The organism is Dyadobacter ginsengisoli DSM 21015, assembly GCF_059568735.1.
Genome location: NZ_JCANTY010000008.1, coordinates 114,642 through 345,327, shown reverse-complemented (window position 1 = coordinate 345,327; position 230,686 = coordinate 114,642). Strand labels below are relative to the sequence as shown.

Below are 230,686 nucleotides of genomic sequence, written 5' to 3'. Positions count from 1 at the left end.
CCAGCATCGGGCAGATCAGGACATCCGACGGCCGCACTTTTTCAGGCGAAGTCTTTATCGATGCGAGCATTGAAGGCGACCTGCTGGCCGCAGCGGGCGTGCATACGGTGGTGGGCCGCGAAGCCAACAGCACCTATGGCGAAACACTGAATGGCATTCGCGGCGAAACCACCCATGCACAGTTTGCCGTGAAGGTTGACCCCTTCCGCATTCCCGGCGATCCCGGGAGCGGCCTGATCCCGACCATCCAAAACGAACCGCAGGGCACACCGGGGGAGGCAGACAAAAACATCCAGGCATACTGTTTCCGGGTCTGTCTGACCCAAAACCCCTCCAATCGCATGCCGTTTTACAAACCGGACGATTACCGGCGAAGCGACTATGAAATATACCTGCGGTACCTGAAGGCCGGCGGTAAACTATATGTCCCCGCAGCCCAGCTTCCGAATGGTAAAACCGACCTGGGAGCCTGGCACGACCTTTCGCACAACCTCTACGGGATGAATGCCGCTTATCCTGAAGGAAATCACAAAAAACGACAACAGATACTCAGATTTCATGCCAATTTCACGAAGGGGCTTTTTTACTTTCTCGCCACAGACAAGGAGGTTGCTTCGCTCGCGCCGAAGTTGCAGCAGGAATGGTCGAGTTGGGGCTATGCCCGGGATGAATTTACCGACAACGGCCATTTCCCGCGGATGTTCTACGTGCGCGACGCGCGCCGGATGGTATCGGATTATGTGATTACCGAGCATCACGTACGGAAGGAAAACCCGGTTCCCGTGGAAGATCCCGTTTGCATCGCATACTGGCCAACCGACGTCCACAGCGCCCGGCGCATTGTGCGCGATGGCACTGCCTATAATGAAGGCTTTGTATTTGGCGGGGATTACTGGCGGCCGTTGCCGGTATCGTACCGCTCAATGGTACCCCGGATGACCGAATGCACGAATTTACTGACCCCAACCTGCCTGTCGTCCAGCCATATTGCTTACGGCGCTATCCGGCTGGAATGGACGTTTATGCTGCTCGGACAAGCTGCCGCAATAGCTGCCGTTCAAGCGATAGAGGCAAAAAAGTCAGTGCAGGCAGTGGAATATCATGCGCTGAGAGCAGAGTTGGTCAAACAGGGCGCTGTTATTGCGCCTGCGCAGGCAGGTATGCCGGCGTATTAAAAACAGGCAAGTCACTGCTGAGGACTTCGTTCCCGCAGGCAGCAATCAAGTCCTGCACGCTTGCTGGTTCGATAAGAGCCCGCAAAATGCCGGCAGTTTGACGGCCGGGGTACCGGCGGCATTCGTATTGTTACAAAAAATAAGTCATAATTGAGAAAAGCGCAGGTTGCCGGGGCCTTCGATTAATTGTACTTTAGTTTAAAATAAGAACCGCAATGAATTTAAAATTTCCTGGCGCCGTACCGGAGATACCGGTAAGCGATTTAAAGATGGCTGCTGCCTATTACGAGCGCAATCTCGGTTTCAGTATAGACTGGGGTGGCGAGGATGGCGGCATTGCAGGAATCTCAAAAGGAGATTGCAGGATGTTTCTCACCAACGAAGCATTTCGGACGCATTACCGCAATGTCGGGCCGGCATTGGTGTGGCTCAATCTCGACAGCAAGGAACAGGTTAATGCGTTGTACGCGCTCTGGGTTTCCGGCCAGGCGAAGATTGTTTCACCGCCGGAATCAAAGCCCTGGGGGTTGCATGAGTTCACAGCCGCGGATCTTGACGGCAATCTGTTTCGGGTCTTTTATGATTTCGCTACGCCTGAACGCGAAGACAATAGCTGACAGCATTGTGTTGGATTGGGGCTTCGTTACGACCAGTAAGCGGCTCACCCACCCCTCATCATTTTAGAGGATTCTCATACCAAACCATTTTCAGGCCGTCGGTGGGTTTGTAGTAGAAGTGGATATTAGTTCGCCAATCCTGCCAGATCCACCGGAATCACGGCGATGCCGGTACGCGCGGGCGCATCGGAGTGGTGTGCGGACACGACGAGCCATTTACTATCAGGCGAGAACACCGGGTGATTGGCATTCCATTCAAAGGCGGTCACCTGCTTGTTGATATTCCCGTCCGCTGAAATAATGTAAATCGCATACTTCCCCGTGGCACTCCCTTCAGTAGATTCGTAGGCGACCCATCGGCCGTCAGGCGACCATACCGGCGCGCGGCCCTGACCAGGACTAAGCTGTTTCAGGGTGCCATCCTCACTCCGCAGCCAGATCGAATTGCGGGTCTGGTCATACACATTATCGGCTGTCGGGCGCTGGCCGGCAAAAGCGATCGTTTTTCCGTCCGGTGACACGAAAGGCATTCCGCAGCGGATCACCGCCGGGTCCGTGAGCGTTTGCGATTGACCCGATTGCAGGTCTACTTTCACAATATTACCACCGCGCTCGCCCTGATATGAGACGATAGCCACCTGCTTGTAGCCCGGGTACCAGCTGGGGTAAAACGGGTTTCCGGTCAGGTTGCGTATCATTACCTGTCGTGGAGTAGTCGCGACAGAATCGGTAAGCCAGAGGCTGGCCGGTTGACCGGGACCGATGCCGGTGAATGCGATCTGTCCGTCGGGAGCAGCGCTCGCACGGGTTGCACCAACGTTTCCACTCCAAAATACCTGCGCCTCGCCGCCACTGACCGGCACTTGAAAGAGCTCCCATTTCTGACCTTGCTTCTGGCGGCTGAAAAATATCTTTTTCCCGTCAGCGGTAAAGCCTGGCCAGTAATCGTTGGCATCCTGCGGTTTGGTCAGAAAGCGTGGCTCCGGCAGTTTATCGGCTTTAATATAATGCTGCGCGGACGTCTGCAAGTAGAGTAGCAACAGCAGCGCGAAGATCACAAAATTCTCTAACGGGGTCTGTTTCATGATTTTGCGGGATAATTAAGGCTTATCTGATCAGTTCGCCGATCGCAATCCCGCTTTCGGCCGCTACCGAATACAGCAAGTACCATTTGCCGTCTTCTTCAAAAAATGCCGGATCGCGGAGTTCACGGAGCCTTTCGCGGGCGGCTCCTTCTTTGGAAACCGTCAGTGCCAATTCACTGCCTTCATAGGCTTTTTCCGGCAATGCGACTACCTGCGGCTCGGTCGGTTTCCAGTTGTTCCAGTCGCCTTTTAACGAGATTTTGGAAAAATAAATCCGCTCCGGGCTCTCACCAATGCGTGAGTGGAACACCCAAAGCGTGTCGCCAGTGAACTTTACAGCCGCGTGGCGCAACGTGGACGCAGGCCGCTGAATCTTGTTAAACGGATTCGGGCCTCTTTCGAAAGCCTTGATGCCATCCGGTGAACGCCAGAGAATACCAAGGCGCGAAATGGCGTAATGCTGGCCATTCCACTCAAAAACGCGGAAATAGGATTCACCCAGTTGGGTCGTTTCAGGTTTGAAATGCATGCCGTCGGTAGAAGTGGCGCGCAGGGTGAGCTGTTTGTAATTGCTTTTTTCGGCTTTGCTGCCATTGACGAACAGGGGGCAATGGAAATACATTACCAACTGTTTGCCCGCATTGTCGATATGCACATCAGGCGATGCGATGTGCCTGCCGGCTTTCAGTTCGTCGGCCTCGCCTTTGCAGGCGCAGTCGTTCATTTGCAAAGTACCTGGCTCGTAAACTTTCCACGGGCCTTTCAGGTCGTCGGCATAGGCAAGCCGGATGTAAGTGCCGTTATGGTCCGCGAAATAGAGATAGTATTTGCCCAGCCGGTTGGGTAACCATTCAGGTACCCTGATGAGCGACGGGCCGTTGATATTCTTCCCGTCAGAGCCCGGAAGCATATCGGGACGGATAATCGGGTTCGCTTCAAAACGCTGCAAGCGGATCGATTGGCCAGCCACCTGATTTCCGAACAGCAAAGCCAGTAATATTATAGAGAACAATTTCCCGGTCATTTCCTCGACGCGCCGGTTTGAATGTGGTCAGCCGGAAATCCGTCAGCTTTGAGTTGCTCGAAACCACCTATGTTGTAAAAAGCGTGAAAACCCAGCGTTTTAAGCGTGTCAGCCGCCTTTCCACTCCGATTGCCCGAGCGGCAATAGAGGTACACCGGCTTGCCTTTATCTAGTTTGCCGATCTCTGTCTTGAACTCCGGGCTATTGAAATTGATATTGGTGGCATACTGCAAGTGCCCGCTATTGAACTCCTCAGGCGTACGTACATCCACGAGGTAGGCTTTCCCGGCCTTGATTTTGGCCAAAGCCTGGCCATCCGGTTTTACGACATTCCCGGGGACGGCATGCTGGGCCCGGACAGCCAGCACAGAAACAAAGAACAGGGTGATCAGAAAATTCAGTTTTCTCATGCTCATAAAAAAGTAACAGGACACGGATTATTCTTCGATTTGCACTTCTTCCCTGGACCGGATCAGCTTCACCAGGTAATTGTAATGCAGCCGCCCCGCCGCCTCGACGACGATCACACCTACAAAATCACAGCCTTTGCTGATTACATTCAGGCGTTGGATACGGATCCCGTTCACGGATTCCATCAGGGAGGTAATATGATGCAGGCTGAATGTAGCCGGATATTTCAGTTTGAGTTGATACGTGTTCTTCATAGCGTTCAAATTTAATCTACTATTATTATAGATTTTATATACAAATATAAACAACGAATGATGTCGAACGCACATTCTCCCGGTCCCGTTTCCCGAAATTCCGAAACCATACCACCGGTTAGGGAATTTCGGGAAGTTTGGAATTACCTCGCCGGGCTTAGTCCAATAGCAGTTTGTTCGTCACGATCTCTGTATTCGGCAGGGGAAACACATAGTTGGCCTGCGAAGGAATAACCTCCGGTGCAACCAGGCCATTACCCGATTTGGCAGGAAATGGCAGCAGGTTCCGCACAATATCGTTCGACCGCAGCCCCTCACCCAGCAGCTCAATGCGGCGTTCTTTCAAAATCGCCGCTACGAGGGCCTGCTGCGTGCCGGTTGCGCCTTTTGGAAACTCATAGCTCGCATCAGACCGGTTCCGTACGGCTTTGAGCAACGTCAATGCGGTCGTCAGATCGCCGGTGCGGGCCGCCGCCTCGGCATAGTTCAATAAAACTTCGGAATACCTCAAGATGGGCAGGTAATCCAGAAATGGCGATGGTTTGGCATACTTGGTCAGAAACTGGACTCCCGAAGCCGTGCGTGCAAACGTACGCCGGAGGTCGGATGCACGCCATTCGGTGTCGCCCCAGATGCCAGCCGGGTTCAGGTTGTACTCCGAATTGGCATTGATGACGTACGGAAAGGAAGTCTGACCCGTGACATTGTCCAACTCCGTCATTGGTACCGACAGGATCGATTCGCTGCTGGTATAATTGGTCGTGAAAATCTCGGTGATATTTTCCAGTTGGTGTTTCACGCCCGTCGCCGCCGAAAAAGGTGCTTCCGCCGAAACGATCTTCTTTGCCTCTTCAATCACTTTCGCGTATTTCCCGCTATTGAGATACACCCTGGTTTTGAGCGCGATAGCCGTGTTGCGGTGTGCCCGGGTGGTATTGAGCAGGGCGGTGCTGTGATTCAAGGGCAGATCTGCCTCCCCTTCGTCCAGGTCTTTGATGATCTGGGCATACACCTCGGCGACGGTGCTCCGTTTCAAATCGTTATTGGCGGAGGTCGTTTCGGCCCGCAACCGGAGCGGCAGCCCTTTGGAAGCCCCCTGATCTTCATTATACGGACGGGCATAGGCAGTTACGAGCGCGAAATAGCTCAATGCGCGCACGAACTTTGCTTCGGCTACATACTGTTTGGACAGCGTTTCGCTCACCACGCCGGGATGTTCGCCTATGCCTTTGATGAGGATATTGGCATTATTGATGGTCTCGTAGCCCGAAGCCCAGAAACCGGCTATGAAGTTGGAGCCGGCATTGAGCGTGTGGTTCCAGGCTTCGAATGCGGTAAAAGTATTGCTGGTACGGTTGATAAACTCCTCCCCCCTTACTTCTGAATAGGTGTAGTAATTCCCACCATAGAAATTCCCGCCCTTGGCCGATTTGTAAATGCCATTGACGAGCCCGAGAATGCGCTCCGGCGTATCGAATGCATTGACTCCGGTAATGGAGGTTCCCGGTACGGGATTGAGGAGCTGATCCGAATCGCACGAAGGGAGCAGTAATGTAAATGCAACGGAAAAGCCCCAGTCCAATGTCCTGCGGCCGATTTGATGGAATATGTTCATGGTAATAATAAGAGCTGTTATTTAAAAACTTAGATTCACTCCCAGCGTAAAGGTCCGGGCCTGCCCTACCGAGTTCTTTTCGATGCCCGGCGTCGTGTTCGAGTTTCCGTTCACCGACGATTCCGGGTCCGTACCGTTGTAGCCCGTCAACAGGAAAAGGTTCGCCCCTTGCGCATAAATGCGCACCGGCCCGATGCCCGCGTTTCCAAAGACGGATGCAGGCAAGCGGTAGCCAAGCGAAAGGTTTTGGAGACGTAGGAAATCCGCTTTTTCGGCATTGGTTGAAACGGGGAACGACGATCCGCCCGAAAGCTGGTCGTTATACACCAGGCGCGGAATGTCGGTCACATCGCCGGGCTTTTGCCACCGTTGCAGGATCTCGGTGGAGTTGTTGTAAGCACGCTGATCGAGCAGAGTAGACCTGGTACCGTTCATAACCTGGTTACCACCCGAGTAGGTGAAGTTCACCGAAGCATCGAAAGGCCCGTATTTGAAATTATTCGAGAACCCGCCGTACCATTTCGGAAGCGCATTGCCGATCAGGTAATAATCCGCACCGGTAATCGCAGCTGCCTTTTTACCGTCCAGGTAAGTCCAGTTACTTTCACCCGGGCCAACAACCTGACTGTACTGTACCTTTTCGCCTTTGGCATTGAGGAAGATCCGGCGGCCGTTCTCCGGGTTGACGCCCGCCGTTTTAGCACCATACAAGCTACCCACCGGATGCCCTACCCGTGTTACATTGGTAGTTTCATAGGCCACGTGCGTGGTGCCCACGATGTCGGTATTACCGTCCGAAAGGGCGGTCACCTTGTTTTGCAGTTTCGTAAAGTTCAGCGAGGCGTTCCAGGAGAATTCGCCGGAGCGGATAATCGTTCCCGATATGCCCAGTTCAATGCCCCTGTTGTACATCGAGCCCACATTACGCAGAATGGAATTAGTAGGGATACCCTTCGAAATGGCCTGTGGGGCGCTCAGGATCAGGCCGTCCACATTGTTATCAAAGTAAGTAACGTCCAGTTGGATGCGGTCGTCGAACAGGCCCAGGTCCGCCCCGATATTGGTTTGCCGGCTGGTCTCCCAGCCTAGATCGGAGTTGCCCGCCTGCGAGATCGCCCAGGTTGGCGCGCTGCCGTACAAGCCGCCATTGTATAATTCCAGCGAACCGAATGCATTACTGATGTTACCATTACCGACCCGCCCCCAGCTGGCCCGCAATTTCACCGAGCTCAGTACCGAAGCCACCCTCAGGTTTTTATAAAACGCCTCCTCCGACAATGCCCATCCGGCCGAAATACCGCCGAAGTTTCCATATTTTTTATCAAAACCCAATGCCGAGTTACCATCCCGTCTGAAATTGACGGTCACAAAATACTTCTTGGCCAGGTCGTAGCTCACGCGGGAGAAGTAGGATAAGTAAGCGCGCTCGTCGAGCTCATTCCCGGAAGTAGTAATGGAGCCCCAGTTACCCTGGTAATTTTCAAAAAACGGATCGGCACCCTGCGAGCGGGAGGCACCCCAAGCCGAATTGTTGAATTTCTGCACGTCGTAACCCGCCAGCACCGACACCGAATGCTTGCCGAATGTGGGTGTGAAAGTGAGCGTGTTGGTCCAGTTCCAGTTATCACGGAGCGCTGACACGTTTACGGCATTGCCCTTGGTAGAATACCCATTCCCCTGCAATGCACTGTCGAAAGTTTTGGTCTCCGTCCTCAGCCGGTCGATCGCGTAGCTCGTCCGAAATTCCAGGTTTTTCAGGATTTTGGCTGTTGCCGCGAAACTGCCGATGATACGGTCGTTGGCCGAAGTGTAATGGTTTTTGTCCAACTGCGCTACCGGGTTACCCCAGTTGCTCACGACCTGGTTGTTGCCCATGCCGATGGTATTCGGGCTCACGGTACTGATGTTGTACGAACCGTCAGGGTTATACGCAGGGACATTCGGCGGTAATGCGATGGCGAGGCGAGCGAGGCCCACCAGGAAAAAATTCGAGCCGGGCAGCGATCCCGCATAGGGGGAAGCGTTGTTGGTGGTGTTGTAGGAAACACTTCCGTTCAGTTTCAGCCACCGGTTCACCTCCTGATCGATATTGAAGCGCGCCGATTTGCGGTCGAACTCATTGGCTTTCAAAAAGCCGTTCTGTTTGCTGTAATTGGCTGAAAAATAGTAGGTGGTGCTCTGCGTACCGCCGGAAACGCTCAGGTTGTGGTTCTGCGATACGCCCGTGCGGTAGATATAGTCGTACCAGCGCAAATCGATCGGCGAGCCGTCGGGATTCAGATTGGGGAAAAACAATTTGGAAGGCACCTTGTCATTGTGCTCATTGCCTCCCAGGATCTTGGCATTGAGAACCGCCTCGTTTTTAATGGCAATGTATTGTTCCGCATTCAAAAGTTGGGGAAGCCGTGTCACCTCCGAGACACCGGCCCAGGATTCGATGTTGATCCTTGGCTTACCGGTCTTTCCGCGTTTGGTGGTGATCAGCAGCACGCCTGCGGCGGCACGCGAGCCGTATATGGAAGTGGAAGCCGCATCTTTCAGCACATCAATCGATTCGATGTCAGCCGGATTGATATCTCCCAGCGGGTTATTGGGCACCGCGGTGCTCGTCGACACATTTCCCGTGTTGATGGGAATACCATCCACGACCACCAACGGATAGGAGCTCAGTGAAATAGAGTTCACGCCCCGGATCCGGATCACCGGCGGGTTGTTTAGCACCCCATTGGGCTGGGCAATCCTCACCCCTGCCGCCCGCCCTGCCAGTGCCTGATCGAAGCTCTGGATCGGCTGCTCCCTGATAGCCTCGCCCTTCAAACGCACTGCGGAGCCGGTGAATTCGGATTTGGTTTGGGTACCATACCCCACGACCACCAGTTCGTTCAGCTGGCGGGTATCGGCGCCCAGGTCCACGGAAAGTTGCGTTTGTCCGCCGATCGCTTTTTCAATGGTAGCATAGCCGATGAAGGAGATCACCAAAGTGGCATTCTCCGGAGCAGTGAGCTGGTATTTACCATCCTGATCGGTAATAGTTCCGTTAGAGGACCCCTTGATGATCACCGATACACCTGGCAGCGGCTGCCCGGATTCTTTGTCCCGGATCACGCCGGAAACCGGTTTATCGGCCCGCACAAAGGCGGAGGCCGGTTTGGAAGCATGTGTTTGCAAAGGAACGGCCTGAGCGAGCAGCAGCACGGCAAGCGATATCCTGCCAGCTTTACCGCAATGCGCTATACGTAAACTGTTAACGTAAGATTTAATCATCATGAAATGGGGTTGATAAGTTTTGGAGTGAAAAAAGGGCGCGCAACGACCATCCCGCGCAGGGCGGGGTGGCCCGCGCAGGGTTCCGGATACAGAAATGCTTACAATGAATGATGGAAAGAGCGTCCTTGTGGCGCTCGGATTAATGCTCGCCGTAACGCTTCTCACCTGCCGAAACAGCCAGGGCGAGTTTGTTCTGCTTCGGTGGCAGCGGACACGTGGCATAGGGTGAGAATGCGCAAGGCGGATTAATAGCCTTGTTGAAGTCGAGCCACGCGGTACCATCCGGCTCGACGGACGAATACAGGAAACGGCCCGAGCCGTAGGTTTCCGTTTTGTTGGTCTGGTCAGCGAAAATGATGAACAGATTCTCCGGCTTCCCGACCGCATCCAGGTTATACTCCTTTCCATTGATGCTGAACACCAGCTTGCCAGGTGACACCTGGTCGTCGGTACGACCGGTAATGTCGGTGATCGACACTGTGCGGCCTTTCGTAGGCACAAAACGCGCCTTCACCCGCCAGCGGTCCTGCACCGGATAACGCTCAATGCTGGTAAATCCCTTCAAAAATTCGCTTTCCAGGTCGCGCAGACGGATCGCATATTTTTCACCCCGCTTGATCACGAACCAGCGAAGGGACTGATGTCTGAGCGTAACCGGCCTGCCATCCGGAAAAATATCCAGCTGCGTCACCGGCTCATCTCCGTTAAAGATCTGCGCATCGGGTTTCGCTTTGACGACAATTTTGTCTTTGTTGAGAATAAATTCCCCCAGGAACTGGTGGCTTCTGTCTCTGGGAAAAAGAATGTCGTTCTCCTCGGCCCCGCCAAAGGTGTTGCTGCCTTCATGAAGCCAGAACAGGCCCGCCAGGTTGAGCCACCCTGATTCAGCTTTCAGACTTTCCACGCGCTTTTCGTGCCATTGCCGGAGCTGTTCTTCGTAAGCGTCTTCGTTCAGGGTGAATGCGGTCAAAAACGAGACAGCCGCCACCCCGATGAAATGATAGATGTACCTTTTCATTTTCAGGTTTTAGTTAAGTGAGCTATGGTGTCCCAGGCGCCCCAGGGGCACATGGAAACACAAAATGGTGGTGGCTGATGTGCAAATTTAATTAAACTATTTAATCTACCAATTTAGTAGTATAATATTTTAAAATAACCTTACTTTGCCGATCAAATAAGTCTAGTAATTAAAGCACATTACCCATGATTAAAATTCTCCGTTCAAATCACATCCGATTGATTTGGGCCCTCCTGGGCGGAATTGCGGCTTTTCAAAGCCACGCCCAGTCCGTTTCCATTCAGGGAAAAGTCACTTCTGCGACGGACCAATCACCGTTGCCCGGTATTAATGTTCTGATCAAAAACAGCACGACCGGAACTACTACCAATACCGAAGGCAAATTTGAGATACCGGCTGATTCCAAAGCCGTTCTGGTGTTCTCCGCCATTGGCTATGTGACACAGGAAGTGGAAGTAAAGGGACGTACACAGCTTACCGTTCAATTGAACGATGACACCAGGCAGCTGAACGAGCTCGTGGTTGTCGGGTACGGCACCCAGAAAAAACGCGACCTGACCGGCTCAGTAAGCTCGCTGGACAGCAAGGACTTTAACAAAGGCGTACAAACTTCTGTCGACCAGCTCATTGCCGGTCGTTCCGCGGGCGTGCAGGTGACGCAATCAAGCTCGGAACCGGGCGGCGGCGTGACGGTCCGCATCCGCGGGGCCAATTCGATCAATGCCAACAACGAACCGTTGTATGTGATCGACGGGCTGCCGGTGAACAATTCTTCGGTGGTGCCTGGTTCGACATTAGTTAATGAGCAGGCGCCGAGAAACCCCCTGAATGCATTGAATCCCAATGACATCGAATCGGTGGAAATTCTCAAAGATGCGTCGGCAACGGCCATTTATGGTTCAAGAGGCGCCAACGGAGTGATCCTGATCACCACCAAAAAAGGTACCAAAGGCAAGCTGAACGTCAATTACTCGGTGTCCGGTGCGATATCGGAAGTGACCAGGCGTGTCCCGATGCTCAACGCCACGCAGTATATGTCGCTGCTCAACGACCTGCGCGCGGACCAGAAGCAACAACCCGAATTCAGTGCCGAGCAAATCGCGCAGGTGGGCAAGGGTACCTACTGGCAAGATGAGATCTTCAAAAAAGGTTATCTTCAAAATCACCAGTTGTCGTTTTCCGGCGGCCAGGACAAGTTCACTTATTATGCTTCGCTGAACTACCTCGACCAGAAGGGCGTCGTGATCAGTTCGGGTATCAAGAAATATATTGGAAGGGTCAATCTGAATTACACCGATGACAAATTCAAATTCGGACTGAGCCTCAATTCCAGCCAGGTAAAGGACGATTTTGTACCTAATGGCGTGAGTGTCAACGAAGGCGCAGGGGTGGTCAACACGGCCATTTTCCAGGATCCCACCCTGACGATCAAAAACCCGAACGGAACCTGGACGCAAACGCAAATCGTGAACCTTGAAAACCCGCTCGGCCTCGCCAACGAGGTCAGCGATTTTGCCTCAACCAACCGCACATTTGCCAGCGTTTTTGCCGAATACTTCTTCTCGCCCGAGCTTTCCGCGAAAATCAATTTCGGAACCGACCGTCAGGATTCGCGCCGCGACATTTTCACTTCCCGGCTCACCAAACGCGCCGAAGGGACCAAGGGGATTGCCAGCGTGCTTACCAGCAGTGCATCCAACAACCTCGTGGAATTCACGGCCCGGTACAGCAAGGCGCTCAACAAGAACCACCAGCTCGAAATCCTCGGCGGTTATACCTATCAGGAGTTCGACGTAAACTCGCTGTCGGCCGGTGCGCAAAACTTCCCGCTCGATGCATTGGGCACAGATAACCTATCTGCGGGCGCCCAGAGCACCTTTTCACTCGGTTCGGGCCGGACGAAGAACCAGCTTCTCTCCTATCTCGGCCGCGTGAACTACAATCTGCTGGACAAATACCTGCTGACGGCCTCCATTCGCGCCGACGGCTCGTCCCGTTTTGGCGATAACAGGAAATACGGCTTCTTCCCGTCCGTCGCCCTCGGCTGGCGGATCAAGGATGAGCTGTTTCTCAAAAATGTAAATACATTGACCGACCTGAAACTCCGCGCCAGCTATGGCATTACCGGCAACCAGGATATCGGCAGCTACAAATCGCTGGTCCTCCTCGGCCCGCAGGGTCAGGCTATCTTTGACGGTACGCCTTACGTGGGCATCTCAACAACCCAGCTTCCTAACCCCGACCTGAAATGGGAAACGACCAGCCAGCTGGATATCGGCGTCGATTTCAGCCTATTTGCCAACCGCCTCTCGGGTAGCATCGACTATTTCCACAAGCAGACCAGGGACCTTTTACTGCAACTACCCGTTCCCCGCACGACCGGCTTTTCCACTACCTTTAAAAATGTGGGTGCATTAAAAAACAGTGGATTCGAATTTGCCCTGACATCTGTTAACATAACGGCGCCATTTACCTGGCGGTCAGGTCTGAACTTCTCCGTGGTGAAAAATGAAGTGACCGACCTTGGCACATTGCCCTACATTCTGGGCGGCTCCGCAGGCTTTACCAATGACTTTACGATCATCCGCAAGGGCGACCCGCTGAATGCCTACTATGGCTACGTGGTCGACGGTGTTTTCCAGCAAAATGACGATATCGCCAAATCAGCGCAACCACTGTCGCGTCCTGGTGAATACAAGTACCGGGATGTTAACAAGGACGGGACGATCAATTCGGCCGACCGGACGATTCTGGGTTCGCCCTTTCCGGATTTCACCTATGGGCTGAACAATGATTTCACTTACGGTCCGTTCAACCTGTCGTTCTTTTTCCAGGGCGTACAGGGCAGTACGCTGTTCAACCTGAACCGTACTGAGTCGGAAAACCCGATCTCGTTCCGTCGCAACCGGCTGGCCGAAAGCTACACCGACCGCTGGACCCCGGCCAATCCCACGAATCAGAACTCCTCAGGTGTTCCGGTAGCCGTTTCCTACACGAGTAACGTAAACAGCCGCGCGGTGGAGAATGCTTCCTACCTGCGATTAAAGTCGGTGCAGCTGACCTACAACTTCCCGTCCGCCAGGTGGAAGTATATCAGGGGCGTTCAGGTGTATCTGACAGGCCAGAACCTGTTCACGATCACCAACTATTCCGGGTACGACCCCGAGGTAAGCGCATTCGGAACATCCAATGTCCGCGCCGATTACAACGCATTCCCGCTTTCACGTACTTATACCGCCGGCGTAAGCGTCAATTTCTAATATCGACCAAACAATGAAAAAGCTACTTTATATATTACTCCTGCTGGGCGCGGCTGCCTGCGACAAGCCGCTCGAGGAAGAGGTGTACTCGTCTTTTGGCCCCAATAATTTTTTCAAAACCGCCGACGACGCCGAAGCCCTGCTCAATGCCGCCTACGCCCTCGAACAGAAACAGGGCACGGACGGCTTCCGGAACATATTCGTAATGGCGGAGGTGACTACCGACCTGCTCATCATCCGCGAAGGCGGCTTACGCGGGCTCGCACAGCCGCTGGAAGATTTCACCTGGAATGCTTCTCATGAGTTTTTCGATGTGGCCTGGACACGTTACTACAGCGCCATTTACCGTGCCAATCTCGTCGTCGACAACGTTCCGAATATTTCCTTTGACGAGGAACGTAAAAAGCAGATCGTCGCAGAGGCCCGCTTCCTGCGTGCAAGCGGCTACATTTCGCTTTACGACCTGTTTGGCCCTACGCCGATCATTACCAACAGCGTCAGCAACAGTGAAGACCGGCCGGCACGTGCCAGCAAAGAAGAATTCATCCGGTTTGTAACCAGCGAGCTCAATGCCGTCAGTGAGATTTTACCTGTTACCGCCAGGCAATATGGCCGGGCGACCAAAGGCGCTGCCCTGGCATTTCTCACCAAATTTTACCTGAACAACAAAGACTGGCAAAATGCCAGCGAAACGGCCCAGAAGGTGATCGACCTGAATACGTACAGCCTCTTCAATGCTGCCAACCGCACCGATCTGTTCAAGCTCGCCAACGAGAAAAACAGCGAGTTCATTTACGTCAGGCCGCACATCGCGCAACCGGGGCTGGGGACCAACTACCTCCCGCACGCTGCCCCGCCCAATTACAAATACAAGGGGGCAGTGAAAGCCAATTATGCGACCCAGCTCAAAACCCTGTCGGCATTCTACGACTCCTTCGACCCGAAAGACCAGCGGCTCGGGGCCTTCCTGACCGAATACGACGATCTGAACGGTAAGCACATTATCCTAGGACAGGACGACAAGCGCAGCTTCAAATTTGAGGAAGACCTCCCTGCCACCGGCGCCGACCTCGGCAACGATTTCCCCGTGGTGCGCTACGCCGACATCCTGCTCAGCAAAGCGGAAGCACTGAACGAGTTGCAGGGACCCACACCGGAAGCGATTTCGCTCATTAACCAGGTGCGGGGCAAAGCGGGCATTACCCCGCTTGCTATTGCTGATTTCGCGTCGAAAGAAGCGCTCCGGGCACATATTCTGAAAGAAAGGGGCTGGGAGTTTTTCTCCGAAGAACTGCGACGACAGGACCTGATCCGCCACGGCAAATTTATTGAACTGGCCAAAGGCAGGGGAAAAGTAGCTTTCGACCACCAGGTGCTCTTCCCATTGCCTCAAAGCGAAATCGACCGTAACCCGAGTTTAAAGCAGAATGAGGGTTATAAATAGGACGAAGCTTTCATTATCACTAAACCTTATTTTGAAAGCGGCAGGAGCTCAAATCCTGTCGCTTTTGCCGGTTATGGACGTAGGCCAGGCCTTATGGGCACAAACGGCCGACACCTTACACCGTGAACTGACTATTGATTTGGAAATGAGGCCAAGGGCAGAGTACCGGGATCATTTCGTGTGGACTGCGGCCGACACCACCATGCCCGAGCTTTATGCCACACAGCGGAACCGATTGAGTATCAGTTACCGCAATCGCAGGCTCCGGTTGCACGTCTCCCCACAGGAAATCCATGTCTGGGGGAAGTCGGGCCGCTTTTCGCGTGTAGGGAGCATCAATTTTTTCGAAGCGTATGCGGAACTGGTCATTACCAAACAGTTTTCGGCACGAGCAGGCAGGCAGGCCTTGTCGCTCGACAATGGGCGGATATTCTCGGCAGCGCCCTGGGGCCAGCAAAGCCGTGCACATGAGGGAATCCGCCTGCTTTTCAAGGGGAAATCAGAGACGGATCTCACATTTGCTTTCACCCGCCCGTATGGGAAACATTTCGACGCGGCGTATTCTCCCGTTGCGTCGCATAGTTATAAATACCTGGTCGTTCATCACCTCAAACACAAGCTCAACAGCCACATTACTCTCACGACCATCAATGCTGTGGACGTATTCCGCCGAACCACCCAGGACCGGCGGTACTACCAGCGCATCACCCACGGCGGCCGGCTGGAATACAGCCAGAAATGGCTCTACGGCACCGTCAATGCCTATTATCAATACGGGCGGAACACGTCGTCGAAGCAAATACGGGCTTACTATATTCAACCGGAAATCAGTGCCAATACGGGCAAAACGCTTTTCCGGCTAGGTGCTGAGCTACTGAGTGGCGACAGGAGTGCCGCTTCGAAAGAAACGTCCGCCTCATTCGTACCGCTGCACGGAGTTGCCTGGAAGTTCATGGGCAATATGAACCTGTTTACGCGGTTTCCGGCCGATGTTGATGAGAAAGGTCTGATCAACCCCTATCTTTTTATTATTCACCAGGCCGGCAAAAAACTGTCTCTCCGCGGCGACGCCCACCTTTTTTACTCGCAGCATCCGTTACCGGATAATGGCAAAACAATCGAAGGCAAGTACCTGGGTTTTGAAACCGACCTCTCTCTCAATTACAAACCGGCCAGGGCCATCGAAATCATTTACGGGCTCTCCTTCACCCTTGCCAACCAACGCATGGAACTACTGGGCAAGGTTCCGGATTCAGGTAAAGTGCCTGTATGGAGTTACCTGATGATCTCCTACACGCCCCGTTTGCTTCGTCTGACCGCTACCAGGCATCACTGAGCGGCCTTCGTTGTGAATAATTACAAAAAAAATAAAAAATTTCACAAAATGAACGAGGGTAGAGCCTTGCTGATGGACTCTTATGGATAACCTACTTCCTTAATCTGTATGAATCATAAGTATACTGTAGAAAGTAAACCAGGTATTACCGAACAAACCAGATTGAAACCCGATTTCCCGGATGTCAAAACGGTGCAAACAGATTTTGTGGATTCAGAGTTGTTTATCAGGCAGGCATTTGAGGAAGATCCCGGGAGGGGTTATGAGCTGCTGTTTAAACGGTACTATAAGCAACTGTGCAGTCATACGGTCCGGTTTGTGTATTCCCGGGACGTTGCCGAAGACATCGTCGTGGAGGTGTTCGGGCAGTTCTGGTCCAAGCAGCTGCATACGGCGGTCACCACTTCCTACCGGTCTTATTTGTTCACAACGGTCCGGCATGCGGCTTTCCGTCATATGCGGAAGAACTTTGGCAAAGAAACGCTCACCGAAGAGCTGAACGACCTGCCGCTAGCCGCACCGACCAGTTCGCCGCAGCAGGAAATGCAGTTTCAGGAACTGCTCCTGAAAGTAGAACAGGTCATCAGATCATTACCGGCCCAGAATCAGAAAGTGTTCCTGATGAGCCGGTTTGAGGGGAAGCGAAATACACTGATCGCCGAAGAGCTGGGGATCTCGATCAAAACCGTGGAAGGGCATATCACCAAGGGCCTGTCGATACTCCGGAAGGCCTTACAGGATCACGGATTGCTTTCTGTCATTCAAATTTTGCTGCTGTTTATTTAATGCGACCGGGGATCGTAAACGTATCTCACACTGAATTTCAACAAAGCATGAAGAAATCTTTTCTTTCAAAACAGGTGATCCAGAACTTCTTCGAGGGGAAAACCACCCGGATGCAGAACATTCTGATTCAGGAATGGCTGGATAACCCCGTCAACCGCGAGCTGTATTTTCAATGGCTGGAAGAGTGGGAAAGCGAGAACCCGCAGTTTACGCCGGATGTAGAACCGGCTTATCAACGTTCACTGTATACCGTTCAGCAGGACAACGATACACCGGAGGCTTTCCCGCCGGCAATAAAAACAGGATTGGGGTCAGTGATCCATCAACTTTTTGTATTTAAATGGGTAGCCGCCGCATCCGTTGCATTGATCCTGGGCGCATACCTGCTTTCCGATTTCTGGCTCTACACACAGTACGAAACCGGTTATGGTGAGATCCGGATGGTAAGATTACCCGACAGCAGCCGGGTCACATTAAATGCCAATTCCGTTCTGACCGTCCCGCGCTTCGGCTTCGGGCGCGGTACGCGGGAAGTACAGCTGAAAGGAGAGGCCGAATTTGCAGTAAAACACACGACCGACCATCGTAAATTTGTCGTCCGGACACCCGACAAGCTGGAAGTGAGGGTATTAGGCACCGAGTTTATCGTTTACAGCCGCGACCGGGGTTCGAAAGTGGTCCTGAGCCAGGGTAGCGTGCAGCTTCGTTCGCTCAATGACCTGGACCCCAAGCCGGTCCTGATGAAACCCGGCGATGTAGCCACGCTATCGACCCAGGGAAGAATTACTGTGAGCCACAGCCAGAGCCTGTCTGCGCACCAGGCCTGGAAGCAGCACCGGTTTATGTTTGAGAATACCCCCGTTTCGGAAATCGCCTACCAGATCAGCGAGCATTTCGGTGTGAATGTGGTTGTATCTGATTCGACACTAGCGAAGCGGACCCTTGGCGGAACCTTTAATGCGAACAGTCCCGCCCATGTCCTCAAAGTGCTCTCGGATGTTCTGAATGCGCGGGTTACGCATTCCCCGCCAGCCGACGACAACCCGGAAACCTTTATCCTCAGTTCCAGTCATTAGTACTTATCTAAAATTTGAATAATCATGACGAAACTATTACACGTTAAAGTGCTGGTAACCTTGACGATGGGATGCCTGTTGGGTATACCGCCGCTAAAAGCCCAGCTTATTGCGCAAAACCGTGCGAAAAACAATATCAGCCCTGCGACCTCATCCGCAAACAGACTGACGTTACGGGATGCGCTCATGCAGGTAAAGAAGCAGTTCAAAGTAGATATTTTGTTTGAAGAAAAATTGCTGGAAGGCGTTTTCGTAGCTCCCGCCCAGATGCAATCCGCCCAATCCATTGAAAATAAACTGAATAATATCCTTACACCCGCCGGGCTCCGCTACAAAAAAGTAAGCAAACAGACCTACCTGATCCTGACTAACGGGGAGGAAAACAAAACAGGCGAACAGCAACCGCGGGAAGGCCATGCAGGCGATCTCCCCCCTGCCGTGCAACAGCCCACCACCGCCGCGGTACTGCCTAATCCTGCCGCCTTCGAAACGGTTAGCCAGGCAACCGATAAAACCGTAGGCGGTGTCGTAAAAGGGGATGCCGGCGAAATACTGCCCGGCGTCAGCGTACTCATCAAGGGGACCACAAGGGGAAGCACCACGGATGTGAACGGGAAGTACAGCATTACCATCGGCGATGATCTCAAAGGCGACGTCACCCTGGTTTTCTCTTACGTCGGTTACCGGAACCAGGACGTGATCGTCGGCACCCGATCGGCCATAGACGTTTCGTTGCTGCCCGACCTGAAAAGCCTCGAAGAAGTGGTGGTCGTCGGCTATGGTACGCAAAAGCGGGATCAGATCACGAGTGCCATCGCGAGTGTTAAGTCCGAGGACTTTGTGAAAGGCCCGGTGCAGGATGCAGCTCAGCTCATTCGGGGCAAAGTTGCCGGGTTGAGCGTCATCACGCCCAGCGGCGACCCGACCGCATTGGCACAGATCTCGCTGAGGGGAAACGCCACGATCAACGCCAGCTCCGAACCGCTGATCCTGATCGACGGTGTACCGGGTGCCCTGAACACGGTGGCGCCGGAGGACATCGAGTCCATAGACGTCCTGAAAGACGGTTCGGCTGCCGCGATTTACGGCACCCGCGGAACAAACGGCGTGATTCTGATCACCACCCGAAAAGTGAAAGGAGAAACACCGGCCACGCTGGAAGTAAACTCCTATTTCACCACGCAGAGACTGACCCGCAAGCTGGATTTCATGAATGTGGACCAATACCGCGCGCTTGCAGCCCAGGGCAAGCCTGGTGCCATCGACTACGGCCACAGCACGGACTGGCTCCGGGAAGTAACCCAGAAGCCGTTATCACAGGTGCACAATATCAGTCTGCGTGGCGGCTCGCGCACTACCAACTACATCGTCAGTATGGAATACCGCCATTTGAATGGCATTATGAAGAAATCAGACAACACGACGGTTTTTCCGCGCATCGAGGTGAACCATTCGATGTTTAACGGCATCTTGAAGGTGAATGCAAACCTGAGCGGCTATCAGCAAAAGTTCTTCGCCATCGACGGAGGCCGTTACTCCGGGCTGATATACCGGAACTCGCTCACCTTCAATCCCACCGAGCCTTTGAAGGACGAAAATGGCAAATGGACGGAACGCACTGATAAAACGGACTATATGAACCCGCTTGCCCTGATCGAGGAATCGCACGGACAAAACCGCAACGACAATCTCCGGACCTACGGCACTGTTTCGCTCGCTCCGGTGGAAGGGCTGGAAATTATGGGACTCTTTGCCCGCGACATGTACAATAGCACGAGAGGCTACTATGAAACCAAAAACCACTACTCTACCAGCCGTAACGGCCGGAATGGCTTTGCATCCCGGGGCACCACCCGCTCGCAGGACGACCTGTTTGAGCTGACCGCCAACTACAACAAAACCATTCAGAACCACAATTTTGTTTTACTGGCCGGCCACACCTGGAGACGCTACAATACGGAAGAATACTGGATGCAAAACTGGGATTTCCCCACCGACAATTTCTCCTACAACAACATCGGCGCAGGCCTGGCACTCAGGCGAGGACAAGCCCCGGAGTACTCTATTCAATCCGAGAACAAGCTGATCAGCTACTTTTTCAGGGTCAATTACAGCTTCATGAACAAATATCTGCTGATGGCCAGTGTACGCCACGAAGGATCGTCCCGGTTTGGGGCCAACCACAAATGGGGCAGCTTCCCGGCGTTTTCGCTGGGCTGGAATCTGAAACGGGAAGCCTTTCTGGAAAATTCCAATACCGTTTCCAATCTGAAAATACGGGCCGGCTACGGCGTTACCGGAACCGAACCGAAAGACTCCTACATTTCGCTCAACAAGATCAACTTCAATACCAACGTCCTGATCAACGGTCAATGGGTGCAGGCCATTAATCCCTCCAACAACGCCAATCCCGATCTGCGGTGGGAGCGCAAGGAAGAAGTGAACATCGGCGTAGATTACGGTTTCCTGAATCAGCGGATATCGGGTTCCGTGGACATTTATCGCCGCACGACACGTGACCTGATCGCCAATTTCCCGGTACCGACGCCTCCGTATCTGTACCCCACGATCACCGCCAATGCCGCTTCGATGGAGAATAAAGGGGTAGAGATCCAGGTGAATGTGATACCATTGCAAACGCCTTCGTTCAGATGGGCCACTTCCGCCAATTTCTCTACCAATTCCAATAAGATCCTCTCGCTCTCCAATGACAAGTTTGCGCTGGCCAGCGGCTACTTCGATACCGGCAATACCGGCGAACCCATTCAGCAAACCACCCACCGTGTGCAGGTAGGCGAACCTATCGGGAACTACTGGGGTTTCAAGACCATCGATATCGACGAAGCAGGACACTGGATCATCGAAGGTAAAGACGGGGAAGCCAAATCCATTGCCCAGCAACAGGCCGACGATAAAAAGGTGATCGGAAACGGATTACCCAAGCGGTACCTCAACTGGAACAATACCCTTACCTACAAAAACTTTGACCTGAACATCACCATGCGCGGCGCATTCGGCTTTCAGATCCTGAATATGACCGAGATGTTCTGGAGTGCGCCCGTGATGCTCACCAGAGGCAACCTGCGCTCCAATGCTTACGACCCGATTTACGGAAAACGCCCGCTGGCCGACGACCAGTCCCTGAACTATGTGAGCTACTACATCGAAAACGGCAATTACTGGAAAATCGACAATGTAACGGCGGGGTATAATCTTAACCTGAAAACGAAGTATCTCAAACATGCGCGGGTGTACGCAGCCGTAGCTAATCTCTACACCATCACCGGCTACAAGGGTATCGATCCGGAAGTGGGGATCAGCGGAATGTCACCGGGGATCGACGATAAGAACCGGTATCCCGCCACGACCAGTTTTACCGTCGGAGCCATGCTGACATTCTAGTTTTGACATACATTCAAAGACCTTATACCATGAAGCCATTTAACTCGCATATATGTACCGCCATTTTGCTGGCCATGACCGCCGGCGCGTGCAATAACGACCTGGAAGAGAAGATCTACTCCGAAGTCACCGAAGAATCGTACAATTATTCCAATGCCTACCAGGCGATGAGCATCGGCTATGCCAACATGCGGGACCTGATCTCGCACACGCATTACTACATGGCCCAGGAATCCACTACCGATGCTATCGTTATGCCCGCCAACGCTTCGGGATGGGACGACGGCGGGATTTACAAGCGCATGCACCTGCACACCTGGAACTCGGAAAACCCGCAGATCAACAATATGTGGAATACCTATTACACCGGGGTGATCAATGCCAACCGGCTCATCGAGCAGCTCACTACCGGAAAGATCGCTATTCCCGGTGATGCTACCAAAGAAGCGCTGGTATCCGAAATGCGGGCCCTCAGGGCATTCTTCTACTGGATGCTCTGCGATAATTTCGGCGATGTGCCGCTGATCACCGACCGGTCCGATGCGCTGCTGGAAAAAACGGGCAGAAAAGATATCTATCTCTTTATTGTAAAGGAACTGATCGAAGCTATTCCGAACCTGCGTGAAGACAAGAACACCCTGATGTACGGCAGATTCAACAAATGGGCAGCTAAAACGTTGCTGGCCAATGTGTACCTGAATGCAGGTGTGTACGCCGGGGAAACTAAATGGGAAGAATGCCTGAGCCAATGCAACGACATCATTGCATCCGGGAAGTACAAGCTGGAAACCAGCCTCCCGGCCCCATTTGTGACAGAAAACCAAAATTCACAGGAGATTGTGTTTGCAATTCCCTTTGAAGAGAACCTGGCAGGCGGGTTCAGCGCGCACATGTTCTCGTGGCACGCTTCGCTCAAAAACAAAGTCAATATGCTTGCAACGCCCTGGGGCGCGGGTTCGGCGAAAGGTATTCCGCAGTTTATCGACACCTACGAGCCGGACGACAAACGCTTGAATGCCACCTGGATGACAGGCCCCCAGTTTGCAGCCGACGGCGTTACGCCTTTGAAAGGCTCGTACGACCAGGCAGGTAAAAATGTGGTACTCACCAACGCGCTGCCCGATGGGCTGTACACCGGTGAAGCTGAGGGTTACCGTATGAACAAGTTTGAAGTAAAAGTAGGCGCAATGGGCAGTTTGGGCAACGATTTTCCACTTTTCCGCTATTCACAAGTGCTGATGATGAAAGCGGAGTGCCTCTTGCGCACGGGCAAGGCGGCCGACGCTGCCACGGTGGTTTCGGAGGTTCGCTCCCGCGCGTTTACCGGAAAGCCTGCCAAGGCAGCCGTGACCGCGGCTGACCTGCAAAAAAGCAGCAGCTATCGATATGGTTATGTCGAAAATTACAAAATCGTCGACCCGGGAAATACCGCCGCGATCCAGTACGGCCGCATGCTCGACGAGCTGGGCTGGGAATTTGCCTGGGAAGGCTACCGCCGCCGAGATATGATCCGTTTTGGTGCATTTACTACTAAAAGCTGGCTGTCCCATAAGCCCAACGGGGATTTCAGAGCGGTGTTCCCGATCCCACAGATTGCCATTAATTCCAATCCAATGCTTAAACAAAACCCGGATTACAAATAGAATATGAAGGAAAGCCTTATTTGCTGCGTTTTGCTGTTTACCACAAGTTTGTGTTTGAGCCAGTCCCCGGACCAAACGGCTGTTTCCCGACACGCCATGCAAGGCGTGTACGAAGAGGTCAAAACGCCCTACAAATACGGTGTGGTCATTCCCCAGCCTGACAGCAGCCGGATGGTTGACAGCCCTACGGTGTTTCGCAAAGATGGGAAATGGTACATGACCTACATTATTTTCGACGGTAAAGGCTACGAAACCTGGCTCGCTCAAAGCGACAACCTTCTGCAATGGGCGTCGCTGGGCAAAATCATGTCCTTCACGCAAAACACCTGGGACGCGACCCAGAAAGCGGGTTACGTAGCCTTAGTAGACACCGAATGGGGAGGCTCCTACCAGCCTGAGCGGTTCAAAGACAAATACTGGCTTTCCTATCTTGGAGGTTCGGAAAAAGGTTACGAAGCCGGCCGGTTGGGTATCGGGCTCGCTACCAGCAAAGATTTGAGCACGCCGAAAGAAACAGACCGGCTGCCCCGGCCCGTACTGTCCGCGATTGATCGAGACGCACGCTGGTACGATGACAAAACGATTTACAAAAGTCTGGTCATCCGCGACAAAAACCGGAACACAGGTTTTCCATTTGTCATGTACTACAATGCCAAAGGTGAAAAACCGGATGCGAAAGGCAATGGGTTCGAAAGCATTGCCATGGCTGTTTCCGATGACATGGAACACTGGAAGCGTTTCGGCGAAAAGCCGCTGATCACGCGCAACACAGGCATTTGCGGTGACGCCCAGATTACCCGGATGGGCGATCTGTACGTGATGTTCTACTTCGGGGCATTCTGGAAACCAGGAGCTTTCGAACGCTTTGCTTGCTCTTACGACCTCATTAACTGGACCGATTGGGACGGAGAAGACCTGATTTCACCGACCGAGCCTTACGACAAAACCTACGCACATAAGCCGTGGGTAGTCAAATGGAATGGTGTGGTATACCATTTTTACAACGCGGTAGGCAGCCAGGGCCGCGTCATTGCGCTGGCCACGTCGAAAGACCTGAGTGGTAATCCATCGGGAAATCAGCATTGAAATATGATCATACGAATCGTTGGTATTCTGATTGGCACAATATGCATTTGTACCGGCAAGGCCCGGTCTCAGGACTTCGTCTTGAAATCAGACCTTTTGAAATCGTACACAACCGCTTTCAATGAAGCAGACGAGGAAATTTTCAAACAGCTTATTCCAAACGAGAAGGCATCGGAGTTTTTGTCCCGAAACATTCCGCTGTTTGAGTGTCCCGACAAGCAGCTTGAACAAACCTACTATTTCCGCTGGTGGACCTATCGCAAGCATCTTAAACAAACGCCTGCCGGCTACATCGTCACCGAATTCCTGCCCGATGTTCCGTGGGCCGGCCAATATAATTCCATCAACTGTCCGGCAGGCCATCATTTTTACGAGGGCAGGTGGTTAGGGGACACCACTTTTTTGAAGCAGTACGCCCGCTTCTGGTTTAGGAGTGGCGCAAGTCCCCGTGCCTACTCCTCCTGGGCCGCGGATGCGATACGCGCTTTCGCGCAGGTACATCCGGATACCGCTTTTCTGACGGACCTCCTGCCGGACCTGGTAAACGATTACCAGGAATGGGAAAAAATGCGACTGGATTCGACGGGGTTGTTCTGGCAGACCGACAACCGCGACGGCATGGAAATATCCGTATCGGGCGCTTACGGGCAGAAAGACCAGGGCTACCGGGCCACGATCAACAGCTATATGTTCGGGAATGCGAGGGCCTTGGCAGACATTGCAGGGATGGCGGGCGACCATAAGCTCGAAAACGAATACCGTCAAAAGGCGATTTACATCCGCAGGCAGATCCTGGGCAAACTCTGGGATGAACAGGCTCATTTTTTCAAAGTAATCCCGCGCGGCTTACCGACTTTAAAGCAGGCCGACGTCCGTGAATTGCACGGCTTCACCCCCTGGTATTTCTCCATTCCGGAAGAGAAACATGCCATTGCCTGGGCCCAGCTAGCCGACGAAAAGGGTTTCCTGGCACCATATGGCCCCACCACCACCGAGCAGCGGCATCCTGGCTTCCGCATTGCGTATGAAGGGCACGAATGCCAGTGGAATGGCCCCAGCTGGCCTTTTTCAACCACCATCACATTGACATCGCTCGCGAATCTCCTGAACAATTACAACCAGAAAGTGATGACCAAGCGCGACTTCTGGCAACTGCTCATCACTTACAGCCGTTCCCACCAGCGGATCACGGAAGACGGCAGGGTCGTGCCCTGGATCGATGAGAACCTGAACCCCTATTCGGGCGACTGGATTTCCCGGACCCGGCTATCAACGATGGAAAACGGCAGCTGGTCGGCCCGGAAAGGCGGACGCGAACGGGGAAAGGATTACAATCATTCCGCTTTCGGCGATCATGTCATCTCCGGACTTATGGGCATACGACCTCAAAATGGCCATAAGCTGGTGATCAATCCATTGGTTCCCGACAATACCTGGGATTATTTTTGTCTGGACAAAGTTTCGTATCACGGCAAAAACATCACTGTCCTGTACGACAAAACCGGGACCAAATATGGGAAAGGCAAAGGCTTACGCGTGTTTGTCGACGGTGTAGAACGCAGCGCCTCTCCCACGATCAAAAAATTGACCATCTCTATTTGAAAAGCATATTCACTGACACAGTTCAGTCTTCCAAAATCCTTATGAAAACAATCAGAATCCTTTCCTTCATTTCTTTGTCTCTATCCCTGTTGTCTCAGGCACCGGGGCAGACGATTTCCGGTTCCACCCCGGCGGGAACTTACACAGGCAGCCGCGCCCCCTTGCGTTCTAATCCATACAGCGAGCTTCCACTGGGCACCATCAGGCCGCAGGGATGGCTGAAAGAGATGCTGGTACGCCAGAAAAACGGGGCCACCGGCAAGCTGGACGAGCTGTATCCATTGGTGATGGGCAAGCGCAATGGCTGGCTGGGTGGTGACGGCGACCAATGGGAACGGGGACCGTACTGGATAGACGGCCTGCTTCCCCTGGCCTACATACTCGACGACAAAGCGCTCATTGCCAAAACCAAACCCTGGGTAGAATGGGCCCTCAGCAGTCAGCAGGCCGATGGTTACTTCGGCCCGTCGAAAGACTACGGTCACGAACCCGGCGTGCAGCGAGACAACAGCCGTGACTGGTGGCCTAAAATGGTGATGCTGAAAATATTGAAACAATACTATTCGGCAACCGGCGATAAGCGTGTTATCAGCCTGATGACCAATTACTTTAAATACCAGCTCAAAGAACTACCCGCAAAACCCCTCGACCACTGGACATTCTGGGCCCGCTACCGGGGTGCCGACAACCTGATGATCGTCTACTGGCTTTACAACATCACCGGCGACAAGTTTTTGCTGGACCTGGGTAACCTCATCCATCAGCAAACCTTTGACTACACCGATGCCTTTCTGAATACAGACTTATTGTCGACTCGGGGCAGCATTCACTGCGTGAACCTCGCACAGGGCATCAAGGCACCGCTGATCTATTTCCAGCACCATCCCGAACAGAAGTACCTGGACGCGACCCAAAAGGGTTTTGCCGATATCCGCAAATTCAACGGCATGGCACATGGGCTGTACGGAGGTGATGAGGCACTGCACGGCAATGATCCGACGCAAGGTTCGGAGCTGTGCTCTGCGGTTGAAATGATGTTTTCGCTGGAAAGTATCCTGGAAATCACGGGGGATGTGCATTATGCCGATATGCTCGAAAAAGTCGCATTCAATGCATTGCCCACGCAGGTTTCGGATGATTTCATGACCCGCCAGTATTTCCAGCAGGCAAATCAGGTGATGATGACCCGCCATCACCGCAATTTCGACGTCAACCATGGCGGAACGGATGTGTGCATGGGGCTGCTCACCGGTTACCCATGCTGTACCTCCAATATGCACCAGGGCTGGCCGAAATTTGTGCAGAACCTCTGGTACGCCACTGCCGACAAAGGTATCGCCGCCTTGACCTACGCCGCGAGCGAGGTAAAAATCAAGCTTCCCTGCGGAACCGACGTGGCGGTAAGGGAAGAAACCTCCTACCCTTTTGAAGAAACTATCCGGTTTACCGTGAACCCGTCTGTGAAATCTGTGTTTCCGTTCCATCTTCGAATACCGTCCTGGTGTCGCAAGGGATCTGTCAAAGTGAATGGAAAGGTGTGGCTGGAACCGGAAGGAAACCAAATTGTGAAGTTAACCCGTGAGTGGGAAAAAGGTGATGTAGTGGAACTGACGTTGCCTATGCATATTTTTAAAAATACCTGGGTGGAAAATTCGGTTTCCGTGGAGCGCGGACCGCTTACCTACGCATTGAAAGTGGGCGAAACTGCTAAAACGGTCCAAAATCAAAAAGATCCGGTCGACTACGGGTCGGCGTACACCGAGCTGCGGCCTACCACACCCTGGAATTACGGGCTGATACAGACTCCGGACGACAAACTGGAAGAGCAGTACAAGTGGGAGGCGGTTAAACCTGTTTCAAACTATCCGTGGAACCCCGACAATGCCCCGCTGCAAATCAAAACCAAAGCCAGACGCATTCCGTCATGGGGACTCTACAATGAGATGACCGGGCCAATTCCTTACAGTTTAACATACCAGTTAGAGACTGAAGACAAAGAAGAAGACATTGTCCTGATCCCTTACGGGTGTACCAATCTCCGGGTCTCGCAGTTTCCCGTCATCCGGAAAAAGTAACATTTTTGACTTCAACACAACTTACCATGCGATACACTTTCCATATAGTCACGGGTGCGGCCATCACTTTCTGCCTCAACACCATACCGTTGAATGCTGAGGCCCAGCGCATTCAGCCGGTACGCTTCTCGGATGTAACCATTAATGACCATTTCTGGAAACCCAAACAGGAAAAAGTAGCGACTGCGACGCTCAACGCCTGTATTATCCAGACAGAAGAAAAATCGGCACGGATCCGGAATTTTGAAAAGGTGGCCCGCAGGCAAGGCGAGAAACACGAAGGCATTTACTACGACGACAGTGATGTGTACAAAGCCATTGAAGCGATGGCCTACTCGCTGAAAAACCGGCCCGACGAGGCGCTGGAACGCAAAGCGGATGAGTGGATCTATAAGATCGCAGCCGCCCAGCTACCGGACGGCTACCTGAATACCTACTACACGCTCATCGATCTCAAACAGCGCTGGACCGACATGGAACGGCACGAGGACTACTGCGCCGGGCATTTGATCGAGGCCGCCGTCGCATATTACAACACTACCGGCAAACGAAAATTGCTCGATGTGGCGATCCGGAATGCGAACCACATCGATTCCACATTCCGGATTGCCAACCGTCCCTGGGTGTCGGGGCATCAGGAAATAGAACTGGCGCTGATGAAATTGTATCACCTCACCCGGGAAGAAAAGTACCTGAAACTGGCAGACTGGTTTCTTGACCAGCGCGGACGGGGATATGGAAAAGGAAAGATCTGGGACGAATGGAAAGATCCTAAATATTGCCAGGACGATATCCCCGTGAAGCAGCAAAGGGAAATCACCGGGCACGCGGTACGGGCCATGTACCAGTACACAGGCGCCGCGGACGTTGCATCCGTAACGCAGGACCCCGGCTACCTGAATGCCATGACGGCCGTATGGGAAGATGTGGTGTACCGAAACATGTACCTCACGGGCGGGATAGGATCCTCCGGCCACAATGAAGGATTTACGGATGATTACGACCTGCCGAACGGCGCGGCATACAGCGAAACCTGCGCGTCGGTTGGAATGGTATTCTGGAACCAGCGCATGAACGCATTGACCGGCGATGCCAAGTACATCGACGTCCTGGAACGCAGCCTTTACAATGGTGCCCTGGATGGGTTGAGCCTAAGCGGCGACCGTTTCTTTTATGGGAATCCGCTTTCGTCGACAGGCCACAATGCACGCAATGCCTGGTTTGGGACGGCCTGCTGCCCTTCCAACATAGCAAGACTTGTGGCTTCGGTCGGCGACTACATTTACGGAAAGTCTGAGAACAAAATCTGGATAAATCTCTTTATCGCCAGCAACACCAGTTTTCAGGTCGGGAAGGCGGCAGTCCCGCTTCGGATGGAGACAAACTATCCCTGGGACGGCAATATCAAAATAAAAGTCAGTCCTGCTCAGAAAGTGAAGTATGCGCTGAATATCCGCATACCGGGCTGGGCAGCCAATACGCCCGTCCCCGGTGCGTTGTACAGCTTCACAGGTACCGGAAAAGCAAAAGTGGAAGTATTACTGAATGGAAAGCCAGCTAGTTACCAGGTAGAAAAAGGCTATGCCGTGCTGGACCGCACATGGCAGAATGGCGATGAAATCGAAGTAAAATTACCGATGGAAGTAAGGCAGGTGAAGGCGCGCAGGGAAGTTAAAGCGAACGAAGACCGTGTTGCAATCCAGCGCGGCCCGATTGTGTACTGCGTAGAGGGAGCAGACAATGCGGGCGAAGTCTGGAACCTGCTCGTTCCCGAAAACCCGGCCTTCAAAATACAAAAAAGTCAGATCCTGGACGAGCCCGTGATAGCTATCCAGACCAACCTACTGGAAATCAAGCCCACTGCGGATGGCTTAAATGTAAAATCGGACGCCAGAATGGTCACAGCAATCCCCTATTACACCTGGGCCAACCGCGGCAAAAGTCCGATGCAAGTGTGGTTACCTTCCAAAATCAAGACCATCAGGATCGAAGAGTAGCGATTAAGAAACGTTTCTTGTATTGCGGTGGGCTATCGATCAGGATAGCCCTCTTTATTTTCAGGGCAAACCACGGGCTAGGGCGTCAATTCAAATGCAGCAGTCGCTTGTTCCGAGCGCGCCTCTTTTCCAGTCAATAACTGCTCCGTGCACACAGATAACTATTTTAATAATATTTTTACTTTAATTTATGAGGTCGATGATTAAATGACTGCGGTTACAGTGAAGATGAATGACAGTGAATCGGTAGTATGGAGTAAATTCAAGGCGGGGGACCGGGAGTCTTTTGCCAGAATCTACCAAGGCTACATCGGTGAGCTGCTCAGTTACGGTTACCGGGTCACTTCCAACCGCCAGTTGATCAAGGACAGCATTCAGGATGTTTTCCTGGACTTATGGCAGCAGCGCGAAAACCTTTCGGATCCTGCCTCCCTCAAATTCTACCTTTTCCGTGCGCTCCGAAACCGCATTCTCAGAAACATCTCGGTGCAGAAGGATAGTCCCGCAGCCGGAACTGCCCCGTCCCTGGAAGAACTGCTTTTCGACCTTCCTTTCGAACAGGCCTGGGTAGAAAGCGAAACGCAACAGGAACAGGTCGAACGCCTCCGCCACGCCATCGACCAACTTCCCAAACGCCAGCAGGAAGTGATTCAGCTGCGCTTTAACCAGAATTTCAGCCTCGAAGAAATCGCCGGCCTGATGCAGATCAGCAACCAGTCGGTCCGGAACCTGTTGCACCGGTCCATCACCGAACTGCGCCGCTTTTTCCAGCTGGCAGGGTGGATATTGGTGCTCCCCCTGCTACTTTCCTGGTGAATATTTAATTTTTCGAATAAAAAATGAGTACAAACCTATTTCATCGTGATCTAGGGGTTAGAAACGTGTAACTATGACCGAAAAATACGCCACCTATTCGCTGGAAGACTTTCTGAAAGACGAACGCTTCATTGGATGGGTAAACGCTCCAACCAAAGCCGACGACGCACTCTTCGCAGAGATCATCGCTGCCTATCCCGGCCAGCGGCCACTGATGCAGCATGCGCGGCAACTCGTTTCCCAGCTTTCCGAAGCTTCGGCCACCCATTTTCCGGCAGAGGACATCGACGAGATATGGCAGGGCATCGACACGAACCTTTCCATAAAACAGCTCGATTCCAAACCAAAACACTGGTTACACCCTTTCGGTGTGGCGGCAGCGTCGGTTGCGTTGCTGCTGGCCCTGGGCTGGGCCGGATACTATTTCCTGAGCGCCGAGAAAGCCATCGGATACGGTAAGCTCGTCGGGCAGTCGACGACGCCACTAAAGGAAGTTGTCAACCGCAGTGAGCAGACTATGACGGTGAAGCTTCCGGACGGCAGCAGGGTCTTTCTGACGGACCATAGCAAACTGAGCTATGCGAAGGATTTCACCCTGCAAAACCGTGATGTGTACCTGTCGGGCGAGGCATTTTTCGAAGTCGTCAAAAATCCGGAAAAACCTTTCACCGTTTACGCCAATGAACTGGTTACCAGAGTACTGGGAACCAGTTTCACCATCAAGGCATTCGAGCAGGACAGCCGCGTGACCGTCGCCGTCAAAACCGGCCGGGTATCCGTGTTTGCCAACCGGCACCAGGCCGATGTAGACCCGGAAACCAAAGGCATTATCCTGATTCCAAACCAGCAGGCGGATTTTCAACGTGAAAGTGAAACCATCAGCCGCTCACTCGTCGATCAGCCGCGGGTAGTAATCGCCAAAAAGGAACTCGACAGATTCAATTTCAACGACGCTCCGGTAACGCAGGTTTTTGATGCAATGGAAAATGCGTACGGGGTCGACTTCCTGTTTGACCGGGAAGTGCTTGCCTCCTGCCGCGTTACGACCTCCCTCTCCGAAGAGACCCTTTTCGAGAGACTGGACGTCGTGTGTGAAGCTGTGGGCGCAACCTACAAGGTGGTAGATGCCCAGATCGTGATCTCAGGCAAAAAATGTGATTAATGTATAAACCCTTAACCCAATCATAATGAGTATGGTATAAAGTAAAATCTACAAAAAAGCCGGCAACGGTTGCAGCGTTGCCGGCCTGAAAATCCCTTCCATGTTTCCGAAAACACAGCATCTGCTTTCGCAGATGAGAGGACTGTTATTGCTTTTTCTCAAAACAAGAACAAATCAAAGCTAATGAAAAAACATTTTGTAATCCAAAAGATACTCTGCTCCGCCATGAAAATCTCGCTTATTCAGACCTTGCTGGCGGTGATTTTTACCGGATTGTCATCGGCTGCTCCCGCCGACGCCCAGGACCTTCTGAGTCAAAGGATCTCGATCAAGGCCAGGAATCAGGAGCTGATGGTGATCCTGAAAAATATCGAGAAGCTCGCCGACGTGAAATTCACCTATCGCCCTGACCTCGTCCGCCAGGCGGGCAGACAGAGCGTGGAGGCTGAAAACCGCAAGCTGGGCGAGTTGCTGGACGAAATCCTGCGCCCGCTTGAAATCAAATACAGGATCGTACGCCGGCAGGTTATCCTGACGAAAGTCGAAAATAACCAGAGCCTGATCCCGGCTATCGAGCTTCTGAAACCCAGACAGAATGCCGACCGTGAACTGGCGGGAAAGGTGCTCGATGAAAAAAATACCGGACTACCGGGTGTCAGCGTAGTTATCAAAGGCACCCAGAAAGGCACCACCACGGACATCGAAGGCAATTTCAGGCTGACTGCCACCGAGCAGGAGCTGGTCAATGCGATCCTGGTTTTCAGTTTTGTTGGTTATCAGAGCCAGCAGATAGCAGTGGGAAGTTCATCGGCGATCACCGTCACACTCGCCCCTGAGGACCGCTCTCTGAACGAAGTCGTGGTAGTAGGCTACGGAACGGTCAAGAAAAGCGACCTGACCGGGTCCGTGGCCCAGGTCAAGGCGGAACAGATTAATGCATTCCCTACTTCCAATGCGTTGCAGGCATTGTCGGGCAGGGCTGCGGGGGTACAGGTAACCCAGACCAACGGATCGCCGGGTGCGGGGATGAGCGTCAGGATACGCGGAACCAATTCCATTCAGGGGAGCAACGAACCGCTGTATGTCATTGATGGCTTCCCTACCACCGGCAGCAACCCAACCATCCTCAACAATGCCGACATCGAAAGCATGGAAATCCTGAAAGATGCTTCTGCAACAGCCATTTATGGCTCCCGGGGTGCCAATGGCGTGGTCCTGATTACGACCCGACAAGGAAAGGCGGGGAAGACCCGCGTCGACCTGGAAACCAGTTACAGTTCTCAAACCCTGCGCAAAAAACTGGACCTGATGAATGCGACCGAATATGCGCGGTTTTACAATATCCAGGCGGCCAACGACAAGCTGGCACCCTACTTTACCGAAGAACAGATCAGCAACTTTGGCGAGGGTTTTGACTGGCAGGACCAGGTTTTCCGTCGTGCACCCATTAAGTCCACGGCACTGACGGTCAGCGGTGGCAACGAGAAAAGTCAGTTTTCCATATCAGGCAGCTTCTTTGGTCAGGACGGAATCATCAAGGGCAGCGACTACGACCGCTATTCGCTCAGGACCAATTTCAAACATAGTATCAGTAAAAAGCTCACGGTGAACCTGGCTACAACATTATCGCGGTTAAAAACAGCGCGTCGCGACAGCGAGGGCGGGGCGCGGGGCAACTCGATGATATCGGCTGCCATTTCCACTCCTGCTACTTTGACGCCTTATAACGAAGACGGTTCGTACCGGGTAATGGCTACCGCCTATCCATTCATTGCCACCGACCTGATCAACCCGCTTGTTTACATCAATGAACAAACCAACGTGATCAAAGCCAACCGGATCCTGGCCAATGCGGCTTTCATTTATACCCCCATTCCTGAAATTTCCATCAAAATTTCGGGCGGGATCGAAAATGCCGATGACCGGACCGATCGCTACACTACCCGAAAGTTCGTCAACTCCATTGGCACGGCAGCCGTTTCCAGCGCTCAGGCCACCAGCTTCCTGAACGAGAACACCATCAGTTATGCGAAGACGTTCGGCAACATACACAGCATTTCTGCTGTGGCAGGTTTCACTTACCAGGATTTTCTGAGTACAGCCGTTTCGGCGGGCGGAACGGGGTTTCTCAGCGATGTGACGGAAACATCCGACCTGGGCTCATCGGCAACCCCGGCCATTCCGGGCTCGTCGTATTCCAAGGCAGTGCTGCTTTCTTACCTGGGGAGGGTCAACTATACATTAAAGGATAAATACCTGCTCACTGCCAGCATTCGTCGCGACGGATCGTCACGGTACAGTACCGGCGACAAATGGAGCTACTTTCCTTCCGCGGCGCTGGCGTGGCGGGTTTCCAATGAAGATTTCATGAAGAACAGTACCGGTATTTCCGATCTGAAAATACGTGCCAGCTGGGGTCTTACCGGAAGCCAGGCTATTGCACCTTATGCCACGCTGAACCGGCTGGATGCCGGCCGTACGGTATTCGACGATGGAATGTACACGACGCTGGCACCAACCACCCAGCTGCCCAATAATCTGAAATGGGAGACCACCGAGCAAAAGGACATCGGTGTCGATCTCGGGATCTTCAAAAACAGGGTCCTTTTATCGGCAGATTATTACATTAAGAACACGCGTAACCTGCTCAACAGGGTCAACCTGCCCTCCTCACTGGGATATGCCTACACGATACAGAATGTCGGTGAAATGCAAAACCAGGGTTTGGAGTTTGGAATCGACAGCCGGGTTCTCACAGGTTCTTTTAAATGGGATCTCAATGCAAACATCTCCCTGAACCGCAACAAGGTGGTGAGGCTGTACGACAGCGGGGATGTGCTCGGCGGCAATGTGAATGTCGTGGTCATCAACGACGTCGCCACCATTTTAAGGGAAGGCAGGCCGGTTGGCCAATTCTGGGGATATCTCGAAGACGGGTATGATGAGCAGGGCCGCCTCCGTTTCAAGGATCTGGACAACAACGGTTCCATTACCCAGAACGATAAAACCTATATCGGAAACCCTAATCCGGATTTTATCTATGGAATCAATTCCAGCATGTCGTACAAAGGTTTTGACCTGACCCTGTTTATCCAGGGCATCCAGGGCAACGATCTCTTTAATGTAAGTTCCATTGTCAACACGATCGACTATGGCTTCGGGCTGAACATGCCCCGGGAGGTACTTTACAACCACTGGACGCCCGAGAACCCCAATGCCAAATATCCGCGTATTACGCGGAACGCCAATACACGCGTTTCCGACCGCTTTATCGAAAACGGCTCCTACCTGCGGCTCAGAAACATTCAGCTGGCCTATAACCTGCCGCTGGAAAAATGGAAGGTACGCTCCATGAGAAATGTACAGCTGTATGTGAGCGGGCAGAACCTGCTGACATTCACCAAATACTCTTGGTGGGATCCCGAGGTCAATTCCAAAGGAGGAAGCGGCGCAGCGTTGCAGGGAATGGACCACAACAGTTACCCTACCGCCAAATCCTGGACGGCCGGTATCCGTGTCGGGTTCTAGCCATGTTGATTTAATTTATCACCGAAAAAGGAATGCTCATGAAATTTTCAAAATATATCCTTCCTATTGTTTTTCTGACCTCACTCAGCGCTTGCGAGGACATGTTGGAAGAAAAGCCTAAATCCATTGTCGCGGAAACCTTCTTCAATACCGCCGCCGACGTCGAATCGGCCGTCAATGCGATCTATTCCCCATTGCGGGAAAACAATTATGCCGTTTACGAAACCACCCTCGAATGTCAGGCCGATTATGCATACGGACGTGGAAGCTGGGCGCCTCTGCACGAGTATCAGGGGTTTAACGACGCCAACATCAGTCGTGTGGCAGGTCTGTGGAACGCATTCTATCTCAGTATCCGGAATGCCAACCTGGTGGTCCTGAATGCACCGAAAGGCAATGCGATCAGCTCGGCCGATGTGACCAGATATGTAGCGGAAGCCAAATTTCTGCGGGCTTTCAACTACTTCCAGCTTGTAAGAAACTGGGCGGGTGTGCCCCTGAGGACCGAAAGCAATATGACAGAGATTAGTCTTCCCAAAAGCACAGCCGAAGCCGTTTACGCACTGATCCTGGCCGACCTGACCGAAGCGGAGAAAAACCTGCCCGAAAAAGCAGCAATGGCTGGTAGGCCCTCTAAATGGGCGGCCAAAATATTGCTGGCCGACGCCCACCTCCACTTAAAGCAGTATGATAAAGCCCGCGACAAGGCGCGTGAGGTTATCCAATCCGGCAAATTTGCGCTGGTGCCCGTCAAGACGCCTGCCGACTACCAGAACAATGTGTTTGGACCTGAGTTGGTGAGTACCACGGAAGAGTTGTTTTTCCTCAAATATACCCGGCAGGTCGGCCAGGGCAACTATATGCTCTGGATCACCAACCACCCCAGCACGGGTCTTTTCAATTTCGGGGGCGCCTACGTGGTCTACGGACAGACCGTCGATCCTTTTTACCAGGCCTGGGACGAGAAAGACATCCGCAAAGGGCTTTGGAACAAAGTCAATATAGGGCTGGGGGCCAACACGCTGCTGAGCTCCAAATTTGTAGACAAAGCGGCTATCGGCCAGAACGGAGCCGGCAACGATGACCCGGTATACAGCTATGCCGATGCGCTTTTAATCTATGCGGAAGCCGCATCGATGGCTGCCAATGCGCCAACCGCAGAGGCCATGGACGTCTTGAACCAGGTCCGCCGCCGTGCATATGGCCTCCCGTCTGCGAACGCCGCACCCGATGACTACCGGCTCGCAGACTATAATGCGGCTACGTTTCAGGAATTGGTGCTTCGCGAAAGAGCCTATGAATTTCACTACCTGGGAAAGCGCTGGCTGGACTTGAAACGCACAGGCAAAGTCAAGGAGGTAGTCCAGAAATCTAAAAATATCGTTGTGGCCGACAAGCATCTGCTTTGGCCGATCCCCAATTCGGAAATGAACTTCAACAAAGCGCTGGATCCGTCCAAAGACCAGAATCCGGGCTATTGATCGTATAAAACACTGAAAATAATGAAGAGAAGATCAGTATTGGCCTCCATCGGGGCAATCTCGCTGGGCATTGGCTCCACAGAAGGAGCCCGGGCCGAGATAGTACAGGAACCATATCTATTAAAAAAGCAAAGCCTGAAAACCGACATTGTCGTGGTCGGCGGCGGCACCGCAGGCGTGATCGCCGCCATACAGGCTGGACGGGCCGGCAGGAAAGTGATACTCATTGAAAACGGCAGTCAGCTGGGCGGCACCACCACCACGGGCGGCGTCGCTTTCCCCGGTATCTTTTTCGCCTGGGGCAAGCAGGTCATTGGCGGGATTGGCTGGGAGCTGGTACAGCAGGCCGTCGCGCTCAACGACGACACCCTCCCCGATTTCTCGGTCCCGCACGGCCGCAACCATCCGCGCCACCAGGTGAGGCTGAACGGCCAGCTATATGCGATGCTGATCGAGGAAAAATGCCTGGAAGCGGGCGTGCAGCTCCGGTTTTATGAAACCCCGGCCCGTGTCGTTCCAAAGGCTGGCGGCTGGATTGTCGAAACGGTCGGCAAGGGTACCGAGACAGAAATTACGTGCAAGCAACTCATCGATTGCACCGGGAACGCCTATGCCGCACATCTGGCCGGCTACAAGCTGCTACGGGAAGCCCAGACCCAGCCGGGGACACTGATGTTCCAGATCGGGGGATATGACTTCAAGTCACTGGATCTCAAAATGATCCGCGACAAGTATCAGGAAGCGATCAGCAACGGACAGCTTGTTAAAACCGATTTCAGGAACAATATCGTGGGCCTTCTGAAAAGCCAGGGAGACAATATCCAGCATATTCTCGGTGCCGATTCGACTACCTCCGAAACGCATTCTGTTGCCAATATCAAGGGCCGCACCGCGCTCCTGAACACCCTGCGTTTCCTAAGGACTCTTCCCGGTCTGGAAAAAACAAAGCTGATCGATATGCAAAATGAGACGGCCGTCCGGGAAACGTACCGGATCGACGGGCTTTACAAGATCACCCATGAGGATTATGTCACCGGCAAGCTATTCGACGACGCCGTTTCCTATTCCTATTACCCCATTGATGTTCATGACGAAAACGGTGTCGTGCCCGATCACCTCAAGGAAGGTGTTGTACCTACCGTCCCACTGAGGGCGCTGATCCCCAGGAACAGCAAAAATTTCATGGTCGCAGGCAGGAGCGTCAGCAGCGACCGGCTGGCTAATTCGGCGTTGCGCGTGCAGGCCTCGTGCATGGGTATGGGGCAGGCGGCAGGAGCGGCCGCGGCGCTCGCGTGTCAGCTCAACAAAACCCCTTCCGAACTGCCATTCAAAGAGCTCAGGCAGCTCATTTCCGAAAACGGCGGCATTGTTCCGGGTATTAGTTGAAGAGTAAAGTAATGAGAATATACCGCATGACCGTTTTGTTGTTATTACTTGCGTCGGTTGCTTCGGGCTTTGGCCCGGGGCAGCCGATCCGCTATTTCCTGTCCGCCACCCTCCCGTACGAGCCTGTGAAGACCGGGGCATTTGCATTTGATTTCAAGGACGAATTGCCGGACGATACCCTCTTTCAAAGCCTTTCGCGAGAGGGCTACCCCGTGTCTTACCACAGAAAGCTGCGGGCAAGCGTCTGTTTTGATGACCAATGCCGCGCTCTCGACGTCAATATTTACTGGAACATCACCGGCCGCTATCTGGGCATCGAGCTGCCATCCGGAGAGTACCTGAGCAAAACGGACCATGACCCATTCACTGCCGACGACTACCGGCGGCTAAACGGGCTTTTGGCCGATCCGCAATCACCGCTGGGGAGAATGTCCTACGAAGAGCTGGTTGCCAAACCGCCACTTTCTGCAAAAGGTGTGGATGCTGTCACCTCGGCCACCGCCAAAAGCGTGTTGGAATACATCGTGAAGGGAGCCGCATTTACCACCTACAAAATGTGGCACTTCATTTATGGTACGACGAAAGACCGCGTCACCGAGCTGACCATTCAGTCGCTATCACCTGAACTGATCCTGCATATCCTTCAAAGCCCGGACCCGGCCGACAAGCTGTGGGCCCTCAATCACATCAATGGCTATGTAAGTCTTTCTCCCCCGCTCCGGGATAGGTTATTGAAACTCCTCGATGGCGGTAATTACAGTTTATCAGAAAGGGCGCTCAATGCGATCCCTATAACCGACCTTCGTTCGGAAGCGATGCAACTTGCTATGGCTCAGCGAATCGGCAACGGAGATTACAGTAAAAGCAAATTGCTGATCGGCAAACTGAAACAGGTGCCTGTCCTGCATTCAGCCGCCAGGGATGCGCTCACGCGTACGCTACCACAGCTCAACGGAGCGCTGATCGGAGACGTGCTGGCTTTATACCAACAATTGAAGGTCACCGATCCCGAAACATGCCGTCAGGTGGCCAGATTGCTTCAAAACGAGAATAAATTCATTTCCAGAAAAGCCCTCTCCTTTCTCAAAGGCGCCCGTATCGATGATGAATCCATCCGGGTGAAAATAGCCCGGTACGAGGCGCAAGCCGATTGAATCCTGTTGTTTAAAACGCTTCCGTCGCGCAAACCCGGTCCGAAGCATCCTTCGCCAAATGCTTTCCGACAGTAGCGCACCACAAATGTGCCTGAGTTTCTACATGAAACAACAGTAAAAAATACAAAACCTATTGTTTATGAATTAAATACTCGCCGGAAAACATCGGCGGGTATCCGCTTTTATAACCCACCCATATTTATTCAATTATAATACGATAGGTGCATTGCCTGCTAACCAGTAAAAGGATAGCAGCATTGAAAGCCGTTAAACCCGAATCCAGTAATAACATATGTATCATGAGCAAAACGCAGTCCCCGACCTGTCGGAGATCAAGCGGGAAATGAAAAGGGATTTCCATCAGGGTGGTTTTCTCTTAAAAAATCCACATTTCGAAGTGGGTAGACAATTGCACATCAAGCAATTCTATTATGCAAAGAAATATTTGTTCAGATAGCCAATCATATTGCCAAAAAAATAAAGGCGCTGCATGTGCCAATACAACAACTCTCCATAGTCGGGTCCGGCGATTTCTTTGCATTCACATTAAAGGCTACAACCGACATACTCAACATTGAGCTTGAAGAAAGCGAACAGTGCAATTATGTAATTGTCGATAACCCATCCAGCGAATTGTCATTCCTTTACCGGCCGGAGCTCAAAAAAAATATTCTGATCATACTACCGCTTTCGTGCACATTCGCGACGGCATTTGAAATTTTCGAATTTATCCGGAAATCGAGGGCCACAGCTGAAATAAATATCATCCCTCATATCATTTCCGTCTTCCTGGCAGCCGACCGGCATCTTCCATTGTTTCACCCGGAGATCAAAGAACGGAATATCGATTTTACTTCTGAGGATCTTAAATTTGGCGAAAGCCGATTGGCAGAACTCTCTAAACTCTATCAAAGTTTTGGCTGGCTGCGGATCAGCGACGGCGTCATCGAACTTTCGCCCAAAGACACCAGCAAGCCCTTCATGGGCCATTACCTGGTCAGTCTCGAGTCCGACCTCTATCTGGCGGAAAACTGCCCGCTCTGCTTTCCACCCAAAAAACTAGGCAGTTCGGAGGTACTTTTCCCAACCCGAATCAACAGGGACACCCCCAATCTGATCTTCGGGCTTCCGAGATTCAAGAATGAATTGGGTGAAATATTTACCCAGGATTTTAATAAGGTATTCAAAAATGAGCAGAAATCCGGTCACTTATATGGGCATTTAAGCCATGATTTCAATAGCTACCGGCATTTTATTGAAACCGATACATTCTATAAAAACAACAAGGATGAGATCCTGACTTTCTTTTCGACTCAGCTTCGCGAACGTTATCTGAACGATGACATCGAAGCGGAAAAAATACTCATCATTACACCTTCGAATGGTGCGTCGTCAAGATTTCTGGAAGATTTTTGCGCATTACCGATATTCAGGGGCAAAGTAATTACCGTCAAAGCAGTTAATCCCCATATTGAATTCATAGAGAACTTTCTGTACGACAATGTACATTCCATAGAGAACTACAACCGCGTATTTTTTTTCGACTACGTTATATCCCGTGGTAAAACATTCAAGCTGATCAGCGATTATCTTAAAGCGAGCCACCCTTTTGAAGAAGGGTTCGATGCATTATTTACATTTATTGACAGAACCACGACTTTTTCAAAAAGGGAGATTCTACGGAAATTGTATTCGTCATCCAACAAAGACTCGAAGTGCTTTATTGCTTTTTCAAAAATCAATGTCCCGGTCGTCGATGCGGAATACAGCGGCAATCCGATTAATGAAATAAACAATATCCTGATCAACATGTCCAGGGAATGTCATTTCGACTTCCTGAAAGTTGACATTAAAAAGAAGCTCTTTGATGGGCGCGCGATGTCCCTCGAACGTCTCAGGGTTGCCAATCACGATTATGGCCCGGACAAGCAAAGCAGATATCTTCAAAAGCTACGTGTCACCCACGAAATAAGTGCATGGTTCTTCTCATTCCAAAGAGAAAATTTCACAATTGACGACCTGCATCAACTCATTTCATTCGTGATTGAAAATTCCAGCAAGTATTACAAGGGCCCGGTAAGTGATACCAGCGAGATCATCATCAAAACCTTATCGCAGTCACCGTTCAAATTTTACAAGGATGTATATTTTGCTGTTTCAAAGTTTGTAGAAACACACATCATTGAAATGATGCAAGACATAGCAGCCAGTGGCTACAACGATATAAAACTCACCAAATTTAATTTCTACATCAAGCGCTCGGTCGAGCTGAATTCCAATTTATTGATATCCGCTGAATTTATTCTGTGCTTGAAAAAAATATTTGAGAACTTCAAAATAAACTATGTTTCCTTTAATACTTTCATTCGTTATTACAAAGAACTAATATTAAACAGTCCCGAACGAGCGATCAAACTGGAAGAACTGCTAAACAGCAAAGAGTTATTACCCAAGGCGATCAGCAATAGTTCTCAATCAATATCGGCAACATTTGCCGACAAGTTTTACCAGTTCGGACGAATTTTAAAATCCGAAAACTCCAACATTCTCAGCGAGAGAAAAGAAGATTTTAAAGCAATACCCGATTCCTTTTTTGTTGAAAGGAATCTTGACGATTTTATTGCCCGGCGTTACTTTCACGATGCAGCTTCGCGTGCGAACATAAGCGTTAAGAATTTACAGGATTTTCTAAAAAAATCCAAAGAAAACGTGGAAAAGCAAGAGCTCACGAAAAAAATCCCTCTGGCAGTTGCTAATTCGGTGACGCACATGCTCAAAACGGTCCGGCTCATAAAACAAAAAACACTGCTCTCCGTCAATTTTGATCAGGATATTCTTGAAATTCTAAAAAGTGCCTGCAAGATAGTGTCCGATGGCGAATTGAATTTTTCTTTTTGCATTGAATTTCGCGACTACGATAACTTTGCAACCGATGAATTTGCAAAAAACATTGCTCCGAACGTCTATTCCATTAAATCCTCTGCTGATTATGACCCGCTGAGCGGCGTGAGGACCAAGGGCCTGGCTTACAATTTACTAAAGGGAATTCACGACCAAAACCAGGACAATCTGCAAACGTTTCTGGCCATCGCAAAAGGTCAGAACGGGATCTACGAATCCTTTTCCAATAATTATCGTGTGGGTCAGGGCGCGAAAGAAAACCCCAACGGGCACAGCGAGCTATATATTAATGAGGCTGTTCGTGAGGACATTCACGCATCCGGCTTGGTTAATGCCAATTCCTAGCTCTTATTGTATTTACGCCTCGCTGAGGTGGATATGAACGACGATCGGCTATCCCGTGGTCATGCCGTGCTGATCATCTCCATGGATAAACCTGCCAATACAACCAATCTGATTGATTTTATCAATATCGAAAGGCTCAGAAATCTGCTCCTGGTTAAAGATGAGCTATTGCAATATTTGATGTCGCAATTTGAAAATGGAGCATTTATTGGTCTGCTCGAAGGTAAACGTGAACTTCAGGCAAAAAATGCCATGGAGCACATGGTAGGCAAATATTTCGATGCCCTGGATTATATTGTTGACCAACCAGACAAGAGTGATGATAAGCGCACTATTAAGGATGATGATAGGCTCATTATCAAGTTCATTCACAAAACCATATCCAGACACATCCGATCGGTCAGTCGGCTGAGTATCAGCGACAATAGTGAAAGCTTTGCGGATGCAAAGGAAAAGTCCTCGTACAATTCGCATGATTTAAGTAGCCTGTTTTCAAGGATCGCATCTATTCCACACCTGGCCCGTCGCATTCTTATCAATCCCAGGCTTGATTTGAACGCAAATCAATTTGAATTACCGGTGGTTATTTTCGAACAGGTGATACCGGAAATCATGATTAACATGCGGAAATACTCCCTCTCGGTTCCAGCGCATGATCGCATTTTTCAAATTTACCTCCACAGTAATACGCTGTCTTTTACCAACCGGTATGATCCCGAAATATCTCAGGATCCGGTATTCATTAAGGGCAATGGCGGGAAAGATATGTGTAATTATTTATTGCGTAGTTGCGGCATGAAACCATTGAAACAGTCCTTCGATCAACTCTCAAATTTATATACTATCTCAATAATCCTCCAATGAAAAATAAGATATTGATTTTTGAAGACGATGAAACGTATTTTGAAATAATCTACAATGAGCTGGCTAAATATGATGTCGATATTTTCCCCGCTCCCGGAGATGCATTTGATAGGTTTTCAGATTCAATGGTATATTATGCCAGCAAACCTAATGAAAAGAATTTCAATGTAATCAAAGATTATGTGCTGGAATTCAATCCGAATATTGTAATACTAGATATTTGCTTTGACGAAAACCGATCGACTGACCAGTCGGGTATGACTGTTAAAAACAATCTGCTCGACGTAGAATTCCCGGATGCAGTTGTCTATTATTACAGCAAGAGGATCAAGAATTTCGTAGACGAAAATTTACAAATACATAAATCGGCCCATTTGCGGGCAGATGTCAAACTTAAAATTGCAGATGTCTTTGGTTTGAATTTGATCACCTCAAAACAATCAACGCCGTCAGAGCAGCAAGTACTTGTGACGACCACAGGAGAAGACGACCCGGGTGCGCCCCCCACCCTCTTGCATAGCAATGGCACAAATGGCAGCGGAGGTTTCGGAAAAACTGCCCGAAAGAGCAAAACAACCGGCCAGGTCCGCCAGCTGCTAAGCGGAAGCGGATCGGATTCCCGGAAAGCCTCACCAGGTGGGCGGAATTTGAACGTTTCAAACTTAGCAGCTGGTTTACCGAAGTAACCGACAAAATTATCGTCTACATGTTCTACATTCTGATAGTTATTTCCTTCGCCCTGGGTGGTTTCCGCCTCATTTACAGCTACATTGAATACTACGACGACCTGATACATGTAGCGGAATATGCCTTTACCGCATTCCTGCCGTTACTGATTATTGTGAGTCTCTTTGCGCTCTACAAGCATTCGCTTCGCGGATACATACTGGACGACCCGCTCGCACCAAAAGACATTGAGGAAGGGAGTAAATTGATGATGTTTTCTAAAAAGCTATTCATCTCCAGTCTCGCATCCTTTCTCTTTCTAAAGATGATAGAACACATAGATTCCTATTCCGACTACAAAAGCTTTACTGAACGAGAGGCAGGCTATATCCTCGTTTTCCTGGTAAGACTAGGCAGTTACTTTGCCGGGATTTTTACGCTGGTAGGCTACTATATCTACCTTAACATGTCCCACGGCCATAAAAAATAGATTCGCGGGTCCGATACCGCCGCGCCTGAGCACCATAGGACGCCCGCTGTCAGTTACATGTCGGCGGAACGTTCCCCCAGCTTTCGGTCTGATCCGCGCCGGATCAATAAAAGAACTGCTCCACCACAATTTTGCCGTCCCTCACCTCATAAAGCATGATTTCTTTAATTTGAATTCTTCCATGCGGGGCCACGGTAAGGTCCATTTCCCTACCCACGGCAATATGGTTGCCGGTCACCAGCGGTGCAGTGGTGCTTGCACCGTGGAATTGCTCGATCCGGGCAACAAAATCCATTCCTTTTTGACGCACGGCCGATTTCCCCTCTGCATACCCCATATACGGCGAATCAACCGGGTCTATGCTCCTGACATCGTCGGCAAATAATTCATCATGGATCTCGAACCATTTTTCCTGCTGGGCAAGTTCGTGAAATCGGGCAGCCACCTCCTCGACGGTGAGCGCTTGTTTGTTTGATGTCGACATTTTTCTGTTGGATGTAAGTTTCAGATCATGCAAATATAGAATGCGGAAACCGGACGGAAGGGGTGCCCAATAGCCTTTCTCGGGGGGCTATTTGGACAACATTTTCCCACAATCTCTTCCTTACACATATCAGCCGGTTCCGTGGCGGAGTTGGCAGGCATTGTTGTAACCGGTTGATACCACAACGTAACTTTCAATGCATCGGGAACATCCTTTTCCCCGAATTAAGATCGCGGGGAAAGGATGTTCAAGAAATTAAAAAAAAATTAGAAATCGCCTTATTGTAATTCTCATACTTTTTAGATCTTTATGCTGTCTCAGACTTTCAAGACAATTAATCCCTAACAAATAACAGACCATGTCCCCTATCAATACTTCACCTCTCAATCCATTACCGCCAGTCCGATCACGGAACCGGCAAACGTATACCGATCTAAGTAACCGGGCGTTTCTGAATTAACCTCATTGCTCAGTTTGAAGTTATTGTGCCCGTGGGAGCACCCTGAGGGAGCAAATGCAATTTTAACCGACAGAATATCGATCGGTTACAACCATGGTACATCCATGTGTGTCACGTGTTTGCTATACCTCCCTGCAAGATCAGGTAATATCACGGGCTTCCAGGCTTAGCACTGCCGTAGATGCGGCAACAAGGTATTTATGGAAAATAATTCGCATTATCAATGGATTCTGCTCCGGCAACCACGCTCGTCATAGCTACCTATAATTGGGCGGAAGCGCTGCAATGCAACCTGTTAAGTGTTTCAAAGCAACGGATTTTACCAACGGAAGTAATTATTGCCGATGACGGATCCGATGGAAGGACACAAGCGATGGTCAGCACAATGCGGGAGAAATTCCCTGTTCCATTGGTCCATGTCTGGCAGGAAGATTTGGGATTCAGAAAAAGCCGGATTCTCAACATGGCGGTCGAACGGAGCTCCGGAGCGTACCTGATACAGGTAGACGGGGACGTTTTGCTGCATCCTTCGTTTGTAGCAGACCATCTTGCCGCAGCGGAACGGGGAGCATTCGTACGGGGAAGCCGTGCGCGACTCACCGCCGGGAAAACGGAGCAGCTGCTTGAAAACCCGGATACGGATGTACGCTACTACTCAACCGGCGTCTACAACAGGCTCAATGCCATTCGCTTACCTGTATTCCGTTCGCTGGGGCGGCGCAAGGAAATGAAAAGCACCAACGTACGTGGCAGCAACCTTGCCTTCTGGAGGGATGATTTTCTCCGGGTCAATGGTTACAACAACGACCTGAACGGGTGGGGTCATGAGGACGAGGAGCTGGCAGCAAGGTTTATTAATAACAATATCGTTAAAAAAATAGTGAAGCTAAGCGCGGTACAGTATCATCTGCATCATCAGGAATTACCAAGATCCAATGAGCCACTTCATCGCCAGATAATTCAAGACACGTTGGTAACAAAAGTTAAAAGATGCCTTAATGGATATGAAAATCTTCTCTAGAAGCTCGCTGATCGTTTCCACTTACAACTGGCCGGAAGCGCTGCGGCTTTGCCTGCTCAGCATTAAAGAGCAGTCGGTACTACCTGATGAAGTGATTATCGCCGACGACGGCTCGACGGAAACAACCGCTGAGATCATCGATGCCATGCGGCCGACATTTCCGGTTCGCATTGTGCATATCTGGCACCGGGATGAAGGGTTTCAGCTTTCCAAAATCCGCAACAAGGCGATTGCAGCAAGCTCCTTCGAATATATCATCCAGATCGACGGCGACCTGGTATTACATAAGCACTTTGTGAAAGACCATCTCGCGTTGAGTAAGCCGGGCACATTTGTTGCCGGAAGCAGGGTACTTATGAACCAGATGCTGTCGGAAAAATTGCTGCGTTTACAGAAACCCGGTATTCATCCTTTCAAATCGGGCCTGGGTAATTTTTGTAACAGATTTAGCATCAATTGGTTAAGCAAATATATGGCCGACCGCTACAAACCACAGGACATCTTTGCGTTGCGCGGATGCAATATGGCTTTCTGGAAAGAAGACCTAATCCGGGTCAACGGTTATAACGAGGTTTTTCACGCGTGGGGACGCGAGGATAATGAAATCGCGGTACGCCTGCTCAATGCCGGCCTGAAAAAACGGGCCATTAAATTCGGCGGGGTCGTTTTCCATATCCATCACCGGGAAGTGGACCGGAGCGGGTGCCTGGAAAATGAAGAATACCTTTCGGATGCACTCCGGCACAAATCGGTTTATTGCAGCGAAGGTCTTCATCAATACATGGGCGCGCTTATTCAGGTTCAACACGCTGAAAATGAAGTTGCTGTTTAGCCGGTATGGGCAGTAATCACCTGATTTCAATCATCCTGGTCACCCGTAATGCCGAAAAATTCTTACAGAGATGTCTCGACAGCATTTATGCCCAGGCATATCCTTTGATCGAGATCATTGTCATCGACGGCGCCAGCACAGACCGTACCCTGGCTATTTTGGAGGAAAATTCAGCCAGGCTGGCTTTTTGGAAAAGTGAAAATGACAACGGGATTTATGATGCCATGAACAAAGCCCTCGACCATGTGCGGGGGCAATGGGTTTATTTCATCGGGGCTGATGATACTCTGACACCGGCGTTTTCCCTGCTTGCAAGAGAATTACAGGACCCGCATTCGGTCTACTATGGAAGCGTGTTGAAATCAGGCAGAAAATATCTGGGCGAGCTTTCACCCTACAAACAAGCCAAGACCGGCATCAACCACCAGGCCATCGTCTACCCCGCCAAACTGTTTTCTTCATACCGGTACGATACGAGCTATCCGATCTCCGCCGACCATGTATTCAATATGCAGTGCAATAGTAACAGGCACTATCGCTTTGTGTTCAGGGATTTCGACATTGCTGTCTTCAATGACACCGGCATTTCCTCCGTTCAAAAAGATCTTTTTTTTGAAAAACACAAAAGCAAGCTGATTTTAGAACATTTCGGGTTTATTATCTACCTGCGGTTTCAATTCAAAAAGTTTAAAGAACGTATTTCCGGCCGTTAGTTTCGCTCGCTGAGTACAATTCCTTTGTCCCGATCGAAAACAATCTTCGGTGGCAGATCCAGCAATCGCGCCAGCACACGGTCGCGCCACTTCCTCTTGGGAACCAACCTTACCAGACCGATCAGCAGCCGAAGGAATGGCATTCCGGGTAGCCTTCCGTTCTCCTTCTCATCCCGCACCAGTAATGCCGCGACCTGCGCCAGATATTGCCCTCTTTGCTCGAAGCTCTTCTGGTTTTCTTTTCTAAACCGAAAACCGCCCAGCATAAAAGACGTGGTATAGAGTTGCTCATGCCTGAAAAACCGAAGCCAAAGTTCAAAATCCGCTGCCAGCGAATGACTTTGATCGATAAAACCACCAGCCCGCTCCCACAGGTCACGCCGCCAGAAAACCGACTCCTGCTGTATAAACCTTCCGTTGAACAAATGCATACGCGAAAGGGACCAGCGCTGACCGTAGGGCAAATCGTCGTAAAGGAACGGGTGGCCCGACTCGTCAAAAAAAGTATTGGTACCCATTAACCAATTCACCTGGGGAAATCGCTCAAAAATCTCAGCAACTCTGAACAGGCTCTTTGCATGGTACATGTCATCCGCATTGATCCAGGCCATAATCTCTCCGGTGGATAGCGCAAAGCCTTTTTGTACCGCATCATACAATCCCGCGTCCTTTTCGCTTCGCCAATGCGCCAGCTGTTTCTCGTACTTCCGGATAATGCCGACCGATTCATCAACACTGCCACCATCGATGATGATATATTCCAGATTGGGGTATCCCTGCCCAAGGACCGACAGGATCGTGTCTTCCAGGTATTTTCCCTGATTAAACGAAGGGGTTACAATGGTGATTCTCGGCAGGATCGCGGACATAGCCAATAAAGGAGGTTCAATATAACGGATGTGTCAATGCGGCCCGGCATGGGTACGGCTCATAAATGTAGTCCTCCGGATCAAAAGGCTCCGAAGCGAGCACCATCAGTATGGACTCTTCGGCAAAATCGTGCATCTGGTGCCAGTCTTCCGGAGCCAGCAAGAGGCACTGATCAGCGGCATTCAGCACAAACTCCTGTTCGTCGGAACCGTTGTGGTTAACAATCCTGCAACTTCCTTTCAGACATATCACCGCCTGGATCGTCTTTTGATGTCTGTGCCCTCCGCGCGCCGAGCTGTCGACGCCGTAAATGTAGAAAATGCGCTTAATTTCAAATGGGATGACGCGTTCGATGACGGTCAGGTTTCCTCGCGTATCTGAAAATGTTTTCAGGTTAATCAACTGCGCCAAGTGTTCTGTCAGATTAGAGTGAGTGCTTTCTTTTTCGCATAATTCTTATACCGGCCGCTGAGCCCGAATTGTATCCGGCGGGACAAACTGACCCGTATCCATTTCAGCGCCATTGGAGTTTCATGATAAGTGGCCTCCTTATCGACGGCCTGGATCTGTACTTCGGCCGCAACAAGGGCTTTTGTATAGGCCGAATACACATGCCGGATCACATCTTTTCGCAGTTTATATTGCTCTGCCGTCAACCGGAAACTCTGGTCGACGCAGTACCGGAAGTCATGAAAATGATAGAAGACCAGCGGAACCTTCCCGGATTGCGCATTTTTTATAAAAAACTGCCCCGATGCGTTACTGAATTCGTAATCCTTAGAATTCCACGGTGCGAGTCCGCCACCGGCATGTTTCAGAACGTGGATACCCTCAAACCGGCTGGTCCAGTCGTCGAGGTACTTCTGGTCCCCGAACTTCCCGTCTTCGAAACGGTTAAAACACCATTCCAGACAAGCCTTTCTCCACCAATCGAGCACTTTCAGCCCGGTCTCGGTATTTCTGAATGTGATGAACTGTACACAATACACGCCGCTTAATTCAGACTGATCATACTCAGGGCTATAACGGTGTTCCGTAATCAGCACCGCATTTGCTCCTATTTCATTGGTCAACACCACCGGATCCGCAAAGAACAACAAGTCCGCATCCACGTAAGTACAATGGTCCAGCGAATAAGTATGCATGCAATGCCAGATCGTAAAGGAGGTACACGTCCAGCAATACTCCCCGCCTGTACGGTCTCCTTTTACTGAAAGCAGTTCCGGCGTTTCAAACTCGCTCAACGGAATGATGGTGGCATTCGACAGGTTCAACCGACGAAGCACGTCGTAGCAGGCGTCGTCGAATGCGAATATATACAAATGAAAATCAACACTTTGACTTAAAAGAGAATGGTACATGGCCAGGCCACGCGAAAGATAGAACGAGTTGAACAGCGTACAAAAATTCTGCATGGAACAGGCTACACGTAAGAAGAGGGCACACTTTGCCCCAAATATCAGCGAATATAATTTATAAGGCGCTAAATTGCGCTGTACTCTAACGCATATGTATGTCGTTTTTTAGGCCTAAGAAAAAGAAAAATCCTTACGGTTGGTTTGGTGATTACGAAAGTTGGGAGGCATTGGCTTCCGTCTCCGGCGGTTATGAAGCCGGAACCATATTAGATGTTACAAAAGAGTCGCTGCTGAAAGTAAAAAACGGCGAAGCGGTGTATGAACGCGACTCGGTGCTGTTCGATAAAAAAGTATATCCCTACTCTATCATCTCGGCGCTGCTCTATACGGCCATTGAATGCGGCAACCGGTTGAATGTCCTGGATTTTGGCGGATCGCTGGGCAGCACTTATTACCAGGTCAAAGATCTGATTCCGGCCTCCGTCCAACTCCGTTGGAGCGTGATAGAACAAGAGAACTATGTTAAATGCGGCCAGGAGCTGTTTCAGGACGAAACCCTTCAGTTTCATTTCAATGTCGAGGAAAGCATGTCACGCCAAAAAGCTGACCTGCTGCTGTTGTCCAGCGTCGTCCAGTATCTCGAAAAACCACACGATTTCCTGAGAGAGATCATGGGCTATGATTTTAAATACATCCTCGTCGACAGAACGGCATTCATCAAAGACGACCGCCCCGACCGGCTCACCCTGCAGGTAGTGCCGCCGCAGATCTACGAGGCGCAATATCCTTCTTGGTTCCTGAATGAAACTAAATTCCTGCAACATTTTCAGCAATACGAAATCAGAATGGAATTTGCCTCTTTCGTTGAGGGAGAACAGGAAATAGAGATCGACCATGTTAAAATGGGGTATGACAAAGGTTTCTTTCTGGTCCGAAACCCATGACGTTCAGCGGGGCCATGGAAGCCCTGCTGAGCCCGGCCTGTAATACTTCGTCCTCCATGACGATCCCGGGGCGCTTGTAACAGGCATGCGCAGGGGATTGCATTTGCCTTCACTGAATTCCGACTTGACGAGTAGCTGAACAAGGTCAATTGACCTTCATTTTGCCCACGTCTGGGCTACGTCGCTGCAGAAGTTCACTGTATCTCGCGCAGCAGGGCGATAACTAACGAAATATCGTAGTTATCCAACATTTAAGACCAGAATAATCACCTGATTATCAGACAATGGACATTTGGCATACGAATTGAATGCCTCAGACTACCAACGTCTCTTTTCTTAAATTCTGATCTATCCAAACATCCCAATGAATCGTCAATATCAGCCGATCGATGCTACGCGCTCGATGCTATTCTCGGCCTGGCAAGCGATTACAACGTTCGACGACGCCGACTTTGTCCCTAAGATCCCTGCTGGCAGCACTGCTCGGCTTCTGCAAAGCATAGGCATCCGCGTCCTTCCCTCGACTCCCAAATCTGGTGTGGATACGCCATTTGCAATACCAGAAATTTCACGGTGGCGCGACATCACCGGACAGGTCGGCGTAGAGCAACTCCGGAATACATTCTCCGGCATCCGGGTAATCCCTTTTTCTGACTGGGCGAATGTTCATCAGGCAGCCGATCTTTGGTACGGGCTGCTTGCAGATGTGATCAGGCCGCTGGCCCGAACAGACTGGGAATTTATTTTTTATCTCGGAGACCCGTTAAACCGCCATTTCTTCGACGTCGACGAGATCCTGGACGTAATAGGGAGCTTCACCCGGAACGGCCAGGTAACCCTCGCGCTGGATGAACAGGAAGCTTCGGGCGTCTGGTCGATCCTGTTCGGAGCAAAGCCGGTAACAGGGTTCGACTTCGGGCATCCCGACGCCAGGGCAAGGTACCGGGCTATTTATCAAACTCTGGATGTAGCGCGAATGATCGTCTACACGCGGGAGCGGGCATTCATGATCTTGCCGGACACCCACTTTGAAATCGAGAGGCCATCGGTTCCGGATACCGGGCCAGGCCGGGACGAGCGGGGTGAATTCATCGCAGGTTATGCGGCAGGCCTCGAAGCAGGTCTGGAACCTCCGCTTTGCCTGGTGCTCGGCATCGCCATGACGGGAGCGGGATCGGCAGGCAATGGAAGGCCAACCCCGTCGGAGATCCTGGGTTTCCTGACGCGCTGGATGGACAGCATTTAATGACCTGATACAATCTGACGATATGAAGGAATTTCTGGAAAAACAACGCAAAATACTACTGGATCTAAGCGATGACATTACTCAAATCCGCGAAAAGAACGACCTGATCACCTTGTTTTCATCCCGGATCAGGAGCCTGTTTTACTTCAAGCATACGATCGTAACGCTCATCGACAAGAGTCATGAATCCTATCGGCCTTTTCTCCTCGATCCTGCCTCATCCCCTATCACAAAAAGCCCCGAATATGATGGTCTGGTAGATTCCGACTTCCCTCTCCACGAGCCTTTTATCCAGGCCGTTCTGGCTGCGGGGAAACCCACCTGGTTCAAAATGGAAGACATCATGGATGCGCCCGAAAGCCCCCAATTTCTCCGGGTCAATTACGACGGCGGCATACGGGAGATCCTGATGACACCCCTGAAAAGCAAGATGGAAACAATCGGGTTCCTGCATATGTATACCGACCGGCCCGGGAGCTTTACGGAAGAATTCAAAAGCATCATCGAAGGTATTGCCCCGCAGATTTCCAGCGCGGTGACCAACATTATTAAAAACGAGCAGATACTCGAAAAGGAATGGATCAATGAAATACTGCTCGAATGCAGCATCGGCCTGGCCGGTGTGCGTTCGCGCGAAGAGCTCGCCGAAGCGGTCCGGTCGTCGCTCCTCAAATTCAATCTCGTACGCGGTTTCGGCATCAGGAAGATCAATGCCGACCGGGAAACCATGACCACCTACGTACATCACCCCGGCATCAACAATGCCGATAACGGCGATATGGACGACCTGACCCGGACGCAATTCCCTATTCATGACGGACTTCAGAACCGCGTACTGGACAGTTCCATCCCACTTCAGTTCAACGTCGATGCCGAGATCAGGCGCGGTGTAGGCAGCCGGTACCTTTTGGTCTGGAAAAATATGGGCCTAAAAACCATGGTCGGTATTGCCCTGCGGAACGGAGATGTAACTCTGGGGATACTTTGGCTGGGGATCGAACAAGCTAATCTCCCGCTCTTACAGGCAATGGGTTCCCAGATTTCGATTGCCATGTCCAATGTCCTCGCTATTGAAGGGATTACCGAGCGGGAGCGCGAAAAGGCATTTCTCCTTGAATTCAGTAACGATGTAGCCCGTGTCCGAACCAGGGAAGACCTAAAAAATGCCGTTTTTAAGGTTCTGACGCGGGTGCTGAATGTCAAACTTGCCATGATAGGCCTGATCGGGGACGACGGCTTCACCTTGACGCCGTTCATGTTCGACAGGCCCCTGTTCGACAATGCCTCCGAACGCCTCAACTCGCTCCTCGGAACTTCAACCAGCATCCATGAGCCACTGACGGCCAGGGTGCTGGCCTCGGAAGACTATGTGCTTTTCAATGTAAGGGAGGAATTGGAAAATGCACCGGACAACGCTTTTGTGCAGCTTTGGGCTCAAACAGGCTTCCAATATATGTTCGCTGCGCCCCTCCGCGGGGGCCAGTCCGAGCTGGGGGCGCTCTGGCTGCTGGCCAACGAGGTACAGCACGAACTACTCCGTGGCATTTGCTCTCAGATTTCGACGGCAATCGCCAACATCAGGGCCAATGAGAAGATCCTGGCCTATAAAAGAATGCTCGAACTTGAAAACAGCCAGTTAAAGGAACAAATCAAAAAGAACTACAACTTCAATGAAATCGTAGGCAGCGGCCCCGAAATGCAGCAGGTTTATGAACTGATGAATATGGTTTCTCCGTCGGGCTCCACCGTTATGATTACCGGCGAAACCGGCACCGGTAAGGAGCTGATAGCCCGGGCCATTCATAATGCTTCTCCAAGGAAGGATAGGGTGATGATCAAGGTCAATTGCGCTGCCCTGCCCGCCAACCTGATCGAAAGCGAACTCTTCGGTCATGAAAAAGGGGCGTTCACCGGAGCCGTGGAACGCCGCATCGGCAAATTCGAACTAGCAGACAACAGCACTTTATTCCTCGATGAAGTCGGTGAAATGCCACTGGAAGCCCAGGTGAAGTTGCTGCGCGTATTACAGGAGAAGGAACTGGAAAGGATCGGAGGCAAAACGACGATCAAAGTGAATGTACGCATCATTGCCGCCACAAACCGTAACCTGGAAGAAGAGGTCAGCGCAGGCCGGTTCCGCTCCGATCTGTTCTATCGGCTCAACGTATTTCCTATCCATCTCCCACCATTGCGCGACAGGCGTGACGACATCGTTCCGCTCGCCCATTTGTTTCTCGACAGATACAGCAAGGCCACCGGCAGAAAAATCAAAAGTATCTCACCAAAGGTTCTCCACGAACTGACAAGCTACCCATGGCCTGGTAACGTCCGGGAACTCGAACACCTTATGGAACGAAGCGTCCTGCTTTCGACCGAACCGACTATTCGGGAAGTATACCTGCCAGTAAAAAGGGCCGGCTTGCAAGCCCGGCAGCCCGGGGGAATGACCGGTACACTCGAAGACGTTGAGCGGATGCATATCATCGAAACCCTCAAACGATGCAGAGGAAAATTGGCCGGACGGGGCGGAGCTGCCGCATACCTGGGAATGCCAGCAACTACCTTACATTCGAAAATCAAAAAACTCGGTATCCTTAAGCGCCAGTATTTAAGCGACTGAGTCGCCGAACCTATCGCGCGATATTTAAAGCCAGCAGGTGTAATAACCGAAATATCGCGTAGTTTTTAACAATCATATTTTTGTAAGTATTTGACTATCAATTAATTAATAGTTTGGCACGCAGATTGATTCTATACATATGTTTTCAAACCAAAATCTTTAACACTTATGAAAATCGTAGTCATCGGCGGAAGCGGTCTGATCGGATCCAAAGTCGTCGGAAATCTTAGCAATCTGGGGCATGAAGTCATTGCCGCCTCGCCCGCTACGGGCATAAACACCATTACCGGGGAGGGCTTAACCGAAGCGCTTCAAGGCGCTCAGGTAGTGATAGCCGTCGCCAATTCGCCATCATTTGAGGATCAGGCCGTACTTGAATTCTTCGAGACTTCGGGCCGTAACCTGCTTGCAGCCGAAAAAGAGGCCGGTGTCGAACATCACATTGCACTATCGGTTGTGGGCACTCAACTTCTTTCAGAAAGTGGCTATTTCAGAGGAAAGATCGCTCAGGAGAAACTGATCCGTGAGTCGGGTGTCCCCTACACCATTGTCCACTCCACGCAATTCTTTGAATTTCTGGGTGGTATTGCTCAATCGGCTACGCAGGGTCAGATCATCCGGTTGTCTGCCGCCTTTGTCCAACCTATTTCGTCCGACGATGTAGCGGCAGCATTAACTGAGGTGGCTATGGACGAACCTCACGGCGGCACGATCGAAATCGCAGGGCCGGAGCGTTTCAGGCTTGCGGAACTGGTACAAAAGTACCTCAATCTGAAAGGTGACACCCGTTCCGTAGTCACCGACAGCCAGGCCCGCTATTTCGGCGCGCTCTTGTCAGACGTCCTACTGTTACCCGCGGGCGATGCCAGGATCGGCAGCACCCGTTTTGCAGACTGGTATCAGCTGGTCGCCCACGTATAAACTATACAGTTAGCGGTCCTTTGGAACGAAGATGACGGGTGTCAGCTTGTGGAGGAGGCTGTAAGGGGCGTGCACTTTCCACCCGTTCGTGCACGGGACAACCCACGCCGGCGCGGTGTCCCCGCGAAATACCGGTCAGCTACACCACAAGGCTAAAGGATTTTTCAAATCAATTTTCTAAACCAAAAAACAACATCGCTATGAACCTTTTTTTGAACCTAATGCACAACGACGGCATCAGCAACGACCCTCATCATCAAACCGATGAGCCAGCCCCGGAAAGGCATCCGCACCATGAGGACCACACTTTTGAGGGAAGTGAATTTCTGGATGATGCGCTCCGGATGACCGATCAACCACTTCAGGACGAATAAAACATGTGGTTTCATGAACCCCAGGAGGCGCACAGCCAAAATCAATTAACGTAGTTACTTTCAATCAAGTCATGAAGCATTTAGAAGTATCCAGGGTATATCAAACGGTTCGCTCGGGGGATCGGCAATTTTCCGCCAGGAAAGTCCGCCCGATCCATTTTGACGGGCTGTTGGACCCGTTGATCGGCTTCGATCATTTCGAGCTGACAACCGATGTATTCGGCCCGCATCCACACGCAGGCATGTCGGCAGTCAGCTATCTTTTCGAAGACTCCGCCCATTACCATAATCTTGACTCTGCCGGAACAGATGTAGTGATCACACCGGGGAGCCTGATGTGGACCTGGGCGGGACGGGGCATCGTACATACTGAGTTTCCGGAGCCGGAAGGCGAACGTGTACATGGCTTGCAAGTTTTTGTCAATGCAGCCGCACGCCGGAAACAGCAATTGCCGGAGGCCCTATTCATCGATAGCCGGGATATACCTACAGTACAAATGCAAGGCGTCACGGTACGAGTGGTTACCGGCAACACGGAGGCAGCAAGCAACGCGGTTCAAACACCCGACCCATTGCTATTTCTCGATGTATTGATCGAAAAAGGCCACTCGTTCCGGCACGAGCTGTCAGTCGGCTGGACCGCGACGGTGTATGTTATTTCGGGCGGGACTGTGTTTTCCGCCAACGGCAAATCCCGGGATCTGGCCCTGGGCCAGGTTCTGGCGGCGGGCCGCTCCGACAGGCAGGAAACACTTCAATTCACGACCCAAGTGGGCGCCCGCATAATCCTGTTGAGCGGCAAACCCCTCGATGAACCGATCTTCTCTGCCGGTGCCATGGCGATGGGCTCAGAGGAGGAGCTGGGAAAAGCAATCTCGGACTTCGAGGAGGGACGGATGGGCTTCATCCGGATCGAGGGCAATATCAGAACCATCATTTCACCTATTTAAAACTCCTTCAACCATGTTACAATACAACGTAAAGGTTCTGCCCGGCGACAGCTCGGGGACCGTCATCAGTATGCTCCACGACCTTGCTCAGAGACATCTCATAGAACTCAGCCCGGTGTCCAACGCGACGACGCTCAGCGACGAGCAGGTACTGGAAATCATCGAAGAAGCAGACCTCACCGCACACTATTCGCTTGAAGAAGCCAAAGACATCCTGCATTTGGGAAGCAGGACGTATTAAATCCAGTTAATTTTTTTTCAACTATCTAAAATCTAAAACAATGAATGACTTCATGTTAGCAATTCACCGCGACATTACCAGCGCTGATCCGGTCCCGACGCCGGACCAAATGCAAGCCGCGCTTAAACCCTACCAGGAATGGATCGCGAGTATCGGCGCAAAAGGCAGACTGGTCGCCCCTCCCAAAAGATGGGACGTTGGCGGACGTGTGATCAAAAAAGGTAACGTAGTAAGCAAAGGCCCGTATGCCGAAGTAAAAGAGTCGATCGGCGGGCTGTTCCTGATACAAGCCGAGGATTACGATGAGGCCGTTGAGATTGCGAGGGGTTGCCCAATCATTGAATTCGGCGCGACCGTTGAAGTCCGCATGGCGATAGTTCCGCCGGCAGGTAAGTAGCTGAGACAGATTGCATCAAAATCCATTGCCCCCAAGAAGTTAAACACTATTCGGGGGCAGTGGATTTCTGATTGAGTGCTCCGGCGAGCCTGTTTTCTCCCAAATACAGAAGTATGGAATGATCCTTTTCGGGCAGGTCGATCCGTTTTTACAATGCCCCTCCGGAAGCAGACAATACATATTCCTTTTTAACCAAAGACGCGCTTTTTGAGTTAGCGGGCAGGATAATTATTACAAAAAACCATTATATGTCGTTACTGGTAAAGGAACATCGTTTCCTCCTCCTGAAGGTCGTCAGCCCACTGGTCAATATAGCCGATCAGCGCGTTTTGATCCAGATCAGCCCCCTGTTCGCTACGTGATCCGAAAACGATCAGGCCTAGTGCCAGGCACCGCACGATATCGAGCTGGCGCACAAAGCCGATACAAAAACCCTCCATAAAGTGTTCCCTGGCGTCCGCAGCTATTTCCAAAGAAGGTGCCATTTTCCTGCGAGCCAGAAGCAACTGTGTCTGTCGGGTAAAAAGCATCGCCTGGGTGGAGGAATAAACCAGCAGCCGGTCGACATTAATGGTCCTGAAAATTGAAATGTACTTCCGTTTCAAATCCGGGAAAGTCTGATTGGCTACATCGCTGTACGCGTGCACGCCATTGAGTACCATCCAGAGCTTGATTGCCTCACCCTCATCCAGGGCAATGGTCACCTGCCCGTATTCCGAAAAATCGGATATGATATCGATGGCTTCCTCCACCTGGAAAGAGCGTTTGTCGAGTGGGTCGCCGAGGTAAAAGACAAAATCGCCCCCTAGTTTCCCGGCAGGCTTCAGGACATCCCGCAGGAGTGTCCTCCAAAGATCCGATGCGCCTGGCAGATTAGACCAATCATGAAAAGCAACGGTCCGGCAGTTACGCAGGAAAGGTTGTAAGACCCCGGAAACCGCGTCACTCATCAGAAACGCCTGTTTATCGGCGTCACTACCGGTTTCGGGGATCTGTTCGCTGAGCCTGAACAGCGGTTCAAGGTCCTGGCGGTCGCGCAACGTCACGCTCCGGATGCCCAGCAGATGCAGGATTTCCGGCAACAATAACTCACGTATACCCAGCGGGTTGGCCTTAAAACCCTCACTGTGGGCATCTGACGGCCTGTCCACCCGGACACGTTTCAGATAGCAGCCGGATGAAACAGAAAACGCTTGCAATTGCAATCTCAGGTCCGTCAAAATAGGGCCGGGATTCAAGATTTCCAGGTTAAGTGCTTCCATTGGTGTTTTGTTTCAGGTTAAAAAGTTGGTCGTTTACACATAAAAATTCACAGGACGATGTTGTTTTGCGGCTTTAATTCTTCCGGCAAGTCGCCTTCTCCCAACATCTCGCGGAGTTCGATATTGAGCTGCTGGCTCATTTGCGAAATCGGCACGTCGTTGGCGCTTCCCTCGAAAGGGTTCTCCGTACTTTCCCCGACCTGTTCGAGCGAAATGTACATCCATGAGATGAGCATGCTGAAAGGCACCGTCAGCCAGGCCATATAGCCCTGAAGAGGGGCGGTCACCATCTCATTGAGCTTATCGAAATCCCCGACGATGCCAAAAGGCAGCATGAAGCAAAAGGTCCAGACGAAAATGTGGTTGATCACCGCATATTGTCTGGGGTAGGGCGAATCTTTCAGCTGTTCGCTCTTTCCCTGTATCAAATAAAAATCTTTCACCATCCGCTGCAATTCGGCATATTGAGGCGCAATCACCTCGGCGCTATCGTTGAGGCCTTTTATCGCCCGGCTCTGCAAACCCAGAATGGCGGAAGCCTTGTTTCTGGAAACGCGGACCGTTTCCAGTTCATAATCGGACAAGTACTGCTTCAATTCGCTTTCGAGCGGTTTGTTCCGTTCGGGAATGTGAAAAAACCGCTGGTACTCCTGGTTATGCCTTTTGTCGACACTTTCCCACACCCGCTCCTCCCGCAGATAGTAGCGTAATGCCGCCAGCCAGGCCAGATGGCGGTATATCAATTCCCTGCTCTTGCCGGGATCGTTCAGAAAATCCAGGCTAATGATACCCCAAAACCGGCTCAGGCTCAAAATATCCGTCCATATCCGCTGGCCCTCCGCTGCGCGGTTGTAGGTCTGTGCATTTTTAAACCCGACCGTAAAGGCCGTCGCGGTACCCAGCAGCGCCACCACCGGCCAGGGAATCGTGAGCCATTTCAGCCGGCAAACTTCATGGAGCACCACGGGTATGAGCCCCAAAACAAAAAGGTTGTATGTGTTCCGTCTGGTCCACATCAGAAATTCTTTCAATCGATAAGATTTACCTATGTGCATGGTATGTTTTACTATTCATTGTTATTCTTTCATTGCAGATAAAAGTCCCGGCCACCTTGTCGACGAAGTGAAAGGTGGCCCGGGAACCTGGTAAAATCATGCTGTTATCGGGCCGTCAATCCTTTGCCGCCCGCCTGAGCAGCCGCCTGCACGATGAACGAAGCGACCTTTGCGGGTTGTGACAGCATCGGTACGTGGCTTGAACTGAGTTCAAGGGTCTGAGCATTGATTTTCCTGGCCAGCACCCTTTGCAGTTCCGGGTTGATCATCCGGTCCTTCCCACCGACGACGTACCAGGATGGCTTTTCATGCCAGGCAGCCTTTGAAACCTTTTCCTCCGTTGTAAATGCAGCCCATTGCCCCTGAGTCGCCAAAATCAGCCGGCGCTCGGCGACAGGTAAATCCTGAGCAAAATCTTCGTGAATACCCTTGGGCGTCAGGGACAAAAAGCCGGAAGCGTCCACCTGAACCTGCTCATTTCCCGGTGCAGGCGAAGCAGTTTTCGCCAAATCGTTCAACGACTCCCCATTGCCCGGCGCGAACGCTGCAACATATACGAGCCCCGCAACCTTAGGATCGTTGCCTGCTTCCGAGATCACCACGCCGCCCCAGGAATGCCCCACCAGCAGAACAGGGCCATCCTGCAAAGCGATAATGCGTTTTGTGGCGGTCACGTCGTCGGTGAGTGACGTAAGCGGGTTCTGGACCGCCGTTACTTTAAAGCCTTTTGCTTCCAGGAGCGGGATCACTTTCGACCAGCTTGACCCGTCGGCAAAGGCGCCATGGACCAACACGATATTTTTTATCCCTTTGGTCTGTGCCTGCGCGGACTGTTGAGAAACAAGCGTCAAAAACGCGGCCGCGATCATTCCGATAATAATGGTATTCAGTTTCAACATGATTAATGGATTTTAATAGGGAAAAATTCTGATAAACTATAATTACCGGCCCAGGTACTTTTTCAATTCGGCGCCGATCTGTACCACCAGCGACCGGACAGCCGGTAACGTCGCCAGCCCATTGAGCAACCCGAAATCGTGGATCATTCCGTTGTACCGCACTGTCGTAACGGGCACACCAGCCTCGTCCAGTCTGCGTCCGTAAGCTTCGCCCTCATCGCGCAAGATGTCGTTTTCCGCCACCTGGATGAGTGCCGGGGGGAGGTCTTTCAGCTCTTCCAATGTTGCCTGCAACGGCGAGGCATAAATCGATTTACGCTTTTCGGGGTCCTCGATGTAAAGGTCGTACATCCATTTCATCAGGGAAGTAGTCAGAAAGCGGTCCTTCCCAAACTTCCGGTAAGATTTTGTCTCGAAATCCGCATCGACGATCGGCCACATCAGTACCTGCAGTTTAATGTCCGGACCGCCTTTTTCCTTAGCCATCAGGCAGGTTACGGTGCTCATATTACCACCCACGCTATTGCCAACAATGGCCAGCCTGCCCCCGTCGACATTGATCTCTTCACCATGTGCGGCGACCCATCTGGTGGCGGCATAAATCTCATTGATCGCTTGCGGATAGCGTGCCTCGGATGTACGGCTGTAATTCACAAAGACAGCAGCCATGCCCGACTCTACGACCAGGTCGCGGACCAGTCGGTGATGCGTAGGAAAGTCACCGAGTATCCATCCCCCTCCATGAATGAACATGAATACGGGCAGGGTTTCGGTCGCCCCTTCCGGCCTTACTATGTGAAGATCAAGCGTATAACCGTCACTGGTAATGGTTTTCAGGTCAATTTCAACCCCCGAAACGTCGACTTTGACAGACGCCTGTGCATTCGCGAGCCCCATTTGTGCATCTGGTAGCGGCAACGTTTCCAGCGCAGGGGCGCCCGAGCTGTTTAAAACGTTAAGAAACGCTTTTACTTCTTTGGAAAGCGCCGGATCTGTCGCATAGTCTTTGATCCATGGCTTCGGCTGCTTTTCTTTTTTCGTCTTCTTCATTGTTGGATCTATTGATTGATTGAATGTTTACTACTGTATTCACGGTTGCCCATATTCACTTTAATGCTTTCGGCCGGACAGGCTAATCAACTGTATCACCAATGAAATCTGTCCGACGGTTATAATAGAGCAATCCGTGTGCCAATTATTTAAATTACTGAATAACAGATAATTACAATAAATAAACAGGTCGATTTTATGACGATATTTCGCTAAACCACTTCTTATAACTCCAAATACCGCTCAAATCCACGGTACTTTTTCAAGCCGGCGGCGGCCGTGTTGATCAAAAAAAATGCAGAAAAATTTGCGTAGTTAAATAACTACATATATATTCGTAGCCAAATAACTACACAATGAACCTGAGACGAGACGTATTTCAAGCCATCGCAGACCCGACCAGACGGGCAATCCTGTTGCTGGTCGCATCGCATGCCATGACGGCGGGAGCCATAGCCTCCAATTTTGACACAGCAAGACCTACTGTTTCAAAGCACCTGCAGATACTCACTGAATGCGAATTGCTGGAACAGCAACAAAACGGCAGGGAGATTTACTATCAAATCAACGCTAAAAAAATGAAGGAAGTAGCTGACTTTATCGAGCCGTTTCGTAAGATGTGGGACGATCGCTTTAACAAACTGGAAGACATTATGAAAAACTACAAATCAGAGAAATAGTATGGAACGAAAAACAAAAATCCACGCCGAGGAAGGCAAGCAGGACCTCGTGATCACCCGGGAGTTTGAGCTCCCGTTGGAGTTACTTTTCAAGGCATATGAAGATCCCGATATTGTTTCACAATGGATGGGGACAAAAGTGGTGAAACTGGAAAATAAAAGGCACGGCGGCTACCGGTTCGAAACATCAGACCCGGAGGGCAATGTGGTGTTTCAGGCGAACGGCACCGTCCATGAATTTCTGCCCAATCAGAAAATCACCCGGACTTTTGAGATGGAGAACACCCCCTTTCCTGTCCAGCTGGAATTCCTGGAATTTGAAAAGCTCACTGCCGACACCAGCAAGCTGACGATGCATATCGTATACAGGTCGGTGGAATACCGCGATCAAACCCTCAAAATGCCTTTTGCACAAGGCATTAACTATGCGCATAACCGCTTGCAGGAAATTGTAAACAAGTTAAAATAACACGGTCATGACAAAAAGAAACAAGATTATCTACTGGATCGCTACCATCTGGCTTGCACTCGGAATGACGTCCACCGGCGTCGTGCAGTTTATCAAAATGAAAGAAGAAGCAGATATGATGGCACATTTGGGCTATCCACTCTATTTTTTAACCATATTAGCTGTCTGGAAATTTCTGGGAGTCGTAGCCATGCTGGTCCCCAAATTTCCGCTGGTAAAAGAATGGGCATACGCAGGCTTCTTTTTTGCGATGTCGGGCGCCGTTTTTTCCCATTTCGCCAGTGGAGATGATGCCAAAGAGTATTTTGGGCCGATATTGTTACTGGTTCTGACTGCGGTGTCCTGGTATTTCAGGCCAGCGGACAGAAAGCTCAGCGCTGTTTAAACTACAACAAATCCTATCTGTTATGACGCTCAAAGAAACGCTCACCCGGCTTGAAGCACTTGGTCATGAAAAGATGCGCGCCTTTAACACGAAAAATGGTGCGGGACCCAACCAGTTCGGCCTTAAAATGGGCGATATCCGTACCGTGGCGAAGAAAGTCAAAATCAATCATTCCCTGGCACTGGAACTTTGGGATACCGGCAACATCGACGCCCGGTTGCTGGCAATATTGATTATTGACCCTAAAAGGTTGTCACGCGCTGAATTGGACACGATGGTGAGATCTGAGCGGTTCGTGCAGGTGGCCGACTGGCTGTATTCCAATGTGATCAAATTTCACCCGGACTCGGAATCGCTCCGAAACGAATGGATGAAGTCGGACCATGTGATGTGCGCCCGGGCCGGATGGAGCCTGACGAGCGGATGCGTGGCCAGAAATCCGGATGTTCTCGACCTCCCGGCGATCCTGGACAGGATCGAATCCGAAATGGCCGGCGCAGCCCCGGAAGTACAATGGACCATGAACTCCACGCTGGCCAACATCGGTATCCGGTTCCCCGAATATCGCAGCCGCGCCCTCGCGATCGGAGAACAATTAGGTATTTACAGGGATTATCCGGTATCCAAAGGCTGCACCTCCCCTTTTGCCCCGATATGGATCAATGAGATGGTACGCAGACAGGCATAAAGGACATGATTATCAATACATTGAAAATAAAATAATCAACAACATGGCTAACAACAAAAAAGAATTACCGTCGGAAAGACGTGACGAACTGCTCAACATTTTGAAAACGCGTTTTGAGAAACATATGAGCCGGCATAAAGGGGTGGAATGGAGCAAAATACAGGCAAAACTGGAAGCCAGCCCCGAAAAGCTGTGGTCGCTCAATGAAATGGAGGAAACCGGCGGCGAACCGGATGTCGTGGCTCACGATCCCCAAAAGGGCGAATACGTTTTTTATGATTGTTCGCCGGAAACACCCAAAGAACGGAGAAGTTTTTGCTACGACCGGGAAGCGCTGGACGCACGAAAAGCCAACAAGCCGGATGATAGCGCGATCGACCGGGCGGCAGAGATCGGCATCGAGCTCCTGTCGGAAGAGGAATACCAGGGCTTACAGCAACTGGGAAGTTTCGACACCAAAACGTCGAGCTGGTTGAAGACGCCTTCCGATATCAGGAAACTCGGCGGCGCGATTTTCGGAGATCGCCGCTTCGGCCGGGTGTTCATTTATCACAACGGCGCAGACTCCTATTATGCGGCCAGAGGCTTTCGGGGCTCATTAAAGGTTTGATCATCTTGCAAAAACAACTATTATGACGATGAAGAGAACGAATCCGAAGGTCGACGCTTACATGAGCGGAGCCAGAAAGTGGCAGGAAGAAATGGAGCATCTGCGAATGATCCTGCTGGACTGCGGGCTAACCGAAGAACTGAAGTGGAGCAAGCCTTGCTACGTTTTTGAGACGAGTAATGTCATCGTCATACAAGGATTTAAAGACTATTGTGCGCTTTTGTTTTTCAAAGGCGTCCTGCTGAAAGACCCCGATGATATTCTTGTCAAAACCGGGGAAAATACGCGGGTGGGACGCCAGATCCGCTTCACCGATGTGCGCGAAATCGTCCGGTTGGAGCCGGTATTAAAGGCCTATGTCCGGCAGGCCATTGAAGTAGAAATGGCTGGATTGAAGGTGGAACCTAAAAAGTCCGCGGATCTCGTCATCCCCGGGGAACTTCAGGATAAAATGGATGATATGCCCGCCTTCAAAACGGCCTTCAAGGCACTGACACCCGGGCGGCAAAGGGCATACATCATTTATTTTTCCGCACCCAAACAATCCCAAACACGCGTGTCGAGGATCGAGAAATGTGTGCTGAAAATTCTGCACGGAAAAGGTCTAACCGATCAATAGTTGTTTCATGGTCAGCATCGTTTTCAGTTTTTCGTAATCCACTTTCGAATGATGCCTGGGGTCCCGTGGCATCTTTTTTATCAAAACGACCTCTTCAATCGCCTCATGCACGGCGCTTATCGCCGCTTTTGCCTGATCCCGGACAGCTGATTCCCTGAGTTCGGCGACGGCGATGATTTTGCCTTTCCATAACAGGATCGTGCCTATTTCTATCCCGTCCAGGGTTTGGAAATGATTTTCAAACACGAATGTCGGCAATATCTGGCCGTGCAGCCGAACGAGTGAACTGCACCTTCCGGTTAGAAACAACCGGCCTTGCGCATCCAGGTAGCCGCTGTCCCCGGTCCGGTGCCAGCACTGTTCCCCGACAAAAATCTTGTTACGCATCGATGCGTCAGGATTACGCAGATACTCCCGCAGCACGTGCTTTCCGGAAACGATGATTTCGCCGATCTCGCCTTGGGCTACTTCCCGGTCTTCAAGCGCTTTCATATCGGCCACCGCAATATTTTCGTCTCTGATGTCAATAATTTTCACGCTGGCGCTGCCTTCCACTTCCCCGACTTTCAGTCCGCGGGCCAGGGCATTATCCTGCCTGTCTGTGAGCTCCTCCGCGGTGATGGAGCTGATCGGCTCGGCCTCCGTTGAACCATAAACAATACGGATGTCGGCGGAGGGAAATGCCCGGCGATAGCGCTCCGCCTCGATCGGGAAAACCGGGGCACCGCCTGTGAATATTTTCTCAATCCCGTTCAAAACCAGATCATTATCAATCAGATACTTCGACAGCTGGCGAAAGAAAAAGGGAGAGGCAATAATCGAATTGACTTCGTACCTGACAAGCTGGTCAGCTACCTTCCCGGGCTTCATCGACAGCGGCTTACGGGCATTAAAATCAGCGATCACCGACGTCACGCCTGCGCCGAGGTTGATGAGCAATACAATAGGCAAAACCGGCATGCAGATATCGCCGGGTTGCGGGCGGATCAATGGGGCCAATGCCTGAAACTGCTCGTACAGCAGCCCATGCGTGCGGATTGCGGCTTTGGGTATTCCTGTGCTGCCGGTGGTAAAAGTGATCAACGCAATGTCGTCTCTGTCGGTTTGCGGTAATTTCGCGGGTGTTTTGCGGGGGTCGTATTTCAATCCGAGTCGCAACGGAATCTGTCTTAATCCGGGCACAAACCAGGCCAGCAGCAAGCTTTTGGATGTGCCGATAAAAGCCCTGCATTCCGCCAGGCGGCAACACGCATTCAAGCGACTGATACTCACCCATTCATCGAGAAAAACCGCCACTGCGCCTATGCGCAGCAGCGCCAGCACGATGCGGTACAGGTCCTCGCTCATGGGCACGAACACGATGACGCGATCGCCTTTCCGGATCCCTTTTTCCAACAGGCCGGCTGCCGTGGCATTCACTGCCATTTCAAAATCACCAAAGGTTACCTTTTTACCTTTGTAAATCAGTGCCGGCTTTTCCGGATGCCGGCGGGCTGCTTCTGCGAAAAGATCGGCAGCATTAAAGCGGTCGGACATGACAGTTCGGTTAGCGTGATTTGTTTTTCCTGATATTCATTTTCATTGTCGTTCAAAGAATGTTCTTCCCATACAGCGCATAGTCCCTGTACCGCGTGCCCGAGAAATTCTCCGACAACTTTGTGGAAGTGCCCTGCTCATAGATAAACGAATGGATCGCGCTCGTGTAGCCCATCGCCACAGCCTTGCGGTACACCATATTACCAATTACGTGTCCCAGCCCGCGCCATTCGGGATCGGGATGTCGGGCCAGCGTTTTCACAATCAGCGACTTGCTTTCCAGATTGAAGTAGTCGTGCAGGCAGAAAAAGTATCCGACCAGGTTTCCCGATGCATCTTCCGCCAGAAGCGTAAGTTCGGGATTCATATATGCTTTGAAAGGGACATACTTTTTGACGAACGCCTCCTTGCTGATCGGTGTAAACAGAAAATTTGTCCTGAAAGCCAGCGCATTGAATGTATAAATACGCTCGACCTCCGCTTCAAAGTCCGATAAGTCAATGGGCCTGATGATTATCCCTTTTTCCCGCATCTCCCGCTCCCGGATCAGCATTTCAGGGTTATCAAAGTGCATGAGCCGGTCTATATTGCTGTAATAATGTGCAATAGGCTCAAAGCCGGCGTCAAGGAAATGGGTATTGTAATACAAATGATGCGGGTTCTCCGTAAAGAAAAGCGGATTTTCATCGCTGGTTTGAAAACGATAGCTTTCCCAGGTACTGCCGTTCATGGGCCCTATCAGGTATTTCCCGCCCCAGGATTTCACGGTCGAAACAATGTGGACCAACAATTCCGATGCATAGCAAGCTTGATCCCCACATTCATAATGGCCGATCGTGAAGGCATGGTCACCATTATATTTCAATGACGGATTATCATAAACACAAGCCCTCGCGACCGCTTTCCCGTTGTCGGTCAGCACGTAAAATGCCCTGAAAAAATCCAGCGGAATGGATTGGGAAGTTTTAAATCGGGGACTGTCCGGCGGATAAATAGCAAGCGGCAAGTCGCTGAACAAATGAAATCCAGGTTGCCCGGGAGCCGTTTCGATGATATTCATCATAAAACCAAAATGAGGGTTAATGCGACGCTCCCCGGAATCGTGACGTTATCCCACCCCCTCACGCCTATTGCTTCCGAAAACGTGGCGCAGAGCGGAATCAGGGTAAGCAGGCCGGGATGACCACTGAACACGGGCCCCGTGTTGTCAAAGATGTATGCGGTTATTGCCGTAACCAGTACAGCTGCGATCAAAAACGCGCACGATCCGGAACACGTTTTCCGGCAACCCCCAATCCGGTAGGCACCGAACGGGAATCGTTTTCCGGCAAATGCAGCGACCGGGTCACAGATCGCCAGGATCAGTACCGGAAGATAAAACACGATCAGGCCCTTCTCTGCAAATTGGAATATCAGAAAACAGCCGTAAACCGCAACTGGATACAAGATACTCCCAACTGAAAACCGGTCGATTCCATTGATCGAAGGCAGCAAACTGAACCGAAGACTCGCCAGCAGGATGATCAGAAAGCTGCCGCACAGGAACAACACCTGCCAGTGGCTGTGCAGGAAGACCGGGAAGAGCAAGGTAATGATCCCGGTACCGGTGTGCACGAGCTTGCGGGTCCATTCGGCTGCTACTTTTCTCCAGTGATACAGCCATTCCGCCAGCGCAAACAGTGCGAGAAAGCAGCAGGCCAGCCATAACGGGGCGAAAATTTCCTGTTTCATTTTCAAATCAAGCAAACTGGCTAATCTATTACTTTTTCGACCACAAATGCCTTATAAAAGAATCCCCGGTCGGTGGCCGACAACCGGTCGGCGTGCTCCCCGCAGTACGCAACGTGTGCAGGTAGCACATGCGAGACCCGCCGCGGGACCATGAGATTCCAATATGCGAGCGTGCCGTCCTTTTCCATCCCCGCTATCAGCGACTGTGCCGTCTGCCGGAACAAACCCATATCCATATATTCAAAAATATCCGAGAGGTTCATGCAGTGAAACTTGCCGTACACATCAATCGCGTCCTGTGCGAAACCTTCCCTCAAATGCAACCGCCCCATGTTAACCCGGATTTGGTCGTAGTTTTCCCGCAGCAGATAATGCGGCAGCAATTCGCCGAAGTTGCCCGTTAATGTGTATCTCAAAATAAAATTATCCTGGGCAGCCGCAGTGCTGAGGTGGTCGGCGGCTTTGTCAAAAATGAACTTTGAAACAGCCCCCTGAACGTGCTTCTGAAACTCGGGATCCCGGCCATACTTTCCCATTACATATTTGCTGAAGAAAATCCGGAACAGCAGTCGCCATCGCCAGGTATTCCATTTATCGCGGTAAAAAACGGTCTGCTCTTCTTCTGTTTTTGCGGCGAGCAAAGCCTCCGTGATCCTACCCGAATGGATCCAGGGCAGGATCCTCCCGCTGAATAGTTGAAAGTATTTTTCAAACTTCCCCTGATGGATCACGCCGTTCCGGATCAGGTGAAGGTTCGACTCCCAGTAAGCCCTTGCCGCACCGCCCAACTGGCTTTTCAGCGCCTGGAATGTTCCTTCACGGTTATCCGAGTCACGGAAACCCAGGAAAGCCAGCGTTTCTTCCCATTCCAGACTTCGTATAGAAACCTTTTTCAATTCGATCAGGAACAGCTGAATGCGGTTAATATCGACCGCAACCACTAGTTCGGGATTGGTCGACAACAACGAAAAACTGTTATCCCCTGCCGAGCCGATCGAAAGAATACGGCTGCCGGCTGCCGGGGAAAGTCCCTGAAGCAACACCCCGGCATCCTCCCAGCAGTTTGCATACCGGATGATCTCAAAATCGACACGCTCTGTTAAACGCTGTTTCGTCATTTGGAAATAATCCTGATTAAGCCCGTACTGCCATCCATTTCGACCTGGTCGCCGTCTTTCAGCGTTTTCAGCAAACCCGTTACACCCACAATACATGGTTTACCCATTTCGCGCGACACAATGGCCGAATGGCTCAGCAGGCTGCCCCGTTCGACGATAATGCCCGACGCACCCGGAAAAAGCGTAACCCAACCGGGGTCGGTACTGGAAGCTACGAGGATGTCACCGTGCAGGGAGGAAACTTCCCCGGGATCCAGGACGACTTTTACCCGACCCAAGATCCGGCCCGGCGAACAGCCGATGCCCTTCAGGTCTCCTTCGTGGCTATCAACCCGGCCGGTGCTGAAAAAGTCATTGCCCTGATAGGGAACGCCGTAAGTAGCAAACCGCTCCGACAACGACCCCGCTTTCCGGTAAGTTTCAAATTCGATTTGCCGCAGTGTGATTAACGCATGGAGGTCCTGGGTAACCGCTGTACCTTCTATATAGCTAAAAATCTCTTCTTTGGTAAGATAAAAAATGTCACGGGCATTGTGGATAATCCCGTCGGCGCAGAGCCGTTCGCCCATCGCCGCAAACAATTCCCGCACGATTCCAAAAGCCCGGGTTCGTTCATAGCGCAGGTTCTCCCGGGCGCTTACAAGCTCCCGTGTGTAACGCAACGTGAGGTTCAGTTTCCATCTGCTGAAAGCTTTGCCGCGTAGCTTGGCTTCCATTTCTTTTTCGGCCTTCGCCCGGATCGTATGCTCGCGTGCTCCCGAAAAATGCTCGCCGGTAATGCCCGCTTCGACATAGGATTTCAGGACTTTAATGAATTTGGGCGGATCCTGGCTATATGAAACGGTTTCAAGTTTCAGCTCGCCTACGCAACGCTCCCCGAAATCGGCAATGTACCGATCCACTTCGCTTTTGATACTGGCGTACCCCGGCTCTTTGACCAGCACTTCCCATAGCCGGTTTTCATTTTCCGACACAAAAAGGTCTTTCAGAGCAGGTGTAGCCGCAATCTGCGCGGCCAGCCTGATGCTCCGGTGCACTGGTTCCACCGAAATGATATCATTGCTCCCGCAGAGCAGGTCGTTGTGCATATTCGAATTGGTACCTGAAAGCCTCTCGCATTGCTTTTGAAGTAGACCAAACCATATCATGGCAAAAAAATCGTTCAGCAGCGGGGCTTTCCATTCGAGGAGCAGCTTACGTTCAAAGCTGAGATACAGGTGCATCAGCTCATGGGCACTCTTTTCCGGGAAGTGAATTGCCTTATACTCGGTGATCATCCCGTTCACAAGTTGCATGAATTCCCTCCTTTTCCCTGGCAGGGAAACAAACCGGGCCAACATTTGCACCGCCATACCGGCAATGCGCAACCAGGCTTTGCCCGCCGGCAAACGATAGCTTTCCGGGATATCGAACTGTTCCTTCACCCCCATCATCTGCTCCATGAACCGGGCATTGATGCTGTACCCCGGCAACATGGCCAGCATATGGTACCAGCTCCTGAGATTATAGTAAACCCTGCCATTGATCAAACCCAGTGTATTGGCAAATACCCGTTCGTTGGCTTCGATCACCTTTTCGCTGACGCCCAGGTAAGCACTGAATAGTTTGTATGCGACCTCATAGGACTTACTGATAAATGAAAATGTGAGCGGGGTCGTGACACCGGGGTACGACTCAATGATGTTGCTATTATCCCAAAGTACATATTCACCTGCTCGCCGGTCCGGTGTTTTCAAAGTGGTGATCGGCCTCGTCTGAAGCAGATAAAGTGCTCCTTCCCTAATGGCAAATTCAATGTCCTGCGGTGCATTTAACGCGTTGTGCAACTTGTCCAGGATTTCACCGATACGGTAAATCTGATCATCCGTCAATGCGGGCTGCTCCTGGCGGTCGTGTACGACTTCTTTAAAGATAACTCCCCCTTGCCGCTCGTCATCAAAAACCAGCCGATGCGTTTTGCGCACGGTTTCCGCAGCAATGACCGACCCGGTCAAAGTAAACTGGTCCGCATTCAATTCGCCTGACACCAGGCCCTCTCCTAACCCGAAAACCGCATTGATCACTTTCTGCTGAGGATGACCGGTAACCGGATTTGCGCCAAAGGCCACGCCGGCAGCATCTGCATCCACCATTTCCTGCAAGATGACCGCAATACCCCGCTGCCCCGAAATACCACGATGTTGCCGGTACTCCGATACCCGCTCCGAGAATGCAGACCGCCACACATCCCTGATGCGCTGTGCCAGGTTCCCGCGCGTTACGAAAAGGTAACTTTCCAGCTGCCCCGCAAACGAATAGGCAGCACCATCCTCATCAACAGCCGACGACCGTACCGCGAAATACAGGGTGTCTCCGAACGGCGCTGCAAGCGAGGCAACAAATCCGGGATCGATATGTACCTGTTCGATCCATGACCGGATCTCCTGATCCCCCGCGTTCCGGATGGCCTCGGGAATAAGGGAAAGTAGCGCCTCCCAGGGAATGACGACAAAACGGGGTACCAGCATGCCGATCGTTTTCAGCCGGAAAAGATTCGTTGCCTTGCCGCCGATGGTCAAGTTCTTGGCCTGGTCTGTTTCGGAAATGAAATGCATCAATGGATCAGCAATTTTGAGAGCATTGGCCCTCCGCCCAGTGTAAGATACATGGAGATGGTCCACAAAGCGGATGCATACTCGATCACCTTTGAAAGTTTACGGGTTTTTGTATTTAAAAACAGGATGCCGGGTAGCACGCAGAGAACGAAAATGATACCTAGAACGAGTAATGCCGTTTCACCATATCCTGCAAATACCGACGCCGCAATGCTGAGTAGCAGCGTAATTAACAATATCCCTACCCATAACCCGACCGCCTTCGGAATGCCCAGCATGGCCGTATAGGTCTGCACGCCTTCGGATTCCTGTTCGGGAGACCGGATTTTCCGTCCAATTTCGAGTACAATGCCATTCATGTACGATACCGCGAAGAAAAAGAACAAACCGGTCGGCGCTTTCACACCAGCCAGGAGCCAGTCGAGGCCGCTGGCGTATATATCGACAAGCGGGATGATGAACATATGCGAGGTTACGTACCAGAACTGGTGCTTTTTCAGCCAGTCGGCAATGAAAAACTCTTTACCCATCAGCAGCAGATAACCGATGACGACCGCGTAGATCAACAGCATTTTGGGAAAGAAATACCAATTCAGCAGCACTTGCGCAGCGGCCAGAACTGCGCCGGTGACAGCCAGTTCGCGGTACGAGATCAGGCCGCGCGGCACGGGGAGTTCCTTTCTGAATCGCGCATCGTCCCCGGCGTCTTTGAACTCATCGAAGATCCTGACCAGGAAGAAGAGCGTTATTGTAGTAAAAACCCCTACCACAAACGTCTTTGCATCTACAAAGCCATCCGCGCCCCGGCAAATGCGTGCATAGGATATGGCTGAAAAACTGAAAGCAGTCACCAGCAATCCGTGCCCCAGCACAGGAAAGCGTTCTTTCTGGTACCAAAAAAGTCTTTGCAGGAAAGGTGCGTTGTTTTCTTCGGCTCTGCTGAACTCGTTTCCCTGGATAGGCAACTTCATTTCTTCCTTCCGAATTTTTGGTGTGCTAATGAAAATTGCCCCGCCGAAAGCGCCGCCGCAATGGAGATTTCTCCTGCCAGTACCAAAGCCCCGCATATTTCGGCAAACTTTCGGGTCTTGCCGGCGCCGTAGCAGTCCATGAGTTCGAGGCATTCGCGCTGGGTGGGAAGCGAGGTGCCCCCGCCTACTGTTCCCACGATGAGATTGGGTAATGTCACCGACACATACAGGCTCCCGTCAGCGGTGTGCTCCATCCGGGTAATGCCTACCGAGGCCTCCGAAACGCAGGCAACGTCTTGTCCGGTGGCAATAAAGAGGGCGGTGAGTGCATTGGCATAATGCCCCTGTGCTCCGATCGACCCGCTTTGAATGGTACCGATGGTCGACGACCGCCAGTACTCCGCCATCATTTCCGGCGTTGTTTTCAATACTTCCTTTACGATACGTTCGGGCAGCGTAATTTCCGCGGTCACTTTTTTGCCCCTCACATTCGCAAAAGACTGCGAGGTGGCTTTCTTGTCCCCGGAGAAGTTTCCCTCAAGAAACCAGAATTGAGGCTGGACCGGCGCATTCCGGATAATATACTGGCAAATGGCATTGGTACAGATCGTCACCATGTTCTGCCCCGATGCATCACCGGTGTGGTATTCGAACGTCAGGATCAGATGATTTCCTTCGATGTTGGATTTCATATCGATCAGCTTCGCATACCGGCTGGCCGATTCGGTAATATTACTGAACTCGTCGATCTGTCCCAGGATCCAGACCAAAAATGTACCCAGGTTACCCAGGTTATCGAACTTAAAAACCGGAGACCGTTGCACACCGTCGATGAGGCAAACCGACGTGGCACCTCCCGCCAGGTAACACGCCCGTGCCCCGCGGTGGTAAGAAGCCAGTAAACTACCCTCGCTCGTCGCCAGCGGCACATAAAAGTCGCCCTTCGCCATCGAGCCCAGTACGGAAACCGGACCTACCACCCCGGTTGGCACCAGGGACATACCGATGTAATTTTCGATATTTCCTTCCAGGCGAGACAGATCGGAAAACTGCATTTGCCCGCTTAGAAAGGGAAATTCACTTCGGTTTTTCCTTAGCAAAAATGCGAGGCGCTTGCTGACGCCTTCTGCGGAGACAGGAATTTCAGAAGGCAGACTTTCCGGTGGTTCCTGGCTTGCAGGTTTGTTCTTAATGTCTTCCAATAATTGCTCAAGATCTTGCAGGGCACTCATGGCGCGCAGCGCCTTCATGGTAGTTTCGCTGGATGAAGACATGATGCTGATTTCTGGTTGATAGAAAAAGGGCTGACCACAATCCCGATGTGTTGAATCCGGAGCTACCGCCCTGTCGGCCAGAGCACATCAGATCCTAATTATAACGACTATTTCTCTTAAATCCGAAAGGCCGGTATATCGCAGCTGGACATTTCACCGGTCGCATGTCACCAGAGATTTCACAGGTCATCGCGGACTCTCCTCCCGTTTCATGACAATTCGCTACCTTTGCGGCCCTTTTATCCGGCATACAGATCATTACCAACTCGTGAAGGCGTATCTCAATCTATTTGATTTCAAACAAAAAGTAAATTATAAAACTGAGTTACTGGCAGGCATTACCGTCGCAATGACTATGATGCCCGAATCACTTTCGTTCGCCATGCTCGCGGGCTTCCCGCCGCTGGCTGGATTGTATGCGGCCTTTATAATGGGGCTGGTTACAGCGGTGTTCGGCGGCAGAGCGGGATTGATTTCAGGCGGTGCCGGCGCCACTGTGGTGGTTTTGATTGCCCTCATGCAATCGCATGGTATTGAATATGTATTTGCCGCAGTAGCCCTGGCGGGTATTACTCAGATCTTCATCGGGCTTTTCCGGCTGGCGAAATTCATCAGGCTTGTCCCCCAGCCGGTGATGTACGGGTTCGTTAATGGCCTTGCCGTGATCATATTTATGTCGCAGCTCAATCAGTTCAAAGCATCAGGCGGCGCCTGGCTTACCGGCCAACCGCTCCTGGTCATGGGCGCTCTTGTGGCATTAACCATCCTGACCATCATCATTTTCCCCCGCATCACGAAAGCAATCCCCCCCTCCCTGGCCGCCATTATCGTGGTGTCCCTGGCCGTACTCGGCTTGGGTATAGAAACCAAAACTGTGGGCGACATCGCGTCCGTCGCCGGGGGATTCCCGCCATTTCATATTCCGCAAATCCCTGTCAATATAGCCACATTCACGGTGATCGCTCCGTACGCGCTTGTCATGGCGGCAGTGGGCCTGACGGAAGGATTGCTGACATTAAACCTGGTCGACGAGATAACAGGAACCAAAGGCAACGGTAACCGTGAAAGCCTGGCGCAGGGCGCTGCGAATGTATTAAATGGCTTCTTTTTCGGAATGGGCGGCTGCCCGATGATCGCTCAGACGCTCGTAAACCTGAGTGCAGGCGCCAGGGCCAGGCTGTCCGGGATCATCGCTGCACTTACGATCCTGTGCGTCATCCTGTTTGGTGCACCACTGATCGGCAAACTGCCCATGGCGGCGCTAACTGGCGTCATGATCATGGTCGCAATCGGCACATTCGAATGGGCCAGCTTCCGGGTCATCAACAAAATGCCCAAACAGGATATTTTCGTCGGGGTCCTGGTTGCTGCCATCACCATTTTCCTTCATAACCTGGCCCTCGCCGTGCTGATCGGCGTCATTATTTCCGCATTGGTATTTGCGTGGGAAAGCGCCAAACGAATCCGCGCCAGGAAGTACACCGATGAGGCCGGAGTAAAGCACTATGAAATTTACGGCCCGCTTTTCTTTGCTTCGGTGAACGCATTTAATGAAAAGTTTGATGTGGTCGGTGACCCACCCCGTGTAATCATTGATTTCAAAGACAGCCGGATTGCCGATATGTCCGCGATCGAGGCCGTGAACAAACTTACCGAAAGATATAAGGTAGCAGGAAAGCAATTGCAGTTGAAGCACCTCAGCGACGATTGCCGCAGGCTTTTGAGCAACGCCGGAACCATTATCGAAGTGAATATCCTGGAAGACCCCTCCTACTTGGTTGCCACCGAGACCCGATAGTCCGTTTTAGATATTTATCAAAAAATTTATTCATCGTAATATTACAATATAAAATATTTCTGTTAAGTTTGTCGCATGGGTGTAACGAAAACAGAGATATTCACGGCACAGCAGAATCGGATCGCAGATCTGGCGAAGGCATTTGCACATCCGGCAAGGGTTGCGATTTTACAGTTGCTGATTGCGCGCAAAGCCTGCGTCTGTGGAGATCTGGTGGATGAACTGGCGTTAGCGCAGGCAACCGTGTCCCAGCACCTGAAGGAACTGAAAAGAATTGGCATTATTCAGGGTGAAATTAACCCGCCCCGTGTTTGCTATTGCATCAATCCCGAAGTTTGGGAAGAGGCCAGGCAGGCATTCGGCGGTGTCCTGGATTCTTTCGTCGCTGCTTCCTGCTGTAATTAAAACTACATTTTTTTGAACATATCAATCGTAATATTACATTATAACAATGAAGACAATGACAAATCAACCGAATCCCATGACCTGGCAGGCATTCAAAAGCAAGCTGGAACAAAATCCGGATCTCCATTTGCAATTTCAATATGAAGAAGGCAAGTTTGTAGACCGTTCCTTTCATATTACGGAAATCAAACAAGCTCCGATCGTTTCGGTCGATTGTGGCGGGGTTATGAACAGCTGGACCGAAGTGGTGGTACAACTTTGGGAGCCGCCGACCAGGGAGGCAGAACGTTCGATGCAGGTCGGCAAGGCGCTCAAAATCGTAAATCTCGTTGAAAGAACACTTCCGCTAAACCCGGCGGCAGTTGTTAAAATTGAATTTGGAAATTCAAAATTTGACACCCGTCAGATGTATCCGGGTGAATTTGTGACTGATGAGGATAGTTTCACAATTAATCTGGTTCCCGACTTAACCCAATGCAAGGCGCTCGGGCGCAACCAGGCGTGCGGCACGACAAGCGCCGGGGCCGTCTGCTGCGGACCTGCGCCGGTAGAAGAAGCGCCGGAAACTGTCGTGACAGATAGCACAGCTTGCAAGCCAGATTCGGGCTGCTGTTAACTATTAACCGAAATTGCGCTTATGAAGAAAATATTAGTGTTATGCACGGGCAATTCCGCCCGCAGCCAGCTCGCACAGGCGTACCTGCAATATTTCGCTGGTGACCGTGCAGTCGTATACAGCGCCGGCGTTGACCCCAAAGGAGTGAATCCGGCAGCCATACAGGTGATGACCGAAGATGGCATAGATATCTCGCACAACACGTCGAACCACGCCGATGAATACACCGGTATCTCGTTCGACTACGTCATTACCGTTTGTGACAATGCACGTGAACAATGTCCCTATTTCCCCTCGGCTGGCGAACTGATCCATCATAGCTTTCCCGACCCGGGACAGCCCGCAGAGGATCTGATCACTTCATTCCGGCAGGTACGGGACAAAATCAAGGCTTATAGCCGTGAATTTATCGATCAAAAACTCTCTCACTGATGGCATTCACAATACGCCCGCTCGATGTGCCGGATTGGCCGATGGTACAGAAAATTTACCAGCAAGGTATTGATACCGGTGAGGCGACCTATGAAACCCAAGCACCGGAAGCTGATGTTTTGCGCACGAAGTTTTTAGCGGCACCCCAGCTGGTGGCCGAAGCTAATGGCCAGGTAATCGGATGGGCAATGCTAACTGCCGTTTCCAGTCGATGTGTATATGGAGGCGTGGCAGAAACCAGCATTTACATCCATTCCGGGTATCGTGGCATGGGTGTGGGCCGCGCGCTTTTGGCCGCGCTGGTGCCGCTCAGCGAACAACAGGGCTTCTGGACATTGCAGGCCCAGATATTCCCTGAAAATAAAGCCAGTGTTGCTGTGCATGAACAGACAGGTTTCCGGCAGGTAGGTTATCGCGAAAAGCTGGGAAAACGCGATGGTATATGGCGGGATGTACTGTTGCTCGAACGCCGCAGTGCGGTGACTGGAAACGACTGACCGAAAAATCAAAGCATTGTGATCTACTCAAGGATCCACACTTCCTCCGTCTTCCTCTCCTGATTTTGGGCGCTATACTCCGGTAATCGTTGCCCGATATAGATGCCAACTATTGAAGTATAGAATTAATCGATTGTCATTATTTTTTCCAATAACATATCTTTATCGTCCTACACATCCGGCCCGTTCAGGAAAGGGTGATTAATCATGAACTTTAATGACAATGGAAAAAGACGCAAACGACATCAGTAAATGCCCGTTTCACAATGGCAGTATGAAGCACAATGTTGGCGGTGGCGGTACCCGGAATCGCGACTGGTGGCCCAATCATTTGAAAATGAACATACTGCGACAGCATTCGTCCTTATCCAATCCAATGGGAGAAGATTTTGACTATGCCGAAGCCTTTAAAAGTCTCGACCTCGAAGCGGTTAAAAAAGACCTTCATGCGCTCATGACCGACTCGCAGGACTGGTGGCCGGCTGATTTTGGCCATTACGGGCCGTTGTTCATCCGTATGGCATGGCATAGTGCCGGCACGTATCGCGTGGGCGATGGACGCGGTGGCGCAGGCTCCGGCCAGCAACGTTTCGCTCCGCTGAACAGCTGGCCCGATAACGTCAGCCTGGATAAGGCCCGCAGGTTGCTCTGGCCTATCAAACAAAAGTACGGCCGGAAAATTTCGTGGGCTGATTTGCTGATCCTGACCGGCAATATTGCCCTGGAATCGATGGGCTTTAAGACATTCGGCTTCGCAGGTGGACGCGCAGATGTGTGGGAACCGGACGAAGACGTGTATTGGGGTTCGGAAACCACCTGGCTGGGCGGTGACGTGCGTTATGCGCACGGCTCTCCCGGGGTTGTAGAGGGACATGGGGTGTTGGTTTCGGATGACGATGCCAACGGGGATACCCATTCGCGTAACCTGGAAAAACCGCTGGCAGCGGTGCAGATGGGGCTCATCTACGTGAATCCTGAAGGCCCCGACGGCAATCCCGACCCGATTGCTGCGGCCAAAGACATTCGTGATACGTTCGGCCGTATGGCCATGAACGATGAAGAAACAGTAGCCCTGATCGCAGGCGGCCATAGCTTCGGCAAGACCCATGGTGCAGCCCCTGCGGATCATGTAGGCAAAGAGCCGGAAGCTGCCGATGTCGAATTGCAGGGATTAGGATGGAGCAACAGCTACGGATCCGGTAAAGGTGCCGATACCATCACGAGCGGTTTGGAAGTTATATGGACAAAAACCCCCACCCGGTGGAGTAATAACTTCTTCGAAAACCTGTTCGGCTTTGAATGGGAGCTCACAAAAAGTCCGGCCGGTGCGCACCAATGGGTTGCAAAGGATGCCGGCGGTATCATCCCGGATGCCTTCGATGCTTCAAAAAAGCACGCGCCAACTATGCTGACCACCGATCTGTCACTGAGATTTGACCCCGCTTACGAAAAGATATCGCGGCGTTTCCTGGAAGATCCGGATGCATTTGCTGACGCCTTTGCCCGGGCATGGTTCAAACTGACACACCGCGACATGGGTCCCCGTGCGCGCTACCTGGGACCGGATGTGCCGGAAGAAGTATTGATCTGGCAAGACCCCATTCCGGCTGTCGACCACGCGCTGATCGACGAAAATGACATTTCAATCCTGAAACAAAAAATAGCAGCGTCGGGACTGAGTGTCTCCGAACTGGTTTCCACTGCCTGGGCGTCGGCATCTACCTTCCGTGGCTCCGATAAGCGCGGCGGCGCCAATGGGGCACGCATCCGGCTGGCCCCTCAGCGGTATTGGCAGGTCAACAACCCGACTCAACTGCAAAAAGTGTTGGGAGCTTTGGAAGGTATTCAAAGGGAATTTAATGGTTCACAATCGGGGGGTAAAAAAGTTTCCATCGCCGATCTGATCGTTCTCGCCGGCGGCGCGGGGATCGAAAAAGCTGCAAGAGATGCCGGACACGCGATCACCGTTCCTTTCACGCCTGGCCGCACGGATGCTTCGCAGGAACAAACCGATGTGGAATCGGTTGGCTTCCTCGAACCGCAGGCCGATGGTTTCCGCAACTACCGCAAGACGCGATTTACCGTTTCGACCGAAGAGTTTCTGATCGACAAAGCGCAACTGCTCACGTTGAGCGGCCCGGAGCTGACCGTGCTGATTGGCGGTATGCGTGTGCTGGACACGAATTTCGATGGTTCCAAACATGGCGTCTTCACATCCCGTCCCGGCCAGCTTACCAACGACTTCTTCGTGAACCTGCTTGATATGGGCACCGCCTGGAAAGCCGCTTCCCCCGACCGGGAGCTTTACGAAGGCAGTGACCGTGCGACAGGCGCCGCGAAATGGACCGCTACCCGCGCAGATCTCGTATTTGGTTCCAATTCGGAACTGAGGGCTATTGCAGAGGTGTATGGTAGCGCCGATGCCGGGGATAAATTTGTAAATGACTTTGTCGCAGCCTGGGATAAAGTGATGAATCTCGATCGGTTTGATCTGGCCTGATCAACAATAGTGGCAAAACTTCGCCCAAAAGGAGCCGTCTCAATGCATTTGGGACGGCTCCTTGCGTTTCCAGTCATTATTTTTTGACCCCTATTTTAATAAGACAGGTAAGTACCTTCAAACACCGCTACGCCAGGACCAGGAAACAGCATTGTCCCACCGCTTTCCACACGCTGCTGCACAGTCCGGCCGCTGGTTGTCTGCCTCTCGTTCCGTGCAGGTTCCGAAGAGTCGACCACCTTTGTCCAGCCACTATCATTTTGTGGAAATGGCATTTGCACAGCATCATTCCCCAGATTGAACAGGCAAACCAGCTCCGTCCGGTGGTCGGCGCTGCGCCGATGCAGCATCAGGCTTTTCGGGCCCGTCACCGTCACCCTGACATCGTTTTTAGCGAAGTTCCGCAATGCCGGATGCCCTTTCCTCAATGTAATCAGCATCCGATGCCATTGCCACATCGCCGCGTAACGCCCTGCCTTCCGCTGATCCCATCGCAACTTCGATTGCAGAAAAGTGCTCTCGGCCTGCGGATTCGGCGGGTCCTGCTCCCAGCGGTAATTGGCGAATTCCTTGCGACGTCCTTCCACAACTTTTCGGATCAGCTCTTCGTCGGAGTGGCTTACAAAATAGAAGAATGGCGTATCAGCCGCATATTCTTCACCCATGAACAGCATGGGCAGGTAGGGTGACAATATGATGGCGGCGGCGGCAATTTTTTGTCGTTCCTCGTCTACCAGCATACTGAGCCGCTCTCCTCCTACCCGGTTACCCACCTGATCGTGATTCTGATTAAAAACAACGAATTGCTCGCCCGACAGCCCCGCTGAAGATGCGCCGTGCCTGCGCTTTCTGAACTTCACATATTCCCCGCTGTGTACAAATCCATCGGTGTAGGCCTTCGCCAGCTGTTGGATCAGTCCAAAGTCTTCATAGCGGTCACGCCCCTGCTCGTCGAGCAGCACGTAAAGCGAATGGTGAAAATCGTCAAGCCATTGGCCATCGAACCCCCATCCCCCTGCATTTGGCGCTTGCACTACTTTCGGACTGTTGAGGTCGCTTTCTGCCAGAAGGAAGAAATTGAATCCCATGCGTTGCCGCAAATCCCGGAGCCGGCCGTTGACCAATTCCCAAAAATGAACCGCCCCGTTATCGAACATCATATGTACCGCATCGACACGGAGCCCGTCGATATGATAATGTGCATACCAGTGCAGTACCGCGTTGCAGAAATATTCCCGGACACCATCAGACCACTCCCCGTCGAGGTTGATCGCATTTCCCCAGGGCGTAGCATACTGATTTGTGAAATAAGGGCCAAATCGGGACAAATAATTACCCTCCGGGCCGATATGATTGAAAACAACGTCCAGAAAAACCGCGATCCCTCTGCTGTGGGCCGCATCCACCAATGCTTTTAATCCATCCGGCCCTCCATAACTGTCTTGTACAGCATAGGGAAACACCATATCATAGCCCCAGTTGCGGTTCCCGGGAAACTGCGCGATGGGCATGAGCTCGATGGCGGTGACGCCCAGCTCAGCTAGCTTGTCCAGCCGTGGAATCACGCCGTCGAATGTGCCTTCCAGCGTAAATGTACCAACGTGGATTTCGTAAAAGATTAGTTCTTTCAACGGAATCCCGACCCACGATATGTCTGTCCAGGAGAAAGCTGCATGATTGACCACTTCGGAAGGGCCGTGTACGCCATTCGGCTGGAAGTGCGATGCCGGATCCGGCACAGCTTCATCCCGATCCGGCGAAAACAGGTAACGGGTACCCGGCAAGATGTCATTCCTGGTCACCCGGAAGTACCCGTCATGGTCTTTCTGCATCGGAATAAGTACTCCTTTTTCGGGGAGTACCAGGTCCATCGATTCTTTTTCTGGTGCCCAGACGGAGAATTCGCACTGCTCTCCTGTATAATGAGCGCCTATTCTATTCATTTCAAAAGGGTGGCAAAAAGTAAACGGATGATTTAGCGCCCATTGTCCTAAAAAGCATGCCATCAAAAAACACGACGTTCGGCAAAAAGCCGTTTACCGGGCCTGATTTTTTAAACTGAATCCGAAGTAACAAAAACCAGCTCCATGAGTATCATCAACGACATAGATCCAACTTCAAAAAAATACCTGTGGTGGCAACACGGTGTGATCTACCAGATCTATCCCCGTTCCTTTCAGGATTCCAATAACGACGGGATCGGCGACCTGAAAGGAATCATGCAGCGGCTCGATTATCTGCAATGGCTTGGAATAGACTGCGTATGGTTGTCGCCCATCTACCCGTCTCCCATGGCCGACTTTGGTTATGACATCTCAGATTATTGCGGCATTCATCGGCTGTTCGGCACCATGGAAGATTTCGACGCACTCCTTGACGTGGTGCACGCCCGTGGCATGAAACTGATCCTCGACCTCGTACCCAACCATACTTCCGATCAGCACCCATGGTTTCTGGAATCCCGGTCTTCACGCGACAATCCGAAACGGGACTGGTATATCTGGCACGACGGAAAAGAAAACGGAGAATTGCCCAACAACTGGCTTAGTGTGTTTGGCGGATATGCCTGGGAATGGGACGAAACAACCAGGCAATACTACTACCACGCTTTTCTCAAAGAACAACCCGACCTGAACTGGCGTAATCCGGAGGTGCAGGTGGCTATGATGGATGTAATGCGGTTCTGGCTGGACAAGGGGGTGGACGGCTTTCGTGTCGATGTCATGTGGCACATGATCAAGGACCAGCAACTCCGCAACAACCCGGCCGTGCCGGATTCGCCTTTCGACGAGAAAGACCTTATTTATGAATCGCTCGATCCGGTTTATTCGACCGATCAGCGCGAGGTGCACGAGATTGTCCGCATGATGCGGGAGCTGACCAACCAATATTCCGAACGCGTACTGATTGGCGAAATTTATCTGCCGATCCACAAGCTGGTCACCTACTATGGAGCCAACAGCAGCGGAGCTCATCTCCCCTTCAATTTTCAGTTACTTACATTGCCCTGGGATGCCAGACAAATCGCCCGGGCGGTGGACGAGTACGAGGGCGCATTACCCGAGGACGGCTGGCCCAACTGGGTGTTGGGCAATCATGACCAGCCACGCGTGTCCAGCCGCGTAGGCCGAGAGCAGGCATGGGTAGCGGCTATGCTGCTGCTCACATTACGGGGCACTCCCACGATTTATTACGGCGACGAGATCGGAATGCGCGATGTACCGATCCCCATGGACGAAATCGTAGATCCGCAGGGCCTCAACATGCCCGATCGCAACGTGAGCCGCGACCCCTCCCGGACACCCATGCAATGGGATACCGGAGACCACGCCGGATTTTCCGGTGCACGGCCATGGCTCAGGTTACCGGATAGTTTCAGGCGCATCAATGTGGAGCGTCAGCGTGAGAACCCGGACTCAATACTGTCTTTCTATTATACGTTGGTTGCGTTGCGCAAGCGAGAGCCTGCATTGCAAACCGGAAAGTTCACACCCGTATTCTCAGATCAGCAGCTATTTGCGTTCATCCGGGAAAACGATCGCGATCGGTTCCTGGTCATCCTCAATCTCAGTCACCGCCCAGCTTATCTCCGGTCCGGACCGGACGAATTTAGTGGAGAGATCCTCGTCAGCACCGAGGCGGAGCGCATTGGTTTGCGGATCGAAAACAACCTGTTGCTGAGCGGCGATGAGGGCCTGATCGCCAGGCTGGAAAACTGACCCGGCCTACATATAATCTTTAAAATAACTCATTAAGACCAGATAAAATGAATGACATCGGTGGATGGAGAAAAATATTGATGCATGATCTTCCCTATTCCTTCCTGCTGGAAGTCATCTTGCGGACGGTGATCATGTTTGTAGTCATTCTGCTCGCGCTCCGTGCGTCGGGTAGGCGGGGAATCAAGCAGCTGTCCATATTTGAACTGGTCCTGATCATCGGGCTGGGCTCGGCGGCAGGGGATCCTATGTTCTACGAAGACGTGGGCATATTGCCTGCATTTACAGTTTTCCTGGTCGTGATCGCGCTCTACATTACGGTGACCAGGTTATCGGACAGGTTCGAAAAGCTGGAAAAATTGCTGGAAGGAGAACCCTTGTATGTGATCAGGGATGGACGCATACAAATGGATGCTTTTGCGGAATCCGGTCTCTCGAGGGATGAGTTTTTTGCCGAATTGCGCCTTCGCAATGTGGAACACCTGGGACAGGTCAAAATGGTGTTAATCGAAACTTCAGGCGAATTCAGTATTTTATTCTACCATGAAAACGACGTGCGACACGGATTACCGATTTATCCGGACGAACTGGATAAAAAGGTGGCTGTGACCGACGAACCAGCCCCCCTTTCCTGCGTGCAATGCGGATACACGACCGGGACCCGTGACGCGGGCGCACCCGGGCATTGCCCGGAATGCGACGCAGTTGAATGGGTACCCGCAAAAAATGGCAAACGCATTAGCTGACGAATGTACCGGCTGGTCCGGACTCAATACTCCGACAACGCCGCGTAGGCGTCCAGATGCAGTTCAACGCGCTCACCGCTGCGGGCCGAGTCATATATGGCTGCGATGATCTCCATATCCCTGATCCCCATCTCAAGAGGTACACGGGTATCGGAACCGTTGAGAATGCATTGTGCAAAATCATCCATCTGCTTTGCCTGTTGCTTCACCGGCGGGAAGTACATTTCACCAAGTGAAGTTCTTCCTTTCAGGTCTGCGTATTCATATGCCGGGTCCAGTTCAAACCAGCCGTCACCCGTCTCTGCGCGCATCAGACTCTGATTTTTGACATAGCTGGTTTCACATACTGCTGTGATCCCGTCTTCGAAGAACATCGTCCATTCCACGCCTTCGGGCACTTCATTGAACCGTTCGGGATTCGTTTTCGGCGCAAATCCGGCCTCCACCGCGACTGGAAGTTTACCGGTAACATAAATAGCCGCCTGAATGCAATAGATACCGTTGTTCATCAGAGGCCCTCCTCCCGATCGCTCGGCATCGATGCGCCAGGCTCCGTCATCATTCAGTTCCATGCTGTTTCTCAGCACCAGCTTCCGGACCGGGCCGAAGACTTCCTCCTGTCCCAGTCGCATCATCTCCTTATTGTACGGATCAAAATGTAGCCGGTAGCCCATTGAAAACCGCACGCCGGCCGCGTCTACCTCGTCCCTGATGCGATGGCATTCATCCAGGTCCATCGCGAGCGGTTTTTCACAAATAATGTGCTTCCCGGCGCGCGCGGCGCGGATACAGTATTCCGCGTGCATCGAATTGGGGAGAGTAATATACACCACGTCGATGTCCGGATTTTCTGCGATCCGATCGAAATTGTCGTAGGTATAGAGATTTTGCTTTTTAAGTCCCGCTTCATTTGCCAGGTGATCGCGTTTCTTCGCATCTCCGCTTACGAGCCCTGCCAGGTAACAATATTCTGTTTCTTTAAGTGAAGGGATCAGCTCCCCGATGGCGTATTCCCCCAGCCCAACCAGGGCAACGCCCATTTTTTTTCCCTTTTCCATAATGATCTGTTCTTAAATCACGCCTGCGACACTGGTCCTGTAAAGCTTACATATCGTGCACAGCGGCAGGGGCTGCAAAAATAAATGTGCCAGTCCTGCCCATGAGCCTTCCTGCCGGAGACCATGTGCAAGACATTCCCCTTTCAACACCCATTCAGTTTGAGGATCTCTGGCTCAATTTTTTTTAATAAAACCCTCAAAAAACATCGACAACTATGAAACCTGAAGTAAGAAACATCCTGGGCGGTATCAGCGGAGCCGTCGTGCTGAACCTGATACATGAAGCCGCCAAACGCATTTATAATAAGGCTCCTAAAATCGATCAACTCGGAGAAGAAGCGCTAACTAAGACTGTCGAAGCCGTAGGACTGAAAGCGCCCACGGGCCAGGCCCTTACCGTTTCTACGCTTGCCGCGGACCTCGCCAGCAACGCAGGTTACTACGCAATGATCGGCAAAGGCGACCGCGAAACCATTTTTTGGAGAGGCGCAGGCTACGGACTTATGGCAGGCCTCGGCGCCATCGGCCTGGCCAAGCCGCTGGGGCTTGATGATACGCCGGTTGCAAAAACTGATGAAACCAAACTGCTGACCGTTGCCTGGTACGTGCTGGGCGGATTGGCAGCAGCGCTGGTGATCAGAAACCTAAAATAACGTCTAACCCGCACCGCCGGGACGATAATCCAAATAGCAGGCCGGGGAGTTGCTCCCCGGCTTTCACATGAACAAGACAAGCAATGGAAAATGTTACCGAGATCATGATGCACGCCGCACGACTGGGCGAAACAGCCGTCTTAACCGAACTGATCACGCGCGGAGCCGACATCAATATCCATGATACAAAAGGATACACGCCGTTGATCATCGCCTGCTACAACAACCGATATGAAGCCGCGACGGTATTGCTCAATGCCGGAGCCGATGTAAATGCCGCCGACCTGGGCGGCAATACGGCGCTGATGGGCGTTGCTTTCAAAGGTTATACCGATATCGCCCGGCTGCTTATCATGCACGGTGCCGACCTCAACCGGCAACATGGCAACGGCGGTACAGCATTGATGTTCGCGGTGCTTTTCGGCCGGAACCAAATGGTACACCTGCTGCTGGAAAGCGGTGCCAACCCGGCGATACTTGATTCGCGCGGTTATACAGCCCTGGATCACGCGACCCAGCAGGGTAACGACGAAGCGGTCGGTTTACTGGCACATGAGGCGTAGGAAATCTACCGGAGATCAGATAGATATAAGCCGGTCATTAACACCCTTGAGCAGTTTGTTCACCGCCGCGACCAGCTTTGCATAAGTGCAGTAACCTGCCAGTTTGACTCCCCTGCCCTTCACGGTAAATGTGAGTGTGGGAAAGCGGTCGATTCGGTTGCAATGCGCCTTTTGTAAGTCGGCATGCAAAGCCTGGCGGGCGGCCCGGGTATCAAAATCTTTTCCGAAGCGGTGAAAATCAAACTGATTTCGATGGTACTTGCTTATTTCTCGGGCCAACCCGACCAGCACATTGGGTTGAAGCACATCAAGCTGTTCTGCCATCGCCGCTTTCCGCAGCCGTCCCAGGTAAAGATCGGCCGCGACAGGCGACTGTAACCCGGCTGCTTTTACGGCCAGGCAGGTAACGTAAGCAGGAAAGACACTATTTTCCGGCGTCTCGCTGGTGTCCGGCGCATTTCCAGCCATACAAAACTGAGTGCTGATGTATTTGCCGAAGTGCTCGGTAAACCGCTCCCATTCGGCCTGCATTGCCCAGCTAACCGGGCACAATGGGTGGGTATAGTAGACAACTTTGACAACTTGCGGATACAGGTCCTGTGGATACATTGGGTTAATCACTTTTAAGTTAATCCGCAGTGGGCGGCTTGATTACTTTCTGTGATTTCGGGGGGCCGTGATTAGGATTGCCGGTTGGCAGATCAGGCATTCATTAAAAATCTGTGCCGGTCGGGGAGAATTGGGCGCAACTGCGGCTTTTGCTGCACAGGCTCCGCAGCCACCGCTTCTTTGGCAGGGTAAGATTCCAAAGCCTCGTTCCATTTTCTGAAACCGGCAAGTTCTTTCTCACTGTGGGGTCAGGTTAGTTGGAAACAAATTTAAGCGCAGGTTTGGACCATGCATGATTAACCCGGAAAGTATTTAGTTCAAAAGCTGCCACGCTACCGGACGAGTATGTGTCATACGGGAGAAATACCGACTGATATACCTGCAATGACACAAAAATTTACATCAACGATCTCTGAAAAAAACGACCGGATCTTTGGACTGGACCTGATGAGGGCCTGTTCCATCCTGATGGTATTCCTCTCGCATTCCATGCCGTTAAATCCATTCGATAAAATGTTTCCTTTTGGATGGCTCGGGATGGGCGTGGAGGCATTCTTCGTGCTTAGCGGCTTTCTGATCGGCCGTATTATCATGCGTACGGTACTTACTCCTGCGATGAACTGGCAGGCGGTGAAGATATTTTGGGTAAACCGCTGGCTACGGACACTTCCTGCTTATCTGGTGGCCTTTGCGATCTACTTTGCCTTTTCCGACGCGACGCGCCACAGATTTGTCTATCTGGTTTTTGCACAAAACATCCTGACACCCATTCCCGACTTCTTTCCGCACTCGTGGAGCCTGGCTGTGGAGGAGTGGTTTTACCTGCTCTTCCCTGCCGCTTTGATGGCAATCGCAGGACTGTTCCCAAAACGCGGGACGCGGCATCAGATTTATCTGACCGGCATAGGTGCGTTCATCATCTTCGGGTTGCTGACCAAGCTCGTCTACCAATGGATGTACCAGCAAAATCTCTTTACCGAGCTACTGGATAAAGGGATCCTGGCAGCGGGCTGGAAAGTATTTGTGCCCCCTTTCGGACATTGGGATACCATGCGGAAAATGGTGATGTTCCGCATCGATGCCATCGCCTACGGTTGCCTGATCGGATACATACTTGAAAAATACAATCTTTCGCCAGGAATCCGGCTGTCGCTGCTCATAGCGGGCTTCATCGGTCTGTTTCTCCTGTTCAAAGTCGTCGATCACACGGTCGCCGGGGGCAAATCCAATTTTTTCGTGGATGTCCTGCTGCTTCCTGCCTTTTGCTGCACATTCGCTTTGATGCTCCCATACGCGGTATCGTGCCCGCGCCCGGGCAAAATGGCCGTTAAAGTGATTACCAATATCAGCCAGACCTCCTATTCGTTCTACCTGCTGCATTTACTGATCATCGAAAAGGTCATCCATTGGTACCAGAACAACCAACAGGATGCAACCGCATCGCGCTGGGCATTCTTTATCGGTACATATATTTTCATATATTTGATTTCCTATTTGATGTATCAATTCGTGGAACTACCATTTATGAATTACCGAAGGAAATTATTCCCCCAATCAGTTCCTGTTAGCAGATCATGAGACAATTGCTTATTATTTTTTTGGCAATTGCGGCCGTTTCGTGTGATGGAAATAAAAATACGCCTGCTCCGGTCGAACAGGAGAAGCCGGACACTACCAAAACAGATTGCGTAAAATGCGAAGGCCCGCTTTCGGATCTTGACTCCATCCCGGTCTCCAATCTCAACCTGGACATTAAGAAGCTGATATTCCGGAATGGCACAGGAATTCCCCTAGTGCATGCTACGCCCTACCAGTACCGGACGCGGTTATCATTCTATAATTTCCTAAAAAAAAATGCGGCCAGCTACAACAGGAACCTCATGGTTTTTGTGGGCCGACGTGATACGACACTCTTTGGTTACCGTCAGGGGATCTATGATGCCGATACGCGTTTGCCCATCATGTCGGCATCCAAAGCGGTTACTGCAGCGGTCATTTTGAGCATTGTCGAGTCGGGTAAGCTGACACTTGACGACAAGGTGAGCAAATACATTCCCTCATTCAATAATGAGAAAAAAGCCATTACGATCCGGCAGCTATTGTCGCACACATCGGGCATCGTCGTGGAATCCCCATTTGACGAACGCAGTAACCTGACCCTTGAGCAAAATATTGACAGCATCGCCCTGAGGACGCAGCTGCTGTTTACACCCGGAAAGTCGGCGCTTTACGGGAGTGTGGCTTTCAGCGTGGCCTCCCGGGTAGCCGAGGTGATCGAGAAAAAGCCCTGGGCACAGATCTTCCAGGAGCGTATAGGTTCCAAATGCGGTATGCAGAAAGTGGTGTACAGTCCCGGCCATCCCGCCAACCCGGCAACCGGCTATGGCATCGTCTGTTCGATGAACGAGTACCTCCGCTTCCTGACCATGCTTTACAATAAGGGGACTTATGATGGTGTGCAGGTCCTGAAACCGGCATCCGTGGAAATGATGGAAGTGGATCAGAGCAACAATGTGGATATCACTTATGGTCTTGGATTGTTCCGGTACGAATTCGAATACAATACTGCTACCGAGGTCGCATGCCTGAGTGCGACAGGCATTCATGGCTGGATCAACCGGAAAAAGAATTTCTATGGACTGATATTCACACAAGCCGGTTTCGAGAAAACGATCCTGATTAACCTCGCATTCCGGAAATTGGTGCGGGATCACTTGTGATTCAGGCCCGTAATGAACACAAATATGCTTATTACGGGCCTGAAATCATCCACATTATTGACTTTCAAGATCAATTCTCATCGCCTCCGCCCAACGCGCGGTACAAGTCTGTCACGGCATTGAACTTCTCCCTGTTCATGCCGATGGCTTCGAGGTCGTTCTGCAATGCGTTATTCTGCGCGGTGATCACTTCCAGATAAGTCGCCATGCCGCTTTGGTAGAGTACCATTGCAGCTTGATTGGCTTTCATAAGATAAGCTTTCTTCTCACCTACCAATTGCAACCGCTGTTCCACATGCTGCGATCTGGCCAGTGCATCGGACACTTCGCCTACCGCGGTCAATACCGACTGCCGGAACTGCACTCCCGCCTTTTCCTGCTCGATCTGCGCGATTTCATAGGCCGTTTTCAATTCCTTTTTCTGAAAAATCGGTTGAACCAGATTGACGCCTATCGTCTTCACCATCGAACCCGGAAGGTCAAACCAGGCATTGAACTTGAATGAATTGGCCCCAACCGAGGGTGTCAGGCTGATAGCCGGGTACATGGCCGCCTTTGCCAGGCCCGTTTGGGCATTAGCCGCGATCACCGCATACTCCGCCGCTTTCACATCCGGCCTGCGGCTCAGCAACCTGGCCGGCACTTCTGCCGGGAGTGTCATGCCCGAAATCAATGACGCTGCCGCGCGGTTCCGCTGAATGCGGTCGGGGTAGCTGCCGCAAAGGATACTCAATGCATTTTCCTGCACAGCAATGTCCTGCAATGCGAGCGGCACCAACAGTTCGGCCGTCTTCTTCTGCGCTTCCGCCTGCTCCAATGCCAGCGAATTCACCTGAGCCGATTCGTATTGCAACCGGATCATATGCAGCGTACTGTCACCCAGCTCCACATTCCGTTGCGCGATTTTCATCTGCTCGTCAAGGGTTATCAGGTTATAGTAGGCTTGCGCGACTTGTACAATAATCCTTGTTTTGAGCGCGGACAAATTTTCTTTCTGTGCAAAATAATTGGCTAACGCACCTTCCTTCTTCATCCTGGTTTTACCCCAGATATCCGCCTCCCAGTTCAGCCGGATCGATGCATTGTAATCGTCCATGTAGCTGGTGCCCAGAAACTGGTCGCTGAGAGAACCGTTAAGCGAGTTGGTGGAAAGCCACGTCCGGTTGGCGCCCACACTCAGGTCCACAGCGGGCATTAAACCCTGCCTGGCCTGCTTGTAAGTCAGGTCTAGCTGCTGCATGGTCATCATGGCAACAGCGATATCATTGTTTTTCACCAATGCTTTTTCGATCAGGCCCGTCAATGCGGAATCCCGGAAGAAGGTTCGCCAGGACAGTTTCACCGAATCGGCTGTGACCGCAACGTTTTGCCTGTATTGCTCCGGTATGTTCAGTTCGGAGCGGCTGTACTCTTTTCCTACCCGACAAGCGGAAAGAGACAATGCCAGGGCCAGGCTGCCCCATATATATCGATTGAATGTTTTCATTGTTAACTGTTTACTAGTTCGTCCGGATGTTTGCCCGAAACTCTTTCCTGCAAGTATTGGAAGAGCATGTATAGCAGGGGGATCACAAAAATCCCCAGCACCACACCGCTAAGCATGCCCATGGCTGCACCCGTGCTGATCGATTTGTTTCCAGAGGCGGAGCCACCGCTGGCCAGCATCAGCGGGATCATTCCTACGATAAATGCAAGCGAAGTCATAATAATGGGCCGCAACCGCGCCCGGGCCGCATCCAGGGCCGATTCTACGATCGATAATCCTGCGCGCCTTCGCTGCACCGCGAACTCTACGATCAGAATGGCATTTTTGGCCAGCAGACCGATCAGCATGATCAGACCTACCTGGACGTAAATGTTATTATCGAGCCCAATTGATTTGATTCCCAAAAATGCCCCGATCACGCCAGTCGGAATAGACAGCAGCACCGCCAGTGGCAACAGGTAACTCTCATACTGCGCCGCGAGCAGAAAGTACACGAACAAAAGGCTCAGCATCAGGATAAGCATGGTCTGATTGCCCGAGGATTTTTCTTCGAGGCTAAGCCCGGTCCATTCGTAGCTGTAATCGCCAGGCAGTTTGTTCAGCACATGTGCTTCCAGGTTTTCCATGATGGATCCACTGCTTGCACCCGGCGCAGCCACCACATTGATCGTCAGCGAATTGTACAGATTATATCGGCTCACCGATTCCGGACCATACACTTTTTTGAGGATAATCATCGATTTCACAGGTACCATCCCGCCCTGGTCATTGCGCACGAATATTTCGTTGAATGCTTCCTGGTCGGTTCTGAAAACTCCATCGGCCTTTACATTGACCCGGTAAAACTTGCCAAACCTTGTAAAATTCAGCGACTGGTCACCTGCAAAATAGGTCTGTACCGCGCCCAGCATCGCATCCACATCCACCCCCATTTGCGTGGCTTTCTCTTCATCCACTTCCAGTTCGAGCTGCGGATAATCGGCACGGAACATGGTGTAGGCGTATTGTACGCCCGGTTGCTGCATAATCTGCCCCATTACCGTGTCGGCCATCGCCTTCAGGGAAGCGGGGCTCCGGCCCATCCGGTCCTGTAACACAATTTCGGCCCCGCTGGTGATTCCGTACCCTTCTACGGGCGGCGAGCGAAAGGCCATCACCGTGCCCTCCTTCACCGTCGACAGCTTTTCGGTAATGATGCCCAGTATCTGATCGATGTCCTGAACCTTACCCCTGTTTTTCTTCTCCTTCAACTTCACAAAACCGGTCGCATAGGCTGCGCTTGCATTGCCGCCCAGGATATTGAAACCTGTAATGCTGGTGTTGCTTTCAATCGCTTCGACGCCTTCCAGCAACTTGTCGATCTGCCCGGCCGCTTCGGTGGTACGCGTGAGTGCGGTACCCGGAGGCATACCCAGGCTATACACGATAAAATTATCATCCTCCATTGGTACAAAGCTGCGGGGCGTGCTGCTCAGCAGATACGCCGCAAAGCCTGTGATTGCAATAACCAGCCCGGCCGCCAGCCATTTTCTCCCAGCCAGAAACCGCACGCCACGTACATACCGCCCGGTCATGTTGCTGAACCCGGAATTGAATGCAGTAAAGAAACGCCGGCTGAAACTCATCCGTACCGGCTTTCCGTCCGGCCCCTCCGTATGCACATTCTTTAACAGCAGCGCACAGAGCGCGGGTGTGAGCGTCAATGCGTTGATCGCCGAAATGATGATGGCAATCGCCAGCGTGTAGGCAAATTGCTTGTAAAAAAGCCCCGACGAACCGGTCATAAAACCGATGGGAATGAATACCGCCGACATCACCAGTGTAATCGAAATCACCGCGCCCGTAATCTCTCCCATCGCACTGTGCGTGGCCTCGCGCCCGCTCATATGCGAGCTTTCCATTTTACTGTGCACCGCTTCGACGACCACGATGGCATCGTCGACGACAATGCCGATCGCCAGCACGAGCGCGAAGAGCGTCAGAATATTGATCGTAAACCCGAATGCAAGCAGGAAAAAGAACGTTCCCACAATGGCGACCGGCACTGCGATGGCCGGTATAATGGTGGAACGGAAATCCTGCAAAAACAGGAACACAACAATAAAGACCAGTATGAACGCCTCGATCAGCGTTGATTTTACCTGGCTTGTACTTTCGTCGAGCCTGTCCTTTGTGCTCATCAGAGTATTGTAGCTAATGCCGGGCGGGAATGAGCGTGACGCCTTTTTGATCTCGTTCTTTACGCCGATCTCGATCTCGTTGGCATTAGAGCCCGAAGTCTGCAAAATGGCGACCGACACTGCATTGCGCCCATTATCCTTGTTGTTTCCGCTGTAACTGATCGAGCCAAACTCTACTCTCGCCACATCTTTCAACCGCACCAGCTCGGTACCGTTTCTCTTCACTATGATATTTTCGTACTCCTCAGGCAGGTTTTTCTTGCCTTTGTACCGGATCACAAATTCCAGCGCGGCGTCCGATTCTTCGCCCAGCTTACCCGGTGCGGATTCGAGGCTTTGCCGTGAAATGGCGCCCGTCACGTCCGAAGGAACGAGTCCGTACCCGGCCATTTTCTGCGGGTTCAGCCACGCACGCATGGAATAGTCTTTCGAACCGAACACCTGCGCCTGCCCTACGCCCGGCACGCGCTTTATCTGCGGAATGAGATTGATATTAACATAGTTTTGCAGGAATAACTCGTCGTATTTGGCATTGTCTTCCGCAAATACATTGAAGATCATGATCATACTGTTCTGCTGCTTGGAGGTAGTGAGTCCCATTCGGATCACCTCCTGCGGCAGGATCGGGGTGGCCTGCTGCACCCTGTTCTGGACGTTCACGGCTGCCTGGTCGGGATCTACGCCCTGTTTGAAAATGACACGTACCGAAAAGGTACCGTCGTTGCTTGCGGTGGACGTAATGTACTGCATGTTCTCCACCCCGTTGATCTGCCCTTCCAATGGCGTTACCACTGATCGCAACACGGCTTCGCTGTTACCACCCGGGTAACTGCCGCTCACCAGCACGGTCGGCGGTGAAATGTCGGGGAAACGGGTAATCGGCAGCCGGGTCAGGCCGATGATCCCCAGGATGACGAACACAACGGAGATCACCGTGGCCAGTACCGGCCGGTCTATGATTCTTTTTAACATGTCTTGATTTCAGTTTGGTTGATGCGCTTATTTTCCGGCTACTTCCGCCACAGCTTTGCCCGGGACCACGGGTGCTCCCTCAGCCAGGACATCGATGCGGTTCAATGCGATCCGGTCGCCGGCTGCCAGCCCCGCTTTGATAATGTAATGGTTTTTGGCCCTGCCACTCACCTCGATGGGCTTCATGGTGACCTTGTTGCTATCTGCCAGGGCAAACACGAAATACCGGTCCTGGATATCCTTGACACTCGCCATCGGGACCGTCAGGGCAGATGCCAGGGTTTTGGTGAGAACCACCTTTCCCGAGCCGCCGGAACGCAATAGTTTGTCGGGGTTGGGAAAAATGGCTTTCAGGGGAATGCTGCCCGTAGCGCGTTCGATGTTCCCGCTGGCAATTTCAACCCGGCCCTTTTGCGAATAGGTCGTTCCGTCGGCCATGATGAGTTCCACGGTGTTCAGGCCCTCATCGGTCTTACGATCCTTACTAAACGCGATGAAATCTGCCTCGCTCAGTGAGAAATACACAAACACCTGGTCGATATCCGAAAGCGTCGTCAGCGGAATCGCGTCGGCGGGTGTAACCAGGTTGCCGGTCCGATTGGGAATGCGCCCGATATACCCGCTCACCGGGGCCTTGATGAGGCTAAATGCGGCATTGATTTGCGATGAGCCCAATGCGGCCTTTGCCTGCGCTACCTGCGCCTTTGCGGTCGCATACGCGGCTTCGACCGTCTGCAACTGGATCTGCGACATCACTTTCCCCGCCACCAGCGGCCTGATTTTTTCCAGTTCGATGCGGGCACTTTCCTCGGCAGCCAGCGCTGCGTTCAAGGCTGCATCGCTGTTGTTGACCTGCTCCTGGAATACATCCCCCTTGATCCGGAACAGCGGCTTTCCTTTCTTCACGTATTCGCCCTCGCGCACATAGATCTCGTCAAGGTAACCGGTTACTTGTGCCTTGATATCGACATTCACCGAACCTTCAATCGACCCGGGGTACTTTGTTTCCAGTTGCGCTGCCCCCGCCTGTATTTCATGGAAGTCGACGCTCACCGGCGCATTTTGCATGGGAGGTTGCTCCTGCTTGGGGCCGCACGACGACATCCATGCGACCAGGCCCAGCAACAAAGCCTGTTTTGTTTTTTCATGGCCGAAAAAAAATCCTTGTATCATTTTTTAGAAAGTTGATTTTCGACGCAAAAAAATGCAGGTTTAATGGCCGGAAGCAGCCTTATCTGACCGAAGCGTTGAATTTCGCTCCCGAAACGAAGAATGGCCACACCGAATCCCGGCCCTCGTTTTGCTCCGGCAAGCCATCGTTTCAGTCGCCTGCTCCTGCACTTCAGTACCGGATTTCCACGCATTGGATTAATTTTCCGCCGCCGCAGCCGCCCTGATTTTATTTTTGTGTGGGAATAATGCTATTGATCTTTTCTAAAAGCACGAAAAGCGGTGCTCCCTGCAAACCTGACACAATGCATGATCACAGAAAGAGATGCCTTTTTTTTGAATAATAAAGGGAAACGGATCCTTGTCGCGGGACTTGCTTTCCTAGCATTGTACCTGGTCTCCTACATACTCGATCCCTTTGCTACCTACTGGCAGGATTACTTCCAGCGCAAGCCGCTTGTTATACTGGGTGACTGGTTTACTTCTTTCCTTTTCTGCTTTTCCATATCCGAAATCAACATCGCGATCGGTATCAGGCTCAACCGGTATGTATCGTGGAAAGAGCATCCCGGACGCCGGCTGGCCCTGGAAACGGTACTGAACCTGGCAGCCGTGCTCGTGATCAATCTCGCGATCAACATTGCATTCATTTACCTCTCCGACCAGAAAGAGCTCCTTATACTCGAACCCGGTTTGTCCATCGAAGAAACCCGGGGCATCATTCAATGGATGGTGGTCAGTACCATTATCGCGATCATGATCATGGGCATCAACATCGGCAATTACCTGATCATCAATTGGCGGAATGAGACTATCCGGGTAGCCCAGCTGAACCAGGCCGCGATGGAGGCCGAACTGCAATCATTGAAATTACAGATCGATCCGCATTTCGTTTTCAATAACCTGAGCGTGCTTTCCGAACTGATTCTCGAAGACCAGCAGCTCGGATACGAGTATGCCGAAAACTTCTCGCGGATCTACCGTTACATGTTGGTCAACTCCAAAAAAGATGTGATCCCGCTCGAAGACGAACTGAAATTTCTGAACTCGTACATGTTCCTCATCGAGCACCGTTTTGGGGAAGGGGTCTTATTTGAGATCGATGTCGACCCTGCGCACAGGCACCTTTTTATGCCCCCGCTTACCCTCCAGCTGCTCGTGGAGAATGCATTGAAACACAACCGGACCAGCAAAAAGGAGCCTTTGAAAGTGAAAATATTCAGCACTCAGAACAAAGAGCTGATCGTCGAAAATACGCTTTTGCCCATTGAGAAAACCATTCATTCATCGGGCATCGGCATTGCCAATATCGTGAGGAGATTCAACCTGCTGTCACAGAAAGAGCCCGAGATCGTGACCGGCTCGGGCACGTTCAAAGTGATCATACCCCTGATAAAATTATGATTAACAATATTCTGATCATCGAGGATGAGAAACCCAATGCCGACCGGCTGCGACGCCTGATCAAACTCATCCGTCCCCGGGCCGAAGTGCTGGCCGTGCTGGAAAGCATTGCGGATACCGTCGAATGGCTGAGCCAGAACGCGCAACCCGACCTTATCATGATCGACGTGCGGCTGTCGGACGGGTTGAGTTTCGAGATTTTCGAGCGGGTCAAAATCGAATGCCCGGTCATTTTCACCACGGCTTACGACGAATATGCCGTCCGAGCATTCAAATACAACAGCATCGACTATCTGCTGAAACCTGTGGAGCAGGAAGAGCTCGAAAATGCACTTAGGGAGGCAGAATCGCTCTCCGACCGGTTCAGCATCCGTTCACTCGAAGGGCTCCTGAACTTTATGCAGCCGAAGGAATTCAGAAACCGGTTTTTGCTGCCTTTCAAAGACGGGTATAAATCGGTGCTCGTCAGCGATGTCATCTATTTTTACTCCGAATTCAAGATCACCCGTGCCAAACTGGCCGACGGTTCCGAGGAAGTGGTCCCCCAAACGATGGAAGAACTGGAACAGCAACTCAATCCCAAGCTTTTCTTTCGTGCTAACCGGCAGTTTATCATTCACATCGACGCCATTCAGCAGGTCCATCATTATTTCAATGGCAAACTGAAAATCGATATCCGCAACAATTACGACGTGGAGCTTGTCGTGAGCCGGGAGAAGGCCAATCTTTTGAAAAACTGGCTGGATTACTGATAAACCCGTTGTGCATTCAGCTATCCGAATGTTTGTATTTTTTCTAAATGCACAACGGGCCTGTACTATATCTGGGAGTATGACGTGGGGACTAAAAAGGTTTTAATAATGCTGGAAATTGTATTGGCATATTGCGGGTCTGCCAATAACCTTTTCCATTCCGGATCGGCCACAAATGCAGCCCATCCTTTATCCCGCTCCTCCATATTATTGACCGAGAGCATATAGGTGAGTCGCGGAAGTTTGTCGCCTGCTATTACTTCACCAAAAAATACCGGTTCTAATTTCGCTCTTTTAAAAATCGGGAATTCGCCGTCGTTAAACATTTTGATTTTTCTTCTTACAGCATCTTCACTGTAACCCTCGTAGGTTCTCAGTTCAAAAAGCCGGGTTGCTGCCGGGGAAGTCACCAATTGAGGGAACCCATCGAATGCAAGCATTAGAGAGGAAGTAAAGCGACTGTAAACGGCTTTATCGACAGGTACATTATTATAGGCGGCACTGTTTTTTAGATAATCAGCATCCCCTTTAATTTTTGTATTTACAGAAAAATAAGTCTCGGACGAAGCGTAAGGCACCAGTAAGTAAATTTTAGCCGGTTCCGATTTACCCCACTCCTTGAATACACCGACTGTTTTCACACCATACTTATTCAAAGCAGGGATCAGGGCTGTTTTAAAGTAATCCTCCAATTGTGACTGGTCTGAACCAAAACGCATTTCATATTCCCGCAATTCATATATTTCTTTTTGTGGTGCGTATTTACTTCCCGCTATTGCAGGACCGATGCCTAATGCCACGCCTGTGGCTGCGGTGAGTAGTGAAGTTTGGAGAAGTGTTCTGCGTTGCATGTTGCGTTTGATTAAGTGTATCAATCAGGCAATATAAACTGAATTTCGGGTCTCGCAATAGGTTTCATTTATAACTCTTTCAGCTCACGCGCACGTTTATAAATTGTTTTGTCATCCCGCCCCAGAATATGGAAAGGTTTGGCCTGCAAGCCTACTTTCAAATAGGCAAAGGCCGAACAGCCGGACAATACCAGAAACAAGGCATCGATAAAGAAGATATCGTACGCCCCTTGCAGCCAGGTATTCCACATCCAGAGGCCTTTCGAAAAGCCATTGGCGAGGGGTACGCCCAGGCATAGCACAGCGGAAAGTAGTAATGTCTGGCGATTCATGACGGTGAGGTCGCGTAGGACCATCAGGTACACGCCCAGTATCAGCCAGCTGTAAAAGTATACGTTGTAGATCACCGACTGGTCGACGTGGTGAAGCGCTTTCAGCATGATGAACGTAAATGCAGTTACCGGAAGCATGCTCAGGCAAGCCGCCAGGAACAGGTTGCTCGCCCAGAAGTTGAATTTACGCTTACGGACTTCCGTACTGACTTTGTCGCGGGCCACGAGCCAGATCATAATGCCCGACAGGATCACCGCACAGCCCATCAGCCCCAGTACGAAGAAGACCATCCGAAGCGGTTTACCGCCAAAGTCGCCGAAATGCAGGTGGTACACCAGGCTTTTCACCGTATCGATATAGTTTCCGTCTTCGGAAGGGGACTTTTGTTCCAAAACCTTCCCGTTCGCCACATCCAAATTTACATAACCCGATCCTGCAAAATTCTCACGCGGGTCAGGCTTCGATTCCAGGCCGATCTGCATGCTTTCGTCCATATAATTACGGATGTAGATCCTCGAAATCACGCTGCCTTTCCATTCATTTTGCCACTTCCCAACTAATGCGTCCATATCGAACGCGACCTTCATCGGCTTATAAGTGTAATCGACCTTCACGGTCTTGTTGTATTGCAGACTCTCGTACATTTTCTCGGAATCACCGTCATAGAGCAGGCTGGCAAAAGGCGCAAGCAACACCGAATTGACGATCAGCACCACGCCGGTCACCGCGAAAACCAGCTGAAACGGAAAGCCGATCACACCCAGCACGGTGTGCATATCGGTCCATACCGTCTTCCATTTGCTCATAGGCCGGAACAGGAAGAAATTGGATTTGATCTTATCCCAGTGCAGCAGCAGGCCGGTGATCAATGCAAACAAAAAAAGAAACGCCACAATACCCGCCAGTAAATAGCCGAAAGGCGTACCGATGTTGAAGGGGATCTGGTTGAGCTGGGCCAGGAAATGCAGCCGGTACAGAAACTCGGCCATATCATAGCTATTGGCATAATCGCCTGCCTTCTTATCCGAAAAACTATAAAGGAAATAAGCCGAATCGTCGTCACCCCTCCTCCCTCTTCCCCTCCTCCTTTCCTGCTTTTCAGGTTTGGGTTTCGGCTTGCTGATGGTCGTATCCTGGGAGGCAGTCATGTTCACGTAAGTTCCCTGCCCCTGGCGCAATATGTAAAAGTCGAAATTTCGCCCGCGCAGGTCATAGTGTTTGGACAGCGAGTCCAGCAAGTGATTGTACGGAGGGGCGGGTTTTCGCGCTACCAACGATTTCCCCTTCTGCCAGGCCGCGATATCGTCTTTAAAAAAAGAAAAAGACCCTGCAAAGAAGATGACGTACAGCAATGCGGCAATGATGATCCCGCTGATCGTATGTGTGTGAAAATAAATGTTATACTTCCTAAGATCCATGGCTGATATTGAATTTCAGTAAATAAGGCAAGGCAAACACGAGTGTGAGGAGCATGTACAGCGCCCATACGCGCCACACATTCCGCGCGATGAACGCGTACAGCAACAGGAAAGCCCACAACAAATAACCCGTAATAAAGGCAGTGACGATGACTTCTTCCTTTGGCAAAAAAGCCGTTAGAAAAAGATGCAGGCTCATCATGACGGCATAGCCGCCGACGGTCCCGGCCAGGATCTTGCTCAGCCTTAACCAGGGAGATTTAGTTAAATACTTCTTGTTGGCAGGCATAGGGTCAGCGGATCAAAAGTTCGAGGGTAAATGCACACAAGTAAAGTATCCCAACTGCTTTCAAACCGAAGTAACGGAACGGAAAAAACAGGACCGACACGGATCCGGCCATCATCAGGATCACCACGGCGGCAAACAATCCGCTGCCTACTCCCATCACGCCTACGCACATCGCGGTCGCCAGCAAGAACAAGGTTCCGGCCAGATACCGGCCATATTGAGGATGGGTTGCCGCTAAGGCCATCACCCGGTTCTTGTCGGTCCAGGTGATTCGTTTGGAAGTATTCATCCAGCAGATGAACCCGCAAAGGAACAGGAGGCAAATTGTACTGAACATATGGCTCATAAGGTTGTGCCTCCCGTTGGTGACACATTATTTATAATTGGTATAATTAAGTTTATTGCAAATCTAACAGGAAATCTCATTCCAGATCCTGTTTTGGCGCAGAAAGAATTCGCGTCATCCCCATTTCCTTTCCAAATGTGATCTATATCACATGTTTATGCTGCACAATCCGAATGTGACCTGCGTCACACAACCCTCCCGGATTTACCCTCCAACTTTGTGTTGTCAAACCAAAAACAAAGCCCATTACCATGCCTTACATCAAAATAGAGGTAACCCGGGAAGGCGTTACCCGCGAACAAAAACAGCGGCTCATCAAGGGCGTTACCGACGTCGTTACAGAAGTACTTAACAAAGACCCGCACCTCACCCATGTCGTAATCCAGGAAGTAGACCTCGACAACTGGGGATACGCAGGCGAGCAAACATCAGTACTGAGGGAAAAAGGCATCACTGCCGATAAAAAATAAACATTGTAGAACATGAAAAAGCAAACAATCATAGTAACCGGAGCGTCATCCGGCATTGGCAAGGAAGTCGCCCGTTATTTTCTGGAACGGGGCGATAATGTGGTGATCAATTCGACCACCGAAGGCAAATTGGAAGAGGCATTTCAGGAACTGGGCGGCGGACCAAACCTCGCACGGGTAGCGGGTGATATCGCAGACAAGACCACGGGTGAGCTACTTGTGAAGACGGCCGTGGAGCGTTTTGGATCGGCCGATGTGCTGATCAACAATGCGGGTATCTATGAAACAAAACCTTTCCTGGATGTCGATGAGGCATACCTCGACCGTTTCCTGAATACCAATCTGAAAGGAACCTATTTCACGACCCAGGCCGCGATCACACAAATGCTCAAACAGCAAGGTGGCTCGGTGATCAATATCGGCACCCCGCTCGTAACTCACGCATTGGGTGGTGCACAGGCCACCGCACCCATCGCCAGCAAAGGAGCGATCCATGCGCTCACGGTGCAGCTGGCGGCTGAGTTTGGCAAACAGAATATCCGCGTCAACACCATTTCCGCAGGCATTATCCGGACGCCCATGCACGGCGACAACGCCGACGCCGCAGCAGGTCTGCACCTGGTCAACCGCATCGGCGAAGTGGAAGAAGTAGCTCAGATGGTATACTCCGTTGCCAAAAACAGTTACATCTCCGGCGCGATCATCGCCGTCGACGGCGGAATGGGAGCTGGTCATCACCTCGGCTGATCGTTTCAGAGGTACAAAAGCCAATAAAGCAGGGCCAATAACGACCTTGCTTTATTGGCTTTAACAGGATTACCTGCAATGACAGCCGTCCGGCAGCCAGTGCTCTATGCAGTTACCGTCCCACTGGTCGTGTACGACACATTATAAAGCTTCCGGAACATTGTATAAGTGACGGACACCATCACAAATGCAACGATGGCATCGATGGTGGCAGCCGGTCCTAACACACTCCACTTGGAGCCGAACGCAAAAATAATGTCAAAAAATACCCCTGCAAACACCCATTCCTTTAACCGGAGCAATTTATCGGGCGTAAGCAAAACGGCTACTCCCGAAACCTTCGCAATGCCGAGCAGGTAAATGAAATGCGCAGGATAACCCAGTTGCTGCGTGATCTCCCACACGACCGGGTTCCGGGTGAGTTCAAAAAATCCGCTGGCCCCAAACCAAAGTGAAGTCAATGCCGTACCGATCCAATAAATAGTAGTTGCTGTTTTCCGTGTCATGATCTGATTCATTTGAAGTGATTAATGACACGAAATTGCTGCATGGTCGCCAAACGGAGGAGCTAATACAGGCCGGATTAGGCAAAGTAACATTTCAACTTGCCGGTAAAGGAGTTGAAGTCGACAGATCTGCGTTGGTTGCCGAAGACTGCTCAATGTCCAAAATTGCCTTCATCTCATTGATTTGACTCTGCAATTTAAGCTCGTTATAGATGTCAAGAGCTTCCCGGTAAGGAAGCTTCCACGATTGGTCATCTTTGTCTTTCAAAATTAATTTGGACAGGTCTCCACGAAGCCTTTTGGCCTCGGCCTCTCCGAAGCGGTTATTACCTTCAATATCGATTCTCAGGCTTTTTTGAATAAAGGTTTCCGCCGTTGCAAATTCATTCCTGATCATTGCTAACTTGGCAAAATGCTTGAATTGAATGGCTTGGCTTCGCAAGTCATTGAGAGCTATGCTAATTTTAAGTGCCTGATTAAGAAATAGTTCAGATTTATCCAATTCTCGTTTCTCCAGATATATAAGTCCTAAATTTCCCAATTGGATTGCCCGACCTTTTTCGTTCAGCGTTTCATCCTCAAGTTCCAGAGCCTTCTCATGCATCAAAATCGCGTCGTCATATTTTTTCATTCTTCTATACACGACACCCAGATTACTATATTCTCTACCCTGAGCACGAAGATCACTTCCCTTCATATAAAAAGCCAGTGCATCCTTATGGTATCTTTGCGCCTCAGAATATTCATTTTTTAGCCTTTTGATCACACCAAGATTACCTTTTGTGACGGCAATAGCTTCAAAATTGACATTAGAAGTAGAGGTCAATTGATCAAGTGCTTTCAAATGATATTCTTCAGACCTATTAAAATCACCCTTGTCCTTATAAGCCAACCCTAAATAACTCAGGCATTCCCCTATGCCGATTCGATGATTGATATCCTTAAATTGTCCCAATGCACTGTCGAGATGCTTGATGGCTTGATCCGGATCATTGTTCTTACTCAATGCGAAACCCATATCCATATTTGTCCTTGCAAGCCCCTCCAAATCGCCCAAATCATCATACAAATCATAAGCCTTTTGAAATTCCACCAAAGCCTTCCCAATCTTTCCCTGAAACTCATAAACCCTCCCCAACTGGCGTATCGCATAAGCCAAGCACTTTTTGTCTTGTGCATTCTCAGCCAGTTCGATACTCTTGGATAATACTTCTTCTGCGTGGTGCAACTTATATCTTTTTCTTAGAAATTTACCATATTCAACAGCATGATTGGGATTGTTGCTTGACCTGTAGACCTGGCTGTATATAAAGTCCGCTTCGAGGATTTTCCCCGAACTATACAAATCGTGGGCGTGAGAGACTGCGAGATCTAGATTATCAATCACTATGTTCCGCTGAATCCAATTATAATCCTCGGATTTAAAGTTTGTAGTGATGGAAGAATCTATCTTTTGCTTATTCTTAGGTTCGCTAAGGGCGTTTTGTTCGTGTTCACGAACCCATCTGGCCAAATGGCTCGATATGGTCCGCGAAAACTTTGATTCATTATCAAAAGTTGTATACAAGATATCTTTTTTCTCTTCCCTTTCTTTTCTGAATGCTAAAACCTGGGACAACTGCGGGCCTGGATCGGAAAGTTGAGAAGGGGAAATATCCTTAAAAAGAAGTACAATTTGCTTCATGGGCATATTAGAATCATTCAATGATTTCAATGCCATATGAAATTCTTCTTCAGTCCCTGATGTATACCCACTGTTGCTACCCGGGTTCGAACCCCATCGATCATGTAATAGCAATAAGAAGTAATCACATTTCTCCACTTCAAGATTAATGATGCCTTGAGGTCTTCCAACACCTCCCAAGGTATCCTCCCAACCAACGGCACGAAAATGCACGCCTCTTTCAAATCCTTCGAGATTATTATGGTTATCCAGGCAATCCCTAAATAACAGTCTTTCCTTTTGCAACCCGCCCGGCGAGGCTATGAATATTTTATACGATTTTAGATCTATTGGCATGAGATAGGAAGGTTGGGTAAGTAGTCAACGTTTAAAATAATAATAAATCCTTATGAAAGAAACACTTATCATTATCAATGTCATATAAATAAACTTCAATAGAAATTCTACTCAAACCTATCAAACACAAAACTTATACTCTTTACATCGATATTTTACCCCGGTTTTCTATTGGATGCTTTTATGGTATGCTTCCAGGTAAGTTTCAGCTTTCCCTTCTTCCTCATCGGAATCACCGGGCAGTCGCAAACCCACAGACTCCGACAGCTACCTGGGCAAGTCAACAAACGCATTAAAAAAAAACACAAACACTTGCATTTGGTATTTTGCCAGTTTATTTTTGACAAAAATTAAGTTAGTGCGTTAAGTTAACATGAGAAAAAACTACATCCGTTGGTTTGTCGTATTGCTGGTGTTCGTTGCCACAGGACTCAGCTTCCTGGATCGGCAGGTGCTATCTATTGCAGTCCTCCGGATCCAGAAGGAGTTCGGGTTCAGCGATGTGGAATACGGGTGGGTGAACACCAGTTTCTTGCTGAGCTACGCATTGATGTTCACCGTCGGAGGTTTGCTGATCGACAGGATCGGTGCTAAAAAGGGGCTGGGCATCGCCGTGGGAGTATGGTCGCTCGCCAATGCGCTCCACGGTGTGATGACCAGCTTTCCACAGCTCCTGACCTTCCGCTTTTTTCTGGGAATGGGCGAAGGGGCCTGTTTTCCGGGTGCAGCCAAAACGGTGTACGATTGGTTTGATAAAAAAGAAAGGGCATTGGCGAACGGCATTGCGATCGGCGGATCAGCAATCGGAGCGGTGATCGCACCTCCGCTTACCATCTGGATTTCAGATACCTATGGCTGGCGAGCCGGTTTTGTGATTCCCGGGCTCATCGGCATTGTGTGGGTGGCTGTGTGGCTGATGATGCCGTGGCCGAAAATCGCAGGCACCAGCGATACCACGACCTCCCAGCCTCCTGCCCTCCCGTTTTCTGCCATCCTTCGCTACCGCGAAACATGGATTTTCGTGCTGATGCGTTTTTTGCTGGACCCCGTGATGTACTTTATGATGTTCTGGATCCCTAAATATCTCAGCGAGGTGCGCCATGTCCCGTTCGCACAAATTGGCAACCTTTTCTGGATCCCGTTCCTCGCATTAGGTATTTCGAATATCCTCGGAGGATTTTTCTCCGACAAACTCATTCAACGCGGGATCACTACCGGTCGATCCCGAAAAATTGTCATGGGCTGTGCAGCAGCGCTCACACTCGCCGTTCCGCTCACAGAGTACACCTCGTCCGTACCCGCAGCGGTAGGTCTCATGGCCTTGTACATGTTTGCCCATGGCTGCTGGATTACCAATTACATTACGGCTATATCCGACGTATTCGGCACACGGGCTACCTCCACAGTCGTAGGACTTTCCGGCACGGCAGGGGCGTTATCCAGCCTGATCCTGAACCCGATGATCGGGAAAATAATCGGCGAATATACCTACAAACCGCTGTGGATTGCCTCCGGATTGCTTTATCCGCTGGCATTCCTGGCCTTCACAGCCCTGCTGCCCAAACTCAGACCGCTCTTCGAACCATCGGCCGAGATGCCAGCCCCGGCTGGTTTGGCCGACATCGATTATTAATTTCTTTATCAATGAATAGCAAGAAGAAATTACGTCCAAAACAACTTAGTGCGTTAAGAGTTAAACTTTAAAAATAAATCATTTACCAAACTCATGGGAAACACAATACCAAGTGAAAATCACCTGATCAGAGAAGCCATTATCCAAAAGCGGCACCCGACACGGCCCAGAATCGGCGTTTTCGGGGTTGGTTATTTCAAATATTGGGACCAATTCGAGGGCTTGCTGGACGACATGCTGCGAAAACAGTCGGTTTTTATCGCAAAGATCCGGCAAACTTCGCATGTGGAGCTGGTCGACTTTGGCCTGATCGACAACGTACAGAAGGCCTATGAACTGGTTCCCAGGCTCCATGCGGCTAACCTGGACCTGGTATTCTGCGACATGCTCACCTATGCGACCTCCAATACGTTCGGGACCATTATCCGCAACCTGAATGTTCCGATCGTGCTCGTGGCCCTGCAACCCGATCAGGCTATGGACTACACAAGAGCCTCTACCTACATGCAACTTTACAATGACGATATCTGCTCCCTGCCCGAGTTTGCAGGCGTCGCGTCGCGTATGGGCAAAAAAGTGCCGGACATGATCATCGGTACATTACACGATGACCCGCAGGCCGACGCCGAGATCGAGGAATACTGCCGTATTGCGGCGGTCCTCCACGACGTCCGCACTTCGCGCATCGGTCATATCGGCCATCCCATTGAAGCCATGCTCGATATGCATTCCGATTCGACGATGTTTACAGCGCATTTTGGAGCCCATATCGTTCAATGCGAGGCACATGAGATTGTCACACACTACCAGCAGGCGGAACCAACCGACATCGAAAGCATGAAGGAGCGCATTCTCGATTTTTTCGATACGCCCGACCCGGTATCCGACCCGATCTCCGAAAAACTGCGCGACAGCGACCTCGAAACTGCCGCCAGGGTGACCGTAGCGCTGGAAAAATTCGTGGAAGCAAAACAGCTTGACGGACTTGCCTACTACTACGAGGGCCCCGACAATAGTGAAACACGCACCGTAATGTCCAACCTCATTGTCGGCAACTCGCTGCTCACCGGTGCGGGGTTCCCGATGTGTGGGGAATCGGACCTGAAAACCTGCTTCGCGATGCTCATTATGGAACGTTTAGGCATCGGCGGCAGCTTTGCCGAATTCCACCCGGTCGACTTCAAGGAAGGTTTTGTACTTGTTGGGCACGACGGCCCGCATAATGTGGCCATTGCCGAAGGGAAACCCGTGTTGCGAAGTCTCACCAAATACCATGGCAAACCGGGTTTTGGTGCCGGTGTGGAATTCAAAATTAAGGAGGGACCCATTACCATGCTCAGTATCAACTCGACTTACGACGGGAAATTCAAATTCGTGATCGCCGAGGGACAGTCCGTCGAAGGGCCTATCCCCCCCACCGGAAACACCAATACGCGCGGATTTTTCAAACCTGATGTCCGCACCTTTCTCCAGCGCTGGATGAAAGAAGGACCTACGCACCACTTTGCATTAGGTGTTGGTCACCATGCCAATGCCATTGCCAAAATCGCCAGTTACCTCAATCTGGAAGCCGTCATCATCCGCGAGGACTGAGGGCTTCCGGACACCGATCCGCCATGCACGCAGCCTTATCCGGCTTATTACAAGCATTTTTTGTCTTTTTCAAACCCTTTTTCGAGTTCAATCCTAAAAAATTGAAGACTATGAACTGTATTCCGTTCCCCGGACGCTGGCTGTGGATCCGCGGCCTCCTGTGCTGCCTCTTCCTCGGCACCGTCCCCGTTTTCGCCCAACCCGACGGCAGGGTTACCATCACCGGAAAGATCCTCGGTGACACCGACAAAGCGCCGCTGATCGGCGCAACGATTACCGAAAAAGGCACTAACAACGGAACCGTCGCCGATGTCGACGGGAATTTTAAACTGTCCGTCATGTCCGGCGCCAGTATTGTGGTCAGTTTCATAGGTTATGTTTCGCAGGAGATTAAAACCGGCAACCGAACGGTCGTTGACATCACGCTCGCGGCAGACCAACAACAGTTACAGGACGTCGTGGTGGTGGGTTATGGCACCCAACGTAAAAAGGACCTCACCGGCTCGATCGCCAAAATCTCCGGCGAGCAGTTCATTCAACCTTCCACCGGTAGCTTCGATCAGATGCTTCAGGGCAAAGCACCGGGTGTGCAGGTGAGCCAGACTACCGGAGCCCCCGGCGGCAACGTCAACATCCTTATCCGGGGCGTTAGCTCCATTACCGGCGGAAATCAGCCGCTTTACGTGATCGATGGCTTCGCGATCGGTTCGGGTGGCGGTGGTTCGGATATGCGCAGCTATGGTGCCAACAGCTTTTCTTCTGCGGGAATGGCGGGCAACACGGTCAATCGCGTAAACCCGCTGGCCTCTATCAACCCATCGGATATCGAATCCATCGAAATATTGAAAGACGCTTCTGCTACGGCAATTTACGGTTCAAGGGGCGCTAATGGCGTGGTGATCATCACCACCAAACGCGGCAGCTACGGCAAATCGCAGATCAGTATCGACGCTTCGTATGGCTTTCAGGAAGTAGCCCATAAGCTGGAAATGCTCAATGCTCGGCAGTATGCCGAATACGTCGCCGACGGCCGTGACAATGCGTGGGTATATGCAGGTGGCAAGGCTACCGACCCCAACGACGTACGGTCGGTAGCGACCCGTGTGCGTCCGGAGTTCCGTAACCCCGCGAGCCTTACGACCGATACCGACTGGCAGGATGTGCTGTTCAGGACCGCGCCGGTGCGTAATCTCCAACTGTCTGCCAATGGAGGCAACGAGAAAGCCAGGTACTTCATTTCCGGCGGGTACTTCTCCCAGGAAGGCATTATTATCAATTCAGATTACAACCGGTTTAACCTGCGGGTGAACGTCGATGCACAGCTCACCAAATGGCTCAAAATCGGGACTTCCACTTTTGGCTCCTATGGCTATGGGCAATTTGCCAACACCGAGTCGCATTACGGACAAGGCGGATTGCTCGCCAATGTCCTGGCCGCCTCCCCTACCATTCCCGTCTATAACGACCAGGGCGGGTACTACTTCAACCAGGCGGATGTGACCGACGGGCTGGGCTTCCTGCAAAACGTGCTCGCGGTCTCCAACGGGCAGGACGACCGCCGAAAAGTAATGGATCTGGTCACCAACAACTTCCTTGAATTTAACCTCTCCAATGACCTGACCTTCAAGACATCCATCGGGGTCAACTACGGCTCCAACAACATCCGGCTCTGGCGCTCCTCGGCAGTACCTAACTTTACGACGCTCAACTATCCCGCCACAGCAGGTACTTCGCGGACTGAGTCACTTAACTGGCTGAATGAAAACACGCTGAATTACAATAAAGTAATCAACAACAAACACTTCATCGGTGCGTTGGCCGGTTTTACTGCACAAAAAAACAGCGTCGACCGGGTGACTGCGGGCGCCTCCGACTTCCCAACCGAATATGTGCCCTATATCACAGCCGGTATCGTCAATGCTGGTACGCAATCGATCAGTGAATGGGCGCTGCTTTCGATGATGGCCCGCGTCAATTACTCTTTCGCAGGCAAATACATGGTGACCGCCACCGTCAGAAGGGACGGCAGCTCACGATTCGGCTCCAACCACAAATGGGGTGCATTCCCGTCCGTTTCGGTAGGTTACAACTTGTCGGAAGAAGATTTCATGAAGGATGCGCGGTTTATCAACAATCTGAAAATCAGGGCAAGCTATGGCATTTCAGGAAACAACCAGATCGGTGACTATACCCACATCGGGCTGCTTTCAGCTACCAGGTATATCAAAAATAAAACTCTGAATCCCGGACTGATCCCTGCAACATTATCGAATGACGACCTGACCTGGGAAAAATCCAGACAAGTCAATGTCGGCCTCGACCTTGGGCTCTTCCAGGACCGCATTTCGCTGACCGCCGATTTCTACCGCGACCATAAAACAGACCTGCTGCTGGCCGTGCAGTTACCTGCCGCATCGGGCTTCAGCAGTTCGACGCAAAACATCGGCGACATCGAAAACAAGGGCTTCGAGCTCGGCCTGCAGACCGTCAACATCCGCCATAAAAAATTTGAATGGACATCCAGCGCGACATTCAGCCACAATGAGAACAAGGTGTTAAAACTCGCTACTGAAGGCGGCAGGATCGCCAATTCATCTTACCAGATCACACAGGTAGGCTCTTCTATTTCCAGTTTTTACCTGATCAACAAGCTGGGCGTTTTCATGAACAGCGCTGAACTGGACGGTGCAGCATTGCAGCACCCTAAAACCCAGGCCGGTGACCTGAAATTCGAAGATGTGAACGGCGACGGCGTGATCAACCAGAGCGACCGTAAAATCGTGGGTTCTCCGTGGCCTGACTTTACCTGGGGGCTCGACAATAACTTCTCCCTGGGTAACCTCAGCCTGAACATCGGGCTCGTAGGCACGCACGGCGCATACACCTACCTCGACGCGGGATCGTCGCTCCTTGGCTCGAATGGAGTGCAGAATAACCTGATCTGGACGGACCGAAGATGGCGCTCCGAGCAGGATCCCGGCGATGGTAAAATGCCGCGCTCGATCCGCAGCAACCACGCACTGGGTTTCGGGGTGTCGTCGCATTACCTGTTTGATAACTCGTTTACCCGTATCCGGAATGTGAAACTTTCCTATAACCTGCCCAAAGCACTGGTTAGCCGGATGAAGATGAGCGCTCTCAATGTGTACGCCAATGTTTCCAACCTGCATACATTCACTAACTACCCGGGTTACGATCCCGAGTCGAGTATCGCCGGGGATAATGTCGTGAGCGGTGGTATCGATTATCTCAACTATCCACTGCCCCGGACCTATACGCTTGGTGTCAAAGTTACTTTCTAAGCCAAAACTCTTTTTGCAATGAAAAAGTACATCCTGTATATCTGTTTCGCAGCCGCAACCAGCGCCTGCTCCGATTTCCTGACTTTACAGCCTGCGCACCAGGTCAACGAGAAAATCTTTTATAAAAATGCCAAAGACTTTGAAACCGCATTGGTAGGAAACTACGCCGGCTTGCAAGGGCTTTACAATACGTCCATCATTCACATCGGCGACCTCACCACCGATAATGCGGAAATACAATGGACTTCGCCCACGGTGTCGGAAACGGAGTTCGATGAAATGAACCCGACCACTTCGAACGATTTTCTGAATACTGTTTGGAGCAACTGCTTTGCTACCATTGCCCGTTCCAACAACATCCTTTCCCGCCTGGATGCCGTGGAAATGACGGACGCGCAGCGTAAGCAATTCCGTGGTGAGGCTTTATTCCTGCGTGCAAACAGCTATTTCTACCTGGTCAGGCTGTTCGGCAATGTTCCTATCGTGGACGTTGCATTCCGGAGCCCCGGTGAAATCATGAGCTTCGACATGACCCGGAGGCCCGTCAGCGAGGTCTACAACGGGATCGTTGCGGATTTAACAGAATCGGCTGGCCTTCTCGCCGGCATTACCCTTCCCAGTAAATCCCAGGCTTCGGCGGGTGCTGCCAAAACACTGCTCGGCAAGGTTTACCTGACCATCAAACAGTACGACCAGGCCAAAACCATTCTGAAAGAGGTGATCGATTCAAAGGCCTACTCGCTGATTCCGGACTACAAAAAGCTTTTCACCAATGGCAACGAGGAATTACAGGAATCCATTTTTGAGATCAAATACCTGTCTGGTAATGTAGGCGAAGGCAACTCGTTTTCGAGCATTTTCACTCCTGCACGTTTCGATATGACGATTTTCCCCGGTAACATGCAAGGATCAGGCCGCGTGTTGCCCACGCCGCGACTGGCCGGCTCTTACGAAGCCGGCGATTTGCGGAGAAAAATTTCGATCGGCGATTCGGTGCTTGTCAACACCGGCAAGTACGAAAAGGAGCTGTACGGCCTCAAATTCGTGGATTTTACCGTAGGCATTGTCGGCGACGGCGGGATCAACTTTACCGCGCTACGATACGCCGACGTGCTCCTGATGTACGCGGAAGCATTGAACGAGACCAACGCGACTGCAGAAGCCCTCACCTATCTCAACATGACACGCTCCCGGGCCGGACTGAAAGCACTAAATGGCCTTGGAAAAGCTGAAACAACCGCTGCTTTGGAACATGAAAGGCAGATGGAATTCTTTCTGGAAGGACACCGCTGGTTTGACCTCGTCCGTACGGGACGTTTGGAAACGGTTATGAATACTTATTTTAAGGCCGTGGGACTTAGTTTTACGGTTGCGCCGCATGAGGTGCTGATGCCGATCCCATTGCGAGAAATCGATATTAACCCTAATCTGGGACAGAATCCGGGATATTAAACAACAGGACAATGATTTTCAGAAAAAAAGTGTATATATGGCTCGGGTTTCTTCTCGCTTCCGTGGCCGTAACTGCCCAGCCGCAACCTTCTACTTTGAAGGGACAGCCATTTCACAATATTACGCTGGAAGTTTCGCTGAAACCCTTCCGCAAGAATGACAAAGCTTACATCCGCGAAACAGCCCGGGAGATGTTCACGCAATGGCACTCCATGCTGCGCCACGCCGACACGGTGTCGGTGATGCTTTGGACCGGCGACGGCTCCGAGATACTGGAATACAAAGGTGATCCGGGCCATCGGCTGGAATGGGCGCGGTACATCGGGAACCCCAATACCCGGCATGCCGTCAACTCCGGACCCAAAGAGTTATCCATTCACGAACGCGCCTACCTCTATCTCGAAAACCCGCCCGAGTTTACCTACGGAGATCTGAAATTCATCGTCGCCACCTTGAAAGAGGAAGGCCGGAAGATCACCGGTAAGCCCATCCGCGTGGGTGAAACTTTCGACCCGGGACCCGAGTTTGCCAAATCCGATTTCAAATACAACCGGCACCGCGAGATACTGGGCGGCAGCGCCATGGGACATAACACGATGGTGAGCTGCTATTCGGTGTTGAAAGCCGATTCGCGGCCCTATGCGGGCTTTCCCAATGGCATTCCCGAAGGCACGCCATTCGGCACCTTCCTCGGCCGCCAAAGCCGGCATCTGGTCGGCGATATGGGTTTTGATTTCATCTGGCTGAGCAATGGGTTCGGATTTGGTGTAGAGGGATGGTCTTCTACCGGTGCTATTTTTGACGGGAAAGGTTTTGATCAGGAAAAACTGGCCGCTACCCACTCCAAAATTGCCGATTTCTGGAAATACTTCCGGGCCGAATGCCCCGATATCCAGGTGCAGACCCGTGGTACCAACCTTTCGGCCGGGGCCGACCTGGCCCGTGACGGCGTGGACCTGAAATCCATTTACAGGGACAAGAATATCCTGCCACCACCCAATTCGCCCTGGGCGGCACTGGACGGGGATTTTGGGTTGGAAATGGTAGGCTATATGTCGAGGATGGCCGAGCTGCCCGACGAGCGCTATCTGTTCCGTTATTACACGCATGATCCGTGGTGGATCAACAGTCCCTGGCTCGACCGGTACGGTCGCGAGCCGCACGACATTTACCTGCCACTGGCAGTCGCCCGCATGAATGCCAGAGGTGAGGTAAGACTGCCCACCCACCTGAACTTCCTGAGCATCGATGATTCCTTTGGCAACATGCCCACGCAGGTACCCGACGAGGTAACGCCGCATATCCTGAAAGCACGCTACGACTCCCCTACCGCGCCCGGCCCGCTGGTATGGGTGTACCCGTTCGATGAGTATTACGACTGGGCATTTCGGTACAAAGACAGACTTCCTGAGATCTATTATGGCGACTGGCTGATTCGGCAGGCATTGAACAATGGGCTCCCGCTTAATACGGTCATTTCTACCACCTCATTTCAGAAGGTAATGGGCCTCGATCCTGCCCGTTTCAAGGAATCGGTATTGCTTACCGTGGTACCGGAAGACGGCTCTGCTTTGGAAAAGGCATTGATTGCATTTGTGGAAAACGGGGGTAAGCTGATGGTATACGGACCTGCGGGCCACGCGGGCAAAGCATTTCTCGAATTACTGAACCTTCAGAACGCAGCACCGCTCGAAGGCGAGTTCCGCATCAGCAGCGTCTACAACGGGGATGAAATGGCTACGCCTTATCCCGGCAAAATCATACATAGTGCGTTATTTTCCGGCGGAGGCATGGCCACGCGCCTGCAAAATGCAAAAGATCCGGCCACGAGAGTATTATCTCAAATGTCCCAGGGAAGCCAGCAACGCGATGCCGCCTGGGTAAGGGAAAAGAAAGAGTGGAATGGCGGGAAAGTGGTGTACATCCGCGGTACTAATTCCAGCAAATTCACCGGTGGCAAACTTCTCACCCCCGACGATCCGTCGAAGCTCTTCACCGGACCGATCCTGATGCGGTACGCGTTGCACGAGTTCGGGATTGATTTAAGAATCGCCAAAGAAGCCCCTTCGATCAAAAACCCGGTGCTGACGATTTCCAGGAGCCATAATGCGTTCATTTTTTCAGGATACAATCCCAATACCACGATCGTCAGCAAATTCCGTTTTCCGCAGGGTGCCCCATTGCTTAACGGACTCGATACCAAGCTGGACAAAGGTCATTCGGTGTATAGCCTGCCTACTGCCTGGAACCGGGAATCCAGGGTTTTTGTGGAGCAAAACGAAGGCGTTGTTTCACTGAAAGAACTGCATTCGGGCGAAATGGGCATTACGAAACGCTACCGCGTGAGCGGCTTGAAAAACGCGACCCTGCGCATCTACCCGCATGACGACATCAGCCCGGAGCAATTCAATGCCTACCTGAATGCGAACTACCCCTGGAAAGAAGGCCGGATCAGTTTCAGAGCCGGAGATCCGAAATTCGGCAAGCATTATGTAGTAGAAAATGTAACGGGAAGTCTCGTAGTTTCATGGTAGCATTCTCTTATCTGTTCCGACCATTCGCCCAATGAAAGCAAGACATTACATTTTGCCGGTTACCCTGGCATTCCTGTGCCTGCCACCTGCGTTTGCCCAGGTCGCGGACACGACCTATTTATCCGAACTCAAAAAAGAATTGCGGATTGAATGGCCGAAAAACCGGCGCATCAACATCGTCTTTCACGGGCATTCGGTGCCCGCCGGGTATTGGGAAAACCACGAGGTACACACGCTGGAATCGTACCCGAACCTGTTTTTAAAAGCCTTGAAGGAGAAATATCCCTATGCGGTAGTGAATGTGATTGTCACGGCGATCGGCGGAGAAAATTCGCTCAAAGGGGCCACCCGCTTCGAACCGGAAGTATTGTCGCATCAACCGGATGTCGTTTTCATCGATTATGCATTAAACGACCGTTTTCTGCCTTTGGAAAAAACCCGCGAGGCACTTGAAAAAATGATTAAGGCCGCGCAGGCCAGAAACATCAAAGTAGTGATGGTAACGCCCTCACCAGACCAGCGCATCGACATTAGCGACCCGTCCAACCCCCTCGATCCTTATGCCGCGCAAATCCGGGAGCTGGCAGCCCGGTACCATACCGGCCTGGCCGATCCTTATGCGGATTTTCAGCAGATCGTAAAGGAAGGAAAACTCAAGGAAGTAATGTCATCCGTAAATCACCCTAACCGGGAAGGACATATGGTCATTGTGAACCGGTTACTGCCCTATTTCTTTTGACCTCCAACTACTCGTCGTGGTAATCGGGGTTGGCGCTGATGGCGAACTTGTATTTGTCGCCCCGGTAAAACGACCGTTCGATTTCCACGACTTCGCTGTCCTTGCAGATCACCGCGCTATCGAGAATGAACATCGGCGTGGGAGCTGTCAGCTCAAAATTGTCCAGCTCCGAACCTGGTTGCGCGATCTCGGTGCTTAATGTCTGCTTCACCTCGTCGATGCGCAGGTGATAGGTGTTCTCGTAGACCTTGAAATACGAAATCTCGGTCGGCATCCGGTTGATCTTCGGACAGAGCGCAAGCGAAATGTATTTGATTTCGTCCTTGATGATCTCATCGTCGGCATAACGCAACTGATGGATTTTCAGCACCGGCCCGTCCATAATGAAATGCTTCCCGCCGATTTCAGACGAAATCCCGTCATCGAGAATGGTTTTCTCCAGTACCACATTATGCGGTTCAAAACCTTCTGCGATCAGGCTTTCGTGGAAGCCGCGGCGCGTTGCATTGATCGACCCCAGCGTCCTGATCAGATGATGCCCTACCGTACGGTTTAAAACGAATGTTCCTTTTCCCTTGATACGCCGCGCCCACCCCTGGTTTTCGATTTCCAGCAGGCTTTTCCGCGCCGTGGTGTTACTGACCCTGTAATTTTTGATCAATTCATTTTCAGAAGGAATCTTGTCGCCGGGCTGTAATTCGCCTGACTTGATCCTTCCGATAATTTCATCACTAATGCTAAGAAACTTGGGTTTCATCAGGCCTGCACAAAAAGGTAATATGAGCCCCCAAAATAAGTCATCTTTGGCAATAAATCAGCAATGGCGCGAAACATGGCCTGCCCGACGCATCCGGTACGATTCAATGCGGGGTTATTTCGGGGCTGCGCGCAGCAACGTCGGGGAGCAGCCACAGGCAAAAGCTCACCATTCCCAGCAACGCGATATTGGCACCCGTGGCCAGCCGGTAAGCCGAAATAAATGCAGCGGTATCCGGCGCGGGTCCCAACCGAGAGAAGAATATGCCTCCGATTACACCAATGCCCAGCGCGATGGCGGTTTGCTGGAAAGTAGAGAATGTCCCTGATGCTGCGCCGGCAAGTTCAAGCGGGATATTTTTCAGCGCCACCCCCATCAGCGACGGCAGTACGGACCCGCAGCCAGTGCCATACAAAAAGAGGACAGGGTAAAGCATTTCCCGGTTTACTTCCGCATTGTTCAGGATCAGTATGTGGAGCATCAATGTGCCTATCATCATCACCACACCCGCCTGCAATACTCTCCTGCCATATAGCGGAACCAGCCGCAGCGACACCAGCGAGGCCACCACGTAACCCGCGCCCTGCGCCACAAACAGCAAGCCCGTTTCGGCCGAACCGATACCCAGCCCCGTTTCAAAGAGCATGACATTGATCAGAAAATAGGAATCCTGGACCATGAAGTAAAAAAGGACAATCGCCATTCCGATATTGAAATCACGAAAACCAAACAGGCGCAGATCCAGCAATGGCTGTCGGCCGGCGACCTGCTTGCTTCGCTGGTCGCGGATGAACAGAACGAGCAGCAAACCACCCGCACAACCCATTCCAATGCACCACCAGGGCCAGTTCAGTTCGCGTCCGCGGATGAGCGGATAAATTATGCACACGAGTGCACCTGTAAGCAGCAGAATCCCGGAGCGGTCGAATCTACCGGTTCTCCTGCGATCCCCGTCTGGTAGGAACAGCGCGGCCAGTAGCACAGCCAGCAGGCCAATGGGCAGGTTGATCAGGAAAATGAGCCGCCAGCCTTCCAGCATCCATCCGGTCTCAGGCAAAACACCGCCCAAAAACTGCCCGATCACCGAAGCGCTTCCCGCAACGCTGCCGTAGATCCCCAGTGCTTTTATACGCTCCGCATGGCCCGGAAACAGCACCTGGATGTAGGCTATGCCCTGCGGGATCATCCACGCCGCACTCACTCCCTGCAAAAAACGGGCAGTATTCAACTGCCAGGCCGTTTGTGCGAAACCGCAGACGGCGGAGATCAGTACGAACAACAGCATGGAAACAATGAACACCTTCTTTTTACCATAATAATCTCCGGCACGCCCACCCGTGACCAGGAACACCGCGTACCCAAGCAAATAAAGGGCAATTACCAGCTGAATGTCGCTGTCTGTCCCTCGTACACCGGCTTTAATAGCCGGAAGGGCCACATTCACGATGAAAATATCCATGACGGACAGAAATACCGAAGAAGAAATAATGGCCAGCAGCAGCCACTTTGAAATTTGTCTACTCATTACGTTGTTGGATGATCAGAAACGGATTCCATCCGGATTCGTTTTTCGGCCAAAAATCCAACAGTGAATACTGACAATCAAGTAGTTTACAATAAGATACCAGGTATGCTGAACGATACTATTCATGAAGATCAGGAGATTGCAAAACAGGATTCTGAATCTTTTTCGGAAAAAAATAATACGATGAACATCGCCCTCGACATTATTGGGGGGAAATGGAAGCTCATGCTGCTGAATAAGATCAGAGAAGAATGCCCGATGCGCTTCGGCGTGCTGCGCCGCAAGTTGCCGCATATTACGCAGGCCACACTCACTGCCCAGCTGAAACAGCTCGAACGCGATGGCATACTCCTCCGGGAAGCTTACGCAGAATCCCCGCCGAGGGTGGAATATAAACTGACCGAGATCGGTAAAAGCCTGATACCCATTATGGACTCACTTTGCGCCTGGGGAGAGAATTATGAGAAAAGAAAAAACTCATAGTCCCCGATACTTGGGATGATCGAGTCGGATCTGTGCGGAAATAGACCTGCAAACATGACCAAAGTCATGTTTCGAACACCCTACGCGTCAATTTTAAGCCGGAATCGATATTGTTATTTTGGGAATAAATCATTCTGCCCATTATTGCGCTTCCGATGAAAAAGATCCTTGTTCCCTTCGATTTTTCGCCTTCTGCAATGCACGCTTTGCATTTCGCTATCGACATCGCCGTGGCGAACGAAAGTGAGGTCTTTGCCCTGAAAGTGGCTGAGCTCACACCACTGTATATCGAAAATATCAATGCTATTCCTTTTTACGCCGATAGTGCTTCTATAATGGCAGACCTTAAAGAACAGGGCCAAAATAATTTCGAGGAAATACGATGGGTGATCGACAGCCATGTCCCGGTGCATTTCGAAGTGGAGCAGGGCGTACTCAGCCAAACGGTCCTGAAAGCCATCCACCGCCACGAAATTGACCTGGTGGTCATGGGTACCAAAGGCAGCAGCGGCGTCAGCGAGTTGCTGATCGGGTCCAACACAGAAAAGATCGTAAGAAGCTCGCCGGTGCCGGTGTTTGCCATTCATAAACAGCAGAAAATAAGCGCCGTTCGCAACATCATCTTCCCCACTGCGCTGGACTACGGGCAGGCATCGCTCATCGGGAAAATCAAGACACTTCAAAAATTCTTTCATGCGCGGCTGCACATTTTGTTTATTAAAACGCCTTACATGAAAGAGACAGACCACGTGCTCCGCGTCAACCTGGAGGGCTTCGCGCAGCATTACGGCCTTACCGACTATGTGGTGCACATCCGGCATGAGTTCGGCGAGGAAAACGGTATTCTCAAATTTGGGTCGAAACTGGGCTACTCCATCATCGCGATGGGTACACACGGCTTCACGGGCCTCACGCACATGATGTTGGGCAGCATCGCCGAAAACGTCGTCAACCACACCAATGAGGCCGTCTGGACCTATGCCATGCAGGAATCTGTGTAATGCGGGCAAAGGCCCGCAGACCGTTCCCGCAGTTTACCAAACCCACATCCCACAGCGAAAAACGAAGCATACAACCGTTAGCCGTCGTACCACGCATTCCGGCAAACAACTATTTTTTGATGATCTTCCAGGAGTTTTGTTCTTTGCCACGATTCAATTTCAAAATATACAGGCCTGACGGTAACATCCTGGTGTCGAGCTCGAATGACGCATACGTCGAAGGTGTTCCCGTACCTTTCTGAACAAGCCTTCCGCTGGACCCGTAAATGCGCCATTGAAACGAATCCCGCCAGGTTGGTTTGCCTCGCAACAGGAGCGTTTCGACCGCCGGGTTGGGATATGCGGTAATTCCGTTGCCTGCGAGCGGATCAACGCCGACCAATAAGCTGACCGTCACCGTGCGATTTCCGGAGACAATGCCATAACCACACACGTTCCGTACCGAATCGAGCGAGAACACGGTCGTTTGATCCAATGTCAGCAGCCGTTCGACCTGTTGCTGGCTGGTACTTCCGTGCAACGTATCGGCGCCGTAACGCAAGTAGTAATAAACGGGCGGTGTGCCTTTCAGAAGCAGGTTTAACTGCAATTCTTCTCCGTCATACACCGCTGTCTTGCTAAGTGAAATGTCTCCTTCCGCGCGACTGCGGACCAATTGCGAAACGGATAGATTGGAGGTAAAATCGACGTCCGGGTTAATCGCCACGATTCGGATCCGGTACCGGTCACCCGCAACAAGCGACGTCGGCAGACGAACCGACAGCGGACTGCCGGCACTGCTTCCCAGCTTCATGGCACTGTTAAAGTTGCCATTGGCATCGGACAGTTCCGCCGCATAAGTGCGCGTCCGGTCTGGACCGGTCATGGTAAAACTAACCGAAAGCGAGTCGCCGTCGCACAGCGCGGTTTTCAACGGAGCGAAAGTCAGTTGTGAAACCTTTGTTACCGTCAGAAACGGTTCTTTAACTGCCACTTCCACACCACCGGCGACCTTCCCAGCTCCACAAAGGTTGCTCACAGAGCGCAGGAAATACGACCCCGTACTGCCCGCTTTCATCCGGATCGAAGTATCTGCCACAGCGGATGTGCCTTCTGTACTGTCGGATGCGACATAATGCCAAGGGCCTGTACCCGCGAACCGGACCGGCAATGTTATGAGCTCGCCCTTCCAGACCGAAACCGCCGGAGCCGGCAGGATGGTCGCTGTTGGTAATGCATATACCATCGTCTCCGGGCCTTCCTGCTCGTCCATGAACGCATTTTTGGTGACTACCTTCACCGTGTATTTCCCTGCGGCCAGGCTGTCGGGAAACCTTCCGGATATGGGAGACTTCGTCCCTTCACCCAAAGGAATATCACCACTGCCAGCTACGAGCCTTGCTTCGTATACAATAGGGAAACCCGATTCATTTCCTGCCGCCGTAAACTGTACGCTGACCGTATCCCCTGCGCACGCTTGCGGGCCTGTTGCTACCGTTCCCAGTTGGAACCGTTTGGTGGCCGGCGGCGGTGCCAGGCCCAGTGGCATGCTGATCAGCTGGGCATCGAAGGTAAATGGATCATTTGCGGCACTAATCGGATATACCATCCCTGAAAGCGGCACGATGTAATAGCTCACAAGGATATAGTTGATCCCGTAAACAAAGCCCCGGTTGCTCAACGTGTACGTCACTTCTTCCCGCCCATTGGCAACATCTTTCGTGCTGGTGGCGGTTATTTCAACAGTCTGCCCGTTGATGAGCAAAAGATGCTGCATGGTTGAATAGGATTTCCGGGTGGAAAGGTTCTTGTCCCGCAGCAGCGTAAGTTTGAAACCTGAATAGGTCTGCGCCGAGCCATTCAGTATAAAACTCCGCCTGAACCATAGCCGTTCGGCCGGGATCAGGACTTTTTCAATGGAATAATTGGGAAGCCGGTAGCCTTCATCATCGTGTCCCAACCCGACAATCCCCTTAACAGGCTGTTCGAAAGGAAGTACGTTAAAGTTCCAGGGTGCTATGCATTGCTTATCAAGCTTAATATCCTTGCTCGCAAAACCGGCCATCAGCGGAAGAAGCCATTGTGAGCGGAAAGGGATGAGGGTATCTCCTGAAATGATTGGCTTCGGATTGGTCACATTCACAATGAAGGTATCGGCCAGGTAACCGTTCTGATCCCTGACATAGAAAGTGCTCGAACTTCCGGGGCCAATGCTGAGATCCCGCACGCCCGTAGCCAGCACCTGGCTGGGTTGCTGGGCAGAGGACCAGTTGTAGCTGCCGATCCAGGAAGCCGTCAGTTTGACCGCATCGCCTCCATTCTGAATCGTTATGGTCTTTTTCTTACTCACATCCTTCATTACCACAAAGGAATCCGCTATCACAAACTGCGGCGACACGTCCGACTCCTTGATAAACTTTACGTCGAGCCGGTTCTCCTGAAACACCAGTTCAACCGAACCGCCCTTCAAATGATAGAATTCCAGGGTATTATCACCGGTCAGATTGTCCAATGGCGGCACCGACGTGCTGGGGTGGCTGACGTTCGTAGCGCCCGGCGGGAATCCGGCATCGTTTTCAGCATAATTGCTGGTATTGTACCAGCCGCGTCCCGCCGACCCGGAAAGAATATAGGTATAGGCAGTTTCACTATTCACCTTGGTGTAAGGCCGCGTCGCGGGGTATCTTCCGAGGTTTCCATTGCCCGCCAGCCCGCCGGTTTGCGTGTAGTCGGCCGTGCGGGCCTGCGATCCTTTCTTGCGGATCATCCCGGCGCGCTCGTATGCGTGTGAGTGCGACACCACCAGCGCATCGACATGGTATTCAGGCTTTTCCAGGATCGGCAGCAGTTTTTCCTGCACCCGCTTCATGTCATTTTCGGTCGAAAAATGGCCAATGGTAGAAAATGGAGGCAGGTGAAAAGTCACTAATGTCCACTTTTGCTTATTGCTTTTCAGATCTTTGACCAGCCATTTGACCTGCGGTAAGGAGTCGATGAGCGAATTGGTGGAATCGTCCATCGCTATCGAGTTTTTACTAAACAGATCAAAGTAAGACGTATTTTGAAACCTTCGCTCCCAATTTTCAGCTACGTTCTGGGATTCGATCAACGGCGGGTTCAACACCACAAAATGCACATTTCCCTGGTTAAAGGAGTAATACCCTTTTTTATTATACGTAGGCTCACCTCCCAGCTGTGCGCTATCCGGATAAGCAAAAGCCGAAAAGCTCGCGGCTGTCTGCTTGTGATAAGCCTTTCTGATCCAGACTGGTTTCCCTTTTTTATCCACATAGGTCAAATCCGGTTCGTAATCATGGTTTCCGATGACCGTCCATGAGGGTATGTGGGAGAGCGGTTGCTTGTCTGCCGGCCTGTTGTAAAATTTGAACAGCGTCGTATCCAATGCGGCCTGGAGCCCCTCGTAAGGCGCGGTGTTGGAATTATCGCCCAGGAAAATCAAACCGTCTACCTTTGGATTGCCTCTGGAGGCCAGATAGGCCAGGTAAGCATCCCGGACTTTGTAGGGCCTTGGATTTTTGTATGTGCCCGCTCCCGAGTCGCCCAGCAGCCAGAAGCGCACAGCCCGGGTAGTATCGACGGGGTCGTGCTGGGTCCGGAAATAGTTCACGGCCGGATTGTATTGCAGCTGCCGGTATTCCATACCGCTGTAATAACCGACACTGTAATAGTACTGGGTGTCAGGAGAAAGATTCTTAAGCGTTACGCTATGCAACGTGTCGTTGATTGCCGAGGTTGTTTCCTTATATATTTCCAGATCGGGGTTGGTGCTGTACCGGACGGTCGCATTGGTCGGCGTATTGGTGTACCAGCAGACCGTCATCCGGTTGTGGGAAGCGAGTTGCAGGTAGGGATAGCGAAACAATGACGTTGGTTGCCCTTCCAGCTGTGCATCGAAATAAATATCGGCGCTGGTGGCCCCGGTCTGATGCAATTCGACCGCTATCACATTGGTCCCGCTCTGGATCAAACTTGCAGAGAGTACGGTATCAATCGTAAGCAATGGGGTGCCCACAGGCGTGCCGGCGTAGCCGTTCTGGGAGGGGGCCATGTTCTTACGGGCTACCTCAACCCCGCCGATGTAAATCACGATGCCGTCGTCCAGTGTCGCCCGAAGCCGCAAACGACCGAACGTCGACGCATTATCGACCTGAAAGCTTTTCCTGAAATAGTATACCGGGTAGTTGTTACTCGCAGGTCCCCGTTCGAGCGTGGTGTTATAAACGTAGCCCGAATTACTCCCAAACCCGAACGGCGCAGGCTTGCTCGCCCAGCTCCCGTCGTTAAACCCATTTGCAGCCCAATTGCTGTTGCTTTGCACTACTCCATTTTGCAGGTACTTCCAATCCGATTGATAAGGCACTATAATCTGTGCCATGACCGCGGTTGTACTGAACAGTAGCAGCCAAATCAGGAGCGTGCCGGCGGCAGCATGCCCCGGGGCTCCCTGATGAGCGGGTTTCGTTTCCATAACAAACTGAATTTGAGGGTGATCTTCCTTTTAATTTACAGCTTTATTGATGGAAAAACTATTACAAAATCAAGATAAAAAATTCCTGGCCTGTGTGGAAGATCCGCCTACTTTTTTGCAGAGATCCTCACCCCTTTGAGCGCAGGGTCGTGAGGTTCTTGAAGGGAATAAGACGGTGGCAATATCAGATAGGCAATACCGCCCAATGCCGTTTTTTCCTCGAATACTCCCGAACTAATGGTGCTTTGATAAACATCCGGTGTCGTTTTCGCGAGATAAAGTTCATAGGTACCCCCTGCTTCCCTGAAACCTACCGGTCTGGTAAAAACAATCTGCCCTGCATCACCCTTTTTTTGCACGGCAATGCGAACATTCAGTGAGTCGGCTGTTTTCCGACCCACTGAAATGTAAAACTTGCTCAGACCGATCTTGTCGATTCCGCCGACACTGTATAGCGTATCCCCGTTGATCACGTAAGACCGGACCTGATATTCTCCGGTCGCCCGGGCGGCGGCATCGTCAGGCAGTTCGGTGGAGTCGCAGGAAAACAATACTGCAAGAAGAGAAAACAATACTGAGTACTTCATGGCTGATTTCATACCGGATTTCATTTGAACAGTCAATTTTAGCCAATTTCCAGGAAAATATCCAGTAAATGAAATATGGGTGACTTAGGATTTTTACTGGTTGGCTCCCCCATTCACCAGCAAGTGCTGGCCATTCACAAATGATGACAAATCGCTCGCGAAAAATTCAGCGGCATTGGCGACGTCCTCCACCTCAGCCAGCCGACCCATCGGGCAGCTATCCAGCAAAGACTTTCTCAGTTCGGGATAACTCCCCTCCTCCGCGAAAATACCTGAATGATCGACTGCAAACGGGATGATCGAGTTCACGGTGACACCGCGATGCCCGATTTCTTTGGAAAGCACATCCACCAGGTAGCGCGGCGTCGTTTTACTCCCGCCATATACAGCCATACCAGCAACGGGGAACGCAGTGGTGCTGGACGCAATGTAAATGATCCGGCCCTTGTTTTCGACATGCAATGCAGCCTGTTGCATGGTGAAATAGGCTCCTTTGGTGTTGATTGAAAACAGACGGTCGAACTGCTCCTCCGTAAATTGCGTCACGGGTGTCTCTACCATTTCGATACCCGCATTCGCTACCACGATATCGATCTTTCCGAATGCATTTCTGGCTTCCTCAAACAAGCGCCGTATATCTGCTACCTTGCTCACGTCGGCCTGCACCGAGATGACACGGGCACCCATGGCCCTGATATTGCTTTCGACTTCCTCTGCCGAAGCCTTGTCCCGGGAATAATTGAGCACGATATCAGCTCCCAACGCGGCATAACGTTCTGCTATGGATTTGCCCAAACCTCTTGCTGATCCGGTAATAAGGGCTACTTTATTTTTGAGTGAGTTCATGATTTCTGAGATTTTAAGAATGAATAATTATCAATAAGTAATTGGCTATGAGTTAAATGTATCATTCAAAAAGTATCGGTGTGGCCGATCAGGCCATGGCGCCGTTAAGACCGATCGTTTGTCCGCTGATCCATTTAGCATCGTCGCCGGCGAGAAAGGCCACCGTCCTGGCAATGTCCGCAGGTTCGCCCAGGCGGTTGAATGCGTTCAGTGATGCCAGGCGGTCGATAACTTCCTGTGGCTTTCCTTTGGTAAAAAGCTCGGTGTTGGTCGGGCCGGGAAGAACAGCATTGACATTAATACCCCTTGCGCCGATCTCTTTGGCGAACACCCGCGTCAGCTGTTCCACGGCTCCCTTCGTGGCTACGTACGTTGCATAGGTGGGCATCATCAGACGGGTGGTGGTAGACGAAAAGTTGATGATACTGCCTCCTTCCGCCAAGCGGGTCGCTGCCTCACGGAGGGTGTTAAACGTTCCGCGGACATTGATTTCAAACTGACGGGTGAAGTCTTCGTCCGTCGTATCTTTCAGCAATTTCGTGATCATGATCCCGGCATTGTTCACCAGAATATCTATTTTGCCGTAATGTTCGATCGCCGCGTCGAACAATTCCTTCACCTGCTGCGGGTTGCTGACATCGGCCTGGAATGCAATGGCGTCGCCGCCTGCATTGGTAATAGATTCCACAGTTTGCCGAGCGGCGTCCTGGCCACCTGCGTAGTTTACGATGACCTGCGCACCGGCAGCAGCCAGATGGCGGGCCACTTCGGCACCGATTCCGCGTGATGCGCCGGTTACCAGGGCGACTTTGTTTTTGAGCGTATTCATGGTCGTTTTTGTTTTGTGTTAAAGACAATACAAAGGTGGCCTATGAGCGCCGCCTGCGACGTACAAGGATTACAGCAAGAGTTGCAAATTTCTCAGAATGGCTACGAAGTATGCTGCCGGCGGTATTGTGCGGGGCTAAGGGCCGTATGCTTTTTGAAGTAATTACTAAAATGGGGTGCTTCCAGGAAACCGAGCCTGCCCGCTATTCCCTTGATGCTCTGCGCGGGATCCTGCAGCATTACCTTGGCTTCCGCAACCGTTTTATCGGCGATCCAGGCGCTGATGGATTTACCTGTTTTACTACTGATCACACTCGACAGGTAATTGACATGCAACGACTGCATATCGGCATAGTCCTGCACGCGCAATGGCAGCTCAACTTTACCTTTCACAAGGTCCCTGAAATGCTGTTCGAGGTTCCGTTTGAAAGTTTTGACGATCTGTGAACTGCGGTTTCCTTCGTAGATCGGGTTGTAATCCTGGAAAAAGTATTCCTTCACCTTCAGAAGCAGCGCCACCATCAGGCTACCGATGATCCGGTTCCTGTAAGGAGAATGCCCCACATGCTCTGCGTAGATCTGCTGGTAAAGTCTGCGGATCATCGCAAATTCTTCGGCTGATAAAACCCTCGGCTCCACGGTTTCCGTCAACAGGAATGAAAAATCGCGGTACACATCCTCGTGGACATTTTCTTTGAGAAAAGCCTCATTAAACGTGACGAGGCAGGTGTCTTTGATGCTATGCCATTCAAAGACCCGGTAGTTGCCGGGATTGGTGAAATAAACGGTCCCCGGCTTCACCTCAAAACGCTGATCATCGATGGTGTACTGACCGTACGCTTCCTGTATAAAAAGAAAACTGAAATAGTTGGGCCTGAACGGAACGGAAGTAAATGGGAACTGCGTGAAAGTCTCCTGAAGGTAATGGATCGTGAATCCGGATGAAGCATCCACCGGGTCGAGGGGAAGCCCCATCGATTCGTACAACTCATGAAGATCTTTGACAACCAGGTTACGCATCATGGATCAAATGTAACGGGTAACCATTTAATAAGTCAAATTTGTAAAGAAAGATGGAATTTGTAGTATTACATCTATACTATTCCATCCCTTTCTGATGAAAAAACTCCTTTGCATCCGGGCATTGTCCGTACTTTTCATCGTGCTCACAACCCGGGTCCTGTATGCGCAAGACCGGCCAGCTACTCCCGACACTACCGTCACTCCAACCCCACCGAACATCGCGCCCGCTCCGCCTCCGAAGGAATTATCCTGGTACGGTACGGAGATCGCCGCGATCAGCACAGACCAGGCATCGTTGCAGGCGCGACGGAGCGATACCACCTGGACGTTCGCAGTTGCCGCTCCGGAGCTCAAAAAGATACTGCCTGCATTCGCGGCTGGCGACCGGGTCGATCTTGCCTATACCGGCGAGGGAAACCAGAAAACCCTGACTGCACTCGCCGTCGAAAAAGTATATACCGGCAAATGGCGCCGCATAGCGACGCTGGCCGGTTCGGTCGCCGGCGTCCTCCTTTTCTTCCGCCTGCTGTTACGGCGGAAACTGCGGAACCTCATCCTGGGTGTCGATAACCGGTACAGCAACTCCCACTTCCAGATCGTGATGTGGTTTTTCACACTGATAGCTACCTACATTGCCGTGACTATCCTGAGAGGGAAAGTCAGCATCGATTTCGTCGGCGGCGTAGATATCCCCTCCAACCTGCTATTGCTTTCCGGTTTCAGCGCGCTCACGTTCGCGACGGCCAAGGGTATCACCGAGAGTAAGAACCAGGAAGCCATCAGGCAAAACCAGACGCCAAAACAAACAGCTGCCGAACCTCATTTCCCGACTGACCTGTTTCAGGACGACACAGGGCTCGTAGACATGGCCGATTTCCAGATGGTGGTCATCACACTACTGGCCGTGGCCGTGTACACATTCCAGGTTTACGATTTTCTGGGCACCATCGAATTGCATAAGAACGTCACGCTTCCCGACGTGGACAGCACGATTCTGGCTACATTCGGACTGGGTCATGGTGCTTATCTCGCGAAGAAATACGTGAGCGGAATCAATTCATGATAAAATCTTTCTGTAAATTGTAAAAGAAGGATTTAGCTTCACCAACTGTAACGATTGAGGGCAGCCTCAGCAGGTAATAGAGCCATGAAAACTCCCGGTACGATCCTCCTTCTGCTTTTAACGCTATACCCGGCATGCTATTCCCAGAACTCCTCCTGGTTTATTGCCGGAACGGTGTACGATGAAATGGGGAAGGCGCTGCCATCGGCCGTGGTATACATCAACAACACCTCCATCAACACCGTCGCCGACCAATCAGGTAAATTCAGAATCGTGGTTCCCGCGCAATACGGGAAAGTGGAACTGATTGCTTCATTTGTCGGATATCGCGCGGACGTGAAGCAACTTCCGGCAATACCGGGACGTACCGCCAACGTGGTATTTAAGCTGGATCTGGCCAACGTGGCCCGCGAAGTGGTGATCGTCGGGAAAAGAGACCGGCATTGGCGACGTAAATGGAGAATATTTGAAAACGGCCTGCTCGGTGACTCCCCTTTTGCCCGGCAATGCAAGATCATGAACCCGGAGTCGGTAACGCTCGGACTGGATGAAAACACCGGTCGTGTCACGGCCAGCAGCGCCAGGCCCGTACTGATAGAAAATTCGGCCCTGGGCTACAAGATAAGCTTTCATATGGGCAAATTTGAATCGAATGGGAAGAAGACTTTCCTGTCCGGGTACAAATTCTTCGAGAGTTTGCTGGCCGATGATGCCGAAAAGCAAAAAAAGCAGGTCCGGAACCGAAACACGGCATTCAAAGATTCTTTCCGTAATTTCCTGGTTTCACTCTCCCGGAACAACTTGGAGGAAGGCGGCTTCGAAATATTCAGGATGAAGACAATGCGGGAATTCTACCTCACAAAAGTGCCGCTGGAAAAGGAAGTTTCTGCCGGTAATTTTACCCCGGTCACTGCCGACTCGGTCTGCGCTTACGACAAGGACAAAGGTCATTTCATTTTGTATTCCAATTACCCCATCATCGTGTTTCAACGCCGCCTCTTCAACAGCGCTTCCGTATTCTCGGACTATCCTTTCAAGTATTCCCAGATAATACTTCCCAACAGGTATTGCTCCTTTTCGGAAAACGGCTGGCTGATAACCCCCAACGGCATTACTATCCACGATACCTGGGCCAGGGAGGGCTTTGCGGAGATGCTGCCAACAGACTACTCCTTTCCCGGTGATGAAATACCCGCCACCATTTCGGCCATTCAGAAAATCAGCGTGGCCCAATGGAACGGTTCCGCAAAAATCCAGCTCCCGGCCATCGAAACCCAGCAAATAGCCCTCGATCAGGAAGGGCTTATCCATACGGACGAAAAGCCTGCGCAAACACTTGTCAAACCAGATTACGAGCTATCCATACACGAAAGCGACCACTCTGGTACCATTTTCGACTTACTCAAAAGAATCCCGGGCCTTCGCGTGACCTTCGACGGCGCGTCTAACTCCTACAAAGTGCGTTTCATTGAAAATAATACCAATATCAACGCCGACAGCCAATATGACAATTCCGTCGCGCTAATGCTCGACAATGTATTTTACAGCGGAGGTGACACTGTAATTCCCATACTGAACACCCTCACCGTTGGCGATGTCAAATCCATTTCCGCCGTCAGATACGGAAATTCGGCGGCGCTTGGTGCCAGAGGCGCTAACGGCACGCTGATTATCACAACCAATAAATAGACCCATGAGCGCTTTACTGTATCATCACATGGCTGCAAATAGAAAAATGGCGATTTTAACGTCAATCCATACAACGACAATCCATTCAGTTCCGACGGGAAAGAACGATGGTTTCCTTATGGATTCCCCGGCCCCGAAGCCAGGCTGGCCTTATGAAGTTTCAAATATGCTGGCACGATTGTCGCTGTCCCGGGGTTATCACATCGGGACGCCTGCCCGATCGTGGTCAGAAAGCCGTGTACCCTGTTCCCAAATCCCCGTTGCACATAACCGACATTTATAAAAACTCTATGAAAACGATCCTGATCGCTGATGATCATACTTTGGTACGTTATGGCCTGAAAATGGCCATTAAAAATCATTTTACCCAATGCCGGATCGACGAGGCCTGGGATGGCAGTTCGGTCATGGCGCAGATGAAAAAGAACACTTATGAGCTGGTGCTCCTGGACCTATCCATGCCGGACACCGACGCCAGTGTGCTGCTGCACTGGATCCGTAATTCTCACCCGGAAACCAGGGTCCTGATCGTCTCAATGAACAACGCAGCCACTTTTGGAAAACGGTCTCTGCAAATGGGCGCACACGGATACATTGAAAAATATGCGTCTCCGGAACAGCTCCTCCATGCTGTGGATACCGTACTTTCCGGCAAGAAGTACATGAGTGCCGACCTTTCCGAGATCATCCTGAACGCCGCAATCAATGGCAAATCCGTCAATCCGTTCGATCGCCTTACGCAGCGCGAGTTTCAGGTGGCGATGTACATTATTCAGGATTATACCATCACACAAATCGGCGAGATGCTGGGGTTACAGTATACATCGGTGAACACCTTCCGCCGGAGGATCTTCGAAAAGCTGGATGTCGCCGACCGTCGTGCACTGGTTCAGCTGGCGGAAGCATACAACCTGAACAAATCCTCAGGGACAATCGCTACCTGACACGCTCCGATGCCAGCATGCGATGCTTGCCGCCCCATTCACTCAGCTGTTTGAATATCGGCCCGAATGCTTTTGCCATTTCGGTGAGCTCATACTCCACCCGGGGCGGCACCTCTGCATAAACCGTCCGTTTCACAAGCCCGTCGGTTTCCAGAGCGCGCAGTTGCAGCGTGAGCATGCGTTCTGTGATGTAGGGGAATTCCTTTTTCAGCTCCCCGAACCTCAATTTCCCATTTTCCAGCTTACTGATTATCAATATCTTCCACCTACCACCGATCTTGTTGACCGCGTAAGTAAGGTCGCATTCGATGATCACCTTCTCGTTGCTTGTATAGGTGGAATTCTCTTTCCTGGCAGCCATTACTTACACTTTTGTTAGTACCCTACAATTGATTGTATTATAGCTAAAATTAAATGCTTCCGGCTACGTTTGCAACAGGTTTCGCAAAACCATTTTCGGATACAAATTTTAATCAAAGTCATGGATCTTTATTTGAAAGGAAAAACAGCGGTAGTGACGGGAGCAAGTCAGGGTATCGGCAGGGCAATCGCCAGGGAATTGGCCACAGAAGGGGTCAAAGTGTTAGCTACTGCCAGAAACAAACAGTTGCTGGACAGCCTCAAAGACGAAATTACCGCATTGGGAGCGCCCGAACCCATTGTTCTCGTACAGGATTTCATAGTAGCCGATGGGCCCGCACGGATCGCCGAAGCCGCCATCGCGGCGCTTGGCCATGTAGACATCCTGGTGAATAATGCGGGGAAAAGCCGGCCGGTCGACGTTACAGGGCCCGAAGAACCCTGGGACGAGTCGATGGCACTCGACTTTGATCGCCCCCGCCAACTGACGCAGTTGCTGCTGCCTCATATGATCGGGCGCAGCCAAGGTGCCATCCTCAACCTCACCAGCACTTATGAGCTACGTAGCATCAACGTATCGGCAATAGCCAAGGCGAGCATGTCCGTTTGGTCCAAACAATTGGCCGGACAAGTCGGAAAATACGGGATACGGGTCAACACCCTGCAACCCGGGCTGATCGACACGGAAAATATCCGGCCCTATTTTTCAGCGGCCGAACGACAAGCTTTTGCGTCGGCAGAGATCCCGCTGGGCGATTTCGGTGAGCCTCAGGATATGGCCAACATGGCCGTGTTCCTGGTATCGCCCCGTGCGCGTTACATCACGGGCTCGGTGGCTGTTGTGGACGGTGGCATGCGGCATTATCCATTTTAATACTATTGTTTACCCAGCTTTTCTTCTCCCTGCTTATAATGCTCGCGGGTGACTACCGGCTCGGATGCTCCTTTGTTCGCCCGCATCTGAAACACATCTACGAGCAGGGAGAATGCCATCGAAAAATAAATGTAGCCTTTCGGAATTTCCAGCCCGAATCCTTCGCTGACCAATGAGAACCCGATCAGCAGCAGGAACGACAATGCCAGCATTTTGAACGCCGGATGCCGGTTCACGAAGTCGCTGATCTTCTCCGAAGCGAGCAACATGAGTATAACCGTCGCGATCACTGCGACGTACATAACCCATACCTCTTTCACCATACCGATGGCGGTGATAATCGAATCAACTGAAAATACCATATCCATGATCAGGATCTGGGTAATAACCTGCCCGAATGTGGATACTTTAATATTTTTGCTTTGATCCCCCGCTTCCCCCTCCATTTTGTGATAAATCTCCGTGGAGCTTTTGTACAGCAAAAACAACCCTCCCGCCAACAGCACAAGTTCTTTTCCCGAAAAGCCCTCTCCCATGATGACAAAAAGGTCTTTGTCCAGCTTCATAATGAGTGAAATGATCAATAATAGCCCGATACGCAATACCCCGGCCAGTATGAGCCCGTATTGCCGGGCCTTCTTTTGCTGCTCCGCAGGGAGCTTGCCGGCAATAATGGAAATGAAAATAACATTGTCGATACCCAGAACAGCTTCCAGGGCAACGAGGGTAAGCAAGGACACAACAACTTCAAATTCCATGAGTGAATACGAAAAGTTTACGCGATGGTGACAAACGAACGGGATATTCCGCAGCTCTCCTGCATATACCTAAAAATCCGGGCCACCATACCGTGTACCGGATTTGCTCAGAAGCCAAGACGCACCTTTTAATCCAAAAAGGTGCGTCTTGGCTTCCGGATTAATGCTCAACCCAAAATCTGCGGCTTAGTCGGCCAGATCCGAAGTGATTTTCTTTTCGTCTTCCGTTTGCGGTTTGCCGGTCGCGTTGGGCTTGCCTTTGCCGGTTGTGATAAGATTGAAAAGGCTGTCCTGAATATAGAACGTCCAGGCATCATGACATATATTGTAGCATTCATACGCCGGCACGAGCCCTACGTGCGTAAGGGTTACCTGTGTTTGATTTCCTTTTTTTTCAATTTCGAAGACCATGCTCGTTCCGGTCCATTCCTTCTCGTCTTCCGTGAATTTGAAATAGTTATCGAGCACCGACCAAACCACCTTTTCATCAGGGACCAGTTCAGCAATTCTGATCTGGCAGTGGTGAACGTCCTCAAAGCGGTAATTGAATACAGCGTCGAGCCGGTCGGTATCTCCGTTAATCTCTTCTGACCACCACCCTCTGACGTTGGTAACGGCTTGAAATGCTTCCTCCGGCGTTTGATCGACCAGGATAGTTGTACTGAAATCTTGTGCGGACATGGCTTGATGATTTTGGTTGCTGATTACTATTTCCTTTTAAACAACACAAAATTACACCCTCAATTTCAGACTCATACGGTGCGAAACGGACATTTTAACGGGGTAATCCGGACAAACCCCATCTTCGCGCCCGTCAATGTTCACCCTTGATACATCGCACCGAAACGGCCTCTTCCTTATCGCCCCCGTCCTGACAGTGCAATGCCTTCCCTCCTGCCCCGAAATTGAACGTCCAGGCAGTTTTTTCATCGATTTCCGTAGTAGTCCAGTAAAATCCGTGCGCATTAAGTCGTGCATAAATTCCACGCCGTGCCTCGCGGTTGCCCCCCAGGGTAGCATTAAACCCCGAAGTACCGCCGGTCTGCAAGGCCTTATACGCACTCTTGCCCCCATCTTTTGAATTATTGCTGGCTCCCCCGTAATGCCCTGCCAGCGCTTCCCATTCGGCCCTGCTGGGTAGTTGCCATCCATCGCCCAGCATTTCGCAGGCCTGCGCTGCCGACGCGTAGGTGTACATTCGTCCGTATTTTTTGCAGTTCGCTTCATCACCGGAAAAACACCAGGAGCTGTCGACCTTGATATTGAGATCCTGGGTCATCCAGAGCCGCTGGTCAGGCATCCGTTTCACCGTGTAGGTGTTGCCATCGCGATCTCGGATGACGCCATCGGTCTGTCCCGCGGCGTACCGAACAGCAAAAATGAAAAAGCAAAAGATGATCAATTTGATCTGGGGAGTAAAGTCTCTTTGCATGGCGGCTGGTTAAAGTGTTGCTCTTATAAATTTAATGATTGTTTAGGCCAACGCAGTAAAGCATGTGATTTATTCCAATAGCAAAACTATGTACACTTCGGTCGCTACTTTTTCGGTCTTAGATCTAAATTGTGAAAAACAAAAACCCGCAGTACATTGTTGCTGTTGAAATGATTTCCGGAAGGTAGCTGCTGAAACTGGTTCATGTAACCCACCTGCGCGTTCAGTCCTGATATGAACTGGTAGCCCAAACCGACAAAAAAGCGGTTCTGATCGAAAAGATTGTAGGTAATCTGCTTCCCCGCGTTAATATGGATTTCGTCATTAAAAGCGAAAAAGATTGTATTGGGTTCGATAAAATCACGGTTCAAAGGTACCATCAGGTTCAAAAGATAGCGAAATCGGCAATTGAAAGCATATCCGTCTTGGAGGCGGTCATTGGCAATTCTCCTGTTAAATCGCTCTTCCAGACGTATCCATTGCTGGGTTTGCAAACGCTTTTGGCGGCTCGTCCAAAGTACCTGTTGCCACGGACGATGCTCCGGGCGCACGGTATGCAGGCCGGCGGCTGGATAGCTACGCGCATAAGTGTACCCGGCCGTAAACCGCAAATGATCATTGGCATAGTAAGTAATGCCGGGTCGAATAAGCTGGGCAGACCAGCGGTCGAGAAAGTCGGTCCTTCTTGCGTGGACATCGAGCCAGATGCCCCATTTATCTGTTAGCCTGGTTTGGTTGAAATAGCCGAACCAGACACCACTCTGTTTATTGACTTGCTTTTGAGAGAATGACGGGACCGTGAATAAGATGAAAAGCAGTGGCAAATACCTTTTCATTGGAAGTAGTTAAATATAAAATAAGTTCTGATGCAGTAGCCAATGATGGCGGCGAGGACAATAATGTATGGTTCTTGCAGCTTTTTGAAGTTTAGGAGCGCGAGTACCGTGCAAATAGCAATCAATGCTGATGGCCCGTCGACGATTGAGCGAGTGGCGATCACAAACACCGAGCCGACCAAAGCGCCGACGACTGCGGCGGTAATGCCATCCACAAATGCTTTGATGCTTTCATTTTTTGATATCTTTTTAAAATATGGGGCAGGGAGTACGGTAAAAATGAAACAGGGCAAAAAAACACCTAACGCTGCCACACTCGCCCCGGCAAACCCGGATACTAAAAAACCAATGAAGCCCACGGTAATGACAACCGGTCCCGGCGTAATCATGGCTACGGCCACTGAGTCCAAGAATTGCTGTTCATTAAGCCAGCCCATTTCATTGACAACCCCAGCTTGCAAAAAGGGAATGATAGCCAGTCCGCTTCCGAAAACAAACGCACCGGCTTCGGTAAAAAACGCTCCCAATTGCCACAACTTGTCAACATCCGTTTGCCAGAAGCCTGTGCCAGTCAAAAGAATAACCGAAAGAGAAGTGCCACTTCTCTTGATCCAGGCAGGGGGTGCTTTAACGACCATGTAAATTAAGCCAAGCACTATAAAAAGCCAAACCTGCTCGTTTTCCGTGTAGGCGGTGACAATGGCCATTGCCAGAAAAAACGACCAGAGCAACCACCGACTTTTGATGGCATGTCTTTCCAGCTTACTAATAGATTTAACAGTCAACTTGTAACAGCTGAGCGTGATAATGCCGATCACAGCAGAGCCGACACCATAAAAAACCGACTGCATCCAGGGCAGGCCGCCATAGAGTTTGTAGGCCATGCCCAGCAATACAACCATGACAAAGGATGGTAACACAAAGCTCAGTCCCGTCAGCGTAGCGCCCCAAACACCATAATGAACATAACCCAAGTAAATGCCCAGTTGCGCTGCAAGTGGCCCAGGTGCCAATTGCGCCAGGGCAAGGCCTTCCCGGTATTCTTCTTCGCTGATCCAATTGCGCTGCTCTACCAGGTCCCGGTGCATATACCCGATCAGTGCAACGGGTCCGCCAAAACCAAGTGTGCCTAGTTTGAGAAAATACTTTGTCAGTTCGGCCAGGCTATACTGTGCCGTTTTATTGGATATAGGTGTTTCCATCCCTCATTATTTTTATTCGTCGTGTCAGTTTTTAATGCTTCGAGTGAATGTCAGGGGCGGCTTTCCCCAACACATCAAGGGCTGCACGGAAACCTTTGGCAAGGTGATCGGCGGCACCCTTCCCATAGTAATGCAGAAAGATCATCCGCGGATTTTCATCAAGCATATGGTTATGTACTGCGACCACTTCCAGATTATGGGCGCGGAGCATCTTGATAACAGCATTGACTTCATGGCCAAGCATAGCGATATCGCCAGCAATATGTGCATCGGTCTTTGTCCCCGCGAAGCTTGCCCAAGAGTTTAGCCCGATTGCTGCGGTCATTTCCGCACCCATAGACATGATGGTCAAATCCCGGCGGCCGACAGTATATTTATAGGCAGAGCCGTTAACAACGCCGGTGTATTTAACAATGCTGTCAAGAGCGGCAATATCAAAAAGGTCTTTTGCAGTCCCGCCAGATGCCGGTGTTTGAACAGGTTGATTAGCAGGGGCAATTTTGGCGTCCTTGATAGCAAGCGCAAATTTTTTAGCGAGTTCGGCAGCTGTTCCCATGCCATGTAAATGCATGTAAAAAATCCGAGGCTCTTCGTAAAAAAAGTGGTTGTGGATTGCACCGATTTCAAGTCCCGCAGCCTGAGCCGAAGAAATTAGCGGATTGACTTCTTCTTGCAAAAGCACGGTGTCACACATGAGTACAGCAGATTTTCCATCCACTGTTTTTTTGATTGAAACCCATCCGCCAAACCCAAAAGAAATGGGCACGTTTTCCGAGTTGATCGCTATCTTTAAATCGTTCCTGGGCAACGCGATTGTATGCACTGCCTGCGCTTCGTTGTAGGTCCCCTTTTTGCCGATTGCTGTTTCAATGGCAGAAATTTCTTCGCCGCTAAGCGGTGGTGTTTTCAGTGGGGCGCTGATTGCCCTCAGAGGTGTAAATCCCGTAACCCCTGCTACGGCCAAAGCAGGTGTAGCCCCGAGCCAGGCGCGCCTCGAAATGGTGTTATTGCTTTCCATTTTTTGAAAAAATTGATGGTGGTTGTGCATGCAATACTAGCCAGCCCAACTCCCAAAAAATAGAACGGAAATAACGGATTTGTATGGAGTTTACTTTTTACGCAAAGATTTTCTGAATGTAGACGGGTTTTGCCCGGTATGTAGTTTGAAGATTCGGTTGAAGTGGCTTTGATCAGAGAAACCAGTTAAGTAAGCGATTTCTGCCAGACTGTTTTTAGTGCTGCCCAATAACTCGATGGCTTTCTCGATCCGTTGTTTACGTATATATTCTCCAAAAGACATATCACTGAAATATTTGGAGAATTCCCTGGACACATATGCCGGGTTCATGTCCAGCCCTGCTGCAACTTCTTTCAGGCTAAGATTTAGATTTGTGTCGATTTGATCCTGGATAATCTCTTTTAATTGTTTGGCCCAATCCGGTGCTTTCTCACGTCCCGCTTTTTCCAATATATATGCATTAAAAATTTCTAGCAGCAGCTTTTCGGTTGGGTTCTGGGTATGTTTTTGGTTTTGTAAATACCTGGCCCAACTGTAAAGGGCGTCGTAGATCAGCATTCCTTTTTCAAGTAATTCATGATCATCATTAAAATTAAATGCCAAGCCAGCTGAAATGGCCCACAGCCCAGAGCTTTGTGATGCCAATGAGTGAACATCGGTATCCGCACCACGAACAATGACAGCCATGTCGTTTACTGCGTCATCCTGAACATTAAATTTTTTAATCAAGCAATCAAACGTACAGCGATCTTCATAATGCGTTAGCTCAACGCCGGGTATGTCAAAGGGGATGGCGTCCAATTCCTTTGCTTTTGGTAGCACCATATCAGAAGGAACAAAATAAAACCGGGCTTCCAGGTCAATAAATTTCCGGATGAGCCAAGGGCAAGCTATTCGGTCTATTTTGGGGCGTTCGCGCGTGATCCAATTCATTGCGCAAGATACTGAGATATTTTGTCCACATACATACGTCGTTATGCCAATGAGCAAGGAGAGCATGTTCTCCTTGCGTTGAAAGTACAGTATAGCCTTTGGCTAATTTATGATCTTCATTCTGAAAAATACTGACGTACCATTTCATCAGCCTTCGCTAGGTTCTCTGCGCGTTTGTTGATGTCGGCTTGTTGCAAAGCAGATTTTAGGGTGTTTTCATCCAGATCCTGGCAATAGGCAGGCTCACCAGGCTGCTGTCTCCATGACTCGGAAAGCAATCCACCATCGATGGCGTCAAAGCCAATTTCATCAATGAGTTTCATAACAGCTTGCTTTTGCTGCTCATCATTTCCAGCAACGGATAACGCAATTCGCTCTGGACTTCCAGCAACAAGCGCTTTCGATGCCAAACTAGGCGCAACGATATTGTTAAAAGCTTTGATTACCGGATGTTTTATCACCTTAGCAACCCATTCACTATCCGTCAGTCCTGCCTGGATATCGGCAATTTGCCCGTCGCGAGAAGGATAGTAATTTCCTGAATCGATAATAATTGCTTGCGAAGTGGACAGTACGTCAATCGGCAGATCAACAATTGCCTTAGCGGGAATCGCAATGATGACAAGATCCTTTACTTTTGCAGCTTCCACTGCATTCACTGGCGTTGCGCCGGTTTTCGCAGCAATGTCGCCTAATGATTCCGGTCCGCGCGAGTTTGCAATCGTGACCTGATGGCCAAGAGCTGTCAAATATCCGGCAAGTATACTACCGATGTTACCCGATCCTATTATTCCTATTTCCATGTTATATGTCCTTGTTTTGTTTTGGTTGTTTTATTCCATTTTTAAACGCGAGGGTCAATGCCATACTGATCCGGAGCACCCAGATGTTTGCGTAAAGTCTTGCCTTCATATTCATGGTGAAAGAGTCCACGCTGTTGCAAGATTGGGACTACTTCATTCACAAAGGCATCAATACCATCTAAATTGACATCGGGTGAAATCCAGAACCCATCGGCGGCACCTGCTTCAAACCAGGCCTGCATATGATCGGCAGCTTCAATACCTGGTCCAACAATTACAGGGTGGTAATCTATCACACCATGAGCCAATATATCACGCAGGCTCCAGCCTTCTTTCGCAATCTTCAAGGCATGCGTTGAACGGGGATCATAGCGGGACGGGCGGGCATCATTTAATTGGGCTTTGGAAAGCGGCTGATTCAAACGGGTAAAATCAAGTGGTATGCCTAGCATTTGTTGTAGATAGAGAACTCTTTGAGGAAACAAATGCTGCGTCAATTGAATCCTTCGATCAAGAGCTGTGCGCCTGTCCGGAGCAATTGTAGTCATTAGACCAGGAATATATTTAATCTCATCCGGGTCACGTCCATAACGTTTTGCTGCCTCTCTAAATGCACTGCGCTGCGCCCGTGCATCTTCAATGATAAAGGCCGCTCCAATAACTGCATTGGCAAAACGTCCGGCCAGCTCGTGTGCATTGGGGCTGCCGCCAGCGTGAAAGATAATAGGCTGTCCCTGCTCGGATGGCGGGATGTACAGCGGCCCTCGTGATACGACAAATTTGCCCTGAAAATCGATGGGGGTAATCTTATTTTTCTTAGCAAACTGGCCGCTTTCCTGGTCATGTATCCAAGCATCTTTTCCCCAACTACCCCAAAGTGCCTGGATAAGTTGTATGGCCTCATGAGCGCGTCCATAGCGTTCTTGGCTCGACGGTATTTTTCTTCCATAGTTTGCAGCAACATCATCGCCGCTCGATGTAATGGCGTTCCAGCCAGCTCGGCCGTGGCTCATAATATCCAGCGCTTTAAATTGTCTGGCCAGATTGAAAGGCTCATTAAATGTGGTAGATCCTGTTGCAACTAGACCGATGTATTCGGTCTCCCGTGCCACAGCAGCCAAGGTCATCATCACATCAAGATTAAAGCTTGGTGATTCAGTGCCTACATCAGACATGACAGCACCAGGGCCATCAGGTAAAAACAGAAATTGAAACTTACCACGCTCGGCTGCTTGTGCTTGTTTTACTCTGGCGTCGAAACTGGTATAGCTTTGGGGATTTACTCCTGGCATACGCCACGACCCTGGCTGAGAGCCATATCCGTTTCCCAGATGAAGGCCAATAAGCATTTGTTTGGCGATTTCCATACCTGCAATTTTAAAATAGATTCTTTGCAAAATTACAGCTATTCGCTTTCCTTTGTATAGTACTTTCCCAAAGGAAAGTGAAATTTTGCAAAGTGATATGGCAAAGAATAAAGTTTACTGTAATTGTCTCGAGACGGTAAAGCCTGTGAGGGACACACTAGATGTGATTAATGGGAAATGGAAATTACCCATCATCATTTCTATTTCTGTTGGGAATGATCGGTTTACCGACATTCAGGAAAGTATTCCTGGCATTACGCCGAAAGTGTTGGCCAAAGAGCTCAAAGAACTTGAAGAGCATAAGCTTATTAGTCGAACAATAATACAGGATTACCCTGTTAAGATTTGCTATAAAGCAGAACCTTACGCTGATACCTTAACTCCGATTATTTATGCAATGAAGGATTGGGGATTAAACCACCGAGAGAAAGTTTTCCGGGAATAGTTCTCAGAATTACTCTATGTGTCCACATACATACGTCCCTATTTGTGTGGGCAACCTTCTTCCGCCTTATTCGCCGGCTTGCGGCGTCTTTCCCCCAGCCTGTTCCTGATATTAACATGGGGAGCGGCTATCCAGCCCTTTCCTGTCTTATGAAAGGCGTTGTTCATCGCTGCCTGTATGGTCGGTTTACTAATATAGGTCGTTAGGCCGCAAGGGATCCCACTTTTGAGACCCTGACTGCAAGCGGGTTGAAGAATTCCGAAATTTTGCGAAATTGTCGGGGCAATACGCCAGTTTAGTCCCAAATCAAGTCAATAATCATGCAACATAACGCAAAAGCGCTTCGCCCGTTTATCGGGGCGCAGGATTACGAAATCTCCCGCAGCTTTTATCGTGACCTGGGTTTTGAAGAAACAGCACTGGGTCCGGATATGTGTGTGTTTAAAACGGGAGACCTCGCATTCTACCTGCAAAAGGCCTATGTGAAAGACTGGATCGACAATACAATGATTTTCCTCGAAGTAGACGACGTCGAAAGGTACTGGAACGAATTGCTGGCGTTGGACCTCCCCGCCCGCTATGAAGGAGCAAGGCTCACACCGATCCGGATCTACGATTGGGGCCGTGAATGCTTTTTACATGACCCTTCCGGCATCCTGTGGCATTTCGGGCAGTTTAATAAATAGTTAGTTAATTCTATGAAATTCCTAACCGCGCCGATATGCCCTTCATTGCCGAAACGCTTACCGACAACGCGCTCCGCCTTTATGATTCCCTCGGTTTCATGGTCTCATACGAGGGAATGAAATTGCATTTGTGCGATTAAGCGATCTCAAAGTATCTTTTCCATATAAATCGCATCCTCGTGCGGATTGGGATAGTAGGCCGGGATTACTTCGAAACCGAAACTTTCATACAACCGCCGCGCGCCTGTCATACCAGCGAGTGTATCGAGCCTGATCTTTTGGTACCCCAGTTCCCTGGCGACGGACAGCGACCGTTCCAGGAGCAGCTTTCCGAGTTTGTAGCCACGGAATCCGGGCTGGACATACATCCGTTTCAACTCGGCAATATCCGGCCCCTGCTTCCGCACGCCTGCACAGCCGACCACTCGCCCACCCACCTCAGCCAGCAATAGCGCACCCGCGGGGAGCCCATACTGATGGCGGATCATTTGCAGCTCGTCCGCAAAGCGCTGAAAGGCCAGGTCGATCGTCAGGGAGTTGGCGTATTCTGTAAAAAGGCGCTTGCCGGCTTCAAAATCCTCATCTGTATCAGCTACAATAAGCTTTGGCGTATCTGTCATAATTTCTGTCCGTGCATGTGCCACCCTTACGATGCCGTCAGGATGGCAATTAATCCGATACAAAAATCGTGGTTTTTAAAATACCGGTACAGATACAGATTTTTTATTTTGGAAGGAAACAGATGCCTATGAAGCATTATCATTACCTGATCCTGGGTAGCCACATGCCCATCGTAGCGCCTGCGATGCCGATGGTCATCAATACTGAAGCGATCAGGATCACCAGCGACACTGCTATCACCAGGGGCTGTTTTTGGGTCTTTTGCGCATAAAAGTACATTTCCAGGACGGCCCACGGAAGCGGCACCGCATAAGTCAGAATGGCGAGCGTCGTCAGAAAAGGTCCGGAAAAAGTTTTGGGATCAAAGCCGACCGGCCCACCCTGCAGTACCAGCCAGCCCATTAACCCGATCCTGAAAAACCACACACCGCTCACCACCATGAACAGCCTCAGCGCCCATTTCCGGTGTTGATCAAACCTCCGCCCAAGCGCATACTTTGCGGTGATCAGGGCAGAACAGATGATATAAACCGCTTGTATGCTGATGCTCATGTGCTGCACCTGGTCGCCGACCGCCCCCCGTGTCCATACCATTACAAGTCCTCCCGTCGCCACGATCACGGCTGTTACAGCGTAGATACGCCCCAGCCAGCGATGAAAGTGCGGAAATTGCGACCGTAACCGCGGGATCAGTTGCAACGGCCCGCCGATTACCAGGATCGCCGCCAGCAACACATGCATTCCTACAATCAGATTACCTTTCCAATCGCCGGGCACATAACCATGCGGGAGTACTTCATTCCACTCCGCATAGTTTCCCATGGCAGTAGTCCGGCCATAAAAGGCGATGATGTAGCCTCCAAAAAGCCATTGACCGATGGTGGTCACGGCCAGCCAGACGGTGGCGGCCACTTCAAGCACTCTTAGGGGAGACTTGGATTTGACGGCCCGGGCAGGTACAGTATATTCGACCATAGCAGAAAATTTTAAAGTTTCTGCCAAACTTAAAGCCTCTGGCTGCTCCGGTAATTAGACAAATGTCCAATGCGGATGAGCGGTCTTATTCCGGTGTGGATGCAGTCCCGGCTTCGCCACGTAGCCTGCTGAGATGCCGCTGCGTGATACCGAGGTAGGGTGCAATGTATTTCAGCGGGACATTCCGGACGATATTCGGTTTCTCCCGGACGAACTTGGCATAGCGTGCCTCGGCTGTGAGATTCGCCATGTCGTTGATCCGGTTTTTGTCTTCCTGCAAATGCCTTTGAAGAATGTGAATCGTGTAATCCTTCTGCGTGGTGCTGCGTCCGGCAGTGTGGTCCACATCGTCCCGGCTGATACGGAGCAGTTCGCAGTCGGTAATGCAGTGCAGGTTTTCGTTGGAGACGGTACGGTTCATGAAGTGGAAGTAAGATGTAAAAAACCGTGGTCCGTTATTGAGATCCGTGGTAATTTCATTGTTGTCGTCATCCAGATGAAAATTCCGCATGAAGCCCGACACGATGAAATTGTGATATCCGGGAACCTCCCCTGCGGGCTCAATAATGGTATCCCGGGCCACAAACACCGGTTTGAACGATTGCCGGATCGAATCCCGGTCGCATTCAGGCAACGTTAGTACTTCCGAAATATAATCGAAGAGCGTTTCGTAATAGTGTTTCATGAGAAAGCTGAAAGTTAAGATCCCGGCCCCGGCATATATTTCTTGCTGGCGACATTCTGAAATTTATGAAAAATCCGGTTGACATAGGTTTCCCCTCGCATTTCGGTTCCTGTTATCCGTCCATCTCAAAAAATGATGTAGCCCGGGGTTGCATTATTCTCTGCTTCGCGGAATATTCGCATCATTGCCACACCATTACGATATCACCATAAGCCATGACAGAAAATTTAAACCCAATCGGATCCGCGCTGCTTCCTGTTCTTCCTGCGGGTGTGCAATGGGTTCCGGTAAACAGTGGCGAGTCCGGCGACCGGGTGTACCACCGAACCGATGATACTGCGTACGCAAAAATCTCCTCGGATAAAAGCGCTGCGGCATTGAATGATGAGCGCCAACGCTGCGAATGGCTTTATTCTCAAAACATCAAATGCCCCGAAGTGGTCGATTGGATCGTTTCCGATGAAGCAGCCTGCCTCGTCACACGGCCGGTAACGGGCGTACCTGCCAGCGAGCTCTCGTCGGCACAACTCCTGGCAGCCTGGCCGTCGATAGCCCGGCAATTCAAAATGCTGCACGCACTCCCGCCCCGGGACTGTCCCTTTCATCGCGATATCAGGACAATGTTCAACAAAGCGACGGACGTTGTCTCGCGGAACGCCGTCAATGCCGGGTTCCTGGATCCGGAAGACGAAAACACGCCACCTGTTCAGCTACTCCGCAGATTAGAAACAGAACTTCCCGCCCGGCTCGTGCAGGAAGCGGGTGACCGGGTCGTCTGCCATGGAGACGCCTGCATGCCTAACATCATGATCGACCCGGTTACTTTGCAATGCACCGGACTCATTGATCTCAGCCTGCTTGGCGTGGCGGACCGTTATGTGGATCTGGCGCTGCTGCTCGGTAACACCCGGGAAACCTGGCACGATCCCCGGCAGGCAAAGAATGCGCACGATATTTTGTTCGAAACCCTTGGACTGGCTAAGCCCGACCCTGCGAGATTGCTTTTCTATCTGCGCCTGGACCCGTTGACATGGGGGTAAGCGGTCAACACTCGACCTGCAAACCATAAAATTCTATTCAAAAATGAATTAATCCATTTTATTTGTAACTTACTGTGCTGCCAATTCCTTCGGCACCTTTTCGTTTGTGATCAAAGTTTCCGGATTTAAACCTGACCTCTGGCTGAATGAAAACTTTTGCGGCTGCTTTCTTTTTGGTCCTGGCCATCGGATTTTCCGCATTTAGCCAGCATTCCCCGAAACAGTTTTCTCAGGTAAGCCGCAAGCCAATGCGTCCGCGGGTTGCTATCCGTGTCCTGGACAAATACAGTCTGAAACCCGTCCGCGCCACGATCATGCTCGTGGGCCAGAGACCAGGGGTGCCTGTCGCTCCCCGTTTTGAGGATGGTATTTATCAGTTCAAAGTTACTGCCCGGGACACCATTGTCATTTCCATCCATGCCAAGGGCTATGAAATGCTAAACGAATCCGTGCCCGCCGGCCTGCTCAATGCTACAAAAGTGTTTTACCTCACCCCCAAAGCCCCGAACGACAACGCGACCTATGCGACCAACCCCATACCGATACTGAATGACGACATCACGACCGTGCTCCATTTTCCCCAAAGCCTCCCGGATATTCTGCCGGAAAGCGAACAAGAGCTGGAAATCCTGGCCGACTACCTCCTTCGGCATGAAACCTGCCGGATCGAGCTCGCCGGGCACACGGATGACGTTGGCGATCCTTACAAAAACATGTTACTGTCGTATGACCGAGTAGACGAGGTGAAAAAGTACCTGCTGGCACGTCGTATTTCGTCCAGCCGTATCCGCGGGAAGGGCTTCGGGGGCTATCTTCCCGTCGCTCCCAACGATTCGGAGCTGAACCGGCGGCTCAACCGACGCGTGGAAGTGAAGATTACCCTTTGAATGCCGGAAGGCCTGCCGTCCGATTCCTCTGCCTTACAATAGATCTCCGCTTTATCTTTTCAAAAAATCCGCCCGAACGTGACGGAATGAGCACTTTTGTGATGCATATTTGTTCTTTATGGCAAAAGACCCGCCAAGCAGCGAAATTTTATCCGATTAAAATAAAATATGAAAGAAGTAAAAGCCTCCATTTCAGGCATTGAAGGATATGTACCCGATTACATTCTCACCAACGCGGAACTGGAGACACTCGTAGATACCAGCGACGAATGGATTCAGAGCAGGACAGGCATCCGCGAACGCCGCATCCTGAAAGAGCCGGGGCTGGGCAGCTCCCATATGGGTGCCGAAGCTGTCAAAGCGCTGCTCGCAAAAACCAATACCGACCCAAGTGAAATCGACCTCCTCATTTGCGCGACCATTACCCCTGACTTTGTCTTTCCAAGCACCGCCAATCTCATCTGTGACATGGCGGGGATTCGCAGAATCGGCAGCTTCGACGTCAATGCGGCCTGCTCCGGCTTCATCTATGCGCTGGAACTGGGCTCACAGTTCATCGAAACCGGCAAATACAAAAAAGTCGTGATCGTAGGGACCGATAAAATGTCGGCCGTCATGGACTATACCGACCGCCGCACCTGCATTCTTTTCGGAGATGGCGCAGGGGCAGTCCTATTAGAACCGAACACGGAAGGCAACGGGGTCATCGACACAATAATCCGTTCCGACGGCGAGGGGTATGCGCACCTTGTTCAGCAGGGAGGGGGCAGCCGTTTTCCGGCCAGTCATGAAACTGTGGACGCACGCATGCATTACCTGCACCAGGATGGCCAGCAGGTTTTCAAGTCGGCGGTGAGGAACATGGCCGATGTGTCGGCGGAGATCATGGAAAAAAATCACCTGAGCCATGACGATATTGCCTGGCTTGTACCGCATCAGGCCAACCGCCGCATTATCGAGGCGACGGCTAACCGGATGGGTGTCGGTATGGACAAGGTGATGATGAATATCGGGCATTACGGCAATACCACGGCGGCAACTATCCCGCTTTGTCTGTGGGATTACGAAAACCAGCTCAAAAAAGGCGACAACCTGATATTTTCAGCCTTCGGTGCGGGCTTTACCTGGGCCTCGGCTTATGTAAAATGGGCCTACTAGGCTGAAAGCGCCATTCTTCCCAGAATTTCATGCGTCTCGCGGATCCGTCTTCTGGCGATCGGGATCACTTTCCCGCAGCTTAGATGAATGTAGTCGGGCCAGCGGGACGCAATGTGTCGCGCATTGACGCTGTAAGATTTGTGGATGCGTAAAAAGTCGCTGCTCAGTTCTTCCTGTACTTCCTTCAGGCATTTGGAAACCATGTGCCTTTCATGACGCGTGTACACAAACGTGTAGTTTCCTACCCCTTCAAGGCACGTAATGTCGCTGGCCTTGACGGTTAATGCTTTTCCGAACTTGTAAACGGTAATCGCGGGAGCGTTTCTCTTTTCGTCGGCAGCCTCTGCGGGCAGAATGGACAGTACAGGATTTGTCATGGTCGAAGGGACGGATTGGTTTTTCATGGATTGATCTGAGATGGTATTACTTACTTTCATGGCTAACAGTGGCCGGGAGTTTTGATCCGGCTGCGATACAAATTTGGCATGCCCCGACGCCAACGGAAATAGTAAACTGGGTGAATTGTAACTTTCACCTCCTGAACAATACATTTCGGGTGGTCAAGTGATTAGTGGCTTCGGCCGCCATTTGACGGCTTTTGAGGCCTGGTGACAGGATAAACGGCCCGATCACGACGATTGACCATGCAAATGCGACGTTTGACGACCGCATTGTTTCCGAATGGCATGCCGGGATTCTATTTTTGCAGGAATCGAAACCACCCTTTTCCACTATATGCTCCCCGATCATTATCTGGCCAAAATCGACCGTAAACGCGTCAGTTTTACCGCCTATGGCCTGATCCTTTCCGGGGCGTCGTTGCTGGCGGGTTTCGCATTGTGGCAGGAGCGGTATTTTAGGGATACGCAACTATTTCTGACGGGTACTACCATCAACATAGCGGTACTGATCGCCGCCTGTGCCATCAACTACAGGCTTTCACCCCACGCCGCCCGTTTTTTTCCGGATACCAACCAGTCGATCAACCGGGCTGCATTCTGGTTTGCCATATATGGGATTGTAAATGTCTCCGTTTGCTGGATAGCCCTCCATATTTACGACCTGACTCATCTGAAGGGCACTGAATTCGATTTACCCCGGGCTCTCCGTATCAGCTTTTTTGTACTGAGCGGTTCACTGATCGCCGCAGGCCTCACGGAGCTCTCCTATACGTTCCGGCAGTGGCGCACCAACCAGGACGAGCTGGAACAGATGCAGGAAAAGCAACTCCGGACAGAACTAGAAGCCGTCAAGCAACAGGTTAACCCGCATTTCCTTTTCAATTGCCTCAATTCATTGTCGGTACTGATCGCCGATGCCCCTTCCGTAGCGGAAAAGTTTGTGGATGAGATGTCGAAAGTATACCGCTACCAGCTCAGCGTGAACGGTCCTGACAAGGAAGACATCCTGGTTTCGCTGGAGTCGGAGCTACGTTTTATCAAATCCTACATTTACCTGCTGGAAACCCGTTTCGAAAACGGCATCAATATCCGGATACAGGTTCGCGAAGTTTTTCAATGCGGGCAGCTGGTCCCGCTGACGTTACAGATACTGATCGACCACGCTATTCATCATAATATGGTCTCTCCCTCCCATCCGCTCAACATCGTAGTGGCCACCACCGAAACCGGGCAACTCGAATTCGGGCACAACCGTCAGCAAAAATTACTGAGCATGCCGGTAGAGTCCGCAGACATTCAGGTATTAATTTCCAGATACAGGTTCCTTTTCAACCATGCCGGAGCCGTACAGGTGAAGGAAGACGATCAGCATTTTGCCATTATATTGCCCCTGATTTTCACATGATACCTTCCCTAATCTACAACGGAATTGGTCACCGGATATGGCTCAGCCTGTTCGGCAGGTGGATATTCGCATTGCTCGTGCCCTGGTTTGTGCCTACTATCAGTTACCTGCTCATCGGAGAACCCTACCTCGAAAACCTTTACAATTTCACAGGTGGCACGCTGATGGTACTCTGCATGACCATTGTGGCATTCGTCCCGCATGACTGGGCCGCACGCTATATTGCACAAAAATACCCGTCCCTCCATTCCTCTCTAAAAAGGAGTGCCCTCACCGCGCTGGCATTCTGGGGACTGACGGTCGTTTTTGTGACATCCTACATGGTATTTATCATGCATTTCAGACCATTTCATGCCGAGCTCGACCGAAATGCGATGATCAACGTGTATCTTTTCGAGTCTGTGGCGGTAATCCTGCTCACGGGCTTGTACGAGATCAATTATTCCCTCAACAAATGGAATTCGGTCAAAGTCAATAAAGAGGCTATCAAAAGGGCCGGACTTCAGGGGCAACTGCAAAGTCTCAAAAGCCAGGTCAACCCGCATTTTTTGTTCAATAGCCTGAACACCCTTTCGGCACTGATTGCCGATGAGCCCAAACGGGCCGAACAATTTGTGGATGAAATGGCAAGAGTTTACCGCTATTTGCTTCAGACGAACCAGAACGAGCTCACCACCCTGTCGGCGGAAATCCGGTTCATCCGGTCCTATTTCCATCTGCTGCGCACCAGATACGACATCGGGCTCGACCTTTATATCGACATCAGCGAAGCGGATCTCACCAAATGCATTCCTCCGCTCACCCTCCAGCTGCTGGTCGAGAACGCTGTTAAGCATAACAGCATTCTCGAAGCCAACCCGTTACGGGTATCGATCCGGTCTTTGGGGAACGACCTGCTGGAAATCAGTAACAATCGTCTCCATAAATCGACACCCGTTAAATCGACCCGGCTGGGATTGGCCAACATCATGGCCAAGTACGAGCTGCTTTCGGACCGCATGCCTGTGATCGACGATAGTGGTGAGATTTTTAAAGTCACACTGCCCCTGATTACGCTTAAAACGACAAATGCATGAATGTACTAATTGTTGAAGACGAAAAACTGGCCGTGCGCAAGCTGACCAAGCTCCTCGAAGAAACCGCGCCCGAATTGGTGATCCGGGGTATTACGCCCAGCATCGCAGGCACCGTCGAATGGCTCCGTGAAAACCGTGAAAACGGCAACCCGGAGCCCGATATCATTTTCCTCGACATCGAACTCGCTGACGGACAGAGCTTCGAAATCTTCAACCGGATCGAAATCAGGAGCACGGTCATTTTTACAACTTCCTATGATGAGTATGCATTGCAGGCCTTCAAGGTGAACAGCATCGACTACCTGCTGAAACCCGTGCAGCAGGAGGATTTACAACGCAGTATCCGGAAGTTCTACGACCTCACCAGCAAACGGGACACGACTCCGGCACCTGTTCAGCAGGTTTATTTAGAAGCCATTTTGAAAAGTCTCCATTTGCAGACTCCCGTACCCGAGTACCGAAAGCGTTTCCTGGTAAAACAGGGCGCCCGGCTGTTGTCCGTCGAGACGTCCGAGATCGCCTATTTTTATATCGACAATGGGCTTACCTTCTTTAAAAACCAACCAGGGCAGAAGTTCGTCGTGGACTATAAAATGGATGAACTGGAAGCGTTTCTCGATCCAGCCCGGTTTTTCCGCGTGAACAGGGCGCTTATCGTGACCCATCATTCGGTGGTACAGATGCAGCCCTACTACAATCACAGACTGGCACTCACGCTGCACCCGGCCCTGGATAAGGAAACGATCGTCAGCCGCGAGCGCGCCGTCGATTTCAAGATCTGGATGGGGAAATAACATCTCTTCCTAAAAAGACAGGAGCGCATAGGCATCCGCGAGGTCGGGATAATGGCTCGAAATCAGTTCCTGGAGACGCATCCTTGCCCGGGCATATTGCGAACGTACCGTGGCTTCGTTGATGTCCAGCATTCCGGCAATCTCTTTATGGGTGTAGCCGTCCACCGCATACAGGAAAAAAACCGTTTTGTAGATTGGTTTCAGCGTCTGGATGAGCGCCATGATTTCACCCGCAGTAATATGCGACACCGCTTCCTCGGCGAGGCCCGGTTCGGGAATATCTTCAAATGCGGTTCGGGACGCGTAGTGCTTTTTATTCCTGCGAAAATAGCTGATCGCATTATTGACCATGATCGTCCTCAGCCAAGCTTTGAAGGGTTGCTCGGGATCATATTTATCCAGATTGTTAAACACTTTCAAAAAACCCTCATTGAGTACCTCTTCCGCCTCCTCGGGTGAATAGGTATAGCGCAGGCAGATGCTTTTGGCGTAACCGAAATATTTCTTAAACAAAATATGCTGCGCCTGGCTGTTGCCTTCCCGGCAAGCGTCGATCACCGAGCGGAAGTCGTTCGGGTCAAAAAGAATTTTATTCAGGAATTTGAACATATGCGTTAAGCCTTTTCTGTCTGAGCTATTCACTGCGGGAAGGTCCGCCTTATCCGTCCGCCCGATTTTTACGGACTGAACCGCTACAAAAAGAATTCATAGAGACGATGATTAAAAGCCCGTTAGACAGAGAGGTTGAATGTATCGCCGAAAGGCCGGAATTATCCGGTAAATTGCCGGTGACCGGTCCCCCAAAACCAGCATCAACCGCCCGGTCGGCAAAGTATGCCCCTTTAACCATTTAAAGGACCCATACGTCGAAACATCAGACATGGGATTGGCTTTGCCCGATCCTGCCTGCTATTTTTACGCCAATGACCAAAGAAAAATCTAAAAGCGGTGCAATCGCGGCAATGCATCTGCTCGCCTGGGCATTACTGGGCTTTGTACTCGTATTTTACCAGCCCTTATCATGGGGCGTAAGCTTGCCTGCCGCATTCTGGGTCAAGCAGTTTTTGAATTTCGGATTGCTCGTCGTGCTGTTTTACTTCAACTCGCTGTATCTCGTTCCAAAGTATTTGTTAACAAACCGGATCTTCGTATTCATTTTATGGGGTATCGCGCTGGTCGTCCTGATATTGGTATTAAGCAAGATGGCTGATCACCAGCTGGAATTGAAACGGCATATGGAACGCATAATGCCCCGGCACCGGGGTCCCAGGCCGCGGCATCTGATCGACGGCATTTTGCTGATGACTTCGCTGCTCGTTATCGGGGTCAGCACCAGTCTGGCGGTGATCCAGCGCTGGCAGGCCGATGCCCGCCTCCGCGACGCCGTCGAAAAGCAGAATATATCGTCTGAACTGGCATTGCTGAAAGCGCAAATCAACCCGCATTTCTTTTTCAATACTCTCAACAACATCTACGCGCTCTCATTCACGCATGTGGAGCAGTCACGCGAAGCCACGCTCACGCTCTCCCGCATGATGCGCTACCTGCTGTACGAAACCCAGCAGGACACCGCGCCGCTCAGTCGCGAATTTGCATTTATAGACGACTACATCGAGCTGATGAAACTGCGTGTCCGCAGCACGGATAATGTGGTCTACACCCGTGATGAGCCGGCACCCGACTATCCGATCGCGCCGATGCTGCTACTGCCTTTTATCGAAAATGCATTCAAGCACGGGATCGATGCTTCGCAGCAGTCGGAGATCAGGGTCCATGCAGGCGTTCGCGAAGGTGTATTGACGCTCCATGTAGCCAACCATATCTTTCCGGTTCAGCATATGGCCGATCAGGAGAATGGTGGCATCGGGCTGTCCAACACGAGGCGACGGCTCGATCTGCTGTATGCCGGCAGGTACCACCTCGATATCAACCGGAATCAAACCACAAACAAGTACACTGTTAACATGACCATCAACCTCACGTAAAGATGACCCTGAACTGCATTACAGTCGATGACGAACCGCTCGCGCTGGGGCTGGTCAGCTCTTTTGTGGAACAAACGCCATTCCTGCACCTGCAAGGAAGGTACATCAATGCCCTCGACGCCCTGCAAGCCATTACCAAGGAAACGATCCACCTGGTATACCTGGACATCCAGATGCCGGAGCTTACCGGAATGGAATTGGCGAAAGTGCTGAGCCAATCGTCGCAGACACAGACGAAGATCGTTTTTACGACGGCTTATAACCAGTTTGCGATACAAGGATATGAGGTAGATGCGCTGGGGTACCTGCTGAAACCATTTGGTTACAACCAGTTCCTGACCACTGCCATGAAAGCGAAGAAACATTTCGAAAGTCTCCGTGAATTGACGCAGGAAGCGGAGCTGGAATCGGGTGAGAATTACCTGTTTGTAAAATCAGAGTACAAACTCGTCCGCATTGATTTCGACTCGATTCTTTTCGTTGAATCATTCAAGGATTATGTCAAAATCCATCAGGCCAATGGTAGCCCGGTGGTTTCGCACATTAGTCTGAAAGCGATCGAGGAAAAGCTGCCCGGCGGAAAGTTCATCCGCATTCACCGGTCGTTCATTGTGGCGGTCGGCAAAGTGGACTCGATCAGTAAAAGTGCCGTTCACCTGGGCAATACCGATATTCCGGTCGGAGATCTCTACAAAGATGCATTTAAAGAACTGGTGGCAAAGTGGCAATGAAAAGGCGGCGCCCAGGCCCATAATCACCTTGCCCTGATACGATAAGTCAGACGAAGACTCTGAATTAAACGAAAGATGTCACCCCGAGTGCCCAGGGTGACATTCCTCGCAGCATGCGCTGCTCAATGTGATAGTTAGAAGCTACGCTCTGCCCGATTTTGCGATCGATTCGATGAGCCCCCGCATATAACCGATCGCAAACAATGCGCCGATGTTGCTGTAACCCGGATGTTCGTTGCTGTCGCCGTACATGGTAGGCGTATGGTCGGGCCGCATGGGACCACGGAAACCGAGCTCATAGTAAGTCTTCATGGCCTCGTACATATCGGTTTTACCGTCGTCGTGAAAAGTTTCTTCAAAGTTGTTTTTGTTACCACGGACGTCACGGAAATGCACGAAGTGGATCTTCTTGCGGCTACCAAAATATTTGATGACCGCCGGGATGTCTTCGCCCATGGTGGCGAATGTCCCCTGGCACAGGGTAATGCCGTTGCTTGGACTTGGAACAATCTCGATCAGCCGCTTGAATGCGTCGGCGGAAGTCATGATCCGGGGTATACCCTGGATTTTGTCGACCGGGGGGTCGTCGGGGTGCAATGCAAGTTTGACGCCGGCTTTCTCCGCTTCCGGGACCACCGCTTTCAGGAAGTATTCGAGATTCTTCCACATGGTTTCCTTTGTAAAATCTCCGAACTGCGTCAACGGCTTGTCCTTCACGGCCTCGTAGTCGAATGCGCTCACGAGTGCGCCCCCGCGTGAAGGCCTGTCCAGCGTTGTGCGCGCCCAGCTGATAACGGGCATCCAGTTGTAGCAGACCGTGTCGATGCCGGCTTTCGACAGGTTTTTGATAAAACTGATAAAATGTTCAATTTCCTCATCACGGCCTGCGAGTCCCAGCTTGGTTTTTTCATACAATGCGGGTGGCCCTTCCACCACGCGAAATTTCAATCCTTCTTTTGCCCATGCGTCGCGTACTCCCACGATGGCATCGTACTCCCAGTTATTGACGTTGCTGAGCCCTGCACTTTTGGGGTTAACCCCTCCTACCGCACCCAGTACCTGCATTTGCTTCGATAACTCGATGCGCTGCCTGTTCATACCAAAGAAATGCGCCAGGCAGAATTGCATGCCGCCGTCTTTGACATACTCCAGTGCTTCCCGGGACGGGGTCGCGAATGCATTCGTGCCAGCCATGGAAAGTGCGGCCAGCGACGCACTATTCCTGATAAATTTTCTACGGGTATTTTCCATATCCATTATTGCTTATCCCACCAGATGCGGGTCATGAACAAATCGGGGCCCTGCCGATCGATGGCTGCCTTGAAATTGGGGTTAATCCCCTCTTCGCTCAACGGATAACGGAGCCTGCGCGGGATCTGCCCGTTGGTATCGTTGCCGATGTAATTAACCGGCGTGAGTTCCGGGTAGCCCGTGCGTCGCCAGTTGGCCCAGCCTTCGATATGGTTAAAAGTACTGGCACTGATCAAATATACCTCCGTATGGATCGCGTTCATCTTCGCAGCCAGCGTTCCGCTTTCGGGATAGGGGTTTTTCGCTGCGTAGGCGCTCGCCTGTGCAGGGGTAATGCTACCGCCCATCACCGACATCTGTGCCAATGCGGCGGCCTGCCCCGCCTCGAACGCGGCCTTGGCAAATCCCGTCGCCCAGCCGCGTTCGATTGCCTCTGCTTTCAACAGCTGGGTTTCGGCGTAAGTCATGTATATCCAGGGCAATGCAATGCCGATCGCGTTGGTTGCCGGGCGCGAGTAGTTATCGAGGTTCTTCTCGTCGAGTGCAGCCAGTCCGACGGCATCGGTACCATTCGGCAGGCCCCGCTGGTTTGCGGCCGTATTGTCGCCGTTTTTCAGCATCGAGATCACCGGGAGCCGGGGATCCTGGCGGGTTTTCATCATGTCGATCAGTGTCTTTGCCCATTGTACCCCGGCGTTCGGAATGTTGGTTACATTCGAGCCGCTTGGCCCGAGGATCCAGGAATTGGGGTTCGAGTTGATTTCCGCCCCGGTATTGCTGTACTTCACCAGGATCGTTTCGTCATTACCGGTAATCAATCCGCGGTCGATTGCCTTTTTGGCCCAGACCTGCGCATTGGCCGCATCCACTTTCTGAATCCGCATCGCCAGCCGCAGCATCAGAGAATTGGCAGCGCGTTTCCACTTGTCGAGGTCGCCCCCGTAGAGGTAATCGGCCGCTTTGGGAATGTACCGGGCCGCGTCGAATGCATTGCCTGCTTCTTCCAGCTCTTTGAGCATATCCATGTAAATTGCCTGCTGCGCATCGTATTTCGGAGAGAAATTGCTCTCGATAAAGCCCTTTCCGGCTTCAAAATAGGGAATGTCCCCGTACAGGTCGGTGGTCCGGGAAAATTCCATCACTTTCAGGATCCGGGCCATCGACAGCACGTTCACATTTTTGGGGTCTTTGGCAGCCACATCCACCAGGTTGACAATGCTTTTCACCGCATAGGTGTACGAATTATCGAAAAATGCAGAATTGATCTCCCCGAGGAAGGTATAAAAGCTGCCTTTGTAAAAAGTAGCATCCACCGAGGACATCTGCTGGATCAGGCAGGCCGCGTAGCCGAAGTTGGCACGCCAGCTCTTGGACGCCGGACCGCTTGCCGAGCCGGTCACCAGCAGCTGCGATTGCCCCAGCAGGTAATCTACCGGCACATTAGAAGGTGCATTGGGATTGACATTGATCTCCTCAAAATCATTGGTACAAGCCCCCGCTCCGGCGAGCAATGCGAGGCATATGGTTATTTTTTTCAGCATGATTTCTTCTTTTGAAAATAAGCTTTGGATCAGAATTTCAGGTTCAGGTTCACACCGTATGACCGCGTCGGCGGTGTTCCGGCGAACTCCACGCCCTGCGCATTGCCATTGTTGTAAGTCGCCTCGGGATCAATGACCGGCACTTTCTTCATGAGCACAGCCAGGTTACGCCCCACGATCGAAACAGATGCTCCTTTGAACGGCAGCTTGCCCAGAAACCGGGTCGGAACAGAGTACTGCAGGATGATCTGCCGCAGCTTGATAAAATCCGATTTATGGATGAATGGCGTGGCGATGGCCGAGTACCAGTTGCTGTAATACGCCTGAGCCGGTGCCTTGGCGGTATTAGGTTCTCCGGTTTCGGTGACACCTTCGCCGGTTACCCCGCCTTCACGACCTACCAGCGTCTCCTTGCTCAATCCGAAACGATAGGCCAGCGCATTGGTACCGGAATAAATGTAGCCGCCGAATTTGCCATCCACCAACACGCTCAGCGTAATGCCTTTATAGTTGAACGAGTTGTTCAGACCCAGCGTGTAAGGAGATACCCCTGACCCGAAAGTCCGGATATCCCCGGCCATTGCCAGCCCCTGCGCGTTGTAGACGATATTCCCATTGGCATCGCGTTTGAAATCATACCCTTTGATCTGGCTGTAAGGTTTGCCCACATCCTGGTGAATGAATGCAGAACCCGGACGTGACTGGTCCACGCGCAGCGTTTGCAAATCGTTGTAAAGGCTCAGCACCTCGCTGTTGTTGTAACCCATGTTGAATGAAGCATCCCACGTGAATTTCTTGCCATTGAAAATCGTCGCACCCAACAATAACTCGATACCCCGGTTGCGGATCGCACCGACGTTGAATAACGCGCTGGTGTAGCCCGATGTCTCAGAAATAGTCGCACTGACGATATCATCGGTGGTCTTACGATCGTATACCGCAAAATCGACATTGAGCAGGTTATTGAACAATTTGGCTTCCAGACCCAGCTCCGACACCGTGGAGGTCAGCGGCTGCAAACCGCCGTTCGGAACCCGGGTGCCATTGATCTGGGCCAGAGCGGAACCTAAATGCGCCCCACTCAATGAATAATACAGCGACAAGTTGTAAGGGTCCGTATCACCGCCCGCCTGTGCCCAGGAACCCCGGAATTTCAGGTAACTGATCACAGAAGGCATTTTCATCGCCTCCGAAGCGACAAAGCTTACGCCAAACGACGGGTAGAAAATGCTGTTCCTGCCTTTGGCGAGCGTCGAAAACCAGTCGTTACGCGCAGTGGCGGTTACGAACAGATAGTTGTTGTAGGAAAACTCCGCCGAGCCATACACGGAATTAATGCGTTTCTCGATGTAGGCTTCCGTCACGGTACGCGCTGCGGGGTCGATGTTCGAAATGTCGTAGAAGAATGGAATATTGAAACTGTTGTTGGCCGAAACGTCGTTCAGGTTGGTGACCTGCTTCATCATGTTACCGCCGAACAGGCCGTTGAATGCAAACTTCTCGCCGATTTTCTTGTTCACCCCTACCAAAAGCTCCTTGTTGGTCTCGGTAAATTCACGCAGCGAGGAAGTATAGCTTCCTTTCAAAACATAACCGGTTCCGTATGGCTCGATGCTTTTGTACCGGTAATTGAAATTATCGAAACCAATACGGCCTTTCACGTAAAGCCAGTCGGTAATGGTGTATTTGGGCTCAAAAGAGGCAATAATGCGTTTCTTCTGGTCGTCCTGCTGGAACTGCTCGGTCGCGAAATACGGGTTTTGGGTATACTGGTTATCCGACCATACTTTTTCATTGCCGTTTGCATCGAACTGGGCCTGTTTCAGCACATCCACGTCCAGTGAAGTGGGCAGCACATACATCGCGAAGTTCGCGTTACCCGGGGAGTCGTTGACCCGCGGCCGGTTGTGGTTCTTTTCGATGATATACTTGGCATTGGCAACAAACGACAGGTTTTTGCCGAGGTTCCCGTTCGTATTCAGTGCAAAATTATTCCGGCGGAGCGTGTTGTTCGGCAGCACACCTTTGTTATTCAGGTCGTTCATCGAAAGGCGGTAGGTTACCTTCTCGGTAGCACCGGTCAACGCAATGGAGTTCGTAAAGGTTGTTCCCACATTGTAAAACTTACGCAGGTTGTCCTTCGCAGCCAGATATGGGCGCTCTACGCCGTCGTAGTTCATCGCATTGCTGCCGTCCAATTTTCCTCCCCAGCTGTTGCGGGTGGCGGTCTGGGCAACGGTTGTGGGTTTCACACCGTTGCTTCCCAGGCCGTATTCGTATTGGTAATCTTTGTAGGATTTAAACAGGAGGTCCTCTGCCAGGAAATTGCTGTTCACTTCCACGCCAATGCCTTTGTCGGCCTTGCCGCCTTTGGTGGTGACGAGAATGGCGCCATTGGATGCACGCGAACCATATAATGCGGCCGCAGTGGCGCCTTTCAGCACGCTGATGCTTTCGATCTCGTCCGGGTTAAGGCTGGAAATACCGTCACCGCGATCGGAGCCGGTCCAGGAGCCCTCCCGGTTCGCCCCGATGCTTACCGAACCGAGGTTGTCGTTGTTGATCGGAATACCGTCCACGATGATCAAAGGCTGGTTATTACCCGAGATGGAGCCATTACCCCTGATCACTATACGCGACGAACCGCTCGGGCCGGTGGCGGTACTGGAAATATTCAGACCAGCTACTTTGCCCACCAGACTGTTGGCGATATTGGTCGAGCGCGCCTGTGTGAGCTCTTCCCCTTTCACTTCGGAAATGGAGTATCCCAATGCCTTTTTCTCCTTTTTGATACCCAGCGCCGTGACCACCACTTCTTCCAATGTCTGCGTTTCGGCAGCCAGTTTCACGTCGATGACCGAACGCTGACCCACCGTTACTTCCTGTTTCTGATAGCCTATCGAACTAAAAATCAGCACCGATTCCGCCGAAGGTACTTCCAGTTCATACTTACCGTTTCCGTCGGTGTTGGTTCCGTTGATCGTCCCTTTCACGAGTACATTCACGCCGGGCAACACTTCACCATTATTGTCGACAACGGTACCGTTGATCCGGATATCCGCAACGAGGGGCCGGTTCTCAGCCGGGGCGCTGATCTGTCCAGTCGACGGCCGCGGATCGATAGCCGGGGTTTCGATTCTTCTTGGCATGATCATAAAGGCGTTTTTACGGACTTTTTTCAAAACCAGGTTCGTCGATTTCAACAAATTCCCGATGTTCTGTTCGGCGGGAAGGTTCCTGTCAAATACAAAGTCCGAAACCGTCATTCCGCCCATCTGGCTCTCTTCAAAAAGGATATCGGCCTTGTAATATTTCTTCAACTGCAGCAGTACATCCAGCAGCTTCGCCTGGTTGCCGGTCTGTTCCGGAACGGCCGGCCGGCTTCGCTGGGAGGTGTAGGCAAGCGCCTGGGCGGCCAGCGGTGAGCCGGGTGTCGCCCCCAGGATCATGCCACAGCAGAGGACTGATAGTAGTGATCGGTGTTTCATATGGGATACTGAATAGGATTTTTACAGATTGACTGGATGGGTGAAGTATTTATTTTTGCAAAATGAGGTAGGCCTCACCGTCGCGCCCGAGACGGAAATCGAACAGCTCCGACAGCAAGGTCAGCAACTCCTCGCCATTCTCGGGCTGGAATGTGCCACTCACAGTTCGGTTGGCAAAACGGGCGTCTTTGATCTCCACTTTAATGCCATAATGCTCCTGCAATTGGCTGGCTACTTCGGACAACGGCGTTTTATCGAATACAAACCGATTGCCGGTCCAGGCGATCAGCTTCTGCGTATCGGCGTGCGGTTTCAGTACCGGTGTGGCTGCCGCTTTTTCCATCGTAACCAGGTCACCGGGCTTCATCACGAGTTCCTGCTTTCTGGTGCCTTGCGAATAAAGCAAATGCACTTTTCCGTTTTTCAGCAACACCTTTCCGCCCTTCTGACGGGTATAAACCGAGAACTCGGTACCTAGCACCGTTACTTCGAAATTCTCATCGGTTTTGACCATAAACCGCTTGTTGTCAATGGTGTGCTTTACGTGAAAGAAAGCCTCACCATTCAGTTTCACTTCCCGGGTGTCATCCCCGAAACCGAAACGCGGTACGCGTAACGACGTGTTGGCATTCAGGATCACTTGAGTGCCATCGGCCAGCTCCACCGACCTGGTTTCACCGAATGCGGTGCCGTAAGTGCGGTAAATGATGTAGTCGCGGCCAAACCAGGACGCAGTACCGAGCAATAGCAGCGAAGCAGCCGCCATCAGCCAGTTTCTTCGTCTTTTGATCGGAGCAGGCTGCACCGCCGTTTCCTGTTCCGTGTTTTCAGATGCTTGTGAAGCCGCGTTATGCGGATGCTCCTGCATGTAGCGCAGGTATGCCTCGTAACGCTCCCGGCCATCGGCCAGGTATTGCGGCGACCGGGACTGCCATTCGGCCAGCCATTCGAAATAGAGTTCCTGGTGCTCGGCCAGGGCCAGCCATTCGCTGATCAGCCGCTTCTGTACCGGACTCGCATTCCCTGCGAAATACTGGAACAGCAGCGCTTTGTTTACTGACAATGTGTTCATTTCAGTGGATTGAATATCGGTATGGATGTTAAGGATGTTTATCAAAAAAAGGCCATCGGGATCGTGATCAGCCATGTCCAATGATCTTTCAGCCCCAGACGCAACACGCTCAATGCTTTGCTGATATGCCCTTCGACGGTACGGCTCGACAGATTCATTTCCGCCGCTATCTCCTGTATCTTCTTATTTTCGAACCGGTTGAGCAAAAAAACCTTCTGACATTGCGGTGGCAGTTGCTCTACGATCCGGTCGATCCGGCTGGCCAGCTCCTGGAAATGCATCAACGCCTCAGGACGTTCGGTTGACGCAATGTCGCATTGCGGCAACAGCTCGAAAGAATCGGTGTTTTTTAGCTCACTGGCCAGAAAGTTGTAGGCCCGGTTCTGCACCGACTTAAACAGGTAGGCGCGATACGAAGACTTCACCGATTCGTACGAACGGTTCTTCCAGAACGCATAGAACATTTCGGAGACCAGATCGGCGGCAGCATCTTTGGAATACAAAAATCGCACGGCATAGGAGCACAACGGATTGTAATACAACCGAAACAGCAATGCGCAGCCCTCCCGGGGGTTTTGCTCAAACGTCTTGCGGATAAACAATTCCCGGTCGCCCTCACAGTCCGGCTGCTTACCGCTATCTTCCTGCGGACCTCCCCTGTCCACCTCCCAGGACTCCCCCTTTTCTTGATATTCCGACCCCGGCGATGAAAGCATTGGTAACTTTTAAATATTAATTGGTATATTTTTCAAAACAGGTATTCAGTAGTAAGACAGGAAATGCTCGGAGTACACGCGGTCAATTGATCTATATTTTTAAAAAATTGCATTATTCTGTATTTTTAGATATCAAATTACTATCACCCATCCCGATGATTTCCAATATCTTACAGGGCAGTTTTCATCGAGCCGATACTCAAAAAGTGAGAAAAAAAGTTTTTAACAGCAGGGATGAATGATCGGATGCCCACAGCGAATCCATCAGTCATTCAATCATTCAAAATCATGACAACAAAACTAAATCGCATCAGCGCACAGCTTCCGGTACAGGACCTCGAACGGCTATTGCATTTTATGTGCAGAAGTTAGGCTTCACGCTCGAATTCCGGTATGAAGATTTTTACGCAGGTATTGAGAAGGATGGGCATTCCATTCACCTGAAAATGCGCTATGAGGATAAAAATGGAAGCAGGCTAAAAGATAATGAAGATCTGGACCTGGTTTTTTCCGTGGATGACATATCCAGCCACTTCGAAGAAGTTAGCGCGAAAGAGGTAAAAATTATCCAACCGCTCCGTGAAATGCCCTACGGAATGGAATTCTACATCGCCGATCCCGACGGAAATGTAATCGCCTTTATGGAGTAGTCGGCCATGATTGAATGACTGAATGAAAACCTTACTGTCAATGATTTACTCGAAAACAACATTCCATGATCGGATCATTCAAAATCCAACCAATTAACTATTGATTCATTCAATCATTAAAAACTAACCCCGGCCGTGATCTGTACGTATTTTGTCTTGATGTTCCCTCCGGAAGTACCACCCAAACGATCCTCTTTGTAGCCTGCTACCCGGAAGCTTTCGCTGATCCTGACGGTCAATGGAATGATAACCTTTCCTGCGTCGACTTCCACACCAATGGCCGCGATGGGACCAACGGGATCATTTTTTACATCTTTCTGAAGGTCCACATCCCTGATAACCGAATTACACCCAGCGACCCCGCATCCGTACCCTTCTGAATGATAAGACAAACCTGTCCTGATCCGGATATTCAGGCCCAGTTCAGCAAAGGGCCTCACCTGACCGGAAGTGAAAGTATACCTCACCATAAAAGGCAGATTAACGGCCGTCCACTTCCAGTTTAATTCGGTAAAACGGTGGCTATTCCGATCCCCATCCTCTTCCCTCTTTTTGAACGTGCTGTAATTGGGCTGAAAATGAATGGAAACGCCTGACTTTTTCTCTGATACCGAGTAACCGACATCTACCCCGGCCGTTAAGCCCGACGCCGCGGCCATTTTATGGTCATCATAAATCTTCCCAAAAAGCTGCGTTCCGCCGAAAGCTCCGATTTTAAAATTTCCCAGGCCCGCAACTTGCTGTCCCTGTGCAATGAAAGGCAACATGACGATAACAATTGTGTACAAATGCTTCATGACAGTCATTTTAGTTTTGGATGAGTAAATTCAGTCCCGTCGCAGGTGGGATTCACTGATTGAATAAAACGCCAACCGTCGCCTGTACCACTTTAGTTTTAAGTCCACCGTAGCCGCTTGCGGGAATCCCGGTGGGTTTTATGTCGTAAGTTCCGAAGCTTTCGCTGAGTCGGATACTGACCGGGACCGTCACGCCAAAGACGTCCATTTCAGCTCCGAGTGCTGCAATGAGGCCTGACGGATCATGTCTGACTGTCTTTTGCCCATCGTCGACTCCTTCCGCCCAGGTACAGCCCGCTATACCACAGGCTCCCAGGTCGTATGCCATCGACAACCTCGTACGAATCCGGAGATTAATACCAGTCTCGGCAAATGGCCTCACTTTTCCGCCGGTAAAAGTGTACCGGAGCAAAAGTGGCAAGTTTACCGCTCCCCATTTCCATTCGATCCGGCGGTAGGACTGTGTGTTTTTCCCCTCTTCCAAAACACTTCTGAAAGTACTGTAATTAGGTTGAAAATGAACCGAAATACCCGATTTTCGCTCGCCAAACCGATAGCCCAGATCAACACCGCCAACCCAGCCCGAGACATTGTTCATTTTACGGTCGTCATAAATCTTCCCCCAAAGCTGCCTGCCTCCAAACGCCCCGAACTGGAAATTCCCCTTCAATACAGCATCCTGCCCATATGCAAATACAGGCAGGACAGCAATGAACAACGCGTACAAATACTTCATAACTATTCAGGTTAAGTTTGTAACCAAATGACACCTGAATAGCAGGAAACGTTGGCTCGGGTCGATTGAATGGGTGAACAACCAATGACTGAATGACTGAATAAATCTTAAAAATTGCTTCTTCAAATTAACCATTCAAAATTAACATTACTACTTATTACTCAGTCATTGACTCGTTCAGTCATAAAAATTAACCAGCATCCTCCTCAGCATCTCGCGATCCGCTTCGCCTAGCGGTGTGAGCGGGCTCCTTAGGAAACCACTTTCCACGCCCTGGATCTGCATGCCCGCCGCAATGGTGCGCGGGAGTCCGCTGGCGGTGATGAACGTGAGCAGTTCGGCCTGGCGGTAGTATGCCTCGCGTGCCGCTGCCAGATCGTTGGCCAGGATCGCATTGTAGAGCTGGTGGTTCAGCTCCGGGATCAGATTCGGCGCGGCGGTACACCAGCCCGAAGCTCCGGCGGCAAATGCAGCGAGCGCAAGCGGGTTGGAACCGTTGTAGAATGCCACTTCTTCACCCAACACGCGCCGCAGATAATGCATCCGCTGCACATCCCCGGTACTTTCCTTGACCATCGTCACATTCGGGATCTGCAAGAGCCTTTTGAGCAATGCAGGCGACATATCGATGCCACCGGTAGCGGGGTTGTTGTATGCCATCACCGGAATACCGATAGCCTCCGCGACCGTCTGATAATGTTTGAAAATCTCATCGTCTGAAAGCTTCCAGTAACTCATGGGTATGATCATGACCGCGGAAGCGCCTGCGTTCTCGGCAAAACACGCGTGATACACCGTTCTCTCGGTCGTCAGGTTGGATACGCCTGCGAGCACCGGCACGCGGCCATTTACACACTGCAATGTTGCCTCCACTACCGCTTCTTTCTCCTCGTCGCTCAGGTACGGGAGCACTCCGGTACTGCCCAGGGGCGCTATCGCATGCGAGCCCGACTGTACAAGCCGGTCTGTAAGTCTTTTAAACAATGCAATATCCAAACGTTCCTGCGCATCGAACGGGGTGATCGGATAGGCAATAATGCCTTTAAAAACATTTTGATTGGTCATTGGATGTCAGTGTTAGATCCGGAAAATGGTTTTGATTACAGGTCGCGTCCCTCTTCCTCGCGCAGTGCCACGCCAAGGTTCTGCAACTGGGGGGCGTTTTCACAGGCGATGTATTTCGCAGGTTCCGATTCGCTCAGGTTCTGATGGCGGTGCCACGCCCAGCTCGGAATATAAACGGCGTCGCCGGCCTGCCACTCCACGCGCTGGTCTTCCACTTCGGTGTAGCCTTTCCCTTCCAGGACATACAAAACCGTTTCGTAAGTATGGCGGTGGCGGTTGGTGAGCTGGCCGGGCAGCAGTCCGCCGATCGTCAGGCTCACGTTTTTGGTAGGGAGGTCTACAAAGAACACCGGGTGCCTCCGCTCGGTCGAAAACTGGTTGTGTTCGCCTGCGTGCTCCACGTTGCGGTGGATGAGTTTGGCGGGCTGGACGTACACGGGACGGGCAAATGTCTGGTGAAAATCTTTGGAGCTGAATTGTTGTGTTTGTGCTTCCATGGTCTGATTGTTTTTGTTCTAATGCATGATTGCAAGACAAAACTATCTTACCTTTGGACCAGCTTACTGGTTCAGAAAACACAAAAATAACTAGTCCAGATGTTACGCCCCTGGGAACTCTTCCTACCCATTGACAAGAACAGCGGTGAACCTGTGTACATGCAGATTGCCGAAGCGACGATCACTGCCGTGAAGACGGGACAGCTGAAAGGCGGCGACGCCTTACCTGGCAGCAGACAGCTCGCCGCACAGTTGAAAGTGAACCGGAATACCATCGTAGCGGCTCTCGACGTGCTGATAGCAGAAGGCTGGCTTGTATCCCGCGAACGCCAGGGCATATTCGTGCCTGAGAACATCCCGGTGGTTGCCGACGCCTCCGTCCAACCACAAACCGGGTCAGGTGTTTCCACCGCCGCGCCGAAGCCGGAGATTTTCTTTGACGACGGCCTGCCGGACAGCACGCTCGCCCCTATTACAGAGCTGGCGCGTGCCTACCGGCAGGTATTCAGCCGGAAAGGCCGCTGGCAGATGATGGGCTACACCAATGCCGCCGGGGATGGAGAATTCAGGGAGGCTATTGCGCAGATGCTCAATCATAAACGGGGCATGCGGCTGGTTTCCGATAACGTTTTCATTACCCGCGGTAGCCAGCAGGCCATGTACCTCGCAGCCCATTGCCTGCTGCGGAAAGGGGATTTTGTGTTGGTGGAAAGCCCGGGCTACCAGCCTGCCTGGCGGGCGTTCGAGCAGGCGGGGGCCACGCTGCTGCCCGTGCGTGTAGACGCACATGGGCTGGTGGTGGAAGAACTAAAACCGCTTCTGGACAAGTACCCTGGCGTTCGTGCTGTTTACATTACTCCGCACCACCAGTTCCCGACGACCGTCACCCTCACGCTCCCACGACGACTGGAACTGGTCCGGCTATCGAACGAATATGGGTTTACCATCATCGAGGACGACTACGATCATGAGTTTCATTTCAGTTCACGGCCTGTGATGCCCGTTTCCAGCCTCGAAGGCATTCAGCATTACGTATACGTAGGAACGATGAGCAAGATTGCCGCACCGGCCCTGCGGTTGGGGTATCTCGCCTCTTCGCCGGGTTTTATCCAAAAAGTGACGGAACTAAGGAAGATCATCGACGTACAGGGTGACAATGTGATGGAGCAGGCCGTGTTACAGCTGATCCGTGATGGAGAGATCAAACGGCACCTGAAACGTGCCACAAGCCGGTACAAAGCCAAACGCGACTGGTTTGAAAAACTCCTGAACGAACAACTGGGCGACAAAATCCGTTTTACGAGGCCGGAAGGCGGGCTCGCATTCTGGATCGAACCCAAAGCACAGGTAGACTTGCAAGAGCTCCTCGCCGCATTGCTACGGGAGCGAATCGCCCTACTGCCGCCGGAAACTTTCGGTTGTCCCGATGTGCGGGGATTGCGGCTGGGTTACGCCTCACTGACCGAAGCGCAACTGGAAACGGGTGTCAAAGCGATGGCCCGTCTTTGGCCAGACCCGGTGTCGGATCAACCTTAAATCGTCTCCGTTGCTGCCATATTCATCGTAGTACTTACTATTGCCGAATCCGGCAGTAACCTCGCTGTAAGCCCCACAGGTCTCAATGCCGCCCGTTTCGTTGATATCCCGATTGGCTGCGGCATGGGCGCTATCGGCGGCTGGCTCCTTTACAATGAACGCGTTCACTGGCTGGCCACCCGGCATATCCGGAAAACCAAAATAGCAATGGCCGAAAGGAAGTAACTCCACCCGGCCATCGTCAAAACACCTATCAGTGTTAGAAAATAGCTACCCGAGCTGTTCGAGCACTTTTTCCAGCAGTGCCTTCGTCTGGCGGACCCCTTCGTCGTTGGTTGGCTTGGTGGTATCCCCACCCATATCGCGCATGAGGCCGCCTTCGTACTCGATGCCTACGATCCCATTGTTCCAGCCCGAGTCTTTGATGATTTTAAAGATCCTGATAAAATCAGTTTCCGGATCATTTCCATGCGCATCGAACTGGTGAGTTTTGGCACTGATTCCTTTGGCATAGGGCATCATTTTCTTCACGCCTTCATACTTATCATGCTCTTTGACGCATTTGGTCGCCATAAAACCTTTGATGTCCAGTGTTTCCGGTTTGCTTCGTTCCGCGCAGAAATTGCCAAAATCAGGTAACAGTCCCTTATTAGGCGCCTTCAACTGTTTCATCACCCCGACCAGCCAGTCTGGGTCGGTAGAAACACCGAAATGGTTTTCGACGATCACATTCAAACCGGCTTTACCCGCATACTCGAGGAGCTTGCCATAGCCATCTACCGCCGCCGTGGCCAGTTGTGCCGGCGTACCTTCCTCCTTCTTGCCCGACAGCATGGCCATGGCATCGCCGAGGTTCACCCGGATCGCTGAACAACCGAGAAACTTCGCGGCTTCTACCCATGGGAAATGCGCTTCCACGGCTTTTTTGCGTGCGGCATCGTCCAACGCGGTCAGGTTTTCACCGTCGACCATGATGAGATGGTTCTTCATGCCGAGGTCGTCGCAGCGTTGTTTCAGTTCTTTCAGGTAAGCCTGGTCAGTGTGTTTGTTGTTGAAAAAACCGGATACGTATTCGAGAATCGTAATGTCATAATCATTCTTGGCACGGGCGGGAAAATCCATGTTGGTCATTTTGCCGCCGAACAGCTCGGAAGCAAAAGAAAACTCGGCCAGCGAAATATCGAAGGTAAATTTCGCGGCAGGCCGGGCCACCAGCGAATCCATGGAAGCCAGACCCAATCCGGCGGTTGCCAGCCCCAGCTGACCTAAAAATTGACGACGGGATGAATGCATAAGTAAATAATGGTTAGGTTTTGACATGAAAATCACCGGGAAACAAATGTGACCGAGAAGGGCACGAACAGCGCGCCTTTGGCCTGGTCATTTTTAAATACGAAATACAGATCGTGAAAGCCGCTCTGCGCATTAACAGGTACCCTAAACGGCTTCGGAGGTGTTTTGGAAGTGAAGGCGTCGGCATTGTCCGTCGGCTCGATGCGTCCGGTCTGACCCAGCAGGGGGCCATCGGGTGCACCGTCGCGAACTTCCACAACGCCGCCTTGTGCGTTAAGCTGGTCTTTGGGAGCAGCTACCACGAGCGCGAGTTCGGTAATGCCCGTGAGGTCTATCTGCTTGAAAGTGGCATAGGTATTCGGCTGCGTGATGATCAGCAGGTTGTTTTCACCCATTTTGAAACGCATGATATTCTTCGAAGCATCGTCGGCATTGCCGAAAAGCAATGTAGGACTACGGAGGATCAGCGCTTTTTCGGTGGTTTGCGCAGGCACTCCGGTGGCTCCTTTGTCGGTGTAGCTTGCCAGCAGTATGAAAATTCCTTTGTTGGGATCGCCCCCCTCTGGAATGTGCGCTGTCACCTGGCCCGATGGCGGCAGCATTTCGGGAGCCGTCTTTTCATCGGACAGACTCAGGATGTATTTCACCATTTGCGCTGCTTCCGGGAGGCCAATGGACGGATGGGCCGACATCGCGGTTTCTCCCCAGACACCGGCTCCCCCTTTGATGATCTTCTCCGAAAGCAGATCTACGGCTTTACTTTCCGTCTTATACCTGGCGGAAACCGCCCTGAAAGAGGGACCGATCGACTTCTTATCCTGAAAATGGCAGGCTTTGCAATCGCTTTTTTCGATCAATGTTTTGCCTGCTGTGAACGTGACAGGCGCTTCCTGGTGACCTGTTTCGGTCTTAGGCTTGTCTTCGGCATCCTGATACGCTGCTGTGATCTTCACTTTAGAGGCTGGAATGCTGTTTTTGACCAAGCTTCCATCCTCAGGGTCTGTCACATTAACCTGATAGGAGACCGGCCTTTCCGGGAAGAAAAAGGACTTGTTTCCACCCGTCTGTTCGAGTGTAACCTGGGGCGGCTCGTTGCCGGCCTGCACCGTCAGACTCTGCGAATCTTTCAGGCCCTGGGCATCGGTTACTGTGAGCTGCACTTGGTAGATACCTTTATGTTTAAAGATATGCGAAGGATTCCGCTCTTTGAGGATCACCGGAGCGGTCCCATCGGCACGCGTGATTTTCCATTGATACTGCAAGGAGTCTTTGTCGAAATCCTGCGTTCCATCGGATGAAAACTGTACCCTAAACGGAACCGCTCCTGCTTTTTTATCGACCGAAGCCACAACGACCGGCTTGCGGTTTCCACCATTGTACTCGATCCGGACCAATTTCGATTCGGGATTACCCATGAACCAGCCCTGGCCGTATTCCAATATGTACAGATCCCCGTTTGGTCCGAAAGCCATATCAATCGGATGTTCCAGTTTCAGGTTGGGCAGAAAACGCTCCATTTTAACATAATCGCCTTTCGGACTCAGCGTGACCGCCATGATCCAGTCGCGCATCCATTCATAAATGAAGAGTTTCTTGTCGTAGTAGGAAGGAAACGCGCGTTTTGCATTTTCGAATTGATCCGCATGGTATACCGGCCCGGCCATCGCGCTGCGTCCGCCCGAGCCCAGCAATGGAAACCGCTTCGTTTCCGCGGCGGTGTACCAGATCAATGCCTTTTGCGCCGGCGGCAGCTCGGTCAGGCCCGTGTTGTTGGGTGAATTATTGACCGGCTTTTCCGGCTTGAATTTCTCTCCTGACTGCTTCGTTTCGAAATCATAATCCCAGTATGCCTTATTATCACCCACGAAATAGGGCCAGCCGTAATTGCCTGCCATTCTCGCCTGGCCGAACTCATCCTCAGCGGCCGGCCCCAAGCCGGTCGAATCCTTCCCGGCATCCGGCCCTACATCGCCCCAGTAGAGGTAACCAGTCTTTTTATCAACCGAAATGCGGTAGGGGTTGCGGTGACCCATGGTATAAATTTCAGGTCTGGTTTTAGGATCATAGCTGCCCGATGCATTCTTTGGAAAGAGGTTACCTTCCGGAATCGTATAGGGAGCGCCTCCTGCCGCATTGTCTGCCTCGGGATGAATGCGAATGATCTTTCCGCGTAAGTCCGCCGTGTTCGACGACGATTTCTGCGCATCGAACGGGCTCCTTCCCGGACGCTCGTCGATGGGTGCGTATCCGTCCGACGCGCGCGGACTGGTGTTATCACCCGTGGAAAGGTACAGGTTGCCCTGCGCGTCCCAATCGATGGATCCGCCGGTGTGGCAACAATTATCACGCTGGACAGGAATACGCAGGATTACCTTTTTCGATGCCAGGTCGAGCATATTGCCTTTGAGCTCGTAGCGCGCCAGGATATTCTCGGGGGTCTTGCCCGAAGGCGAATAGTAGAAGTATACCCAGTGGTTTTTGGCAAAATCCGGGTCGATGTTGACGCCCAGAAGGCCGTCCTCAGCTTCCGAATTATCGGTATACTTCGTGCTGACGGGTATAGTCGCGATCACCGACGTCTTTTTGGTAGCAGGGTTGTACAGCTTCACCGCGCCGTGCCGCTCGATAAAGAGAATGCGTTCGTCGGGAAGCACTATCAATTCCAGCGGTTCGTTGAGGTTTTCTGTCAGGACGACCTTTTGGAAGCGATTCTCCTCGGGTACCTGCGCCTGAGCGAAGGACGCTCCCAGGAGGAAAGACAGAAGTGTAAAAGTTTTGTTCATGAAGCTTATTTTGATTGTTAGGTTTGAAATGGTTGGTTTTAGTTATAGCGTATACCGCTGTTCTCCCCTGATGTAAGGGGGCCATTGTGCCGGTATGGCGCCATCAGCAAATGACATTTTTAATAAAAAATTGAAATATATCAATCCCGATAACAATACAATGATAAAGAAAATTTTCTTTGTGTAAAATTTACACAAAGAAAATTTTCCTGATGATCAGTCAATTACTATGGAGCATAGCTTGAAGGAGTATTTTGAGAAAGCATTGAAGGAAGTTTCGATCGACTGCACCGTGTTCGGATTTCACGAAGGAGAACTGAAAGTGCTGCTGCTGCGATGGAAAGGCACCGACGGGTGGAGCTTGCCGGGGGGGCATATCCTGCTCGACGAGTCGGCCGACGACGCGGCGAACCGCATTCTCATGCAGCGGACCGGATTAAGTGAGATTTTCCTCGAACAGTTCTACACGTTTGGGGACGTCAACCGCTACACACATTACACCACAACCGAACTGCTGACCAAGCTGGAAACCACATTCGGAAAGGGCTTTTTTGAGGGCATCATGTTCGGACGCACCGTTTCCATCGGCTATTTCGCCCTTGTAGAGTTCGACCAGGTACAACCCGCACCCGACTGGTTTACCGACGAATGTCGTTGGTGGAGCATGGCCGACATTCCACCACTACTTTTTGATCACAACAAAATGATCGATCGTGCGCTTACAGCGCTACAACAGCGCATCCGCAACCAGCCCGTGGGCTATAACCTTCTCCCCGAAAAATTCACCATGCCCGAACTCCAGCGCCTCTACGAAACCATCCTGGGCCGCCAGTTCGACCGCCGCAATTTCCAGAAGCTGCTCATGAGTTACGACATTCTCGAACGCCTCGAAGAAAAGCGCATCGGAGCCGCAAACAAATCACCGTACCTGTACCGGTTCGATAAGGAGAAGTATGAGCGGGCGATGGAACGGCGCCAGGGTTTGAGCCTCGGATTGTGAGAAGTGGGGTGCCTTGGTACCGAGTGGCGTGAGCCTCGGGATGAGCCCCAGGACGAGCCTCAGGATGAGGTCCCAGGACACGATCCCGGGATGAGCCTCAGGACAAGCCTCAGGATGAGGCCCTAGGACACGAGCCTCAGGGCAAGCCCCAGGACTGCAGTCCTGGGTTGGGAATACGGATGCGGGATCCCTGGCGGGATGTACCATGGTTGATTGCGCGACACACGTGAGCCTCTGCTTCGTTTCCCGGCGCGCTCAGCGATCTGACTTCCGTATCAGTAACATTTGCGGGTTAGGATCTTTTTGGAATACCAATCTAAATTCCTGAACCATTCCGATGAACGCCAACCAAAACCGCAGGGACTTCCTGAAAACCGCCGGGCTTACGACCCTGGGCATTACCGTTCTACCTTCTTTGATCACCCGCGCTGCGCCGAGTGACCGGGTCCGCATCGCGCATATCGGCCTGGGCGGGATGGGGAACAACCACATGAAATGGTTTGCAAACCTGCCCGATGCGGAGATCGTCGCGCTTTGCGATGTAGATGAGCTGCATTTGGGCGAGACGAAGCAACGCCTCGAAGGTATGAAGCCCGGCATTCAGGTAGATACCTACGGCGATTTCCGACGCATTCTGGAACGCAAGGATATCGATGCCATCACCGTGGCGACACCGGACCACTGGCATGCACAGATCGCCACGCTGGCCTTCCAGGCAGGAAAAGATGTGTATGGTGAAAAACCGCTTTCTTATTGCATGAAGGAAGGGAAAATGATGCTTAAAAATCTTGAAAAATATGACCGCGTCTTCCAGATGGGCAACCAGATCCATGCGGGTGACAATTTCCACCGGGTTGTTGAGCTCATCCAGTCGGGCGCGATCGGAAATGTGCATACGGTGCGGCTGTGGAAAAAGCCGACGACCAAAGAACTGGGTTCGCCGACCGTCCAGCCCGTCCCTAAAACACTGAACTGGGACATGTGGCTAGGCCCTGCACCGTTTACAGAATACATTCCTGAAAAGTGCCATTTTACCTACCGCTATTTCCTCGATTATTCGGGCGGAGAATTTGCGGATTTCTGGTGCCATATCGCCGATGTGATGTATTCGGCGATCCATCCGAAGGGTCTGAAGAAAATCAATGCGCGGGGTACCGCATACGAAGGCATCGCCAATGCGCCGAAGACGCTCGACGTGGATTACGAATTCGAAGGTTTGAAAGTATACTGGTCCTCAACCCCACCGAATGTCCCCGGGGCTGCGGACCGTGGGATCGGCGCTTTCTTCGAAGGCGACAAAGGCACGCTTATCTGCGATTACAACACTCGAGAGCTCACTATCAATGGCGAGACGATGACGGATATCGCCACGGTACCCATTACTAATCCCAGGTCGCCCGGACACCAGCAGAACTTCATCGACTGTGTCAAATCCCGTAAACAACCCGAGTCCAACCTCGCTTACGCACGCGAGCTGACCATTCCAATGCATTTAGGATTAATTTCTTACCGGCTGAAAAGAGAACTGACCTGGAATGCGAAGAAGGAAAAATTCAGCGGGGACAAGGAAGCCAACCGGCTGTTGTCGCGAAAGCCGCGAAAGGAATGGGATCTGGTTTAATGGTCTAATACACCACATCTTAGTATGTACATGCACGACCGACTTACTGTATTGAAGAATTAATTGGAATAGAGATTAGAATACATTGCAACCCAATTGTAATTTTGACCACAATCGGGGTATATAAGTGCATTATGCATTGTTGATCCCTCTATAACTCCAAAGAAATGACTCATACCGTGCTGATAGCAGACGACCATCAGCTTGTGCGAAAAGGACTGCAAATGGTAGTCAGGGAAGTGTTGGGATTCCACACCGATATCGAATTTGCGGGTACCGGGAAAGAAGTGCTCGAAAAACTGAATAGCAAGGAATTTACGCTGCTGCTGACGGACCTGAACATGCCCGATACCGATGAACTCGGCATTGTGTCCCAGGTACGCGCGCTCTGGCCCAAATTGCGGATTATTGTCATTACCGTGAAACCAGACCGGGTTTTTGCGGCGCGTTTTTTCAAGGCCGGTGTAATGGCTTATGTCAACAAAACGGAATCTGACACCGTCCTGAGTGAGGCAATCGGTACGGTAGCGCGCGGAAAACGCTATATTTCCAGGGCCCAGGCCGACCTGTTCGCCAGCGCATTGATTGAAAATCAGACAGACAATCCGTTTGACAAACTCTCCAAGCGGGAATTCGAAGTAGTGCTCTTACTGCTGAAAGGCTATGGGGCCATTGAAGTCGCCAACGCACTATCGATCAGCCCTTCCACAGCCAGCAGCTTCCGGGGCCGGATTTTTGAAAAGCTCTCGATTAAAAATTTGCTGGAGTTGAATCATCTCGCTCAGCAACATCAGATTGCACCTGATTGAGGAGGCTGATCGTGAATGTACTGCCTCTCCCCGCCTCACTTTCCACAGCGATAATGGCGTCGATATGCTGGAGCATCTGATGAATGATCACACTACCCGTCCCATGATTGGTGATATCCTTCTCCCGGTTCATAAAAGAGACGATCTGTTCCTTCGTCATGCCAGCACCCGTATCGTGCACCGATATTTCCAGTTCGCTGCCTTCTTTGACTGCCGACAACCGGATCATTCCGTCCCGGGTGTTCTTGTTGGCATTGTCGATCAGGTTTCTGATGATTACCAACAGTATCTGATAGTCTGAGCAACAATCAATATCCGAATGCCTGATCACAAGACGGTTTTTGTTGATCCGCAGGATATCGCCGTACAAGCCCGCCACCTCTTCAAACAAGGTTTTCAACGGAAAGCGTGATTTTGTCACTTTAAATCCCTGCTGCTGGCTACTGATCCAGAGAAAGAATTGCTCGGTAAATCCCAACAAATTTTGAGTACCCGCGTGCAGGTCTGAAAGCGACTCCCTCAGTTCTTCCCCGCTCGCATCGGGCTGGCTATTCAACAACCTGCTGCTGATCAACGAGATAAACCGCAATGGCGAGCGAAGGTCGTGCAGCACCATCGTGATCACACGGTCTTTGAACCGGTTGCTTTCCAGCAGTGCCATCTCGGAGCGTCCCAGCTCTTCCACGGCGCACCGCAGTTCGTCGGTCCTGCTCGAAACGATTTTTTCCAAGGCTTCGGATTTCCGTCTCAAATGATTGGTCCTTTGCCGTAGGATCATATAAAATACCAGGGCCGACATCGCGATGCAGATCAGGTAAAACAACCAGGTGCGGTAAAAATACGGATGCACCCGCATGGGTATCACCAGCAGTTCATTCCGGTCGGCGGTACCACCTCTACGGAAATGCAGGTCATACCGGCCTGCCGGCAAATTGCTGATCCACAGCATACCGTCGTCGGCCATCACGTGCCACCGGTCGTCCGCGCCTTTCAGCATGTACTGCAGGTTCATGTTTTCAGGATTTCCAAAATAAGGCGAGCGTATCTGGATCGAAATAGTCGTGAAATCAGGCGGCAATTCAATCCGGTTGCCCCGAACCGCGACAGGCCGTTCATCGACCCTCAGACTGTCGACGTAAATACGTCCCACCGGATAGTGCGGTGTGAGCCGGTTGGGATAAAACCACACCAGCCCTTTCAGCGATGACACCGACAGCAGACTGTCTTTCAACCAGCGGTAGGTATTGTCGGCCCCTCCATTAAACTCGTTGGTAATGAGCCCGTCGTTGGTATTGAAGAGGAAATAATAAACGTCGCGTACCTCGCCGGAAGCATAAGCCAGCAACTCGGCTTTGCTTACCTTAAAAAGGCCATTGTTGGTAGGCAGCCAGAAAAACCCATGCCCGTCATCGATAAATGAATGAACGGTTTTAAGCGCCTGCTTCGGGCCGAGCGGCATTTTGCGGAGTTTACGTTTTTCATAGAGGTAAAAACCTTTGCCATAGGTAGCAATCCATATCCGGTCACCATTTTCCACACGGGCAGCACGCACCGGCACCGCATCCAGCACCGAGCGATACACCCGGTTAAACCGGAAGTCATACCATTTCAGGCCATTCTCCGTACCCAACAAGTAATGCGACCTTCCCAGATCAGTAACGCTGATCACTTTGATATTTTCGGGGAACAGCTTGCGGCTCACAACTTGATCGGCAACCACCGAACCCATCTCCCGCTCCGTAGCGAAAACGTAAGATTGCGGGCGCACACGATCTGCCCGTACATACACCAGCCGCTCCGGAATCATCAGCAGCTTCGTTGATTTCTCCGTTTTCAAATCAAACCTGAGGATTGAATCTCGCCTTTGAAAATAAAGCGCTCCATATTTCGTAAAATCGGCGCCCGCTCCCAGTACGGATCCCAACGGTAGCTTTTTCACGGGTTTACCGATCATAAAACGCAAATCACCGCAAAAAACAGTGGAATCGTCCTGCTTTGCCTGTACATAAAAATTAGCCGGGCCGGTCATGTCCGGAAGGCGGGGATGGATAAAACGGCTGGGCTGTACAATGAACAAACCGTCCGTAAGCGAGCCGAGGTAGTATTTACCCTGATCCGCTGCATAGTATACGCAGTTGAGTACAGGCACATCCACCTGGTCCAGCACTTTCTCAGAAACCAATTTCTGCCCTTCCGGGGTTAGCCTGTGAAGGTTCCTGTTTGTATAAATAAAAGCCCCGGAACTGTTGGCATAAGCCTGAAACTTACCTTTGACAAAATCAGCATCGGCTTCCAGGGAACCGGAAATCCTGCCCATATCCATCCTGCGCTGCCCGCGCTGCCAGACCGCCACCCGGTTACCCGGATAGATGGTCACAAGCAATCCACCCTCCACGGTAACATGCGCGACTCCTTCACCAGTGCGGTAAGTCCTCAAAACCACCGGCTTCGCTGCTCCTGCCCTCAGGTACGCCAAACCGCCACTGCTGAAAAAATAGGCATCGCCGTTCGGCATCGACGCCGTGCCCAGAAACTCCTTGCCCGGATCGTCCCGGTAAAAACGCTCGATTGCCGGTAATAAAGTGCGATCGCGAATTACCGGCCCTTGCCTGGGTACATGCGTGTTGTGCTCACCTACCAGCTGCGGAGATGGTGCAAGCATGGGCGCCGGAGGCCTGATCTCCATCACTTGCCCATCCGCTGCACGAACAAACAAATCGCCATTCCGGTCTGTATTGAGGTCGTCCATGCGCTCCGACCGAAGTCCCTTGACCTCCGCGGTGCCATACACTGTAAATGCCCGCCCGTCATACCGCACCAGGCCCATTTCCGTGGCCAGCCAACAAAAACCCCATTTGTCGAAAGCGATCTTCTTTACGCTGTTTTGCGGCAGCCCCTGGTCCGTTGAGAACCGGAACACGGAAGGTCGCGCTGTTTGTGCGTAACCGTTGCAAAAAAACAAGCTGAGGAAGAAAATTCCCCACAACAGTATTTTCATAATCAGGAGAGTAAGCGGGGTTGTCAAGCCAAAATAAGGATTCTTTTATCTATTTGATAGAAAAAGAAATAACTATTTTCTCTAATATAATCTACCTGTACGTAGCAAAACGATTTTTTTATTGTAGCTACAAAGCTACAAGCTACTCGTGCGCAAGCCACAGGTAAACTGGTCGGTACCGACCAGTTTTGCATCCGGGGAAACCCTCTAATTTTAAAGCTAATGACCAACCTTCTTGTATTTGATTCACATCCGGTGATCCGCCGGGGACTTAAGGAGCTATTGACAGACCTGGAAGAAGAATTCGCTTTTTTTGAAGCCAGCAGTGTAGCCACCCTTAAAAAAATACTGGCGCATCAACAAATCGATCTGGTAGTAGCAGGCCTGAATGAAAAATCAAAGATCGATGGTTCGCTGATTTCGAAGCATGGTTCGATCCCGTGGATACTGATGTACAATGATGAAATGTATCAGAACGCGCTCCTCCTTACGGTGTCCGGCGCAATGGGATGTATTGCTAAAAAGGCTTGCGCAGAAGAAACTAAAAGGTGTTTTACCGAGGTTTTACGTTCCAATGCCTTTGTATGCAGTGGTACACTAAAAAAATTCGGTTACGATTATCTGTTCAATTCCCAAAGCAGGAATTTCCTGAAAACCTTCCTTCATCTGGGTGTGCGGGAAAAGCAGGAAAACCTGACCAAAAGAGAAAAGGAAATCGCCATGATGCTCCTTAAAGGCCTGAGGACTTCGGAAATAGCATTAACCCTGAACCTCAAACAGAGCACGATCTCCACGATAAAGAAGAACATATTCCTAAAGAAGAACGTACGCAATGTAGTCGAACTATCGGCGGTACATTCAGGATAGCCGCTCCTGTAAACACCAATTCGGGTCCGGAATTGGTCGTTTAGATTTCTCCGGAAATTTTGAACGTCATTTTAATTGTATATTTTTATTCAATTTCATTGATGATTAAATTGGCCGGCTATGAAAAAGTTTCTCCTGATTCGGTTTACAGTATGCATCATTGCATTCAACGGGTGTAAAGACTCTTCCGAAATACCGGATGGCACACCTGCTATCAAAAGCATTTCATTCGAGGGAATTTCCGACCGCGATGTGCAATTCGATGCAGGTAATTCCAGAATAACCGTGCACATGCCGGCCGTTTTGGACGGCGGATTAAAGCCGGTCGTGAAACTGTCGGAAGGGGCCACCCTCACCGGACTGTTGCCGGATGGAACGATTGACCTGAGCAAATTCTGCTATTGCGGTAGTAATTCAGCCGAGGACCGCTACCTGCGCGTGAGCAGGCAAGGTGTGACCGGCACTTATGAGTTGAAACTGATCACCACCGGCTCACTGAAACCTCAGATTACCAACGAAGTAACAACCTTCTCCCTGAAATCGAAAGTTCTGAAGCTGAGTCTTCCGGTAGAAAACCTGTATGCCAACCACCGTGTTAATCAGCTTTCATTCGAGAATACCAAAACCGGATTTTCATCCGTGGTCAGCGCCGATGGCGTCTGCCTGAATTCCTGCAGTGGCGACGCGCCCAACCGAATGCTTTTTACGCTCCTGTCGCCCATACAAAGCCATTTCACTCCTGGCACCTACCGTATCGCGTTCAATGGTATTCAATTCCCGCAAACGCTCGTCGTTACCGAGTAAGGCGGCGAATATTACCATCCGAAAGGGAATTTAATCCATTACGGCAGGGTTGGTTGAAGAGCTGGATACGGTGCCATCAAAAAAGATGAACCGTTCATTCATCTTCATCAACGCTATGAAACGAATTACCCTTTTACTGCTCATCTTCGTAAATGCCTTTACGGCCTCTGCCCAGGGCAAATGGAAACTCATCGCAGACGAGCAACAGATCCGCATTTATTCCCAGGCCGTCCCCGAGTCCAAGATCAAGGCCATTAAGGTCGATTGTACCGTCGACGCTTCGCTGGCACAAATGGTCGCACTGATACTCGATGTGGAGGCCGGCACGGACTGGGTTTACAAGACCAAATCCTGCACGCTGGTCAAAAAAGTCTCTCCCACAGACCTGTACTACCATTCCGAAATCAGCCTGCCCTGGCCGCTGGACAACCGTGATTTCGTGGCCCATCTGCGCGCAACGCAGGATCCTGTGTCGCGTGTAGTCACCGTCGATGGGCCCGTAGTGTCCGGTATGGTGCCGCACAGGAAGAACGTGGTCCGGGTGAGCGACTCGAAAGGGCACTGGATACTCACACCGCTGGCCGGCAAAGTTAGGATCGAATACACCCTTCACACCGATCCTGGTGGTTACCTGCCGGCCTGGGCGGTGAATGCGTTCGCGGCAGAAGGGCCGATGGAAACCTTCAAAAAAATGAAAGAGCAATTGAAATTGCCAAAATATAGGAACGCCTCGCTTACATTTACGGCCAATTAAATGTACTAATCCGAGATCCGATGAAAATAAGAAGTTACGAACTGTTCCAGGTACCTCCCAGATGGCTTTTCCTCAAAATCGAAACCGACGAAGGCATTATCGGCTGGGGCGAACCGGTGATCGAAGGCAAGGCCGCAACTGTTAAAGCGGCTGTGCACGAGTTGATGGAAGCATTGATCGGCAAAGATCCGCTCGATATCGAAGGCCACTGGAACACGATGTACCGGGGCGGTTTCTACCGCGGCGGGCCGATCCTGATGAGCGCCATTGCCGGCATAGACCAGGCGCTGTGGGATATCAAAGGCAAATATTATAATGCGCCCGTCTATCAGTTGCTCGGGGGCAAATGCAGGGATAAGATTAAAGTATACTCCTGGATTGGCGGAGACCGGCCCGACGAGGTGGCGGGGGCCGCAAAGCTATCGTTTGAGAGTGGTTTCAAAGCCATTAAAATGAACGCGACCAATGAAATGCAGTATGTAGATTCGTTTGAAAAGATCGATCTGGCCTTAAAACGTGTGGCCTCCATCCGCGAAACAGTCGGCTATGGGCTCGAAATCGGCGTTGATTTCCACGGACGCCTCCACAAACCGATGGCGAAGGTGTTGGCAAAGGAATTGGAACAGTTCCGTCCGATGTTCATCGAAGAACCGGTTTTACCCGAAAACAACGAAGCCTTGCGTGAGATCGCCCAGCATACCTCCATTCCCATTGCGACCGGTGAGCGCATGTTCAGCCGCTGGCATTTCAAAGATCTGCTGATGCACGGCTATGCCGATATCATCCAGCCCGACCTTTCGCACGCAGGCGGTATTACGGAATGCAAGAAGATTCTGTCGATGGCCGAAGCCTTCGACGTCGCAGCCGCACCGCATTGTCCGCTCGGGCCCATTGCATTGGCAGCCTGCCTGCAAGTGGACGCAACCTGCCATAATGCGTTCATTCAGGAGCAAAGCCTGGGGATCCACTACAACCAGGGCAGCGACCTGATGGACTACCTCACCGACCGAACCGTTTTCGATTACAACGACGGTTTCGTCAACATCCCGTCCGGCCCCGGACTCGGGATTGAAATCAATGAAGAACAGGTTAGAAAAATGGCCGAAACAGGCCACAACTGGAAAAACCCACTCTGGTCGCACGAAGACGGCAGCGCAGCAGAATGGTAGTTTTTTTAGAGGAGGAGGGATTGAGGGAGGAGGAAAGGGGAGGAAGGAGGAAAGGGGAGGAGGAAGGAAATAAGGTTAAGAAAGGGAAAAAGTAAAAAAGAAAAAAAAAGCTCCATGCTCCTTTCCTCCCACTTCCCTTCCTCCCCACTCCCCTTTCCTCCCCACTCCCTTTTCTCCCCTTCCTCCACCCTCCTTCCCCCCTTAATCCCTACCCCAACGCATGCCGGATTGCCTTTGCGACGATGCTGTTCTGATCCAGTTCTTCGCGCAATAGCAGCGGCGGTTGGGCCATGAATTTCGGTTCCAGACCGCTGTGACGCTGTGCTGCATGAACGAGGAACGGGTGGCAGAGGTACACGGTTCCGGCCCTGCCGGTCGCGAAAGCGATTTCCCGCTCCGGCATTGCGTCCAGTTTACCGGCCAGTTCCATGAATGCCAGCCCGGTCTCCCCTTCTGCCTGCAAGATCCTCGCGACGTCCGCGTGTGAGCCTATGCGTATACGCGTAGGCGCGTCCGTTATACTTACATCCGAGTATAGAAAAAGCATGAGCAGTCCCCGGCCTCTGGAATGCACATTCACACGCCATTCCCAGAAATTACCGGGGTCGCTTCCGGGAAAACCCGCATCGACATGCCATCCGGCATCACCCGGGTCGTCATCCGACGGGAAACGCACGGGAAAAGTACCCATACTCCGGCAGGCAAGCCATTTCCCGACCCCTACCAACTGATCGAAGGCGGTATGCAGCACCGGTGTGTTCGCCGATGCCACGAATGGCTCCTGCGTGTACATACCCAGGCGTATGACGGGCCTGGCCCATGCAGACGGGTCGTTGCGGTCGAGGCCCAGGTCGTTCCACAGGATATCCCTGGCCTGAGTCGCCAGACCGGCCGGAAAAGCATCATCGATACGGATAAAGCCTTGATTGATAAATTGATCTATTTGTTGAGGACTTAATACTCCTTCCATGAGATTTCAAAATAATGATTGAGAAAATACAGATAATGGAAACCCTGATCCCCGGAAACGGGGATTGCGTGCAAGGGCTGCACGGGAAGGTGGTATCAGAGTGTCGGTGCGAATCTCATGGTTACAAATCTATGATTTTTCATCACTATTTTGTGCAATGAGTGGTCAGATTCAAAGCGAAAACCACCATATTCAGTTTTGAAAGGGTCCCTGTTCCACGTCCTGACGAATTTGCGGCAGAACCAAAACGATCTGCATTATGAAAAAACTCGTCTTTCTTTTCGGTCTTTTCCTGCCTGTTTTCGCATCCGGACAACACGGAGCGAACTACAACATGCTTGTAATGAAACAGATCCGGAACGGTGTCGTCTGCGATTCCTGCCTGATCACCAATGCGGGGAGCATCGGCGCTCACAATGGCCAGGTGTCATTCCTCACGCCCAATGCCGATCACCAGTTCCTGTACACGGATTCCTCGCTGACCACCAACTTCTCAACCCAACTGAATTCGAAGTTCTACGTCGCAATGAGCCGGTTTTCACTGGATTTTTACCCTTACTCTCAGCTCGATTTTGTCCGGAAAGGTCCAAAAGCGTTTCCGCTGGATTTCAAAGAAGTTCAATTCAAAACCTTTATCAACGGCGTAGTACAAAAGGATTGGACCGACATTACCAGTCTTAAAAGCGATCCTGATTACTATTTTGGACATACCGATCTGGATGGGCTCAGCAACCCTTCGGCCCACATTGAAACCATACCCGCCGAGCATTATCATGCAGGCCAAATCTATCTGAAACTGAATGACTCCCTTCTGGTGCGCTTCCGTAACAAACACTCGATGGCGGAGATCTACCGCTTCACGATCCGCCGTGTCAGGAGCGTCCCCGACTATTTTGAGTTCGTTCAGTTTCCGGCAACCAAAAGTTTCGAGGAAATTCTTAATAACGAAGTCAACAAGAGGAGAACGGAGCAAGGACCTCAAAGCAGTTATATCGAAATGGAGGCCGGGCACTCGGCTTTCCTGCGATTTGCCAACGACGAGCAATACTATTTTTTCGGGCGGACACCCCGTAACAGCGGCATTGAATACGCGATCGATCAGCCGGATCGCTGGAAGGCGCTCGGTTCAGGCGGCCAGGTGAAATTCACCAACGGCTTTACCTACATCTACCTGAATAACCCCGCATCCGGTAAGCTGATCAAGGTTTTCCTCCGATACAAACACCAGCCCGAAAGCATTCATGAAGTAACCATCCGCGTCAAATCAGTGCCAGGGCCAGCCACATGGGTTATTGTGGTTTTTCTGCTTTCTGGCGTTACTGTCGCATTCCTGCTGGTGTTCTTCATCCAGAAAAAGCGCTACAAAATGCGGCTGACAAGACTGAATCGCCATAAAAACGAGATCGAGAACCAGCTGCAACTGCTGAGCGGGCAATTGAACCCGCATTTCCTCTTCAACTCGCTGAATGCAGTTCAGGCGCTCATCCGGCAAGACGACAAAGAAGCGGCCAACCAGTACATTACCGAAGTAGCCACTTTCATGCGGACCATTATGGACAGCGGCCGCAAAGAGCTCGTCTCACTGGCAGAAGAAATACAGATCGAGGCCGGGTACATTGCTTTGGAACAAAAGAGGCGCCTCTTCTCCTATACGCTGGACAATCAATGCGGTCACGATCTGACGGCGATCGACTTTCCCCCCTTGCTCTTGCAGCCCGTGATCGAGAACAGCATCCGGCACGGTTTCACGAACAGCATACCAAATCCAGCCCTTACCATTACGATACGATGTAACGCACAGGACCTTACTGTTGCCATTGCCGACAACGGGGCCGGTTTCGACGGAATGGTAAATGCAGCGGGACACGGGCTTTCATTGTCTAATAAACGGATCGCATTGATTAACGAAAAGCTGGCACCGATGCAAATAACGATCAACACAAAATCCGCAAAAGGGAAAGGGTGTGTAACGGAAATCAGGTTCATCAGATGGTTGTCCTGAACCCCATACGCTGTTTCATCGTAGACGATGAAATCAGTGCCGTGCAGAACCTCAGGCTGGCATTGGAAACGCATTGCCCGCATGTGACCGTCGCGGGGTTTGCGCATAACGTGCGGGACTCGCTTCAATTTCTGACGCAAAACGCTGCGGATATCCTTTTCCTGGATATCCGTTTGCTGCATGAAACAGGCTTTGACCTCCTAAAACAGCTGAGCGGCTTTCAGGGCAGCATTATTTTCGTTACAGCCTATGATTTCTATGGCATTCAGGCCATCAAATTTTCAGCCACCGATTACCTCCTCAAGCCGCTCGACCATCAGGAACTGACCGGTGCCGTTCGCAAAGCTGCCGATCAAAAGAGAGTCCGTGATCAGAGCGTACAGATCGAGATGCTGATTCAGTCGTTTGACAACCTCAAAACCCACCGCCAGCAACGGATCGCATTGCCGGAAGCAAGCGAGATCCGGTATGTGCTGATCGATGATATCATCTTCTGTAAATCGGACAACAGCTATACTACCTTCTATATGCACGGAACGGGCCAGATCACTGTTAGCAAACCCATTTCAGAGTATGAGGGCATACTGGAACCTTACGGTTTTGTCCGGACGCACCAATCCTATCTGGTCAACAAAAACCGCATTATCTCCTACAAAAAAGAGGATGGCGGATACCTGCTAATGGAAGGTCATTTTCAGGCCGTTGTCAGCAGGCAAAGGAAGCATTTGTTAAAGGATTTGTTTTTATAATCACTCATCAGTTCAGAAAAAGCCATGATCAGACATTTTTACATTTTAACCTGCCTGTTGCTCGCATCGTCCTATTGCACGGGCCAGAAGCAGATTACCCGATTTGACAACAGGATCAACCGCAGCGCATTGGATGCCACGTATCAGGGGCAGATCAACGGCAAGCTAATTTTTTCCGCATTTTCCCCCCACACGGGCCATGAGCTGTGGGTTTCCAATGGTGCGAAGGCTGGCACCAAACTTTTGAAGGATATTGCACCCGGCAACTCTGATTCCAATCCGGCACATTTCACGGCCATCGGTGGGCAACTTTACTTCGTCGTGAACAATTCCCAGCTCTGGAAGACGGACGGAACGACCCCGGGAACGCAGATGGTACTCCGCTCCGATAATACCCTGAGCCTTGGGACGGTCAACGACCGGCTCCTTGTCTGCTTTCGTAACTGGACGACGGCACGTATAGCGTTTGCCTGGCTGGACGCGGCCGGTCGTCCCGAATACTGGAATGAAGATGCCACCGCATTGCTGATGACAGAAAACAAACTCTACTACGCCCCGTACGACTCGCTGGTCAGAAAGTGGACGCTCAAAGTATTTGATAAACAAGAACATGAGGTATTTAGCCAGAACGGCAATCCACTGACCACTATTGAGCTGGAAAACTATAAGGGTTATGAGTACTTTTCACTGAACGAAAGCTATACACGAAGATCATTTGTGGTAGCCAATACAAACAGGAGCGAAATGGCCCGCAGCTACGAATGGGGCCCGGGCCCGGCTCCCATCACGCTCCGGAATGCCGCCGGTGACCTCTATCTCGTCGACGACGGCCGGCACTCCGGCAACAACCTTCTGCTGAAAATATACAAGGTCACACAAGGACATACCTGGGAAACACTGGCTGATATCAAAACCAGCCAGTTGTATGCCGGGACACCCACCGACAGAACCGAGGGACCTTTTCATTTGAATTTTGCGATCGAAGGCGACGTCCTGGCATTTACAACCATGTTTGGCTACGAAAGCATATATGAATCCTTTTTGGGCGCTTTTGACTTTAAAAAGAATGCAAAACGTATCTCAGCAAAGCTGCCGCAGGAAGTAACTGCCCGTGGGGTACAGGTACGCCCGAAGACCGCCAATGTTTTCGAGATCGGTACTGGGGCCGTGAAATGTACCTATGACTTGTCAGCCAACAAGCCGTTATCCATTGAACACATCCCGGCGGCCAACACCATGGTGACCGTTGGTAACAGGCATTTCGAGCTGTCCGACAATGTGTATGCGATATCAGGAGGAATCAAACTGCCACTGATTGAATCCCGACCGGTTTTTACCCAACAATTTGTCGCTCGCCGCGACACGCTGAACAACCAGCTGATCTTCTGGACGAATGATGAGGAGGCGGGTACCGGCAAGTTATGGGCGAGCAACGGGGACAAGACGGAAGAGATCCTTTCATACACAGGCGTAATCTACTCATGGAATATGGCCGCCCAGCCCCGTCGCATCGGGAAAAGCGTTGTATTTACATCCGTAGCCCGGGACGGCTTCCGGCTTTTCACCACGGACGGGACCGCAATGGGCTCCCGTGAGCTTTATTACTTTGGCCAAACTGAAAACGCGCCCTACATCGAAAAGGTGATCGGAAATGAAAATCAGGTGTTGGTCGAAGCGGTGGCAGGCAGCAAAAGGACGCTGGTAGTCACCGACCTCCTTAAAACAGCAGAAATAGACATTTCCAAATTTCAATATTACAGAATCCACGCCACATCCAGTTGCATTTACGTGTTACACTCCGCGCTGAAAGGCAACTGGGGTTATGAGTATGTTTATAAAGCGGGAACGGACGGTCTGGAGCTTGTGGAACTGAACAAAAACGGTGACGATGCCATAAATCCCCAGGTCTACGGCGATCGCATCTATTTTACATTGCGTAACTCCGAAGGCTATCTCCACGACCTATGCTACTCGGTTCCCGGCTCCCCGGAAGTTCACCGCCTCCACACCGGCGCAATGACCAATGCATTCATCATCGGAGAACAATTGGTAGCCACATTGCCTGGCAATGAGGACGGCGTCCAGGACGTGAAGCTATTTAGCGCAGCGACTGCAAAACCGCTCGGTTCGTTTACCCGGATGTACCCGGTTCAGCTGCAGGCGGGGCCGACGCTGGCCTTGTGGGGGCCTTACCAGGTGGTAATCGCAGAGGGGAATCAGGTGAAGACCTACAACTTTACGGAAACTGTCGACAATCTTCGGGAAGTTCCGGAGGGTATTCTCATCAAATTAAGATCCTGGACGGTGTTTTCGTGGCATTTGTTCGACCGTCGGCAGGGCAAAGTAATACCGGTCCTAAAAAATGAGGCTATGGATTTTGTTTCTGCCGGGCCGGACGGTGAATTGCTGTTTGGGGGTTCTTCCGAAGGCGCACGGCAGACGCTCTGGCAAGGCAGGGAAGAAAAACGGACCGACCTGGCGCAGGATGTGCTCGTATACAAAATACTGAAAGGGTCGCTGCTGCTGGCGGTTCGGAGACCTGATTTTTCCCAACAATACATTTATTCCCTCGGACGCAATGCAGCCGTGGAAGAATATACCGTCGGATATGCTCCGGACATACATTTTGCGGGCAATTCCAACTACATGGCCGTTTCCAGCACCGGGCGAGGTGCGGAAGTCGCCCGCGTAGACAAGGATTCGCTTCACCATTTCGGTGAGATCGTCAAAGGGCCAGAGGGTATTGCATTGCAGGAAGTATTCCAATTCAAAGGCGGCGTCTATGCCATCGCTTTTACTTATTCCAAAGGACTTCAGGTGTGGAAACTGAATGAACGCCCCGACTCCCCCCAACCGGAAGAAGAGGAGGAGATCAACGTGGACACACCGGAACTGCCAGGCCGGGTAACCAACCTCCCAGATCTTATGCAAATGAACACCTACCCCAACCCGGTCACCCACGAACTCCTCATCGATCTGAAAGAAGGCGGGCTCATCAAGATCGTGGATCCGAAGGGTTTGGAAATCCTTACGACAACAGTAGGCAAAACCCACAAAATCGACATGAAGCAACTTCCTGCCGGGCAATATATCGTCATCTACGCCGGTCCGAACGGGAATATTTTCAGGAAGATCGTGAAGCTTTGATCAGGTGGAGACATTCAGGATGTTTTACCTCTTTTCCAGATAAAACCGTCGATGACATAATGCGTGATCTGCGGAAGCGCCAGCAACGGCACGATGAATGCCAGCAATTTGTCGCCAAATATGGCAGGAAACCTGTGAAATATCCCGAAAATCTGCTGGTGCTCATTCCACACAGCCCAGTCCCACAGGCCTTCCTCCATGTAGGCGAGTGCGAAAATGAGGCCCAGAAAGAGCATTAATCCGTATTTCCCGAAGAACAAAGGAAGCCAGCGGCCGGCATGTGCGGCACCGGCCTCTTTTTTTCCGAATATCCAGATCAAAGCCATGTAGGGAATGCCGTGGCTCACCACATTCAGCAGTGTATAGGACAGGTCGCCATTGAAATACACAATTCCGAAATACCAGGAAACCAATGTACCGGTGAGCATGGCAACCCGCGGGATGTTGATGCTTTTATATTTGAAAAAATAATGCAGCTCTTTGAAGATGTAGATCAAAAGCATGGCCACGTATATAACGGTTGCTGCATTGAGCAGAATATCGGACGAAAAATGCAAAAATTCCCCTTCCACAAACCAGTTGAAGTTACGCTTCCCGCCCAGGTGCCAATACAACATCGGGTAAATCGTAGCATAGTAGATTGTAAACCGATCGACTGTCTTGTACCAGAAAGGCACCCGCTCATGGCGACTGTACAGGCGCATGAATCCATACTGCTGACGTACGAAATGATAAACCGCCAGATAGGCAAGCAACCGCCAGAACCATTGTCCGCTCAAACTGTAAATCAACGCGCCCAGTGCGAAGGAAAGTAACGGCGTCCAGATCAGTGGCAACCTGTAGCGCTGGTAAAGGTTCCTGTTGAAATAGGTGCGGTAAAGTGTACTGTACACATGTGCGACGTCCACAAGCAGGATCAGTCCAATCCACCATGCGTCTGGCATATCGGCATTATTTTGAAAAACGCCGGGCAGTAACACGACCGCCAGCAAGCATAGAAAAGGCGGGGAGAGAATAAATGTAATGTCGGTCGCAGGACTGCCGAGCCAGGGTTGCTTCGTTTCCATAGCTCAGACTTTTCCCCTAACCTTTCGTGCCGCTCCGATTCCCTGGTAGAACGCCTCTTCAAAAATACTGACACCTGCTATGTCGGTATGTGCGAAATGGATACAGTTGGCAATGCTCTCGGCCAGCTTGTGCCGCACTTCGCCATGCACAATGCCCGGCAGCGGCTGCACCATGGCATGTCCCCAGAGTATGATATCGATGTTTTCAACACGTTCACGGATATCCGGATGCACGAGGCGCAGGTCTGCCAAAACCCGTTCCGTCCAGGACGCGTGATCGGTGCCGAAGGCCTTCTTCCTCGCCTGTTCCGGTGTGCCGTCCGTCAGCGGCAGATAGTAGGTCAGATTTCGTTTTCCCTTCACCTGGCGGATCTGCTGGTGCGTGGCATCCACGTACCCGAGCGACGGGCTACCGTAAATCACATTGTCCCAACTGGGCGCATGCCCGCTACGTTCCGCCAATGTACTTACGGTCAGATTAGCAACCATCCAGGGCATGTAATGCAAATGCTGGTGTACCAATGCATTTCGCTCCGCGTCGTGGAGCAGCCTTGCCGCTACAAACTGCGGCACAGCTACAATGCATTGCCGGGTCCGGACTCCCGCTATACGCTTCGTTTTCAGATCCAGATAAGTTATTTCAACTCCGTGATCCGAAGGCTTTACCGAAATAACCAGCGAGCCGGTCCGGATTTTGTCCTTCACCGTATTCTGCAGCTGCTGGACCAGGAACCCGTTCCCCTGCTCCCAGGTGAGCACGTCATTGTAAGATGCATTGGCCGCTCTGCCCTTGCGGGAAGCAAAATAGTGAATTCCCGCCCAGGCGCTGATGGTATCATAGTTCGTCCCGAAGTCATCCCGCGTACAATAATTGACATACCAGCGAATATACTCTCCGGTCAGCTGTTGGTCATCCAGCCACTCTTTCATCGTAATCTTGTCGAGCGCGGTAATGCTTGCGTCGCGGCTCGAGGCATTCACGGGAATGGCAAATGCTTCCTTTCCGTCACTTCCCTTCCGTGTTTTGAAATCCTCCATTTTTTGGAAGAAAACCCTGAACTCCTCCAATGCGGAATCGGGCAATCCGAATTGAGGGATCAGCCCCTCCTGCCACTTACCATGAATATACAGCCTTTCTTCGGGGTCATGGCAAAGTGCAAACTCGTCGTAAACCGGTAGCCCTGCTTCGTCGTAGTGCGTAATGACCCCGGCATCGGTCAGGAACGCCAGGTACTCTGTCAGGTTATTGTTGGGAATGGGCACATAATGGGCTCCCCAGGGATACTTTGAAATGGCGTTGGATCCGGATGCAGCGTTCCCGCCAGCATGGTTTTCGAGGTCGAGCAGCACGAAATCCGCGATACCATGCTGCATCAGATGCCTTCCGGCAGACAAACCGCTTACCCCTGCTCCAACAATCACCACCTCTTTTTCTTCAAAATGCGCGGGGGCTTCGAACTTCCGGTCGCGCAGCATATGGCCTACCGCTGCCGAAGCTCCGACGATTTGTCCCGGAACCGGCTTTTCGGAGTCGCACGCGTGCAAGAGCGGCGCCATCGCGGCCATACCGGCTGTCAGTTTGATAAACTCACCTCTTTTCATTGTTCCAGGTATTTTCCCCATTCTTTCTCGAAGTAGCTGACCAGCGCCTGGTTGTTCAGTTTGTTTATTTCCAGCGGCTCATGTGCCTTCATATCCTCCGGGAATTGCAGCATTTGCTCCATCACCGGCTTGCTGATGTAGCGCGCAGCGATCGCGAAACTATCCGGGACCTGAAAATCCCGGTCCTTCATCGCCATTACATATCCCCATTCCCCGAATGACGGCACGTAATTATGATAAGCAACTGCCTGAAAGCCCGCAGCCTTCAATGTTTCGCTCACGCACCAGAAGCTCTTGGGCGCCACATAAGGAGAAGTGCTTTGAATGACGGCCATCGCGCCCGGTGCCATGGCACTTTTTAAAAGCCGGTAAAAAGCCGTCGTATACAATTTCCCAACCGAAAAGCCGGAAGGGTCTGGAAAATCGATGATAATGCAGTCGTATTTCCGCCTGTTTTCTTTCAACCACATGAACGCGTCCGCGTTAGTTACCGTCATACGCGGGTCGGTAAGCGAGTGATGATTAATCTCCGCAAGTATGTGCTGCTGGGTAAAGAGCCGCGTCATCACCGGATCGAGATCGACGAGCTGCACCGATCGCACCGACGGATATTTCAATATCTCGCGGGCTGCCAGGCCATCACCGCCGCCAAGTATGAGCACATTTCGCGGGTTGCCGGTCGCCGTCATGACCGGATGCACCAATGCTTCGTGATAACGGTATTCATCTGCCGAGCTGAATTGCAGGTTATTGTTGAGGTACAACCGCAGATCGTGCCTGTTCTTTGTAATGACAATACGCTGGTAAGGCGTAGATGTGGAGTAAACAACCTGATCGTTGTAGGCCAGCGTTTCGCTGAAACTCATGATACTTTCCGAAAAAACGAATGCGACCACCTCCACCATCAGGATCAGCAAGCCACCCATCCGGATCGCCGTCACGTTTTTGATCTCCGCAGCAAAGTAATGGCAGAGGTACAACCCGACCCCTACATTCAGCAAACCAAAAAACAGACTGGTACGGATCAGTCCGAGATAGGGCACAAAAACCAGCGGAAAAATAAGGGAAGCCAGCAGGGCGCCGATGTAGTCGTAAGTGAAGACCCGGCTTACCAATTCTTTAAACTCAACTTTGTCTTTTAATATCCTCAGTAACAGCGGAATTTCGATACCGACCAGAATGCCTGTCACGGCTACCAGCGCATACAGAATGGGTTGAAAACTAATGGCGAGCGGAAACACGAGGAACAGGATAATTGCGCTGAAACCGCCCACGAGCCCTACCAGCAATTCGATCCGTATGAACCACCCGATGAGGCCGTCATTGAAGAAGCGCGAAAAATAAGAACCGATACCCATCGAAAACAGGTACACCCCAATGATAATGCTGAACTGTGTGACGCTGTCACCCAACAGGTAACTGGCCAGCGTACCCGCCACGAGCTCGTAGATAAGCCCGCAGGTGGCTATGATGAACACCGCTACCAGCAGTACCCACTGCGCACTGTTTTTTCCTGAAAATGCTGCCATTTACCCGTGGATCGCTGATGCAATGATGATTGCAATGGCCAGCATAAAAAATCCGGCAAAAATGGCCAGCGCCACGTTTTTGTTTTCCATAATTTCCTTCCGCAGGTTATGCTTCGGGGTCAGGATTTCAATGATCGCAAACGTGACCAGCAGGATCACAATGCCGAGGCCCGAGTATACGAGCGAACTGATGACGTATTGTTGCATCGATTTAGGTATTCGTTAGGTTTCTGATTTTTATTTATGACTTCTTATTCCGTACTGGGTTCCGGGGCCATTGGCGTTCCATTGTTCCTGGTTTTCAAAAGACAGGATGCGTGTGCCCGCCATATTCGAATACGCAAGCCAAACCAGCAGGACCGCGACAAATACAAAATACCATTTCATCGGTAAAAGAGATTTCAGGAATTCTCTCATGGGTCATTATTTAAAAAAATTAGGAAAACGGACTGTTGGCCCAACGTTGCTTCTCATAATTGTAATCGGCGATGGCCATTCCAAGCGGCCAGAGTAATGCCAGAAGCAGCACGATCAGCAGATTCCGGTAGATAGGTGTGTCGTATGTTGCCCGAACACTGAAATACCGGGCCATACCCGAGCCATAGTCCCGGATACCCGTCAACTGTAAATAATAGGTCCCGGCGGGAATTCCATTGAAATATGCTGTTTCCTGCGTACTCCCCTCAGACCACGAACCCTCACTATCGTATCCCCTGTAATATTCAACTCCCCGCTCGATACCATATTCTGTTCCGTTATCCGCATTGACAAGCGTGGCGTCAAGCTCAAACCAGGAATTCTCCACGGGCGCTTGGATCGCCAGTTCTACATTACCCTTCCATTTTTCAAGCTCAAATTTTTCTGTGACGAAGGTCTGCGAATATAATGAGTCTGCAAACGGATAAGAGGCATTCAGTAGGGTCCTGCTGGTGCTTTGCCCACCGGTCAGCAGGTGGACAAGCAAGACTAGGAGTACTCCGATAAAGCCCGATTTGCCGATCACATCCATTTCCACCTTCATTTTGACCTGTGCAGGTGCAATTCCGACCTGGTCAGGCAGGGTATGGTACAGTTCGGTCTGGATTTCGTTGCTTTTGATATACTCGCCCACAAACCAGGTTACCTGGTGCTTCGCGTCTGCTTCGACACTCAGCAGCTTGGGTGGCGCGATATAATCGGCGACATCCACCAACTCGTGATCTTTAAAAATGTCACCGGGAAACTCTCCTCCCGCGTACAATATCTTGTAGCTATACTGGCTGAATCTGCGGTACAATCTATCCTGCACACGGATATCCCGGTCACGGATCCGAAGCGGATTGGCGGCACCTTTGGTTTCTTTAAGAAGTGTCCAGTGCCCTTGTGATTCGGTGAGAAATGCAAAGCCGTGCCACTTGTCATAGAGCGTATATTCGCGCCAGGTATCATCCGGTGAAAACTTGTCCTGTTTAAAAGCTACACCCATTACCATATAGCTCACTCCGCGAACCACGATTGCTTCTCCCTTTTTGAAGGTGAACAGCGGTTCGGACATAACATTATACCCGTGATCGAACTTCTGTCCATCTCCGTTTTCGAGGGAATAACGGGTGTTGCAGCCCGCGCACACCCAACTTTGCGCATAAGGGAAAGTAGAGACTTGTGTTTCGGTGGAACAATGGTAGCAAGAAAACGCTTTACCCCGTAATTCTGCCTCACGGGTATTTTCCAATAACAGAGATTCCGGTGAAACCGCATGAACTGTATACGCGATCGCGAAATCCTTTCCATAAGAAATGATTTCGACAGACCCTTCTTCCGACGTGGCCTCTATGGTCCTGAAAATACCCGGAAATGCCGGAACAAAAACCGAGCCTTCCAGCTCTACCATTTTCGCTTCGTTGCGGGCGGAAATGGTGTAGTTACCTTCTTCCAAAAGATCGAGCTGATTCGCGGGTGGCTCAATCATGAATTTGCGGTTGACTGCGGCAGGATTCAGCTGCAATGCTTCATACACCGCGTACATCCCGTAACCCTCCGCCAGGTAACGCACGGTTCCGTCCGGACAATCCAGCGTCCAGTAATTGTAGGCGCTATCGTCGAACCATAGCCTTAGACGGCCCGTCACTGCGAAACGGACACCCTTCCAGTAGCCGGTCGTGCCCGGCTGAATGATATCCGTAGCATCGTGTATCCGACGGATGTCTGCCTCGGCCAATACATCTCCGTCACGGTACCAGACCTTATGACACGAACAGCCGACGACGTTATTAGCGCCCTGGAAATAGACCGTTTTGCCGCAGGAAGGGCACAGAGCCAACTTGCTGGTTGCCATAACTATCTATTGATTTGATGTTCGGAAACAATACGGGCCTCGAAGTATGAAACTACCCGATCACAAATGGCTCTGACGGTTCCGTCGTTGACGCGCCGGAAATTGCTGAGATAAATATCCAGGTTTACTTTGCCAAACTCCGGCCATGTATGTACCGAAAGGTGGCTCTCGCTGAGGCAAATGACGCCAGTAAAGCCGGCGGGTTCAAAATTATGGTACACTTCTCCGAGTTTTTGCAGCTCAAATGTACCGATGAGTTCGTCGGCAAGGACTTTGAAACCACTGTACTGGCTTAACAGTGCTGTTTTTTCCGATTGCAGGGTTACGATAAGGTGCAGTCCGGGAGTATAAGTTTCCAATAGCGTCAGGTCTGTGGTGACAGGCAATTTTATAAAAAACCCTGTAATGCACAAGACTGTAATTATTTAAATGGTTACATATCAAAACCCAGCGGATACATAGCAGGATGTGTAAAGTGACTGCATTAGTTTTTAAACGGTGACCACCGCCGCGAAGCAGATGGTGTTGGCGACGCTTTGGTCGGACGGAAGTAAAGAAAATAATAGTACCTGGTGGCTCATATGGCATATCTTTGTTATTTTGAACCCGATGCATTTGTTGACAAAATCACTTTTGATCCTTCCTGTATGGCTATTGACGTCTACGGCAATCGCACAATCGTTGTTGTATTCCAGGGCTTTTGGAAAGGAGACCAACGACCCGGTTATATTTCTCCATGGCGGACCGGGCAGCAGTTCTGTCTATTTCGAAGCGACCACCGCACAAATGTTGGCTGATCAGGGTTTTTACGTGATCATTTATGACCGGCGCGGGGAAGGGAGGTCGAAAGATCCTGATGCTAAAATGAATTACGACGAATTTTTTCAGGATCTCAACAGCATTTTTGAAAAATATCGCATCAAACGGTCCAACCTGATCGGGTTCAGTTTTGGCGGACTGGTTACCACATTGTATGCTGAAAAGTATCCCGAGAAGGTCAAATCCATTGTCCTAACCAGCGCATTGATTTCACAACAGGCTTCCTATAATACCATTCTGAATTCGGTCGAATCAATCTACACAAGGCAAAAGGACACGGCGAGTATCCATTCCGTGGTGAAAATCCGGAAAATGGATACCCATTCACTTCCATACCGGACGGAGGTTTTTAATCATGCTTCCCGAAACGGTTTTTTCTCTCTGCAAGAGCCAGACAGCGCTGCTGCGCTGATCTATTCCAGGTATAACTCCGACAAATTGATCACTAGCTATGTGAAAAATGAAAAGGCGGTGGAAGCTTTTTGGAAAAATGAAAAGCTGAAAAATATCGACATTACGCCCGCATTGAAAAAACTCATAGCCCGGAAAATCCCTGTTTATGCGGTCTACGGCAAGCAGGACGGCCTCTATTCCGAGAAACAGATTGCTGACTTAAGGCTTCTGGTAGGAGAACAAAGGCTGAAATACCTGGATAACTGCTCCCACACGGTATTTGTCGATCAGCAATCACAGTTTATCGGCGCCCTCAGCGGCTGGCTTAAAGAAAACTTACTCAAATAGTTCAGTTTCAAAGTACTCCGTTGCTATTCCGGAAGTGGGTAAGGATTTCGGTTTGTACATCCGGTGCATCAGTGATTACTCCATGCCGTTTGTCGCTCGGGCAACAGAATATGCTATTTTAAATTGGCTTTCAGAAAATCATACAAACTATCACCCCGGAGGTTTAATGCGAGGATTTTGCCTTCGGGGTCCAGCAGCATGTTGAAGGGAATGCTACTGATAGCATATTGCTTGGCCGCCGCATTTTGCCAGTATTTCAGATCCCCTACATGCGTCCATTGCAGCTGGTCGCTGGCGATCGCCTTCAACCACGACGCCTTGCTTTTGTCCAGCGACACCGAAAGAATCGTAAAATTTCTGCTATGAAAATCCTGGTATGCCCTCACCAGAAAAGGGCTTTCCTGGCGGCAGGGGCCGCACCAGCTCGCCCAAAAATCGACGAGCACGTAACGGCCTTTGAAAGATGACAGCTTGACCGGACGCCCGACGGTATCCGGCTGCGTAAAGTCCATCGCCGGTTGTCCGATCACCGACTTGTTGGCGGTGAACCACTCCTTTCTGAAAAATTTCACCTGTTCCGACGAGGCAATCGGCGAAGATTCGTACCGTTTCAGGAGCGAGTCGGCAATAGCCAGATCTGGCGCCTGATGACTCGCAATATAGTTTCCTACCTGATTGACCGACGCTGCGGATAAAGGATATCGCCTCATCAGGCTCAGGATGGCCTGCCTTTCCTGACGGATCAGTTGCTTTGTACGATCTCTGACTATGCGCAACGCCGCGGTATCGCCTTTGGTCCGGGCCTGTATTTCCTGTTGTTCCAGCGTGTTGAAATCAAAGTTTTGGTAGGCCTCGTCATATTGCTGCCGGATGGCTTCCTCGGTAGAACCCGTCACCGATGCCGCATAAAGTGAATCGGCCGTTCCTTCGATCAGCATTGTGGTATTTTCAATGTAAAAACCAATTCCCTGGTCATTCAGACCGGTTTGCAGCATATAGTAAGTGGGCTCCGTCACCGTTCCGCGAAACGAAAACTTACCGGATGCATCGGCTTTTGTTGAATCAGCGCTGTTGACGGCTTTATAGAAAGAGCGCTCGTAAAGGTAAATCTTCTTACCCGCCGCTTTCGCCAATTGTCCGGACAATACGTAGCCTTTCTGAACCTTCTTCGGCGTCTGCGCAAAAGAGGTGGCAGATATGAATCCAATTATGGAAATAGTAGCAAATAAGAATCTCACTGAACAGGTAAAATGGATGATCCCACAAAATACATCATCTAAACGAAATTCATCCGCTTCCAGCCTCCCCAATCGTTCAACAAGTTTTTACCTTTCATTTACATTCTTTTACAGAATACATTCCTGACAATGCAGCCTGAACCGCTACGTTTGGCATCGGTTTCAATTTCACTTATCTATTATGCTTCGATCCGGAATACAATTCTCCGATAAGCTGGCAATTTGCTTTATACAGGGTTTCTTCGTGGTATGGCTCGGCGGCTGTTCGGTCGGAAATGTCAGAACGCCCTCAGGTTTGCAATACACCAAACTGAAAAGCGGGAAAGGCCCGAAAGCAAAAGCCGGACAGGAAATTTTACTTTTCGAAACGACGAGCTATCGGAACGGAACAGTACTCTATTCCAATGAGCACACCACCACTCCGGTTAAAGTGCTGATCGGCGGAAACCAGGCCACTCAGGCTGTCGACGAAGCCCTGAGGGGAATGAGAGCCGGCGAAGTCAAACAGATCATCGCCCCGCCTCATCTGGTAAAGAGGACAGGATATCCGCCCAATGTGCATCCCGATTCTACACTGGTTATCAAATTGATTTTGGAGAAGATTCTCTGAATGAGGGGCGTTAATGAACCGAACTAGGTCAGAACGACAATTTTTCCGGTCCCCTGGTTGCTTTCCATGTACCGGTGTGCTTCCACGATCTGGTCCAATGTGAATACTTTACGCACGGCAATGGAGATATCACCGCTTTCGACGGTTCGAATGAACTGCTGGAAATCTTCTGCCGGACTCGTCACCTGTCCACTGTCGTAAACGGTGAGCTTCACAGTCGCCGGAATATAATCCATGGGCATGAAGTCAGCAATGGACCAGCTTTCCGCCAGCATACCGGTCATACATACGGTCCCGCCTCGTCTTACGCACGCAAGGGAGTCACGGAGCGTGGTAGTCCCGATCAGTTCAAGTACTTTATCGATTCCTTCGGGAAAGGCGGTGCGGACCTGCTCCCTGATGCTCCCACTGTCGATGATTACGTGCGAGGCGCCATTGCTCATGAGAGCGGCCTCCTTGTCGGAGTTTCGGGTCGTCGCAAGTACAGTAACACCTTCCTTTTTAGCCAGTTGCGCAGCCAGCATCCCCACGGATGACGTGCCACCACGGATGAGCAGTGTTTCGCCAGGCCGAACGTCGAGCGCCAGCGCCAGGGAACCATGGGCGGTTTGAAACATTTCAGGAAGGGCGCCCAGCACTTCCCATGGCAAATCGCTGGTAAATAGGCGCAGAAGTCTTCCGGGCAACAATGCATACTCCGCATAGCCGCCGTCGAAATCACGACCCATGTTACCCATCCATGCGCCTACCTGCTGGCCCGTAACATATTTTCCCGACGGGTCCGATACTACTTCACCAACGCATTCGATCCCCAGTACCCTTGGAAAAGTGACATCCGGCGAGTAACCTTTACGGGTCATCAGTTCGGAACGGTTTAGTCCAAATGCCCTGATTCTGACCAGCACCCAACCTTCAACCGGTTCCGGAATGGGCCTTTCTTCGAGCCTTAAATTCTCTGCCTCGCCGGGATGATACAGTACTGCCGCTTTCATTTTTTTAAACAATTTAAATTCTTGAAGCCTGTCCGGTTATCATATCAATCTAACCAAATTAAACAAAGTTATATTTCAATAATAATGCCTGCCCGCCAGATTACTAAAAGTATCAGACAAGCAGGCGTTAACATTATCCTTTGCGGGAAAACTTACGTCACACGTCCTTCAACCTGACCTTTACATAGGTATAATACAAAGTCGTAGTACAGCCCTTAGAAAACCGATAATCACCGATAGAAAAAGAAGAGCGTGACATAAAGTGGAAGTCCGACTTTATGCTTTATGTGCAAAAAACAGCGTTCCAAACAGCAGTTGGCATTAATAAAAGCTGAAAATGAGCATTTAACCTACACAACAACATGGGAGTAATTAGTCTTACATCCAATGAAGGAGAACAGCATTCCAGACCATGGCATATACCGGAAGATGGAAAAGCTCATTTCAGACTGGGAAGATTTGATGGCGAATTTGACGTTGGAAACACCAAATGGTTTATTGAACCGGCTGTTCGTCGACTGAAAACAGAACTGATAGCAATAATTCCAGACAAAGAAAAAGCTATTCAAGAGCAGTTGCTTTCGGAACACAACGAAACCGGGCAAGTCATCCTGTCCTTTTCTGCATTCGACATTTTTCGCAACGGTGTTCCGACAGGTGTCCATACATATGTAGAAGATAAACATCTGCCATCGCATTCCTATTTCCGAACGACGGGCCTGTACTACTCACTGAAGTTTTCTGGAACGATAGGCTATCAGGACGACTGGATAATCATAACGGGCCGACTTAAACCCTCCTATGAGGATAATCCCGGTTTCGGTTTTGATGCCGCAATCCGGCTCAATTCAAATGGCTTGGATTGGAGCAAGTACCGGTTTTCAAGCTTGAAAGAGGCATTAAATGCACCAACACAAAAGGTTTGTTTTTTACAAATTACCAATCCAACATTTGAGACGCTTCCCACGGAGATATACAAGTTCGAATACCTAGAATGGCTCACCATTGAGAACAAGCCGGAAGAAGGGCAATGGACCGATTCGGCACGCTTACCATTTAATAAGATATCCGATGAAATCGAAAAACTGAGCCACTTAAAATACCTCAGTATCAATAACGCCTCCATTGAACAGCTGCCTCCGGCTCTCGGAAAGCTTTACAAGTTGGAAATTATCAATCTGAGCCTTTGTCGTCTACTTTCTGTTCCAGCGGATGTGTGGCACTTGCCCGCACTCCAACATCTGCTGATGGCTAAAAATCGGATACAAGAAATACCGGATAACGTCCATTTACCTGCGCTTGTTAGTTTGGACATCAGCGAAAACTTGTTGACAAGATTGCCGGAGGCGATCCTGTTATCCCAGGGTCTCAAATCGATCCGGGCGAGTCTAAATCCTTTCAAAAAGCTGCCGGAAAAATACAATTATTTCAGTGGCCTTGAGCTGACCATCGACGAAAAAAGAAGGCTTTTAGACACCAGCTACCAAGGTGCCGGTGGCACCGGCACCATTAAATGGAATGATCGTACATTTCTGGCCGACGGCTTAAATGACCTCACGGGCCCTCTGGATAAATTGATTATTGACAACGGCCTTGACAGCCTCGAAAGGCCACTGAAATCGCTCGTTAAACTCTCCATCGGATTTCAAACTATCGAAGACGACAGCTATCAGTATATTGGCAACCATCGTTTTGGAGGCAAACCAGATCTGCCTCTGGGGTTCGAATATCCCCTGTTTTACGACGATTACAGTGGGAGTTCTTACAAATACGAATTCATCGCTCAGATCAACTGTGAACTAATAGCATCGTTACAGCATTATTTGCCTCGCGTGGGAACCTTGTTTTTCTTTTTGAAATCCATTCACGATTTGTCAGGAAAGGTGCTCTATGAGCCTAACAACGATAAGTTGCACTCGGGTGCTGAACAACCTGAATCAGATGAAACCTTTTTCGATTTGCCTGATGAGGGGTATCGTCCCTATCAAGCCAAGGCGTTTCAGAGTTGCTCAATTCCGTCCTTTTATGCGTTGAAACAAAATAACTACCTCCTGGAAGGAGCAGCAGAGCAACTAAGAAACAGAGATGATGTAATTAGGTCTTTTCTTGAAAAGTTTGAACAGCCAGTCTCGAATATCTATCATTATGTTCATGGCATCAACACCTACGCTTTTACTCAGCATGAGTCCCCTGAATTACAGGCGGCATTGTTATTAAAGGGAAATCCACAGGATTGGGTGATTCTGTTGAAACTATCGTCGCATGGCGACTTTCAATGGGGCGATGCGGGGGAGTTATTCTTTGTCATACACAAAAGTGATTTGGCTAAAGTAGATTTCAGTAATGTATTTGTCACGCTGGAAAGCAGTTGAGATCCGGAAAGGCACCAAAATGCCTCTTGCCTTATTAGCATTATCGCGCTCACAGGCAGGAGGCACACAACAGAAACAAATTCACGGTCACACGTCCTTCAACCTGACCTTTACATAGGTATAATACAAAGTCGTAGTTGATTCAAATCCCGAATCGGTTCCGAAGATCAGCCACATGTTGCCTTCGGCGTCGGTTTTGCCTTTGACCTCCCCCGATTTTTTAAGCAGCTTGTAACCTACCTTGTTGGTTCCGTTCCCGATGTCACCGAGCACTTTCATATCCGTACCATCATTTGCCTGGTTGATTTTGCCGATGTTCAGGCGGTAATGGTCCTTGTCGTCGAGGGCGTTTTTTGGCTCCACCGATACCGCGCCAACGCCCAGATGTACCGCATTGGGCGCTCCGCCCGCACCTGCCCAGCCGGTCGAAGGGGCATCCGATGCAAACTCGATTGTGAATGCAGCGCTATATTCCTGGTTAGGCTTCAAACCGGTGATTTTCTTTGTAAAATACATGAAAAGATCATCGCTGTGGTTCTTCCCCGAAATCCTGAAACCCTTCTTTTTAGTATCCAAGGGTGCGGGCAGGGCCGCTATCGCCGCTTCCAGTTTCCAGTCCGACTCCATTTTGTTCGGATAGTCAGAAAACCCGGCTACCCAGCTCCGCTTGTCGCCATTGAACTGGTCGCTGACTTCCAATTCAGGTGGTGTGTTCTCTTCGCCTCCGCAAGCCGCGAATAGGAACGGCAGACCGAACATTAAAACTAATTTTTTCATGTGCTATTATTTGGTTTTGTAAATCTACTAAGTGATGCAAAACCTTGTTGCATTAGTTGGAATACTCAGATCAAAAGTTATTCCTGTCCGGCGCCGCTACCCTGAGAATGAACGATCTGTGTCAGATAAATTTTTACCTTTTTGAAAGCGAACCGCTATCATCCCGCGTCGCGGACCTAAGCTGCTTTTTCCGGTTGAAAAACGCATAAATGATCGGAAAAACCAGCAGCGTCAGCACAGTTGCCGTGATCAGCCCGCCTATGACGACGATGGCCAGCGGTTTTTGCGTTTCGGAACCGATCCCGGTCGACATCGCAGCCGGCAGGAGCCCGATGGCCGCCATTAATGCCGTCATCACCACCGGCCGTATTCTCGATTTCACACCCTGCCGTATCGCTTCATCGAGCGGCATCCGGTTCGCGAGATTTTTGTTAAAGACCGATATCAGGATCACGCCATTTTGCACACACAACCCGAACAATGCAATGAAACCTACACCAGCCGAAATTCCGAAGTTCATGTGCGTCACATGCAATGCCAGAATCCCGCCTACCAATGCAAAGGGCACATTTGCCAGCACCAGCCCCGCGTCTTTGGCATTGCTGAACATGATAAAGAGCAAAATGAAGATCCCCAGCAGGCTGACCGGTACCACTTGCGCAAGCCTATCGGTGGCGCGGACCTGGTTTTCGAACTCGCCCACCCATTCCACGGCATAACCTTTCGGCAGGTCGTTCAGTTTCTCTTTCACCCGTTTTTGTGCCTCTGCGATGGTACTGCCCAGATCTCTTCCGCGAACAGAAAATTTAACACCGATAAATCGCTTGTTATTGTCGCGATACACAAATGCGGGCCCCGTAATCTTACGGATCGTCGAAATCTCTTTCAATGGGATCTTGCCACCTGTCAGTGTCGGCACCATCAGCTGCTGGATATGCGTCTCATCGCGGCGGTATTCTTCCTTATAGCGCAGCCGGATATCGAACTTGCGCTCGCCTTCGTACAAAACAGACGCTGTTTTACCGCCGATCGCCATTTCAATCACCGCCTGCACATCTGCCGTACTGACGCCGTACTGCGCCATTTTGTGGTCGTGCAGGATCACGCTGATCTCCGGCTGCCCGATGTTGCGGATCAGGCCCAGGTCTTTGACACCGTCCACATCCTTCACGGCATCCATGGCCACATTGGCGTATTTTTCAAGCTCCTGCAAGTCGGTACCGAAGATCTTGATCCCGTTGCTGGCTTTGTAACCGGCCACCGCCTCGGCGACGTTGTCGACAATCGGTTGCGAATAGTTGTATAAAACGCCGGGATAGTTGCTCAGCAGCTTGTTCATTTCATCGGTTAGCTGCTCTGTATCGATCTTACGCTTCCATTCTTTCTGCGGCACAAGATCCACCTGAAACTGACAGAAATAGAAGCCATTGGGATCGGTGCCATCATTGGAACGGCCAACCTGTGAAAGTACCTGTTTCACTTCCGGGAATGTGCCCAGGTCGCGGCGGATCTTCTTCGCCATATTCACACTCTCCGGAAGCGACATACTCATCGGCAACTCGGCGGTTACCCATAATGCGCCCTCATTGAGCTGCGGCAGGAACTCCGTGCCCAGCAGACTGGCTGAGAACAGCGATACGCCCAAAAATGCCGTCGCGGCGACCATACTGATCTTTTTATGCGCAAAACACCATTCGAAACCGCGGGAGACGGTCTTATCGAAGAAGTTGACGACCGGGTTGTGCTTCTCCCGCACGTTCTTGTTGAGCAGGAACGAGCATAGCACGGGCACGAGGGTAAGTGTATAAAACAATGCCCCCAGCAATGCAAAGCCCAGCGTGTAAGCCAGCGGACTGAACATTTTACCTTCCACTTTCTGGAAACTGAAAATGGGGATCAGAGCGGTAATAATGATCAGTTTGGAAAAGAAAATTGCCTTACCCAGTTCACCCCCCGTCTTTTTGATCAATCCCAGCTTGGAAAGCCGGTTGAACCGGTCCATCCCCCGCTTGTGCGCGAGATGGTCGAGTGCGACAAAGACTCCTTCGACCATCACAACAGCTCCGTCGATGATGATCCCAAAGTCGATCGCACCCATCGAAAGCAGGTTGGCCGACATACCTTTGAGATAAAGGCACATGAATGCGAACAGCAATGCCAGCGGGATGATGATCGAGACGATGACGGTCGTGCGCCAGTCGGCCATGAACAAAAACACGATAACCGTCACAAAAACAATACCTTCCACGAGATTGTGCTTCACCGTCTCGGCGCAGAATTCGATGAGATTGTCGCGGTCATAGAAAGTCACCATCTTCACGTCGGGCGGCAATATCTTCGTATTCAACTCGCTGATCTTCTCTTTGATGCGGGCCAGTACTTCGCTCGGGTTCTCCCCTTTCCGTTGCACCACAATGCCTTCCACGACATCGTCCTGCATACCCAGTCCCACCTGTCCAACCCGCGGCAGATCAGACTCCTTCACATCGGCTACGTGCTTCACCAGCACCGGGTAGTCCTTGACATACTCCACGATGATATTCTCGATATCCTGTGCCGACTCCAGTAGGCCGATCCCCCGCACCACGTAAGCCTGACCGTTTTTTTCGATCACATCACCGCCCACGTTCACATTGCTCTTCGTCACCGCTTCGTACACATCCAGTGGCGTAATATTGTATTTGGCCAATGCGGTAGGGTTCACCTGCACTTCGTAGATCTTCTCCCGGCCACCGAATGCCACCACGTCGGCCACGCCCGGAACGCTCCGCAACTGACGGTCGATGACCCAGTTCTGCAAAGTCAGCAGCTCGCGGCTGTCTCGGTCCTTACTTTCAAGGGTATACCTGAAAATTTCGCCGGTAGGCCCGTAAGGAGGTTGCACCTCAGGATCGACACCCTCGGGAAGTGAAACCGCCCGCAATTGGTTATTAACCTGCTGCCGCGCAAAAAAGTCCTCGATCCCGTCGTCAAAAATGATCTTGATCACCGACAGCCCGAACATTGTAACGCTCCGCACGTTGGCCTTTCGCTGGACGGAGTTCATGGCGACCTCGATCGGCTGGGTCACAAACCGCTCGATCTCCTCAGCGCTCCGCCCGTTCCATTGCGAAACGATGATGATCTGGGTGTTGGTAATATCAGGAAACGCTTCCAGCGGCGTAGCGCGATAGCTCGCAACCCCGGCCACCACAAGCAGCCCCGTCAGGAAAAATATAAAAAAGCGGTTCCGAAGGGAGAACCCCACGATTCCCCGGATGAATTTGGACATTGGTCAATTTTTGAATGAGTGAATGATTGAATTTTGAATGACTGAATGATTCTATTTTGTATGACTGAATAGGTGGCTGTTTGTGTTTGAACAGGTCAAGCATTCGCTCATTGCACCCATTCACCGTTCCGCCGCGGCTCATTCAATCATTCATTCATCCAAAATTGATTTATTGACTCAGCGCGTTGTAAATCAGCAACTGCCCGCTGGACACTACGGCTTCGCCGTTGGTCAGGCCGTGACTGATGTAGGTGCGTTTGGAGAGGTTACGGAATACTTCCACGGGGCGGGCTTCGATCTTGCTTTTGCTTGTGAAAACCAGTACCCAGTTCTTGCTGCGGTCGAAAATGACAGCTTGCGATGGTATGGCCTGCATTTGGACTCCTTCCTCAAAATTGAGGCTGATCGTCGCGTGCATTTCCGGTTTTAGTTTAAAATTGTTGTTCGAAAGCTTAATGCGGATCCGCATGGCCTTGGTTTCCGGGTCCAGTACATTGTAGATCTTATCGACCTTCCCTTTAAAAATCTGATCGGGAAAGCTGATGGTTTTGATGTCGGCAGGCATACCCAATTTAATCTTTGGGATATCACTCTCATTGACATTCGCCATCACCCATACATCGGAAATCTGCCCGACGGTAAAAAGACTCTCCGCATTGTCGGAGCGCAGTTGTGTACCGCGGTTCACGTTTTTATCGATAATAAAGCCGTCGATCGGCGACTTGACTACATAATTGGATGATTTGGAAAGACCGTAAATGGAGAAAATCTCCTTCACACGGCTCAGTTCCGCCTGCGCCTTATCGACCATCTGCCTGGCCGAAGTCACGTCACGGTCGGGAACGAGTTTGCTCTCGTACAGGTCTTCGGTCGACGACAGGTTCTTCTGAGCGATTAGCAGTTCCGCCTGTGCCTCGATCATCTGCCGTTCCAGGTCTGCAACCTCCCCGGAGCGGATCGTAGCCAGTTTCTGCCCTTTCCTAACCTGATCACCCAGCTCCACATCCACCTCTTCTACATTCCCACCTACGAGCGGGAACACGCGGATCATACGGTTTTCGTCGGGTATCACCTTCCCTACCAGGGTCAATTCATTTCGCACGTTCTCGGTCTGCACCGTGTCCAGCCGGATCTGTCGCATCATCGAATCCGACAGCATGAATACCTTAGCTTCCTCTTTGTCCGCAGTTTGCTGGCGACACGACATAGTCCAGGCGGCGGCCACTCCCAACAGAATGGCACATGATATTTTTCGCATTAGGTTAGAGATTTTAAGAGCCGAACAATTCTTCCCCTACTACAAAATTCAGTTCTTCATACACTTTGATCCGGTCAGATTGCAGCCGGTTGAATTCCCTGATATTTTCATGGTAGGTTTCAATGAAGTCAATGAATTCGAGGAGGGTTATATTTCTTTTCTGAAAGTTATCGTACATGCCCTGGTTGAGTTCACGGAACTGGTCGGCAAACCGGCTTTCGACGCTGCGATAGGCATTTTCCGCGATCAACACCTTGTTCCAGGCGGCATTTACCTCATTGAAGACGCTGTTCCGCTTGGCCATTTCCTGCGTTTTGAAATAGCTGATCCCACTCCGTGCTGCCCGGACATTTCCCTGATTCCTGTTAAAAAACGGGAGATCCATCGATGCCGATACTCCGAAATAGTGATTCTGGTAATTGCTCGCCTGGTCATACACCGCACCCACCCGGATGTTTGGGACAGCCAACGCCCGTTGCAATGTCAGGTTCAGTTCTGCTTGCTTCACCGCGGATTCGGCCATTCTCAGGTCGGTGCGGCGGACCAGGGCCACGTCGCGGAGCTGGTCGGGCGTCAATGCCGCAGTCCTGTACTTACCGATATCGGTACTGTCGACGACCGGCTTCACAAACGCCTCGCTATGGAGGTAAATGCGCAATTCCCGCTGGTTTTCGGTGATCTCGAACTGCATGGCAGCGCGGTTATTGCGAAGTTGAAAGAGCAATGATTTCAGTCGTACCACCTCTTTGAGCGATACGTTATTCCGGCTATATTCCCGATCGAATGCGTCGACGGTGGTCGTTAAGGTTTCAATCTGATTATCAAGCAACTGCACTGTTTGTTCCAGGAAATAGGTTTCAAAAAACAGCTGCCGAAGGTCGAATTTCAACGTACGCGCCAAATCGAAAAATTCCAGCTCGGTTTTGCGCGTCGTTTCCACATCGAGTGCTACCTGTTTGGCACGCTTGCCCGCCCTGGAGATAACCTGTTCGAGGCTCACAAATTTTTGCCCCTGCCGTCCCAGATCCAGGAAACCCCTCGACGGATTATAGGCCGCAAGCTCGACCGTCAGGTTGGGATTATCCCACAACTTATCCTGTATTTCGGCCGACTTAGCAATGTCGACCTGGTAACGTTCGGCCAGCAGTGTCAGGTTATTTTTAAAAAAAAGGCTGTCGGCCTGCCGGACGGTGACTTTCAGGGTATCCTGGGCGGACGCAGCAGTGCTCATCCAGGCCAGTAACCCGATCAGGTAAAATCGCATAACTCTTGTTTTTGACGCTGCAAAGATTGGTAAAGCCGCTTTTAGAAGCACCATTTTTGCATTTAGAAATTCATTAAAGTTATATTAGAAGAAGATTAAAAACGGCCCTAACAGTTAAATTTGGCGTCTTTTTCGCTATTCCTCTTTTAATATGTAGCCCATTCCCGGCCGGGTATGGAGCAACTTGACACCGAAATCCCTGTCGATCTTTTTCCGGAGATAGTTGATATATACCTCCACGAAATTAGTCCCGGGGTCAAAATGGAGGTGCCAGATGTTTTTGGCTAGATCCATCTTGGACAGCACCACACCCTGATTGAGCAGAAAATATTCGAGCAAGGCAAACTCCTTGGCTGTCAGCTCGATAAACTTATCAGCACGCGTTACGATCTTCGTATCCACATTCATTTGCAGGTCGGCAATTCCGAGAATGCGTCTTTCGCCCGGAGAATTACTTAGCTCCGAAAGCCGGAGTGCCGCATTGATACGGGCCATCAACTCCCTGAAATCGAACGGCTTTACGATATAGTCGGTGGCGCCCTGTCCCAGGCCTTCGACCTTATCCTCTACTTCCCCGTAGGCCGTGAGCATGATAATCGGCAGCACGGGCTTGAACTGCCTGATTTGCCGGCAAACCTCCAGACCGTTCATTCCGGGCAGGTTGATGTCCAATAAAATAATGTCAAAACGCCCTTCCAGCGCATTCTTTTTACCGGCCAGACCATCCCGGGCTATCTCGGCATCAAAATCCTCTGTCTGCAAGACCCGGTAAATGTTCTGCGCGATCCGCAGGTCGTCTTCGATAATCAGTACCGATTTCTTCATCTTCATTCATGTTTCCAATCAATGATTTGTGTCAAAAAGAAGAGTCATGCAGAGGTGCAAAGTTTCGAATTTACGAAATGAAGGCCACCTTAAAGTGCATTAGATTTTAATTAAATGTTAAATAAAAGCCGACTAGCAATCTGAGAAACAATAATTTACTTCAAATTCACTAAAGCTGATCGGACAGCAACAAAACAATAACGATATCCAGTATACGATGTCCATTTCAACGGCGGCTCATTCACTCATTCAGTTCCATTGCGGCTCATTCATCACCAATCCTCCCTACCTTGCAAAGAAATCTCAACTCCCGCCGCATGTCACCCGCTGACCTCACGATCCGCCTCCTTAATTCCTCCGACCTGCCATTCTGCACAGACCTCGTCCGGCAGGCCGGTTGGAACCAGCTCGATGACGACTGGCTCCGTGCCATGGCGCTCAACCCGGAAGGCTGTTTCCTGGCTGCTTGTGACGGCATTCCTGTTGCCACCACCACCACCTGCCGCTTTGGCCGTATTGCCTGGATAGCGATGGTGCTGGTCGATGAAAGTGCACGCAACCGGGGCATCGGCCAGGCGATCGTCGGCCATGCATTGCAATATCTGGAAAGTGCCGGAATGGAGACGATCCGGCTGGATGCGACGGTTTTCGGGAAAGGACTTTATGAAAAACTCGGATTTAAATCTGAATATGAGCTCATCCGGTTTACAGGTACAGCCATGCTGGACGAAGAGCTGCATTCCGGGGCAATGCCGGTAACTTCGCCGCAGTTACCAGCCAGGCTGACCGCACTGGACGAACGAATAACGGCAGCGCCCAGAGAAGACTTCCTGTTTTCCCTGCACGAGAAAGAGCCTTTTTACCATTTTGGGAATAACCTCGAAATACGCGCTTATGCGGGGGCACGGGCAGGCAGGAATGCCGTACAGATCGGCCCCGCTATTGCCGAAACGCCGGCGTCGGGTAAGACCGTTTTAAATGCATTGATGCGTAAATGGAACGGCCATCGGGTTTTCGTGGACATTCCTGTGGCAAATATCGCTGCTTTGGATTGGGCGGAGAAAATTGGTTTGACAGAACAAAGGAGATTTGTGAGAATGAGCAAGGGCAAAAAGCCTGCGGATTCGCCGGAAATGATCTGGGCAAGCTCAGGCCCGGAAAAGGGCTAAACGTTCATATAATAAAACATTCGTTTTCAGTAAAGGCCATGACATTTCAAATAGCTGCCTTAAAGCTGCAAAACCTGTATTTCAAACAATTCCGGTTTCCGAAGTAAACATTATCCAAAACATTTCATTTAATTTATCTAATTGCGTTTTCTTTGCATTGACTAAAAACCCGACACATGCGTTACATTCTCCTCCTTTTTGCCCTGATCGGGTACGGCCAGAATATTTGCAATGGTCAGTCATTTTATGCAGTGCTGGTTGCCGATACGAAGGATCCGGAACTCGGGCCGAGTTGTGAAAAAGATCTGGTGCAAATGTCGGCCGCGTTGAAAAACATCGCTTCCAAAATCAATTTCCGGTACAAAGAAATCATTTGCAGCCAGGATCAATTTGGTAAAGCAGGTATTGAAAAAGCGCTGTCCGGCCTGCAATGTACCCCCAAAGACATTATCTTATTCTATTACACCGGCCATGGAATCAACACTCCGGCCGACCAGACCCGCTTCCCCATCCTGCGACTGAACGACCAGCAGCTCGCGCTGGAAAGCATTCATACCAAACTCAAAGAGAAGAAAGCCGGCTTCTGCCTCACATTTGGAGACTGCTGCAACAACCTGCTTTCGGAAGCCGGAACGCCTCGGCGGGCTAACCCGGTTTTCCGGGGAATCGGTGTGTCGAAAGATGGCGAGATCCTGCAAAAACTGTTCGTGCAGTCGAAAGGCGACCTGATCCTGAGCAGCGCCAGGAAGGGTGAGCGCGCCACCGCCAACCCCGACGCAGGTAGCTTCTACAGTGACAACTGGGTACAGGCACTTTCTTACGCGCAGCATAACAACGCCCACATCAGTTGGGAATCGCTGTTGCGTGATGCTGAAAACCGGCTACAAGAGACACTGAAATTCCTTCCCGACTCCCTGCGCCACCATTCACAATGGCTGCCCAATGTAACCGAACAACCCCTACCCTGCGCGCGGGCGGGTTTCAACGAGGTGAACCGTTTTCTGAACCTCATGGCAGACGAAAACGTCCGGTTTAACGAGCGTAACCGGTTGCGGGTTGCAGGGCAAAAACAGTTGTTCAGTAGCTCGGCTCAGGTCGCGATTTACATGAGCGACCCTGCCAAGCCGGTGGAAACCCAACCCATCGACCAGTTTCTTAAAAGGGTCGTCAACACGGCGCCGCTGATCGGCCAGTTCAACTTTGTGGAACGGCTTTCCGATATTTCCGACGATTGCCTGTACAACCGCATTACCTTGCAGGAAGTCAGGACCGACCGCTAGCATTCCGGAAAATTGCCCGAAAACATGTACAGATTTTTATTTCTTATCATCGCCACCGTCCTTTCACGGAACCTTGCTGCCCAGCCGGATGTGAGTCCCGCGCGGATCGCCGAGTTTCAGAACCTCACGCAGCAGCGTGTCAACGACCTGCAACTTTACATTTCGCTCATTGGCAACAAAAGCCTTCCCCGAGAACAACGCGAGCAGGCCGTAGACCTTGCATTAGGCCTTTTTGAAAAAGACTATCTTGTAAAAGGTAAAAGGCGTTCGCCATATGTGCAGGTGTCGCGCAGGAACGGCACTGTGTCGGCCATTCCGGTAAAGATCTATTTCAAAAACCTGATGTACGTCCCATTCAACAAGGTTGAAATTACCTACTACGATGCGGCGGTAGTTTCGGGATTCGAGAAAGGAACGGACGGTAACTACCACGCTGTCGCTACCTATTTTCAACAGTTCAAGGGCCTGGACCAGCAAGGTAACCTCCTCTACGGGAGCCGCGACCGGAAAGACATCCGTGTGACGGCCCAAAGCGCGGCTGTGTACCGGGAAGCCGGGAAAGAGGATCTTAAGATTTTCTTCGGAGACATTACCGTCAAAGATACCGTGCCTATTCCGGGCTTTCAGTGATCATGAAATGCTTCTGTACGCTCTTGCTTTGCTGGTTATCGGGGGCCACCGCTTTCGCGCAAACCATGCAGCAAGTGCGGCGTGCCGGCAGCGAACCGCACATGAAAGACCAGGTGCTTCATTTCGATGATTTTGTCAGACGTTTCAATGGCGTTACACCAGAAACCAGGCGCGACGCATTGCTGCAACTGTTTGACCAGGACGATCCGCGACGCAAAACCCGGCACGTCGCTTATACCGTCTATACGCATCTGATCAGGGAATTCACCGACGACATCCTCCAAGAAAAGGTAGTGATTCCTGCCAGATTTCAGGCTGAGGCATCCGTCCGGCTTGCGGCCCGTTATCAAGGGCAGCCCGACACGCTGGGGCTGTATTTGAAAAAAGAATATACTGCTGACCATGCCTCCTACTGGCATATTACAGCTGTTGCAAAACCTGTGTTGCTCCGCGAAAATGCGCAAACAGACTGTCAAGCGACCAATCCTACCGATTTACCTCCTAATGCGCACGAGGTCAGCTTTCTTCCACTGCTGCGCGGCATACTGGACCATCAGAGTCTCTGTCCTTTTACGCGTTGCCGCGACTGTGTGAATGGCGACTGGCAGCAAACCGAACATGCATTGCAAACAGGCCGATTGCAGGTCGAAAACGTCTCGGCAGTCGTGATTCAGCTGAATGCGGGCACCCGCTGGCGCATCGAAGTCCGCGAATTCATCCGCGAAAAAGGTAATTCCGGCTGGCTGATCAGCAATATTACTCCCCTATGATTTTACAAGCCTGTTAAAAAACAAAAAATAAAGCGGAATTGCTGATAAGGTTTTGTCGATTGCCGGTATAAAACAAAGCGTGACAATACCTGGACCCGTGGCCAAAGCGTTTCGCCACTTGTTAAAAACCGCTGATGACGACGCCCCAAAACCTGTTCTTTATTTTCTCTGTAACCAAAACACTGGCATTATTAACTTGCATGGTCGTTTTTCAGGGAAATGTAAAAGCGTCGGATCAGCCGTCGGGGCCAGGCCAGGAAACGGTTCCGGATAACAACGCAATGATCGACCTGCCCGTGCAGGCGAAAGTGGATACAGTACTTGCCTATGTTGAAGCATTGCGCCGACAGATTTCGAACGACGACTTTTTCAGGATCAGACAAAAATGTGAAATCCTGTTCAGTGCGAGTGGATACGTGAGCCTGGAAACCGGCGACGGACGGGTGCTACGCCTGACGAAGGCGGAATTCCTGCTGCGGGTACGTGAAAACCGCCTCCGTTATGAATTACAACAATCGACATTGCTGCTGAATGACCGGTTCCGGCAGGACCAGACGAACCGGTGGTTTTGCCGCAGCACAACTTTTCATGCAGTGAGCCGGTTTGACAGGGGGAGTCCTGTTCCGGTAAAAGTAACATCGGTGCAGCACAAACCGGTGCTTAAGAAAGCCCCGACCAACAGCGAAAGCTACTGGCAGATCATAGCGCTATCATTCAAAGAAATATAAGAATCGTGAACAGAAATTTACCCATTAAAATACCCGGAACACTCCTCCGCAAGCTCTTTTGCCTGATGGCGCTGCTTTCTGTATTCGCGGCCACGCAACCGCGTGCCAATGCGCAGAAGCGTGTGATGGGGCTTAAAATGGATGACAGCAAATACCTGAACATCCCCCGAAAGTCGGCCCAGGTGAGGTTTAAAGGCGCATTACCCGCTTCGTACAGCATACGCGAGTACCTTCCCGAGATCGGCGACCAGGGAACAGATGGCACCTGTGTAGGCTGGGCGGCAGCCTACTATATGCGGACTGCCGTGGAAGCGTCCCGGAGCGGCCTGCGCAATAACCCCGCCGAGATCGGAAAAATAGCATTCTCGCCCTGGTGGTTGTATGCCAAACTAAAAGTCCATCCCGACTCCAATTGTGCGGATGGCGGATTTCTTGAAGATGCTTTACTAGTCATGAAAAATAAGGGTGCAGCCAAAATGGGCTGCGCCCCGCTTTCGTGTGGTGACCGTTACGAGCAATGCGACGCGGCTGCCACCGCATTCCGCATTGCCGACTACGCTACCCTGTTTCCGCCCAAAGCTTCCGAGGGCGAAGCCAAACAGCGCATCCATGCCATCAAGTCGGCACTGGTGGAAGGCACACATGCAGTCCTTGTGGGCATTATGGTACCTCCCTCCTTTATTGAGGAAGCTACCGAACATTGGCGGGCCGCACCAGGTGAAAGTCTGGACAACACGCTCGGGGCGCATGCCATGGCTATCGTAGGCTACGACGATCACATCAATGGGGGTTCATTCCTGATTGCCAACAGCTGGGGCAAGAGCTGGGGACAGGACGGTTACACCTGGGCCAACTACGACGATATGATCCGGTTTATCCGCCACGCCTATCAGGTCTTTCCGGAACCCCATGCGGTGGCCAAGCCCGGCACCATCACGCTCAAAGGCGCTGTGGATTTTGACCTGAACGGCGGACAGATGCCCGTTCAGACCGTGCTGACCCGTGGTCTCACCGTCACTTCGGACCAACCTGGCCATCACGGAGGGATGGTCACGTACAGGATGAAACAGCCTTATACATCAGGCACCCGTTTCAAAATGACGATCCACAACAATAAGCGGTCATACGTATACATTCTTGCCTCCGATCAGCAGAACCGCGTCGCCCGTCTGTTCCCGTCCTGGCCGGAGGAAGGTCTCGTTAGCGCCGTGGTACCAGCCAACAACGTTATAACACTGCCCTCGTCCGGCAGCTCGTTCACGCTGGATGATATTACAGGTGAAGACTATTTCGTTATCCTGATTTCGGAAAAGGAACTGAATGCCGAGCAGGTTTCCGAGCAGATCAGAAATGCCGGCGGGTCTATCGAGCAGAAACTATATTCGGCACTCGGGCGTGAATTCATTGCGGTAAAGGACATAGCCTATCAACCCGGACAGATCGGCTATGAAGTAAAAGGAAACCCGACGGGAAGCGTTGTTCCATTGCTGGTAAAAATCACCCATCGTTAATTAATGCGCTTATGCTAAATTTAGAGTGGTTGTAACCTCCTTTTGATATCATTTTACTATTTTTAAAAAAATTATCGATATAATATTGAGTAGCGTCAGGCACGGATAAAACGATTCAATACTGAACCCGATGAACAAATTCTACCCGCGGAGCTATACTACCGGTTTTAAATGGCGATCAGCGACCAGGCTGGTTGCTTTTGCCGTTTGCATTGCGTTCGGGTTGGCAGGTGCGCGTGCACAGGATAAGATCGTTTTGAAAGATGGAAAAGAAATAGAGGCGAAAATTCTGGGCACCAGCGAACCCTATATCAAATACAAAAGATCGGACAACCTTTCCGGCCCGGATTATTTCCTGTACAAATCCGATGTTCTGCGGTTGGATTACAATAAGAATGCCGCTAGTGAACCGCAAAAACTGTCGGCACAAACCGAAAATACAATCAATAAAGAAATCGCCGAGCTCGATTTGCAGTTGTTGGAAAAAAAAGCAAAGATTTATAAAAGAAAAAGCACGATTTACTTTGCGATCGGAACCGGCGCGATCATTGGCGGGGTAGCTACACTGGTATCGGTTAACGGTAATTACAAGGATTACAAAAGACAGATCAGGGCCACCAACGACGATTACGTGGCCTGGTATAAATCCAATTACGATTCGGAACCCGCCGCATCGCACCTGGCACCGGTGAAAAGTTTCGGATCATTTGGTTCACCCGGGATTTACATCGGCGCGGCAGCCATGGCAGGCGGCCTCGCGTTTGAATTGCTCGGGATAAAAAATGCAGCTATCACACGGAAAATACGGAAAGAATTGAAAGAAAAAAGGACACAGCTAACATGCCAGCCGTTTTATCAGCATATCAGCGGAACGGGCGGCGTCCGGTTATCCCTTCGGTTTTGAAAAACGCAAAAGCAAGACGTTCCTGATCAACGATATCAACATCATTCCTTTTACAATGAAAAGTTTATTTACGTTCTGGCTTCTGGCATCCTGTTCTCTGGCACAAGCGGCGCTTCCGGCGAATGGTACCGAAACGGATACGCTTTATTTCAGGTCCAGGGAAAAACAGGTGGTGGAAGTCAAAGAAGTTTATCCCGACCAGCTCCGTTATGTCAAGCCCGGCGAGACAATATTCCACACCGCGCAACTGAATGAAATTGCAGAAGTGGTGTACACCAATGGTGTAAAAGATGTTTTCAATCCCTACGCAGCCACTGAAAAACCGGATATCCGCTGGCTGAGCGAGGCACAATATACCTACAAACCGGAAGTACGGCTGAATGCCTGCGTTCTGAACAGCGCCGACAAGATACAGATCGAGGTCAACGGCGTAATTTCCCCCGCGACGCGCTCTTTCAAAACCCTTCCGCCCAAAGACAGCACCTGTACCGGCGGGACGCCGGTATCGCAACAGGTAATCCTGCGGGAAGGCAAAAACGACATCCGTATTGTTGCGTCCAATGCATTCGGCGATGCCACTTCGGAAACACTCTCGGTGATGTTTGAAAAAGCAGGCAAACGGGTAGCGTTGGTGGTAGGAAACTCATCTTACCAGAGCGGTAGCTTACTTCAGAACCCTGAAAATGATGCCCGGGCCGTGACCGGGAAACTGGCGGAACTGGGCTTCGACGTGATCGAAAGGATCGATGCCAGGCAAGGCGAGCTGCGCGCAGCCGTGGCACAATTCGGCAGCAGCATACAGAACCGGGACCTGGAAGTTGCATTGTTCTACTATGCCGGCCATGGCATGCAGGTGGGCGGCAAAAATTACCTGCTTCCGGTAGACATTAATCCGCAGTCGGAGATGGAACTGAAAGTGCTGGCTGTCGCAGCGGACGAAATCCTTGAACAAATGGCAGCACTCGACGACAAATCCGAGCGCACCAACATCATGATCCTCGATGCCTGCCGGGATAACCCGCTGAGCCGCAGCTGGACCAGAAGTTCCGGTGGCAAGGGCCTGGCGAGCATGAGCGCTCCCCCGGGTAGTCTCATTACCTTTTCGACAACACCCGGTTCCACCGCCCTCGATGGCGACGGCCGTAACAGCCCCTATACATCCGAACTTCTGAAAGCCCTCGGGGTCCCCGGCCTGCGTCTGGAAGAAATTTTCCGGACGGTGCGCGTACGGGTCATGGAGCTTACCAACCGTCAGCAGATACCCATGGAAAACAGTCTGCTGACCCGCGAAGTGATCCTCAATAAAACTGTCAGATAACAGAGTGCCTCATCACAGGTCGTAACGGCCTCATGCAGCAAACGCGATCGGATATGAAAGGGCTAATTTTAGTGCTGGCTTTTCTTTTGCCGTTTCAGGTCCAGGCTCAGGAAATCAGCGAGTATTTTCAGATCAGGGCGGCGGAACGGGTAAAACAGGTCCTGAAAGACTTTGAATCGGCTTTTGGAGTCCTCACGAACCCCTATGTGACCGACCCGGACGAGCGCGCAGATGCGAACAATCGTATGTGGGCAAGCGTGCGGACAGACGCGCGCTTTACCAATGACCTGGTTCCTCAAAATAAGGGTTCGAAACGAATCGACTTCGCGGAGTATTGCAAAATTGCATCGGCCGCATATCAGCAAAGCGGCATCTCATTACATTTTGAATGGGAACAGGCAGAGTTGAAGCCTATCCAGGAAGGTTATCTTGCGCTTTTCTACGGGACCAAGTCTATTTACGGGAAATATCAGAATCAAAAACTGGTTCGTCAGGAAGACCTCCCCTGCCGTGCCGGTGTGTTTGTAACCCTGAAAGACAACCAGGTTACAGAAGCCAAAATAGGTTTTATTGATACCAACCTGAGTGAAAAAGGCCGAAAGCTTATTTCCCTTACCTCACGGAAGAATCCACTCGAATTTGTGACATTGACCGAGGTCGTGGAACAGCTGGCATTGAAGATATCCCAGACGATACCACAGAAAAGCACGCGGAAATTGTCGGTCGAGGAGCTGACTTTCAACGGGCACGGCGTTTCAAATGATTTCTCCAAACAATTGACGGGTATGATCAAATCCTCGCTGACCCGGCTGAATCACGACATTGCAATCGATACAGGTGGAGTACGCAGTTCGGAGCATTATCTCACATTAAAAGGCGACTTCATCCACGCCGGTAATTTCCTAAAAATCAATGTCCGTTTGTTCGACATCGAAAACAAAGCCATCGGCTCGAAGAGCTCATCCGACATCCTGCTGGCCAACATTGCCCGGGAGGACATCGAACCTGACGTGCATTTATTGAAAGAGGCCGAACATATCCGCGACATCACCAGCGGCAGTGAATCCGATACCCCGGCCGAAGCCCACAATGCGAAAGAAATATTCCTGGAAGTAGGCACTGACAAAGGTTTTGGTCCCCAGACTTACCGGGAGGGCGATATCATGAAACTTAAAATACGCGTCAACAAAGCCTGCACGGTCCGACTCATTTACCGCGATGCGGCGGGAAACCTCATCAGGCTACGGAACAACGACTTTGAAATACGTACCGGATCGGTCAACCAATGGGTGGAAATCCCGGAACGTTTTCAGTGTGCGGCCCCGTTCGGACTGGAGACTTTGTTTGCCTATGCTACGACCGGCACATTTAAGCCCATCGGAAAACTGCGGCATTCCGACGGATACACTTTCATTATGGATGATTTGAAAACAGTAATCGGAAACTCAATGGATTCGTCGGTTGCCAAATGCATTGTTCCCATTACCACGCAGCCCAAAAGGGTGCAGCGAATAAATTGAAATGGATTGGAAAACACACTGATGACCTCAAACGACCCTTGTAAGGCCTATCGACAATCGGAGTCCAGATTTTATCAGGAATTACGCGATGGTGCAGAGCAGGCCTTTGCGTGCCTCTATCAGCAGACCTACCGCCAATGCATTCCCTATGCTTTGGAAAGGGGCACAGGACAAGACGATGCGCGGGACCTCTTGCAGGACTGCCTCGCGATATTTGTCGATAAAATAAGGGATGGAAGCTACGTCTACCAGGAAGGCGTTCAGATCACGACCTATTTTTATCGCATATATATCAATCAATGGAAAAAAAGCCTGGAAAGCCGATCGCGGAAAAAGGAAGTCCGGCTGGAAATCAATCCTGGTACAGACGATGACGATCCGGAAAACAGTGTTAGCAAGGCGTCTCATTCAGTAAGCAGGGCGGTATTTACCGGTGAAGACGGGGATGAGCAAATCATCGACATCCCGGAACAGGTGCTGGAAGCCTACGACGATGACGAGCGGAACTGGATCTTCAAAAAACTGCACAGAGCCTTCGGACTGCTCGCAGAGGATTGCCGGAAAATGCTCCATTGGTTCTATGTAGAGGACCGGTCATTACGGGAGATAGCTACCGAACTGGGCATGACTGAGAACTCCGCTACTGTGAAGCGCTTTAAATGTGCGAAGTATCTGAAAGATAAATTCCATTTGGGATGATAAGGAATGACAGGACATCCGTATAAACCAGCATGATCGTCCAAAAAATAAATTAGCATGGAGCTTTCCGAAAACACTTTTTTTGAGATCCACGAATATCTGAAAGGAAATGGTAATCCCGCGGCACGGGCTGATTTCGAGCAACGTTTGCGACAGGATCCGGAGCTGGCACAGGAAGTGCGGCTTCAAAAACGGATCCAATCGGGATTGAGAGCCAATGAGTTGAAGAAAGTGTTCGGACAAATCCACGAGCAGTTGCTTTCCGAGGGACTCCTTCCCGCAAATCACGAAGAAACTAAACACACAGCAACTAAGCCGCTGCCCGTCAGTACATCCAGAAAATTATGGCCCTATACGGCCGCGGCGGCGAGTGTGGTACTGGCGATAGGCATTACCTGGTTCTTTTACTGGTCTCCGCGCAGCCGTTCTCATATTGCAACAAGATCCGATCGGCAGGTTCCGATGGTGGCCGATTCAATGTCCGTTACGCCGAAGGCCACCAGCCCGGCGACAGACAAACAGACCGCACATCAGTCGTTGCCAAAGCGGCAGAAAGTGTCGCCTCCCTCTGCTGAGACCCTTTTTGCCAGCTATTTCAGCCAGCCGGGCGCATTGGAAAGCCCATTTTCCCGTGAGAAATACGGACTGAGCCCCGCAGCGCTGACCCAATGGCGTACGGACACGGCAACGGTGTTCCGAGGGGTCAGATTATTGGAAGAAGGCCATGCCGCATCCGCATTGGAAGAGCTCGGCAAATTGGAAAACAGCCGCTATCAGGAGCTGAAATCCAACGCTGCCTGGTATATTGCACTCGCATTGCTGCGCCTCGACCAGCGCGAAAAATGTCGTGGGCAGCTGAATGGCATTGTGACAGACAACGCAAGCCCTTATCGTGAAAGAGCCCGAAGGCTATTGGAGCAACTCGATTAATGAAACATACCCTTACACATTTATTAGTACTAATCTTATTTGCTGCCGGCTGCCACATGGATATTCCAGGAAAGCCGGTAGCTGATTTTTCTTTTAACCCTTCCGCCGGATGCCAGGCGCCGTGCAGCGTCACTTTTACCAGCACATCGGAGAATGCCGCCAACCTGCAATGGGACTTTAACGATGGGAGCCCCAAGGAAACAGGTGCCACCGTCACACACGAATTCAAGAATGGCAAAGATTACCACGTCAAACTGACCGCGAAAAGCGACGACGGGGGCAGTCACGGTGTGACCAAGATCGTGAACATCACCACAGCTCCGTCTGCGGTGCCGATTGCCGATTTTAGCTATACAATCTCCAGCGACAGCATTGCCCCGGCTACCATTAGTTTCAAAAACGAGTCGAAAGACGCCGACCGGTACGAGTGGCACTTCGATGATCCCGCATACACCACCGAGAACCCAAATACCAGTCAGGAGCAAGATCCGTCGCACACCTACATCAACGCAGGACGGTATGAAATTACATTAATCGCCTACAATGGCGACAAACCATCGGTACCCGTCAAAAAATCGATCCGGGTCAAGATCTCGGTCACTTCCATACATGCATTCAGCATCTCGGGAGGCGACAATTCCCCTACCGACATCGTGACGGACGTCAGCGGTAATATTTACGTATCGGGCACCTTCAAAGGCGCTGCGAATTTCGGTAACAGCATCACTGCATCATCCCGGAACGGCTCCACTGACTTTTTTGTAGCCAAGTACAATGCCAACTGGCAATGCCTGTGGGTGTATAACGATGGCAGCAACGGTGAGGACCATATCAACGACATTATCCTCGACAACAGCGGTAGTATTTACCTGGCAGGATACGTTTCCGGGACGATTGCCGGAGGAGGCGTAACGCCACGTGGTGGTTTGGACGGGTTTGTGATCAGCCTCAATACATTCACAAGCAAGCGGCAATGGATCAGCACATTCGGAGGACCTGGCGAAGATCGGGGACGTGCGCTCGCCTTCCACCAGACCCCCTCGGGTCCGAGGCTATACCTCGGCGCGACGATCGTCGGGGACGGTAAAACGAGTAATATCGAGTTCAACGAGACTAAATATGTAGCCGTTGGAAAAGATTTCTGCTTTGCATATATCAATCCGGTAAATGGCCAGATCACAAAATCGGTGCTCGTAACCAACCCCGGCGAACAATCCATAGAGGCATTGGCAGTTGACCAGAACGGCAATGTATATATGACCGGAGCGTCCGATAAGGGAATCTCCTTTCCCTCGGTAAAGCCTGCTATCACCAGTTTGGGTGCGATAGATGCTTACATCGCCAAATGGGCCCTGAGCACCGAGCAATTTGAATGGGCCAAACAAATCGGCTCGACGCTCGATGATTTCGGATATGACCTTGCCATTGACCGGCAAAATAGCGTGTATGTGACCGGGATGTCCAAAGGCTTCATCCGGGAGCTGAACGTGAGCTCGACCGGTGATGATAACGTGTATGTGGGCAAATGGAATTCTTCCGGGAGCGCGACTGCCGGCAAAAACGGATTTAATGAAAGCGACGCTGACTATACGGGCGGCATTGCCTTTACGCCGCGCGGTACCATCCTGGTTTCGGGCTCCTATTCTAAAAAAGGACGTTTCCCGTTCAGCAGCAATGCAACAGTGGAATCCTCCGGCGAAACGGACGTCATCATCACCGAACTCGACCTCAACGAACTCAATCCAACCGGCAATTTTCTGGTGACTGCCGGCGGGCCAGGTGAAGACAGGGCTGTAAAACTCTGCGTAACGCAGGACGCCTATGTGTACAGCGTAGGTAAATTTGTGGGTACATCTACCTACAATGGTGCCATACTCCGAGGTAACACCACGACTCCCGCAACCTATAACACCTACATCGTCCGGTATAAATTATGAAGGTAGTGCATCAAAAAAGAGCAGATGAAGCACCTGCTCTTTTGTTTCTGGATGTGAAGCCATTGCTTACACTTGACAATGACATAGACGATCATGTCGGTGATTTGTTACAGGTACCTGTGAATTGCAAGGGATAATTCACTTTTTAGTTTTCATCAATCCGTTCCGGAACTGGTAGCTGGCGCATTGGTACCAGGCAACGGCTTCATTGGTCAATTTCAGGTCCGCGCCCGCCTCCCGGGCAGACCCGTCTTTAAAATCCGGGCGGAATATGCCTGCTATTCGCTGCGGCTTCAGCACCACCAGCGAATCGTGCCGGATGTATCCCAGGCTTTGATAGGTACTGATAAACGCCCGCTCCCTGCCTGGTTCGAGTTTGAAAATGTCGTAGCCGAAAAACTTGCTGCGATAGGAAAAATGCAGCAAACCGAGGATCGTCGGACCTAGATCGATCTGGCTCATGAGCCTGGCCATCGTACCGGGCTGGATCAACTTCGGAGCATATACGAGTAAAGGTATCTTATACTTGTTGACGGGAAGGTCGGTTTTACCCGCGCTCGACGCACAATGGTCAGCGACGATGACAAAAAGCGTGTTACTGAACCAGGGCTTATTTTTCGCTTCCCTGATAAATCTGCCAATCGCATAATCCGTATATTTTACCGCCCCTTCCCGGCTGCTATGCGAAGGAATATCTATCCGTCCCGCCGGGTAGGTGTATGGCCGGTGATTCGAAGTAGTCATGATGTGTGCAAATACGGGCCTCCGGCTGTCATACACCTTGTCTATTTCGCGCGTTGCCAATGTAAACAGGTTCTCGTCAGCAACACCCCAAATGTTTTCGTAGTCGATATCCTTATCGGACAGTACCGTCCGGTCTACCACCTTGTAGTCATTGTGGCCAAAGAAGTATCCCATATTATCGAAATAGCCGTAACCTCCGTAAATGAACCTTGTCTCGTAGCCTTTTTGCCGGAATATCGAGCCCAATGAAAAAAGGCCCTCATTATGTGGCCTGCGGACAATAGACTGGCCGGGAGTGGGCGGTGTGCAGAGCGATAATGCTTCAAGTCCTCGCACGGTACGTGTGCCTGTCGCATACAGGTTTGTAAACAACAGGCTTTGCCCTGCCAGCGCATCCAGATTAGGTGTGATATGCTGTTCATTGCCAAAGGCGCCCAGAAAGTCAGCACTCAGGCTCTCCACGCTGATCAACACCACATTCATCCGGAGCTCTTTACCGGCATTCACGATATCCCGCTCGATGCTGAACGGGTTCTGGTTTATAAAACGGCTTTCGCTGGTTTTAATCAGTCTCCGCATCTGTCCAAAGGCTGCATTCTCCGGCAGTTTTCTATAAAACTGATTGTAATCCAGTTCATTGTTGCGGTAGGCCGCAAACAGCTCGTACATGCCGTTGCCTGCCAGCTCATTGACATAAGCATTGCCGCTAAACTGTCTGATTTTATTATCAACCCAAAAAAACACGACCATTAGCGACACCCCATAACCCAGCATGATCACAGACCGCATTCCGAACCGCATCAAATCCGATGATTTTCGTGCTTTCGCGATCTGCCCCGCCAGAAACCAGGTCAGCAAAGCGGTGAGCATCACCAACATACCAATGATAGCCTCTACCGGGTAGGATTGCCGGATATTTCCGACTACCTCCTGAGTGTAAACCAGGTAATCGACAGCGATAAAATTGAACCGGGAGTCGAACTCATCCCAGAAAACCCATTCGGAAACTGCGTTGAGGAGTAACAGGAATATGAAAAAGAACAACAGGGAGGTCTGTACCCAACGGTATCCCCTTTTTCCCACAAACCTTGCAGGCATCAGCCAGCCAAAAAGCATCAAAGGGAGAACAAAGTACAGGGCATTTATCAGATCGTAAAACAATCCGATGCCGAGCATTCCCAGGATATTGGTTAACTGGAAATCGACATTACTGCCGGACTTGATCATCAGCGCAAACCGGGTTAATGTCGAAACCGCGACCAGCAACGCCGCCACCATGAGCGGGGTGATCAGGAAATCTTTTTTCAAAATGCCCTTTTTAAAGGCTGTGGGAACGAACCGGATAGCAGTCGCCATTCAAAATGATTCTTGGAGGTGTCAGAAGGGCAATAGCCCTGTTTTCATACCGGCAACCTACCAGCCAATTCTGAATTCTTTTTGAATTTTGATCAATATGCCGGATACGGATGGCTCTTACCTTTTCCCCACTTATACCGATGCGTCCAGTAAGCCACTTTCATCGACAGATAGCCGATCCCCGCCCCTACCAGCACATCGCTGATGTAATGCCGGTTGTTCGCAACCCGCAGCAACCCGACCGAAGATGCGACAGTATAGGAGGCATAAGGCATCCAGGGATAGCGATCCTGGTATTCCTCATTCAGGAAGGTGGCAGCCGCAAATGCCTGGGTAGTGTGCCCGGAAGGGAAAGAATTGTAAGAACTTCCATCGGGGCGGAGCGTATGTGAGGCCGATTTGAGGAGCGTGGCTGTCGTAAGGGCCATCGCCTCTCCTTTGATCAAAATTACAGTCCGGTTGAGGATGTCGGTTTTTGAATGCATGCCGAAAGCATCGAGACCATAAGCGACTACGAGCGGCGAAAACTGCAGATAATCATCCACGTGCGTTCTGAACCGCGGCATAATGCGGTTACGCTCTTCTGCCAGCTCGTTTTTGACGGATTCCTCCGAATGCCCGTTGGCAATCAACCCGCCGATAATCAGGGATACCGGTGGATAAAACTGACGAAGTGAAAGCGGCTTTCGGACAGTCAGGCTGTCAACGGCAAAGGCATGGCGCGGAAACACCAGGGTAGAAAGTGTAAGAAAAACGATGAGGAGGCGCATGGGTAATGATGAATGACTGAATGAATGAATCATCCGCAGCGGAACTGGAACGAGTGGATAGGCTCAAAATTTATAACTATACCCCACCCGCACCACCTGCGTTTCGTAGTAGTCGCGGCTGGTGTAATTAAAGCCGTCGCCGGCAACCTGCTTCCGGATCACCAGCGTTCCAAAAAGGTCAGTGGCGTTTACGAAGACTTCTCCTTTGCTCAGCTGTCGTTTGGCTCCGGCATCGACCGAGAAACGATAGTCGGTGCGCCCCTGTGGCACAATGTCGGGGGCCTGATAAATGGCTGCGATCTGCAATTCCGCTTTTTTGCCTTTCAGTACTGCGTTCACTTTCGCGCTACCAGAAGTCAGTGTCTGCTTATCCGCCCTGTAAACTGACGGAACCGGGTACAGATTTTTGACGAAAAATGCATTGATCGTGTTTTTGTAAATGTTTCCATTGACGTGCAATGCAAACCATGGAGCCAGATCCTGCTGCCATTCGAGCTCTCCACCGGCATTGTAACTTCTGCCCGCATTTTGAAAAATGTTATAAATCAAAGTACTACCGGGAAGGGTAGTCCCGATGCGCGTGATCGTGCCGTTGATCTGCTTGTGATACAGGGCCGCATAGAGCGAACCATTGGTCCAGCTGGTTTTGTAGCCTGCCTCCCAGGAACTGGTGAACTGCGGTTTAAGGGCCGGGTTACCTATTTTGATGATCTCTGCGTCATCGTATTTTGGAAAAATACGGATATCGACCTCATTTGGCCTGTCGACACGGCGGTTGTAGAACAACGAGACCTTATTATGTTCATCCAGCTTATAGGCAAACCGCACATTGGGAAATGGTTTGGCATAGCTGTAACCATCGCTGTGGTAGGTCGGATGTGTGGGATTGACGTTGTAACGGAGATCTATGTACTCCACCCGCAGCCCGGCTTCCACTTCGAAGTTTCTGTTTTCAAAAACATAGTTGCCATACACTGCGGGAATGGTTTCCTTATAATGTGCCCAGCCACCGGCCAGGCTGTCGATCGGCGAATTCAGGCCCGGAAAAAACTGCATGTTGGTCGGTATAAAGCGCCTTCTCAATTTCAGCCCGCCTTCGAACCGGCCATACCGGAGCGGGCGAATGTAGTCGGCATTAAGATCGAATACATTTTCGTCCGACAACAGCTTGAATGCATCTTTACCCGTAAAATCGGGCATGATGTTGGTGAAAAAGTACTGTTCGTTTTCACGATGAAATGTGTAGTTCAAACCTATATTTAACAAATGCCCCGGCTGTGCATACCTATGCTGGTAGGAAGCGCTTGCCGTTACGGTCGTTTTCAACTCGTCTTCCAGGAACTGCCACAAGCGGTTTCTTTTCGTCAGGTCTGCATTGAAAAATGGCTCGTCGCCCCGGTCGAGGATTTTCTCGCTGCTAAACAATGCCGAGACCGAGAACGCATTATGGTCATCGAAATTCCAGTCGGCACCCGTTTTGGCGGTGATCACATTAGTACTTCGGTTTCGTTTGGTCTGCTGGCGCACGGTACCACCACTGTTGTAGAAGCGGTCCACAAATTCATTCTTGTTGAGTGTAGGCGTATGCAGGTAATCTCCCTGAAAAAAAACATTGACCTTTTGTTTTTTGTAGTTCAATGCCAGCGAAGGATTCAGTTTGAGCGTATTGCGGTACTGCGGTCTGATATCGGGCAGGTTTGCTTTCCTGACCCACAATGCGCCCAGCCCGGCTGCCATCCCGATTTTCCCGTTAAAACCCTCCTGCTTGTTCTTTTTATAAATGATGTTGATAATGCCGGCATTGCCGTTGGCGTCGTACCGGGCCGAAGGATTGTTGATGATCTCGATCTTTTCGATAGCCGAAGCCGGTATGTTGTCGAGGCTTGTCTGGCTGCCGAAGCCGGTCAGGGCTGTCTGCCGCCCGTCGACCAGGATCGCCACTTTGTCGCTGCCGCGGAGAAGCACCTTCCCGTCTTCCCCGGCGGTGACACCCGGCAGGTTTTTCAGCGCCTGCAACACAGAGCCCCCGCTCTGGCTCACATTTCGGGTAAGGCTGAACGTCTTCTTGTCGAGCCTGTCGTCAACGCCGTCAACCTCCCCGCCCGTTACTGTAACCTCCTCCAGGACGTGCGTATCCTCCTGCATTCCAATCGTTCCCAGGTCCAGAAACGCACTCAATGTGCCCACCATAATGATTTTCTGCACCTGCTTGTACCCCAGCGAAACGCATTCGATGCGGTACTGGCCGCTCTGTACATCGGGCAGGCTGAACCTCCCCTGCTCGTTGGTGATGGTACCTGTTACAAATGCGCTATCTTTTTCCGCTTTCAATACGACATTCGCAAACGGGACGACTTCGGCCTTCTCCGCCGATTTAACCTGCCCCGAGAGTGTTACCTTGCCCACTTGCGCCCGGACCTGGGCAGAAGCAAACGCGCAACACAGCAGCATCAGGAATCTCTTCACAGCCATTCAGAATAACTTTTTGATGATCTGACGGCAAAAATGAAAAGTGATTTGGAAGAAATTTGGAATTCAGAAACGGACGGAAAAATGATGCAAATGGTCACGGAACGCATAGCTGATCTGCCAGCCGTACCGCTCGCATATCTCACGTGCGATGGCCAGCCCGAGCCCGCTGCCCGCGTGCTGCACGGATGCCTGTGCAAACCGCCTGAACAGATTTTCCTGTTGTAATGCCTCATGTCCGGAGTTCGATACCACGAGGGTCCCATCCCCTGACCGTACCGTCAGTTGGCCGCCTACGGGCGTGTACCTGACCGCATTGACCAGCAGATTGGTCAGCAGAATCTCCACCAGTACCGGATTGGCCACTACCAATACTTCGCCGATATGTCCGGAATACCGGAGCGCATTGTTTTCGAAACGGTCGGCAAACTGGGCGATAAGGTCACTCAGTATTTTATCTAGCGGAAGATATGCTATTTCCTCAAACTGCGCGTGCTCGATTTTTGCCAGCAGCAACAGGTTTTTATTAATCCTGGAAACCCGGTTGATCGCCTGGTACATTTCCTCCACGATCTGCATTTGCCCGGCATCGAGGGAGCGGCTCTGCAACAGCATGTCGAGTTTGGATTTGACAATGGCCAAAGGCGTCTGCAATTCGTGGGAGGCATTTTCAGTAAACTCTTTTTGCTGGCGGTAGGACGCCAGGCTTCCTTCCATCAACCCGTCCAGGCTATCGTTCAGATCCGCGAACTCAGTCACCTCCGAAGCAGGCAGCGGCACTCTTCGGCCGCTTTCCAGCCGGAATGTACGCAAGCCGGCCAGCGTTTCGTAAAACGGTTTCCAAATCCGCAACGCCGTTTTTCGGTTCAGATAAATGAACCCGGCCAGCAACAGCATAATAAAGAAGATCGTAACCGCCGCAATCGCCAGGATCGTTTCATCGATCTCTTCCATATTGGTTTCGATCAGGACCCTGAACAGCTTACCACTGACACGGATGTCGGTCAGCAGGCAACGGAACTGCTCGCGGTCATTCATGAAGGTATCGAAACGGATGACCGTGTAGAGACTATCGGGGCGCGGCCCCGCGGCCTCATCAAACGAAAAGCCAGGCTGCACCTTATCCAGCACGCCGATCATGTTCTCGATGGCGGAATCCGGCAGGCTGAGATGCGTCAGTCGCTTTTCAAGTTTTTCGCGGATCGCGTAATGGTGTTTGTCGAGCTCGTTTTCCCAGATCCAGTCGATGATCAGAAAGTATACCGGAATGCTGATCACCAGCACCACCAGCGCATATACGATCAGCGGCCGCAAACTCTGGTCGAGTAATTTCTTCATCCTTCCCATTTGTAGCCTGTCCCGTAAATGGTTTTCAGGTAATTGCGGTAGCCGGCCTCATTCAGCTTCTTTTTGAGGTTTT

192 protein-coding genes and 1 pseudogene (2 of these 193 only partly in view) are annotated in these 230,686 nt (G+C 51.1%); 105 read left to right on the top strand and 88 right to left on the bottom strand.

What is annotated here, in order from left to right:
- Positions 1–1,175 carry the 3' portion of an FAD-dependent oxidoreductase gene (locus BP71_RS29050; protein WP_496385105.1) on the top strand. The gene continues 469 nt to the left of window position 1, outside the view, so the window shows 1,175 of its 1,644 coding nt (coding positions 470–1,644); its start codon lies beyond the left edge, outside the window; it ends in the stop codon at positions 1,173–1,175.
- 215 nt (positions 1,176–1,390) lie between these two features.
- Positions 1,391–1,792, top strand: a complete 402-nt coding sequence (locus tag BP71_RS29045) for a VOC family protein (RefSeq protein WP_496385104.1) — start codon at positions 1,391–1,393, stop codon at positions 1,790–1,792.
- Between the two features lie 125 nt (positions 1,793–1,917).
- Here the strand turns inward: BP71_RS29045 and BP71_RS29040 are convergent, their stop codons facing one another.
- From BP71_RS29040 to BP71_RS29010, 7 genes are all read right to left on the bottom strand, one after another.
- Positions 1,918–2,877: a TolB family protein gene (locus tag BP71_RS29040; protein WP_496385103.1), complete on the bottom strand. Its 960-nt coding sequence runs from the start codon at positions 2,875–2,877 to the stop codon at positions 1,918–1,920.
- Positions 2,878–2,899: 22 nt separating this feature from the next.
- Positions 2,900–3,901 (bottom strand): glycoside hydrolase family protein, encoded by a 1,002-nt coding sequence (locus BP71_RS29035; protein ID WP_496385102.1) that lies wholly within the window; start codon positions 3,899–3,901, stop codon positions 2,900–2,902.
- A complete protein-coding gene (locus BP71_RS29030; RefSeq protein ID WP_496385101.1) occupies positions 3,898–4,311 on the bottom strand; it encodes a rhodanese-like domain-containing protein in 414 nt (137 codons plus the stop codon). The genes BP71_RS29035 and BP71_RS29030 overlap by 4 nt, the downstream gene beginning before the upstream one ends.
- A gap of 27 nt (positions 4,312–4,338) precedes the next feature.
- A complete protein-coding gene (locus tag BP71_RS29025; RefSeq protein ID WP_295934363.1) occupies positions 4,339–4,566 on the bottom strand; it encodes a hypothetical protein in 228 nt (75 codons plus the stop codon).
- 157 nt (positions 4,567–4,723) lie between these two features.
- A complete protein-coding gene (locus BP71_RS29020) occupies positions 4,724–6,181 on the bottom strand; it encodes a RagB/SusD family nutrient uptake outer membrane protein (protein WP_496385100.1) in 1,458 nt (485 codons plus the stop codon).
- Between the two features lie 21 nt (positions 6,182–6,202).
- Positions 6,203–9,448 carry a SusC/RagA family TonB-linked outer membrane protein gene (locus BP71_RS29015; protein WP_496385099.1) on the bottom strand — a complete coding sequence of 1,082 codons (3,246 nt, stop codon included), beginning with the start codon at positions 9,446–9,448 and terminating at the stop codon, positions 6,203–6,205.
- 139 nt (positions 9,449–9,587) lie between these two features.
- A complete protein-coding gene (locus BP71_RS29010; protein ID WP_496385098.1) occupies positions 9,588–10,466 on the bottom strand; it encodes a DUF1684 domain-containing protein in 879 nt (292 codons plus the stop codon).
- 185 nt (positions 10,467–10,651) lie between these two features.
- On the opposite strand from BP71_RS29010, the gene BP71_RS29005 reads away from it, so the two are divergent.
- The 21 genes from BP71_RS29005 to BP71_RS28905 all read left to right on the top strand — a co-directional run bounded on the left by BP71_RS29005 (position 10,652) and on the right by BP71_RS28905 (position 44,966).
- A complete protein-coding gene (locus BP71_RS29005; protein ID WP_496385097.1) occupies positions 10,652–13,726 on the top strand; it encodes a SusC/RagA family TonB-linked outer membrane protein in 3,075 nt (1,024 codons plus the stop codon).
- A 13-nt stretch (positions 13,727–13,739) separates the two neighbouring features.
- Positions 13,740–15,170: a RagB/SusD family nutrient uptake outer membrane protein gene (locus BP71_RS29000; RefSeq protein ID WP_496385096.1), complete on the top strand. Its 1,431-nt coding sequence runs from the start codon at positions 13,740–13,742 to the stop codon at positions 15,168–15,170.
- Between the two features lie 31 nt (positions 15,171–15,201).
- Positions 15,202–16,506 carry an alginate export family protein gene (locus BP71_RS28995; protein ID WP_496385095.1) on the top strand — a complete coding sequence of 435 codons (1,305 nt, stop codon included), beginning with the start codon at positions 15,202–15,204 and terminating at the stop codon, positions 16,504–16,506.
- A gap of 108 nt (positions 16,507–16,614) precedes the next feature.
- The gene (locus BP71_RS28990; RefSeq protein WP_496385094.1) at positions 16,615–17,292 is read left to right on the top strand and encodes an RNA polymerase sigma-70 factor; all 678 of its coding nucleotides are present in this window, start codon (positions 16,615–16,617) and stop codon (positions 17,290–17,292) included.
- 47 nt (positions 17,293–17,339) lie between these two features.
- On the top strand, positions 17,340–18,368 hold the full coding sequence (locus BP71_RS28985; protein ID WP_496385093.1) for a FecR family protein: 1,029 nt from the start codon (positions 17,340–17,342) through the stop codon (positions 18,366–18,368).
- A gap of 24 nt (positions 18,369–18,392) precedes the next feature.
- Positions 18,393–21,770, top strand: coding sequence for a SusC/RagA family TonB-linked outer membrane protein (locus BP71_RS28980; protein ID WP_496385092.1), 3,378 nt, complete (start codon positions 18,393–18,395; stop codon positions 21,768–21,770).
- A 29-nt stretch (positions 21,771–21,799) separates the two neighbouring features.
- Positions 21,800–23,413 carry a RagB/SusD family nutrient uptake outer membrane protein gene (locus BP71_RS28975; protein ID WP_496385090.1) on the top strand — a complete coding sequence of 538 codons (1,614 nt, stop codon included), beginning with the start codon at positions 21,800–21,802 and terminating at the stop codon, positions 23,411–23,413.
- A 54-nt stretch (positions 23,414–23,467) separates the two neighbouring features.
- Entirely contained in the window at positions 23,468–24,499 is a 1,032-nt protein-coding gene (locus BP71_RS28970) for a glycosylase (RefSeq protein ID WP_496385089.1), read from the top strand.
- Positions 24,500–24,502: 3 nt separating this feature from the next.
- Positions 24,503–26,101 carry an MGH1-like glycoside hydrolase domain-containing protein gene (locus BP71_RS28965; protein WP_496385088.1) on the top strand — a complete coding sequence of 533 codons (1,599 nt, stop codon included), beginning with the start codon at positions 24,503–24,505 and terminating at the stop codon, positions 26,099–26,101.
- Positions 26,102–26,142: 41 nt separating this feature from the next.
- The gene (locus tag BP71_RS28960) at positions 26,143–28,176 is read left to right on the top strand and encodes a beta-L-arabinofuranosidase domain-containing protein (RefSeq protein WP_496385087.1); all 2,034 of its coding nucleotides are present in this window, start codon (positions 26,143–26,145) and stop codon (positions 28,174–28,176) included.
- 26 nt (positions 28,177–28,202) lie between these two features.
- Positions 28,203–30,173 (top strand): glycoside hydrolase family 127 protein, encoded by a 1,971-nt coding sequence (locus tag BP71_RS28955; RefSeq protein ID WP_496385086.1) that lies wholly within the window; start codon positions 28,203–28,205, stop codon positions 30,171–30,173.
- Between the two features lie 207 nt (positions 30,174–30,380).
- The gene (locus tag BP71_RS28950) at positions 30,381–30,989 is read left to right on the top strand and encodes an RNA polymerase sigma factor (RefSeq protein WP_496385085.1); all 609 of its coding nucleotides are present in this window, start codon (positions 30,381–30,383) and stop codon (positions 30,987–30,989) included.
- 73 nt (positions 30,990–31,062) lie between these two features.
- Positions 31,063–32,151, top strand: coding sequence for a FecR family protein (locus BP71_RS28945; RefSeq protein ID WP_496385084.1), 1,089 nt, complete (start codon positions 31,063–31,065; stop codon positions 32,149–32,151).
- A gap of 183 nt (positions 32,152–32,334) precedes the next feature.
- Positions 32,335–35,679: a SusC/RagA family TonB-linked outer membrane protein gene (locus BP71_RS28940; RefSeq protein ID WP_496385083.1), complete on the top strand. Its 3,345-nt coding sequence runs from the start codon at positions 32,335–32,337 to the stop codon at positions 35,677–35,679.
- Between the two features lie 38 nt (positions 35,680–35,717).
- The gene (locus BP71_RS28935) at positions 35,718–37,160 is read left to right on the top strand and encodes a RagB/SusD family nutrient uptake outer membrane protein (protein WP_496385082.1); all 1,443 of its coding nucleotides are present in this window, start codon (positions 35,718–35,720) and stop codon (positions 37,158–37,160) included.
- A gap of 21 nt (positions 37,161–37,181) precedes the next feature.
- Entirely contained in the window at positions 37,182–38,546 is a 1,365-nt protein-coding gene (locus BP71_RS28930; RefSeq protein WP_496385081.1) for an FAD-dependent oxidoreductase, read from the top strand.
- A gap of 11 nt (positions 38,547–38,557) precedes the next feature.
- Positions 38,558–39,700, top strand: a complete 1,143-nt coding sequence (locus tag BP71_RS28925; protein WP_496385080.1) for a hypothetical protein — start codon at positions 38,558–38,560, stop codon at positions 39,698–39,700.
- A 492-nt stretch (positions 39,701–40,192) separates the two neighbouring features.
- A complete protein-coding gene (locus BP71_RS28920; RefSeq protein ID WP_496385079.1) occupies positions 40,193–42,946 on the top strand; it encodes a hypothetical protein in 2,754 nt (917 codons plus the stop codon).
- 27 nt (positions 42,947–42,973) lie between these two features.
- Entirely contained in the window at positions 42,974–43,810 is an 837-nt protein-coding gene (locus tag BP71_RS28915; RefSeq protein WP_496385078.1) for a hypothetical protein, read from the top strand.
- Entirely contained in the window at positions 43,807–44,496 is a 690-nt protein-coding gene (locus BP71_RS28910) for a response regulator (protein ID WP_496385077.1), read from the top strand. Before BP71_RS28915 ends, BP71_RS28910 begins: the two co-directional genes overlap by 4 nt.
- Before the next feature lie 20 nt (positions 44,497–44,516).
- Complete coding sequence (locus BP71_RS28905; protein WP_496385076.1) at positions 44,517–44,966, top strand: hypothetical protein; 450 nt, start codon at positions 44,517–44,519, stop codon at positions 44,964–44,966.
- Positions 44,967–45,069: 103 nt separating this feature from the next.
- Here BP71_RS28905 and BP71_RS28900 read toward each other — a convergent pair whose 3' ends face one another.
- Positions 45,070–45,450: a SnoaL-like domain-containing protein gene (locus BP71_RS28900; protein WP_496385075.1), complete on the bottom strand. Its 381-nt coding sequence runs from the start codon at positions 45,448–45,450 to the stop codon at positions 45,070–45,072.
- A gap of 683 nt (positions 45,451–46,133) precedes the next feature.
- Here BP71_RS28900 and BP71_RS28895 point away from each other — a divergent pair.
- From BP71_RS28895 to BP71_RS28885, 3 genes are read left to right on the top strand one after another with little or no spacing between them, the layout of a single operon-like run.
- Positions 46,134–46,931 carry a glycosyltransferase family 2 protein gene (locus BP71_RS28895; protein ID WP_496385074.1) on the top strand — a complete coding sequence of 266 codons (798 nt, stop codon included), beginning with the start codon at positions 46,134–46,136 and terminating at the stop codon, positions 46,929–46,931.
- Entirely contained in the window at positions 46,915–47,763 is an 849-nt protein-coding gene (locus tag BP71_RS28890) for a glycosyltransferase family 2 protein (protein ID WP_496385073.1), read from the top strand. The genes BP71_RS28895 and BP71_RS28890 overlap by 17 nt, the downstream gene beginning before the upstream one ends.
- 5 nt (positions 47,764–47,768) lie before the next feature.
- Positions 47,769–48,476, top strand: coding sequence for a glycosyltransferase family 2 protein (locus BP71_RS28885; protein ID WP_496385072.1), 708 nt, complete (start codon positions 47,769–47,771; stop codon positions 48,474–48,476).
- Here BP71_RS28885 and BP71_RS28880 read toward each other — a convergent pair.
- From BP71_RS28880 to BP71_RS28870, 3 genes are read right to left on the bottom strand one after another with little or no spacing between them, the layout of a single operon-like run.
- On the bottom strand, positions 48,473–49,345 hold the full coding sequence (locus BP71_RS28880) for a glycosyltransferase family 2 protein (protein WP_496385071.1): 873 nt from the start codon (positions 49,343–49,345) through the stop codon (positions 48,473–48,475). The genes BP71_RS28885 and BP71_RS28880 overlap by 4 nt on opposite strands.
- Before the next feature lie 16 nt (positions 49,346–49,361).
- Positions 49,362–49,757: a sugar 3,4-ketoisomerase gene (locus BP71_RS28875; protein ID WP_496385070.1), complete on the bottom strand. Its 396-nt coding sequence runs from the start codon at positions 49,755–49,757 to the stop codon at positions 49,362–49,364.
- Between the two features lie 8 nt (positions 49,758–49,765).
- Entirely contained in the window at positions 49,766–50,761 is a 996-nt protein-coding gene (locus BP71_RS28870; protein WP_496385069.1) for a glycosyl transferase, read from the bottom strand.
- 98 nt (positions 50,762–50,859) lie between these two features.
- On the opposite strand from BP71_RS28870, the gene BP71_RS28865 reads away from it, so the two are divergent.
- The 8 genes from BP71_RS28865 to BP71_RS28830 all read left to right on the top strand — a co-directional run bounded on the left by BP71_RS28865 (position 50,860) and on the right by BP71_RS28830 (position 58,397).
- Positions 50,860–51,648, top strand: coding sequence for a methyltransferase, TIGR04325 family (locus BP71_RS28865; protein WP_496385068.1), 789 nt, complete (start codon positions 50,860–50,862; stop codon positions 51,646–51,648).
- A 364-nt stretch (positions 51,649–52,012) separates the two neighbouring features.
- Complete coding sequence (locus BP71_RS28860; protein ID WP_496385067.1) at positions 52,013–52,894, top strand: hypothetical protein; 882 nt, start codon at positions 52,013–52,015, stop codon at positions 52,892–52,894.
- A 22-nt stretch (positions 52,895–52,916) separates the two neighbouring features.
- Positions 52,917–55,514: a sigma-54-dependent Fis family transcriptional regulator gene (locus BP71_RS28855; protein WP_496385065.1), complete on the top strand. Its 2,598-nt coding sequence runs from the start codon at positions 52,917–52,919 to the stop codon at positions 55,512–55,514.
- Positions 55,515–55,682: 168 nt separating this feature from the next.
- Positions 55,683–56,435: an SDR family oxidoreductase gene (locus BP71_RS28850; protein WP_496385064.1), complete on the top strand. Its 753-nt coding sequence runs from the start codon at positions 55,683–55,685 to the stop codon at positions 56,433–56,435.
- A gap of 200 nt (positions 56,436–56,635) precedes the next feature.
- The gene (locus BP71_RS28845; protein ID WP_496385063.1) at positions 56,636–56,809 is read left to right on the top strand and encodes a hypothetical protein; all 174 of its coding nucleotides are present in this window, start codon (positions 56,636–56,638) and stop codon (positions 56,807–56,809) included.
- A 71-nt stretch (positions 56,810–56,880) separates the two neighbouring features.
- Positions 56,881–57,759, top strand: a complete 879-nt coding sequence (locus BP71_RS28840; RefSeq protein ID WP_496385062.1) for a pirin family protein — start codon at positions 56,881–56,883, stop codon at positions 57,757–57,759.
- A gap of 13 nt (positions 57,760–57,772) precedes the next feature.
- On the top strand, positions 57,773–58,000 hold the full coding sequence (locus BP71_RS28835; RefSeq protein ID WP_496385060.1) for a hypothetical protein: 228 nt from the start codon (positions 57,773–57,775) through the stop codon (positions 57,998–58,000).
- 52 nt (positions 58,001–58,052) lie between these two features.
- A complete protein-coding gene (locus BP71_RS28830; RefSeq protein WP_496385059.1) occupies positions 58,053–58,397 on the top strand; it encodes a YciI family protein in 345 nt (114 codons plus the stop codon).
- Between the two features lie 254 nt (positions 58,398–58,651).
- On the opposite strand, the gene BP71_RS28825 is transcribed toward BP71_RS28830, so the two are convergent.
- The 4 genes from BP71_RS28825 to BP71_RS28810 form a co-directional block, all read right to left on the bottom strand.
- Positions 58,652–59,659: a hypothetical protein gene (locus BP71_RS28825; RefSeq protein ID WP_496385058.1), complete on the bottom strand. Its 1,008-nt coding sequence runs from the start codon at positions 59,657–59,659 to the stop codon at positions 58,652–58,654.
- Positions 59,660–59,706: 47 nt separating this feature from the next.
- A complete protein-coding gene (locus BP71_RS28820) occupies positions 59,707–60,690 on the bottom strand; it encodes a bestrophin family protein (RefSeq protein WP_496385057.1) in 984 nt (327 codons plus the stop codon).
- Between the two features lie 128 nt (positions 60,691–60,818).
- Positions 60,819–61,613 (bottom strand): alpha/beta fold hydrolase, encoded by a 795-nt coding sequence (locus BP71_RS28815; protein WP_496385056.1) that lies wholly within the window; start codon positions 61,611–61,613, stop codon positions 60,819–60,821.
- A gap of 42 nt (positions 61,614–61,655) precedes the next feature.
- Positions 61,656–62,663 carry an alpha/beta hydrolase gene (locus tag BP71_RS28810; RefSeq protein ID WP_496385055.1) on the bottom strand — a complete coding sequence of 336 codons (1,008 nt, stop codon included), beginning with the start codon at positions 62,661–62,663 and terminating at the stop codon, positions 61,656–61,658.
- Positions 62,664–63,019: 356 nt separating this feature from the next.
- Between BP71_RS28810 and BP71_RS28805 the strand changes: the two genes are divergently transcribed.
- From BP71_RS28805 to BP71_RS28780, 6 genes are read left to right on the top strand one after another with little or no spacing between them, the layout of a single operon-like run.
- The gene (locus tag BP71_RS28805; RefSeq protein WP_496385054.1) at positions 63,020–63,343 is read left to right on the top strand and encodes an ArsR/SmtB family transcription factor; all 324 of its coding nucleotides are present in this window, start codon (positions 63,020–63,022) and stop codon (positions 63,341–63,343) included.
- A 1-nt stretch (position 63,344) separates the two neighbouring features.
- The gene (locus BP71_RS28800) at positions 63,345–63,812 is read left to right on the top strand and encodes an SRPBCC family protein (protein ID WP_496385053.1); all 468 of its coding nucleotides are present in this window, start codon (positions 63,345–63,347) and stop codon (positions 63,810–63,812) included.
- 7 nt (positions 63,813–63,819) lie between these two features.
- On the top strand, positions 63,820–64,197 hold the full coding sequence (locus BP71_RS28795) for a DoxX family protein (RefSeq protein ID WP_496385052.1): 378 nt from the start codon (positions 63,820–63,822) through the stop codon (positions 64,195–64,197).
- Positions 64,198–64,219: 22 nt separating this feature from the next.
- Positions 64,220–64,885, top strand: coding sequence for a DNA alkylation repair protein (locus BP71_RS28790; RefSeq protein ID WP_496385051.1), 666 nt, complete (start codon positions 64,220–64,222; stop codon positions 64,883–64,885).
- A gap of 43 nt (positions 64,886–64,928) precedes the next feature.
- The gene (locus BP71_RS28785; RefSeq protein WP_496385050.1) at positions 64,929–65,495 is read left to right on the top strand and encodes a DUF4256 domain-containing protein; all 567 of its coding nucleotides are present in this window, start codon (positions 64,929–64,931) and stop codon (positions 65,493–65,495) included.
- Between the two features lie 28 nt (positions 65,496–65,523).
- Entirely contained in the window at positions 65,524–66,114 is a 591-nt protein-coding gene (locus tag BP71_RS28780; protein WP_496385049.1) for a YdeI/OmpD-associated family protein, read from the top strand.
- Here BP71_RS28780 and BP71_RS28775 read toward each other — a convergent pair.
- Genes BP71_RS28775 through BP71_RS28745 form a run of 7 tightly spaced genes read right to left on the bottom strand, consistent with a single transcriptional unit; the run spans position 66,100 to position 75,338 of the window.
- Positions 66,100–67,650: an AMP-binding protein gene (locus BP71_RS28775; RefSeq protein ID WP_496385048.1), complete on the bottom strand. Its 1,551-nt coding sequence runs from the start codon at positions 67,648–67,650 to the stop codon at positions 66,100–66,102. The genes BP71_RS28780 and BP71_RS28775 overlap by 15 nt on opposite strands.
- Before the next feature lie 52 nt (positions 67,651–67,702).
- Positions 67,703–68,713, bottom strand: a complete 1,011-nt coding sequence (locus BP71_RS28770) for a hypothetical protein (RefSeq protein WP_496385047.1) — start codon at positions 68,711–68,713, stop codon at positions 67,703–67,705.
- Complete coding sequence (locus BP71_RS28765) at positions 68,710–69,381, bottom strand: hypothetical protein (RefSeq protein ID WP_496385046.1); 672 nt, start codon at positions 69,379–69,381, stop codon at positions 68,710–68,712. Before BP71_RS28765 ends, BP71_RS28770 begins: the two co-directional genes overlap by 4 nt.
- A gap of 20 nt (positions 69,382–69,401) precedes the next feature.
- On the bottom strand, positions 69,402–70,499 hold the full coding sequence (locus BP71_RS28760) for a DUF3419 family protein (RefSeq protein WP_496385045.1): 1,098 nt from the start codon (positions 70,497–70,499) through the stop codon (positions 69,402–69,404).
- On the bottom strand, positions 70,496–73,093 hold the full coding sequence (locus BP71_RS28755; protein ID WP_496385044.1) for a PEP/pyruvate-binding domain-containing protein: 2,598 nt from the start codon (positions 73,091–73,093) through the stop codon (positions 70,496–70,498). Before BP71_RS28755 ends, BP71_RS28760 begins: the two co-directional genes overlap by 4 nt.
- Positions 73,093–74,064, bottom strand: coding sequence for a UbiA prenyltransferase family protein (locus BP71_RS28750; RefSeq protein ID WP_496385043.1), 972 nt, complete (start codon positions 74,062–74,064; stop codon positions 73,093–73,095). Before BP71_RS28750 ends, BP71_RS28755 begins: the two co-directional genes overlap by 1 nt.
- Entirely contained in the window at positions 74,061–75,338 is a 1,278-nt protein-coding gene (locus BP71_RS28745; RefSeq protein WP_496385042.1) for a hydroxymethylglutaryl-CoA reductase, read from the bottom strand. The genes BP71_RS28750 and BP71_RS28745 overlap by 4 nt, the downstream gene beginning before the upstream one ends.
- A 211-nt stretch (positions 75,339–75,549) precedes the next feature.
- On the opposite strand from BP71_RS28745, the gene BP71_RS28740 reads away from it, so the two are divergent.
- From BP71_RS28740 to katG, 6 genes are all read left to right on the top strand, one after another.
- On the top strand, positions 75,550–77,136 hold the full coding sequence (locus BP71_RS28740; RefSeq protein ID WP_496385041.1) for a SulP family inorganic anion transporter: 1,587 nt from the start codon (positions 75,550–75,552) through the stop codon (positions 77,134–77,136).
- 75 nt (positions 77,137–77,211) lie between these two features.
- Entirely contained in the window at positions 77,212–77,541 is a 330-nt protein-coding gene (locus tag BP71_RS28735; RefSeq protein ID WP_496385040.1) for an ArsR/SmtB family transcription factor, read from the top strand.
- A 55-nt stretch (positions 77,542–77,596) separates the two neighbouring features.
- Entirely contained in the window at positions 77,597–78,157 is a 561-nt protein-coding gene (locus BP71_RS28730; protein WP_496385039.1) for a DUF6428 family protein, read from the top strand.
- 21 nt (positions 78,158–78,178) lie between these two features.
- Positions 78,179–78,589, top strand: a complete 411-nt coding sequence (locus BP71_RS28725; protein WP_496385038.1) for an arsenate reductase ArsC — start codon at positions 78,179–78,181, stop codon at positions 78,587–78,589.
- Complete coding sequence (locus BP71_RS28720; protein ID WP_496385037.1) at positions 78,589–79,086, top strand: GNAT family N-acetyltransferase; 498 nt, start codon at positions 78,589–78,591, stop codon at positions 79,084–79,086. The genes BP71_RS28725 and BP71_RS28720 overlap by 1 nt, the downstream gene beginning before the upstream one ends.
- A 223-nt stretch (positions 79,087–79,309) precedes the next feature.
- Complete coding sequence (katG, locus tag BP71_RS28715) at positions 79,310–81,586, top strand: catalase/peroxidase HPI (protein ID WP_496385036.1); 2,277 nt, start codon at positions 79,310–79,312, stop codon at positions 81,584–81,586.
- Between the two features lie 95 nt (positions 81,587–81,681).
- Here katG and treZ read toward each other — a convergent pair whose 3' ends face one another.
- Positions 81,682–83,529 (bottom strand): malto-oligosyltrehalose trehalohydrolase, encoded by a 1,848-nt coding sequence (treZ, locus tag BP71_RS28710; RefSeq protein WP_496385035.1) that lies wholly within the window; start codon positions 83,527–83,529, stop codon positions 81,682–81,684.
- 144 nt (positions 83,530–83,673) lie between these two features.
- Here treZ and BP71_RS28705 point away from each other — a divergent pair, with 144 nt between their 5' ends.
- Both BP71_RS28705 and BP71_RS28700 read left to right on the top strand, forming a co-directional pair.
- Entirely contained in the window at positions 83,674–85,305 is a 1,632-nt protein-coding gene (locus BP71_RS28705) for an alpha-amylase family glycosyl hydrolase (protein ID WP_496385034.1), read from the top strand.
- 47 nt (positions 85,306–85,352) lie between these two features.
- On the top strand, positions 85,353–86,051 hold the full coding sequence (locus BP71_RS28700) for a DUF421 domain-containing protein (protein WP_496385032.1): 699 nt from the start codon (positions 85,353–85,355) through the stop codon (positions 86,049–86,051).
- Positions 86,052–86,074: 23 nt separating this feature from the next.
- On the opposite strand, the gene BP71_RS28695 is transcribed toward BP71_RS28700, so the two are convergent.
- Complete coding sequence (locus BP71_RS28695) at positions 86,075–87,109, bottom strand: Gfo/Idh/MocA family protein (RefSeq protein WP_496385031.1); 1,035 nt, start codon at positions 87,107–87,109, stop codon at positions 86,075–86,077.
- Between the two features lie 215 nt (positions 87,110–87,324).
- On the opposite strand from BP71_RS28695, the gene BP71_RS28690 reads away from it, so the two are divergent.
- Together BP71_RS28690 and BP71_RS28685 are read left to right on the top strand one after the other, a co-directional pair.
- A complete protein-coding gene (locus BP71_RS28690) occupies positions 87,325–87,762 on the top strand; it encodes a hypothetical protein (RefSeq protein ID WP_496385030.1) in 438 nt (145 codons plus the stop codon).
- A gap of 83 nt (positions 87,763–87,845) precedes the next feature.
- Entirely contained in the window at positions 87,846–88,325 is a 480-nt protein-coding gene (locus BP71_RS28685) for an ankyrin repeat domain-containing protein (RefSeq protein ID WP_496385029.1), read from the top strand.
- A gap of 15 nt (positions 88,326–88,340) precedes the next feature.
- Here BP71_RS28685 and BP71_RS28680 read toward each other — a convergent pair whose 3' ends face one another.
- Entirely contained in the window at positions 88,341–88,934 is a 594-nt protein-coding gene (locus tag BP71_RS28680) for a DsbA family oxidoreductase (RefSeq protein WP_496385028.1), read from the bottom strand.
- Between the two features lie 384 nt (positions 88,935–89,318).
- Here BP71_RS28680 and BP71_RS28675 point away from each other — a divergent pair, with 384 nt between their 5' ends.
- Complete coding sequence (locus BP71_RS28675) at positions 89,319–90,512, top strand: acyltransferase family protein (protein ID WP_496385027.1); 1,194 nt, start codon at positions 89,319–89,321, stop codon at positions 90,510–90,512.
- Entirely contained in the window at positions 90,509–91,654 is a 1,146-nt protein-coding gene (locus BP71_RS28670) for a serine hydrolase domain-containing protein (protein WP_496385026.1), read from the top strand. Before BP71_RS28675 ends, BP71_RS28670 begins: the two co-directional genes overlap by 4 nt.
- Before the next feature lie 70 nt (positions 91,655–91,724).
- On the opposite strand, the gene BP71_RS28665 is transcribed toward BP71_RS28670, so the two are convergent.
- The 3 genes from BP71_RS28665 to BP71_RS28655 are packed head-to-tail and all read right to left on the bottom strand — an operon-like array spanning position 91,725 to position 97,465.
- Complete coding sequence (locus BP71_RS28665) at positions 91,725–93,140, bottom strand: efflux transporter outer membrane subunit (RefSeq protein WP_496385025.1); 1,416 nt, start codon at positions 93,138–93,140, stop codon at positions 91,725–91,727.
- 2 nt (positions 93,141–93,142) lie between these two features.
- Positions 93,143–96,292, bottom strand: coding sequence for an efflux RND transporter permease subunit (locus tag BP71_RS28660; RefSeq protein ID WP_496385024.1), 3,150 nt, complete (start codon positions 96,290–96,292; stop codon positions 93,143–93,145).
- Between the two features lie 27 nt (positions 96,293–96,319).
- Positions 96,320–97,465, bottom strand: a complete 1,146-nt coding sequence (locus BP71_RS28655) for an efflux RND transporter periplasmic adaptor subunit (RefSeq protein ID WP_496385023.1) — start codon at positions 97,463–97,465, stop codon at positions 96,320–96,322.
- A 306-nt stretch (positions 97,466–97,771) separates the two neighbouring features.
- On the opposite strand from BP71_RS28655, the gene BP71_RS28650 reads away from it, so the two are divergent.
- Together BP71_RS28650 and BP71_RS28645 are read left to right on the top strand one after the other, a co-directional pair.
- Entirely contained in the window at positions 97,772–98,866 is a 1,095-nt protein-coding gene (locus BP71_RS28650; protein ID WP_496385022.1) for a sensor histidine kinase, read from the top strand.
- A complete protein-coding gene (locus BP71_RS28645; protein WP_496385020.1) occupies positions 98,863–99,618 on the top strand; it encodes a LytR/AlgR family response regulator transcription factor in 756 nt (251 codons plus the stop codon). Before BP71_RS28650 ends, BP71_RS28645 begins: the two co-directional genes overlap by 4 nt.
- Positions 99,619–99,683: 65 nt before the next feature.
- On the opposite strand, the gene BP71_RS28640 is transcribed toward BP71_RS28645, so the two are convergent.
- The 4 genes from BP71_RS28640 to BP71_RS28625 form a co-directional block, all read right to left on the bottom strand.
- The gene (locus BP71_RS28640) at positions 99,684–100,469 is read right to left on the bottom strand and encodes an NIPSNAP family protein (RefSeq protein ID WP_496385018.1); all 786 of its coding nucleotides are present in this window, start codon (positions 100,467–100,469) and stop codon (positions 99,684–99,686) included.
- Positions 100,470–100,537: 68 nt separating this feature from the next.
- A complete protein-coding gene (locus BP71_RS28635) occupies positions 100,538–102,220 on the bottom strand; it encodes a PepSY-associated TM helix domain-containing protein (protein ID WP_496385017.1) in 1,683 nt (560 codons plus the stop codon).
- On the bottom strand, positions 102,210–102,509 hold the full coding sequence (locus tag BP71_RS28630) for a hypothetical protein (protein WP_496385016.1): 300 nt from the start codon (positions 102,507–102,509) through the stop codon (positions 102,210–102,212). The genes BP71_RS28635 and BP71_RS28630 overlap by 11 nt, the downstream gene beginning before the upstream one ends.
- A 4-nt stretch (positions 102,510–102,513) precedes the next feature.
- A complete protein-coding gene (locus BP71_RS28625; RefSeq protein ID WP_496385014.1) occupies positions 102,514–102,846 on the bottom strand; it encodes a hypothetical protein in 333 nt (110 codons plus the stop codon).
- 260 nt (positions 102,847–103,106) lie between these two features.
- Between BP71_RS28625 and BP71_RS28620 the strand changes: the two genes are divergently transcribed.
- Both BP71_RS28620 and BP71_RS28615 read left to right on the top strand, forming a co-directional pair.
- Positions 103,107–103,325: a tautomerase family protein gene (locus tag BP71_RS28620; RefSeq protein ID WP_496385013.1), complete on the top strand. Its 219-nt coding sequence runs from the start codon at positions 103,107–103,109 to the stop codon at positions 103,323–103,325.
- A gap of 12 nt (positions 103,326–103,337) precedes the next feature.
- Positions 103,338–104,072, top strand: a complete 735-nt coding sequence (locus BP71_RS28615) for an SDR family NAD(P)-dependent oxidoreductase (RefSeq protein WP_496385012.1) — start codon at positions 103,338–103,340, stop codon at positions 104,070–104,072.
- 104 nt (positions 104,073–104,176) lie between these two features.
- Here BP71_RS28615 and BP71_RS28610 read toward each other — a convergent pair whose 3' ends face one another.
- Entirely contained in the window at positions 104,177–104,578 is a 402-nt protein-coding gene (locus tag BP71_RS28610) for a DoxX family protein (protein ID WP_496385011.1), read from the bottom strand.
- 94 nt (positions 104,579–104,672) lie between these two features.
- Positions 104,673–106,598 (bottom strand): tetratricopeptide repeat protein, encoded by a 1,926-nt coding sequence (locus BP71_RS28605; protein WP_496385010.1) that lies wholly within the window; start codon positions 106,596–106,598, stop codon positions 104,673–104,675.
- Positions 106,599–106,971: 373 nt separating this feature from the next.
- Here BP71_RS28605 and BP71_RS28600 point away from each other — a divergent pair, with 373 nt between their 5' ends.
- The 6 genes from BP71_RS28600 to BP71_RS28575 all read left to right on the top strand — a co-directional run bounded on the left by BP71_RS28600 (position 106,972) and on the right by BP71_RS28575 (position 117,851).
- Positions 106,972–108,231, top strand: a complete 1,260-nt coding sequence (locus BP71_RS28600; RefSeq protein ID WP_496385009.1) for an MFS transporter — start codon at positions 106,972–106,974, stop codon at positions 108,229–108,231.
- A gap of 93 nt (positions 108,232–108,324) precedes the next feature.
- On the top strand, positions 108,325–109,824 hold the full coding sequence (locus BP71_RS28595; RefSeq protein WP_496385008.1) for an L-fucose/L-arabinose isomerase family protein: 1,500 nt from the start codon (positions 108,325–108,327) through the stop codon (positions 109,822–109,824).
- Positions 109,825–109,934: 110 nt separating this feature from the next.
- Positions 109,935–113,126: a SusC/RagA family TonB-linked outer membrane protein gene (locus tag BP71_RS28590; RefSeq protein ID WP_496385007.1), complete on the top strand. Its 3,192-nt coding sequence runs from the start codon at positions 109,935–109,937 to the stop codon at positions 113,124–113,126.
- Positions 113,127–113,144: 18 nt separating this feature from the next.
- Positions 113,145–114,578, top strand: coding sequence for a RagB/SusD family nutrient uptake outer membrane protein (locus BP71_RS28585; RefSeq protein WP_496385006.1), 1,434 nt, complete (start codon positions 113,145–113,147; stop codon positions 114,576–114,578).
- 11 nt (positions 114,579–114,589) lie between these two features.
- Positions 114,590–117,112, top strand: coding sequence for a hypothetical protein (locus tag BP71_RS28580; protein ID WP_496385005.1), 2,523 nt, complete (start codon positions 114,590–114,592; stop codon positions 117,110–117,112).
- 31 nt (positions 117,113–117,143) lie between these two features.
- A complete protein-coding gene (locus BP71_RS28575; protein ID WP_496385004.1) occupies positions 117,144–117,851 on the top strand; it encodes an SGNH/GDSL hydrolase family protein in 708 nt (235 codons plus the stop codon).
- 7 nt (positions 117,852–117,858) lie between these two features.
- Here the strand turns inward: BP71_RS28575 and BP71_RS28570 are convergent, their stop codons facing one another.
- Together BP71_RS28570 and BP71_RS28565 are read right to left on the bottom strand one after the other, a co-directional pair.
- On the bottom strand, positions 117,859–118,608 hold the full coding sequence (locus BP71_RS28570; protein ID WP_496385003.1) for a GntR family transcriptional regulator: 750 nt from the start codon (positions 118,606–118,608) through the stop codon (positions 117,859–117,861).
- Positions 118,609–118,711: 103 nt separating this feature from the next.
- Positions 118,712–120,133 (bottom strand): MFS transporter, encoded by a 1,422-nt coding sequence (locus tag BP71_RS28565; RefSeq protein ID WP_496385002.1) that lies wholly within the window; start codon positions 120,131–120,133, stop codon positions 118,712–118,714.
- Positions 120,134–120,238: 105 nt separating this feature from the next.
- Between BP71_RS28565 and BP71_RS28560 the strand changes: the two genes are divergently transcribed.
- Positions 120,239–120,616 (top strand): winged helix-turn-helix transcriptional regulator, encoded by a 378-nt coding sequence (locus tag BP71_RS28560; RefSeq protein WP_496385001.1) that lies wholly within the window; start codon positions 120,239–120,241, stop codon positions 120,614–120,616.
- A 155-nt stretch (positions 120,617–120,771) separates the two neighbouring features.
- Positions 120,772–121,617 carry a universal stress protein gene (locus BP71_RS28555; protein WP_496385000.1) on the top strand — a complete coding sequence of 282 codons (846 nt, stop codon included), beginning with the start codon at positions 120,772–120,774 and terminating at the stop codon, positions 121,615–121,617.
- 109 nt (positions 121,618–121,726) lie between these two features.
- Here the strand turns inward: BP71_RS28555 and BP71_RS28550 are convergent, their stop codons facing one another.
- From BP71_RS28550 to BP71_RS28530, 5 genes are all read right to left on the bottom strand, one after another.
- A complete protein-coding gene (locus BP71_RS28550; protein WP_496384999.1) occupies positions 121,727–126,085 on the bottom strand; it encodes a fibronectin type III domain-containing protein in 4,359 nt (1,452 codons plus the stop codon).
- Between the two features lie 107 nt (positions 126,086–126,192).
- A complete protein-coding gene (locus BP71_RS28545; RefSeq protein ID WP_496384998.1) occupies positions 126,193–126,684 on the bottom strand; it encodes a hypothetical protein in 492 nt (163 codons plus the stop codon).
- Between the two features lie 81 nt (positions 126,685–126,765).
- Positions 126,766–127,518 carry an SDR family oxidoreductase gene (locus BP71_RS28540; RefSeq protein ID WP_496384997.1) on the bottom strand — a complete coding sequence of 251 codons (753 nt, stop codon included), beginning with the start codon at positions 127,516–127,518 and terminating at the stop codon, positions 126,766–126,768.
- Between the two features lie 88 nt (positions 127,519–127,606).
- Positions 127,607–128,347 carry an SDR family oxidoreductase gene (locus BP71_RS28535; protein ID WP_496384996.1) on the bottom strand — a complete coding sequence of 247 codons (741 nt, stop codon included), beginning with the start codon at positions 128,345–128,347 and terminating at the stop codon, positions 127,607–127,609.
- A 101-nt stretch (positions 128,348–128,448) separates the two neighbouring features.
- Positions 128,449–129,369: a helix-turn-helix domain-containing protein gene (locus tag BP71_RS28530; protein WP_496384995.1), complete on the bottom strand. Its 921-nt coding sequence runs from the start codon at positions 129,367–129,369 to the stop codon at positions 128,449–128,451.
- Between the two features lie 94 nt (positions 129,370–129,463).
- Here BP71_RS28530 and BP71_RS28525 point away from each other — a divergent pair, with 94 nt between their 5' ends.
- The 3 genes from BP71_RS28525 to BP71_RS28515 all read left to right on the top strand — a co-directional run bounded on the left by BP71_RS28525 (position 129,464) and on the right by BP71_RS28515 (position 133,065).
- The gene (locus BP71_RS28525; RefSeq protein WP_496384994.1) at positions 129,464–130,432 is read left to right on the top strand and encodes a hypothetical protein; all 969 of its coding nucleotides are present in this window, start codon (positions 129,464–129,466) and stop codon (positions 130,430–130,432) included.
- An 84-nt stretch (positions 130,433–130,516) separates the two neighbouring features.
- Complete coding sequence (locus BP71_RS28520) at positions 130,517–132,121, top strand: carboxypeptidase-like regulatory domain-containing protein (RefSeq protein WP_496384993.1); 1,605 nt, start codon at positions 130,517–130,519, stop codon at positions 132,119–132,121.
- 290 nt (positions 132,122–132,411) lie between these two features.
- Positions 132,412–133,065, top strand: a complete 654-nt coding sequence (locus BP71_RS28515) for a response regulator (protein WP_496384992.1) — start codon at positions 132,412–132,414, stop codon at positions 133,063–133,065.
- On the opposite strand, the gene BP71_RS28510 is transcribed toward BP71_RS28515, so the two are convergent.
- Entirely contained in the window at positions 133,058–133,426 is a 369-nt protein-coding gene (locus tag BP71_RS28510; protein WP_496384991.1) for a winged helix-turn-helix transcriptional regulator, read from the bottom strand. The two genes, BP71_RS28515 and BP71_RS28510, sit on opposite strands and share 8 nt — an antisense overlap.
- A gap of 120 nt (positions 133,427–133,546) precedes the next feature.
- Between BP71_RS28510 and BP71_RS28505 the strand changes: the two genes are divergently transcribed.
- A complete protein-coding gene (locus BP71_RS28505) occupies positions 133,547–134,299 on the top strand; it encodes an SDR family NAD(P)-dependent oxidoreductase (RefSeq protein ID WP_496384990.1) in 753 nt (250 codons plus the stop codon).
- Positions 134,300–134,301: 2 nt separating this feature from the next.
- Here BP71_RS28505 and BP71_RS28500 read toward each other — a convergent pair whose 3' ends face one another.
- From BP71_RS28500 to BP71_RS28460, 9 genes and pseudogenes are all read right to left on the bottom strand, one after another.
- Positions 134,302–135,057: a TerC family protein gene (locus tag BP71_RS28500; protein ID WP_496384989.1), complete on the bottom strand. Its 756-nt coding sequence runs from the start codon at positions 135,055–135,057 to the stop codon at positions 134,302–134,304.
- Positions 135,058–135,243: 186 nt separating this feature from the next.
- Positions 135,244–135,738: an SRPBCC family protein gene (locus tag BP71_RS28495; protein ID WP_496384988.1), complete on the bottom strand. Its 495-nt coding sequence runs from the start codon at positions 135,736–135,738 to the stop codon at positions 135,244–135,246.
- A 133-nt stretch (positions 135,739–135,871) separates the two neighbouring features.
- On the bottom strand, positions 135,872–136,489 hold the full coding sequence (locus BP71_RS28490; RefSeq protein WP_496384987.1) for an FISUMP domain-containing protein: 618 nt from the start codon (positions 136,487–136,489) through the stop codon (positions 135,872–135,874).
- A gap of 104 nt (positions 136,490–136,593) precedes the next feature.
- Positions 136,594–137,325, bottom strand: coding sequence for a DUF2490 domain-containing protein (locus BP71_RS28485; RefSeq protein ID WP_496384986.1), 732 nt, complete (start codon positions 137,323–137,325; stop codon positions 136,594–136,596).
- The gene (locus tag BP71_RS28480) at positions 137,322–138,527 is read right to left on the bottom strand and encodes a chromate transporter (protein ID WP_496384985.1); all 1,206 of its coding nucleotides are present in this window, start codon (positions 138,525–138,527) and stop codon (positions 137,322–137,324) included. The genes BP71_RS28485 and BP71_RS28480 overlap by 4 nt, the downstream gene beginning before the upstream one ends.
- 31 nt (positions 138,528–138,558) lie before the next feature.
- Positions 138,559–139,545, bottom strand: a complete 987-nt coding sequence (locus BP71_RS28475) for a DUF1259 domain-containing protein (RefSeq protein ID WP_496384984.1) — start codon at positions 139,543–139,545, stop codon at positions 138,559–138,561.
- Positions 139,546–139,635: 90 nt separating this feature from the next.
- Positions 139,636–140,478, bottom strand: coding sequence for a chromate resistance protein ChrB domain-containing protein (locus BP71_RS28470; RefSeq protein ID WP_496384983.1), 843 nt, complete (start codon positions 140,476–140,478; stop codon positions 139,636–139,638).
- Between the two features lie 116 nt (positions 140,479–140,594).
- Positions 140,595–141,287: pseudogene (locus tag BP71_RS28465) on the bottom strand (NADPH-dependent F420 reductase); the annotation flags it as partial.
- A 35-nt stretch (positions 141,288–141,322) separates the two neighbouring features.
- Positions 141,323–142,678 carry an NtaA/DmoA family FMN-dependent monooxygenase gene (locus BP71_RS28460; protein ID WP_496384982.1) on the bottom strand — a complete coding sequence of 452 codons (1,356 nt, stop codon included), beginning with the start codon at positions 142,676–142,678 and terminating at the stop codon, positions 141,323–141,325.
- A gap of 67 nt (positions 142,679–142,745) precedes the next feature.
- Here BP71_RS28460 and BP71_RS28455 point away from each other — a divergent pair, with 67 nt between their 5' ends.
- The gene (locus BP71_RS28455; protein WP_496384981.1) at positions 142,746–143,093 is read left to right on the top strand and encodes a winged helix-turn-helix transcriptional regulator; all 348 of its coding nucleotides are present in this window, start codon (positions 142,746–142,748) and stop codon (positions 143,091–143,093) included.
- Between the two features lie 320 nt (positions 143,094–143,413).
- The gene (locus BP71_RS28450; RefSeq protein ID WP_496384980.1) at positions 143,414–143,779 is read left to right on the top strand and encodes a VOC family protein; all 366 of its coding nucleotides are present in this window, start codon (positions 143,414–143,416) and stop codon (positions 143,777–143,779) included.
- 146 nt (positions 143,780–143,925) lie between these two features.
- Here the strand turns inward: BP71_RS28450 and BP71_RS28445 are convergent, their stop codons facing one another.
- The 3 genes from BP71_RS28445 to BP71_RS28435 form a co-directional block, all read right to left on the bottom strand.
- Entirely contained in the window at positions 143,926–144,399 is a 474-nt protein-coding gene (locus BP71_RS28445; RefSeq protein ID WP_496384979.1) for a GNAT family N-acetyltransferase, read from the bottom strand.
- A gap of 142 nt (positions 144,400–144,541) precedes the next feature.
- On the bottom strand, positions 144,542–145,375 hold the full coding sequence (locus BP71_RS28440; protein WP_496384978.1) for a DUF2306 domain-containing protein: 834 nt from the start codon (positions 145,373–145,375) through the stop codon (positions 144,542–144,544).
- 85 nt (positions 145,376–145,460) lie between these two features.
- Entirely contained in the window at positions 145,461–146,060 is a 600-nt protein-coding gene (locus BP71_RS28435; RefSeq protein WP_496384977.1) for a Crp/Fnr family transcriptional regulator, read from the bottom strand.
- A 215-nt stretch (positions 146,061–146,275) separates the two neighbouring features.
- Between BP71_RS28435 and BP71_RS28430 the strand changes: the two genes are divergently transcribed.
- From BP71_RS28430 to BP71_RS28420, 3 genes are all read left to right on the top strand, one after another.
- Entirely contained in the window at positions 146,276–147,100 is an 825-nt protein-coding gene (locus tag BP71_RS28430) for an APH(3'') family aminoglycoside O-phosphotransferase (protein ID WP_496384976.1), read from the top strand.
- Positions 147,101–147,246: 146 nt separating this feature from the next.
- Complete coding sequence (locus tag BP71_RS28425; RefSeq protein ID WP_496384975.1) at positions 147,247–147,987, top strand: OmpA family protein; 741 nt, start codon at positions 147,247–147,249, stop codon at positions 147,985–147,987.
- 168 nt (positions 147,988–148,155) lie between these two features.
- A complete protein-coding gene (locus BP71_RS28420) occupies positions 148,156–149,145 on the top strand; it encodes a beta-ketoacyl-ACP synthase III (protein WP_496384974.1) in 990 nt (329 codons plus the stop codon).
- Here the strand turns inward: BP71_RS28420 and BP71_RS28415 are convergent.
- Positions 149,142–149,549 (bottom strand): LytR/AlgR family response regulator transcription factor, encoded by a 408-nt coding sequence (locus BP71_RS28415; RefSeq protein ID WP_496384973.1) that lies wholly within the window; start codon positions 149,547–149,549, stop codon positions 149,142–149,144. The two genes, BP71_RS28420 and BP71_RS28415, sit on opposite strands and share 4 nt — an antisense overlap.
- Before the next feature lie 331 nt (positions 149,550–149,880).
- Here BP71_RS28415 and BP71_RS28410 point away from each other — a divergent pair, with 331 nt between their 5' ends.
- The 3 genes from BP71_RS28410 to BP71_RS28400 are packed head-to-tail and all read left to right on the top strand — an operon-like array spanning position 149,881 to position 152,821.
- Positions 149,881–150,951 carry a sensor histidine kinase gene (locus tag BP71_RS28410; protein ID WP_496384972.1) on the top strand — a complete coding sequence of 357 codons (1,071 nt, stop codon included), beginning with the start codon at positions 149,881–149,883 and terminating at the stop codon, positions 150,949–150,951.
- A complete protein-coding gene (locus BP71_RS28405; protein ID WP_496384971.1) occupies positions 150,948–152,027 on the top strand; it encodes a sensor histidine kinase in 1,080 nt (359 codons plus the stop codon). The genes BP71_RS28410 and BP71_RS28405 overlap by 4 nt, the downstream gene beginning before the upstream one ends.
- Positions 152,024–152,821 carry a LytR/AlgR family response regulator transcription factor gene (locus tag BP71_RS28400; RefSeq protein ID WP_496384970.1) on the top strand — a complete coding sequence of 266 codons (798 nt, stop codon included), beginning with the start codon at positions 152,024–152,026 and terminating at the stop codon, positions 152,819–152,821. The genes BP71_RS28405 and BP71_RS28400 overlap by 4 nt, the downstream gene beginning before the upstream one ends.
- A 9-nt stretch (positions 152,822–152,830) precedes the next feature.
- Here the strand turns inward: BP71_RS28400 and BP71_RS28395 are convergent, their stop codons facing one another.
- Positions 152,831–153,430 carry an RNA polymerase sigma factor gene (locus BP71_RS28395; RefSeq protein ID WP_496384969.1) on the bottom strand — a complete coding sequence of 200 codons (600 nt, stop codon included), beginning with the start codon at positions 153,428–153,430 and terminating at the stop codon, positions 152,831–152,833.
- A 314-nt stretch (positions 153,431–153,744) separates the two neighbouring features.
- Between BP71_RS28395 and BP71_RS28390 the strand changes: the two genes are divergently transcribed.
- Together BP71_RS28390 and BP71_RS28385 are read left to right on the top strand one after the other, a co-directional pair.
- Complete coding sequence (locus BP71_RS28390) at positions 153,745–154,806, top strand: sensor histidine kinase (protein WP_496384968.1); 1,062 nt, start codon at positions 153,745–153,747, stop codon at positions 154,804–154,806.
- 2 nt (positions 154,807–154,808) lie between these two features.
- Entirely contained in the window at positions 154,809–155,537 is a 729-nt protein-coding gene (locus tag BP71_RS28385; RefSeq protein ID WP_496384967.1) for a LytR/AlgR family response regulator transcription factor, read from the top strand.
- A 141-nt stretch (positions 155,538–155,678) separates the two neighbouring features.
- On the opposite strand, the gene BP71_RS28380 is transcribed toward BP71_RS28385, so the two are convergent.
- From BP71_RS28380 to BP71_RS28360, 5 genes are read right to left on the bottom strand one after another with little or no spacing between them, the layout of a single operon-like run.
- Complete coding sequence (locus BP71_RS28380; protein ID WP_496384966.1) at positions 155,679–156,788, bottom strand: mannonate dehydratase; 1,110 nt, start codon at positions 156,786–156,788, stop codon at positions 155,679–155,681.
- Positions 156,789–156,793: 5 nt separating this feature from the next.
- Positions 156,794–158,329 carry a SusD/RagB family nutrient-binding outer membrane lipoprotein gene (locus BP71_RS28375; protein WP_496384965.1) on the bottom strand — a complete coding sequence of 512 codons (1,536 nt, stop codon included), beginning with the start codon at positions 158,327–158,329 and terminating at the stop codon, positions 156,794–156,796.
- Between the two features lie 29 nt (positions 158,330–158,358).
- Positions 158,359–161,817: a SusC/RagA family TonB-linked outer membrane protein gene (locus BP71_RS28370; RefSeq protein WP_496384964.1), complete on the bottom strand. Its 3,459-nt coding sequence runs from the start codon at positions 161,815–161,817 to the stop codon at positions 158,359–158,361.
- Positions 161,818–161,866: 49 nt separating this feature from the next.
- A complete protein-coding gene (locus tag BP71_RS28365; RefSeq protein ID WP_496384963.1) occupies positions 161,867–162,889 on the bottom strand; it encodes a FecR family protein in 1,023 nt (340 codons plus the stop codon).
- 41 nt (positions 162,890–162,930) lie between these two features.
- Entirely contained in the window at positions 162,931–163,605 is a 675-nt protein-coding gene (locus BP71_RS28360; protein ID WP_496384962.1) for an RNA polymerase sigma-70 factor, read from the bottom strand.
- Positions 163,606–163,868: 263 nt separating this feature from the next.
- Between BP71_RS28360 and BP71_RS28355 the strand changes: the two genes are divergently transcribed.
- A complete protein-coding gene (locus tag BP71_RS28355) occupies positions 163,869–164,255 on the top strand; it encodes a VOC family protein (protein ID WP_496385176.1) in 387 nt (128 codons plus the stop codon).
- A 116-nt stretch (positions 164,256–164,371) separates the two neighbouring features.
- On the opposite strand, the gene BP71_RS28350 is transcribed toward BP71_RS28355, so the two are convergent.
- The 4 genes from BP71_RS28350 to BP71_RS28335 all read right to left on the bottom strand — a co-directional run bounded on the left by BP71_RS28350 (position 164,372) and on the right by BP71_RS28335 (position 167,350).
- Positions 164,372–165,052 carry a hypothetical protein gene (locus BP71_RS28350; RefSeq protein WP_496384961.1) on the bottom strand — a complete coding sequence of 227 codons (681 nt, stop codon included), beginning with the start codon at positions 165,050–165,052 and terminating at the stop codon, positions 164,372–164,374.
- 52 nt (positions 165,053–165,104) lie between these two features.
- A complete protein-coding gene (locus tag BP71_RS28345; protein ID WP_496384960.1) occupies positions 165,105–165,788 on the bottom strand; it encodes a hypothetical protein in 684 nt (227 codons plus the stop codon).
- 177 nt (positions 165,789–165,965) lie between these two features.
- Positions 165,966–166,853 carry a dihydrodipicolinate synthase family protein gene (locus tag BP71_RS28340; RefSeq protein WP_496384959.1) on the bottom strand — a complete coding sequence of 296 codons (888 nt, stop codon included), beginning with the start codon at positions 166,851–166,853 and terminating at the stop codon, positions 165,966–165,968.
- A 35-nt stretch (positions 166,854–166,888) separates the two neighbouring features.
- Positions 166,889–167,350, bottom strand: a complete 462-nt coding sequence (locus BP71_RS28335; protein ID WP_496384958.1) for a cupin domain-containing protein — start codon at positions 167,348–167,350, stop codon at positions 166,889–166,891.
- A 99-nt stretch (positions 167,351–167,449) separates the two neighbouring features.
- Here BP71_RS28335 and pdxR point away from each other — a divergent pair, with 99 nt between their 5' ends.
- Complete coding sequence (gene pdxR, locus BP71_RS28330) at positions 167,450–168,886, top strand: MocR-like pyridoxine biosynthesis transcription factor PdxR (RefSeq protein WP_496384957.1); 1,437 nt, start codon at positions 167,450–167,452, stop codon at positions 168,884–168,886.
- Between the two features lie 270 nt (positions 168,887–169,156).
- Here the strand turns inward: pdxR and BP71_RS28325 are convergent, their stop codons facing one another.
- Both BP71_RS28325 and BP71_RS28320 read right to left on the bottom strand, forming a co-directional pair.
- The gene (locus BP71_RS28325; protein WP_496384956.1) at positions 169,157–170,179 is read right to left on the bottom strand and encodes a sugar phosphate isomerase/epimerase family protein; all 1,023 of its coding nucleotides are present in this window, start codon (positions 170,177–170,179) and stop codon (positions 169,157–169,159) included.
- Positions 170,180–170,211: 32 nt separating this feature from the next.
- Positions 170,212–172,962 carry a PQQ-dependent sugar dehydrogenase gene (locus BP71_RS28320; RefSeq protein WP_496384955.1) on the bottom strand — a complete coding sequence of 917 codons (2,751 nt, stop codon included), beginning with the start codon at positions 172,960–172,962 and terminating at the stop codon, positions 170,212–170,214.
- A 229-nt stretch (positions 172,963–173,191) separates the two neighbouring features.
- On the opposite strand from BP71_RS28320, the gene BP71_RS28315 reads away from it, so the two are divergent.
- From BP71_RS28315 to BP71_RS28305, 3 genes are all read left to right on the top strand, one after another.
- Complete coding sequence (locus BP71_RS28315; protein ID WP_496384954.1) at positions 173,192–173,962, top strand: NUDIX hydrolase; 771 nt, start codon at positions 173,192–173,194, stop codon at positions 173,960–173,962.
- Between the two features lie 337 nt (positions 173,963–174,299).
- On the top strand, positions 174,300–175,583 hold the full coding sequence (locus BP71_RS28310; protein ID WP_496384953.1) for a Gfo/Idh/MocA family protein: 1,284 nt from the start codon (positions 174,300–174,302) through the stop codon (positions 175,581–175,583).
- A 167-nt stretch (positions 175,584–175,750) separates the two neighbouring features.
- Complete coding sequence (locus BP71_RS28305) at positions 175,751–176,392, top strand: response regulator (RefSeq protein ID WP_496384952.1); 642 nt, start codon at positions 175,751–175,753, stop codon at positions 176,390–176,392.
- Here BP71_RS28305 and BP71_RS28300 read toward each other — a convergent pair.
- On the bottom strand, positions 176,334–179,390 hold the full coding sequence (locus tag BP71_RS28300) for a sensor histidine kinase (RefSeq protein WP_496384951.1): 3,057 nt from the start codon (positions 179,388–179,390) through the stop codon (positions 176,334–176,336). The genes BP71_RS28305 and BP71_RS28300 overlap by 59 nt on opposite strands.
- A 222-nt stretch (positions 179,391–179,612) precedes the next feature.
- On the opposite strand from BP71_RS28300, the gene BP71_RS28295 reads away from it, so the two are divergent.
- The 4 genes from BP71_RS28295 to dgoD all read left to right on the top strand — a co-directional run bounded on the left by BP71_RS28295 (position 179,613) and on the right by dgoD (position 182,984).
- Positions 179,613–180,257 carry a helix-turn-helix transcriptional regulator gene (locus BP71_RS28295; RefSeq protein ID WP_496384950.1) on the top strand — a complete coding sequence of 215 codons (645 nt, stop codon included), beginning with the start codon at positions 179,613–179,615 and terminating at the stop codon, positions 180,255–180,257.
- Between the two features lie 120 nt (positions 180,258–180,377).
- Positions 180,378–181,061, top strand: a complete 684-nt coding sequence (locus tag BP71_RS28290) for a hypothetical protein (RefSeq protein ID WP_496384948.1) — start codon at positions 180,378–180,380, stop codon at positions 181,059–181,061.
- 115 nt (positions 181,062–181,176) lie between these two features.
- Positions 181,177–181,815 carry an START domain-containing protein gene (locus tag BP71_RS28285; protein WP_496384947.1) on the top strand — a complete coding sequence of 213 codons (639 nt, stop codon included), beginning with the start codon at positions 181,177–181,179 and terminating at the stop codon, positions 181,813–181,815.
- Positions 181,816–181,835: 20 nt separating this feature from the next.
- On the top strand, positions 181,836–182,984 hold the full coding sequence (gene dgoD, locus BP71_RS28280; protein WP_496384946.1) for a galactonate dehydratase: 1,149 nt from the start codon (positions 181,836–181,838) through the stop codon (positions 182,982–182,984).
- A gap of 208 nt (positions 182,985–183,192) precedes the next feature.
- On the opposite strand, the gene BP71_RS28275 is transcribed toward dgoD, so the two are convergent.
- Positions 183,193–183,954 carry a phytanoyl-CoA dioxygenase family protein gene (locus BP71_RS28275; protein ID WP_496384945.1) on the bottom strand — a complete coding sequence of 254 codons (762 nt, stop codon included), beginning with the start codon at positions 183,952–183,954 and terminating at the stop codon, positions 183,193–183,195.
- 259 nt (positions 183,955–184,213) lie between these two features.
- Between BP71_RS28275 and BP71_RS28270 the strand changes: the two genes are divergently transcribed.
- Genes BP71_RS28270 through BP71_RS28260 form a run of 3 tightly spaced genes read left to right on the top strand, consistent with a single transcriptional unit; the run spans position 184,214 to position 189,852 of the window.
- A complete protein-coding gene (locus tag BP71_RS28270) occupies positions 184,214–185,956 on the top strand; it encodes a sensor histidine kinase (protein ID WP_496384944.1) in 1,743 nt (580 codons plus the stop codon).
- Positions 185,944–186,705: a LytR/AlgR family response regulator transcription factor gene (locus tag BP71_RS28265; RefSeq protein ID WP_496384943.1), complete on the top strand. Its 762-nt coding sequence runs from the start codon at positions 185,944–185,946 to the stop codon at positions 186,703–186,705. The genes BP71_RS28270 and BP71_RS28265 overlap by 13 nt, the downstream gene beginning before the upstream one ends.
- Positions 186,706–186,729: 24 nt before the next feature.
- Positions 186,730–189,852: a T9SS type A sorting domain-containing protein gene (locus BP71_RS28260; RefSeq protein WP_496384942.1), complete on the top strand. Its 3,123-nt coding sequence runs from the start codon at positions 186,730–186,732 to the stop codon at positions 189,850–189,852.
- 14 nt (positions 189,853–189,866) lie between these two features.
- Here the strand turns inward: BP71_RS28260 and BP71_RS28255 are convergent, their stop codons facing one another.
- From BP71_RS28255 to BP71_RS28225, 7 genes are read right to left on the bottom strand one after another with little or no spacing between them, the layout of a single operon-like run.
- Positions 189,867–190,919, bottom strand: coding sequence for a hypothetical protein (locus BP71_RS28255; RefSeq protein WP_496384941.1), 1,053 nt, complete (start codon positions 190,917–190,919; stop codon positions 189,867–189,869).
- Between the two features lie 3 nt (positions 190,920–190,922).
- Positions 190,923–192,521: a flavin monoamine oxidase family protein gene (locus BP71_RS28250; protein ID WP_496384940.1), complete on the bottom strand. Its 1,599-nt coding sequence runs from the start codon at positions 192,519–192,521 to the stop codon at positions 190,923–190,925.
- Entirely contained in the window at positions 192,518–194,050 is a 1,533-nt protein-coding gene (locus BP71_RS28245; RefSeq protein WP_496384939.1) for a polyamine aminopropyltransferase, read from the bottom strand. The genes BP71_RS28250 and BP71_RS28245 overlap by 4 nt, the downstream gene beginning before the upstream one ends.
- Positions 194,051–194,257 (bottom strand): DUF350 domain-containing protein, encoded by a 207-nt coding sequence (locus BP71_RS28240; RefSeq protein ID WP_496384938.1) that lies wholly within the window; start codon positions 194,255–194,257, stop codon positions 194,051–194,053.
- A 30-nt stretch (positions 194,258–194,287) separates the two neighbouring features.
- Entirely contained in the window at positions 194,288–194,467 is a 180-nt protein-coding gene (locus tag BP71_RS28235) for a hypothetical protein (protein ID WP_496384937.1), read from the bottom strand.
- A 19-nt stretch (positions 194,468–194,486) separates the two neighbouring features.
- On the bottom strand, positions 194,487–196,364 hold the full coding sequence (locus BP71_RS28230; RefSeq protein WP_496384936.1) for a DUF4178 domain-containing protein: 1,878 nt from the start codon (positions 196,362–196,364) through the stop codon (positions 194,487–194,489).
- 2 nt (positions 196,365–196,366) lie between these two features.
- Positions 196,367–196,750 carry an S-adenosylmethionine decarboxylase family protein gene (locus tag BP71_RS28225; protein WP_496384935.1) on the bottom strand — a complete coding sequence of 128 codons (384 nt, stop codon included), beginning with the start codon at positions 196,748–196,750 and terminating at the stop codon, positions 196,367–196,369.
- A 112-nt stretch (positions 196,751–196,862) separates the two neighbouring features.
- Between BP71_RS28225 and BP71_RS28220 the strand changes: the two genes are divergently transcribed.
- Positions 196,863–197,924, top strand: coding sequence for an alpha/beta fold hydrolase (locus BP71_RS28220; protein WP_496384934.1), 1,062 nt, complete (start codon positions 196,863–196,865; stop codon positions 197,922–197,924).
- Positions 197,925–198,037: 113 nt separating this feature from the next.
- On the opposite strand, the gene BP71_RS28215 is transcribed toward BP71_RS28220, so the two are convergent.
- On the bottom strand, positions 198,038–199,162 hold the full coding sequence (locus tag BP71_RS28215) for a redoxin domain-containing protein (protein ID WP_496384933.1): 1,125 nt from the start codon (positions 199,160–199,162) through the stop codon (positions 198,038–198,040).
- A gap of 181 nt (positions 199,163–199,343) precedes the next feature.
- On the opposite strand from BP71_RS28215, the gene BP71_RS28210 reads away from it, so the two are divergent.
- On the top strand, positions 199,344–199,772 hold the full coding sequence (locus tag BP71_RS28210; RefSeq protein ID WP_496384932.1) for an FKBP-type peptidyl-prolyl cis-trans isomerase: 429 nt from the start codon (positions 199,344–199,346) through the stop codon (positions 199,770–199,772).
- Between the two features lie 23 nt (positions 199,773–199,795).
- On the opposite strand, the gene BP71_RS28205 is transcribed toward BP71_RS28210, so the two are convergent.
- Entirely contained in the window at positions 199,796–200,764 is a 969-nt protein-coding gene (locus BP71_RS28205; protein ID WP_496384931.1) for a zinc-binding alcohol dehydrogenase family protein, read from the bottom strand.
- A gap of 887 nt (positions 200,765–201,651) precedes the next feature.
- On the opposite strand from BP71_RS28205, the gene BP71_RS28200 reads away from it, so the two are divergent.
- Positions 201,652–203,136 carry a DUF1963 domain-containing protein gene (locus BP71_RS28200; protein ID WP_496384930.1) on the top strand — a complete coding sequence of 495 codons (1,485 nt, stop codon included), beginning with the start codon at positions 201,652–201,654 and terminating at the stop codon, positions 203,134–203,136.
- A gap of 87 nt (positions 203,137–203,223) precedes the next feature.
- Here BP71_RS28200 and BP71_RS28195 read toward each other — a convergent pair whose 3' ends face one another.
- The 5 genes from BP71_RS28195 to BP71_RS28175 all read right to left on the bottom strand — a co-directional run bounded on the left by BP71_RS28195 (position 203,224) and on the right by BP71_RS28175 (position 210,537).
- Complete coding sequence (locus BP71_RS28195) at positions 203,224–203,913, bottom strand: hypothetical protein (RefSeq protein ID WP_496384929.1); 690 nt, start codon at positions 203,911–203,913, stop codon at positions 203,224–203,226.
- Between the two features lie 133 nt (positions 203,914–204,046).
- Positions 204,047–207,184: an efflux RND transporter permease subunit gene (locus BP71_RS28190; protein WP_496384928.1), complete on the bottom strand. Its 3,138-nt coding sequence runs from the start codon at positions 207,182–207,184 to the stop codon at positions 204,047–204,049.
- Between the two features lie 169 nt (positions 207,185–207,353).
- Entirely contained in the window at positions 207,354–208,442 is a 1,089-nt protein-coding gene (locus tag BP71_RS28185; protein ID WP_496384927.1) for an efflux RND transporter periplasmic adaptor subunit, read from the bottom strand.
- A gap of 13 nt (positions 208,443–208,455) precedes the next feature.
- On the bottom strand, positions 208,456–209,706 hold the full coding sequence (locus BP71_RS28180; protein WP_496384926.1) for a TolC family protein: 1,251 nt from the start codon (positions 209,704–209,706) through the stop codon (positions 208,456–208,458).
- Between the two features lie 135 nt (positions 209,707–209,841).
- On the bottom strand, positions 209,842–210,537 hold the full coding sequence (locus BP71_RS28175; RefSeq protein WP_496384925.1) for a response regulator transcription factor: 696 nt from the start codon (positions 210,535–210,537) through the stop codon (positions 209,842–209,844).
- Positions 210,538–210,821: 284 nt separating this feature from the next.
- Between BP71_RS28175 and BP71_RS28170 the strand changes: the two genes are divergently transcribed.
- The 12 genes from BP71_RS28170 (at position 210,822) to BP71_RS28115 (ending at position 223,927) form a co-directional block, all read left to right on the top strand.
- On the top strand, positions 210,822–211,700 hold the full coding sequence (locus BP71_RS28170; RefSeq protein WP_496384924.1) for a GNAT family N-acetyltransferase: 879 nt from the start codon (positions 210,822–210,824) through the stop codon (positions 211,698–211,700).
- Between the two features lie 176 nt (positions 211,701–211,876).
- Positions 211,877–212,980, top strand: a complete 1,104-nt coding sequence (locus BP71_RS28165) for a caspase family protein (protein ID WP_496384923.1) — start codon at positions 211,877–211,879, stop codon at positions 212,978–212,980.
- 24 nt (positions 212,981–213,004) lie between these two features.
- Entirely contained in the window at positions 213,005–213,610 is a 606-nt protein-coding gene (locus BP71_RS28160; protein ID WP_496384922.1) for a hypothetical protein, read from the top strand.
- A 65-nt stretch (positions 213,611–213,675) separates the two neighbouring features.
- Complete coding sequence (locus tag BP71_RS28155; RefSeq protein ID WP_496384921.1) at positions 213,676–214,380, top strand: hypothetical protein; 705 nt, start codon at positions 213,676–213,678, stop codon at positions 214,378–214,380.
- Between the two features lie 134 nt (positions 214,381–214,514).
- On the top strand, positions 214,515–215,108 hold the full coding sequence (locus BP71_RS28150) for a hypothetical protein (RefSeq protein WP_496384920.1): 594 nt from the start codon (positions 214,515–214,517) through the stop codon (positions 215,106–215,108).
- Positions 215,109–215,113: 5 nt separating this feature from the next.
- A complete protein-coding gene (locus BP71_RS28145) occupies positions 215,114–216,619 on the top strand; it encodes a C1 family peptidase (RefSeq protein WP_496384919.1) in 1,506 nt (501 codons plus the stop codon).
- Positions 216,620–216,749: 130 nt separating this feature from the next.
- Positions 216,750–217,523: a hypothetical protein gene (locus tag BP71_RS28140; RefSeq protein ID WP_496384918.1), complete on the top strand. Its 774-nt coding sequence runs from the start codon at positions 216,750–216,752 to the stop codon at positions 217,521–217,523.
- 55 nt (positions 217,524–217,578) lie between these two features.
- Positions 217,579–218,841, top strand: a complete 1,263-nt coding sequence (locus BP71_RS28135) for a caspase family protein (RefSeq protein ID WP_496384917.1) — start codon at positions 217,579–217,581, stop codon at positions 218,839–218,841.
- Between the two features lie 53 nt (positions 218,842–218,894).
- Positions 218,895–220,361, top strand: a complete 1,467-nt coding sequence (locus BP71_RS28130) for a DUF4384 domain-containing protein (protein WP_496384916.1) — start codon at positions 218,895–218,897, stop codon at positions 220,359–220,361.
- Between the two features lie 6 nt (positions 220,362–220,367).
- Positions 220,368–221,060 (top strand): RNA polymerase sigma factor, encoded by a 693-nt coding sequence (locus BP71_RS28125; RefSeq protein WP_496384915.1) that lies wholly within the window; start codon positions 220,368–220,370, stop codon positions 221,058–221,060.
- Positions 221,061–221,117: 57 nt separating this feature from the next.
- Positions 221,118–221,990, top strand: coding sequence for a hypothetical protein (locus tag BP71_RS28120; RefSeq protein ID WP_496384914.1), 873 nt, complete (start codon positions 221,118–221,120; stop codon positions 221,988–221,990).
- 56 nt (positions 221,991–222,046) lie between these two features.
- Positions 222,047–223,927: a PKD domain-containing protein gene (locus tag BP71_RS28115; protein WP_496384913.1), complete on the top strand. Its 1,881-nt coding sequence runs from the start codon at positions 222,047–222,049 to the stop codon at positions 223,925–223,927.
- Positions 223,928–224,065: 138 nt separating this feature from the next.
- On the opposite strand, the gene BP71_RS28110 is transcribed toward BP71_RS28115, so the two are convergent.
- The 5 genes from BP71_RS28110 to BP71_RS28090 all read right to left on the bottom strand — a co-directional run.
- Entirely contained in the window at positions 224,066–225,979 is a 1,914-nt protein-coding gene (locus tag BP71_RS28110; RefSeq protein ID WP_496384912.1) for an LTA synthase family protein, read from the bottom strand.
- Positions 225,980–226,119: 140 nt separating this feature from the next.
- Positions 226,120–226,797 carry a phosphatase PAP2 family protein gene (locus BP71_RS28105; protein WP_496384911.1) on the bottom strand — a complete coding sequence of 226 codons (678 nt, stop codon included), beginning with the start codon at positions 226,795–226,797 and terminating at the stop codon, positions 226,120–226,122.
- A 63-nt stretch (positions 226,798–226,860) separates the two neighbouring features.
- Positions 226,861–229,269 carry a TonB-dependent receptor gene (locus BP71_RS28100; protein WP_496384910.1) on the bottom strand — a complete coding sequence of 803 codons (2,409 nt, stop codon included), beginning with the start codon at positions 229,267–229,269 and terminating at the stop codon, positions 226,861–226,863.
- Between the two features lie 63 nt (positions 229,270–229,332).
- The gene (locus tag BP71_RS28095; RefSeq protein ID WP_496384909.1) at positions 229,333–230,604 is read right to left on the bottom strand and encodes a sensor histidine kinase; all 1,272 of its coding nucleotides are present in this window, start codon (positions 230,602–230,604) and stop codon (positions 229,333–229,335) included.
- Positions 230,601–230,686, bottom strand: the 3' portion of a protein-coding gene (locus BP71_RS28090; RefSeq protein WP_496384908.1) for a response regulator transcription factor. 589 nt of this gene lie beyond the right edge of the window; only the last 86 of its 675 coding nucleotides appear in the window; the start codon falls outside the window, past its right edge; its stop codon occupies positions 230,601–230,603. Before BP71_RS28090 ends, BP71_RS28095 begins: the two co-directional genes overlap by 4 nt.

What these genes read in the sequence shown, in the direction of transcription:
- BP71_RS29045 (WP_496385104.1), top strand. Translation starts at nt 1,391, where the DNA reads ATGAATTTAAAATTTCCTGGCGCCGTACCGGAGATACCGGTAAGCGAT.
- BP71_RS29040 (WP_496385103.1), bottom strand. Translation starts at nt 2,877, where the DNA reads ATGAAACAGACCCCGTTAGAGAATTTTGTGATCTTCGCGCTGCTGTTG.
- BP71_RS29035 (WP_496385102.1), bottom strand. Translation starts at nt 3,901, where the DNA reads ATGACCGGGAAATTGTTCTCTATAATATTACTGGCTTTGCTGTTCGGA.
- BP71_RS29030 (WP_496385101.1), bottom strand. Translation starts at nt 4,311, where the DNA reads ATGAGAAAACTGAATTTTCTGATCACCCTGTTCTTTGTTTCTGTGCTG.
- BP71_RS29025 (WP_295934363.1), bottom strand. Translation starts at nt 4,566, where the DNA reads ATGAAGAACACGTATCAACTCAAACTGAAATATCCGGCTACATTCAGC.
- BP71_RS29020 (WP_496385100.1), bottom strand. Translation starts at nt 6,181, where the DNA reads ATGAACATATTCCATCAAATCGGCCGCAGGACATTGGACTGGGGCTTT.
- BP71_RS29015 (WP_496385099.1), bottom strand. Translation starts at nt 9,448, where the DNA reads ATGATGATTAAATCTTACGTTAACAGTTTACGTATAGCGCATTGCGGT.
- BP71_RS29010 (WP_496385098.1), bottom strand. Translation starts at nt 10,466, where the DNA reads ATGAAAAGGTACATCTATCATTTCATCGGGGTGGCGGCTGTCTCGTTT.
- BP71_RS29005 (WP_496385097.1), top strand. Translation starts at nt 10,652, where the DNA reads ATGATTAAAATTCTCCGTTCAAATCACATCCGATTGATTTGGGCCCTC.
- BP71_RS29000 (WP_496385096.1), top strand. Translation starts at nt 13,740, where the DNA reads ATGAAAAAGCTACTTTATATATTACTCCTGCTGGGCGCGGCTGCCTGC.
- BP71_RS28990 (WP_496385094.1), top strand. Translation starts at nt 16,615, where the DNA reads ATGAATCATAAGTATACTGTAGAAAGTAAACCAGGTATTACCGAACAA.
- BP71_RS28985 (WP_496385093.1), top strand. Translation starts at nt 17,340, where the DNA reads ATGAAGAAATCTTTTCTTTCAAAACAGGTGATCCAGAACTTCTTCGAG.
- BP71_RS28980 (WP_496385092.1), top strand. Translation starts at nt 18,393, where the DNA reads ATGACGAAACTATTACACGTTAAAGTGCTGGTAACCTTGACGATGGGA.
- BP71_RS28975 (WP_496385090.1), top strand. Translation starts at nt 21,800, where the DNA reads ATGAAGCCATTTAACTCGCATATATGTACCGCCATTTTGCTGGCCATG.
- BP71_RS28965 (WP_496385088.1), top strand. Translation starts at nt 24,503, where the DNA reads ATGATCATACGAATCGTTGGTATTCTGATTGGCACAATATGCATTTGT.
- BP71_RS28960 (WP_496385087.1), top strand. Translation starts at nt 26,143, where the DNA reads ATGAAAACAATCAGAATCCTTTCCTTCATTTCTTTGTCTCTATCCCTG.
- BP71_RS28955 (WP_496385086.1), top strand. Translation starts at nt 28,203, where the DNA reads ATGCGATACACTTTCCATATAGTCACGGGTGCGGCCATCACTTTCTGC.
- BP71_RS28950 (WP_496385085.1), top strand. Translation starts at nt 30,381, where the DNA reads ATGACTGCGGTTACAGTGAAGATGAATGACAGTGAATCGGTAGTATGG.
- BP71_RS28945 (WP_496385084.1), top strand. Translation starts at nt 31,063, where the DNA reads ATGACCGAAAAATACGCCACCTATTCGCTGGAAGACTTTCTGAAAGAC.
- BP71_RS28940 (WP_496385083.1), top strand. Translation starts at nt 32,335, where the DNA reads ATGAAAAAACATTTTGTAATCCAAAAGATACTCTGCTCCGCCATGAAA.
- BP71_RS28935 (WP_496385082.1), top strand. Translation starts at nt 35,718, where the DNA reads ATGAAATTTTCAAAATATATCCTTCCTATTGTTTTTCTGACCTCACTC.
- BP71_RS28930 (WP_496385081.1), top strand. Translation starts at nt 37,182, where the DNA reads ATGAAGAGAAGATCAGTATTGGCCTCCATCGGGGCAATCTCGCTGGGC.
- BP71_RS28925 (WP_496385080.1), top strand. Translation starts at nt 38,558, where the DNA reads ATGAGAATATACCGCATGACCGTTTTGTTGTTATTACTTGCGTCGGTT.
- BP71_RS28910 (WP_496385077.1), top strand. Translation starts at nt 43,807, where the DNA reads ATGAAAAATAAGATATTGATTTTTGAAGACGATGAAACGTATTTTGAA.
- BP71_RS28905 (WP_496385076.1), top strand. Translation starts at nt 44,517, where the DNA reads ATGTTCTACATTCTGATAGTTATTTCCTTCGCCCTGGGTGGTTTCCGC.
- BP71_RS28900 (WP_496385075.1), bottom strand. Translation starts at nt 45,450, where the DNA reads ATGTCGACATCAAACAAACAAGCGCTCACCGTCGAGGAGGTGGCTGCC.
- BP71_RS28895 (WP_496385074.1), top strand. Translation starts at nt 46,134, where the DNA reads ATGGATTCTGCTCCGGCAACCACGCTCGTCATAGCTACCTATAATTGG.
- BP71_RS28890 (WP_496385073.1), top strand. Translation starts at nt 46,915, where the DNA reads ATGAAAATCTTCTCTAGAAGCTCGCTGATCGTTTCCACTTACAACTGG.
- BP71_RS28885 (WP_496385072.1), top strand. Translation starts at nt 47,769, where the DNA reads ATGGGCAGTAATCACCTGATTTCAATCATCCTGGTCACCCGTAATGCC.
- BP71_RS28880 (WP_496385071.1), bottom strand. Translation starts at nt 49,345, where the DNA reads ATGTCCGCGATCCTGCCGAGAATCACCATTGTAACCCCTTCGTTTAAT.
- BP71_RS28870 (WP_496385069.1), bottom strand. Translation starts at nt 50,761, where the DNA reads ATGCAGAATTTTTGTACGCTGTTCAACTCGTTCTATCTTTCGCGTGGC.
- BP71_RS28865 (WP_496385068.1), top strand. Translation starts at nt 50,860, where the DNA reads ATGTCGTTTTTTAGGCCTAAGAAAAAGAAAAATCCTTACGGTTGGTTT.
- BP71_RS28860 (WP_496385067.1), top strand. Translation starts at nt 52,013, where the DNA reads ATGAATCGTCAATATCAGCCGATCGATGCTACGCGCTCGATGCTATTC.
- BP71_RS28855 (WP_496385065.1), top strand. Translation starts at nt 52,917, where the DNA reads ATGAAGGAATTTCTGGAAAAACAACGCAAAATACTACTGGATCTAAGC.
- BP71_RS28850 (WP_496385064.1), top strand. Translation starts at nt 55,683, where the DNA reads ATGAAAATCGTAGTCATCGGCGGAAGCGGTCTGATCGGATCCAAAGTC.
- BP71_RS28845 (WP_496385063.1), top strand. Translation starts at nt 56,636, where the DNA reads ATGAACCTTTTTTTGAACCTAATGCACAACGACGGCATCAGCAACGAC.
- BP71_RS28840 (WP_496385062.1), top strand. Translation starts at nt 56,881, where the DNA reads ATGAAGCATTTAGAAGTATCCAGGGTATATCAAACGGTTCGCTCGGGG.
- BP71_RS28835 (WP_496385060.1), top strand. Translation starts at nt 57,773, where the DNA reads ATGTTACAATACAACGTAAAGGTTCTGCCCGGCGACAGCTCGGGGACC.
- BP71_RS28830 (WP_496385059.1), top strand. Translation starts at nt 58,053, where the DNA reads ATGTTAGCAATTCACCGCGACATTACCAGCGCTGATCCGGTCCCGACG.
- BP71_RS28825 (WP_496385058.1), bottom strand. Translation starts at nt 59,659, where the DNA reads ATGGAAGCACTTAACCTGGAAATCTTGAATCCCGGCCCTATTTTGACG.
- BP71_RS28815 (WP_496385056.1), bottom strand. Translation starts at nt 61,613, where the DNA reads ATGTTGAAACTGAATACCATTATTATCGGAATGATCGCGGCCGCGTTT.
- BP71_RS28810 (WP_496385055.1), bottom strand. Translation starts at nt 62,663, where the DNA reads ATGAAGAAGACGAAAAAAGAAAAGCAGCCGAAGCCATGGATCAAAGAC.
- BP71_RS28805 (WP_496385054.1), top strand. Translation starts at nt 63,020, where the DNA reads ATGAACCTGAGACGAGACGTATTTCAAGCCATCGCAGACCCGACCAGA.
- BP71_RS28800 (WP_496385053.1), top strand. Translation starts at nt 63,345, where the DNA reads ATGGAACGAAAAACAAAAATCCACGCCGAGGAAGGCAAGCAGGACCTC.
- BP71_RS28795 (WP_496385052.1), top strand. Translation starts at nt 63,820, where the DNA reads ATGACAAAAAGAAACAAGATTATCTACTGGATCGCTACCATCTGGCTT.
- BP71_RS28790 (WP_496385051.1), top strand. Translation starts at nt 64,220, where the DNA reads ATGACGCTCAAAGAAACGCTCACCCGGCTTGAAGCACTTGGTCATGAA.
- BP71_RS28785 (WP_496385050.1), top strand. Translation starts at nt 64,929, where the DNA reads ATGGCTAACAACAAAAAAGAATTACCGTCGGAAAGACGTGACGAACTG.
- BP71_RS28780 (WP_496385049.1), top strand. Translation starts at nt 65,524, where the DNA reads ATGAAGAGAACGAATCCGAAGGTCGACGCTTACATGAGCGGAGCCAGA.
- BP71_RS28775 (WP_496385048.1), bottom strand. Translation starts at nt 67,650, where the DNA reads ATGTCCGACCGCTTTAATGCTGCCGATCTTTTCGCAGAAGCAGCCCGC.
- BP71_RS28770 (WP_496385047.1), bottom strand. Translation starts at nt 68,713, where the DNA reads ATGATGAATATCATCGAAACGGCTCCCGGGCAACCTGGATTTCATTTG.
- BP71_RS28765 (WP_496385046.1), bottom strand. Translation starts at nt 69,381, where the DNA reads ATGAAACAGGAAATTTTCGCCCCGTTATGGCTGGCCTGCTGCTTTCTC.
- BP71_RS28760 (WP_496385045.1), bottom strand. Translation starts at nt 70,499, where the DNA reads ATGACGAAACAGCGTTTAACAGAGCGTGTCGATTTTGAGATCATCCGG.
- BP71_RS28755 (WP_496385044.1), bottom strand. Translation starts at nt 73,093, where the DNA reads ATGCATTTCATTTCCGAAACAGACCAGGCCAAGAACTTGACCATCGGC.
- BP71_RS28750 (WP_496385043.1), bottom strand. Translation starts at nt 74,064, where the DNA reads ATGAAGTTGCCTATCCAGGGAAACGAGTTCAGCAGAGCCGAAGAAAAC.
- BP71_RS28745 (WP_496385042.1), bottom strand. Translation starts at nt 75,338, where the DNA reads ATGTCTTCATCCAGCGAAACTACCATGAAGGCGCTGCGCGCCATGAGT.
- BP71_RS28740 (WP_496385041.1), top strand. Translation starts at nt 75,550, where the DNA reads ATGACAATTCGCTACCTTTGCGGCCCTTTTATCCGGCATACAGATCAT.
- BP71_RS28735 (WP_496385040.1), top strand. Translation starts at nt 77,212, where the DNA reads ATGGGTGTAACGAAAACAGAGATATTCACGGCACAGCAGAATCGGATC.
- BP71_RS28730 (WP_496385039.1), top strand. Translation starts at nt 77,597, where the DNA reads ATGACAAATCAACCGAATCCCATGACCTGGCAGGCATTCAAAAGCAAG.
- BP71_RS28725 (WP_496385038.1), top strand. Translation starts at nt 78,179, where the DNA reads ATGAAGAAAATATTAGTGTTATGCACGGGCAATTCCGCCCGCAGCCAG.
- BP71_RS28720 (WP_496385037.1), top strand. Translation starts at nt 78,589, where the DNA reads ATGGCATTCACAATACGCCCGCTCGATGTGCCGGATTGGCCGATGGTA.
- katG (WP_496385036.1), top strand. Translation starts at nt 79,310, where the DNA reads ATGGAAAAAGACGCAAACGACATCAGTAAATGCCCGTTTCACAATGGC.
- treZ (WP_496385035.1), bottom strand. Translation starts at nt 83,529, where the DNA reads ATGAATAGAATAGGCGCTCATTATACAGGAGAGCAGTGCGAATTCTCC.
- BP71_RS28705 (WP_496385034.1), top strand. Translation starts at nt 83,674, where the DNA reads ATGAGTATCATCAACGACATAGATCCAACTTCAAAAAAATACCTGTGG.
- BP71_RS28700 (WP_496385032.1), top strand. Translation starts at nt 85,353, where the DNA reads ATGAATGACATCGGTGGATGGAGAAAAATATTGATGCATGATCTTCCC.
- BP71_RS28695 (WP_496385031.1), bottom strand. Translation starts at nt 87,109, where the DNA reads ATGGAAAAGGGAAAAAAAATGGGCGTTGCCCTGGTTGGGCTGGGGGAA.
- BP71_RS28690 (WP_496385030.1), top strand. Translation starts at nt 87,325, where the DNA reads ATGAAACCTGAAGTAAGAAACATCCTGGGCGGTATCAGCGGAGCCGTC.
- BP71_RS28685 (WP_496385029.1), top strand. Translation starts at nt 87,846, where the DNA reads ATGGAAAATGTTACCGAGATCATGATGCACGCCGCACGACTGGGCGAA.
- BP71_RS28680 (WP_496385028.1), bottom strand. Translation starts at nt 88,934, where the DNA reads ATGTATCCACAGGACCTGTATCCGCAAGTTGTCAAAGTTGTCTACTAT.
- BP71_RS28675 (WP_496385027.1), top strand. Translation starts at nt 89,319, where the DNA reads ATGACACAAAAATTTACATCAACGATCTCTGAAAAAAACGACCGGATC.
- BP71_RS28670 (WP_496385026.1), top strand. Translation starts at nt 90,509, where the DNA reads ATGAGACAATTGCTTATTATTTTTTTGGCAATTGCGGCCGTTTCGTGT.
- BP71_RS28665 (WP_496385025.1), bottom strand. Translation starts at nt 93,140, where the DNA reads ATGAAAACATTCAATCGATATATATGGGGCAGCCTGGCCCTGGCATTG.
- BP71_RS28660 (WP_496385024.1), bottom strand. Translation starts at nt 96,292, where the DNA reads ATGTTAAAAAGAATCATAGACCGGCCGGTACTGGCCACGGTGATCTCC.
- BP71_RS28655 (WP_496385023.1), bottom strand. Translation starts at nt 97,465, where the DNA reads ATGATACAAGGATTTTTTTTCGGCCATGAAAAAACAAAACAGGCTTTG.
- BP71_RS28650 (WP_496385022.1), top strand. Translation starts at nt 97,772, where the DNA reads ATGATCACAGAAAGAGATGCCTTTTTTTTGAATAATAAAGGGAAACGG.
- BP71_RS28645 (WP_496385020.1), top strand. Translation starts at nt 98,863, where the DNA reads ATGATTAACAATATTCTGATCATCGAGGATGAGAAACCCAATGCCGAC.
- BP71_RS28640 (WP_496385018.1), bottom strand. Translation starts at nt 100,469, where the DNA reads ATGCAACGCAGAACACTTCTCCAAACTTCACTACTCACCGCAGCCACA.
- BP71_RS28635 (WP_496385017.1), bottom strand. Translation starts at nt 102,220, where the DNA reads ATGGATCTTAGGAAGTATAACATTTATTTTCACACACATACGATCAGC.
- BP71_RS28630 (WP_496385016.1), bottom strand. Translation starts at nt 102,509, where the DNA reads ATGCCTGCCAACAAGAAGTATTTAACTAAATCTCCCTGGTTAAGGCTG.
- BP71_RS28625 (WP_496385014.1), bottom strand. Translation starts at nt 102,846, where the DNA reads ATGTTCAGTACAATTTGCCTCCTGTTCCTTTGCGGGTTCATCTGCTGG.
- BP71_RS28620 (WP_496385013.1), top strand. Translation starts at nt 103,107, where the DNA reads ATGCCTTACATCAAAATAGAGGTAACCCGGGAAGGCGTTACCCGCGAA.
- BP71_RS28615 (WP_496385012.1), top strand. Translation starts at nt 103,338, where the DNA reads ATGAAAAAGCAAACAATCATAGTAACCGGAGCGTCATCCGGCATTGGC.
- BP71_RS28610 (WP_496385011.1), bottom strand. Translation starts at nt 104,578, where the DNA reads ATGACACGGAAAACAGCAACTACTATTTATTGGATCGGTACGGCATTG.
- BP71_RS28605 (WP_496385010.1), bottom strand. Translation starts at nt 106,598, where the DNA reads ATGCCAATAGATCTAAAATCGTATAAAATATTCATAGCCTCGCCGGGC.
- BP71_RS28600 (WP_496385009.1), top strand. Translation starts at nt 106,972, where the DNA reads ATGAGAAAAAACTACATCCGTTGGTTTGTCGTATTGCTGGTGTTCGTT.
- BP71_RS28595 (WP_496385008.1), top strand. Translation starts at nt 108,325, where the DNA reads ATGGGAAACACAATACCAAGTGAAAATCACCTGATCAGAGAAGCCATT.
- BP71_RS28590 (WP_496385007.1), top strand. Translation starts at nt 109,935, where the DNA reads ATGAACTGTATTCCGTTCCCCGGACGCTGGCTGTGGATCCGCGGCCTC.
- BP71_RS28585 (WP_496385006.1), top strand. Translation starts at nt 113,145, where the DNA reads ATGAAAAAGTACATCCTGTATATCTGTTTCGCAGCCGCAACCAGCGCC.
- BP71_RS28580 (WP_496385005.1), top strand. Translation starts at nt 114,590, where the DNA reads ATGATTTTCAGAAAAAAAGTGTATATATGGCTCGGGTTTCTTCTCGCT.
- BP71_RS28575 (WP_496385004.1), top strand. Translation starts at nt 117,144, where the DNA reads ATGAAAGCAAGACATTACATTTTGCCGGTTACCCTGGCATTCCTGTGC.
- BP71_RS28570 (WP_496385003.1), bottom strand. Translation starts at nt 118,608, where the DNA reads ATGAAACCCAAGTTTCTTAGCATTAGTGATGAAATTATCGGAAGGATC.
- BP71_RS28565 (WP_496385002.1), bottom strand. Translation starts at nt 120,133, where the DNA reads ATGAGTAGACAAATTTCAAAGTGGCTGCTGCTGGCCATTATTTCTTCT.
- BP71_RS28560 (WP_496385001.1), top strand. Translation starts at nt 120,239, where the DNA reads ATGCTGAACGATACTATTCATGAAGATCAGGAGATTGCAAAACAGGAT.
- BP71_RS28555 (WP_496385000.1), top strand. Translation starts at nt 120,772, where the DNA reads ATGAAAAAGATCCTTGTTCCCTTCGATTTTTCGCCTTCTGCAATGCAC.
- BP71_RS28550 (WP_496384999.1), bottom strand. Translation starts at nt 126,085, where the DNA reads ATGGAAACGAAACCCGCTCATCAGGGAGCCCCGGGGCATGCTGCCGCC.
- BP71_RS28545 (WP_496384998.1), bottom strand. Translation starts at nt 126,684, where the DNA reads ATGAAATCAGCCATGAAGTACTCAGTATTGTTTTCTCTTCTTGCAGTA.
- BP71_RS28540 (WP_496384997.1), bottom strand. Translation starts at nt 127,518, where the DNA reads ATGAACTCACTCAAAAATAAAGTAGCCCTTATTACCGGATCAGCAAGA.
- BP71_RS28535 (WP_496384996.1), bottom strand. Translation starts at nt 128,347, where the DNA reads ATGAATACGCTCAAAAACAAAGTCGCCCTGGTAACCGGCGCATCACGC.
- BP71_RS28530 (WP_496384995.1), bottom strand. Translation starts at nt 129,369, where the DNA reads ATGATGCGTAACCTGGTTGTCAAAGATCTTCATGAGTTGTACGAATCG.
- BP71_RS28525 (WP_496384994.1), top strand. Translation starts at nt 129,464, where the DNA reads ATGAAAAAACTCCTTTGCATCCGGGCATTGTCCGTACTTTTCATCGTG.
- BP71_RS28520 (WP_496384993.1), top strand. Translation starts at nt 130,517, where the DNA reads ATGAAAACTCCCGGTACGATCCTCCTTCTGCTTTTAACGCTATACCCG.
- BP71_RS28515 (WP_496384992.1), top strand. Translation starts at nt 132,412, where the DNA reads ATGAAAACGATCCTGATCGCTGATGATCATACTTTGGTACGTTATGGC.
- BP71_RS28510 (WP_496384991.1), bottom strand. Translation starts at nt 133,426, where the DNA reads ATGGCTGCCAGGAAAGAGAATTCCACCTATACAAGCAACGAGAAGGTG.
- BP71_RS28505 (WP_496384990.1), top strand. Translation starts at nt 133,547, where the DNA reads ATGGATCTTTATTTGAAAGGAAAAACAGCGGTAGTGACGGGAGCAAGT.
- BP71_RS28500 (WP_496384989.1), bottom strand. Translation starts at nt 135,057, where the DNA reads ATGGAATTTGAAGTTGTTGTGTCCTTGCTTACCCTCGTTGCCCTGGAA.
- BP71_RS28495 (WP_496384988.1), bottom strand. Translation starts at nt 135,738, where the DNA reads ATGTCCGCACAAGATTTCAGTACAACTATCCTGGTCGATCAAACGCCG.
- BP71_RS28490 (WP_496384987.1), bottom strand. Translation starts at nt 136,489, where the DNA reads ATGCAAAGAGACTTTACTCCCCAGATCAAATTGATCATCTTTTGCTTT.
- BP71_RS28485 (WP_496384986.1), bottom strand. Translation starts at nt 137,325, where the DNA reads ATGAAAAGGTATTTGCCACTGCTTTTCATCTTATTCACGGTCCCGTCA.
- BP71_RS28480 (WP_496384985.1), bottom strand. Translation starts at nt 138,527, where the DNA reads ATGGAAACACCTATATCCAATAAAACGGCACAGTATAGCCTGGCCGAA.
- BP71_RS28475 (WP_496384984.1), bottom strand. Translation starts at nt 139,545, where the DNA reads ATGGAAAGCAATAACACCATTTCGAGGCGCGCCTGGCTCGGGGCTACA.
- BP71_RS28470 (WP_496384983.1), bottom strand. Translation starts at nt 140,478, where the DNA reads ATGAATTGGATCACGCGCGAACGCCCCAAAATAGACCGAATAGCTTGC.
- BP71_RS28455 (WP_496384981.1), top strand. Translation starts at nt 142,746, where the DNA reads ATGGCAAAGAATAAAGTTTACTGTAATTGTCTCGAGACGGTAAAGCCT.
- BP71_RS28450 (WP_496384980.1), top strand. Translation starts at nt 143,414, where the DNA reads ATGCAACATAACGCAAAAGCGCTTCGCCCGTTTATCGGGGCGCAGGAT.
- BP71_RS28445 (WP_496384979.1), bottom strand. Translation starts at nt 144,399, where the DNA reads ATGACAGATACGCCAAAGCTTATTGTAGCTGATACAGATGAGGATTTT.
- BP71_RS28440 (WP_496384978.1), bottom strand. Translation starts at nt 145,375, where the DNA reads ATGGTCGAATATACTGTACCTGCCCGGGCCGTCAAATCCAAGTCTCCC.
- BP71_RS28435 (WP_496384977.1), bottom strand. Translation starts at nt 146,060, where the DNA reads ATGAAACACTATTACGAAACGCTCTTCGATTATATTTCGGAAGTACTA.
- BP71_RS28430 (WP_496384976.1), top strand. Translation starts at nt 146,276, where the DNA reads ATGACAGAAAATTTAAACCCAATCGGATCCGCGCTGCTTCCTGTTCTT.
- BP71_RS28425 (WP_496384975.1), top strand. Translation starts at nt 147,247, where the DNA reads ATGAAAACTTTTGCGGCTGCTTTCTTTTTGGTCCTGGCCATCGGATTT.
- BP71_RS28420 (WP_496384974.1), top strand. Translation starts at nt 148,156, where the DNA reads ATGAAAGAAGTAAAAGCCTCCATTTCAGGCATTGAAGGATATGTACCC.
- BP71_RS28415 (WP_496384973.1), bottom strand. Translation starts at nt 149,549, where the DNA reads ATGAAAAACCAATCCGTCCCTTCGACCATGACAAATCCTGTACTGTCC.
- BP71_RS28410 (WP_496384972.1), top strand. Translation starts at nt 149,881, where the DNA reads ATGCTCCCCGATCATTATCTGGCCAAAATCGACCGTAAACGCGTCAGT.
- BP71_RS28405 (WP_496384971.1), top strand. Translation starts at nt 150,948, where the DNA reads ATGATACCTTCCCTAATCTACAACGGAATTGGTCACCGGATATGGCTC.
- BP71_RS28400 (WP_496384970.1), top strand. Translation starts at nt 152,024, where the DNA reads ATGAATGTACTAATTGTTGAAGACGAAAAACTGGCCGTGCGCAAGCTG.
- BP71_RS28395 (WP_496384969.1), bottom strand. Translation starts at nt 153,430, where the DNA reads ATGTTCAAATTCCTGAATAAAATTCTTTTTGACCCGAACGACTTCCGC.
- BP71_RS28390 (WP_496384968.1), top strand. Translation starts at nt 153,745, where the DNA reads ATGACCAAAGAAAAATCTAAAAGCGGTGCAATCGCGGCAATGCATCTG.
- BP71_RS28385 (WP_496384967.1), top strand. Translation starts at nt 154,809, where the DNA reads ATGACCCTGAACTGCATTACAGTCGATGACGAACCGCTCGCGCTGGGG.
- BP71_RS28380 (WP_496384966.1), bottom strand. Translation starts at nt 156,788, where the DNA reads ATGGAAAATACCCGTAGAAAATTTATCAGGAATAGTGCGTCGCTGGCC.
- BP71_RS28375 (WP_496384965.1), bottom strand. Translation starts at nt 158,329, where the DNA reads ATGCTGAAAAAAATAACCATATGCCTCGCATTGCTCGCCGGAGCGGGG.
- BP71_RS28370 (WP_496384964.1), bottom strand. Translation starts at nt 161,817, where the DNA reads ATGAAACACCGATCACTACTATCAGTCCTCTGCTGTGGCATGATCCTG.
- BP71_RS28365 (WP_496384963.1), bottom strand. Translation starts at nt 162,889, where the DNA reads ATGAACACATTGTCAGTAAACAAAGCGCTGCTGTTCCAGTATTTCGCA.
- BP71_RS28360 (WP_496384962.1), bottom strand. Translation starts at nt 163,605, where the DNA reads ATGCTTTCATCGCCGGGGTCGGAATATCAAGAAAAGGGGGAGTCCTGG.
- BP71_RS28350 (WP_496384961.1), bottom strand. Translation starts at nt 165,052, where the DNA reads ATGAAGCATTTGTACACAATTGTTATCGTCATGTTGCCTTTCATTGCA.
- BP71_RS28345 (WP_496384960.1), bottom strand. Translation starts at nt 165,788, where the DNA reads ATGAAGTATTTGTACGCGTTGTTCATTGCTGTCCTGCCTGTATTTGCA.
- BP71_RS28340 (WP_496384959.1), bottom strand. Translation starts at nt 166,853, where the DNA reads ATGACCAATCAAAATGTTTTTAAAGGCATTATTGCCTATCCGATCACC.
- BP71_RS28335 (WP_496384958.1), bottom strand. Translation starts at nt 167,350, where the DNA reads ATGGAAGCACAAACACAACAATTCAGCTCCAAAGATTTTCACCAGACA.
- pdxR (WP_496384957.1), top strand. Translation starts at nt 167,450, where the DNA reads ATGTTACGCCCCTGGGAACTCTTCCTACCCATTGACAAGAACAGCGGT.
- BP71_RS28325 (WP_496384956.1), bottom strand. Translation starts at nt 170,179, where the DNA reads ATGCATTCATCCCGTCGTCAATTTTTAGGTCAGCTGGGGCTGGCAACC.
- BP71_RS28320 (WP_496384955.1), bottom strand. Translation starts at nt 172,962, where the DNA reads ATGAACAAAACTTTTACACTTCTGTCTTTCCTCCTGGGAGCGTCCTTC.
- BP71_RS28315 (WP_496384954.1), top strand. Translation starts at nt 173,192, where the DNA reads ATGGAGCATAGCTTGAAGGAGTATTTTGAGAAAGCATTGAAGGAAGTT.
- BP71_RS28310 (WP_496384953.1), top strand. Translation starts at nt 174,300, where the DNA reads ATGAACGCCAACCAAAACCGCAGGGACTTCCTGAAAACCGCCGGGCTT.
- BP71_RS28305 (WP_496384952.1), top strand. Translation starts at nt 175,751, where the DNA reads ATGACTCATACCGTGCTGATAGCAGACGACCATCAGCTTGTGCGAAAA.
- BP71_RS28300 (WP_496384951.1), bottom strand. Translation starts at nt 179,390, where the DNA reads ATGAAAATACTGTTGTGGGGAATTTTCTTCCTCAGCTTGTTTTTTTGC.
- BP71_RS28295 (WP_496384950.1), top strand. Translation starts at nt 179,613, where the DNA reads ATGACCAACCTTCTTGTATTTGATTCACATCCGGTGATCCGCCGGGGA.
- BP71_RS28290 (WP_496384948.1), top strand. Translation starts at nt 180,378, where the DNA reads ATGAAAAAGTTTCTCCTGATTCGGTTTACAGTATGCATCATTGCATTC.
- BP71_RS28285 (WP_496384947.1), top strand. Translation starts at nt 181,177, where the DNA reads ATGAAACGAATTACCCTTTTACTGCTCATCTTCGTAAATGCCTTTACG.
- dgoD (WP_496384946.1), top strand. Translation starts at nt 181,836, where the DNA reads ATGAAAATAAGAAGTTACGAACTGTTCCAGGTACCTCCCAGATGGCTT.
- BP71_RS28275 (WP_496384945.1), bottom strand. Translation starts at nt 183,954, where the DNA reads ATGGAAGGAGTATTAAGTCCTCAACAAATAGATCAATTTATCAATCAA.
- BP71_RS28270 (WP_496384944.1), top strand. Translation starts at nt 184,214, where the DNA reads ATGAAAAAACTCGTCTTTCTTTTCGGTCTTTTCCTGCCTGTTTTCGCA.
- BP71_RS28265 (WP_496384943.1), top strand. Translation starts at nt 185,944, where the DNA reads ATGGTTGTCCTGAACCCCATACGCTGTTTCATCGTAGACGATGAAATC.
- BP71_RS28260 (WP_496384942.1), top strand. Translation starts at nt 186,730, where the DNA reads ATGATCAGACATTTTTACATTTTAACCTGCCTGTTGCTCGCATCGTCC.
- BP71_RS28255 (WP_496384941.1), bottom strand. Translation starts at nt 190,919, where the DNA reads ATGGAAACGAAGCAACCCTGGCTCGGCAGTCCTGCGACCGACATTACA.
- BP71_RS28250 (WP_496384940.1), bottom strand. Translation starts at nt 192,521, where the DNA reads ATGAAAAGAGGTGAGTTTATCAAACTGACAGCCGGTATGGCCGCGATG.
- BP71_RS28245 (WP_496384939.1), bottom strand. Translation starts at nt 194,050, where the DNA reads ATGGCAGCATTTTCAGGAAAAAACAGTGCGCAGTGGGTACTGCTGGTA.
- BP71_RS28240 (WP_496384938.1), bottom strand. Translation starts at nt 194,257, where the DNA reads ATGCAACAATACGTCATCAGTTCGCTCGTATACTCGGGCCTCGGCATT.
- BP71_RS28235 (WP_496384937.1), bottom strand. Translation starts at nt 194,467, where the DNA reads ATGAGAGAATTCCTGAAATCTCTTTTACCGATGAAATGGTATTTTGTA.
- BP71_RS28230 (WP_496384936.1), bottom strand. Translation starts at nt 196,364, where the DNA reads ATGGCAACCAGCAAGTTGGCTCTGTGCCCTTCCTGCGGCAAAACGGTC.
- BP71_RS28210 (WP_496384932.1), top strand. Translation starts at nt 199,344, where the DNA reads ATGCTTCGATCCGGAATACAATTCTCCGATAAGCTGGCAATTTGCTTT.
- BP71_RS28205 (WP_496384931.1), bottom strand. Translation starts at nt 200,764, where the DNA reads ATGAAAGCGGCAGTACTGTATCATCCCGGCGAGGCAGAGAATTTAAGG.
- BP71_RS28195 (WP_496384929.1), bottom strand. Translation starts at nt 203,913, where the DNA reads ATGAAAAAATTAGTTTTAATGTTCGGTCTGCCGTTCCTATTCGCGGCT.
- BP71_RS28190 (WP_496384928.1), bottom strand. Translation starts at nt 207,184, where the DNA reads ATGTCCAAATTCATCCGGGGAATCGTGGGGTTCTCCCTTCGGAACCGC.
- BP71_RS28185 (WP_496384927.1), bottom strand. Translation starts at nt 208,442, where the DNA reads ATGCGAAAAATATCATGTGCCATTCTGTTGGGAGTGGCCGCCGCCTGG.
- BP71_RS28180 (WP_496384926.1), bottom strand. Translation starts at nt 209,706, where the DNA reads ATGCGATTTTACCTGATCGGGTTACTGGCCTGGATGAGCACTGCTGCG.
- BP71_RS28175 (WP_496384925.1), bottom strand. Translation starts at nt 210,537, where the DNA reads ATGAAGATGAAGAAATCGGTACTGATTATCGAAGACGACCTGCGGATC.
- BP71_RS28165 (WP_496384923.1), top strand. Translation starts at nt 211,877, where the DNA reads ATGCGTTACATTCTCCTCCTTTTTGCCCTGATCGGGTACGGCCAGAAT.
- BP71_RS28160 (WP_496384922.1), top strand. Translation starts at nt 213,005, where the DNA reads ATGTACAGATTTTTATTTCTTATCATCGCCACCGTCCTTTCACGGAAC.
- BP71_RS28155 (WP_496384921.1), top strand. Translation starts at nt 213,676, where the DNA reads ATGCAGCAAGTGCGGCGTGCCGGCAGCGAACCGCACATGAAAGACCAG.
- BP71_RS28150 (WP_496384920.1), top strand. Translation starts at nt 214,515, where the DNA reads ATGACGACGCCCCAAAACCTGTTCTTTATTTTCTCTGTAACCAAAACA.
- BP71_RS28140 (WP_496384918.1), top strand. Translation starts at nt 216,750, where the DNA reads ATGAACAAATTCTACCCGCGGAGCTATACTACCGGTTTTAAATGGCGA.
- BP71_RS28135 (WP_496384917.1), top strand. Translation starts at nt 217,579, where the DNA reads ATGAAAAGTTTATTTACGTTCTGGCTTCTGGCATCCTGTTCTCTGGCA.
- BP71_RS28130 (WP_496384916.1), top strand. Translation starts at nt 218,895, where the DNA reads ATGAAAGGGCTAATTTTAGTGCTGGCTTTTCTTTTGCCGTTTCAGGTC.
- BP71_RS28120 (WP_496384914.1), top strand. Translation starts at nt 221,118, where the DNA reads ATGGAGCTTTCCGAAAACACTTTTTTTGAGATCCACGAATATCTGAAA.
- BP71_RS28115 (WP_496384913.1), top strand. Translation starts at nt 222,047, where the DNA reads ATGGATATTCCAGGAAAGCCGGTAGCTGATTTTTCTTTTAACCCTTCC.
- BP71_RS28105 (WP_496384911.1), bottom strand. Translation starts at nt 226,797, where the DNA reads ATGCGCCTCCTCATCGTTTTTCTTACACTTTCTACCCTGGTGTTTCCG.
- BP71_RS28100 (WP_496384910.1), bottom strand. Translation starts at nt 229,269, where the DNA reads ATGGCTGTGAAGAGATTCCTGATGCTGCTGTGTTGCGCGTTTGCTTCT.
- BP71_RS28095 (WP_496384909.1), bottom strand. Translation starts at nt 230,604, where the DNA reads ATGAAGAAATTACTCGACCAGAGTTTGCGGCCGCTGATCGTATATGCG.